We start from the raw sequence: 163,223 nt of genomic DNA, 5'->3' as shown, positions 1-163,223 counted from the left end.
CGGACAAGATCACCGACGACGGCCGCGAGCAGCTGCGGGCGCTGGGCTTCAACGTCTGAGTTCCGCTGTGCATGTACGACGGGGGGCCCCCCGCCCCCCCGCGGGGGGGGGGGCGGGGGCCCGGGGGGGGGGGGGGGGGGGTGGGGGGGGGGGGTGTGTGGGGGGGTTTTTTTTTTTGTGTCGGTTCTTTTGTGTTTGGCTTCTGTTTTTTGGTGGCTTTTGGGCCCCCCCCCCCCCCCCGCGGGGGCGGCCGCCCCCCCCGCCCCCCCCCCCCCCCCCCCCCCCCCACCTCTCCGTTTTCGCTGGTCGGAGCGATTGTCAGAGCCGTCCCCTACTGTTCTCGAAAGATCGGAACAGGCTTTCGGGTGGGGGTAGTTGTGACGGAGGTGACGGCGGACGCGGTCCGGGCGCCCACCTGGCGCGGAGGCTACGGGCGGCTGTTCACGGCTGCCGTGATCTCCAAGTTCGGGGACTCGCTGCGCAGCGCCGCGATGCCGCTGCTCGCCGCCTCGCTGACCTCCGACCCGGTGCTGATCTCGCTGGTCACCGCCTGCGGCTTCCTGCCCTGGCTGCTGTTCGGGCTGGTGGGCGGCGCGGTCGCGGACCGGGTGGACCAGCGGCGGGCGATGTGGGCGGTCGATCTGGTTCGGGGGCTGCTGATGGCCGCCTTCGCGGTGGCCGTCGCCCTGGGACAGGCACCGATCGCCCTGCTGCTCGCGGTGGCCTTCGCCCTCACCACCCTCCAGACCCTCTTCGACAACGCGGCCACGGCCCTCCTGCCGTCCCTGGTACCGGCCCCCGCACTGGGCACCGCCAACGCCCGGCTGATGACCGGACAGATCATCGCTGGCACCTTCCTGGCCGCACCCCTGGTGCCGCTGCTGATGCTGTGGGGCCCCTCGGTGCCGTACGCGGTCGACGCGGCCACCTACGCACTCGCGGCGGTGCTGATCATCTCGCTGCGCACCCCGCCCCCGGAACGGGAGCCCAGGGCCGAGGGGGCGACCCTGCGCCGGGACATGGCGGAGGGGCTGAAGGCGCTCTGGGCGGACCGGTCGCTGCGCGGCCTGTGCGTCTCCGCCGCGCTGTGCAACGTCGGTGTCGGGGCCCTGATCGCGATGCTGGTGCTGCACATCACCGGATGGCTGGACGCCGGCCGGGCGGGGTACGTCGCGGGCATCACCGCGTACGGGGTGGGCAGCCTGGCCGGGGGGCTGGTGGCCGGGAGGCTCGCGCGTCTCCTGGGCCGCATACGGTGCGTGTTCCTCGCCGGGGCCGTGCAGACGGGCTGTCTGCTCGCCATGGGGCTGGTCAGGGAGCTGTGGATGACGGTGGTGGCGCTCGCCGTCTTCGGACTGATGGGCCTGGTATGGAACGCCAACGAGGTGACGCTGATGCAGGAGCGCGCCCCGTCCAGGATGCTCGGCCGGATGAGCGCCGCCTTCCGCACCCTGGCCATCGCCGGCGCCCCGCTCGGGGCGCTGCTCGGCGGTCTGGTGGCCTCCGCCTGGGGGCTCAACACCCCGATGCTGATGGCCGCCGGTCTGTTCGCGCTGTCCGTTGCGGCACTCGTACCCCTGATCAATTAAGTTGGGGGAGGCAGCGGGGGATGCATGCGGATACGAGTAGAAGTGGGCTGATGTCCGAGATGAACGCGATGGATTCGAAGAGCGGCTCGACCGGCGCGAGCGGCGGCCCGAGGCTGAACCGGCTTCCCGAATGGGCGGCCCTGGGCAAGCACCGCGAGCAGTTGGGCGAGACCCATCTGCGCGAGCTGTTCGCCGCCGACCCGGCACGCGGCAGCGGCTACACCCTCCAGGCCGGCGACCTGCACCTCGACTACTCCAAGCACCTGCTCACCGACGAGACGCTGGGGCTGCTGCGCGAGCTGGCCGCCGCCACCGGGGTCGCCGAACTGCGCGACGCCATGTTCCGCGGCGAGAAGATCAACACCACCGAGGACCGCGCCGTCCTGCACACCGCGCTGCGCGCACCGCGCGGAGCGGTCGTCGAGGTCGACGGCGAGAACGTGGTCCCGGCGGTGCACGCCGTCCTCGACAAGATGGCCGCCTTCTCCGACAAGGTCCGCTCCGGCGAGTGGACCGGCCACACCGGCAAGCGCATCAAGACGGTCGTGAACATCGGCATCGGCGGCTCCGACCTCGGCCCCGCCATGGCGTACGAGGTGCTGCGCTCCTTCACCCGACGCGACCTGGACTTCCGGTTCGTCTCCAACGTGGACGGCGCCGACCTGCACGAAGCGGTCCGCGACCTGGACGCGGAGGAGACCCTCTTCATCGTCGCCTCCAAGACCTTCACCACCATCGAGACCATCACCAACGCCACGTCGGCCCGCAACTGGCTGCTGACCGAGCTGCGCGCGGACGAGTCCGCCGTCGCCAAGCACTTCGTGGCGCTCTCCACCAACGCCGGGAAGGTCGCCGACTTCGGCATCGACACGGCCAACATGTTCGAGTTCTGGGACTGGGTCGGCGGCCGCTATTCCTTCGACTCGGCCATCGGCCTCTCGCTGATGATCGCGATCGGCCCGGACGGGTTCCGCGAGATGCTCGACGGCTTCCACCGGATCGACGAGCACTTCCGCACCGCGCCCCCCGAGGAGAACGCGCCGCTGCTGCTCGGTCTCCTGGGCGTCTGGTACGGCTCCTTCTTCGACGCGCAGGCCCACGCGGTCCTCCCGTACAGCCACTACCTGTCGAAGTTCACCGCCTACCTCCAGCAGCTCGACATGGAGTCCAACGGCAAGTCCGTGGACCGCGACGGCAACCCGGTCGACTGGCAGACCGGACCGGTCGTCTGGGGCACCCCGGGCACCAACGGACAGCACGCGTACTACCAGTTGCTGCACCAGGGCACCAAGGTCATCCCGGCCGACTTCATCGGCTTCGCCCGCCCGGTCGGGGACCTGCTGCCGGGCCTGAAGGACCAGCACGACCTGCTGATGGCGAACTTCTTCGCCCAGACGCAGGCGCTCGCGTTCGGCAAGACCCCCGAAGAGGTAAGGGCCGAGGGCGTCGCGGAGGAGCTGGTGCCGCACAAGACCTTCCGCGGCAACCACCCCACCACCACGATCCTCAGCGACGAGCTGACGCCGTCCGTGCTCGGCCAGTTGATCGCGCTGTACGAGCACAAGGTCTTCGTCCAGGGCGCGATCTGGAACATCGACTCCTTCGACCAGTGGGGCGTTGAGCTGGGCAAGGTTCTCGCGAAGAAGATCGAGCCGGTGCTCACCAAGGGCGAGGGTGGTGACCAGCTCGACAGTTCGACTGCGGCCTTGGTCGCCAAGTACCGTACGCTGCGCGGTCGTTGAGACCGGGGGCTGATCAAGGCGAGGGGTAACGGGTGACGGGGACGTCGAGTGTGCGGCTGAGGCCGCCGAACAACGAGCTCGACCGGCGGTCGGTGCGCTGGTGGCAGACGCAGTGGCTGACACTGTTCGTACCGCCCGTCCTCGTCCTCGTCCTCCTCGGCATTCTCATCCCGCCGGCCAGGTTCTGGCTGCTGCTGCCCGCCGTGGTGATCGCGGTGCCGGGGCTGCTGATCTCCTTCCTGCTGCCGCTGTGGTGGTACCGGGTGCACCGCTGGGAGGTCACCGACTCGGCGGTCTACGTCCGTACCGGGTTCTTCTGGCAGGAGTGGCGGATCGCGCCGATGTCCCGGATCCAGACCGTGGACACCGTGCGCGGCCCGCTCCAGCAGCTCTTCGGCCTCTCCAGCGTGGCCGTCACCACCGCTTCCGCCAAGGGCGCGGTGAAGATCGAGGGCCTGGACCACGAGATGGCCGCCGAGCTCGCCGAGCAGCTGACGCAGATCACCGGGGCCACGCCGGGGGACGCGACATGAGTGACGGCGGGGGCGGTGCCGGCGCGCGGGACGTCGGTGCGGGGGACGATGGTGTGAGGGACGTGGGCGTGGGGGAGTGGCAGCAGCTCGACCGGCGGGCCGTTCTCGTCGCCGCGCTGATCATGGGCGGCATCGTCGTCAGCGGCAGCGTGCCCGCGCTCATCGTCCTCACGGTTCCCTTCGGGTTCTGGGCGGCGCTCGGCTGGGTGCTGCTGGGGGCGGTGCTGCTGATCGGTGGAAGCGCCGGCGCCGAATACATACGGTGGCGGTACACCCGGTACCGGATCGGCGACGAACGGGCGGAGCTGCACACCGGGCTGCTGCTGGTGAAGCGGCGCTCGTTGGCCCGCGAACGCATCCGCAGCGTCGACCTCACCGCCCACCCCCTGCTACGGGTCCTCGGCCTGGTCAAGGTGCGCATCGGCACCGGCGAGCACAACGGCGCCTCCACCGCGTCCACCCTGACGCTCAACCCGGTGACCCGCCTGGAGGCCGACCGGCTGCGCCGCGAACTCCTCACCAGGGCCGCCGCCGCCGACGGGGAGCACCCGGACGGCAGGCTCGCCACCGTGGACCCCGGCTGGATCCGGTACGCGCCGCTGTCCGTCGCCGCCCCCGTGCTGGGCCTTGCGGCGGGCGGTGCGGTGATGCAGGTCAGCGAGTGGTTCGGGATGCAGATGGGGGTCATCCAGTGGGTCGGTGACCTGTTCAGCGAGGTCTCCGTGGTCTGGATGATCGCGACCATCGCGGTGGTGCTGCTGGTCGCGGGGGTCATCGGCTCGCTCGGCCTGTTCGTCGAGATGTGGTGGAACTACCGGCTGGACCGCGAACCCGGCGGCACCCTGCGGGTCCAGCGCGGACTGTTCACCTCCCGGTCGATCTCCATCGAGGAGCGCAGGCTGCGCGGCGTGGAGGTGGTCGAACCGCTGGGCGTACGGCTGTCGGGCGCGGCCCGCGTCGATGCGGTGGCGACCGGCCTCGCGGAGGGCGAAGCCGATTCCAAGACCGACCACAAGACGCTGATCCCGGCGGTGCCGAAGGCGCTGGCGGACGAGGTGGCGGCCCGTGTGCTGCGCGAGAGGGTCTCGCCGACTGCGGCGGCGCGCCTCAGCCCGCACCCGGTCGCGGCCCGGGGCCGGCGGCTGCGGTGGTCGCTGACCGCGGTCCTGCTGCCGCTCGTGGTGCTGGTGGTGCTCGGGGTGCTGCTGACGGACGTACTGCTGTACATCGCCGGGGCGCTCGCAGTGGCACTGCTGCCGGTGGCCCCGGTACTGGCGGTGGACGCCTACCGGTCGCTGGGGCACGGGATTTCGGGGCAGTACCTGGTCGTACGGTCCGGGACGGTGCGCCGGGCGACGGTGGCGCTGCGGCGGGACGGAGTGATCGGCTTCACCGTGAAGCAGTCGGTGTTCCAACGCCGGGCCCAACTGATCACCGTCACGGCCACCACAGCCGCCGGCACAGGGGCCTATTCCGCCTACGACGCAGGAACCACCAAAGGCCTGAACTTCGCCGAAGAAGCCGTCCCCGGCCTCCTCACCCCCTTCCTGGAGCGAGCCGGGTAATCCCCCTCATCCCCGCCCCTCCAGGGGCGGGGAACTGCGCGCCCAGAACCAACGATCCCCGCGAAACACCACGGCCCGGCCGCCCCCCTCCCAGGGGAACCGCCGGGCCGCCGCACGAACTCGCGCGCCTGGAGCAATCAGGCCGAGGCCGGCGGATACAGCGCCCGCGGCAACTGAGACGCCGCCGCCGCATCCAGCAGCCACAAGGTGCGCGCACGCCCGTACGCCCCGGACGCCGGAGCCTGCACCTCGCCCGGCCCCGAAAGCGCGATGGCCGCCGCCTTCGCCTTGTCCTCGCCGGCCGCGAGCAACCACACCTCACGCGCCGCCCGGATCGCCGGAAGGGTGAGGGAGACCCGGGTGGGCGGAGGCTTGGGGGCTCCGTGGACGCCGACCACCGTCCGCTCGGTCTCCCGTACCGCCGGGTGCCCGGGGAAGAGCGAGGCGACATGGGTGTCGGGGCCTACGCCCAGCATCAGGACGTCGAAGGTGGGGACCGGGCCGTGGTCCTCGGGACCCGCGGCCCGTGCCAGCTCCTGCGCGTACGCCGCCGCCGCCGAGTCCGCGTCCTCGTACCCCTCGTCGGACGCCGGCATCGCGTGCACCCGGGCCGGGTCCAGCGGGACGGAGTCCAGCAGGGCCTCCCTCGCCTGGGTGTAGTTGCGCTCCGGGTCGTCCCGGGGGACGAAACGCTCGTCACCCCACCACAGGTCGAGCCGCGACCAGTCGATCGCGTCCCGGGCCGGGGAGGTGGCCAGCGCGGCCAGCAGACCGTTGCCGTTGCGGCCACCGGTGAGGACCACCGACGCCCGGCCGCGGGCCGCCTGGGCGTCGACCACCTTGGTGATCAGCCGGGCCGCCGCGGCCTGGGCCATCAGCTCCTTGTCCCGGTGGACCACCAACTGCGGTGCGCTGCTCATCACTTGGAGGCCGCCTTCTTGGCGGGAGCGGCCTTCTTCGCGGGGGCGGCCTTCTTGGCGGGGGCATCGTCCGGAGCAGCGGCCCCGGACTCCTTGCCCTCACCCGTGGCGGAGGCCTCCGCCTCCGCCTTGCCCACCACCGCGCCCAGCCGGTCCACGCCGTACTTCAGCGCGGAGGCGTAGGTGTCGTCCGGGTCGAGCCGGCGCAGCTCCTCGGCAAGGAGCTCCGACGTCTCGCGGCGCTTGAGCGCGACCGCCCGGTCCGGCTGCCCGTACATGCACAGCGTGGCCAGCGAGCCGTCCGCCCGGTCCAGCACGACCGGGCCGTCCGCCGTCTCCATCCGTACGGCCGTGAGACCGGGACCGGAGGAGAGCGTGCGCTTCACCGGCACCCCGAGACGGTCCGCCAGCCACATGGCCAGCAGCTCGCAGCTCGGGTTGAACTCCTCGCCCTCCACCTCGACCGAGGAGACCTTGGTGGGCAGCTGGTCCAGGGCCGCGGCCAGCATCGAGCGCCACGGGGTGATGCGGGCCCAGGACAGGTCCGTGTCGCCCGGCGTGTAGTTCTCGCTGCGTGCCGTCAGCTCGTGGATCGGCTGCTCGGCGGCGTAGGTGTCGGTCACCCGGCGCTGGCCGAGGGCACCCAGGGGGTCCTTGGCCGGGTCCACGGGACCGTTCACCGGCCACCAGACGACGGTCGGGGCGTCCGGGAGCAGCAGGGGCAGGACCACCGACTGGGCGTGGTTGATGACCTCGCCGTACAGCCGCAGTACCACCGTCTCGCCGCTGCCCGCGTCCGCACCGAGCCGCACTTCGGCGTCCAGGCGTGCCTTGGAGCGGTCGCGCGGCGAACGCGAGGGCCGCTTGACGACGATGAGCTTGCGCGAGGGGTGCTCGCGCGATGCCTCGTTCGCCGCCTTGAGGGCGTCGTACGCGTTCTCCTCGTCGGTGACGATGACGAGGGTCAGCACCATGCCCACGGCCGGCGTGCCGATGGCCCGCCGTCCCTGCACAAGTGCCTTGTTGATCTTGCTGGACGTGGTGTCCGTCAGGTCGATCCTCATGGCCGGCGCCAGCTCCGTCCGTCTCGTGCGAGCATGTCGTTCGCCTCGTCGGGGCCCCAGGTACCTGACGGGTACTGCGCGGGCTTGCCGTGCTTGTCCCAGTACTCCTCGATCGGGTCGAGGATCCGCCAGGACTGCTCGACCTCCTCCAGGCGGGGGAAGAGGTTGGCGTCGCCCAGCAGGACGTCCAGGATGAGCCGTTCGTACGCCTCGGGGCTGGACTCCGTGAAGGACTCGCCGTACGCGAAGTCCATCGACACGTCCCGGATCTCCATCGAGGTGCCGGGCACCTTGGAGCCGAACCGCACGGTGATTCCCTCGTCCGGCTGGACGCGGATGACGATCGCGTTCTGCCCGAGTTCCTCGGTGGCGGTGTGGTCGAAGGGGGAGTGCGGGGCGCGCTGGAAGACCACCGCGATCTCCGTGACCCGGCGGCCGAGCCGCTTTCCGGTACGGAGGTAGAACGGGACGCCCGCCCAGCGGCGGTTGTCGATCTCCAGCTTGACCGCCGCGTAGGTGTCGGTCTTGGAGTGGGGGTCGATGCCCTCCTCCTGGAGGTAGCCGACCGCCTTCGCGCCGCCCTGCCAGCCCGACGCGTACTGCCCGCGCACGGTGTCCCGGCCCAGATCCTTGGGGATCTTGACCGCACCCAGCGCCTTGGTCTTCTCCGCGACCAGCGCGTCCGCGTCGAAGGAGGCGGGCTCCTCCATCGCGGTCAGCGCGAGCAGCTGGAGGAGGTGGTTCTGGATGACGTCACGGGCGGCGCCGATGCCGTCGTAGTACCCGGCCCGGCCACCGATGCCGATGTCCTCGGCCATGGTGATCTGTACGTGGTCGACGTAACTCCGGTTCCAGATCGGCTCGAACATCTGGTTGGCGAAACGCAGCGCCAGGATGTTCTGGACCGTCTCCTTCCCCAGGTAGTGGTCGATACGGAAGACCTCGTTCGGCGGGAAGACCTCGTGCACGATCCGGTTGAGCTCCTGCGCGGAGGCCAGGTCGTGCCCGAAGGGCTTCTCGATGACGGCGCGCCGCCAGGAGTTCTCCTTCTGGTCGGCCAGTCCGTGCTTCTTGAGCTGCTGGACGACCTTGGGGAAGAACTTCGGCGGGACCGAGAGGTAGAAGGCGAAGTTGCCGCCGGTGCCCTGCGCCTGGTCGAGCTCCTGGATCGTCGACTTCAGCGTCTCGAACGCGTCGTCGTCGTCGAAGTCGCCCTGGACGAAGCGCATCCCCTGGATGAGCTGCTGCCAGACCTCCTCGCGGAACTCGGTGCGCGCGTGCTCCTTGACGGCGTCGTGCACCACCTGCGCGAAGTCTTCGTTCTCCCAGTCGCGGCGGGCGAAACCGATGAGCGAGAAGCCCGGCGGCAACAGGCCGCGATTGGCCAGGTCGTACACCGCGGGCATCAACTTTTTACGGGACAAATCGCCCGTGACGCCGAAAATGACCAGGCCCGACGGCCCCGCGATACGCGGGAGCCGTCGATCCTGTGCGTCACGCAGCGGATTGCTGCTGGACAAGTGGTCAGCCCTTCGCAGGTGCGAGGCGCTTGAGCTCCGCCTCGGTCGACTTGAGCAGGTCGTTCCAGGCGTCCTCGAACTTGTCGACGCCCTCGGTCTCAAGGAGACCCACGACGTCGTCGTACGCGATGCCGAGCTTCTCGACCGCGTCGAGGTCGGCGCGCGCCTGCTCGTAGGTCCCGGCGATGGTGTTGCCGGTGATCTGCCCGTGGTCGGCGGTGGCCTCCAGGGTCGCCTCCGGCATGGTGTTCACCGTGCCGGGCGCGACGAGGTCGTCGACGTAGAGCGTGTCCTTGTACGACGGGTCCTTGACACCGGTCGAGGCCCACAGCGGACGCTGCTTGTTGGCCTGCGCCTTGTCCAGGGCCGCCCAGCGGTCGGAGGAGAAGACCTCCTCGAACGCCTCGTAGGCGAGACGGGCGTTGGCCAGCGCGGCCTTGCCCTTGAGCGCCTTGGCCTCGTCCGTGCCCAGCGCGTCGAGGCGCTTGTCGATCTCGGTGTCCACCCGGGACACGAAGAAGGAGGCCACCGAGTGGATCTTGGAGAGGTCCAGGCCCGCGGCCTTCGCCTTCTCCAGGCCCGCCAGGTAGGCGTCCATGACGAGGCGGTAGCGTTCCAGCGAGAAGATCAGCGTGACGTTGACGCTGATGCCCAGGCCGATGACCTCGGTGATCGCCGGGATGCCGGCCTCGGTCGCCGGGATCTTGATGAGCGTGTTGGGGCGGTCCACCAGCCAGGCGAGCTGCTTGGCCTCGGCGACCGTGGCGCGGGTGTTGTGCGCCAGGCGCGGGTCGACCTCGATGGAGACCCGGCCGTCCTGGCCGTCCGTCGCGTCGAAGACCGGGCGCAGGATGTCGGCGGCGTCCCTCACGTCCGCCGTCGTGATCATGCGGATGGCCTCTTCGACGGTGACCTCACGGGCCGCCAGGTCGGTCAGCTGGACGTCGTAGCCGTCGCCCTGCGAGATCGCCTTCTGGAAGATCGAGGGGTTGGTGGTGACGCCCACGACGTGCTGCTGGTCGATCAGCTCGGCGAGGTTGCCGGAGGTGATCCGCTTGCGCGACAGGTCGTCGAGCCAGATCGCCACGCCCTCGTCGGAGAGGCGCTTGAGTGCGTCTGTCATGAGTTCTGCATCTCCTCAGTAGTTGTACGGGCGTCAGCGCTGAGCGGCGTTGATCGATTCCTTGGCGGCGGCAGCGACTGCCTCGCCGGTGAAACCGAACTCCTTGAAGAGGACCTTGCCGTCCGCCGAGGCACCGAAGTGCTCCAGCGAGACGATCCGGCCCGCGTCGCCCACGAAGCGGTGCCAGGTCAGGCCGATACCGGCCTCGACCGCGACCCGCGCCTTGACGGACGGGGGCAGGACGCTGTCCCGGTACCCCTGCTCCTGCTCCTCGAACCACTCCACACACGGCATCGAGACGACCCGCGTCGGAACGCCCTCGGCCTGCAGCGCCTCGCGCGCCTCGACGGCGAGCTGGACCTCGGAGCCGGTGCCGATCAGCACGACCTGGGCCTCCGCGGACTCGCCATTGGCCGCCTGCGCCTCGAACAGCACGTAGCCGCCCTTGGCCGCGTCCTCGTTGGCGTCGTACGTCGGCACGCCCTGACGGGTCAGCACCAGGCCGTGCGGAGCGCCCTTGCCGAAGACCTTCGTGTAGCGCTTGAGCACCTCGCGCCAGGCGATGGCCGTCTCGTTGGCGTCCGCCGGGCGGACCACGTTCAGGCCCGGGATGGCGCGCAGTGCGGCGATGTGCTCGACCGGCTGGTGGGTCGGGCCGTCCTCGCCGAGACCGACGGAGTCGTGCGTCCAGACGTACGTCACCGGCAGGTGCATCAGCGCGGACAGGCGCACCGCGTTGCGCATGTAGTCGGAGAACACCAGGAAGGTGCCGCCGTAGATACGGGTGTTGCCGTGCAGCGCGATGCCGTTCATCTCGGCGGCCATCGAGTGCTCGCGGATGCCGAAGTGAATGGTGCGGCCGTACGGGTCCGCCTCGGGGAGCGGGTTGCCCTCCGGGAGGAACGACGAGGTCTTGTCGATCGTTGTGTTGTTGGAGCCCGCGAGGTCGGCCGAGCCGCCCCACAGCTCCGGGATGACCGCGCCGAGCGCCTGGAGGACCTTGCCGGAGGCGGCGCGGGTGGCGACACCCTTGCCGGTCTCGAAGACCGGGAGCTTGTCCTCCCAGCCGGCGGGCAGCTCGCCCGCGGCGATGCGGTCGAACTCGGCGGCGCGCTCCGCGTTCGCGGTGCGCCAGGCGGCGAAGCCCTTCTCCCACTCGGCCTTGGCCTCGCGGCCGCGGTCCAGGGCGGCGCGGGTGTGCGCGATGACCGTCTCGGAGACCTCGAAGGTCTGCTCCGGGTCGAAGCCCAGGACGCGCTTGGTGGCCGCGACCTCGTCGTCGCCGAGCGCCGAGCCGTGCGCGGCCTCGGTGTTCTGCGCGTTCGGCGCGGGCCAGGCGATGATCGAGCGCATCGCGATGAACGACGGCTTGTCGGTGACGGCCTTCGCTGCCTCGATGGCGTTGTACAGCGCCTCCGGGTCCAGGTCGCCGTCCGGCTTGGCAGCCACGCGCTGGACGTGCCAGCCGTACGCCTCGTACCGCTTCAGGGTGTCCTCGGAGATCGCCGTCTCCGTGTCGCCCTCGATCGAGATGTGGTTGTCGTCCCACAGCAGGACCAGGTTGCCGAGCTTCTGGTGCCCGGCCATCGAGGACGCCTCCGCGGAGATGCCCTCCTGGAGGCAGCCGTCACCGGCGATGGCGTAGACGAAGTGGTCGAACGGCGACTCGCCCTGGGCGGTCTCCGGGTCGAACAGACCGCGCTCGTAGCGGGCGGCCATCGCCATGCCCACCGCGTTGGCGACACCCTGGCCCAGCGGGCCGGTGGTGGTCTCGACACCGGTGGTGTGCCCGTACTCCGGGTGGCCCGGCGTCTTGGAGCCCCAGGTGCGGAACGCCTTGAGGTCGTCCAGTTCCAGGCCGAATCCGGCCAGGTACAGCTGGATGTAGAGCGTGAGGGACGAGTGGCCCGCGGAAAGGACGAAGCGGTCGCGGCCCGTCCACTCGGCGTCCGCCGGGTCGTGCCGCATCACCTTCTGGAAGAGGGTGTAGGCGGCCGGTGCCAGGCTCATCGCCGTACCCGGATGGCCGTTGCCGACCTTCTGTACGGCATCCGCGGCCAGAACGCGGGCGGTGTCTACGGCCCGCTGGTCCAATTCGGTCCACTCAAGGTCTGTGGTGGTCGGCTTGGTGCTCACCCTGGGTCAGGGCTCCTCTCCACAATGATTTAGGGCCCGGTGACTATTCGCCGCACCGGGGCGCTGTCGAGCCTACCCCCGTAGGAACGTGCGAAATTTCGACTCCACCCGGACTCCCGCGACGTGGACCGCCCGGTAAATGGGGGCCCTTGAAAAGGCACATGCACCAAGAGTGCGGGCGGGGTGGTGAGTCCGCCCGTCGGCGTACTCCAGGCGAACGCATTTCCGTATACATCCGGACACTACTCCTCACCCGTGCGCACACCGGGTGCGCTCCCTCGCCACTCCCCGGTCGGCTCAACACGGGGCACCCCGACGAAGGGCGACGTATGGGCAACGTCTAGAGTGGCGTGGTACGCGCAAGTCTTTACCGGGCCTTCACGCCCGCAGGGGCTTGCTTCAGGAATTCTCTGTCAGGGGTGTGCGTGACGGCCGTCGAGTCCCGACCCGCAGGGGTCGCTTCGACTCCCAGCCCGGGGGGCCATCGGCCGTTCGGAGCACGGGTCAAGGCGTTTGTGGCGCTGACCAAGCCGAGGATCATCGAGCTTCTGCTGATCACCACCGTTCCGGTGATGTTCCTGGCGGAGCAGGGTGTCCCCGATCTGTGGCTGGTGCTGGTGACCTGCTTCGGCGGCTATCTCTCCGCCGGTGGCGCGAATGCGCTGAACATGTACATCGACCGCGACATCGACGCGCTGATGGACCGCACGTCGCAGCGTCCGCTGGTCACCGGGATGGTCAGCCCGGCCGAGTGCCTCGTCTTCGGCATCTCGCTCGCGGTGATCTCCACGCTCTGGTTCGGACTGCTGGTCAACTGGCTGTCCGCCGCGCTCTCGCTGGGCGCACTGCTCTTCTACGTCGTCGTCTACACGATGATCCTGAAGCGCCGCACCGCGCAGAACATCGTCTGGGGCGGCATCGCGGGATGCCTGCCGGTCCTGATCGGCTGGTCCTCGGTGACCAACTCCCTCTCGTGGGCCGCGCTGATCCTCTTCCTGGTCATCTTCTTCTGGACGCCGCCGCACTACTGGCCGCTGTCGATGAAGGTCAAGGACGACTACGCCCGCGCGGGTGTGCCCATGCTGCCGGTGGTGGCCGGCAACAAGGCGGTCGCCAAGCAGATCGTGCTCTACAGCTGGGTGATGGTCGCCGTCTCGCTGCTGCTCCAGCCGCTCGGCTACACGGGCTGGTTCTACACCGCGGTCGCGGCCGTCACCGGCGGCTGGTGGCTCTGGGAGGCGCACGGCCTGCAGAACCGGGCCAAGGCCGAGGTCACGGGCGCCAAGCTCAAGGAGATGCGGCTGTTCCACTGGTCGATCACCTATGTGTCGCTGCTCTTCGTGGCGGTCGCCGTGGACCCCTTCCTGCGCTAGCGGTCGGTATGTCGCCCGACGGGCGGGACACGTGGTCAAGGCCACGTGTCCCGCCCGTCGCGCATTGGGCTACTCGTCGGTAGCATCCTGCTCATGGCAGACACCAAGCAGGCAGAGCAGGTCGCGGGCGCCCCGGTCGCCAGTGGTTCGGGCGCCGTGAAGTCGGCCGAGCGCAGGACGGTCAAGCTCGCCAAGCAGATCAGCACCTTCGCCGGGCAGCACGGCGGCGCCGAGGGCCAGCTCGCCTACATCGGGCAGCGCGGCACCCGGATCGTCCTGGTCGGCGACGACGGCGCCTGGGGCGATCTGGTGGCCCCGACGTACGACGTGGCGAAGGCCGCCACCGAGAAGGCCGGGATCACCGTCCACGAGGACTTCGACGGGGACTTCGCGGCCAAGGTCGAGACCGGCCCGTACGAGTGGAAGCGGATGGCCGGGATCCAGATCGGCGGCGGCGCGCAGAAGCCGTCGCGTACGGCCGGTCAGTAGCAGGCACCGGGAGCGGGCAGCCGTGCCCGGCGGGCGGGCTCACCCGTTAGGCCCTGTGGAAGCGTCACGTCCACGCAGGGAGCCCGCATGTTCGTCACCCCGTCGTCCCTGGTGGACCAGTACTGCCACGGGGTGCTCCGCACCGAGCTGGGCCTCGGCACCTTCGAGGCCCACCTCGGCCGCACTCCCGCGCCGCCCGCGCCCGGCACCACCTTCTTCGACACCCAGACCGGCTTCGCGGTACGCCGCTGGTGCCCGCCGCTGCTGGGCCTGGAGCCGCACTGCCCGCCCGCCCGGTACCTGGCCAGGCGCCGGGAACTGGGCGGCCCGGCGGCCGGACGGCTGCTGCTGCGCGGCACCGGGATCGCCACCTATCTGGTCGACACCGGGATCCCGGGCGACCTGATGGGACCGGTCGAGCTGGCGGCGGCCGGGGACGCGGAGGCGCGGGAGATCGTACGGCTGGAGCTGCTGGCCGAGCAGATCGCCGACACCTCGGGGACCGCGGAGCAGTTCCTCGCCAATCTGGGCGAGGCGATGCACTCGGCGACCTCGACGGCGGTGGCGTTCACGTCGGTCGCGGGGGTACGGCACGGGCTGGCGCTCGCCGCGCATCCACCGGGCCCCGGAGAGGTGCGCGGGGCGGCGGGGCGGTGGCTGGCCGGACGCAGGGCGGGGGGCCGGCTGACCGATCCGGTACTGCTGCGGCATCTGCTCTGGAGTGCGGTGAGCTGCGGGCTGCCGATCCAGCTGCATGTGGCGGGGGAGCCGGAGCAGTTGAGCGAGTTCGCGGCGTCCAGCGTGGGGCTCGGCGCCGATCTGGTGCTGCTGCACGGCTATCCGTACCACCGGCACGCGGCCCATCTGGCGAGCGTCTTCCCGCATGTGTACGCCGACCTGGGGCCCGCGCTGGCACACACCGGGGCGCGGGCGCCGGACGTACTGGCGGAGGTGCTGGAGTCGGTGCCGTTCGGGAAGCTGCTGTTCTCCAGCGGGGCACGCGGCCTGCCCGAGCTGCATGTGGTGGGGGCGCAGGTGTTCCGGGCGGCGCTGGGCCGGGTGCTCGGCGGCTGGGTGGCCGACGGGGCGTGGTCCAAGGCGGACGCCGAACGGGTGGCGGGGCTGATCGCGGCGGGCAACGCCCGCCGCGTCTACCGTCTCGCCGGGGCCGGCGCGGAGACCGGCTGAGGGTACGTGGGAGGCGGCGGGGTCCGGACTTCCCGCGGGCTCGGACTTCCCGCGGGCTCAGGCTCCCCGCGGGTTTCGGACTTCCGCGCGGGTTCTGACTCCCGCGCGGGCCGAGCGGGTTCAGACTCCCGCGGAGACCGAGGTGTCGGACTGGGCGGGGATCTCCACGCTCTCCACGGCCCGCTCGCGCAGGCTGAGGACGAGCCGGACCACCGCGATCCACAGGAACGCCGAGCCGAGCATGTGCAGGCCGACCAGGATCTCCGGCACGCCGGTGAAGTACTGGACGTAACCGATACCGCCCTGTGCCAGCAGCACCAGCAGCAGGTCGCGGGCGCGCGCCTTGGTGTCGTCGGGGGCGTCGACCATCCGCAGCACCAGCCACATCGCGATCGCCAGCGCGCAGACCACCCAGGCGGCGATGGCGTGCAGATGAGCGGCGGCGGTCCAGTCCCACGGCATCCGCGGTACTTCGCTCTTGTCGCCCGCGTGCTTGCCCGAACCGGTCACCGAGGTGCCGAGGACGATCAGGACCACCGTGACGGCGGCGGTCGCCAGCGCCAGTTTGCGGACCGGACCGGGAACCCGCGGCTTCGGCGGGGCGTCGCCCTCGCCGGTGCGCACCCAGACCACGGTCGCGATGGTCAGCAGGACGTTGGCGAGGAGGAAGTGGCCCGCCACGGTCCAGGGGTTGAGGCCCATCCACACCGTGATGCCACCGATGACGGCGTTGCACATCACGAGCCAGAACATGGACCAGGCGAGGCGGGTCAGCCCGATCCGGCGCGGCTTCACCGACCGTACGGCGATGATCGCCAGACCAACGGCCGCGCACAGCACGTACGTCAGCATCCGGTTGCCGAACTCGACGAATCCGTGGAAGCCCTGTTCGGGCGTCACGAACAGGCTGTCGCTGGTGCACTTGGGCCAGGTGTCGCAGCCGAGGCCGGAGCCCGTCAGCCGGACCGCGCCGCCGGTCACGATGATGAAGACGCTCATCACGACGGCCGTGAGCGCGGCGCGCCGCAGGGCGCGGGGGGTCGGAGTCCATCGCTGGGCGATGAGAGCGAGGGGTGTCAACACGGCAACCATCGTAGGCGGACGCTTGTGCAGGATTTCACGAGGGGGGTGGCGGCGGCCTGTGATGTCACTCCCAGTTGGCCCCCTTTGCTGGTCAGGGGCCGGGGGGAGTTACTCCCAGCGGAAGAACCTCGCCGCCGCGCCGAGGCCCAGGACGGCCCACACCGCGAGGATCCCGAGATTCCCCCAAGGCATCGAGGCACCGTGCTGGAGCACGTCGCGCAACCCGTCGGAGAGCGCCGAGATCGGCAGCAGACCCAGGACCGACTGGACCGCGTCCGGGAACTTCTCCAGCGGCACGATGACGCCGCCGCCGACCAGCAGCAGCAGGAACACCAGGTTCGCGGCGGCGAGTGTCGCCTCCGCCTTGAGGGTGCCCGCCATCAGCAGCCCGAGCCCGGAGAAGGCCGCCGTGCCGAGGACCAGCAGGAGCAGCACCGAGAACGGGCTGCCCTGCGGCGACCAGCCGAGACCGAGGGCGATCGCGGTCAGCAGCACCACCTGCAACACCTCGGTGACCAGCACCGACAGGGTCTTCGCGGTCATCAGCGCCCAGCGGGGCAGCGGCGAGGTGCCGAGCCGCTTGAGTACTCCGTACCGCCGCTCGAAACCGGTCGCGATGGCCTGGCCGGTGAAGGCGGTGGACATCACGGCGAGGGCGAGGACGCCGGGGGCGAGGAAGTCGACGGACTTGCCTGTTCCGTTCGGTGACACAGGCACGGTGATGATGTCGACGGCCGAGAAGAGGACCAGCAGCAGCGCCGGGATGATCACGGTGAGCAGCAACTGCTCGCCGTTGCGCAGCAGCATCCTCGTTTCGAGCGCGGTCTGCGCACCGATCATCCGGCCGAGCGGCGCCGCTCCCGGCTTCGGGGCGTAAGTACTCACGGGCGCAGATCCTTACCGGTCAGCTCAAGGAAGACGTCTTCGAGGGTGCGGCGCTCGACCGAGATGCCGTCCGGCATCACGCCGTGCTGGGCGCACCAGGAGGTGACGGTGGCGAGCAGCTGTGGGTCGATCTTTCCGCCGATGCGGTACGTCCCGGGGATCAGCTCCTCGGCGACGGTGTCGGCGGGCAGCGCCTTGAGGAGGGACGCCAGGTCCAGGCCGGGGCGGCCGGTGAAGCGCAGGGTGTTCTCGGCGCCGCCCCGGCAGAGGCCGGCGGGGGCGCCCTGGGCGATGACCTTGCCGGAGTCGACGATGACGACGTCGTCGGCGAGCTGTTCGGCCTCGTCCATGAAGTGGGTGGTGAGAATGACGCTCACCCCGTCGGTGCGCAGTTCCCGGACCAGGTCCCAGGTGGAGCGGCGGGCGTGCGGGTCCAGGCCCGCGGTCGGCTCGTCCAGGAAGACCAGCTCGGGGCGGCCGACCACGGCCATCGCGAGTGCGAGCCGCTGCTGCTGTCCGCCGGACAGCCTGCGGTAGGCCGTACGGCCGCAACTGGCGAGCCCCAGGCGGTCGATGAGGGCGTCCACGTCCAGCGGGTGGGCGTGCAGCTTGGCCATGTGGCGCAGCATCTCGTCGGCCCGTGCCCCGGAGTAGACGCCTCCGGACTGGAGCATCACGCCGATGCGGGGGCGCAGCTTCGCCGCGTCCGCGATCGGGTCGAGGCCCAGGACACGTACGGTGCCGGCGTCCGGCTTCCGGTAGCCCTCGCAGGTCTCGACGGTGGTGGTCTTGCCGGCGCCGTTGGGGCCGAGGACTGCGGTGACGGTGCCTGCGGCGACGGTCAGATCGAGGCCGTCCACCGCGGTCCTGGATCCGTACCGCTTGACCAGGCCGGTGACCTGGACGACGGGCTCGTGTGACATGGGAGCGAGTCTAGGCGGCGGCCCGGGCGGGCCGGGCAGGGGGCGGAGGTCCCGGTCGGGCAGGGGCCGGAGGCCTTGCGGCAGGTGACTTTTCCGGTCAGGAAGGGGCCAGGGACGGTCGTAGCGTCAACAAGGTGATCAGCATCGCGGAGAACGTCGAGGAGACCGCCCGGCAGGCCGTGCACAAGGCGCACGGGCTGGGACGACCCTCCGGCTACCTGGTCTCCGCGCTGCTGGCCGGCGCGTACATCGCGGTCGGCGAGGTGCTGCTGCTGACCGCCGTCTCGCCGCTGGCCGCGGCGGGCTCGCCGTGGGTGCGGCTGGTGGAGGGCGCGGTGTTCCCGATCGCGCTGACGCTGGTGATGTGCACGGGAGCGCAGCTGTTCACCTCCAATGTGCTGGTGATGCTGGTGGGAGCGTTCACCGGCCGGACGGGACGGCGGGCGCTGGTCGGCACCTGGGCGCTGTGCCTCGTCGGCAATCTGCTCGGCGCCCTCGGTCTGGCCGCCATGGCGCACGCCTCCGGGGTGAGCGCCGCGCCGGCCGCCCGCGCGATGCTGCACGAGATGCTGACGGCCAAGAACGCCCTCGACGGCGGGCAGCTCTTCTGGCGGGCCGTGCTGTGCAACCTGCTGGTCTGCCTCGGGGTGTGGATGTACTTCCGGATGCGCGGCGAGGTCGCCAAGATCCTGGTGCTGTGGCTGCCGGTGCTGGTGTTCGTCGCGGCGGGCTTCGAGCACTGCGTCGCGGACATGGCGCTGTACGCCCTCGGCCTCTTCGAGGGCTTCGCCGCGCCCGGCGAACTCCTGCGGAACCTGGTGTTCACGGTGCCGGGGAACATCGTGGGCGGCGGGCTGCTGGTGGGCGGGCTCAACTGGTACGTGGGCGGAGCGGCCCGCGCCGGGTGAGACGGCCCCGCCCGCGGCGCCCGTCGGGTCCCGGCCCCGGCGTCCGTCAGCTCCGGGGCCGGTGGAGCGGCAGCCACCCCTCGGCGTACGCCACCGCCTCGGCCAGCGGGAACAGCAGGGCCCGTGCGCCGCCCACCCCTCCCCGTACGACCGCACACTCCTTCTCGTACGCGGCCCCCAGCTCCTCGAAGCCCTCGTCGCTGATCGAGGTGTCCCGCACCGTCAGCCACGTCCGCCCCTGCGGTGTCATGGCCGGGAAGGAGTTGTCGACCAGCGGCGAGGAGGTGCGGTACTCGGCCAGGTGGAAGGCGGTGCAGGAGCCGAAGCCCGCGCCGAGCAGCAGCACCCGCGCCCCCGCCTCCTCCAGCCGGGCCAGCGGGCTGCGCTCACCGAGCCGGCAGTCCGGGGCGTGCCCCTCGGTGAGGGCCGACGCGCCCGGGCCGATCGCCGCGAAGGAAGTCTGCGGATGGGCGCTGCGCAGGGCGCCGGGCCAGGTGCGTACCGCCTCGGGAATCACCCCGATGCCCCGGGACGGAGCGGTCGCCGGGTCGTACACCGGCATGGCGGCCCGGATTCTCGGCCACCACTGCTCGGGCACCGGCGGGTGCTGCCACCCGGCGGGATCCGAGTACTGGCCCGAGTGTGCGGGGACGGCCAGGGTTCCCGCCGGTCCGAGCGCGTCCAGCAGCGCCTCGACGACGGCGACCCGCCCGCCGCAGACCAGCCCCAGCGAGCTGAGCGAGGAATGCACCAGGAGGGTTTCGCCGGGGCGTACGCCCAGGTCACGCAGGTCGGCGGCGAGGGAGTCGCGGGTGCACAAAGGGGACCGGGAGGGCGTTGTCGGCATGGTCGTGGAGTCTCCCGCAGCGGGCCCGGCGGCGCCTCCGGGTTTCCCGCCAGTGATCGTTTCCGCAGGTCAGCTTAGGTATGCCTAAGTGACGCAGTGCACCGATCTTGATTCCCGGCCCGGGTTGTCAGGCTCTGAGGAATTACGCAACAATGGCGTTGTGAAATACGTTGGCGAGGTCCCGCAAGAGGACGCGGCAACCGGTGAGCGGTCCACCCGCAACCGGGTCGCGCGCTCCATCCTGGACCACGGCCCGTCCACGGTCGCCGATCTGGCGAAGCGCCTCGGCCTCACCCAGGCCGCAGTGCGCCGCCACCTCGACGCCCTGGCCGGGGACGAGGTGGTCGAGGCGAAGGAGCAGCGCGTCTACGGCGCCCGTACGCGCGGCAGGCCCGCCAAGGTCTTCGCGCTCACCGACTGCGGCCGGGACGCCTTCGACCAGTCCTACGACAAGCTCGCGGCCGACGCGCTCACCTGGATCTCCAGGGCGGCCGGCGGCGGGGAGCAGGGGGAGGCGGCCGTCACCGCGTTCGCCCGCGCCCGTATCGCCGCCCAGGCCGAGGCCTACCGCGAGGCCGTCGAGGCAGCACCCCCAGAGCAGCGCACCGAGGCTCTGGCAAGGGCCCTGAGCGCCGACGGGTACGCTGCTACGGCGCGAAGCGCACCGGTCGGAGAGCAGCTGTGCCAGCACCACTGCCCTGTCGCCCACGTCGCCGAACAGTTCCCGCAGCTCTGCGAGGCGGAGACCGAGGTCTTCTCCGCACTGCTCGGGACCCATGTCCAGCGGCTGGCCACCATCGCCCACGGCGACGGGGTCTGCACGACGTACATCCCGAAGACCAGTCACACCAGCACCAGTGACCTCAGTACCAGTCACACCAGCACCAGCCAGACCAGTCATTCAGCATCAGCAAGCACGGCCGGGAGGAACCCCGCATGACTCTCCCTATCGAGGAGACTGCCCACCCCGAACTTGAGGGCCTGGGTACGTACGAATTCGGCTGGGCCGACCCCGACGTTGCCGGCGCGGCAGCCAAGCGAGGCCTGTCCGAGGCTGTCGTCCGCGACATCTCGGCGAAGAAGAACGAGCCCGAGTGGATGCTGAAGCTGCGTCTCAAGGGCCTGAAGCTCTTCGGTAAGAAGCCCATGCCCAACTGGGGCTCCGACCTCTCCGGCATCGACTTCGACAACATCAAGTACTTCGTGCGGTCCACGGAGAAGCAGGCCCAGTCGTGGGAGGACCTGCCCGAGGACATCAAGAACACGTACGACAAGCTCGGCATCCCGGAGGCGGAGAAGCAGCGCCTGGTGGCGGGCGTCGCGGCCCAGTACGAGTCCGAGGTCGTCTACCACCAGATCAACGAGGAGCTGGAGGCGCAGGGTGTCATCTTCATGGACACCGACACCGCGCTGAAGGAGCACCCGGAGCTCTTCCAGGAGTACTTCGGCACCGTCATCCCGGTCGGCGACAACAAGTTCGCGTCGCTGAACTCGGCCGTGTGGTCCGGCGGTTCGTTCATCTACGTGCCGAAGGGCGTGCACGTCGAGATCCCGCTCCAGGCCTACTTCCGTATCAACACGGAGAACATGGGCCAGTTCGAGCGGACGCTGATCATCGTCGACGAGGACGCCTACGTCCACTACGTCGAGGGCTGCACCGCGCCGATCTACTCCTCGGACTCGCTGCACTCCGCCGTGGTCGAGATCATCGTGAAGAAGGGCGGCCGCTGCCGCTACACGACGATCCAGAACTGGTCGAACAACGTCTACAACCTGGTCACCAAGCGCGCCGTGGCGTACGAGGGCGCGACCATGGAGTGGGTCGACGGCAACATCGGCTCCAAGGTCACCATGAAGTACCCGGCCGTCTACCTGATGGGCGAGCACGCCAAGGGCGAGACCCTTTCCATCGCCTTCGCGGGCGAGGGCCAGCACCAGGACGCCGGCGCCAAGATGGTGCACATGGCGCCGAACACGTCGTCCAACATCGTGTCGAAGTCCGTGGCGCGTGGCGGCGGCCGTACGTCCTACCGCGGTCTCATCGAGATCGGCGAGGGCGCACCGGGCTCCAAGTCCAACGTGCTCTGCGACGCGCTGCTCGTCGACACCATCTCCCGCTCGGACACCTACCCCTATGTGGACGTCCGCGAGGACGACGTGTCCATGGGCCACGAGGCGACCGTCTCCAAGGTCTCCGAGGACCAGCTCTTCTACCTGATGAGCCGTGGCATGACCGAGTTCGAGGCGATGGCGATGATCGTGCGCGGCTTCGTCGAGCCGATCGCCAAGGAGCTCCCGATGGAGTACGCCCTGGAGCTCAACCGGCTGATCGAGCTGCAGATGGAGGGTTCGGTCGGCTGACCGAACGCCCTGTTAGCAGCAACCGACTTCTTGATCCAGAGAGAGAGCGCTACGACAGCCATGGCTGAGGCTCAGAACATCCCGGTGGGCTCCACCACCGCCGGTTCCATCGCGGTCGCGGCGGAGTCCACCGTCGCCACCCGCATGAGTGCGCCGCCGTCCTTCGACGTGGCGGACTTCCCGGTGCCGCACGGCCGCGAGGAGGAGTGGCGGTTCACCCCGCTCGCCCGTCTGCGCGGTCTGCACGACGGCACCGCCGAGGCCGGCGGCGTCCTCACCGTCCAGGTCGAGGCCCCCGAGGGCGTCACCGTCGAGACGGTGGACCGTGACGACGCCCGCCTCGGCAAGGCCACCCCGGTGGACCGGGTCGCGGCCCAGGCGTACTCCTCCTTCGAGAAGGCCTCGGTCGTCTCGGTGCCCAAGGAGCAGGTCCTGACCGAGCCGATCCGCATCTCGGTGCACGGCGAGGGCGGCACGGCGTACGGCCACCAGGTCGTCGAGCTCGGCGCCTTCGCCGAGGCCGTCGTGGTCATCGACCACACCGGCGACGCCACCTTCGCGGCCAATGTGGACTACCTCCTCGGCGACGGCGCCAAGCTGACCGTGGTCTCCGTCCAGGACTGGGACGACAAGGCCGTCCACGTCGCCCAGCACAACGCGCTGGTCGGCCGCGACGCCTCCTTCAAGTCGGTCGTCGTCACCTTCGGCGGCGACGTGGTCCGCCTGCACCCCCGCGTCGAGTACACCGGAACGGGCGGCTCCGCCGAGCTGTTCGGCCTGTACTTCACCGACCAGGGGCAGCACCAGGAGCACCGCCTCCTGGTCGACCACAACGTCCCGCACTGCAAGTCGAACGTGGCCTACAAGGGCGCGCTCCAGGGCCAGGACGCGCACGCCGTATGGATCGGCGACGTCCTGATCCAGGCAGCCGCCGAGGGCACCGACTCGTACGAGATGAACCGCAACCTGGTGCTGACCGACGGCGCGCGCGTCGACTCGGTCCCCAACCTGGAGATCGAGACCGGCGAGATCGCCGGAGCGGGCCACGCCTCGGCGACCGGCCGCTTCGACGACGAGCAGCTCTTCTATCTCCAGTCGCGCGGCATCCCCGAGGGTGAGGCCCGTCGTCTGGTCGTTCGCGGCTTCTTCGCCGAGCTGGTCCAGCAGATCGGCGTCGACGACGTCGAGGAGCGCCTGCTCGCGAAGATCGACGAGGAGCTGGAGGCTTCCGTCTGATGGCGTTCGTGAAGGTGGCCGCGCTGAGCGAGCTGGAGACCGACACCCCCAAGCGGGTCGAGGTCGACGGCACGCCGGTGTCGCTCGTCCACACCGAGGGCGAAGTCTTCGCGATCAACGACATCTGCTCGCACGCGAACGTCTCGCTGTCGGAGGGGGAGGTGGAGGACTGTGCGATCGAGTGCTGGTTGCACGGCTCCAGCTTCGACCTCCGTACCGGCAAGCCGTCCGGTCTTCCCGCGACGCGCCCCGTCCCCGTTTACCCCGTAAAGATCGAAGGGGACGATGTGCTCGTCTCCGTCACCCAGGAGTCCTGAGTACCCCATGGCAACGCTTGAAATCCGCGACCTGCACGTCTCCGTCGATGTCGAGAACGGCACCAAGGAGATCCTCAAGGGCGTCGACCTGACCGTGAAGCAGGGCGAGACCCACGCCATCATGGGCCCCAACGGCTCCGGCAAGTCCACCCTCGCTTACTCGATCGCGGGTCACCCCAAGTACACGATCACCAGCGGCACCGTCACGCTCGACGGCGAGGACGTCCTGGAGATGTCCGTCGACGAGCGCGCCCGCGCCGGCATGTTCCTGGCCATGCAGTACCCGGTCGAGGTTCCCGGCGTCTCGGTGTCCAACTTCCTGCGTACCTCGGCCACCGCGCTGCGCGGCGAGGCCCCCAAGCTGCGTACCTGGGTGAAGGAGGTCAAGTCCGCGATGGAGCAGCTCCAGATGGACCCGTCCTTCGCCGAGCGCAACGTCAACGAGGGCTTCTCCGGTGGTGAGAAGAAGCGTCACGAGATCCTCCAGATGGAGCTCATGAAGCCGAAGATCGCCATCCTCGACGAGACCGACTCCGGTCTGGACGTCGACGCCCTGCGTCAGGTGTCCGACGGCGTCAACCGCGTCCGCGAGACCGGCGAGGTCGGCACCCTGCTGATCACGCACTACACGCGCATCCTGCGCTACATCAAGCCCGACTTCGTGCACGTCTTCTCGGCGGGCAAGATCGTCGAGTCCGGCGGCCCCGAGCTCGCCGACCAGCTTGAGGCCGAGGGCTACGAGAAGTACACGAAGGGTGGCGCAGCCGCGTGACACACCTGCCGGGCCTCCTCGACACGGATGCGATCCGCAAGGACTTCCCCCTGCTGGACCGCATCGTCCACGGGGACAAGAAGATCGTTTACCTGGACTCCGCCGCGACCTCCCAGAAGCCGCGCCAGGTGCTCGACGCACTCAACGAGTACTACGAGCGGCACAACGCCAATGTGCACCGCGGTGTGTACACGGTCGCCGAGGAGGCCACGGCGCTGTACGAGGGCGCTCGCGACAAGGTCGCGGCCTTCATCAACGCGCCGAGCCGCGACGAGGTCATCTTCACCAAGAACGCCTCGGAGTCGCTCAACCTCGTCGCCAACATGCTCGGCTGGGCCGATGAGCCCTACCGCGTGGACCGTGACACCGAGATCGTCATCACCGAGATGGAGCACCACTCCAACATCGTCCCGTGGCAGCTGCTCTCGCAGCGCACCGGCGCGAAGCTGAAGTGGTTCGGTCTCACCGACGACGGCCGCCTCGACCTGTCGAACATCGACGAGATCATCACCGAGAAGACGAAGATCGTCTCCTTCACGCTGGTCTCCAACCTGCTCGGCACGGTCAACCCGGTCGAGACGATCGTCCGCCGCGCCCAGCAGGTCGGCGCGATGGTCTGCATCGACGCCTCGCAGGCCGCGCCGCACATGGTGCTGGACGTGCAGGCCCTCCAGGCCGACTTCGTGGCCTTCACCGGCCACAAGATGGTCGGCCCGACGGGCATCGGTGTGCTCTGGGGCCGCCAGGAGCTGCTTGAGGACCTGCCGCCGTTCCTCGGCGGTGGCGAGATGATCGAGACCGTGTCGATGCACTCCTCGACGTACGCCCCGGCGCCGCACAAGTTCGAGGCGGGTACGCCCCCGATCGCCCAGGCCGTCGGCCTCGGTGCGGCCGTGGACTACCTCTCGGCGATCGGCATGGAGAACATCGCGCGCCACGAGCACGCCATCACCGAGTACGCGGTCAAGCGGCTGCTCGAAGTCCCCGACCTGCGGATCATCGGCCCGGCGACGGCCGAGGACCGCGGCGCCGCGATCTCCTTCACGCTCGGCGACATCCACCCGCACGACGTGGGCCAGGTCCTCGACGAGGAGGGCATCGCGGTCCGGGTCGGCCACCACTGCGCACGCCCGGTCTGCCTGCGGTACGGAATTCCCGCGACCACGCGAGCGTCTTTCTATCTGTACTCCACGCCGGGTGAGGTCGACGCGCTGGTCGACGGCCTGGAGCACGTACGGAATTTCTTCGGGTAGGCGGGTAGCGAACTGTGAAGCTGGATTCGATGTACCAGGACGTGATCCTGGACCACTACAAGCACCCGCACGGCCGCGGGCTGCGCGACGGCGACGCCGAGGTGCACCACGTCAACCCGACCTGCGGCGACGAGATCACGCTGCGCGTCAAGTACGACGGGGAGCGCATCGAGGACGTCAGCTACGAGGGGCAGGGCTGCTCGATCAGCCAGGCCAGCGCCTCGGTGCTGAACGACCTCCTCGTCGGCAAGGAGCTCAGCGACGCGCAGAAGATCCAGGAGACCTTCCTGGAGCTGATGCAGTCCAAGGGCGCGGTCGAGCCGGACGACGCGATGGAAGAGATCCTGGAGGACGCGGTCGCGTTCGCCGGGGTGTCCAAGTTCCCGGCGCGGGTCAAGTGCGCGCTGCTGAGCTGGATGGCATGGAAGGACGCGACCGCCCAGGCTTTGGGCGACGGCGCCAAGAAGGAGACGGCATGAGTGACAACGAGACCCTGACCACCAAGCCGGCCTCCGAAGAAGAGGTCCGCGAAGCCCTGTACGACGTGGTCGACCCCGAGCTGGGCATCGACGTCGTCAACCTCGGCCTCATCTACGGCGTACACGTCGACGACGCCAACATCGCGACCATCGACATGACGCTCACCTCGGCGGCCTGCCCGCTGACCGACGTCATCGAGGACCAGGCGAAGTCGGCCACCGAGGGCATCGTCAACGAGCTCAAGATCAACTGGGTCTGGATGCCGCCGTGGGGCCCGGACAAGATCACCGACGACGGCCGCGAGCAGCTGCGGGCGCTGGGCTTCAACGTCTGAGTTCCGCTGTGCATGTACGACGGTGCCCCCGGCGCCCTCCTCAGGAGGAGCGCCGGGGGCACCGTCGTGTCCGGGCGTCGTGTCCAGGCGTCGAGTCCGGGCGGTACGTCAGTACTGCGGCGGCCCGTACGCCGCCTCCGTCAGGGCCGGCGCGAGGTTCTCCCTGCGGATGCGCTGGTCCACGTAGAGCAGGCCGGTGGCGAGCTGGGGGAAGAAGGTCACCAGGATCTGGCTGACGAAGCCGCCGAGCATGGTGATCAGCAGATAGCCGCCCATGGAGACGAAGATCTGGATCGCCTCCGCCTCCTGGCTCGCGGCGGGGTCGGCATCCATGGAGGGGAACATCGAGAACATCCCCAGGAAGCCGAACGGCAGCTGGATGAGGTAGCCGGCGACCATCGCCATCGCCCACACCAGCAGGGTGATTCCGAAGATCCGCCACCACGAGCCCCTGACCAGTTGGGCCGAGCGCCGCAGCGCCTGAACCGGCCCGGCGGTCTCGAAGACCGCGACGGCCGGAGCCAGGCTGAACAGCACCCAGACCCAGATCGCCAGCGGGCCCAGCACCAGCGCACCCAGCAGCCCCACCGCGGCCAGCACCCAGGCCGTATCACCGCTCTCGCGTGCCAGCACGGTGACCAGCAGGGCCACATATCCGGTCATCAGCAGCGCCATCACCACGAAGGTGATCACCCAGGGCACCAGCAGCACCCCGAGCACCGAGGGCATCCGGCGGACCGACCGGCTCCACACCGCGCCGAAGGTGGTCCGGCGGCCGAGCACCGCCTCCTGGAGCACCACGGGGGAGGCGGCCTGGGTCAGCGCCGTGGCCAGCAGCATGCACACCGTGCCGGCCAGCGCGACGCCACCGAAGGTGAGGGCGATGGTGCCGAAGAGGTCCCACGGCGGCTCGGGGTCGTCCGCGCGGATCGACCGCTCGATGCCCCTGAACTCGTCGGTGAGCGAGGAGACGGCGAGGGCCACGGCGCCGCCGGTGAGCAGCGCGGCCAGCCCGTACACCAGGGCGGCCAGGCCGATGAGCTGCTTCCAGTGGCGGCCGAAGGCCGAGAAGGTGCCGCCCAGGATGTCGCCGACGGAGAGCGGGCGCAGCGGTATCGCCCCGGGCTTGGGCGCCTGGGGCGGTGGCGCCCAACCGCCCTGCCGGCCCGGGGGGCCTGGCGGTCCTGGAGGGCCGGGCGGGGGGCTTCCGTAGGGTCCGCCCGAGAAGTGGCTCACTGTGACTCCGTGGTGTTTGTGGTGTTCGTGGTGTGTGAGGTTCAGGTGGGTGAGGGGCGGCCCACCGTAGCCGGGTTCCCGGGGGCGGCGGAACGGTGTGTGACGGGGACGCTGTGCCACAGGGGCGGCGCCGGGTGTTCTGATCCTGACGGGAGCGTCCTGTCGACCGGTACGGCGACGGGGTGGCGGCCAAGTACCAGGAGCGGCCGGAGTGGAAGAAGGCGCGGGCGGTCACCTTCACGGTGACCGAGTGAGGTGAGTGGCTCAGGGGGTGCGGGCCTTGCCCGTGATCTCCGCCGCGGCCTCCTGGAGTGCCGGGGTGGCCGCCGCGAAGTAGCGCTGGAGGACGCGTAGTTCATCGGTGTCGAAGGTGTCGAGCACCTCGCCCAGCCGTCGGCGTACCGGCCCCAGTGACCGCTGCTGCTCCTCCTCGGTCAGTGGCACCGCCTCCACCAGTACCCGCCGCCGGTCGGCCGGGTCGGGGGTGCGGCGGGCCCAGTCGTTGCGGACCAGGCGGTCGACCAGCCGGGTGGTGGCGCTCTGCGAGAGGCCGACCCGGGCGGCGAGGGCACCGGTGGTGAGCGGGCCGGACTGCTCCAGGGCATTCAGCGCGTGGAAGTCGGTGGGGTTCTGGCCGAGTGCGTCGGCGGCGCGCTGACCGCTGAGAGTCATGGCGGTGAAGTAGGTCCGGTAGCCGGCCGCCAGCCCCCGGAACACCTCTGCGCGGTCGGAGTCGGTCATGGGTCTCCTCGCCTCTTGCCCAATGTTTGCGTGTCTGCATATATTGCATGTGTGCAAGTAATCGTAACCCACTCCTGAGGAGGAAGCCATGACCACCACCGCCGCGGAAGCAGAGTCCGCCGTCCGCGCCCACTTCGAGCGGAACCGGCTCGCCTGGGCCGACACCGGCGCCTACGGTGCGACCTTCACCGAGGACGCCGACTACGTCACCTTCTACGGCGGCCGGATGCGGGGCCGCAGGGGCATCGAAGAGGGGCATCGCGGCCTGTTCGAGGGCGTGTTGAAGGGGTCCCGGCTGTGGTCGTCCGTCGACAGCGTGGTCCTGCTCGCCCCGGACGTCGCCCTGGTCCACTCCCGCGGCGGCGTGCTCAAGGGCAAGCGGGCCGAGCCGTCCGCGCGGGCGCTCTCCGTGCAGACGTACGTCATGGTGCGCGGCGGGGACGGCCAGTGGCTGATCCGCTCCTTCCAGAACACCCGCTACCGCCCGCGCGTCGAGGCCTTCAGCAACCGGCTGGCCAAGTTCGCCCCGAAGCCCGGGCAGGGGTGACGGGGAGAGGGGCAGGGATCGGGGGTGACGCGAGCAGGGATGCCGGAGAGGCGGGGGATAGCTGCGTAGGGCACGCGTACGCTCGGCGGATGCCCTACGTTCTGCTTGCCGCGGCCATCGCGGCGGAGGTGGCGGGTACCACCGCCATGAAATACAGCGAAGGCTTCACCAGGCTCTGGCCTTCCGTGATCACCGTCCTCGGCTATCTGCTGGCCTTCGGCCTGTTGGCCCAGACCCTCAAGACCATGTCGGTCGGCACCGCCTATGCGATCTGGGCCGGGGTCGGCACGGCCGCCGTCGCCTGCATCGGGATGCTCTTCCTCGGCGAGTCGGCCAGTGCGGTAAAACTCGCGGGCATCGTGCTCGTCATCGGCGGGGTGGTGCTGCTCAACCTCGGCGGGGCGCACTGAGGGCCCGGGTCCGGACCAGCACCGCCGCCAGGGCCCTGCGCACACTCTCCTCGACATCGCCGTCCGCCGGGATCACCTCGTGGATCGTGCGGTCCCGGTCGACCACCAGGGTCAGCCGGCGCAGCCGCGTCACCCCGGCCACGTCGAAGACCGGCAGGTCCAGGGCGGTGGCCAGGGTGAGGTCCGCGTCGGACAGCAGGGGAAAGCGCAGCCGCTCCTTCTCCGCGAACGCCCGCTGCTCGTGCGGGGGTTGGGTCGAGACGCCGTGCACGGCCGCACCCGCCGCGCGGAACTCGGCGAGCTGGTCGCGATAGGCGCAGGACTGGCGGGTGCACCCGGTCGCCCCCGGAATCCCGGCCCAGCCCGCCGGATAGGCGGCTCGGCGGGCGTACGCGCCGGGAAGGAAATACAGGACGGTGTACGGGGTGTCCGCCGCGACCGGGTCGCGCGGTGCGCCCCCGTGGTCCCGCAGGCGGAGGTCCGGAATCCGGGTGCCCGGCAGGGCGCGTACCCGGTCCTGCTCTGCTGCCGTACTGCTCATCCGTGCCGCTCCCCGTTTCGTTGACCTTCGGCGGTGATGCTGCCATAGTCAGTTTCGAAAAGGAACTGAGTAACGGGGTGGGGATGTTGGGGACGTTCCGGGACGTGCCGAAGGCCGTCTGGCAGCTGGCCTTCGGACTGTTCTTCAACAGCGCCGTCGCCTTCACCTTCATCTACCTCTTCCTCTATCTGACCGGCGAGCGCGGCCTGCCCGTCGCCCAGGCCGGTCTGATCACCGGCATCGGCGGGCTCGGACTGGTCAGCGGGAACTTCACCGGCGGCTGGTTCGGAGACCGGTTCGGCCACCGCAGGGCGCTGCTCTGTGCGGCCGTACTGGCGGGCTCCACCCTGGTCCTGCTGCCGCTGGTGCCGGTCGTCGCGCTGTACGCGGTGCTGCCGCTGTGCAACTACGCCCAGGGCGCCGTCCGCGCCTGCAACTCGGCCCTGATCGCCGTCACCGTCCCCGACCACGTCCGCCGCCAGGGCTTCGCCGTGATGCGGGCCGCGAGCAACGCCGGATTCACCGTGGGCGCCCCGCTCGGGGCGCTGGTCGCCACCCAGTTCTCGTACACCAGCATCTTCGTCGCCGACGGCATCGGGACCCTGCTCTTCGCGGCGTACGCGGCGAGGGTCCTGCCCGCCCGCGGCAGGTCGAAGAGCCCCGGAGGGACGGCGGCCGGGGGCGGGCGGCGGAGCATCCGGCGGGAGCTGCTGGACCGTCCCGCGGTGATCGTTCTCCTCGTCGCGAGCTTCTTCGCCGACCTCGTCTACCGCCAGCTCTTCTCGACCTTCCCCCTCTTCCTCACCGACCACGGCTTCGACGCCCAGACCTACGGCTGGCTGTTCGCCATCAACGGCGGAGTCATCCTGCTGCTGGAACTGCCCGCCACCGCGGCCCTGCGCAGATTCGCCCCGCTGGCCATCGTCGGCACCGGACTGATCCTGGTCGGGCTCGGGTACGGGCTGCTGGTCCTCGGCGCCGGGATCGCCCTGGCAGCCACGATGATGCTGCTGCTCACCGCGGGCGAGATCCTCTACAAGACCCCGGCCAACGCCTTCGTGGCCGACCAGGCGCCGGAGCACGCGCAGGGCCGGTTCCAGAGCCTGTACGCCGGTGTCTCGGTGAGCGGCGTCGTGCTGGCGCCCCCGCTGGGCGGTGCGCTGTACGTGGCGGCGCCGGGCCTGCTGTGGCCGCTGTGCCTGGGGGTGGCGGTGGCCGCGGGCGTGGCCGTGGTGGTGGCGGGGCGGGTGTGGCCGACGGTTCGGGAGGAGGCCGGGCCCGGCGACGTACTTCCGCAGGATCGGTTGGTCGCGGAGGTGCCGCCGCGGGGCTCCCCTGAGGTGGCGCCGCAGGACTCTCCGCTTCCGGATGTGCATGCTCCGGAGGTACGTCCGCAGGGCCCGCCGGCGTCGGGCGCGAGCTCGCAGGGCGAGACCGGTTCGCCCGCGCGGGCCACCGCCGGTTAGGTTTTCTGCCATGACCGATACGACTGCTACTCGCACCACCGGCGCCGTCGCCGCCGGACTCGCCACCATCGCCGCCGACGGCACCGTCCTGGACACCTGGTTCCCCAAGCCCGAGCTGACCGCAGAGCCCGGCCCGGCCGGCACCGAGCGCCTCACCGCCGAGCGCGCGGGCGAACTGCTCGGCGCCGCCGCCCCCAAGGCCCTGGGCCCCGACACCCGTCGCGGCGTCGAGGTCGTCGCCGTTCGTACGGTCATCGCCTCGCTCGACGACAAGCCGCTGGACGCCCACGACGCCTACCTGCGTCTGCACCTGCTCTCGCACCGCCTGGTGCAGCCGCACGGACAGAACCTGGACGGCGTCTTCGGCCTGCTCGCGAACGTCGCCTGGACCTCGCTCGGCCCGGTCGCCGTGGACAGCCTCGAAGAGGTGCGCCTCAACGCGCGCGCCGAGGGCCTGCACCTCCAGGTGACCTCGGTCGACAAGTTCCCGCGCATGACGGACTACGTCGCCCCCCAGGGCGTCCGGATCGCCGACGCCGACCGCGTCCGCCTCGGCGCCCACCTCGCCGCGGGCACCACCGTGATGCACGAGGGCTTCGTCAACTTCAACGCCGGCACCCTCGGCACCTCCATGGTCGAGGGCCGCATCTCCGCCGGTGTCGTGGTCGGCGACGGCTCGGACATCGGCGGCGGCGCCTCCACCATGGGCACCCTGTCCGGCGGTGGCAACGTCCGCATCACCATCGGCGAGCGCTGCCTGGTCGGCGCCGAGGCCGGCGTCGGCATCGCGCTGGGCGACGAGTGCGTCGTCGAGGCGGGTCTCTACGTCACCGCCGGCACCCGCGTCACCATGCCCGACGGCCAGATCGTCAAGGCCCGCGAGCTCTCCGGCGCCTCCCACATCCTCTTCCGCCGCAACTCGGTGACCGGCGCGGTCGAGGCCCGCCCGAACAACGCGGTCTGGGGCGGACTCAACGAGGTGCTGCACAGCCACAACTGAGTGGCGCGAGTGCGGCGTGACCGCATGGCGCGACCGAGTGGAGCGTCGCCCTCCGTGACCTTTGGGCCGTACGGGTGGTTAAGCCGATCATGGATGCGCCGGTTTTGAATGACAAGCACAAGCTGATCCGTCTGCTCGGAGTCCTCGGGGCGGGCGCCGCGCTCGCCGTCGCGGTGTCCGCCCCGGTCGCGTACGCGGACGAGACGCACCAGAACTCCCACAACGCGCCCCGGGTGGCGTTGCTCAGCACCGGCCAGATCGACGACCCGCTGGAGGACGTGCTGGAACACGCGGCGATCCTCGGCCGGACGTACGTGCTGGAGGGGGCCCAGGCGCCGGATCAGTCCTGAGCCATCAGCTCCGCGTACGCGGCCAGCAGCCCGTCGACCACCTCGGTGGCGGCGGGCTGCAATGGTTCGCGGACCGGGCCGGCCGGGAGGCCGAGCGCACCCATGAGCGCCTTGGTGGTGACCGTGCCGGGGAGGCCCGAGGCCATCATCAACTGGACGAGGGGAAGGGCGAGTTGGTGGTGGCGGGTGGCTGCCGCGACCTCGCCCGCGTCGAAGGCGTCGAGGGCGGCGCGCAGGGCGTGCGGGGCCACGTTCGCCACGGTGCTCACATAGCCGGTGCCGCCCACCGCGCGCAACGGAAGGTTGAGTTCCTCGCTGCCGGAGTAGTAGGCGAGCCGGGTGCGGGCGATCACCCGGGCGCTGGTGAGGAGGTCGTACGAGCAGTCCTTGACGGCGGTGATGCGGGGGTGCTCGGCGAGCCGGAGCATCGTCTCGTACTCGATGCGGACACCGGTGCGGCCCGGGATGTCGTAGAGCATCACGGGGAGGGAGACGGCGTCGGCGACCCGGCGGAAGTGGGCCTCGATGGCGGCCTGGGGTGGGCGGCTGTAGTAGGGGGTGACGACCAGCAGGCCGTCCGCGCCCGCCCGTTCGGCCTCGCGGGCCAGCTCCACGGTGTGGGCGGTGCTCGCGCTGCCGACGCCCGCCAGGACCGGGATCCCCGGCGCGAGGGCCTCGCGCACCGCCCGCAGCAGGGCCGTCTTCTCCGCGTCGGTGGTGGTGGGGGACTCGCCGGTGGTGCCGTTCAGGACGAGGCCCTCGCAGCCGCCGTCGGCGGTCAGCCGGTCGGCGAGCTTCTGGGCGCCGGCGAGGTCGACGGAGTCCCCGGTGGGGGAGAAGGGGGTGATCATCGCGCAGAGGGCGCGGCCGAAGGGGGCCGTGGGCGCGGGGCGCGGGGCGGGGAGGGTCATGGGTGCAGTGTCGGGCGTGCGGACCGTGAAGGTCTACTTAGATTATCTCCGGTCGAATGGCAAGTGATGGTTAAGGGTTGAGGGGTGAGGGCCCGTGCTGCGGGGGATGGCCCCCGGTGCTCTGGCATGATCCCCGCAGGGGAGGCGCGGGGTGGACCGCGCGGGGAACAGGAGTGCGGGCGATGATGATGAGTGTACGGATACGGGCCGCGGCCGCCGTGCTGCTGTGCGGGACGGTACTGACCGGCTGCGACGGATTCCTGGTGCCCTCGGGCGAGGGCGAGACCCGGGCGGCCACGGCGTCCCCGTCGCCGTCGCTGACCCGCACCCCCACCCCTGACGGCGGTGGCGGCGTGCTCGCGCGCCCCACCCAGGCCCCGCCGCCCGCCGGTTCCACCTACAGCCCCCCTCCCACCGAGGGCTGCTCCGCCGGTCTGCGCGTCGACATGGGCGAGATCCAGGCAGCCCTCTCGCACCGGATCGCCGTACTCACCCTCACCAACTGCGGCACCACACCCCACCAGCTCTCCGGCCGCCCCTCCGTGAAGGCGTACGCCTCCGACGGCAGCCTCGTCGACATCGAGGTGAACGTCCGGGAGGAGGGCAAGCGGGCGGACGCGGTGGTGACGCTGCCCCCCGGCGGCATCGCGCACTCCCGGCTCGACTGGCGGCCGTACGACGGTGTGGTGAAGGCGCAGGCGCTGGAGATCGCGGCCGGCCCGGGGCGCGATGTGCGGAGCTTCCCGCTGGAAGGGGACGTGCAGATGGTGGACGCGTTCGACGTGACGCCGTGGGCGTTGACAGCGCCCAAGTGACGTACCGGCTCAACGCGCTTGACCTCAGGGGCGGTTGAGGTTGCAAGGTGATCTTCAGAGCGGTGCCCGGAACGGTCCGGGCGCCCGAGTGGGAGCAGGGACACGGGCTCCGAGGAGGTCGAGATGGCCAAAACCGTCATTCAGCCGCGTACCGCACTTCTCCGTGAAGGGGTGGGTGTGGTCAAGGTGAGTACGTGGGACGTGGGTTCGCCGGAGGGGCAGCGGGCGGCCGTCGACGCCATCGGCACGGCGTGGCTCGCGCGGGAGTGGCCCGAGGCGGGGCCCCTGGCGTACAGCGTGTACGTCGGCGAGGACGGGCGGACGTTGCTGCACTACAGCCAGTGGCGGGACGAGGGTGCGCACCAGGCCTTCTTCCGGCAGGGGCGCGACGAGCGGAACGCGGAGATCGACGCGGCGGTGCCCGGGGTGCGCCGCGTGGGCATTCATGCGTACGAGCGCTATCGCAGCATGGTCACCGAGGGGGACGACCGGCTGCCGGGATGTGTGGCGGTGATCGAGGTGGACTTCGACGGGGCCGATCCGGGGCGGCTGCGGGAGTGGGTTGACGCGGTGTTCGCCGCGTTCGAGGTGGAGCCGGGGGCGGCCGACGGGTCCCTGTCCGCGCACTTCCACGTCGGTGTCGACGGCACCCGGGCGCTGAACTTCGCCGAGTGGACCGACGCCGCGTCCCACCTCGCGATGCTCAACGCCCCCGAGGACGGCGAACCGTCACCCGCGTGGCAGCGCGTGCACACCTTCCCCGGCCTGAAGGGCAGCCGGATCCGGCGCTACGCGCCCGCACTCGGCCTGAGCGCGGGCGCACAGCGGGGAGAGGAAGGTGCGGCGACTACGGCCTGAAGCGGATCACCTGCGGGTCGTGGTCGCTGTTCTGGTCCGCGAACTCGGCGTTGATGTGCACGCTGTCGTAGGCGAAGTCGCGGATGGAGGGGCTGGTCAGGATCTGGTCCAGGACCTGGGCGTTGCCCTGGTAGACGTAGGAGTAACGCTCCGGGCGGGGAAGCGACTTGATGGCCGCGTTCAGTGCGCCGCCCGCCGTCAGGGCCTTGGTGGTGGCGGAGAACTCGAAGTCGTTGATGTCGCCGACGACCAGGACGTCCGCCCGGCGGTCGGCCTTCTGGATGTCCTTCACGAAGGTGTTGACGGCCTGAGCCTGCTGGAGGCGCTTGACCTCCGAGGAGCGGACCGGCGGCTGGTGGTGCGAGGTCAGGGCCTCGTCGCCGCCCTTGGAGCCGAAGTGGTTGGCGATCACGATGACCGGCTCGCCACGGAAGGAGAACTCGGCCGCGAGGGGCTTGCGGCTGTTCTCCCAGGCGGTGTCGGCCGGGGCGATCCGCCCGGGGGAGAGGGTGAGGGCCGCGTGGCCCTTCTCCCGTACGACACCGGTCGGCGTGGTGGCGTCGCCGCCCGCACGGTGGGTGAAGGAGACCCGGGCGGGGTTGTGGAGGAAGACCTGGCGGATGTTGCCGCCGGGCTCGCCGCCGTCCTTGTTGTTCTCCGGGTCGATCGACGTCGCGGAGTAGGCCGGGCCGCCCGCGGCGACGATCGCGTCCGTGAACTTCTTGACCGTGGCGGCGCTGCTCACCGTGGCGTCGTTCTTGGCGCCGTTGTCGTCCTGGATCTCCTCCAGGGCGAGGATGTCGGGCGAGGCGAGGTTGGCGACGACGGCCTTGGCGAGGGCGTCGAACTTCTCCTGGGGGTCGGTCGGGTCGAGGTTCTCCACGTTGTACGTGGCCACGGCCAGCTCGCGCGAGGACTGCTCGCGAGTCTGCTCGCGCTTCAGGCCGCGGTCGACGACGGTGCCCAGGGTGCGGGCGGTGAGCGTGTAGCCGCCGTACTGGTTGAAGTCGAGCGGGCCCTCGGTGGTGCCGGACAGGACGTCGCCGACGTTCGCCTTCGGGAAGGGCTGCTGGGCGAGTGGGGCCAGCTGCTGGATCTGGAGGCGGCCGGTGTTCTGGTCGTCGTACGACCCGTAGACGGTGCCGCCGCGCCGGTTGGGGTTCTCCTGCGGCTTGACGGTCACCCACAGCTCGGCGTGCGCGTCGGTCGCGGTGACCACCCGGGAGGAGCCGATGCGGATGTTGCTGCCTTCGAGGGACTCGTAGTAATCGAGGGCGTAGCGGCGCGGGTTGAGGGTGAGGCCGTTGACGCTGCCGCCGGCCGCCGGGTCGCCCGCGGGGGCGTAACGCCACGGAACCGTTCGGGAGGTGACGACGACCGGGGCCGGCACCGGGTTGCCGGAGGAGACGACGGTGACCGTCGGCTTGGCGATCTGGGTCAGCGACTGGTTGCCGGAGGCGGCACCGCCGGGGACGTACTCGCCTACCGTGCCGGAGACCTTGACGGCGTCGCCGGCCGCGACCGTCGGGTTGGAACTGGTGAAGACGAAGACGCCTTCGCTGGTGGCCGCGTTGCCGTCGCCCCGGGGGTCCTGGAACCAGAATCCCTTGGAGCCGTAGGTGCGGACACCGGTGACGATGCCCTCGACGTCCGTGACCTGCCGGCCGACGAGCGGGGATATCCGGGTGGTGCCCTGGATGTCGTGGATACGGACCGGGGCGGCGGCTCCGTCGCCCGCGGCGGCACTCGTCGCGCCGGTCAGCAGACCGGCGGCGAGGGCGGTGGTGAGGAGGGTGGCGACCGCGGTGGTTCTCGGCAGGCTGGTGCGCTGCAAGGAGAGGCGGGACGTCATCGGGGACTCCGAGGGTGAGAGCAGGGCGCGGAAGGAATGGTTCTACGCGCGTCAATCTCTTGTGTGCGTACGGGTGTTGTCAAGGATCGGGGGATGATCCCCGGATGCACGAAACCTGACGAGTACATGAACCCCATGGGATCGGTGCAAATGCGTCTACGCTGGGTGCCGCTCGACACCCGTACGTCTACGTCCCGCGTGCCCCTGGTCCTGTCTGTCCTGGTCCTGGGTGCCCCGCCGCATCGCCCGAGGAGAACCCCCAGATGTCCGAAGACCGCCCCACCCTGCCGCCGGTGCGGCTGCACTCGGACGCGGAGCTGGCGCGGGACGCGCTGGCCGCACCGCTGTTCGCCCGGGCCGTGAAGCTTGCCCGCTGGGCCTCGCCGGACACCCGGGTCGGCGCGGGCGGCGAACTCGTCGAGGAGCAACTGCCGCTGGCCGCGGCCGCATTGGGGCTCGGCGCGGCGGACGGGGTGGAGGACGCCGAGGACGCGGCCGCGTACGCCAGCGAGGCCTGGCGCACGGCCGTGGACACCGGGCTCGTCGACATCACCGACCCCGAGGACCCCGAGGCTCGGGGTGCGCTGGGGAAGGCCGAGCCCGGTGAGGCGCTCGCGCTGCTCGGCGGCAGCCCGCAGGACATCCTCGGCCTCTGGCTGGAGGCCTTCGAGACCGCCTTCGCGGACGCGACCGCTCCGGTTCTGGACGACCTGGGCGCACTCCTCGGTGAGGACGGCGAACTCGACTTCGGCGCCCTGGACTGGGACCCGCAGCAGGAGGCGGACTTCCTGGAGGGCGTGCTCGGCAACCTGTATCTGCTGACGGTGGCCGACGCGGCATCCGGTGAGGGCCCGGTGCCGCTGCCCGCGCTGGCCGCCTCGATGATCGTCCCCGATGACATGGGCGAGCCCACCGACGACGTACTGGAACAGGTCTCCGACGCGATGATGCGGCTCGACGACCAGTTCCGGGTACTGGAGCCGGTCGGACTGGTGGAGTACACGCCGGTCGACGAGGCGCTGATGGCGGAGGAGGGCGAGGAGCCGGTTTTGTCCGCGGACGGGGAACTCGACGAGGAGGACGTGGCCCGGTACGGAATGGTCAGGCTGACACCGCTGGGGCTGTACGGGATCCGGGCCAGGATGCTGGAGGCCGGGGTGGACGCCCCGGCGGTCGGCGACCTCGCGGACAAGGGCGCGGACGTGCTGCTGGACGGGATCGGCCACTTCCCCGAACTGGCCGCCCGGGCCGAGATCGAGCAGTGGCTCGCACGGCGTGAACCGGCCGCGGCGGCCGACGAGTTGCTGGACGCGGCGCGCGGCGCGGACGAGGGGGGCCCGCTGCGGCGGCTGCGGTGCCAGGAGGCGCTGTCGCTGCTGGGGGCTTCGGGTGCGGCCGCGGAGCCGGTGGTACGGGGACGGCTGGACGACCCGGAGCTGGGAGGGCTGGCCAGGGTGTGGCTGGTGGAGCGGGGCGCGGCGGACGTGCCGGCGCCGCCGCAGGAGATGGTGTTCTGGCTGGCGGTCGACACGATCGCGGCGCAGCTGGACGTGGCGGAGGAATCCCCGGAGCTGCGCGAGCTGGTAGCGGGTCTGACCGGACGCCACGAGGGATTCTTCGAGTCGGTGTGGCGGGTGGAGCACCCCGCCACGGCCGACGTCCTGGAGGCGGTCGGCCGCCTCCACCCGGAGAAGAAGGCAGCGAAGGAGGCCCGCAAGGCGGCGTTCAAGGCGCGGTCGCGGGGGTAGCGCGCACGATCGGGGAGCGTGGCCGGGCCGGGTGCGGGCCCAGGGATGCGGCACCGCCCCCGCACAGCGGGACGAGCGGGCCGGGGGGAGTGGTCCCCGGCCCGCTCGTCCGGGAGGGTCAGACCTCGTAGCGGGTGGTGTGGCGGAACGTCGTCGACGCGCCGTCGAACCCGTACGTGCCCCGGTAGGACGGCGGGTTCTGGTACTCGCCGAGGATGGTGATGGTGGCGGCGCACGGCGTCTGGCTGGTGCGCTTGGCCGTGAGGCGGAGCTGCTGGCCCATGGAGCCGCCGGTGATCTCCCACGGTGCCCCGCAGATCCCGGAGACGATACGGCCGCCGGTGATCACGAAGGGGTAGGTGTTGGGGTTGTAGCGGACTTCCAGCTCGAAGGTGGTCGCCCCGTTGTGGAGCTGCAGCTTCGCGCCGGTCTGCAACGCTTCTGCGTTGATCTCCTGGGACGCCTGGTCGGCGGCGAACGCCTCGTCCCGGGTCTTGACCTCCGCGCCCATCGGGTTCACGAAGCGGTGTTCCTGCTGACTCGACTGGCCCTTGGACGACTTGCGTGCCTGGGTGGTCATGATCGGCTGTCTCCTTCCCTGTCCGTCGGCCGTCAGGCCAGCTGCTCGGCGATCTCGATCCGCAGCAGCCTGCGAACGTTCTCGATGTGGTTGACCACGGTGACGGACTGCGAACCGGCGAAGAGCAGACCGAGCGCCACGTTGTCGAGCGAGGTGACCAGGGAACCCGAGTCGCCGCCCGCCGAGATGTTCGTGGTGAGGATCTGGTCCTTGAAGCGTGCGGTGCCCGCCGTGCCGTAGTTGACGTCGATGGTGGCGTCGACCGCGAGGACCCGGCCGAAACTGATGTTGGTCGTACGGCCGGTCTTCTTGACCTGGTTGCCGACGCCGACGTTGATCTTGCGCCGCCAGGCACGCGGGGCTCCGCTGAAGTACTGCTCGCGGGTCGCGTCCTGGAAGTCGACCGCGCCGAGTGCCGCGTCGACGATGTTGTTGTGCCGCTCCAGCGGAATCTGCGGGGCGAACTGGATCGGGATGAACCGGTCCAGGGTGGCGATCTTGTCGGACGGGTTCTGACCGCCGTCGAAGACGCCGGGCTGGAGGATCGCGCTGCCCGCCGAGGCCCGGTTGGAGTCGGCGAGTACGTGGTTGTTGCTGAGGATGTAGAACTTCGCCGGGGTGCCGAGGCCCGCCACCGGCGGGTCGACGGTCGCGCCGGGCAGGAAGTCGTACACCACACTGCCGAGCGTGCCGGCCGTCACCGCGACATTGCCGACCGAGAAGCCGGACGGGCACGGACGCAGCCGGCGCCTGAGCAACTGCGGCTCGAACGCTCCCTGGCCGCCGAACTCTTCGAGCATCGGCTGCGAGAAGCGCGCCGAGTGTTCGAGACGGCTGCCGTCGGAACCGTACTGGTCCTCCTCGTGACGCATGCCCGCACGCCGCTGGCCCTGCTGGTGCCGCTGCGCGGAGATGTGGCCGACGGCCAGGACGTCGGTGGGCGTACCGTCGTCCATCCGCCGTGGAATGACATCCCGCTCGGGCAGCATCGACTCGGGAACCTTCTGGTTCACCAGGACGAGCAGCGCCGGTTCGCCGGTCGGCTCCCCGTTGACCCACTTCACGCCGTGGCCGAAGCCGACGACGTTGGCCAGCGGGTCCTGCGGGCGCAGGAAGTCGGATATCGCCTGCTGGCGGGAGCTGTCACTGACCTGCCCGCCGGTGGGTCCTCGCATCATCTCGGGCTGGCTCACGCCAGACCACCTCTTCCCCGGTGCGTCAGGGGTGCATGAAGTAAGAGAGAGGGCGCCTGGGGGCGCCGGGGACGCGAATTGCGCCAGGGACTGTTGGTGCGACAGCGTCTGTCGGAGTCAGCGCTTGCCGCCGTCGGTGCCGTCCTGTGCCTCGACCTCGCCGATCGCGAGAACGCGCACGGGCACGCCTTCGACTTCCCTGGGAACCACGTCTTCGGGACGGAGCCGGTCGCGGGGCACGGTCCGGGTCACGAAGACGACGATGACGTCCTCGCCCGAGTACTCGTCCCTGCCGGTGCCGACTCCCGTCACGTTGGCCAGCTGGAGCAGCCGGCTCTCATGAAGGTCACGAGCCTGCCTGGCATCCACATGGCTCGCCCCCTCGCGTCGTTGCGGCAGTGCGTCTGTGCGGTGTCCGTACGGTGTGTCCGCCGGGGGCCTCCCCGGATCCCGGCCGGTAGGGCATGTCTATTGCTGCCACCACCGGGGGTCAAGGCATTCTGCGTGAAATCTTGGGAATGCAGGTAATTCGCCCGAGTTGACCTTGGGTTGGGCGGACCTGGCTCAAGTGCGCAGGTGTGAAGCCCCGTTGAGGTCCAGCACGGTGCCGGAGGCCCACTCCGCGGCCGGTGAGGCCAGCCACAATACGGCCGCGGCGATCTCCTCCGCGGAGCCCACCCGGCCGAACGGACTCTGTGCCAAGATCGCCTCGCCCTCCTCCCCGCTCAGCCGGTGAGCCACCCGCTCCGTCGCGAAGAACCCGGGAGCGACGGACGCCACCGCGATGCCGTGCGGGGCCAGATGTACGGCGAGGGACTGGCCCAGCGCGTGCACCGCGGCCTTGGTCGCCCCGTACGCCGGGTGGTCGGGCTCGCCCCGGAACGCCCCGCGTGAACCGACGTTGACGATGCGGCCACCACCGCCCTGCGCGATCATCCGGTGCGCGGCGAGATGGCTGAGATTGGCCGTGGCCAGGAGGTTGACGGAGACGTGGTCCTGCCAGGTCTTCGCCCAGTCCTGGTACGGGGTGGTGGCGAGCGGGTGCGGCAGGTTCACCGCCGCGTTGTTCACCAGTACGTCGATGCCGCCGAGCCCCAGGTGCACGGCCTCGGCGACGGCGGAGGCCCCTTCGGGGGTGGACAGATCGCCGCCGGCCAGCAGGTGCCCCGCACCGGCGAGGGAGCCGAGGGTCTGCTCGGCCTCCTCGCGACGCGAACCGAAGTGCACCGCGACCCGGTCGCCGTTGGCGGCGAAGGCCTGGGCGAGGGCGCGCCCCAGGCCTCGGGAGGCACCGCTGACGAGGACGCGGCGACCGGTGGGCGGGAAGGGGGTGGTCATGGGCGGGGTCCTCTCGGGTGGGGCGGTGGCCGGTGGGGCGGTGAGGGGGTGGGGCGGTGGCCTGTGGGGCAGCGGGACGGTGAAGTGGCGGGAGTGTCACGATGATCATGCCTGCTTACGGCTCGTCATGCCTCCGCATGCCTCCTCATGCCTGCTCACTCCTCCCCTGTTCCCCCTCACCCGCCGGGCCTGCCGCCCTCCGGCCCCCGCAACGTCAACAGCCGTGTCCCGTACGCTAGATGGACCAGCCCGCCCCCCGCCGCCGCCCGCACCCCCGCCATCCGCTCCACCGGCATCGCCCACACCAGCGCGCCCGTCACCGGATTCAGGGCGTGCAGCCCCCACCCGTCCGTGTGCCGGCCCGGATCGGCGGCCTTCGAAGGGTCGGACCCGGACGCGTAGAGCACCCCGTCGGCCACCAGCGGGGGTGCCTCGTCGGCGGCGTCGATGCGCCGGACATCGGTGCGTACCCACAACTGGCGACCGGTCGAGGCGTCCAGGCCCCGCAGATCGCCATTGGTCCCGGTGTGCACCAGGCCGCCCGTCGCGGTCGGGGTGATGGTCGCCTCGTCGCCCGCCGGGCGGGACCAGCGGCGATTTCCGGTCGCCAGATCGACCGCCGAGACGGCGGATTTGCCCGGGTAGTACCGCGTTCCGGAGACGCCCGCGTGGGCCTCGGGATGCGCCGCACCACCCGGAATCTCCCGCTCCACCGTGCCGTCCCGCTCCCGCAGCACGACCAGTGGACCGTAGGCGCCCTCGCCCGGCGACGGCGCCTCCTCGGCCGTCGCGACCGCGAGCCGACCGCCGCCCTGGTGGACCGCGGGAACCCCGGTCACCGTCCCCGCCCGATGCCACAGCGGCGTACCCCTGCGCGCGTCGAAGCCGTACGCCCTCCAGTGCCTGCCGTGGACCGCGCGCCGCTCCCAGTCGGTGTTGTCGGCCGCGTACGTCACCAGGCAGGCGACCGAGCCGGAGACGCTCAAGTGGGCGGAACCGCCGTCGAGTTCGACGGCACGGGCCGCCGGGTCGAAGGGGCGGAACGGGTTGCGGACCCGCGGCGGACTCTCCCAGCGGACCGCCCCCGAAGTCGCGTCCAGCGCCACGATCCCGGGCTCCAGCAACGGCAGCCGCAGCACGAACACGGTGTCGCCCCGCACCTGCGCATCCGCCAGCTGGCCGGCCTCGTAACGCCACCGCACCGCACCCGTCCGCGCGTCCAGCCGGGTCAGCGCCCCGCCCGCCCGTACGTACAGCGCGTCCCCGTGCCGCAACAGCCCGCCCCCGTAGCCGGGAGAGGCCCCGAGATCCCGCGACCACGCCGTGCGCCCGGAACGCCAACTCGTCACTGGTGAAGGCGCGTTGTTCTGCGCCCTCTTGGGCGACCCGTCGCCGAGCAGCAGCACGGCAGCCGTCGTCGAACCCGACACGACGGTCACCGCCGCCCCCGCCCAGGCCAGAAACCGGCGACGGCGGGGTGCGGGAGGACGGGGTGCGGGAGGGCAGGGTGCGGGCAGGGGGGCGACGGGTGCGGGCGCAGGAGCCGACGCAGGAGCCGACGCAGGTACGTCGACGGGCGCGCGCGGTCTGCGGAAGGCCTCCGGAATCGCGTCCTCCGGTTCGGCGTCCCACTCCGGATCACCCAACTCGCCCTGTACGTCCACCAGTTCGGCCATCGCCGTCCGGTGCTCCCGCACCACCCCGAGGATCACCTCCCCCTCCCACCACGGCTGCGTCGCCTCGGCCCGCCCGGCACACCACTCCCGCGCCTCCTCGACACCCGGCCGCTGTGCGGGGTCCCGCGCCAGGCACCGCCCCAGGAAGCCGGACCACTCCTCGCCCGGCACCCCCACAAGGTCGGGTGCCTCGTGCAGGGTCCGGTGCAGCACCTGTGCGGCGCCGCCGGAGCCGAAGGGGTTGCGACCGGTGCTGGCCAGGGCGAGCAGCGCCCCGAGGGCGAACACATCGGCGGGCGGGCCGACGTCGGCGGGCGGGGCGGCGTCGGCGGGCGGGGCGGCGTCGGCGGGCGGTCCTGCGTCGGCGGGCGGTCCTGCGTCGGCCGCCGGGGCGGAGGTCCCGGGGAGCTGCTCGGGGGCGAGGAAGCCGAGCTTTCCGATGGCGGTGGCAGACGAGGCCGCGGGGGCCGCGCCCTGCGGATGGCCGAAACCGAGCCCCAGCACCTTGGGCCCGTCCTCGGTGATGACCACGTGGGAGGGCTTGAGGTTGCCGTGCACCAGCCCGGCGGAGTGCACCGCGGCCAGCGCTCCGGCGAGCGCGGCACCCAGCGCCCCCAGCCCGGCGGAGTCCAGCGGTCCGTAGGTGCCGATCGCCTCCACCAGGGGCGGCCCGGCGCAGAACTCGCTCACCAGCCACGGGGGTTCGTCCGCCGGGCCGGCGTCGACGACGGCTGCCACGCAGGGGTGCCGGACTGTCCTGGCCGCCGTGATCTCGCGGCCGAAGCGCTGCCCGAAGAGCGCGTCGGCGGCCAGGTGCGGATGCACGGTCGTCAGTGCGACCAGCCGCCCGCCGGGCCCCAGGGCGAGTTCCACCCGCCCCGTGCCACCTTCGCCGAGCGGTGCCACGATGCGGTACTGCGACGGCTCCGCTGCTGATGATGCGGCTGCCATGCCCGTGATCCCCTCCCGTTCGCCCGGCCGACCCCGGACGATGTGTGCGACGCCTGTGAGGGGGCGCGCGGTTGCGGTATCGCACGCGTGGTGACGTACTCCACGCGGGACGCCACCTCGAAGCCTGCCCTGCGTTAATTCCTTGGCGCACACCGGGGTCGTACTCCCATGGACGTGTCCAGGTGCGCAGGCAGGACCTACTTCCACTGCTAATGGGGAGGCCCCGGGTTCGAGTCCCGTCACCGGTATTCGTGCCGGTGTAGCTCAGGGGCCAGAGCACCTCATGTCGGTCCCGCCGGAATGAACTCTGGACACATCACGACTTCCTGCTTCACGCACCTCCCGGTGCGAGGGCAGTGGCTACTTCTTGCACCGAAACCGCCGCTGCCAGCATTGATCTCGGGAGGCCCGGCGCGAGAGGGAAGGGGTGCCCGGTGCGCAGGCAACGGTTACCTCATTGGACCCGACGGTTGCGGCTTCGAAACCCGCCGCCGGTCTTCGACCGGTGTAGCTCAATCGGTAGAGCATCAGGCTGAGTCCGTCGCCGACAATGATCTCGGGCACCCTTTCCCTTTCGCGTTGTGCTTCCCCCAGCGAATTCGGGGGAATTCACCATGGCTCGATTCAACACCCGTAAGCGTGCGGCGACTTCGCCCGTCGCGGCTTCGCCCGTCGCGACGACCGGCGGGACCGTGACCAACCACGAGGGCGGCCACGGTCACCTCCGCGACGCCAAGTCCGAGCTCTTCCTCCTCGCCGTCGAGGATGCGCAGTGGACGGCCGGCCTGCTCGGCTGGCTGCGCGACGAGGGCCACATGCGTACCGCTTCGATCGTCGGCGCCGCCGAGTACGTCAAGGCGCGGCTCGACGCGGGCGTGAGCGAAGGCCCGTCGAACCGCTCGGTGATCGCCTCGGTGCTCCAGCGGCCGGACGAGCCCGGTGAACTCCTCGCGTACTGGACCGCGTCGTACGGCCGCGCCCTCCCCAAGCCCGTGAAGCGCGGGGTGGCGGACGCCGTCCAGCGGCTCTATCACGGCAAGTCGCTGCTGAAGTACGACACCGCCTCCAAGGGGTTCCGCTTCGGTGACGTACTCAACCTGGTGCATGCCGCACCCGACCCGGCGAAGCCGTGGCAGGGCGACCTGTTCCAGTACGCGGTGGACCGTCGGCACCACCCGGAGAACGCCGTCGCACCCAAGTCCGTACCCGTGCTGACCGCGCACCGCGACCTGATGGCGCTGCGGCCCGCCAAGCGGCGCGCCCTGCTGCGCAAGGCGAACGCGGCCGAGCGGCTCGCCGGGGCCGGCATGACCTGGGGGGCCTCGCGGGCTGGCTCCAGGCGGGTACCGCTGGTGAGAGTGGTGCCGCCAACCGAGGTGGGACTCACTCAACAACCCCTTAGGGTTGTTCATGAGGTAGCTCGGTGTGATGAATAGCGATCTGCCCGTCCGCTATCACTACGAGCGAACCCGACGTGGCGGGAACATGACAAGGCGCGCCCCGAGCAGGGGGCACATTCGTAACGGGTACCGATGTTTGTATCTGGGAGCGGGGCGAGTGGTGGGGGAGCACCGATTGGTGATGGAGCGCATGCTGGGCCGCCCTCTCCTGTCCCACGAGAACGTTCACCACAGGAACGGAATCCGGGACGACAACCGCCCGGAGAATCTTGAGCTCTGGACGCGAGTGCAGCCCTCCGGAAAGCGCGTGAGTGACCTGGTGATGTTCGCCCGTGAAGTACTTGAACTGTATGGCGACGCACCGGATGAGGTCGTGTGGCGTACGTAGGCGCGCGGGCGGCGCGGCAAGGGGTTCGTGGGTCGGCCTCCTCCCTCTGGAGGGGCTGATGGGGGCCCTGGTGAGGTCTGGACCAGGGGGGCAGGAGAAAGACGGGCATGGCATCTGCCGTCCGGTGGGCGCATACTGAAGGTAATGACAAAGCCAGCCGGAGCCCGGCGACACCTGCCGTCCAGTCCCTTCAACGTCCCGGCCCCGGCCGCCCCGCCCATTGAGAACTATGAGGTGGGGGACCGGGTTTCGCATGATCAATTCGGACTCGGAAGAGTCGTGGGGGTCGAGGGAGACCTCGCCGTACTCATCGACTTCTCCGGGCGTCAGGGGCGGATTCTCAGCCCCTACTCCAAGTTGACCAAGCTCTGAGCCGTCCGCGGCTCCGGGAAAATCGCCTCCGCCCCGTACCCCGATCATCACGATTGGGGTACGGGGCGGAGGCGTTCGCCGTGGTGGGTGGTGGGGGCCGGCTAGGCGACGGGCTCGGAGGGTTCGGCCATGGCTTCGGCCCACTCGACGAGGAGGAGTCCGTACTCCTCGGAGGGCCAGGTGGTGTCCGTGGTCTGGGCGTCCATGAGGCGGCGGATCGCCGCGTTCGTCTCCTCGACGGGGCCCTGTGGGGGCGGTTCGAGGGGCGGGGTGGTGGACATGGGTACCAGGCTACGTGGGAGATTCTGCGGCCAAACGGCTCTGGAGGGGTGGGATCGGTCACGCGGGCGGCCGTGGGGTGGGCGGGGTCCGGGGTGGGCCGGGCAGGGGGTGCGACTCCGTGAGGGTCCGCCCCCTTGCCCGCCCGTTCCGCCCCCTGGGGGCGGCCCTGCCGCCCAAGCGTGCTGAGGTAGGGGGCCGGGGTGAGGGTCAGAGGGCTTGGGCCGCCGGCTTCACCATGCCGCGGACGGTGCGGGACTTCACGAAGTCGCCGATGCCGGTCATTTCCCATTCGCCGCTGAACTGCTTGATCAGCTTCGCCATGATGACGCCGGTCTGGGGCTCCGCGCCGGTCAGGTCGAAGCGGACCAGTTCCTCGCCGGTGGCGCCGTCGAGCAGGCGGCAGTAGGCCTTGGCGACCTCGGTGAACTTCTGGCCGGTGAAGGAGTTCACCGTGAAGACCAGGCCGGTGGCCTCCGGGGGGATGCGGCCCAGGTCGACCACGATCACCTCGTCGTCGCCCGCGCCCTCACCGGTGAGGTTGTCACCGGAGTGCTTGATCGCGCCCTTCAGGATCGACAGCTTGCCGAAGTAGCAGCTGTCGATCATCTTGCGGTTGCCGTCGTAGGCGATGACCGAGGCGTCGAGGTCGATGTCCTTGCCACGGAACGCGGGCTCCCAGCCGAGCCCCATCTTGACCTGGGAGAGCAGCGGCTTGCCGCCCTTGACCAGGGAGACGGTCTGGTTCTTCTGGAGACTGACGCGGCCCTTGTCGAGGTTGATCTTGCCGTTGCCCACCGGCGGGGCGGCGGGTGCGGCCGGGGGAGCGGACGGCGCCTGCGGTGCGGCGGCCACCCGGGGGTCGTAGGACGGCGTGGGAGCGGCCGGCGGGGCGGCCGGGGCCGAAGGTGCGGCCGGGGCGGCGACGGGCACCGGAGCGGGCTCCTCCACGCTGACGCCGAAGTCGGTGGCGATGCCCGCCAGCCCGTTGGCGTACCCCTGGCCGACCGCGCGGACCTTCCAGGCGCCGTTGCGCTGGTAGATCTCGACGACCACCAGGGCCGTCTCGGTGCCCAGCTTCGGGGGCGTGAAGGTGGCGATCACGCTCTGGTCGTCGGCGCCGCGCACGGTGGCGGTGGGCTCGATGCCCTGGAAGCTCTGGCCCGCCGCGTCCGGGCTCGCGGTCACCACGACCCGCTCGATCCCGGCCGGGAGCGCCGCGGTGTCCACCACGATGGCGTCCGGGGTGCTGCCGCCGCCGGAACGGTAGGTCACACCGGGCCCCGCGGGCTGGTTGAAGAAGATGAAGTCGTCGTCGGAGCGCACCTTGCCGTCGGCGGTGAGCAGCAGGCCCGACACGTCGAGCCGCACCGGGGCGGCAACGTCCACGGCCACGCGGGCGGTGGGAAGCGGAATGTTCGAGCCAGGGGTCATTGCGGTCATGCCTGGGGTAACGACCGGGAGGCCTTTGCCGTTCCCTTACCTTGCGACCAATTCCCCGGGAATTCCCCGGCAGCCGCGAAGATGTCCCCGATCAGCGGTTTCGCGGGTGATTGCGGGCCATCCGCTCGTTGCCGAACTTGTACGCCCCGGTCCAGCGCGCCATGACGAGCTGCGCGTCCCCCGACTCCACCTCGGTCAGGAACTTGTCCGCCCGGTCCCCGCGCAGGGTGGTCGCCGCACGGGTGCGATGGGTGAGGGTGACGGTGCCGTCGGCACGCGGTTCGTAGCTGAATCCAGAAGGTTTGGGCATACGCGGAATCCTCCCCGGCCGCGGCCCGTACCGCGAACGCTTTTCGGTGCGCGGGCAGTTCGGTGCGGAACCTGTTCGCCGCGGCCTGTGGTGTTCAGTACGGCCACTGCGGCGGGTCCACGCAGAACGAACCCCCGAGCAGATCGTGGTCCGGGTCTCCCGGACGCAGTTCGCCGTGCTCCGCGAGCAGCTTCTCGGCGTACTGCTCGGAGTCGTCCTGCGGTACGTAGCCGAGCGCGCGCGCCGTCGAAAGGTCCCAGTGCAGCCGGGTGTTCGCCGACGAGCCGTAGACCACCGTGTGCCCCACCCCGCGCGCGCTCAGCGCCGCGACCAGGAGACGGGCCGCGTCGCCGGGGCTCAGCCAGACCGACAGCATCCGTACCGAAGTGGGCTCCATGAAGCAGGCGCCGATCCGCACCGACACCGTCTCCAGCCCGTCCCGGTCCCAGTACAGCTGCGCCAGGTCCTCGCCGAACGCTTTGGAGAGCCCGTAGAAGCTGTCCGGACGGTGCGGGGTGCCGACGGGTACGGGCGGGCCGCCCGGGCCCGGCAGCGGGGTGAAGCCGACCGCGTGGTTGCTGGAGGCGTTCACGACGCGTCGCACGCCCGCCTCCCTGGCCGCCTCGTAGAGGTTGTACGTCCCCTCGATGTTGGACCGCAGGATCTTCTCGAACGGTGCCTCCAGCGAGATCCCCGCCAGGTGGACCACCGCATCGACCCCGTCCACCGCCTCCCGCAGCGCCTCCTTGTCACCGAGGTCCGCGGTCACCGCGGTCGGCTCGCCCTCGATGGGTGTCGCGTCGAAGAGCCTCAGCGTGTACCCGTACGCCGGGAGCAGCCCGCGCATCAGGGTGCCGATGCCGCCGGCCGCGCCGGTGAGCAGGAGGGTGCGGGACGGGACGGAGGATTCGGGCATGGGAGAGGCCTCCTGAGGCCTGAGAGCTTGCACGAGAGGCAGGGGTGCGTCGACCGGTCGCGACGCTAGGTACCGGGCCGCTGCCCGTCAAGCAATGGACGGTACCCGGCGATTCGTGGACCGATGCCGGTACGTTACGGCGTCCAGACCGCGCGATCGTGCGCGAACAGCACCCGCTGCGGGGCGAATTCGGCCAGCCGGGCGACCCACGGGCGGTCGACCGGGACCAGCCCGGTGCGGGCGGCGAGCACCGTGTGGGAGAACTCGGACGCGAAGTCGTGGGCCTGCCCCGCCAGCACCGTCGGGCCGCCGCCCGTGCCCGGTGGCGACTCGACCACCAGCGACTGGTGTCCGTCCGTGTGCCCCGGCGTCGGCACCAGGCGCACCCCCGGCCAGATCTCCGCCTCGCCGTCCAACTCCTCGTAGCGCACCGGCGGTCCTGGCGGATCCACCAGCGCGTCCAGGGTGTAGTCCCCGGCCCGTGCGGTCGCCAGTTCCTTCGCCTGTACGAAGACGGGCAGCCGGTGCTCCGCGAGCAGCGGGTTGCCGCCGATGTGATCGAAGTGCAGATGGCAGTTGACGACGACGGAGAGGTCCGAGGGGGCGACCCCGGCGGCGGCCAGCGCCTCGGTCAGGTCCCGGCGCCGCGGCCGGTAGTGGGCGTCCACCTCGGCGTCCCCCGCGCCCATCCCGGTGTCGAAGAGCAGCAGCCCCTCGGGCCGCCGTACGAGATAGCCCAGTACCTCCTCCACCCGCGCGTGCCCGGTGCCGGTCTCGCTCGCCGGGCGGACGAAGTGGCCGAGGTCGAGCCGGCGCACCGGAGGGCCCCCGCTCATCCACGTGTCCTTGCTCATCCACCCAGCGTGACACAACCCGATGTACCCGCTCCGACCTGCGAGTTGACGGAATCTTTGAGGGAATTTGGCCCCGGGCGATGAGTTTTCGGGGGCGGCCGAGTCTTCCCTGTGTGCCCCCGTTGGGCTTTCCGGGACTTCAGGAGAGGGACCTCATGACCACCACCACGACCGCCGCCCCCACCGCCGTCGTGTTCGATCTGGAACCCGCGGCCCGGGAGGTGGTGCGGCTCCTCGACGGGGTGAGCGACGCACGCCTGGACGGGCCCACGCCGTGCGAGGAGTTCTCCGTACGGGACCTGCTCGCCCACCTGTTGACGCTGTCCGCCGCCTTTCGCGACGCCGCCGGGAAGCGGACGCCGGCCGCAGGGGACGGCGGCCTTCCGGTGGACTGGCGGCGTCTGCTGCCCCGCCGCCTCACCGAGCTCACCGAAGTCTGGCGCGACGCCGATGCGTGGGAGGGCAGCACCGTGGCCGGTGGCGTCACGCTGCCCGCCGGGGTCGCCGCCCAGGTCGCTCTCGACGAACTGGTGCTGCACGGCTGGGACCTTGCCCGCGCCACCGGCCAGCACTTCACCTGCGACCGGGCCAGCCTCCAGGTCGTGTACGCCCTGCTGGCGCCGGAGGCCGACAACCCGGCCCGCTCGGAGATCTTCGGCCCGGTCGTGGACGTACCGTACGGATCGCCCTTCCTGGACCGGGTGGTGGGCCTCGGCGGACGCGACCCGAAGTGGGCCGCGAGCAGGGCGTAACCACCACCGCGGGCGGCACACGATCTCCCTCGGGGGCTGACGGCGGGCCGATGGCCGTGCCTACCATGCGGGACTGCGACGCACACCTCACCGCGTCGCCATGGCCCGAGGGGAACTCAGCTTGCGTACGAAGGTACTTCCCAGCCTGTTCTGCGCCGGACTCATAGCCGCCACCAGCGTGCTCACCGGCACCGCTGCTGTCGCGGCACCCGTCAACGAGTCCGCCGGCACGCCTGTCACCCAGGCCGGTGCCGCCGGTATCCGCGAAAAGCTGGAGCGCATCGACGGACTGACGATCGTCTCGGAAACCCTGAAGGAGGGCCGCCCCTACTTCACCCTGACCATCAGACAGCCGATCGACCACAACAACCCGTGGCGCGGCACCTTCCCGCAGCAGTTCACGCTCTGGCACAAGGCCGAGACCGCCCCGATGGTCCACTACACCGGCGGCTACACCCTCTCCTCGTCCACCCGCGAACTCTCCACGCTCCTGGGCGCCAACCAGGTCAGCGTCGAGCACCGCTTCTTCGGCAAGTCCGTCCCGGCGGGGAAGACCGACTGGAGCAAGCTCACCATCCAGCAGCAGGCCGCCGACGAACACCGCATCGTCCGCTCGCTGAAGAAGATCTACACCGCGAAGTGGCTGGGCACCGGGGCCAGCAAGGGCGGAATGACGCAGGTCTACCACGAGCGCTTCTACCCGGACGACCTGGACGCCGTCGTCGCGTACGTCGCCCCCAACGACGCGGACAACCGCGACGACCGCGTCTACGACAACTTCTTCGCAGGCGTCGGCACCCCCGAGTGCCGCACCGCGCTGGACGCCGTGCAGCGCGAGATGCTGGTCCGCCGCAAGGCGATCCTGCCGCTCTTCGAGGCCACCTCCAAGGAGCAGGGGCTCACCTTCAAGCAGCTCGGATCGGCCGACCGCGCCTACGAGTTCTCCGTCCTGGACCAGGTCTGGAACTTCTGGCAGTCCGGCTCCTACACCAACTGCCCGACCGTGCCCGACGCCAGGAAGGCCACCGACAAGGAGCTCTACGACTGGTCGCTCGGCCACGGCCTGTCGGTCTACTCGGACAGCGACGCGGGCCCCGCGGGCACCGGCCCCTACTACCGCCAGGCCGCCGCCCAGCTCGGCTGGGCCGACCTCACGTTCAAGCACCTGCGCGACGTCCGCAACCACCCGGACATCTACCAGCCCAACTCCCTGCTCCCCGCCGACATGCGCACCCGCTACAGCGGCTGGGACGCCAAGGACGTCGACCGCTGGGTCAACAAGCACGGCCAGCGGATGATGTTCGTGTACGGGCAGAACGACCCGTGGAGCGCGGAGAAGTACCGCCCCTCCCGCAAGGACTCCCACCTGTACGTCGCCCCGGACTCCAACCACGGCGCCCTGATCTCCAAGCTGGTACCGGAGCAGCGCGCCGAGGCCGAGGCGACGGTCAAGCGGTGGGCGGGCGTCCAGTAGCTCTCCGGACGAGGGGGTGGGGCGCGGCGCGGGACGCCGCGCCCCACTCGCTACCTGCCCAGCGCCGCCTTCATCATCCTCTGCGCCACCGGGGCGGCGAGCCCGTTGCCGCTGACCTCCGAGCGGGCCGCACCGGAGTCCTCGATCATGACCGCCACCGCGACCTCCTTCCCCGTCGCGGGGTCCTTGGCGTAGGAGGTGAACCAGGCGTACGGCGTCTTGCTGTTGGCCACGCCGTGCTGTGCGGTACCCGTCTTGCCGCCGACCTCGGCGCCCGGGATCCGTGCGTTGGTGCCCGTGCCGTCCTCGACGACCGTGACCATCGCGCTGCGCAGCTGCTCGGCCGTCCGCTCCGAGACCACGCGCTTCGCGTCGGCCCCGTCGTCGTACTTCTCCAGTACGTCGCCGCCGGCGCTCGTCACCTGGGACACCATGTGCGGGGCGGGCAGCTCCCCGCCGTTGGACAGCGCCGCCGACACCATCGCGATCTGGAGCGGGGTGGCCGTCACATCGAACTGGCCGATGCCGGTCAGCGCGGTCTGCGCCTTGTCCATGCCCTTGGGGTAGACGCTCTCGTACGCCCGCACCGGCACATCCAGCTTGTCGCTGTTGAAGCCGAACCTCTCCGCCATCGCCTTCACCTTGTCCTGGCCCAGGTCCACCGCCAGCTTGGCGAAGACGTTGTTGCAGGAGTACTTGAGGGCGGTGCGCAGGGTCGCGTTCTCGCAGGGGGCGGAGCGGTTCTCGTTGTGCAGGACGGTCCTGGTGCCGGGCAGGGTGTACGGGCTGGGGCTGGACGTGGGCACGTCCACCGAGCCGTACAGCCCGTCCTCCAGCGCGGCCGAGGCCACCACGAGCTTGAACGTCGAGCCGGGTGGCAGCGGCTGGCGCATCGCCCGGTTGGTCATCGCCTTGTCCTCGTCGCTGCCCGACGTCAGCCGCTTCCACTCCTCGGCGTCGCCCTGTCCGCTGATCTTCGACGGGTCGTACGAGGGGGTGGAGACCATGCCGAGGATCCGCCCGGTCTTCGGGTCGATCGCGACGGCCGCGCCCTTCTTGTTGCCGAGCGCCTCGAACGCGGCCCTCTGCACGGCCGGGTCGATGGTCGTCACCACGTTGCCGGGGCGGGTGTGCTTGCCCATCAGCAGGTCGGTGGGGTTCTTCAGCCGGTCGTCGGTGCCGTCCAGCACATGGCTGTAGACGCCTTCCAGCTGGGTCGAGCCGTACACCTGAGAGCTGTAGCCGGTGACCGCCGAGTACAGCTCACCTTCGGTGTACGTCCGCTTGTACGCGAGGTCGCCTCCTGCCGTCTTCTTCGATCCGGTGACCGGGGAACCGGCCACGATGATGTTCCCGAGCGGGTTCGCGTACTGCGCGATGATGTTCCGCCGGTTGTCCTTGTGGTCCGCGAGAGCCTTGCCTTCGAAACCCTGCACCCAGGTCACCCGCACCAGGAGCGCGAGGACGAGCAGCAGACAGAAGACCGAGGCGTGCCTGATCGTCTTGTTCATCCTGTGGGGGAGGACGAGCGAGCGGTGGCCAGAGTTCCGTTAAGTCCGGCTTCTCATGCTTTCCTCATGTGGGGAACGGTTTCCTCATGGGCGAGAGCGGCTTCACGAAGGGCGGATGAAGCCCGTCTCGTACGCGATGATCACGGCCTGGGTGCGGTCCCTGGCGCCCGTCTTCGCCAGCACCGCCGCCACGTGGGTCTTCGCGGTGGCCGCACCGAAGCCGAGGGCGGCGGCGATCTCCGCGTTGGTGAGGCCCTTGGCCATCAGCCGGAGCACCTCCGCCTCCCGTTCGGTGAGCCGCTTCACCCAGGGCGCGACGGCCGCCGGCGGGCGGGGCCTGTACGCGGCGGCCAGGGCGCGGACCGCCGCCGGGAAGAGCAGGCTGTCGCTGCGGGCCACCAGCCGGACCGCCTGCACCAGGTCCTCGGCCGCCGCCCGCTTCAGCAGGAACCCGGCCGCGCCCGCGCGCAGGGCGTCGTAGACGTAGGAGTCGTTCTCGAAGGTGGTGACGACCACGATCCGGGGCGGCTCGTCCATGGTGGCCAGGATCTGTTCGGTGGCGCGGATGCCGTCGATCTCCGGCATCCGCACGTCCATCAGGACGACGTCCGGCCGCAGCGCCCGCACCACCGGGACCGCCTCGGCACCGGTGGCCGCCTCGCCGACGACCTCCAGATCGGGCTCGGCCTGAAGGATGACGCGCAGGGCGGTGCGGACCATGCGCTCGTCGTCGGCGAGGACGAGGCGGACGGGGGAGTTCATGAAGTGCCTTCCTGTGTACGGGAGGTGCGGTCGAGCGGCAGTCGGGCGGCCAGCCGCCAGACCTCGCCGCGCGGTCCGGCCCCGAGGTGCCCGCCGAGCAGGACCGCCCGCTCGGCGGCGCCTCGCAGCCCACGGCCGCCCCCGGGACGTACCGCTGGAGCCTTTCCGGGCAGCGGATTTTCCATGATGAGCGCCAACTCCCCACCGGTGAGCGCCAGATGGAGGGTTACCGGTGCCGCGCCGCCGTGCCGCAGGGCATTGCTCAGGCCCTCCTGGACGATCCGGTACGCCTCCCTGGACACCGGCTCCGGCACCTTGGTGAGGTCGCCGTCCCCGGTGCGGGTGACCGGGACGCCACTGCGGGCCAGCAGGTCGTCGAGGGCGTCCAGGGCGGGTCCCGCGAAGTCGGCCGGGTCCTCCTCGCCGCGTCTCAGTACGCCCAGTACGGCGTCGAGTTCGCCCACGGTGCGGCGGGTGGTCTCCTCGATGGCGGCCAGGGCCTCCCGTACGAAAGCGACGTCCGAGGCCCGCCCGCTGTCCAGCACCTTGCGGGCCGCGCCCGCCTGGAGGGTGACCGCGCTCAGCGCGTGCCCCACCGAGTCGTGCAGCTCACGGGCGAGGCGGTTGCGGGCGGCGAGGTCGGCGGCCCGCCGTTCGGCCGCCGCCAGCCGGTCGGCGGGGGTCGGCCCGAGCAGCAGCGGCGCGACGCGGGCGAGCAGTGCGGCGCTCCCGGCGCTCGCCGCCGCGAGCAGCAGCATCGAGACCACCCCGGCCACCGGAGCAAGCGTCAGCGTCCAGTCCCGGCCGGTGAGTTCGGGTACGTCGAACGGGGTGTCGCGCAGCGCGGGCACGAACGGCAGGGCCATCAGCAGCACCGCGAACGGGGTCAGCGCCAGCGACGCCCCGCTGATGATCCCGCCGAGCCCCAGATGCAGCGTCAGCCACCCGGCGGCCCGCATCCGCGCCGCCCGCGTCCCCGCCGCGCCCTCCGCCAGCCCGTCGCCCCCGCCCGCCACCTCCGGCAGCAGCTTCAGTGAACGGATCGCCGCCACCGACAGCGGCCTGGCCGGGGCGAACAGGCCGCAGAGGGCGATCAGCGGCAGGGCGGCCAGGAACGCCAGGAGCTGTGCCGGTACCGAGACGAAGACGTTCCGCGTACCGGCCATCGGCCCGACCACCACGATCGCCACCAGGTAGAACGGCATCAACAGGGCGCCGCCCACCACCAGATGGAGCCAGCCGGCCCTGGCGGGCCGGCCGAAGAGCCTGCCGCGCAACGCGGTGGTCATACGGATCCCGCAGTGTGCCGCCGCACGAAGAACGCGCTGCCGCAGCCGAGGGCGAGCAGGCCGGCGATCATCCGGACAGCGTAGGTCAGCGACAGCGCCCAGGCGGGGCGTTCTCCGTCGAGCCCGCCGAGCACCGCGCTGAGCAGCAGCCAGCCGCCCCAGCACCCGAGCACCCCCGACCCCACCCAGGCCACGGCCAGGGGCGCCCGCAGCCGCAGGGTGCCGCCGGCCCGCAGCGCGAGGAGCAGCAGGCTCGCGGCGAGGGCCAGGGCGAAGAGGGCGTGGACCCCGTCCACGAGGCGTACGTCGACCGACAGGGCGTTCTCGCCGGCCGGTCCTTCGCCCAGCGAGAACGCGGTGGCCGCACCGGCCGCCCGCAGCGCGTGCGGTACGGCGGTGAGTGCGGCCAGCACGGCTGACACCAGTGCGCCGGCCCTCAACCCGGCGCGGTGCGCGCCGAGTTGGGTGATCCGGCCCTGCCACAGGTGGCCCCACCGCTCACGGGCGTACGGCACGAAGAGCCCGCCCAGGGCGATCCCCTGCACGATGAAGCCGCCGTACACCACCCCGAAGACCCACTCGTCCAGGAACGGCGCACTGCCCGTGGGAGCCGGCCCGCCGCCGGTGAGGACCTTGCCCAGCAGCTGGAGCGGGAAGGCGACCATGATCGGGGCCAGCAGTCCGGTCGCCGCCCACATGGGCAGTGCCAGCAGCGCGGCGGGGACGCGGCGCCCCCAGGCCCGGGTGAGCAGCAGGGCCAGGACGATCACGGCCCCGTCCATCAGCACGGTCAGCGCGTTCACCCAGACCATCGCGTCCGCGTGAGTGAGCAGGAAGCTGCCGTCCGGGATGCCCAGCCGGCCGCCCGCGATCCAGCCGGCCTTGAGGGCCAGGTACGGGACGCACGAGACGACGGCCAGGGCGCGCAGGACGCGGCGGGCGGGGGAGAGGGGGAGGGCGGCCGCCGGGGCGGTGGGGGCGACGAGCGGGGTGTGGGTCATGGGCCTCACGCTTGCGGGTGCGGGGCCGCGGTACCTCCTGCCTGCCGACGATCCGGCTCCGCCGCGCGGGGGAGATCAAGGCCGTGCGGGGGAGAGGGGGCCGGAGATGCAGGCCGCGGGAATGGATGGCGGGCCTGCTTCGTTGCCCCTTCGTTGACGCTTGTACTTGTGTGATCCGAGAGACCCGAGAGAAGAAACCCCATGGCTACGCCCGCCCCCGCGCCGCTGCGCGTGGAAATCTGGTCCGACATCGCCTGCCCCTGGTGCTACGTCGGCAAGGCCCGCTTCGAGAAGGGCCTGGAGGCGTTCGCGCACCGCTCGGACGTCGAGGTGGTGCACCGCTCCTTCGAGCTGGACCCCGGCCGGGCCAAGGGCGATGTCGTGCCGGTCGTGGAGCTGCTGGCCGAGAAGTACGGGCGGACCCGCGAGCAGGCGCAGGCCATGGAGGAGACCGTCGCGGGCAACGCGCACGCCGAGGGTCTCGGCTACCGCGTGGAGGGCAGGGACAACGGTTCCACCTTCGACATCCACCGCGTCCTGCACCTGGCCAAGGCCCACGGTGTGCAGAGTGAGCTGCTCGACCTCGCCTACCGGGCGAACTTCGCCGAGGAGACCTCCGTCTTCGACGACGAGGTGCTGGTCGGCCTCGCGGTGCGGGCCGGCCTGGACGAGGCCGAGACGCGTGCGGTGCTCGCCGACCCGGCCGCGTACGCCGAGGAGGTCCGCGCGGACGAGCGGGAGGCCGCCGAGCTGGGCGCGAACGGCGTGCCGTTCTTCGTCCTGGACCGCCGGTACGGCATCTCCGGCGGCCAGCCCGCCGAGGTGTTCACCCAGGCACTGGAGCAGGCGTGGAAGGACCGCGCCCCGCTGACCACCCTCGCGTCCGCGGACTCGGCCGACGGCGCGACCTGCGACGTGGACGGCAACTGCGCGTAGCGAGGCGCTGTGGACGGGGAGTTGACGCGCGCGGCACAGTTGCCGCATGACGACTTCTCCCCTCCAGGGCCTGGCTCCCGGCGCGTTCGCTCCGCAGGCGACGTACCTGAACACCTCCTCGTACGGCCTGCTGCCGCGCCGGGCGGTGGAAGCGGTCCGCGCACTCGTCGAACTGAGCGCCACCGGCACCACCCCCAGCCCCGGCACCTTCGAGACCTTCGAGCTGGCCCGCGCGGCCTACGGGCGGCTGATGTCGGTGCCCGCGGAGCGCGTCGCACTCGGCACCGCGGTCTCCGTCCATGTGTCGGTCATCGCGGGCGCACTGCCCGCCGGCTCCGAAGTCCTCGTCCCCGAGGGTGAGTTCTCCTCTCTCGTCACCCCCTTCGCGCTGCGCAGCGAACTGAAGGTGCGCTACGTCCCACTGGAGGACCTGGCCGCCGAGGTGCGCCCGGAAACCGCACTGGTGGCCTGGTCGGCCGTCCAGTCGGCGGACGGCCGCCTCGCCGACGACACGGCGATACGGGCGGCCGCCGCCGCGCACGGCGCGCGCACCCTGGTCGACCTGTCGCAGTCCGCGGGCTGGCTGGCGACCTCCGCCGGGGACTACGACTACACGGTGGCCGCGGCCTACAAGTACCTGATGTGCCCGCGCGGGGTGTCCTTCCTGACGGTTTCCGAGGCGGCGCAGGAGTACACGCTTCCGGTGCAGGCGGGGTGGCTGGCCGCGGAGGACGCCTGGGGCAGCACCTACGGCCCGGTCACCGAGTTCGCCCACTCCGCACGCCGCTTCGACGCCTCGGTCCCCTTCCTCGGTTACGAGGCCGCGGTGCACTCGCTCGCCCTTCTGGAAGCCACCGGCCTCCAGAAGGTCCGCGCACACAACCTGGCACTGGCGGACCAGCTGCGGGCCGCTCTGGCCTCCCAGGGGCACCTGCCCATCGACGCCCCGGGCTCGGTGATCGTCGCGGTCCCCGGCCTCGGCGACCGCGCCGAGCGACTGGCCGAAGCGGGCATCAGGGTCTCGGCCCGCGCGGGCAATCTGCGGGCGTCGTTCCACCTGTACAACGAGAAGGCGGACGTCGAGCGCCTGGTCGCGGCACTCGGCACCGACTGACCGGCCTCCATCGAAAACGCACATATATGCTGGCCGATCGCAGAAGACGTGACGCATTGGGCGCATGATCCTGCCGTTGACCGCCCTGGAGTCCTGCCGTGCTGCGCCGTGCCCTGCCCCTGTTCGCCCTGCCCGTTGCTCTGGTGTGCGTGGGCTGCGGCCCCGAGTCGGCCCCGGGCGGCGCGGATGCCGCCGCGCCGGACGAGCCGGTGGCCTCGCCGGGCGTCGACCACACGCGGACGGTACGGGCGGCCCTGGACGCCACCGGCCGCAGCACGGCCCGTACCGCGCAGAAGACGGAGTTGAGCCAGGCCGGCGGTCCCACCTACGTCATCAGCGGCAACGGGGCGTACGACTTCGCGCAGGACCGGGGCCGGACGACCGTGACCCTGGCGACGGCGGCCCGGTTCGAGGAGGTCTTCGACGGTCGGAAGGTCTATCTGCGCGGTACGGCGGGCGAGGAGACGAGGGAGTGGTCCGCGGTCCGGCGCTCCGAGGTCAAGGCCCGCCACCTGCTCAGGGCCCCGGCGAACGACCCCGAGTACACGCTGCGGCAGACCGCCATGGTCAAGGAGTTCCGCAAGGCCGGTGAGGAGTCGCTGGGCGGAATCCGGGCGGTGCGCTACAGCGGCGCGCTGCCCCACGACGCGCTCACGCTGGACATGGAGGCGGAGCAGCGCGGGAAGATCGGCAAGCTGCGCGACATGCTGGGCAGGGACCTCCCGGTGACGGCCGAGGTATGGGTCGACCCGCAGGGACGGACCCGGCAGATCCGCCTCGCGATGAAGTTCGAGGGCGAGATGTCCTCCATCAACACCCTCACCCTGACCGACCTGGGCAAGCCGGTAAAGGTCACCATCCCGGCCGCCGCCACCACGGTCCCTTCGACCGACACCGTACTGGGCTGACTCCGCCCCCCACGGAGTCGCACCCCTCGCCCCCGGCCCCCCTCCCGTTACCCCAGCCCACTTGGGCGACGGGGCCGCCTGCTTCTCCCACCCCTGGTAGCCCCGTTGGGCGGCGGGTCCGCCTGCTTCTCCCACCCCTGGTAGCCCGCTTGGGCGGCGGGGCCGCCCCCCGGGGAAGGGGGCGGCCCCCCACGGAGTCGCACCCCTCGCCCCCGGCTCACCCGCCCCCCCTCCCGTTACGCCCGCGCCCTCCGCGCCACCACCACAGCCCCGGCCCCCGCCACCAACAGCACCGCCCCACCCCCCACCAGATACGGCGTCGCCGAACTCCCTCCGGTCTCCGCCAAGTTGACCTTCTCACCCACCGGCTCCGTCTTCACCACGCCCGCCGTCTGCGGCTTCACCCCCGCAGGCTCGGCAGCCTCCGGCGCCGACCCCACCGTCCGCACCTCCGGCACCGTGCACCCCGCCTCCGCCAACGTCACGACCCCCTCCACCTCCGCCACGTTCAGCTTCAGCGGATTCACCGACACCTTCAGTTCCAGCGCCGCCGCGGCCGCCGTCCGCGACGTGGTGTCCCGCTTGGAGAAGGTCAGCGAAACCTCGCCCACGGCCGGCACGGCGACCCTCGTCACCCCGCCCGCCGTCAGCGTCACCCGCTTGCCCAGCACCGTCACCCGCCCCAGCGCATTCGCCTCCGCCTCCGGCCGCGCCCCCGCCACGCACACTGCCTTGGAGGTGACCTTCTCCACCTCGATGAGGGAGAGCAGCGGCAGACCCGGGACATGCACCTTGGCGTGGGCCAACTCCGAGCGCCCCTCGGCGCGGTCGCCCTCCACCGTCGCCCTCGCGGTGGCGACGTCCGCCCGCAGCAGGGACACCGGCCGCCCCTTCTCGACCCCGTCCAGCGTCACGGTCAGCGCCGTGCGGGCGGCACTCGCGGGTGCCTGCACCTCGTTGAGCGAGGTTCGTACGGGGACGTTCACCGTCTTGTTCAACAGGGACACGTCGAGCCCGGCCCGCAGTACCGCCGCGTTGGCCTTCCCGGGGGAGGAGGGGGACGGCGGGGGAGTGGCGGCGGCCGGTCCCGCGGTCAGCAGCGCCAGCGGTCCGGCCGCCAGTGCGAGCGCCGCCGCGGAGGCGAGCGAACGGCGTGCGGGCATGCGGAAGAGAGAGCTGTTCAAGGTGGTGGAACCCCCACAGGAGAGCGAGGTCGCAGGGCACCCGCCACGGGGGACACCGTGGGTGCTGCCGACGACCGGGACACCGAAATCTTTACGCACTGAGGGTGAATGAACAGGCACCCGGCGTGAGTTCACCCCAAAGGGGGGTTTTCGACCTCATGTTCGGATCTTCCGGCACGGGTGTTCCCCGCAGCCCCATCCGTCACCCGCGCCAGGGGGCGTACCCATGAAGAAGCTCAACGACCGGCGCCGCCCCGGAGTCACCCCCTGGTCAACCCCACGCCCCCCACCCGGAGCCCCCTCACCCCACCACCCGCCCGTTCAGCACCACATGGAGAGGCGCCCCCAGCACCCGTACATCCGCCCTCGGGTCCGCCTCGTACACCACCAGATCCGCCGGAGCCCCCTCCTCCAGACCCGGCCGCCCCAGCCACTTCCTGGCCCCCCACGCCGTGGAGTTCAGCGCGTCACCCACCGGAATCCCGGCCCTCACCAGTTCGGCGACCTCCTCCGCCACCAGACCGTGCGCCAGCGAGCCGCCCGCGTCGGTCCCGACGAAGATCGGGATGCCCGCGTCGTACGCCGCGCGCACCGTGTCGTACCGACGGGCGTGCAACTTGCGCATGTGCGCCGACCACTGCGGGAACTTCGCCTCGCCGCCGTCCGCGAGATGCGGGAACGTCGCGATGTTCACCAGCGTCGGCACGATCGCCACCCCCCGCTCGGCGAAGAGCGGAATGGTGTCCTCGGTCAGCCCCGTCGCATGCTCGACGCAGTCGATGCCCGCCTCCACCAGGTCCCGCAACGAGTCCTCGGCGAAGCAGTGCGCGGTCACCCGCGCCCCCAGCCGGTGCGCCTCCGCGATCGCCGCCCCGACCTCGCCACGCGGCCAGCACGGGGTCAGGTCCCCGGCCTCCCGGTCGATCCAGTCGCCGACCAGCTTGACCCAGCCGTCGCTGCGCCGCGCCTCGGCCGCCACGTACGCCACCAGATCCCCGGGCTCGATCTCGTGCGCGTAATTGCGGATGTAGCGGCGGGTGCGGGCGATGTGCCGACCGGCGCGGATGATCTTCGGCAGGTCCTCCCTGGCGTCGATCCACCGGGTGTCGGCCGCCGAGCCCGCGTCCCTGATCAGCAGGGTTCCCGCGCCCCGGTCGGTCAGCGCCTGCTTCTCGCTGGTCTCCGCGTCCACCGCTCCGTGCCCGTCGAGCCCCACATGGCAGTGCGCGTCGACCAGACCGGGCAGCGTCCATCCCTCGACCTCCGCGAAGCCACTGCCGGGCGGCCGCTCGTAGGTGATGCGCCCGTCCACCGCCCAGAGTTCGTCGCGTACGTCCTCGGGCCCGGCCAGTACCCGCCCCTTCACGTGCAGCACCTCGTGATCGCTCATGCCCAGCACTGTACGAGCGGCGGGCTACCCTCGGCCGGTAGCACCGAACACTGATCCGAAGAGAGCTCTCCCGTGACCGATGTGACCGACGTGAATGACGTGGCCGACGTGACCGATGCCGCCGAGACGCCCCCGCGGCATCCGCTGCTCGACCCGCCCCCGGTGACCGCCGCCGACTTCGCCCGCATCGAGGACCGGGTCGCCGCGCTGCTCCGTACCGAGCAGGACGTGGTGATCATGCAGGGCGAGGCGCTGCTGCCGCTGGAGGGCTGCATCAGGGCCGGTGCCCCCCGGGGCTCGACCGCGCTGAACATCGTCACCGGGCCCTACGGCCAGACCTTCGGCAACTGGCTGCGCGACTGCGGCGCCACCGTGATCGACCTGGCCGTGCCGTTCCACACCGCGGTCACCGCGGCACAGGTCGCCGACGCGCTGGCCACCCACCCCGGGATCGACTTCGTGTCGCTGGTGCACGCCGAGGCGGCCACCGGCAACACCAACCCGGTCGCCGAGATCGGCGAAGTGGTGCGTGCGCACGGGGCGTTGTTCTACCTGGACGCGGTCGCCTCGATCGGCGCCGAGCCGGTGCTGCCCGACGCGTGGGGCGTCGACATGTGCATCATCGGCGCGCAGAAGGCGATGGGCGGCCCTGCCGGGGTCTCCGCGGTGTCGGTGAGCGCGCGCGCCTGGGAGCGGTTCGCCGCCAACCCGGACGCGCCCAGGGCCTCGTACCTCTCGCTGCTCGACTGGAAGCAGCGGTGGATCGACGGCGGCCGCAAGGCCCTGATGTTCGCCCCGGCGCAGTGGGAGATGCTGGCGCTGGACGCCTGCCTGGAGGCGATCGAGTCCGAAGGCATCGACACACTCACGGCGCGGCACGCCAGGGCGGCCGCGGCGACCCGGGCCGGCGCTCTCGCGCTGGGCGGCGGCATCGAACCGTTCGTGTACGAGGCCGGGGACGCGGCGCCGGTCGCCACCACGCTCCGGGTGACCGGGGGCCCCGACGCCTCCGCGGTGGTCGCCGCGGCTCTCGCGCTCGACCCGTCCGCGCCGCTGATCGCGGGCGGGGGTGCGCTCGCCAAGGAGATGATCCGGGTGAACCACTACGGCCGGGACGCGACCCGCAAGGCTGTCCTCGCCTCGCTGACGGCACTCGCCGGAGCCCTGGAGGAACTCGGTGCGCCGGGCGCGGACCTCGCTTCTGCCCGGAGTGCCGTGACGGAAACCTGGCCCGCCGAATAATTCGAAGAGAATTAACAAGGGGAATGCAGAGCATTCCCCGGAATTCACAGAGAACGGGAAGCTGCTTATTCACCGCAGCTTCCCGTTCTCTTATGCCCGCTCTTCCCGAGCCTAAACGCCAAGGTTTCGTAGGGGGTTCGACGGCGTTTCGAGTGTGTGACCGACCCCACATGCAAAGAGATTTGCCCGGAAATTACCGGGCAAATCGGCTTCATTCGCGACCGGTTCACCAGCAGCTCGCGCTCGCGCGATAACACGTGAAGCCATTTTGGCCAACCCTGGCCCTCCATGCATTTTTTGAATTTGCTCGGTAAATTTCATCGACATGACTGCCGCACAAGCAGACCCAGTAACCACGTCAGTTTTGGAGATCGACAGCCCACGAGTGGAGGATGGAGCTGCGATCTGGCGCATTGCCCGCGACTCCAAGGTCCTGGACCTGAACTCCTCGTACAGCTACCTCCTGTGGTGTCGCGACTTCGCGACGACCTCGGTGGTCGCCCGCGACCGGCCAGGTGGCGACCCGATCGCCTTCATCACCGGCTACGTCCGCCCGGAGCGCCCCGAGACGCTGGTCGTCTGGCAGGTGGCCGTCGACGACGCCCACCGCGGCCGGGGCCTGGCCGGCACCCTGCTCGACGCGCTGACCACCAAGGTCGCCGCCAGCCACGGCGTCACCACCGTGGAAACGACCGTGACCCCGGACAACGTCCCGTCCGACCGGTTGTTCACCTCCTACGCGGAGCGGCGCGGCGCCGAGCTGAACCGGGAGGTGCTCTTCGACGGGGCGCTGTTCCCGGCGGACTCCGGCGACGCGCATCTGCCGGAGGTGCTGTACCGGATCAGTCCGGTCGCGGCCCGCTGACGCGGACGCCGCACTCCCGACTTCGTACCGCGGCAGGCGCATTCACGCCGCGCCGCGACGCACGACGCATACGTACATCCGCCCTCTCCCCATCCCAGGAGATCGCTGTGACCATCACGCCCCCCGCACTGAGTGTCTTCGAAACCCTTGAGTCCGAGGTCCGGAGCTACTGCCGCAGCTGGCCCGCCGTGTTCGACCGCGCGCAGGGCTCGCGCATGTTCGACGAGGACGGTCACACCTACCTCGACTTCTTCGCGGGCGCGGGCTCGCTGAACTACGGGCACAACAACCCGGTCCTGAAACGCGCGTTGATCGACTACATCGAGCGCGACGGCGTCACCCACGGCCTGGACATGGCGACGACCGCCAAGCGCGCGTTCCTGGAGACCTTCCAGAACGTGATCCTGCGGCCCCGCGACCTGCCGTACAAGGTGATGTTCCCCGGCCCGACGGGCACCAACGCGGTCGAGTCCGCGCTGAAGCTGGCCCGCAAGGTCAAGGGCCGTGAGTCGGTCGTCTCCTTCACCAACGCCTTCCACGGCATGTCGCTGGGCTCGCTCGCCGTCACCGGCAACGCCTTCAAGCGGGCCGGCGCGGGCATCCCCCTGGTGCACGGCACCCCGATGCCGTTCGACAACTACTTCGACGGCCAGGTCCCGGACTTCCTCTGGTTCGAGCGTCTCCTGGAGGACCAGGGCTCGGGCCTCAACAAGCCCGCCGCGGTGATCGTGGAGACCGTGCAGGGCGAGGGCGGCATCAACGTGGCCCGCGCCGAGTGGCTGCGCGCGCTGCAGGAACTGTGCCACCGCCAGGACATGCTGCTGATCGTCGACGACATCCAGATGGGCTGCGGCCGCACCGGCTCGTTCTTCTCCTTCGAGGAGGCGGGCATCACGCCGGACATCGTCACCCTCTCCAAGTCGATCAGCGGTTACGGCCTGCCGATGTCGCTCTGCCTGTTCAAGCCGGAGCTCGACGTCTGGGAGCCGGGCGAGCACAACGGCACCTTCCGCGGCAACAACCCCGCCTTCGTCACCGCCGCCGCCGCGCTCAACGCCTACTGGGCCGACGGCCAGATGGAGAAGCAGACCGAGGCCCGCGGCGAACTCGTCGAGCGTGCCCTGCTCGCCATCGCCGACGAGAACGCCGAGGCCGGCGTGAGCTTCCGCGGCCGCGGCCTGGTCTGGGGCATCGAGTTCACCGACAAGGACCGCGCCACCGCGGTCTGCCGCCGTGCCTTCGAGCTCGGCATGCTGCTGGAGACCTCCGGCCCGCAGAGCGAGGTCGTGAAGCTGCTTCCCGCACTCACCATCTCCGCCGACGAGCTGGACGAGGGCCTGCGCATCCTGGCGCGCGCGGTGCGCGAGACCGCCTGACGCCGGCCCCGGTGCGGGGGCGCCCGGTGCGCCCCCCCACCGCCCTTTGCTGTATCCGTAGTTGAGAGAAAGGCCCAAGTCACCGTGATTGTCCGCTCGTTCAAGGACATCGAAGGAACCGACCGCCATGTGAAGGCGAAGACCGGCACCTGGGAGAGCAAGCGCATCGTGCTCGCCAAGGAAAAGGTCGGCTTCTCCCTCCACGAGACCACCCTCTACGCGGGTACGGAGACCCAGATGTGGTACGCGAACCACATCGAGGCCGTGCTCTGCGTCGAGGGCGAGGCGGAACTGACCAACGACGAAACGGGCGAGACGCACTGGATCGAACCCGGCACCATGTATCTGCTGGACGGCCACGAGCGCCACACCATGCGCCCCAAGACCGACTTCCGGTGCGTGTGCGTCTTCAACCCCCCCGTCACCGGACGGGAGGACCACGATGAGAACGGCGTTTACCCGCTGCTGACCGAGGAGGCCTGAACCATGATCGACGTCACGACGAACCCCGCGGGTTCCGCCATCGGTGACCTCTATCCCACGCGCGGCGCGGTCGAAGTGACCACCCCGCGCCAGGACCCGGTCGTCTGGTCGGCCCCCGGCGCCACCGGGCCGATCGCCGCCGACGACCTGGCGGGCTTCGAACGGGACGGCTTCCTGGCCGTCGACCAGCTCATCGCGGACGACGAGGTCGCCCTGTACCGGGCCGAGTTGGAGCGTCTGGTCACGGACCCGGCAGTGCGCGCGGACGAGCGCTCCATCATCGAGCCCAAGTCCCAGAGCGTTCGGTCGGTCTTCGAGGTGCACAAGCTGAGCACCGTCTTCGCCCAGTTGGTGCGCGACCCGCGGGTGGTCGGCAGGGCCCGCCAGATCCTCGGCTCGGACGTCTATGTCCACCAGTCGCGGATCAACGTCAAGCCGGGCTTCGGCGCCTCCGGGTTCTACTGGCACTCGGACTTCGAGACCTGGCACGCCGAGGACGGTCTGCCGAACATGCGGACCGTGTCGGTCTCCATCGCGCTGACGGAGAACCTCGACACCAACGGCGGGCTGATGATCATGCCCGGCTCGCACAAGCACTTCCTCGGGTGCGCGGGCGAGACGCCGAAGGACAACTACAAGAAGTCGCTCCAGATGCAGGACGCGGGCATCCCCTCCGACGAGGCGCTGACCCGGATGTCCGACGCGCACGGCATCAAGCTCTTCACCGGGCGGGCCGGCTCGGCGACCTGGTTCGACTGCAACTGCATGCACGGCTCCGGCGACAACATCACGCCGTACGCCCGCAGCAATGTCTTCATCGTCTTCAACAGCGTGGAGAACACGGCGGTCGAGCCGTTCGCGGCACCGGTGCCGCGCCCGGACTTCATCGGAGCGCGGGATTTCACCCCGGTCCAGTAGCCGGGGTGCGGGTACGGGCGGGGCGGGACCTCCTTGGTGGAGGCCCCGCCCCGCCCGTACCCGCACCTACTTGCCGAGCGCCGGATAGTCGGTGAAGCCCTTCTCCGTGCCGCCGAAGAAGGTGGCCGGGTCAGGGGCGTTGTACGGGCCCTCGGTGACCAGCCGGGCGGGCAGGTCCGGATTGGCCAGGAACAGTGCGCCGAACGCCAGCACGTCCGCCGTGCCGTCCGCGATCAGGCCGAGCGCGCGGTGGTCGGTCGGCCCCTCGGTGAACGGGTTGAGGACGTACGTCCCGGAGAACTTCTCCCGGAGTGCCGCGCTGTACTCCCGGTGCTCCGGGGCGCCCTCCAGGAGGTGCAGATAGGCGAGGCCCAGCGGCTCGATGGCCTCGACCACGGCGGCGTACACCTCGGGGATGTCGCTCGCGTGCTCGGTGATGTCGTTGTACGGGTTGCCGGGGGAGAGGCGTATCGCGGTGCGCTCCGCGCCGATCTCGGCGGCGACCGCCCTGACGGCCTCGACGGCGAACCGGGCGCGGTTCTGCGGGGTGCCGCCCCACTCGTCGGTGCGCAGGTTGGCGTTGGCGGACAGGAACTGGTGGATCAGGTACCCGTTGGCGCCGTGCAGTTCGACCCCGTCGAAGCCGGCGTCCACGGCGTTGCGGGCGGCGCGCGCGAAGTCCTCCACCGTCTCCCCGATCTCCTCGGCGGTCAGCTCGCGGGGCTCGGTGAAGTCCACCGGGCCGCCCTCCGTGAACAGCTGCCCGGCCGGGGTCACGGCCGACGGAGCGACTGGGGTCAGCCCGTCGGGCAGCAGGGAGGGGTGGCCGATCCGGCCCCCGTGCATGAGCTGCGCGAAGATCACGCCACCCGCCGCGTGCACGGCGTCGGTGACCTTCCGCCACCCGGCGACCTGCTCCGCGCTGTGCAGGCCCGGGGTGAACGGGTATCCCTGGCCCGTCACGGACGGCTGGACCCCCTCGGTGATGATCAGTCCGGCCGAGGCGCGCTGTGCGTAGTACTCGGCCACCAGCTCGGTCGGCACCCCGCCCGCACCCGCCCGGCTCCGGGTCATCGGGGCCATCGCGATGCGGTTGGCGAGGGTGGTGCCGGCGAGCTCGAAGGGCTGGAAAGCGGTGCTGGTCATGGTGGATGCCCCCAGGACAACGTAAAGGTTGGTCGGCCAACTATCTTCCGATGGCCTCACTGTAGCGGATTAATTGGCCGACCAAGTTAAAGTGGGATGAAACTGTGGACGACGACTCCCGCCAGGGGGCCGACGGCTCCCGCCGAGGGGCCGACAGTGGAGTGGGGCGCGCGAGCGCCCTCGTACCCGAACCCGAGGACCGACCATGACGCACGAACCCGCCTGTCCCGGCCTGACTGTCGGAGGCCCGGTCAGCCACTCCCTGTCCGTGGTGGCCCGCCTGCACCGGATCACGGCCGGGCGGGTGCTGCGCTGCGTGGGCCTCTATCCGGGCCAGGAGTTCGTGATGATGCGCCTGTGGGAGGCGGGGCCCGTCCGCCAGTCCGACCTGATCAAGGCCGTCGGCCTCGACCCCTCCACCGTCACCAAGTCCCTCCAGCGCCTGGAGCAGGCGGGTCACGTCCGCCGCTGCCCCGACCCGAAGGACCGCAGGGCGTCCCTGGTGGAGGCCACCGAGGAGAGCGGTGTGCTGCGCGAGCAGGTGCAGGAGGCCTGGGTGGAGCTGGAGGACACCACCCTGGCCGGGCTGGACGATACGGAACGCGCGGAGCTGCTCAGGCTGTTGGAGAAGGTCCAGGGGAACCTGTGCCCGCTGGCGGGGGAGGAGGGGGAGGCGGGGGGCTGCTAGGGGTGTTGCAGGCGCACCTGGCGCACCTGGCGCACCTGGCGCACCTGAGGCTCCCGGAGTCCCCGAAGCTCCCGGTGCCCCGTGCGGGAGGTCACCGCAGGGCTTCCCGCAGCTCCCGCAGGAATCCGTCCGTCGTCGCCCGGTCCCGGACCGCCACCCGCAGCCAGCCCTCGTCGAGCCCCGGAAACGTGTCCCCGCGCCGTACGGCGAACCCGGCCGCCCGCAGCCGCTCCCGCACGTCCCTCGCCCCGTCGAGCCGTATCAGTACGAAGGAAGCGCGGGACTCCTCCACCACCTCCACGCCCCCCAACTCCGCCAGCCCCGCCAGCAGATGGACCCGGTCCGCCTCGATCGACCGGGCCGCCGCCGCCGCCTCCGCCAGCGCCCGGGGTGACACACACGCCTCCGCCGCCACCAGCGCGGGCGTGGACACCGGCCACAGCGGCTGAGCCCGCTCCAGCAGCGCCACCGTCTCCGGCGCGGCGGTCAGATATCCGATCCGCAGCCCCGCCAGCCCCCACGTCTTGGTCAGGCTCCGCAACACGATCAGCCCAGGTACGTCCGTCCGTCCGGCCAGGGCCTCCGGCTCACCGGGCACCGCGTCCATGAATGCCTCGTCCACCACCAACGTCCGCCAAGGCCGGGCGAGTTGAGCGATCGCGACCGCCGGATGCAGTACCGAGGTCGGATTGGTGGGATTGCCGATCACCACCAGGTCGGCCTCCTCCGGCACCGCCCCGGGATCCAGCCGGAACCCCTCGGCCGCCCGCAACAGCACCCGCCCCACCTCGTGCCCCGCATCCCGCAGCGCCGCCTCGGGCTCGGTGAACTGCGGGTGTACGACCACGGGCCGACGGGCCGTCACCGCCCGCGCGATCAGCACGAAGGCCTCCGCGGCCCCCGCCGTCAGCAGCACCCGCTCCACCGGCAGCCCGTGCCGGGCCGCCACCGCAGCCCGCGCAGCCCGGCCGTCCGGATAGGCCGCCAGGGTGTCCAGGGACGCGGCGATCCGCTCCTTCAGCCAGTGCGGGGGAGTGTGCGACCGGACGTTGACCGCGAGGTCCACCAGGCCGGGGTCGGCGCCCCTCACCTCGGCGTCGCCGTGGTGGCGCAGGTCGTGTGCGGTGAGAGTGACCACTGATTCCGCTTCCATCGTTCCGCTATCCCTCGGCCTCGTACGCCCGGGGCAGTCCCTCGGCCTCGTACGCCCGAGGTCCCTTGCCCTCGTACGCCCGGGCCACCGCGCACGTCGCCATGGCCGGCCGCCCGGCGGGGCTCGACTTCCGCTTGGGTACGAGGAGTTCGCTTCCGGCGCCCGCGCCGACCAGTGCCGCGGCCTCCGCCACCGACGGCGTACCGACCGCGCGCAGGGCCCGCCCCGACGGGTGCGGCACCGTCACCGAGGCCAGCCGGCCGGGCCCGTACGCCAGCACCGGCACCCCGAGCCGCCGCGCGCACTCCACGATCGCCCGCTCCCGCGCCTTGACGTCCACGGTCGCCAGCGAAGCCACCGAGCCGAGCGCCAGACCGCCCTCCGCGAGCGCGGCCACGATCAGCTCGTACAGCTCCTCGACGGGCGCGTCCTCGCAGGCCCCGACCCCCACCACGAGCGCGCTCACCGGGCGCCCCCGCACACGGCGAGTCGGCCCATTCCGAGGTGCGGGCCCCCACCCCCATCGGCTAGCAAGGGCACATGGCGGTCTTCGTCGCGCTCGGCGCGTTCCTGATGACGCTCGCCGGTGGCTGGGTCGCCCAGCGGGTCACCGACCGGCGGCACCTCGTGCTGGGCCTGGCCGGCGGGCTGATGCTCGGCGTCGTCGGCCTGGATCTGCTGCCGGAGGCCCTGGAGGCCGCGGGCAACGCGGTCTTCGGCGTACCGGCGGCCCTGCTGCTGTTCGTCGGCGGGTTCCTGGCCGCGCACGTGGCGGAGCACCTGCTGGCCGCCCGCCAGGCCGCGCACGGGGCGGTCCAGGGCGAACGGGTCCCCGAGGTGGGGCTCACCGCGGCCGCCGCCATGGTCGGCCACAGCGTGATGGACGGCATCGCGATCGGCGCGGCCTTCCAGGTGGGCGGCGGCATGGGCCTCGCCGTGGCGATCGCGGTCATCGCCCACGACTTCGCCGACGGCTTCAACACCTACACCCTGACCAGCCTGTACGGAAACGCCCGCCGGAAGGCCGTCGCGATGCTGTTCGCCGACGCGATCGCCCCGGTGGCCGGCGCCGCGTCCACTCTCCTGTTCACCCTCCCGGCCGAACTCCTCGGCTGCTATCTCGGCTTCTTCGGCGGCGTACTGCTCTACCTGGCGGCGGCCGAGATCCTGCCCGAGGCCCACCACGACCACCCGTCCCGGAGCACCCTGCTGTGCACGGCGGCGGGTGCGGGATTCATCTGGCTGGTGGTGGGGATCGCGGAGTGAGCCCCGGGATCCGGACACGGGCGCCGCGCACGTCCTCACGGGGTGCGTCCTCACGGGGTGAGTCCTCGCGGAGGAGGAACTCGACGGGTACCTCGTCACGAGCGCGCGCACCGTGCCACGAACCGGTACGCCATCTGCGGGGCCGCGGCCCAGTGGGTGTGCAGATAGCTGGCGTGCACGTTGCCCTGTACGAAGCCCTCGACCCGGCGCTGAGGGTGGGTGAATCCCCAGGCAGGGGCGGCCCCGGAGCCAGGCTCGATCACCGTCCGGTGGAACTCGTGCCCGCGCAGCCGGGTCCCGGCCCCGGCGAGCGCACTGTCGCCGATCGCGACGGCCTCCCGGTACCCGAGCGTCAGCTTCTCCGACATCCGGGCCTCGGCGTCCAGCACCGCGCACATCGGCTGTCCGTCCAGCGACCGGGCCAGGTACAGCAGGCCCGCGCACTCGGCGGCGACGGGCGCGCCCGACAGTGCCAGCTCCGCCACGGCCTTCCGGAGCGGTTCATTGGCGGACAGCTCGGGTGCGTACACCTCGGGAAACCCGCCACCGATCACCAGCCCCCGTGTTCCGTCCGGGAGCTGCTCGTCGTGGAGAGGGTCGAACGGTACGACGTCGGCCCCGGCGGCAGAGAGCAGTTCCGCGTGCTCGGCGTACGAGAAGGTGAACGCGGGCCCGGCGGCGACGGCCACCACGGGACGGCCGCACGCGGCCGCACTCACCCCGCCCAGGTCCACCGCACCGCCCGGTGTCTGCGTCGCCGGATCCCACGCCGCGACCCCCCTCTCCGGCGCGCTCCGCGCCAGGGAGAGCACCGCCTCCAGGTCCACCCCCGCCCGCACCTGCTCGGCCAGCGCGGCGACCGCCTCGACCGCCTCCGCCTGCCGCTCGGCCACCGGCACCAGCCCCAGATGCCGCGAAGGCGTCCGCACCTGCCTGACCCGCCGGAGCACACCGAGCACCGGCACCCCCGACCCCTCCAACGCCTCCCGCAGCAGCTCCTCGTGCCGGTCCGAACCCACCTTGTTCAACATCACGCCCCCGATCCGCACCTCCGGATCCCAGGACGCGAAACCGTGCACCAGCGCCGCCACCGACCGCGACTGCGACGACCCGTCCACCACCAGCACCACCGGCGCCCGCAGCAGCTTGGACACCTGAGCGGTGGAGGCCAGCTCCCCCTGCCCGGCGGCCCCGTCGTACAGCCCCATCACACCCTCGACGATGGCCAGGTCACACCCCGCCGCCCCGTGCTCGAACAGCGGCTCGACCATCCCCGGCCCGCAGAGGTACGCGTCCAGGTTCCGCCCCGGCCGCCCCGTCGCCAGCGAGTGGTACCCCGGATCGATGTAGTCCGGCCCCACCTTGTGCGGCGAGACAGCCAGCCCGCGCCCGGCGAAGGCAGCCATCAGCCCCGTCGCGACGGTGGTCTTCCCGCTCCCCGACGACGGCGCGGCCACCACGATGCGTGCTACCACTCGATGCCCCGCTGCCCCTTCTGACCCGCGTCCATCGGGTGCTTCACCTTCGACATGTCGGTCACCAGGTCGGCGGCGTCCAGCAGCGCCTGCGGCGCGTTCCGCCCGGTGATCACGACGTGCTGGGTGCCGGGCCGCTCACTGAGCACCCGTACGACCTCCTCCACATCGATCCACCCCCAGTGCAGCGGGTAGGCGAACTCGTCGAGCACGTAGAACTTGTACGTCTCGGCCGCCAGGTCCCGCTTGACCTGCTCCCAGCCCTCCCGGGCCTTCTCCTCGTTGTCCGTGTTGTCGCCGTGGAGGCCCCGCTGCACCCAGGACCAGCCCTCGCCCATCTTGTGCCAGGCGACCGTGCCGCCCTCACCGGTCGCGCCGAGCGCCTTGAGCGCGTTCTCCTCGCCGACCTTCCACTTCGCCGACTTCACGAACTGGAAGACCCCGATCGGCCACCCCTGATTCCAGGCCCTGAGCGCCATCCCGAACGCGGCGGTCGACTTCCCCTTGCCGATGCCGGTGTGCACCATCAGCAGCGGCCTGTTGCGGCGCTGGCGGGTGGTGAGCCCGTCGTCCGGTACGGATTCCGGCTGTCCCTGCGGCATTTAAGCGGCCTTCCTGGTCGAGCGGGTCGAGTTGCCCTGTACGTCCTTGACGAGCCCGGCGATCGAGTCCGCCCGCAGCTCGTCGAGCGTCACCGCGGTGCCGCCCAACTCCCGTGCCAGCTCGCCCGCGAGGCCGAGCCGCACCATGCCCGACTCGCAGTCCACGACCACCGAGGCCACCCCCTCGCCCGCGTGCAGCCGCGCCGCCCGCCCGGCCAGCGCGACGGGCTGCGGACCGCCGGTCGCCCGGCCGTCCGTGACCACGACCAGCAGCGGCCTGCGCGACGGGTCCCGCAGCCGCTCCACCCGCAGTACGTCGTGCGCCCTGAGCAGCCCGGCGGCCAGCGGGGTGCGCCCACCGGTCGGCAGGGACTCCAGGCGCGCGGCAGCCGCGTCCACCGACGAGGTCGGCGGCAGCGCTACCTGGGCCTCCTTGCCCCGGAAGGTGACCAGACCGACCTTGTCCCGGCGCTGGTAGGCATCGAGCAGCAGCGACAGCACCGCGCCCTTCACCGCGCTCATCCGCTGCCGGGCCGCCATCGAACCGGAGGCGTCCACCACGAAGAGGACGAGGTTTCCCTCGCGCCCCTCCCGGGTCGCCTGCCGCAGATCGTCACGGCGTACGACCAGGCCGCGCCCGGTGCGCCCGCGCGCGTGCTGGTGCGGGGCCGCGGCATGCACGGTGGCGGCCAGGTGCAGTCGGGTGAGGGCGCCCTGCGGGCGTACCGCCCCGGTCGTACGGCCGTGCTCGGTACGGGCGCGCGAACGGCGGCCCGCGGCACCCTCGCCCAGCCCCGGCACGCTCAGCATCCTGGTGCGGAACGGCTCGGCGGCCGGCGCGGCGCTCTGCTCACCGCCACCGGTGGGCGCGCCCTGCCCGGGGTTCTGCGGGGCGGGCGTGTCCTCCTGGGGTGCGTCGTCGCCGGGCGGCGTGTCGTGGGCCTGGGGGCCGTTGTCCTGCGGGGGCTGCGGCCCGCCGCCGGGGCCCCCGCCGTCGGGGCCGCCGTCGTCGTCAGGACCGTCCGGTTCCGGGTCCTCGTCACCCTCGCCCGACGGGCTGTTCTCGGACAGGGTGTCGTCCAGCTTGTCCTCGTCCAGCCCCGGCGCGTCGAACGGATTGCGCCGCCGCCGGTGCGGAAGTGCGAGCAGCGCGGCCTGACGTACATCCTCCTCCTGTACGTCCGTACGCCCGGCCCACGCGGCCAGCGCCGTCGCCGTGCGCGCCATCACGATGTCGGCCCGCATCCCGTCGACCTCGAAGGCCGCGCAGGTCGCCGCGATCTGCCTGAGCGCGTCGTCACCGAGGCGGACCTGGGGGAGCAGGGCGCGGGCGGCCGCGATGCGCTCGCGCAGGTCGCTCTCCGCGCCCGCCCACTTCGCGGCGAAGGCGGCCGGGTCGTCGTCGTACGCGAGCCGCCGCCGTACGACCTCCACCCGCAGATCGGTGTCCCGCGAGGCCGCCACCTCGACGGTCAGGCCGAATCGGTCGAGCAACTGCGGCCGCAGCTCGCCCTCTTCCGGGTTCATCGTGCCGACCAGCAGGAAGCGCGCGGCGTGCCGCACCGAGACGCCCTCGCGCTCGACGTACGACGCGCCCATGGCGGCGGCGTCCAGGAGGAGGTCCACCAGGTGGTCGTGGAGGAGATTGACCTCGTCGACGTAGAGAATCCCCCGGTGCGCGTCGGCCAGCAGCCCCGGCTCGAAGGCCTTCACGCCCTCGCTCAGCGCCCGCTCGATGTCGAGCGCCCCGACGAGGCGGTCCTCGGAGGCGCCGACCGGCAGCTCCACCATCCGCGCCTCGCGCGACACGCCCGCCACCGCGGTGTGCGGACCGTCGGGACACGCCGGGTCGGGCGCCGCGGGATCACAGGAGAACCGGCACTCCCGCACCACCGGCACCTCTGGCATCAGCGCGGCGAGTGCCCGCACGGCGGTGGACTTCGCGGTTCCCTTCTCACCCCGGACGAGCACACCGCCCACGGCGGGCGACACGGCGTTCAGCAGCAGCGCGAGCCGCAGGTCGTCCTGCCCGACGATCGCGGTAAAGGGGAAGGGCGTACTCATGAAACCTCCATGGCGAGGGCGGAGTGACGTCGGGTGGTGGGGGTGGGGTGGCTCATGACTGCGGAGCCCCGGGCGGTACGAACGGCAGCCCGGCCGGCACGCCGGACTCGATCAGCCGCCAGAGCGCGTCGGTGTCGGCGTGCTGCTCGATCAGGTCGCCCAGCTTGTCCAACTGCTCCTCGCGCAACGTCTCGAAGCTGGTGTCGGGCGCGGGTACGAAGCGACGGCCGGCAGCCGCCGCGACCTCCCGCAGGAACGCCCGCCGGAACGCGTCGCTCTCCAGCGACCCGTGCCAGTGCGTCCCCCACACCGACCCCACCCGGCAGCCGTCCAGGCTGTATCCCTTGCCGTCAGAGATGAACTGATCCCCGCCGAGCACTTCCGCGACACCGTGATGGATCTCGTATCCCGCCACGGCCTCGCCCAGCGCCTCACCCACGGGGCGCGCCAAGGTCTTCTCGCGCGCGAACCGCACCCGCACCGGCAGCAGACCGAGACCGTCCACCGTCCCGGCCCGCGACTCGACCTCGTCCTCGATCCGCTCGCCCAGCAGCTGGAACCCACCACAGATCCCCAGCACCGGCAGCCCCTCGGCGGCCCGCCGCGTCAGCGCCTCGGCGAGCCCCCGTTCCCTCAGCCATTCCAACGCCCGCACCGTGCCCCGGGTTCCCGGCACCACCACCAGGTCCGCGTCCGCCAACTCCTCGGCACGGTCCACGAACCGCACCACCACCCCGGGCTCGGCGGCCAGCGCGTCCACATCGGTGAAGTTCGACATCAGCGGCACCGCGCACACCGCCACCCGCAGCACGTCCTCGCCGACCGGCGGCGCCACCACCGACTCCCGGACCGCGCCCCGCAACGAGACCCGCAGCCCGTCCTCCTCGTCGATGCCGAGCCCGTGCGCGAAGGGCAGCACCCCGTAGGTCCGCCGCCCGGTGAGGCCCTCCAGCATGTCCAGCCCGGGCTCCAGCAGCGACACATCACCCCGGAACTTGTTCACCAGGTACCCGGCGACCAGCCGCTGGTCCTCCCGGGCGAGCAGTGCCGTCGTACCGAAGAACGACGCGAAGACCCCGCCCCGGTCGATGTCCCCGACCACCACCACCGGGAAGTCGGCGGCCCGCGCGATCCCCATGTTCACGATGTCGGTGCGCCGCAGATTGATCTCCGCCGGGCTCCCGGCCCCCTCGCAGATCACCGCGTCGTACTGGCCGCGCAACTCCGCCAGGCACTCGGTGACCGTGCCGAGCAGCGCCTCGCGATGCCCTCCGGCGAACTCCCGCACGCTCCCGGGACTGCCCGCCGTCCCGAAGAAGCCCCGCGCGCTCATCTCGCCCACCGGCCTGCCCAGCAGCACCACCTGGCTGGATCTGTCGCTGCCCGGCTTGAGCAGCACCGGGTTCATCAGCGCCGTCGGCTCCACCCGGGCCGCCTGCGCCTGCATCGCCTGGGCCCGCCCGATCTCCGCCCCCTCCCTCGTCACGAACGAGTTCAGCGACATGTTCTGCGCCTTGAACGGGGCGACCTTCACCCCCTGGCGCACCAGCCACCGGCAGATCCCCGCCGTGACGACGCTCTTGCCCGCGTCCGAGGTGGTCCCCGCGACCAACAGCCCGCCACCGCTCATGACTTCGTTCCCTTCGTACGGCCACGGGCTGCCCGCCCGACGGCCAGACGTCCGGCCGCACACACGGCCAGCGCCAGCAGATTCACCCGGCGCGACAACCGCACCGCACGCTCGATGTCCGCCACCTCGACCGGGCGGCCCGACTCACCGTTGAGCACCGCCCGGTGCTCCACCCGCCCGGCGTACGACAGCGTTCCGCCCAGCCGCACCCCGAGCGCCCCCGCGAACGACGCCTCGACCGGACCCGCGTTGGGGCTCGGATGCGCGGCGGCGTCCGCCCGCCACGCCCGCACCGCACCCCGCGTGTCGTCCCCGGCCAGCACCGCGAGCGCCGCCGTCAGCCGGGCCCCCGGCCACCCCGCCACATCGTCCAGCCGGGCCGAGGCCCACCCGTAGCGCCGGTACCGCGCCGACCTGTGCCCGACCATCGCGTCCAGTGTGTTCACCGCCCGGAACGCCACCAGCCCCGGCACACCCCCGATCGCCCCCCACACCAGCGCGCCCACCACCGCGTCCGAGGTGTTCTCGGCGACCGACTCCACCACCGCACGCGCCATCTGCTGCCCGTCCAGCGACTGCGGGTCCCGCCCGCACAGATGCGGCAGCCGCTCCCGGGCCACCTCCAGGTCACCGGCGGCGAGCGCCCCGCCGAGCGCGTGGGCCTCGCGCCCCAGCGACGTACCCCCGACGACCGACCAGGTGACGGCGGCGGTCAGCGCGACGGAGGCGACGGGTGAACGGCGTACGGCGCGCGCGGCCAGGGCGGCGGCACCGGCGGCGCCACCGGCACAGACGAGGGTGTGCAGTGCGCCCCACCCACGGTGGTCGCGCCACAGGACCCGCTCGACGGCACCGGCGGTCCGTCCGAAAGCGGCGACGGGGTGGCCGTGTCGGGGGTCGCCGAGCAACAGGTCGCCGAGGAGTCCGGCGGTCGCGCCGTACGCGAAGACCTGGGCAGGCAGAACAGCTGAACCGCGTGGACCGCAGCCGGGCATGGCGAAGTGTCCTTAACTCAGGGTCCGCGCCCTGGTTCGACGTGACGAGCGGAGGTGAGTTCCTGGCTTCGTGACGACGGGAAACATCGCACGTGACAGTGGCGGGACCGCGCCGGATTCGCACCGGCTTCCTCTCCATGCCGCCGTATTGGCTCGGGCAGTCCACCACGCCCCGCGAACACCAGTCAACCTGGGGTTGACCTGCGGGAGTGCTCCGCGGCCCGGGGCGCGGGGAGGTGCGGCGACGTCTGCTCCGAATCGACGCTCCGACCGGCCGATACGGGCCGGAAGAGGCCTAGGCGTCACTATTCGGCCTCTCTGGACTGGAACACGACAACCGGAGAGCGGCACGGAACGGCGATGGGCGATTGCCACCGGGATTCGACCCGGTGCGGCCGGTCTCGTCGGCACCCTGCGCCCGTGTGCGGCGCGGCGCTACGGTGCAAAGGTGGGCAGTCGGTGCCTCGGTGAGTCGGCTCTCGTGCAGGAGGAGGTCGGAGTGGCCCATGGGGACCTGCCCGAGTGGCGCTGGTTCAAGAGCAGTTACACCTCCAACGGCGGTGAATGCGTGGAAGTGGCCTATCGCCCCGAGGGGGTGAGAGTGCGCGACTCCCAGCGGCTGGAGGAGGGGGACTTCCTTGTGTCACGACAACCCTGGTGCGGATTTCTCGCAGCGGTCGTGTCAGGGGACATAGGAGGGGAACGATGCCTTCCGCAATGACGCGGAAGGCCGGGAGGCGGGGCTGATGGGGGACCGGGCGCAAGGACGAGTGGCGGGCGAGGGCCGGCAGCCGCTTCCCGGAGTACTGGTCCGGGTGACGTACTGCGCCGTCAGCGGTGCGCTGGTGACGCTGGTGGGCGGCGTGACCTCGTTGCTCGTCGACGAGGCCGGACCGCGCCTGCTGGTGTGGGCCGAGTGTCGCTCTTAGGCGTAGACCTCGCAAAGATGAGAGCCCCGGGGTGCAACGGCGGAGGAGCCGTTGCACCCCGGGGCTCTGTGAGGCCGCCGGGACGTGCGGGGTCAGGCGACGATCAGGTAGATCCCGTACGTCACCGCCGCCGCGCACAGTGCGAAGCAGGCGTACGCGCCGGTGCGCGCCATGGTCGCGGAGCCGCCGGAAGCGGCGGCCGTCTCCTGCTTGGAGAGGCCCACGATGCCGAGGGTGAACAGGCCCACCAGGGCGACGGTGGCCACGAGGCTGACACCGAAGACGGTGCCGAGAGCTGCCCAGTCGATGTTCATGTCGTCGTCTTCCTAGTCCTGGCTGCTCAGACCGAGGCGGCCGGGCGGGCCGGTTCGGCGGAGGTCCCGGTGGGGGAGTGGAGGGTGGCCTTTATGTCGTCGGTGGTCAGGACACCGGCCGGGGGCACGGCAACGGCCGCGATGGCGGTGGTGACGACGCCGGCGGGCTCGTCGGGCGTGCCGGCGCTCCGCGTCGAGTCGAGGTCGTCGGCGGTGACCGGCTTGCGGCGGGACAGCGTCCAGATCACGGCGGAGCCCGCGACCAGCAGGATCGCGGTGGCGGTGACGCCCCACGCGCCCTGCCCGGTGAGGAACTCGGCGGCGGCGGCCACCAGACCGGCGGCCGGCAGCGTCAGACCCCAGGCGACGAACATCCGGGTCGCGGTCGACCAGCGGACCACGCCGCCCTTGCGGCCGAGGCCCGCGCCCATCACGGAGCCGGAGCAGACCTGGGTGGTGGAGAGCGAGAAGCCGAGGTGCGAGGAGGCCAGGATGACGGTCGCGGCGCTGGTCTGGGCGGCGAAGCCCTGCGGCGGCTTGAGGTCGGTGAGGCCGGTGCCCATGGTGCGGATGATGCGCCAGCCGCCGAGGTAGGTGCCGAGCGCGATGGCCACACCGGCCGAGACGATGACCCACATCGGGGGGTTGGCACCCGGGGCGAGCACATTGCCGGTGACCAGGGCCAGGGTGATGACACCCATGGTCTTCTGTGCGTCGTTGGTGCCGTGGGCGAGCGAGACCAGACCGGCGGAGGCGATCTGACCGGCCCGGTAGCCCTTGGCGGTGGACTTCTCGCTGGTCCGGCCCGCCAGCTTGAAGGTGAGCCTGGTGGCGAAGTACGCCGCGATGCCGGCCACGATCGGGGCGGCGATGGCGGGCAGCAGGACCTTGGTGATGACGACGCTGCCGTTCACGCCGGAGGCGCCGGCCGACATCAGGGTGGCGCCGATGAGGCCGCCGAAGAGTGCGTGGGAGGAACTGGACGGCAGGCCGATCAGCCAGGTCAACAGGTTCCAGAGGATCGCGCCGACCAGCGCCGCGAAGATCACTTCCGTGGTGATGCCGCTCTCGTTGATGAGCCCACCGGAGATCGTCTTGGCGACCTCGACGGAGAGAAAAGCACCAATGAGGTTGAGCACGGCGGACATGGCCACCGCCGTCTTGGGCTTGAGTGCGCCGGTCGAGATGGTGGTGGCCATCGCGTTGGCGGTGTCGTGGAAACCGTTCGTGAAGTCGAACACGAGAGCGGTGACGATCACGACTCCGAGGAGCAGCGTGATGTTCTCCATTTACCCAGGCAATCGTTTGAGGTCAGTGGCTGTAGGAACGTAGGCAACCCGAGTGAACGGAAGATGAACTGGGCAGGGCGTCCTGGTGACCCGAAACGCCGTACCGCCGTTCCGGTTTCACCGGAACGGCGGCGATGCGTTGCTATTGCCGGGGCGTCAACGGCGCGCGAAGGCGTTCAGCCGCGAGCGGGACCCGTTGAAGAGATTCTGGTCACCCGGAAGTGCTCCCCCGGCGTTGTCGAACTGCCAGAACGTCCAGTACGACCAGCCGGCCGGCAGCGGTCCCGGCGAGGCGTTGTACCTGGCCAGCCAGAGCGCGTGCGTCCCGCCGAAGGCGCGGCTCTTCCCGGTGCACCGGTTCCACCAGAGAGCGGTGGTGTAGATGACGGGACGGTGGCCGGTCCTGCGGCGCACCTCGTTGCTGAAGGACCTGATCCAGGACACCATCCGGTTCGGTGTGAGGCCGTAGCACCGGTTCTTCTTGTTGGTCTTGCCGTACGGGTTGTTCTCCAGGTCGACGGCCGGCGGCAGGGTCCACCCGTCGTTGCGCCAACCGCCCCCGTTGCGTACGAAGTAGGCGGCCTGGGTCCGGCCGGAGGAGGTGTGCGGCAGGGCGAAGTGGTAGGCGCCGCGCTTGATGCCGGCCCGGCGGGAGCCGTTGTACTGCGGGGAGAAGCGGGGATTGCGGTAGGTGTGGGACTCGGTGGCCTTCACGTAGACGAAGGTCGCGCCCTTCTTCTTCGCCTTCTTCCAGTCGACGTTCTTCTGGTGACTGGACACGTCGTGCCCGCGCGGCCTGGCCGCGGCCTCGGCGAGCGTCGTACCGCTGAGCAGGACCGTCGTCCCCAGGGTCAGTGCGGCGGTGGTGCCGGCGGCGGCCGACAGGGCGAGCGCGCGGCGGCGGGCGCGGGGCAGGGACGATTTGTGGTCACGGGCCATGTTTCCCCCCGATGGCTACGTGCATGACAAATCTGGGCAGACGCTACTGGAAGATCCACAGAAGCCGGGCAATCTCCGGCCAACCCCGGCACAGGCGGGAGTCACGGGGTCAAAGGGACTTACGGAGCCTTTGCCTCCGGGCTACAGTGCCCCGCGCCCGGCCCGCCCCGGCGCCCGGTGGCCGTTCCCCGCCCGGCTGGCAGGATGCGGCCCATGACGAGCGATGCGACGTACGGGACGGGCGCGGACCACGGGGCGGACGCGGACCACGGGGCGGGCGCGGCGGGCGAGGTGGCCGCGCGGGACACCCGGGACGCGGTGGAGCGGGCCTGGCGCGCCCTGGTGGCGACCGCCCGCAGATCGGTGGCGGACGGCCTGGTCGTCGGCACCTCGGGCAATGTGTCGGTACGGGTCGGCGCGCTGATCCTGCTCACCCCGAGCGGTGTCCCCTACGACCGGCTGCGCCCCGAGGACGCGGTCGGCGTCGGCCTCGACGGCCGTCAGATCCTCGGCACCCTCACCCCGACCAGCGAACTCCCCCTGCACCTCGCCGTCTACCGCAACACCGGCGCGGGCGCGGTCGTGCACACCCACGCCGTGCACGCCACCGCCGTCTCCACCCTGGTCGACCGGCTGCCGCTGGTCCACTACATGGCGGCCGCCATGGGGGGACGGATACGCACGGCGCCCTATGCGACGTACGGGACCGAGGAGTTGGCCGAGAATGCGCTGCGCGCGTTGCGCGACCGCACCGGCTGCCTGCTGCGGAACCACGGAACCCTCACCTACGGCGACACCCTCGACCAGGCCTACGACCGCACCGCGCAACTGGAGTGGATGTGCCGCGTGTGGCTCACCGCCTCCGCCCTCCCCGGCCGCTCCCCGAGCCTGCTCACCGAGGAGCAGCTCGCGGAGGTGGGGGAGCGGCTGCGGGGGTACGGACAGCACAAGTGAGAGGCGGGGGAGGGGTGGCCCGCCGGGATGGTGGCGCGGGTGCTCGGGCGGCCCCCGCCCACTGGCAGTTCCGGCCCTCTGTACGGACACTGAAGCGGTGCACCCGGCTAAAGCGACGGCAGCGGCCGTCACCACACTGATCGGCATCGGCGCGGCCGCGGTCGCCGCCGCCCGGTACGCCGGCGATGCCGCACTCAGGACATCGCCCGGCCGTCCGCCCACGGGCGACCCACGGGTCACCGTGCACGCCACGGCCCCCGGCCAGGTCACCCTGACCCGTGGCCTCGCCACCCTCAGACCCGGGATGTACGGGCTGGAGGGCGACGGCGTGCACGCGGTCGTCGGCCCGGTCCTGGAGGCAGTCCCGCACGAGGCCCACACGGTCGTACGCCGGCTGGAACGGGTCACCCGGGGCTCCCTCGAACCGGGAGCCAAGGTCCGGCTGACCCCCTTCGTCCACAGCGGCGACCCGCTCTCCGCACTCGGCCTCGACTTCAGCCACGTCGACGTGCTGGGCGAACTGGGGGCGCTGCCCGCCTGGTTCGTGCCCGGCAGCCGCTCCACCTGGGTGATCGCCGTGCACGGCATCGGCGCCACCCGCGCGCACCCGCTCAACGTCCTTGAGGCCCTGCACCGCCACCGCCTCCCGGTCCTCGTCCTCGGCTACCGGGGGGACGAGGGCGCACCCCGCTCCCCGGACGGTCTCAGCCACCTCGGCGACTCCGAATGGCGCGACCTGGACGCGGCGGTCCGGTACGCGGTGCGGCAGGGCGCCGAACGGGTCGTCCTCCACGGCTGGTCCACCGGCGCCGCGATGGCGTTCCACACCGCGACCTCCTCGGCCGTCCGCCACCTGGTGCGCGGGCTGATCCTCGACTCCCCGGTGCTCGACCGGGAAGCCACGCTCCGCTCGCTGGCCTCGGCCCGGGGCACCCCGGCGGCCCTCCTCCCGCTCGCGGTCCGCGCGGCCCAGGGCAGCACCGGCCTGGTCGGCGACCGGCTCCGCGAGGCCGCCGACCCGGACGCCCTGCGCGTGCCGACCCTGATCTTCCACGGCCCCGGCGACACGGTCGCCCCCTGGGGCCCGTCCCGCCTCCTGGCCAACGCGCGGCCGGACCTGGTCACCCTCCACACGGTCCCGGACGCCTCCCACGCCGCCATGTGGAACGCGGACCCGGCCACCTACGAGGAAGCCCTGCGCCGCTTCCTCACCCCCCTGATGTAGCCCCTGATGGAGGTGGGCGCGGAGGTCCCACACTCCGGTGCGCAAGGTTCCGTTTGGGCTTTCGGGCGGTCAGCGGGGACACTCTCCCAGTGACGTCCCGTACACCGCGCGACTCCAGGCTCCGACTTGTCCGCCCGCGACCCCTCGCCACAGCCCGCCGGGCCGTGACGAACCGGCGTACCCGCCCGGCACCCCGGCCCCCCGAGGGCACCCCCGCCCAGGCGGAACTGGCCCGTCACGCCAGGGCCGTACTCGCCGACGCAGCCCGTGTCGCCCGCTGGGCCGACACCGAGCGCGCCCGCGGCGCCGCTCCCCGCCCCGGCCAGGCGGGCACCCTCTCCGACGCCTCCGCCGAACGCGCCGCCGAAGCCCTGCGCCTGACCGGGGCCCAGGTTCGGGCGGGCTGGGACCGCGCCCGCCTCGCCGGTCTCGTCGAGATCCACGGCGCCAACGCCCGCCCCGGCTGGCGCCTGCGCGCCTGGGACCGCGACGACGCCGCCGTGCTGCGTGGCTGGGTCGCACTCTTCGACGCCTGGTCGATCGTCCACCCCGCGCCCGACGGCATCACCCCGGTGACCGTCGCGGAGGTCGTGGAGTCCGTCCCCCAGGTGCTCTCCCTCCTTCAGCTCTCGGCCGGCCCCGTGCTGGTACCGGCCCTGCTCGACCTGCTGGAACAGCGCGTCGCCGAACTGCACGAGGAGCGCTGCGAGGTACCGCCCCATCTGCACGGCATCCCCGCCCAGTCCGCCTCGCACCCGGTCCCCGCGTCCCTCTCCTCCCTCCTCGACTGGGCCCTGGCGGGCCTGGCCGCCGTCGGTGCGCTGACCCTCGGCGAGGGCCAGGCGACCCTGACCCCCCTCGGCAGCTGGGCGGTCTGGGTCAAGCTGGAGCAGATCTGCGTCGCCGCGCAGAGCCCCGCCGGGAACATCGAACAGTCCGCCGACGCCATGCTGGCCGGCTGCGCCCGGCTCACCCCGGGCCCGGCCCGCGCCGAGTACCGGGCCTGGCTGGCCGCGCGCACCGTGGGCACCGCCGTCCTGGAACTCCTCGAAGTGGCCCGCGGCGAGGACGCCCTGCTCCGTGGCCTCGCCTTCGAGGCGCTCCGGGTCGTCGGCGCCCCCGCCGAGTCCGAGGTGCGGGCCGCCGCCGACGAGCTCGCCCTGCGCCCGTACGCCCTGCTCTGGCTCGCCGAGCACGAGGGCGTCGACTCCGAGGAAGCCCACGACCGGCTCACCCGCGAGGAGTCCACCTGGCTCTGGGTGGACACCGCCGCGGCGGTCGCCGACCACGGCGAGGCCGAACTCCTGGTCCGCCACCTGGAGTCGGCGCTCCAGGGCACCGTCCCCGCCCTGCTCGACGAGGTCCGGGCCATCGGTCACCCCCGCACCGTGCAGGTCCTGGTCGCGCTCGCCGCCGCCCATCCGGACCCGGCCCTCGCGAAGGCCGTACGCCGCGCCGCGTTCCAGGTGCACACCGGCGGAGCCTGACCGGCCGCACCCCCTCCCTCGGTGGCCGCCGGTCAGGCGGCCCCGGGGGAGGGGGTGCCGGGCTGGTAGGTGCCGAAGCACCAGAGGTTCCTCTCGGCGTCCCTGACCATGTAGTCGCGCGAGCCGTGGTCCTGGTCGGTGGGCGGCATCAGCACCTCCAGGCCGTACGCCTGGGCGTTCTTGAAGTGGGCGTCGGTGTCCTCCACGACCACATAGACACCTGTCGGCCCGCTGTCGTCCATCAGCTGCGCATAGAGCCCCGGGCGGCCCTTGGAGCCGAGCAACACCACGCCGTTCCCGTACGCCAGCTCGGCGTGGTGCACCACCGACGGGTCGTTCTCGTCCTCGTACACCACGACCTCACGGAAGCCGAACGCCTCCTTCAGCATCCGGATCGCGGCCCTGGCATCGGCGTACAGGAAGGTCGGATTGATCTGCGCCAAAGCGCTCTGTGTCACATCGCTCTTTGTCACATCGCTCTGTGCTGCATCGCTCTGTGCCGGCTCGGACATGAGGTCCCCCTCGATCGACCGTCGCACCGGTTGGTGTGACGTGCGTCTCAGTCTGGCACCCACCACTGACAACCGGCCGCCCGGAGGGCATCCGAGCGGCTCGGAATCGGAAGCTGCCTACCGGAAGGTGTTGCACTGTGCCATGTCGCCCGACTTGAAGCCGTTGTAGAACCACTGCTGCCGCTGCGCCGCCGACCCGTGCGTCCAGGACTCCGGGGTGACCCGGCCCTGGAACTTCTCCTGGATCCGGTCGTCGCCGACCGCCGCCGCCGCGCTGAGCCCGTCCTTGATGTCCTCGTCGGTCAGCTGCGTGATCAGCGGCCTGCCGGTCTTCTCGTCCGGTGTACGGGTCGCGTGCCTGGCCCACACCCCGGCGTAGCAGTCCGCCTGGAGCTCGACGCGCACCGCGTTGCTGTTGGCGCCCTGCCGGCCGTCCTGCGACTTGGCGAGGGTGCCCATCGTGTTCTGGATGTGGTGCCCGTACTCGTGCGCCACCACGTACGCCTGCGCGAACGGACCGCCGCTGGACCCGAACTTGGTCCGCAGCTCGTTGAAGAACCCCAGGTCCAGATAGACCTGCCGGTCGCCGGGGCAGTAGAAAGGGCCCACCGCGGAGGTGGCCGCGCCGCACGCCGTACCGACCCGGTTGGTGAAGAACACCGTCTTCGCGTCCCCGTACGTCGCGCCCCGCCGGGTGAACTCCTGCCGCCAGAAGTCCTGCACGCTGTTGACCACACCGAGAATCCGGCAGTCCTCCTTGGTGTTCGCGTCCCGGCCCGTCTTGCAGGTCTGCTGCACCTGGGCCTGCGAGGACGCGGCGGAGGCCGGCTCCTCCTCGCCGGAGGAGAGCCCCAGCTGCTCCGGACCGACCCCGAACAGCACGCCCATGATCAGCGCGATGAAGCCGACGATGCCTCCGCCGATCGTGGCCTTTCCGCCGGGAACGCGGCTGCCGCGGACGTCCCGGACCTCCGAGCTGTCCAGATTGGCGTCGTCGTCGAACTGCACGGGGCCACACCCACCCTCTGCTGGAGATGTCTGCGACGGGGATCCACCGCCTTGCGCCGAGTATCAGCCCATTCATCCCATTACGCCCTTTGCCTGCCTCCGAGGGGATACCGCCGAACGGAGGACCGGCCCTACGTCACCTGGCCGTGTCGCCCCGGCTCCCGGCCCCTCCATCACTCCCGCGCCGATACGTTCCGCTGCATGTCCCGCCGCCTGCCCCGCCCGGCCCGCCTGCTGCTCCCCGTCCTCGCCGCAGCCCTCGCCGTCCCTCTGCTCACCGCCGCCCACCAGGCACGCCCCGCCCCGTACGGCGACCGCCTCATCACCCGCGCGCCCGGCGCCACCCCCGACCCCCCGCTGCGGGTGCGGGCCGCCGCCGTCGAGGCGTACGACCGGGCAGACGGACGTACCCGCTGGGCCTACACCCGCACGGGGCACCGGCCACTCGCCGTCCACCCCGCGCCCGGCCACGCCTTCACCCTGTGGAGCGACGGCCTCATCACCGACACCGCCCGCGCGGACGGCCGCCAGGTCCGCTGGCACCGCGCCATCCCCGGCTTCGACGGCCGGGCCGCCGGCGTCCTGCAGCCCCTCGACCCGGCCGCCGCCATGCTCGCCGTCGTCACCCCGCACCACATCGCCGCCTACCGCACCGCCGACGGCGACCTCCGCTGGCTGCTGCCGGCCAGGCCCGGGTGCGCGTTCGCCGCCCCGGGGACGGTGCGTCGCGCCACGGGCGCCTCGTACACCCTGCTGATCGCACAGCCCTGCACCGAGCCCGCTTCCTGGACCGACCAGCTGATCGCCGTCGACGCGCTCGGCTGGGTCGCCCCGGACCGCGATCCGCTGGGCAACGGGCCGTCGGCCGCCCGCAGGCTCTGAGAGCCTGAAACCGGCTTGCGAGCGCCCGTTAGACTGAATCCATGGCTCGTCTCCTTGCGCATTAGCGGCGTCGAAGCAGCAGTCCGCCCACCGTCACACTTCCGCCGTCCCACCCGCACAGGAGTACTTCCGTGATCACCGCCTCCGGCATCGAGCTGCGCGCCGGCGCCCGCATCCTCATCGAGAACGCGTCCTTCCGCATCGCCAAGGGCGACCGCATCGGCCTCGTCGGCCGCAACGGCGCGGGAAAGACCACCCTCACCAAGTGCCTCGCGGGTGAAGGCTCCCCGGCCGGAGGCACCATCAGCCGCTCCGGCGAGGTGGGCTACCTCCCGCAGGACCCCCGCACCGGCGACCTCGACATCCTCGCCAAGAACCGCATCCTCTCCGCCCGCGGCCTCGACGAGGTGCTGCGCAAGATGCGCGAGAACGAGGAGCGCATGGCCAGCGGTCAGGGCGCCACCCGCGAGAAGGCGATGCGGAAGTACGAGCGTCTGGAGACGGAGTTCCTCACCAAGGGCGGGTACGCCGCCGAGGCCGAGGCAGCCACCATCGCCGCCGCGCTCAGCCTGCCCGACCGGGTGCTCGGACAGCCCCTGCACACCCTCTCCGGCGGTCAGCGCCGCCGCGTCGAGCTGGCCCGCATCCTCTTCTCGGACGCCGACACCCTGCTCCTCGACGAGCCCACCAACCACCTGGACGCCGACTCCATCGTCTGGCTCCGCGAGTACCTCAAGTCCTACCGCGGCGGCTTCATCGTGATCTCCCACGATGTCGAACTGGTCGAGACGGTCGTCAACAAGGTCTTCTACCTGGACGCCAACCGCACCCAGATCGACGTCTACAACATGGGCTGGAAGCTCTACCAGCAGCAACGCGAGGCCGACGAGAAGCGCCGCAAGCGCGAACGGCAGAACGCCGAGAAGACGGCCAAGGTCCTCCACTCGCAGGCCGACAAGATGCGCGCCAAGGCCACCAAGACCGTCGCCGCCCAGAACATGGCCAAGCGCGCCGACCGCCTGCTGGCGGGCCTGGAGGCGGTCCGCGTCTCCGACAAGGTCGCCAAGCTGCGCTTCCCGGACCCCGCCCCGTGCGGCAAGACCCCACTGATGGCGGAGGGCCTGTCCAAGTCGTACGGCTCGCTGGAGATCTTCACCGATGTCGACCTCGCCGTCGACAAGGGCTCCCGGGTGGTCATCCTCGGCCTCAACGGCGCCGGCAAGACGACCCTGCTGCGCCTGCTCGCGGGCACCGAGAAGCCCGACACCGGACAGGTCATCGAGGGCCACGGCCTGAAGATGGGCTACTACGCGCAGGAGCACGAGACGCTCGATCCGGAGCGCACCGTCCTGGAGAACATGCGCTCCTCCGCCCCCGACCTGGACCTGGTCGAGGTGCGCAAGACGCTCGGCTCGTTCCTCTTCTCCGGCGACGACGTCGACAAGCCGGCCGGAGTCCTCTCCGGCGGCGAGAAGACCCGTCTCGCGCTGGCCACCCTGGTCGTCTCCTCCGCCAACGTGCTGCTCCTCGACGAACCGACCAACAACCTCGACCCGGCCAGCCGCGAGGAGATCCTCGGCGCGCTGCGCACCTACAAGGGCGCCGTCATCCTCGTCACGCACGACGAGGGCGCCGTCCACGCGCTGGAGCCGGAGCGGATCATCCTGCTCCCCGACGGCGTCGAGGACCTGTGGGGCCCGGACTACGCCGACCTGGTCTCGCTGGCCTGACCCGGCCCGACCGGCCTGTTGTCAGGGTGCTTGTCACGGGGCCCCAGGGGTCCCGTGACCCCGGATCCCATGGCCCTGGCATACCCGATCGGCAAAGACCCAGGCCGTGGCCCCGGCAGCTGCCCCTCCCGGTCCGCCGCCTGATCCACTTGGACTGGATCATTCGGCCTACGCGTGATCCTTCATCTGAGTGAGTGCCTCTCGTACTCCGGCGCGTCACAGGACAACCGGAGGCCCGCCCTGCACAGGGGTGGGCCTCCGTCGTTTCCGTGATCGTTTAACGGCGCTGACCTGCCCATTCCCGGGAGTCACCGGATTCCGGTATGGCGAAGGACACGCGGAATATGAAACTCCGGGCCCGGTTGTGACTTCCTCCGCGGCGAACCTTGTTGTACGGACCTTGCCGAATGGGTGGCCAGGAAGCCGGGAAGGGGTGATCATGAGAAGTCCAGAGCGCACTTCCTTGAGGAGGCACGGGTGGCCGAGACTCTGAAGAAGGGCAGCCGGGTAACCGGCGCCGCGCGCGACAAGCTCGCGGCAGACCTGAAGAAGCAGTACGACTCCGGTGCGAGTATCCGGGCGTTGGCCGAATCGACTGGGCGCTCCTATGGATTCGTCCACCGGATGCTCAGTGAATCCGGAGTCACGCTGCGGGGACGCGGCGGGGCGACGCGTGGCAAGAAGGCCTCGGCCTGACCGTCGCGGTTCAGTTCATTTTTGTTTTACGGGTTCAAGCATGGGGCGGTCGTTCGTGCGGCCGACCGGGTGGTTACTGTGCAGTCACTTAGCTGGTGACGGCATTCGCAACCGACCCGGAGGCACCCCATGGCTTCGCTCGACCCCGTACTCGACAAGGACGGCGTGCAACTCACCGTCGAGGACGCCGTAGCCACGGTGACCCTGGCCAACCCGGCCAAGCGCAACGCCCAATCTCCCGCTCTGTGGCGGGCGTTGACGGAGGCCGGGAAGGCTTTGCCCGGGAATGTCCGGGTGGTCGTGCTGCGTGGAGAGGGCAAATCCTTCTCCGCGGGACTCGACCGGCAGGCGTTCACTCCTGAGGGCTTCGACGGTGAGCCGTCCTTCCTCGATCTCGCGCGGGGTTCCGAAGCGGACCTCGACGCGGAAATCGCCGCGTACCAGGAGGCTTTCACCTGGTGGCGGCGCCCGGACCTGATCAGCATCGCCGCAGTCCAGGGCCATGCCATCGGAGCCGGCTTCCAGCTCGCCCTCGCCTGCGACCTGCGGGTCGTCGCCGAGGACGTGCAGTTCGCCATGCGCGAGACCAGCCTCGGTCTGGTGCCCGACCTCACCGGCACCCACCCCCTCGTGGGCCTCGTCGGCTACGCCCGCGCGCTGGAGATCTGCGCCACGGGCCGCTTCGTCCACGCGGCGGAGGCCGAGCGCACCGGTCTGGCCAACCTCGTCGTACCGGCCGCGGAACTCGACGGCGCCGTGCGCGACTTGACCGCTGCCCTGCTCGCCGCGCCGCGTGACGCGGTCATCGAGACCAAGGCCCTGCTCCAGCGCGTGTCCGACCGTACGTACGACGAGCAGCGCACCGCCGAGCGGGCCGCGCAGGGCCGTCGGCTGCGCGACCTCGCGGGGCTCTCCGACTAGTTCCTGAGCGAACGCTCTGCACAACCTGGGCCGGGGCGAACGCCCTACCCGGCCACCTCGGTGACCAGTACGGCCACCGACGGGCGCCCGGGCACCGCGTCCGCGACCGCCGCGCGCACCGCCAGGGCCACATCGAGCGCACGGCGCTCCCCGGCCACCGCCACTTCCACCCGGAGGTGCGGGCCGGGGGGCGCCGCGCTGTCGTAGTGCACCGGACGAGCGCCGAGCACGGTGGTCAGCCGGGTCACGCCGGGGACCTCCGCGGCGACGGCGGCGGCCGTGCCTTCCAGGGCCGAGTCCCCGTCCCGTCGCCCGGGTGGACCAGCCGGGCGAGGATTCTCCGGTACGTCGTCGCGTTCGTCGTCGGGCGCGTGCTCCCGTACGTCGCCGAGCAGCCCCGTCACCCGCAGATCGACCTCCGCCACCACCAGGCCCAGCCGGTCGGTGGCCGCCGCGTGCAGTGCGGCGCGCAGCCGTCGTGCCGTGTACGGGATGGGCTCCCGGGGCGAGGCCTCGAACTCCGCCCGTACGCACAGCGGCCCGGGCGGCAGCGAGCCGGGCGGCGCGGGTACGGCGGGGGAGCCGTGCACCGCGTCCGGGTCGGCCGGGCCCACTCTGAGAGTCCCCAGGGCCGCGCCCTCGACCCCCTTGCCGGCCAGCCGGAGCACGGTGTCCGCCGCGCGTTCCGCGAGCCAGGCGCCATCCGCCGGGCCGCCCAGCGGCAGCAGTCTGCCGAGGCCCAGCCGCTGCCGTACCGCCTGTGTCCAACCGTCGTCGGGTGTCGTCGATGCCATGCGGTCAGCCTGCCGCATCCACGGCGCGATATCGGGCAATCAGACTTAATGTGGCAACGGAGTCCAGTACCGCGTAACCCTCCGGAAAGGGACGAACGGCGATGACTGACACCGAACGACAGAACTCCATACGCTCCGGTGGCATGGAGAAGGAACCCTCCGGTGGCGGGCGTGGCGCCTCGGCGTCCGGCGCGAGCACCGGGCAGCGGCTCGGCGGCGGCGATCCGGCCACCCGGGGCCGTACCACCATCGCCGACGGTGTGGTCGAGAAGATCGCAGGGCTCGCGGCCCGCGATGTGGTCGGCGTCCATGCGATGGGCGGCGGCCTCTCCCGCACCTTCGGCGCGGTGCGCGACCGGGTGCCGGGAGGCAGTACCAAATCGGTGAGCCGGGGGGTGAAGGCCGAGGTCGGCGAGGTGCAGACGGCCCTCGACCTGGACATCGTCGTCGAGTACGGCGTCTCGATCGCCGAGGTGGCGAAGGCGGTGCGGGAGAACGTGGTCTCGGCCGTGGAGCGGATGACCGGCCTGGAGGTCGTCGAGGTCAACATCGCGGTCGGCGATGTGAAGCTGCCCGACGAGGAAGAGGACGAGCCGGAGCAGAGGCTCCAGTGAGCACTTCCTGGCGGGTGGGCCCGCAAGGCGCCTCGTTCGCAGACTTCGGACGCACAGGATGCACGAAAGCGAGGGCGGTTCGATGAGTCTCTCCGTGGTGGGCCTCGGGGTCGGTATCGCGCTCGGGTTCGCCGGGTACTTCGGCGGGTTCGGGGCGTTCGTGATCGTCGCGGCACTGGGCCTGATCGGGTTCATGGTCGGCCGCTACCTCGAAGGCGATCTGGATCCCGGTGACTTCTTCCGGACGCGTGAGCGCGGGCGGGACCGCGACGACGGGCCCCGGTCCAGGCCCCGGCCGCGGTGACCCCGGTGGTGGCCGCCGGGGCGGTGGGATCCGGGGCGAGAGGGTCCGTGACCCTTCCCTCGGCCGTGCCGGCCGGTGAGCGGGGATCGCTGCGGATCGCGGACGGGGTGGTCGCGAAGATCGCCGCCCGGGCGGCCCGCGAGGCGCTCGACGCACCGCCGGAAGGCTGCGCGGAGCCGCACGCCGAGGTGACCGTCAGCAGGGACTCGGCGCGGGTGCGGGTCGGTGTCGAACTCGGATACCCCTCGGACATCGCCGCGCAGTGCGAGTCGGTGCGTCATCAAGTCGCCTCCAGGGTAAGGGAATTGGCGGGTATGACGGTTCCCGAGGTGACGGTGTTCGTCGAACGGCTGCACCGGGCGGCCGCGAAGAGCGGGAGGACGCGGTGAGCGAGCAGGTGCCCACGCTGGGGGCGGAACGGGAGTCCGGGAGCGGGGAGCGGTCCGCCGCCCCGGACCGGCGGCGGTTCTGGTCCGCGCGGCGGATTCCGGCCGGGCTCGTCGCCGCGGTGCTGCTCGGAGGAGCGGGGCTGCTGCTGTACGACGTGGTGGCGGTGCGGTCCGGGCAGCCCGCGGGGCGCTGGCGCCGTGAACTCGCCCAGGCGCTGGCCGAACGGCCGCTGGACCAGGTGTGGGTGAAGGTCGGCGCGGGCCTCGCGGTGGCGCTGGGGCTGTGGCTGGTGGTGCTCGCGGTGACACCGGGGCTGCGGTCCCTGCTGCCCATGCGGGTGGACGACGCCGAGCCGGATGTACGGGCCGGGCTGGAGCGCGGTGCGGCGGCGCAGGTGCTGCGCGACCGGGCGATGGCGGTGCCCGGGGTGCAGGGCGCCAGGGTGCGGGTCGGGCGGGGCCGGGTGACCGTGCGGGCGGTCTCGCACTTCCGTGAACTCGCCGATGTGCGCGAGGAGTTGGGGGAGGCGATGCGGGCCGGGATCGAGGACCTGGGGCTGGCTCGCGAGCCGGGGCTGGCGGTGCGCGTGGAGCGGGCTCAGGCCGGTGGGAAGCGGTGAACGGGTGGCGGGGGCGGGCAGTGGTGGAAGTGGTGAGTGGGCTGTGCTGAAGACGGTGAACAGGGTGCTGGTGGGGTTGGCGGGGGTGGTGCTGCTGGTGCTGGGTGGGTCGGCACTGCTGGCGGGGCTGGGAGTGTCGCTGCCGTCGTGGTGGCTCTTCGCGGGCCCCGACGACGTGCTGCTGAGCGCGGCGGACCGGACGCGGTGGCGGGACGAGGGGTGGTGGTGGCCGGCAGTGGTCGCCGCCCTGGCGGTGACGGTGCTGCTGGTGCTGTGGTGGCTGCTGGCGCAGCTGCGGCGGGGTCGGCTGGGCACGGTGCGGGTGACGGGTGGGGACGAGGGGACGGTGCTGCTGCGAGGGAGGGCGCTGGAGCGGGTGCTGGGCGATGAGGCCGGAGCGATGCCCGGTGTCGAACGGGCCGAGGTCGCTCTGCGGGGCCGTCAGGACGGGCCCCGGGCGGATGTCGCCCTGACCGTGAACGCCTCGACGGCTCCCGCTGAGCTGGTCGCGGAGGTCGCCCGGGGAGCGGTGGCGCGGGCCAGGGAGTCGGTACGGCTGGCACGGCTGCCGGTGGAGGTACGGGTGCGGCGGGCGGCCGGAAGCGTGGGACGGGTGAAGTGAACGGGGGATAGCGGCCGGGAGCGGGCGCAACCGGGACGGGGGAGCGGGCGCGCCCGCTCCCCCGTCCCGGTCAGAAGCCGTGCCGGGCGCCGCCGTCGACCGGCAGCATCGTGCCGGTCAGGTAGGACGCCGCGGGGGACAGCAGGAAGGCGGCGGTGCGGCCGAATTCCTCCGGGGTGCCGTAGCGGCGCAGCGGGATGAGGGATTCGTTGTGGGCGCGGGCGGCGGCCGGATCGGGGGAGAGGCCGTCGAGGGAGCGGACGCGGTCGGTGTCGATGCGCGCCGGGAGCAGGCCGACGACGCGGATGCCGCGCGGGCCGAGTTCGTCGGAGAGGGACTTGGCGAAGCCGGCCAGGCCCGGGCGCAGACCGTTGGAGATGGTCAGACCGGCGATGGGCTCGTGGACCGAGCCGGAGAGTACGAAGCCGATCACGCCGCCCTCGGTGAGGTGGGCGGCGGCGGTGCGGGCCAGGCGTACCGCACCCAGGAAGACGGATTCGAAGGCGTCCCGCCACTGGGCGTCCGTGTTGTCGGCGGCGCCGCCCGCCGCCGGGCCGCCCACGCTGATGAGGATGCCGTCGAAGCGGCCGAAACGGGCGCGGGCCTCGGCGATCAGGCGTTCCGCGGTTTCCGGGTCGGAGTTGTCCGCCGCGAACGGCTCGGCGTTGGGGCCGAGTTCCGCGGCGGCGTCCGCCAGCGCCTTCTCGTCGCGGGCGGTCAGCAGTACCTTCGCGCCGTCCGCCGTCAGCTCGCGCGCGGAGGCGAAGCCGAGGCCCCGGCTCGCTCCGGTGACGACGTACACACGGTCCTTCAGTCCAAGATCCATGGCGCTATCCTGCACCCTCGGCGCCGTCGGCCGTCTCCCGGGCCTCCTCCCGCGCCAGCGCCAGTGCCGTCCCCACCAGACCGATGTGGCTGAACGCCTGCGGGAAGTTGCCCAGTTGGCGGCGCGCCACCGGGTCGTACTCCTCGGCCAGCAGGCCGACGTCGTTACGCAGGGCGAGCAGCCTTTCGAAGAGTTCGCGGGCCTCCTTGACGCGGCCGGTCAGCAGGAGGGCGTCGGCGAGCCAGAAGGAGCAGACCAGGAAGGCACCCTCGCCGCCGGGGAGGCCGTCCACCCGGTTGCCGGCGGCGGTCTCGTCGGCGCTGTAGCGGCGGATGAAGCCGCCGTCCCGGCCGAGCTCGCTGCGTACCGCTTCGACCGTTCCGACGACACGGGGGTCGTCCGGCGGGAGGAAGCCGACCTGGGGGATGAGGAGGGTGGCGGCGTCGAGTTCGGTGGAGCCGTAGGACTGGGTGAAGGTGTTGCGTTCGGGGTCGTAGCCCTTCTCACAGACCTCGCGGTGGACCTCGTCGCGCATGGCGCGCCAGCGGTCCGCGTCGCCCGGCAGGGAGGGGTTCTCCTCCAGGGTGCGGACCGCACGGTCGGCGGCGACCCAGGCCATCACCTTGGAGTGCACGAAGTGGCGGCGCGGGCCGCGTACTTCCCACAGGCCGTCGTCGGGCTCGCGCCACATGGACTCCAGGAAGCCGAGCAGGCTGAGCTGGAGGTTCCAGGCGTGCGGCTGGGCGTCGAGGCCGGACTTGCGGGCGACGTAGAGGGAGTCGATGACCTCGCCGTAGACGTCGAGCTGGAGCTGGTCGGCGGCCACATTGCCGATACGGACCGGGGCGGAGCCCTCGTACCCGCTCAGCCAGGGCAGTTCCGTCTCGGGGAGGCGCCGCTCGCCCGCCAACCCGTACATGATCTTGAGGTCGGCGGGGTCGCCGGCCACCGCGCGCAGCAGCCAGTCACGCCAGTCGGCGGCTTCGTCGAGGTATCCCGCGGCGAGCAGCGAGCCGAGGGTGAGGGTGGAGTCGCGCAGCCAGCAGTAGCGGTAGTCCCAGTTGCGGACGCCGCCGATCTCCTCGGGGAGGGAGGTGGTGGGGGCGGCGACGATACCGCCGGTGGGGGCGTAGGTGAGGGCCTTGAGGGTGATCAGGGAGCGGCGGACGGCGTCCTGGTAGGGCCCCGCGTAGACGCAACTGTCCGACCACTGCTCCCAGTCCTCCAGACTGTGTTCGAGGGCCTCGTACGGGTCGATGAGGTCCGGGCGCGGCTCGTGGGAGGGGTGCCAGGTGAGGACGAAGGCGACCTGCTCGCCCGCGCGGACGGTGAAGGAGGAGCGGGTGCTGTACTGCTGGCCCCAGGTCTTGACCTTGACGGACGAGGGCTTGGACTCGGTGCGCAGCCAGACGGCGTCGGGGCCCGCGACGGCGACCCGGTGGCCGTCGGTGTGGCGTACCCACGGGACGATGTTTCCGTAGTCGAAGCGCAGGCGGAGGGTGGAGTTCATGGTGACCTCGCCGGTCAGGCCCTCCACGATCCGCACCACGTCCGGGGCCTGGTCTCGCTGCGGCATGAAGTCGGTGACCTTGACCGAGCCGCCGGAGCCGGTGCCGGAGCGGGTCTCCCACACGGACTCCAGGACGAGGGAATCGCCCACGTAGGAGCGGGAGGCGCAGGTGTCGGCGCCCTCGGGGGCGAGCCGCCAGTGGCCGTTGTCCTCGTTGCCGAGGAGGGAGGCGAAGCAGGCGGCGGAGTCGAAGCGGGGCAGGCAGAGCCAGTCGAGGGAGCCGTTGCGGCCGACCAGGGCCGCGGTCTGGAGGTCCCCGATGAGCGCGTAGTCCTCGATGCGTTGGGTCACGCAGGAGCGTGTTCCCTCCGGGGGGTTGGGTTAAGCGGGGCCGTTTGCCGGGAGTGGGGTGGGGCGGGCCGGTGTCCAGGCACGGGCCTGGCGGCCCGCGTCCTCATGAGCCGGTCGGGCCGGAGGGGGTAACGCCGGACCGGCGGGCGGTCAGACGGCGGACGGGGCGGGGGTGCTTTCCGTGGCCGGGGCTTCGGCGGCCTCGGCCGCGGTGTCGCGGTCGCGCTTTTCGCGGCGTACCAGGACCAGCCAGCCGACCGGGACCGCGGCGGCGAACAGCCACCACTGGATGGCGTAGGCCATGTGGGGGCCGATGGATTCCGAGTCCGGCTCGGCGATCAGTTCGGGGCTGCCGCCGACCGGGGTGGGAGCGGTCAGTTCGAGGTAGCCGCCGAGGACCGGGTGGCCGAGGAGCTTGGACTGCTGGTCGCTGTTGATGAGCATCACGTGGCGGGGCGGGAGGCCTTCGAGGTCCTTGATGCCGCTGCCGGAGGTGGTCTCGTCGGCCTTGAGGCGGCCGGTGACGGTCACTTCGCCCTTGGGCGGGGCGGAGATGTGCGGGAAGGACTGCTGGTCGGCGCCGAACGGGACCCAGCCCCGGTTGACCAGGACGGTGCCGCCGCCCGTGAGGTCGAAGGGGGTCAGGACGTGGAAGCCGACCTGGTCGTCGGTGGAGGTCCGGCGGCGTACGACGACCTCGTGCGCGGTGTCGAAGGTGCCGGTCGCGGTCGCGGTGCGCCAGTAGTCGGCGCGCGGGACGGTGTGGCCGGGCGAGGTCAGCTCGCCCACCGGCTTGGGTGCGGCCTCGACGTTGTCGGCGATCAGCTGGTTCTGGGCGACCTTGTGCTCGTGGCGGTGGAGCTGCCAGTAGCCGAGCTCGACCATGGTGGGCACGAGAACGAGAACCAGAAGGGTGAGGATCACCCACTGCCGGGACAACAGGAAGCGGTACACGCTTTGACGGTACCTGGCGTGGAAAGACCCCCGTTGGGCGGGTTGCCCGACGGGGGTCGGCCGACGGAGTGGTGGGGGGAGGAGCAGAGGGGTGAGGGAGGAGGGGCTCAGACCTTGTCGACGATGCCCACCTTGCCCTCCGCGCGGGAGCAGTGCGCACCGCAGTACCACTGGCCCTCGACCTCGACGCCCTGGCCGATGATGCGGCACCGGCAGTGCTCGCAGATCGGGGCCATCCGGTGGATGGCGCAGGAGAAGCAGTCGAAGACGTGCACCGCGCCCTGCGCGTGCACCTCGAAGGACATGCCGTAGTCGTTTCCGCAAACCTCGCATCGTGCCATGCGCCACAGGGTGCAGTGCGGGACGGAGCGGGGCGTGCAGGGCACGCCCGGCCGTCACCCGTCCGACGGTGCGGGTGCCACGTCGCGGAGCAGATGTGTGTACGCGGCCTCGTCGATGACCGGCGTACCGAAGGACTTGGCCTTCAGCGTCTTGGAGGTCGCCGAGTCCGGGTCGTTGGTGACCAGCACGCTGGTGAGGCGCGACACACTCGACGCGACATGCAGCCCCGCCTCGACCGTGCGGTCCTCCAGGAGGTCGCGGTCGACGGAGGTGTCGCCGGAGAACGCCACCCGCATCCCCTGCATCAGCGGCTGGTCCGCCCGGTAGCGGCCCGGGTTGGGGTACGGGCAGGCGGGACGTTTGCGCGAGGGGCGCCAGCTCGCCGGGCTGCCCCCGCCCGGCCCGCCGCCGTACGAGGCCTGGTAGCCGATCCGGGGCGTGGCGGGAGTGTCCGACCACTCGGTCAGCGGCCGGCACTCCAGGAGCGGCAGCCGCACCTGGCCCTGCGCCGCCGCGTGCAGACTCGGGCGGAACGCCTCGGCGAGCACCCGGGCATCGTCCAGCGCGTGGTGCGCCTGCTGCTGTACGACGCCGAAGTGCGCGGCCAGCGAGGCCAGCTTGTGGTTGGGGAGCGGCAGTGCCAGTTCCTTGGCCAGCGCGATGGTGCACAGCCGCTGCTGGACCGGGGCGGTGTGCCCGGCCCTCGCGTACTCCCGCGCCAGCATCGACCAGTCGAACATCGCGTTGTGCGCGACCAGCACCCGCCCGTCGAGGCGCGCCGAAAGCTCGCCCACGATCTGCGGGAACAGCGGCGCGCCTTCGAGGACTTCGCTGGTCAGCCCGTGGATCCAGGTCGGGCCCGGGTCCCGCTCGGGGTTCACCAGGGTGTACCAGTGGTCGACGACGTCACCGTGCGCGTCGAGCCGGTAGACGGCGGCGGAGATTATCCGGTCGTCGCGCGAGAGGCCGGTGGTCTCCACGTCGACGACCGCGTACCCCTTCGGGTAGGCGGTCGGCCACGTTGCTGCCGCTGTCGTCTGGTCATCGAGCATGGTCACAGAGAATACGGGCCAGGACTGACAGTCCCCTATTCGCCCAGGACAGTCCCGGTGTTCACCCGCCCGATTGTGTCGTACGTCTCCCCGCGCCCGGGTTCCGGTCCCAGTTCCGCCCCTGCTTCCGGGCCGAGTTCCGCGACCAGGTCCCCCGCGGTGACCCGGTGCAGTCCCTCGTGCCCGTCGACCGGGCCCGGGAAGAGCCGGTAGACCGTGCCGGTCGCCTTCTGGGCCACCAGCTCCCCGTACACCCGGGCCACCAGCACCCGGCGGCCGGAGGTGAGCGCCTCCAGGTCCGCCGACACCCCGTACTCCTGCGGCACTTCGCCCGAGGCAAGCCGGGCGGCGAACGCCCCGCACTCCTCGCCAGGACCGCGGCGGTACGTCCACACGGCGCCGTCCCGCCGCACCACACTCACCCCGGGGGCGCGCGCGGCGGCGTGCCAGCGGGCCAGGTCACCCATGGTGGTACGGCTGCCGGAAGCGAAGTGGCCGGTCAGGTCGCGGGCGATCCTGGACAGATCGGCGGTGTGCGAGGCGATGCTCTGGAACCCTCCGGCGGGCGGCAGATGGAGGTCCGTCCACAGTGCCTCGCGGCGGCGCAGGTCCACCACCATGGGGACGCAGACCTGTGACTCGCCCGCCAGGTCGAAGCGCTGGCGGACGGTGCGCGGGTCGTAGCGGGCGTCGCGCGGGCGGCCACCGTCCAGTTCCATGAAGCCGGCGAAGGCGTCGAGGAGTGTGTCGAACGGGACGCTGTTGAAGGAGAAGACGACCGGCAGGGCGTAGGCGATGCCGTTCTCGGCGAGCAGCGGCAGCTCCAGGTCCACGTACTCGGTGGCCCCGGCGGGCGCGGGCGCGGAGGTGAGGTCGCCGGAGTGGATGGCTCCGCCGCGCAGGTGCCGCAGCTGCGTGTAGTCGCACAGCCCGGCGAACTCCCAGGCGGCGGTGTAGAAAGCCACCGACAGGTCGAGGTCCACCCGGGTGCCGGCGGGCTGCGTCCAGTGCAGGAACAGCCGCAGCACGTCCCCGGCGGGCAGCGGCTGGCGGCTGCCTCTGGGGACGGCGACGAGGGAGGCGGCCGAGGAGTGCTCGGCGAACGGCACATTCAGATCGTCGAGCGCCTCGTCGATCACCGCGTGCTGGTAGCCCTCGCGCGCGGCGAGCCGCCGCAGCACCTCCGCTTCGAGGAGCGCGCAGACCGGTTCGGTGAGGGTGCGCGGCAGCGCCGGCCGGTTCTCGTCCCGTACGTGGGCGTGGGTGACTTCCCCGCGCGGGAAGAACACCCGGCGGGCGTGTCCGGCCCGGTGACGCACCCGCAGGGCACCGTACGCGGAGAGGAGCGCGCCGACCCCGGCACGGGGCAGGGTGTGGGCCAGCGCTTCGGCGAGAGACGCGGGAACACGGGGCCCGGCCGGGGCATTGGCGGAGGGCGCCGGAGCACCGGTCCCGGCCGGGGTGTCCGCCCGGTCGGCGTACAGCCGCAGCACATGGGCGAGGCGACGCAGCAGCTCGCCGGGCCGCTGACGCAACAGCCCGATCGCGAGCGGGAGTTGGCCGTCGGCGAGTGCGACCTCCACCCGCCCGTTCCAGGTGACCGCCCGCACCCGGCCCTCCGTGACCGTCACCCACCGAGGGTGCTCCGCCGCGAGCGCCCCCAGCTCCGGGAAGGCCCGGACGTCGGTCTCGCGCAGCACCGCGAAGGCGAGCGCGGCCCGGGGGTGCCGGGCGAACCGCTCGTACGGGTGCAGGCTCTCGGCCGCCCGCTTCCACGGGCCCGGGTGGCGGCGCAGGTCCTCGATGAGCGAGCCGGGGTGGAACCCGTCCAGTACGGCGAGGAGTTCACGGCGCAGGGAACGCGGCAGGCTCCCGAAACGCGGCGGCTTCAGCGCCCCGGCGGTCGCTCCGGAGTACACGGCCAGCAGCCGCAGCACGTCGGTCGCGGTGGTGAGCCGGGCGGCCAGCAGCGGGCGTACGACGGCGGCGGTGCGCGGTGCGCGCAGCAGGGTGCCCAGGACCAGCGCCTTCGTCTCCCGTACGGGAATGTCGTCCGGCAGCGCGGAGGGAGCGGCGGGGAGTGCGGGCAGCAGATCGGCCAGATCCGTGTACTCCTGACCGGAGAGCGGGGTCTGGCGGGCCATCAGAGCGCGCGCCTCGGCGGCAGAGGCGGTGGCCAGATCGGTGCCCAGTGCGAGCGGGCGCAGGGTTCCCGCGTAGGACGGGCGTCCGCGCCGGGCGGGGGTGCGGGCGGGCGGCGCGAGAGGGATCAGGAACGGGTCGTCCGCGTCGAGCCGCCGGTGACAGATCGGGCAGGCCGTGTACTGCGAGCCGTCCCAGCACCGGCGGCACACCAGATGGGCGCACGGGGAGACCGCGTGCACCGTGGAAGTGGCGGCGCACAGCACACAGGGCTGGTGCGGGCTCTGCAGCAGCAGGGTGAAGACCCGGTCCACGTAGAGCCGTTCGGTGTCGCGCGGCACGGTGAGCGGGAACCGCTCGAAGAGGGGGGTGTGGGTGCGGTTCGAGCCGAGCAGTTCGTCGACCCCGGCCAGCAGCCGGCGGCCCTCCCGGGCCAGGTCGAGATGGTCCAGCGCGGCGAACGCGGCGTGCAGGGGCGCGGTCAGCGCATAGCCCCGGTCGAGGAGTTCGCCCTCCAGGACCACCAGTCGCGGTGCGGTCCTGTGGTCGGGCACGGAGGCCGGGAGGGCGTCGAGATGCACGGTCTGGGTGCGCCGGAGCAGCACGGACTGGGGAGAGGGCAAGTGGGCCTTCCGCGAAGGGGACAGCGGTCCGCCGGGACCCGGTGCGCACGGTGGCGCGGACGGGGCGGGGCGGTGCGTCGTACGACGGTGGAGTGGGTGCGAGGGCGGAGAGTGGGGGCGCTACGGAATCGGAGGAGTGAGAAGGAAGCGCGCGCGGAGCCGCCCTGCGCCGGTGATTCTAGGCACGCGGGGCGCGCGGTCTCCAGCTATTTTCCGGAGCGCTTTCCCGGGCACCTTGCGCGGCTTGTCGCGGAGCCCTCTGCGGAGGGGCCGCCGTCTGCCCGGCGCTCGCCGTCCGCACCCTCCAGCAACGCCCCCGCCAACGCCCGTACCGACACCACGAACAGCCGCTCCGGATCGACCGGCCTGGCCAGCGCACGCGCCAGCGCCGGGTCGTGCCCGGCCGTCTCGTCGTGGTCGGCGGCCCACAACTCACCCTCCGCCGGGGACTGCACCGGCGAACGCTCCCGGTTGCGCTCCACCAGCACATGCCCCACCACCTGGAACTGCACCGCCCGCACCGCCAGCGCCGCCCGCGCCCCGCGCAGCCCCGCCGCGTGCACCTCGCGCACCAGCGCCTGCTGGGCGGGCAGGAACATCCGCTCGGTCAGGCCGCGTTCGTGGACCATCGCGATCAGGTGCGGCCGGGCGCGCAGCTCGTGGCGCAGTGCGCGGGCCACCGAGACGACCCGCTCGACGGGGGTCCGGCCGCGCGGGGTGAGCGCGCCCATCTCCCGTACCGTCCGCTCGACCAGCGCGTCCAGCAGCGACTCGCGGTTGCCGACGTGCCAGTAGATCGAGGTCACCGCCGTACCCAGCTCGGCGGCGAGCTTGCGCATGGTGAGTTCCTGCGGGCCGTGCTGCACGACGAGCCGTGCGGCGGCGTCCAGCACCTGGTCCCTGCTCAGTGCCCCTCTGGCCATCGGATCCCCCAACTCCCGTATGTGCACGGCCCTTTACCCTTCACGCTCGCTGTTGTAACAGTGTTACAGCAGACCCGACCGGTCCGGGGCGCATACGCCCGGGCGACCCGAGGACAAGGGTGGTACGGCATGGCACGCGTACGGTACGGACCGCGCACCGAGGCCGAGATCCAGGCGGCGCGCACCAGGAGCACCAAGCTTCCCGACATCTGGTCCACCGGTGTACTCGCCGTGTGGGAGAGCGACCCCGACGCGGTGGCGGCCGTCCTGCCGCCGCCCCTCAAGCCCACCGGCCGCCCGCTGGTGCGGGCCAACATCAGCAAGGTCGACATCCCCGGCTATCCGCTCGGCGCCGGATCGGTGGCGGTCGCCGCCGAGTACGGGGGCCGCGAGGGCTGGTACCCCCTGGTCATGCCGATGACCCACGAGCGGGCCCTGATCGGCGGCCGCGAGGTCTTCGGCGAGCCGAAGAAGCTGGGCGAGGTCACCGTCGAGCGCGACGGCCTGGTCATCAGCGCCTCCCTGGCCCGGCACGGCATCGCCTTCGTCGAGGTGCGCGGCGCGGTGAGCGAGACGCTGCCCACCCCCGGGGAGCCGGTCGAGAAGCTGGACTTCTACTTCAAGTTCCTCCCGGCGGTCGACGGGCGCGGCTTCGACGCCGACCCGGTCCTCGTGCAGTGCACCCGCCACGAGAAGGTCCGCAAGCTGGAGCGGATCACCGGGGACGTGGTGCTGCGCGAGTCGATGTACGACCCCGTCGCGGACCTTCCGGTACGCCGCCTCGTCGAGATCACCATCGGCGAGAAGACCAGCGACCAGAGCGGCAAAGTGGTCGAACGGGTCGACGCCCAGGCCCTGTTGCCGTACATCCACCAGCGCTACGACGACCCGCAGCAGATTCTCGACGGTCCGCCGGAAGGGAGCGTCTGATGGAGCTGCGGGCAGGTCAGGTGGCCGTCGTCACCGGGGCGGCGAGCGGCATCGGGCTCGCGATGGTGCGGCGGTTCGCGGACGAGGGACTGAAGGTCGTCCTCGCCGACGTGGAGGAGGGCGCGCTGAAGAAGGCGGCCGCCGAGCTGCGCGAGGGCGGGGCGCAGGTGCTCGCCCGGGTGGTGGACGTCAGTGAGCGCGACTCCGTCCAGGAGCTGGCGGAAGCGGCGTACGAGACCTTCGGCGCCGTACACGTCCTGTGCAACAACGCGGGCGTCGGCTCCGGCGCCGAGGGCCGCATGTGGGAGCACGAGCCCAACGACTGGAAGTGGGCCTTCGCGGTCAACGTCTGGGGCGTCTTCCACGGCATCCAGGCGTTCGTGCCGCGCATGCTCGAAGGCGGACAGCCGGGCCGGGTGGTCAATACGTCGTCGGGGGACGGCGGCATCGCCCCGCTGCCCACCGCCTCGGTGTACGCGGTCACCAAGTCGGCCGTGGTGACGATGACGGAGTCGCTGTACGCGCACCTGAAGGCGGAAGGGGCGCAGGTCGGCGCCTCCGTGCTGTTCCCCGGCCCGCACATGCTGCGCACCGGACTGTGGGAGTCGCACCGCAACAGGCCCGAGCGGTTCGCCAAGGAGCGCCCGCGCAGGTCCCCGTACCGCAGCCTCGACCAGTGGGAGGCGGCGATGAGGGAGGCGGGGCAGGAGATCGAGTTCACGCCGGTCGAGGAGGTCGCCGGGGCCGTCGTGGACGGGATCAGGGCGGACCGGTTCTGGATGCTCCCCGCCGGCGAGCACAGCGACCGGCAGATCAAGGCGCGGTCCCGGTCGATGCTGGACCGCGCCAACCCCTCGTACCTGGAAAAGTTCATTCTCGACTGAGAGGTGGGCACGTTGAGCACGGACCGTGACCCGTACCTGATCATTTCCTCCGACTGCCACGCCGGGCTGCCCACCGAGCGGTACCGGCCCTATCTGGACCCCGCCTTCCACGGCGACTTCGACGAGTTCCTCGGACAGCGCGACGCCCGCAGGGAGGCGATGACCCGGCTCGGGGTCCGCAACGAGGCCTTCGCGAACAAGTGGTTCACGGACAACGAGGAAGGTCTGCGCGGGGGCTGGGACTCCGCGCAGCGCCTGAAGGAGCTGGACGGCGACGGGGTGGCGGCCGAGGTCGTCTTCCCCGACGCGGACGCCGTGGACAGCCAGACCGCCGCACCCTTCGGGGTCGGGCTCGGGCTCTCCGGCGACCAGGACCCGGCGCTCGGCATGGCGGGGGCGCAGGCGCACAACCGGTGGCTGGCCGAGTTCGTCGGCGAGAACCCCGAACGGCACTGCGGGGTCGCCCTGCTGCCCATCACGGGCGAGGTGGAGAAGGTCGTCGCCGAGGTGTACCGGGCGAAGGAGTCCGGGCTCGGGGCGCTGATGATCCCCTCGATGTGGGTGGACAAGGCCCCGTACCACGACCGGCGTTACGACCCGGTGTGGGCGGCGGCGGCCGAGACCGCGATGCCGATCGTCACGCACTCGGGGGCGGCGCCCCGCCACGAGTACGGGGACCACCTGGGGATCTACGTCAGCGAGGTGACCTGGTGGCCGGCCCGGCCGCTGTGGTTCCTGCTCTGGTCCGGGGTCTTCGAGCGGCACCCCGGGCTGAAGTTCGGCATCGCCGAGTCGGGCTGCTGGTGGCTGCCGAACCAGCTGTGGTTCATGGACCGGCTGTATCTGGGCGCGCACGGCGGGAAGAAGCTCTCGCCGTTCGCGGAACTGAAGCGTCCGCCGAGCGAGTACCTGGACCGCCAGATCTTCGTCTGCGCCACCAACACCAAGCGCAGGGAACTGGCCCAGCGGTACGAGATCGGCGTCGACAACATCCTCTGGGGCAGCGACTTCCCGCACCCCGAAGGCACCTGGCCCAGGACCAGGGAGTGGCTGAGGAACACCTTCCACGACATTCCGGTGGGGGAGACACGCCGGATGCTGGGCCTCGCGGCGGCCGACGTCTTCGGCTTCGACACCGAGAAGCTGGCCCCGCTCGCCCGTCGCATCGGACCCACGCCCGACGAGCTGGGACAGAGTGAGGACCAGGCGAGGGTCGAGCTGAGCTGGTCCAAGTCCCGCGAGGTGGGCCGCCATTGGCTGACCGAGCACGACTTCCCGCAACTGGGGGTGCTGTGATGGGCGGCGGGGCCGACCGCTACACCGTCATCTCCGCCGACTGCCACGCCGGCGCCGACCTCCTCGACTACAAGCCGTACCTGGAGAAGAAGCACCACGCGGACTTCGACGCCTGGGCGGCCACCTACACCAACCCCTACGAGGACCTCCTCGCCGACACCGCCGACCGCAACTGGAACTCCGGGCGCCGGCTGGCAGAGCTGGAGGCCGACGGCATCGTCGCCGAGGTCGTCTTCCCCAACACCATCCCGCCGTTCTTCCCCGCCGCCGCCCTGCTGGCCCCGGTGCCCACCCGCGCCGAGTACGAACAGCGCTGGGCGGGCCTGCGCGCCCACAACAGGTGGCTCGAAGACTTCTGCGCGGACGCGCCAGGCCGCCGCGCGGGGGTCGCGCAGATCCTCCTCAACGACGTCGACGAGGCGGTACGGGAGATCAGGCGCACCAAGGAGGCGGGCCTCACCGGCGGTGTCCTGCTCCCGGGAGCCCCGCCCGGATCCGGCATCCCCGAGCTCTACTCGGCCGTCTACGACCCCATCTGGGCGGTCTGCGACGAACTGGAGGTCCCGGTCAACCACCACGGCGGCTCCGCCTCCCCGCCCCTGGGCGACGAACCGGCCGCCCGCGCCGTCTTCATGGTCGAGACCACCTGGTTCTCGCACCGGGCGCTCTGGCACCTGATCTTCGGAGGCGCCTTCACACGCCACCCGGGGCTCAGGCTGGTCCTCACAGAGCAGGGCTCCGGCTGGATCCCCGGCATCGTCGACATGCTGGACTACTACCACTCACGACTCGTCGCGGCGGCGACCAGGGCGTCCACCGCCGAGTCCAAGTTCGGGGCCGGGCTCGCCGATTCGATGGGGGCCAGCCCCAGCGAGGTGTGGCGCGACAACTGCTTCGTGGGCGCCAGCTTCATGCGCCCGCACGAGGTGCCGCTGCGCGACAGGATCGGCCTCGACAAGATCATGTGGGGCAGCGACTACCCGCACGACGAGGGCACCGCGCCGTACTCCCGCGAAGGCCTGCGCATCGCCTACGCGGGCCTGCCGCAGGACGAGGTCGCCGCGATGGTCGGCGGCAACGCGGCCCGGGTCTACGGCTTCGACCTGGGCGCACTGGACGCGATCGCCGCCAAGGCCGGCCCTACCGTACGGGAGATCGCCCAGCCGTTGGAGAAGGTCCCGGCGGACGCCACCAGTCCGGCCTTCGCCCCCGGAGGGTCGGTGCGCGTCTGGTGAGTCATTACGGCCCCGGTGTGCCGCCGGGTGCCATTCTCCGCACATGACTGACACCGCACCCTACGAACCGCACCACCAGGACCTCGGCTCACGCCTCAACTGGCTGCGGGCCGGGGTCCTCGGCGCGAACGACGGCATCGTCTCCACCGCGGGCCTGGTCGTCGGCGTGGCCGGCGCGACCGACTCCCGCGAGACCCTGCTCACCGCGGGGCTGGCGGGGCTGCTCGCGGGGTCCCTGTCGATGGCGGCGGGGGAGTACGTCTCGGTGTCCACCCAGCGCGACGCCGAGAAGGCCGCGATCGACCTGGAGAAGCGCGAACTGCGCGAGCAGCCCGAGGAGGAACTCGCGGAACTGACCTCGCTCCTGCAGTCCCGGGGCCTCTCCGCGGACCTGGCCCGCGACGCCGCCGAGCAGCTCACCGCACGCGACGCACTGCGCGCCCACGCACGCGTCGAGCTCAACATCGACCCCGACGCACTCACCAACCCCTGGCACGCCGCCTGGGCAAGCTTCATCGCCTTTACCGTCGGCGCCCTGCTCCCGCTGCTCGCGATCATCCTGCCGCCGCAGTCCTGGCGGCTGCCGGTGACCGTGGTCTCGGTGCTGCTGGCGCTGGCGCTCACCGGGTGGGGAAGCGCCCGTCTCGGCACCGCCCCGCCGGGGCCCGCCGTGTGGCGGACGATGGGCGGCGGGGCGCTCGCGATGGGAGTGACGTACCTGGTGGGGACCCTGCTGGGGGCGGTGGGCGGGTAGGGCGGGCATCCGGACACGTGTCCGGGGCGGTTCGCACGGTTCCGCCCCGGCGCCGATTCGGCCACCATGGGGCGTATGCCGAACCATGAGCGAAACGAGACAACTCCCCATCCCACTCCGCGATTTGACGCCCTGGTCACCGAGGCGGGCCGGATAGCCATCGGCCTCGGGCACAGCCACACCGGCGCCGAGCACCTGATGCTGGCCCTGCTGCGCGACCCCGACGCCGTACCGACGCAGATCCTCGCCGAGATGGCCGACCCCGCCCAGATCGACAAGCGGCTGCTCGACCTGGTCACCTCGCCGACGTACCACGAGAACCGCCACACCGACCGGCCGCGCTCCTGAACCCGGCACGCTCTCGAAACGGGCACAGTCCTGACGGGGTCCGGCGCTCCTGACGGAACTTCTTACATACTTGTGGGTAACAACCCCTAGTCGAGCCCCCACCAGCGGCTCTATCGTGCGGGCATGCCGAACCTGCCCGATGTCGTGCTGTGGTCGATACCCGCCTTCGTCCTGCTCACCGTGCTCGAAATCGTGAGCTACCGCCTGCACCCCGACGACGAAGCCGAGGGGTACGAGACCAAGGACGCCGCCACCAGCATCACCATGGGGATCGGCAGCATCGGCTTCGACTTCCTGTGGAAGATCCCGATCGTCGCGATCTACACGGCGGTCTACGAGCTGACGCCCGCCCGCATCCCGGTCCTGTGGTGGACCATCCCGCTGATGCTCCTCGCCCAGGACTTCTTCTACTACTGGTCGCACCGGGGCCACCACGTCATCCGCATCCTCTGGGCCTGCCACGTGGTCCACCACTCCAGCCGGAACTTCAACTTCACCACCGCGCTGCGCCAGCCCTGGACCACCCTCACCGTCTGGCCGTTCTACCTCCCGCTGATCGCCTGCGGCGTCCACCCGGCTGCCCTCGCCTTCTGCTCCTCGGCCAACCTCGTCTACCAGTTCTGGGTGCATACCGAGCGGGTCGGCAAACTCCCGAGGCCCTTCGAGTACGTCCTCAACACGCCCTCGCACCACCGCGTCCACCACGCCTCGCAGGGCGGCTACCTGGACCGCAACTTCGGCGGCATCCTGATCATCTGGGACCGCCTCTTCGGCTCCTTCGTGAGCGAGACCGAACGCCCGGTGTACGGGCTGACCAAGAACATCGGGACGTACAACCCACTGCGCGTCGCCACCCACGAGTACGCCGCCATCGCCCGCGACGTACGCGCGGCGAAGACCTGGCGGGAGCGCGCGGGACGGATCTTCGGCGGCCCCGGCTGGCAGCCGAGGACAGCCGCCACGGGCACGCCCACCGCGGACGCGGCTGCCACAGGCACGCCCACCAAGGACGCGCCGACGCAGGACGCCCCCGCAGCGCCCCTCGACGCCACCCCCGCCCAGCAGCCGGAGCCCGCCGCATGAGCACCGCTCGGCCCCTCGGCGGCCGCTTCGCCCGCCCCCGTCTCGCCCGCCCCCTCCTCGCCGCCTTCCTCCTCGCGGCCGCCGTCGACCTCGCCGGACTGCTGGCGGGCGCCTGGCCGGTGCACGCCGCCGCCAAGCCCCTGCTGATGCCGCTGCTCGCGGGTTACGTCGCCGTACGCGGCGGCCCGCGTCTCCTGGTGGCGGCGCTGCTCCTCGGCTGGGGCGGCGACCTGGCCCTGCTCTTCGACGCGGACCCCGCCTTCATGATCGGGATGGGCTCCTTCGCCCTCGGCCACCTCTGCTACCTGGCCCTCTTCAAGGGTGCGCCGATGAACCGGCCGCTCGGCGCCGCCTACGCCGTCGCGCTGATCGCCGTGGTGGCGCTGCTCTGGCCCGACCTGCCTGCCGAGCTGCGCGTTCCGGTCGCCGGATACAGCCTGCTGCTCACGGTCATGGCGCTGCGATCCAGTGGCCTGGGGCTGTACGCGGGCGTCGGCGGAGCCCTCTTCCTGCTCTCCGACACCCTCATCGCCACCGGCGTCGCCCAGTGGCCGCAACTGCCGGCTCCGGACTTCTGGGTGATGGCCACCTACTCGGCCGCCCAGCTGCTGCTCGCCCTCGGGGTGCTGGGCGCGGCGCCCCGCCCGCCAGCGCGTGCCGAGCCGGAGCTCCCGGCGTACGGTGAGAGGCACACCAGCCTCTGACCAGCAAGGATGCCCTCCCATGCGCGCCACAGTCATCCACGCCCCAGGCGACATCCGGATCGAGGACGTACCGGATCCGCGCCTTCGGCTGCCGACCGATGTGGTGGTACGGGTGCTGCGCGCCTGCATCTGCGGCAGCGACCTGTGGGCCTACCGGGGCGAGTCCGCGCGGCAGCCGGGGCAGCGGATCGGACACGAGTTCCTGGGAGTGATCGAGGAGGCGGGCGCCGAGGTACGGGCCTTCAAGGCCGGTGACCTGGTCGTCGCGCCCTTCGTCTGGTCGGACGGCACCTGCGACTTCTGTGCGGAGGGGCTGATGACGTCCTGTCCGCAGGGCGGCTTCTGGGGCTCGGTGGGCTCGGACGGCGGCCAGGGCGAGGCGGTGCGCGTGCCGCTCGCCGACGGCACCCTGGTCAAGCTGCCCGCCGACGCCGCGTCCGACGACCGGCTGCTGACCGCGCTGGTCACCCTCGCCGATGTGATGGGCACCGGCCACCACGCCGCCGTCGGCGCGGCCGTGCGGCCCGGACTGACGGTCGCGGTCGTCGGCGACGGGGCGGTCGGGCTCTGCGGCGTACTGGCCGCCAAGCGGCTCGGCGCCGACCGGATCATCGCGATGGGCCGCCACCGCGCGCGTACCGACCTCGCCCGCACCTTCGGCGCCACCGACGTGGTCGCCACCCGGGGCGACGAAGCGGTCGCCGCCGTGAGGGAGTTGACCGGCGGGCAGGGGGCGCACTCGGTCATCGAGGCCGTCGGCACGGAGCAGTCCATGCGCACCGCGGTCGCCCTCACCCGCGACGGCGGCGCCATCGGCTATGTCGGCGTGCCGCACGGCAGCGCCACCGGGCTCGACCTGGGCGTGATGTTCGGCCGCAACATCGCACTGCGCGGGGGAGTGGCCCCGGTCCGCGCCTACCTGCCCGAACTCCTCACCGACGTCCTCAACGGGACGATCGACCCCTCGCCGGTCTTCGACCTGACGGTCGGCCTCGACGGGGTCCCGGACGGCTACAAGGCGATGGACGCGCGGACCGCGCTCAAGGTGCTGGTCAAGCCGTAGCAGCCGTACGGCCGTACCCGCGGGCAGCCGTACGCACGGCGAAGGGGCCGGCCGGTGCGAGCACCGGCCGGCCCCTCCCCGCGGTCAACTACCGCGGATCATCTGCCACTTGTCACTTGCGGACGGCGCGCAGGGCGTCGACGATGCCGGCCCCGTAGAAGCCGTTGTCGTTCGTCGAGCCCTTGCAGACGGCGTCGATCTTGCCGTCCTTGTTGATGTCGTACGGGTCACCGCACGCCACGCTCTCCGCGTCCGTCGTCAGCATCCGCTCCAGCTGGCGCGGCGTGGCGTTCGGGTGCGTCGACTTCAGCAGCGCGAGGACGCCCGAGACGTGCGGGGACGCCATCGAGGTGCCGGCCTTGTAGCCGTAGCCACCGCCCGGCAGGGTCGAGAGGATCCGGCCGTCGACGGCGGGGCCTTCCGGCGTCTGGTAGACGGTGCTGTCGCCACCGGGAGCGGTGACGTCGACGACGCCCTTGCCGTAGCTGGAGTACGACGACTTGATGCCCTTGGCGCCGGTCGCGGAGACCGTCACCACGTCATCCAGCTGCATCGGGATGTCGAGGCACTTCTTCGGGTCGATGATCCGCTCGGACGGGGTGCCGTCGTTGGGGCTCGACGTGTCCTTGATCTCCTTGGAGTCGAGGTCGTAGTTCGAGTTGCCCGCCGAGGCGACCGAGATGGTGCCCTTGTTGTAGGCGAAGCGCTGCGCCCGGTCGACGGCCTCCACGAGGGCGCCCTGGTCCGGGTCGTCCTTGCAGTTGAACATCCACGGGTCGGTGTAATAGCTGTTGTTCGTGACGTCCGCACCGTGCTCGGCGGCGTACACGAACGCACAGACGACGGCCTCGGTGTAGAACTCACCGCTGGAGTCCGCGACCTTGATGCCGGAGACCCGGACGTTCGGCGCGACACCGGTGACGCCGACCCCGTTCTTCGCGGCGGCTATGGTGCCCGCCACGTGGGTGCCGTGGTCGGACTCGTCGGCCTTCGGGCGCCACACACCGGCCGTGGTGTCGGCCTTGCCGCCGACGCAGCTCGCGGAACCCTTGGCGTCGAAGTTCGGCGCCAGGTCCGGGTGGGTGTCGTCCACGCCCGTGTCGATGACCGTGACGTTGACCTTCTTGCTGCCCAGCGACTTCTGGTGCGCCTTGTCGGCGCGGATCGCCGGGAGACCCCAGAGCAGCGGCTCCAGCGGGTCCTCGGCGGTGGTCGCCTTCTTCGCGGCGGCCTGTGCCTCGGTCGCCGACAGACGCTCGGTGGCGCCCACATCGGTGGTGGCGGCCGACTTGATCGGCGCCGTGCGCGTCGCGCCCGCCGACTCGACGCCCCGCACCTTGCGTATCTGCTTCCCGAACTCAGGGTTCTGGGAGGTGACGACAATGACGCCGATCTTGTCGTAACTGATCACGATGGTGCCGCCGGCCTTGGCTATCGCCTTCTTGACCGACTTCGCGGTGGAGCTGCCACCGTCGACGTTCACGACATAGGAAAGCTTCGGGCCGTTGGCCGCCGGAGCCGCCGCGGGCGCCTCGTCGACGGGCGCAGCGTTGGCCGAGGTCATCGGCAGGATGCCGAGCGAAGCCGTCAGTGCCAGACCGACGGGCACCGCGAGCGCGCGTGACCGTCGGGTTCCCAGATGAGCCATGGGTTCTCCACATCATCCGTGCCGAACGTCCCACCGCGCCAATGCGGTTGGACGGGTACATGACCAGCGAAACTATCGCCGAATCATGCTTCACAGCAATGAATTCCGGAAAGAAATCGCACAGGACGGACACAGTTCTGTCACCGTGGCCGCCGGGTCGGGTGTGTCAACTGCGCACCGCGCGCAGTACGTCGACGATCCGGGCCCCCTAGAAGCCGTTGTCGTCCGCGCCGCCCTCACAGACGGCGTCGGCCTTTCCGGCCCGGCGGAGCGCCGATCCGGTCCCCCCGCGGGCTCCGGAAAAGAAAACGCACGTGTTGAACCGGGACGCTCCTCGCGCCGTGCCGTTGACAGGGGGCGAGCAGTAACCCGCCGGACGGGCCCCGCCCGTCCCCTGCGTACGAGGACCCCTTGATCACCCCCACCCCACCCGCGCAGCGAGGAGATTCCGTGGCCACCGATGCACCGCCGCCCCAGGGCGGATCCGACACAAGCCCCGCCGGGCCCACGACGGCACAGTTTGTCGAGGTGCAGGAGAGCGCGGAATTCGGCGAACTGCGCCGGGCCCACCGCTCCTTCGCCTTCCCGCTCACCATTGCCTTCATCGCCTGGTACCTGCTCTACGTACTGATGTCGAACTACGCCGGCGGCTTCATGGGCACCAAGGTGTTCGGCAACGTCAATGTCGCCCTCGTCTTCGGCCTCGCCCAGTTCCTGACGACCTTCCTGATCGCCTGGTTCTACTCGCGGCACGCGGCCACCAAGCTCGACCCGAAGGCCGCAGCGATCAAGTCCCGCCTGGAGGCCGGAGAATGACACCTCAGAACATGGGCTGGCAGGGCATCACCGCCCTCACCCCGCAGAGCCTCCAGGACAACCTGGGACGGCACCTCGCCGCCGGTGACGGCGCCAGCGAGCACCGCACCCTGATCATCACCCTCTTCGGCCTGTTCGTCGTCGCCACGCTGGTCATCACCATCTGGGCCGGCAAGCAGACCAAGAGCGCCTCCGACTTCTACGCGGGCGGCCGCCAGTTCACCGGCTTCCAGAACGGTCTGGCGATCTCCGGCGACTACATGTCCGCCGCGTCCTTCCTCGGCATCGCGGGATCCATCGCCCTCTTCGGCTACGACGGCTTCCTCTACTCCATCGGCTTCCTGGTGGCCTGGCTGGTCGCCCTGCTCCTGGTCGCCGAACCGCTGCGCAACTCCGGCCGCTACACCATGGGCGACGTCCTCGCCTACCGGATGAAGCAGCGCCCGGTGCGCACCGCGGCGGGCACCTCCACCATCGTGGTGTCGATCTTCTACCTGCTGGCCCAGATGGCGGGCGCGGGCGTCCTGGTCTCGCTGCTGCTCGGCATCAAGAGCGACGGTGGCAAGATCGCGATCGTCGCCCTGGTCGGCGTCCTGATGATCGTCTACGTCACCATCGGCGGTATGAAGGGCACCACCTGGGTGCAGATGGTCAAGGCCGTCCTGCTGATCGCGGGCACCCTGCTGATCACCTTCCTGATCCTGCTGAAGTTCAACTTCAACCTCTCCGACCTGCTCGGCGCCGCCGCCACCAACAGCGGCAAGGAGGGCTTCCTGGAGCCCGGACTGAAGTACGGCGTCAGCGCGATGTCCAAGCTGGACTTCATCTCGCTGGGCATCGCCCTGGTCCTGGGCACCGCGGGCCTGCCGCACATCCTGATCCGCTTCTACACCGTGCCCACCGCCCAGGCCGCCCGTAAGTCCGTGAACTGGGCCATCGGCATCATCGGCGCCTTCTACCTGATGACGATCGTGCTGGGCTTCGGCGCCGCGGCCCTCCTCAAGCCGGAGGACATCACCTCCTCCAACAAGGCGGGCAATACGGCGGCGCCACTGGCCGCACTCGAAATCGGCGGCGGTGCGGGCTCCACCGGCGGCGCCATCCTGCTCGCCGTGATCTCCGCGGTCGCCTTCGCCACCATCCTCGCCGTCGTCGCAGGCCTCACCCTCGCCTCGTCGTCCTCCTTCGCGCACGACATCTACGCGAACGTCATCCGGCGCGGCAAGGCGACGGAGAAGGAGGAGATGAGGGCGGCCCGCTGGGCGACCGTCCTCATCGGCATCGTCTCCATCGCACTGGGCGCACTCGCCCGCGACCTCAACGTGGCCGGCCTGGTCGCGCTCGCCTTCGCGGTCGCCGCCTCCGCCAACCTGCCGACGATCCTCTACAGCCTGTTCTGGAAGCGGTTCACCACCCAGGGCGCGCTGTGGTCGATCTACGGCGGACTCTTCGCCGCGGTCTTCCTGGTGCTGTTCTCGCCGGTCGTCTCGGGCAAGGCCACCTCGATGTTCAAGGGCGTCGACTTCGCCTGGTTCCCGCTGGAGAACCCGGGCCTGATCTCGATCCCGCTGGGCTTCCTGCTCGGCTGGCTCGGCTCGATCCTCTCCAAGGAGGAGCCCGACAAGGGCAAGTACGCCGAGCTGGAGGTCAAGTCCCTCACCGGTACCGGGGCGCACTGACCCACGGGCCGGCTCACGGGCCGGTCCACCAGCGCAGGAGCACGCCGGACACCGCTCCTTCCGTACGTTTCTCCAGGGCCGCGTCGTAGAGTCCTACGACGCGGCCCTGCCGCGCCTCGTGGCAATCGGCCCTCCGGTGATGTCAGTGCCGTCGCGTAGTGTCGTAGAACAACAGTCACCCAACGGGGAGGGGGCCCAAAGTGCTCATCGACACCTACGGTCGGGTCGCCACCGACCTGCGCGTTTCGCTGACCGACAAGTGCAATCTGCGCTGCACGTACTGCATGCCCGAAGAGGGCCTCCAATGGCTCGGCAAGCAGGAGCTCCTCTCCGACGACGAGATCGTCCGCCTCATCTCGATCGCCGTCACCGACCTGGGCATCACCGAGGTCCGTTTCACCGGCGGCGAACCGCTGCTCCGCCCCGGCCTGGTCGGGATCGTCGAGCGCTGCGCCGCCCTGGAACCCCGCCCCAGGATGTCCCTCACCACCAACGGCATCGGCCTCAAGCGCACCGCCACCGCCCTCAAGGCGGCCGGCCTTGACCGGGTGAACGTCTCCCTGGACACCCTGCGCCCCGACGTCTTCAAGACCCTCACCCGCCGCGACCGCCACAAGGACGTCCTGGACGGCATGGCCGCCGCCCGTGAGGCCGGCCTCACCCCGGTCAAGGTCAACGCCGTACTGATGCCGGGCCTCAACGACGACGAGGCCCCCGACCTGCTCGCCTGGGCCGTGGAGAACGCCTACGAGCTGCGCTTCATCGAGCAGATGCCGCTGGACGCCCAGCACGGCTGGAAGCGCGACGGCATGATCACCGCCGGGGACATCCTGGCCTCCCTGCGCACCCGCTTCACCCTCACCGAGGAGGGCGAGCGGGAGCGCGGCTCCGCGCCCGCCGAGCGGTGGGTGGTGGACGGGGGGCCGCACCGGGTCGGTGTGATCGCCTCGGTCACCCGCCCGTTCTGCGGGGCCTGCGACCGCACCCGGCTCACCGCCGACGGTCAGGTCCGCACCTGTCTCTTCGCCCGCGAGGAGTCCGACCTGCGGGCCGCCCTGCGCTCGGACGCCACCGACCAGGAGATCGCGGAGCTCTGGAAGGTCGCCATGTGGGGCAAGAAGGCCGGCTCGGGCCTGGACGACCCGACCTTCCTCCAGCCGGACCGTCCGATGTCGGCGATCGGCGGCTGAGAGCCCGCCTGACGCCCCGGCGCCACCGGTCGGGTCAGCGGCCCGAACCCTCGGGCTGCTCCCACTCGGCGAACAGCACGACGTCCTTCAGGAAGCCCCGCAGGTCCAGGAAGTTCGACAGGTGCTCGCGGTGCTCCTCGCACGCCAGCCACGTCTTGCGGCGCTGGGGGGTGTGCAGCTTCGGGTTGTTCCAGGCCAGCACCCACTCGGCGGGCGCACGGCAGCCCTTGCCGGAACAGAGGGGGAGTTCGTCGTTCACAGGAGATTTCCCAACAGGGGCCACCGGAAAAGGGCCCTCACAAAGGCGACGCCGAGCAGCCACGGGGGGAGCTGCCCGGCGTCGGTCCGTCGCTCCGACGGGGGATGCGGAGCGCCTACGAAGTATGTCATGGGGGGAGGGGTGCGGTGCACCGGAACTACATGATTGATCTGAGCTTTTCTTGAGCTTGGGCGGAGCTAAGTAGTCCGCCCCTGGGGCTCGTTGACCGATTCGGAGGGCTCCGGGTCCATGATCCGTCCCTCCAGCACAGGCCCCAATGCAGGCCTCACGGGCGCCGGAACGAAGGTCGACGGCAGAGCCTTCACGGTCTCCCGGCCGGCGTTCGCGATCACCACCGAGACGTACGGCAGCAGCACACCCAGCGCGAGCGCCACGATCGCCACATGGCGTTCCACGTTCCACAGCACCGCGGCGGCGATGACCGCCACCGTCCTGATCGACATCGAGATGATGTAGCGGCGCTGCCTGCCCCGCACATCGTCCGCCAGCGACTGCCTGGCCCCGGTGATCCGGACGACCTCGGCTCCGTGCAGCTTCCGCATGTGTTCCACCACCGTTTCCCGCACCGGGCGCTCCCCGGCCCGGACCCACTCCACCGTACGCCCGTGCTCCGACGGGCGGCAGAGCGGGGGCGGTCCCCTTCGACCGGGAACCGACCGGCGTACCGCGTATGGCGGTGTCCGACATGCGCCGTACGGGGGACAGCCCCAGACTTGATCGCAGCGCACATCCGCGCCGGTACGAGGAGGCGACATGAGTTGGTTGTGGGCAATCATCGTCGGGCTGGTGCTCGGCCTGATCGCGAAGGCGATCATCCCGGGCAAACAGCAGATCCCGCTCTGGCTGACGACCGTGTTCGGCATCATCGGAGCCGTGCTGGGCAACTGGCTGGCCACGGTGTTCGGCATCAACGAGACCAGGGGCATCGACTGGGGCCGGCACATCCTCCAGCTGATCGGTGCCGTCGCGGTGGTCGGCGTGGGCGACGCCCTCTATGCCATGGTGCGCGGCAACAGGCGTACCACCTGATCGACCCCGCAGCACCTACGGCCGTGGCCGGGACCCCGCTGAACTGCGGGTATCCCGGCCACGGCCGTACGTGCGGTCGCTCTCAGGCGCCGGTGACCTCGACCGCCGCCAGGTTCTTCTTGCCCTTGCGCAGCACCAGCCAGCGGCCGTGCAGCAGCTCGGCGGCGGTGACCTCGGCGTCCTCAGCGGCCACCTTGACGTTGTTCACGTAGGCGCCGCCCTCCTTGATGGTGCGCCGGGCGCCGCCCTTGCTGGGCGCCAGACCGGCGGCGATCAGCAGATCCACCACCTGGCCGAGCTCGGCGACCCGCGCGTGCGGCAGCTCACAGAGCGCGGCCCTGAGCGTCGGCTCGTCGAGGTCGGCCAGCTCGCCCTGCCCGAAGAGCGCCTTGGACGCTGCGATGACCGCGGCGCACTGGTCCGCGCCGTGCACCAGCGTCGTCAGCTCCTCGGCCAGCGCCCGCTGGGCGGCCCGCGCCTGCGGCCGCTCCTCGGTCTGCTGCTCCAGCTGCTCCAGCTCCGCCTGGCTGCGGAAACTGAGGATCCGCAGGTACTTGCTGACATCCCGGTCGTCCACGTTCAGCCAGAACTGGTAGAACGCGTACGGCGTGGTCATCTCCGGGTCCAGCCAGACGGCCCCGCCCTCGGTCTTGCCGAACTTGGTGCCGTCCGCCTTGGTCATCAGCGGCGTCGCCAGCGCGTGCACGACCGCGTCCTGCTCGACCCGGTGGATCAGGTCGAGACCGGCGGTGAGGTTGCCCCACTGGTCGCTGCCACCCTGCTGGAGGGTGCAGCCGTAGCGGCGGTAGAGCTCCAGGAAGTCCATCCCCTGGAGCAGCTGGTAGCTGAACTCCGTGTAGCTGATGCCCTGTTCGGACTCCAGACGGCGGGCGACCGAGTCCTTGGTGAGCATCTTGTTGACCCGGAAGTGCTTGCCGATGTCCCGCAGGAACTCGATCGCGGACATGCCGCCGGTCCAGTCCAGGTTGTTCACCATCAGCGCGGGATTGTCGCCCTCGAAGTCGAGGAACGGCTCGATCTGCGCACGCAGCCGGGCCACCCACAACTCGATGGTCGCCACGTCGTTCAGCGTCCGCTCGGCGGTCGGCCGGGGGTCACCGATCTGCCCCGTCGCCCCGCCCACCAGCGCCAGCGGGCGCAGACCGGCCTGCTGGAGCCGGCGCATGGTGAGCACCTGCACCAGGTGGCCGACGTGCAGACTGGCCGCGGTGGGGTCGAAGCCGCAATAGAACGTGACGGGGCCGTCCGCGAGCGCCTTGCGCAGTGCGTCTTCGTCAGTGGACTGGGCGAAGAGGCCGCGCCACTTCAGCTCGTCGACGATGTCCGTCACGGTTCTCGTATCTCCTTGGATGTACGTAAGGCTTGCCCACCGAGGTTAGCCGACCTGACGGCCCCGGCCTGCGGGATTACGGGCCGGCCGCCCCTACACCCCCCGGCTCACCGAACTCATGTTGAAGTCCGGCACCCGCAGCGCGGGCATCGCCGCCCTGGTGAACCAGTCGCCCCACTCGCGCGGCAGCGTCTTCTCGGTGCGCCCCGCCTGGGAGGCGCGCGAGAGCAGATCGACGGGCGACTCGTTGAACCGGAAGTTGTTCACCTCCCCGACCACCTCTCCGTTCTCGACCAGATAGACGCCGTCCCTGGTCAGACCGGTCAGCAGCAGGGTCGCCGGGTCGACCTCGCGGATGTACCAGAGGCAGGTCAGCAGCAGTCCGCGTCCGGTGTCCGCGACCATCTCGTCCAGGGACTTGGTGCCGCCCGCGTCCAGGATCAGGTTGTTGATGTCCGGCGCCACCGGCAGTCCGGTCAGGCCCGCGGAGTGCCGGGTGGTGATCAGTCGCTCCAGCTTCCCGTCCTTGATCCAGTCGGTGCCGGAGAGCGGCAGCCCGTTGTCGAAGACGGACGAGTCGCCGCCCGAGGAGTGCGCGAGCACGAACGGCGCGGACTCCAGACCGGGCTCGTCCGGGTCGCTGCGCAGCGTCAGCGGCAGCTCGGACAGCCGGTCCCCGAGCCGGGTCTCGCCGCCCGGCCGGGAGAACACCGTCCGGCCCTCCGCCGCGTCCCGGCCGCCCGACGACCACAGCTGGTACACCAGCAGGTCGGCGACCGCGCTGGGCGGCAGCAGCGTCTCGTACCGCCCGGCGGGCAGGTCGATCTTCCGCTCGGCCCACCCCAGCCGCCGCGCCAGCTCCTCGTCCAGTGCCGCCGGGTCGACGTCCTTGAAGTCCCGGGTGGAGCGGCCGGCCCACGCGGACTTCGTGCGGTCCGGGGACTTGGCGTTCAGCTCCAGGGTGCCGTTCGGCTGGTCGTGACGCAGTCGCAGCCCCGTGGACGTACCGAGGTAGCTGGAGGTCATCTCGTGGTTCGCGAAGCCGTACAGCTCCCGGCCGCCCGCCCTCGCCCGCGCGAAGGCCTCACCCAGTGCCGGTGCGAACGCGTCGAAGACGCTCGACGAGGTCTCCGCGGGCGCGTCCCGGAAGTGGGGCGAGGCGGGGACCCCCGACACCAGTGGCTGCGCGTCCTCCGCGGGCCCCGCCGTACGGGCCGCCGCCTCGGCCGCCCGTACCAGCGGCTCCAGTTCATCGGCCGTCACCGCCGACCGCGAGACCACCCCGGACGCGGTGCCCCGGCCGCCGTCCACCGTGGCGATCACGGTGAGGGTACGTCCACGGGTCACCCCGTTCGTGGTGAGCGCGTTGCCCGCCCACCGCAGATTGGCCGACGACTCCTCGTCGGCGATCACCACACACCCGTCGGCGGTGGACAGCTCCAGCGCCCGCTCGACGATCTCGTACGGCTTGCTGCTCGCGCGGCTCATCGCCCTGCCTCCTGCGTGGTGTTCAAGATGTTGACGCCCCGGAAGAGGGCGGAGGGGCAGCCGTGCGAGACCGCGGCGACCTGGCCCGGCTGGGCCTTGCCGCAGTTGAACGCGCCGCCCAGCACATAGGTCTGGGGGCCGCCGACCTTCTCCATGGAGCCCCAGAAGTCGGTGGTCGTCGCCTGGTACGCCACGTCGCGCAGCTGACCGGCCAGCTTCCCGTTCTCGATACGGAAGAAGCGCTGCCCGGTGAACTGGAAGTTGAAGCGCTGCATGTCGATGGACCACGACCGGTCGCCGACCACATAGATCCCGCGCTCGACACCCCCGATCAGATCCTCCGTGGAGAGCCCGCCCGGATCCGGCTGGAGCGACACGTTCGCCATCCGCTGCACGGGAACGTGGCCGGGGGAGTCGGCATAGGCGCACCCGTTGGACCGCTCGAAGCCGGTCAGCCTGGCGATCCTGCGGTCGAGCTGATAGCCGACCAGCGTCCCGTCCTTCACCAGGTCCCAGGACTGGGCCGCCACCCCCTCGTCGTCGTAACCGATCGTCGCGAGACCGTGCTGAGCCGTCCGGTCACCCGTCACATTCATGATGTTCGAGCCGTACGCCAGCTTCCCCAGCTGGTCGAAGGTGGCGAAGGAGGTCCCGGCGTACGCGGCCTCGTAGCCCAGCGCCCGGTCCAGCTCCGTCGCGTGCCCGATCGACTCGTGGATGGTCAGCCAGAGGTTCGACGGGTCCACGACCAGGTCGTACGCCCCCGCCCGCACACTCGGCGCCCGCATCTTCTCCGCGAGCAGCGAGGGAATCTCCTCCAGCTCGCCCTCCCAGTCCCACCCGGTACCTGTCAGGTACTCCCAGCCCCGCCCGGCCGGCGGCGCGATCGTCCGCATCGAGTCGAACTCGCCGGACTTCTGGTCCACCGCGACGGCGGTCAACTGGGGGTGCAGGCGCACCCGTTGCTGGGTCGTCACCGTTCCCGACGTATCGGCGTAGAACTTGTTCTCCTGCACGGTCAGCAGCGACGCGTCCACATGCGCCACCCCCTCCGCCCCCAGCAACCGCGAGCTCCAGTCGGCGAGCAGCGCCGACTTCTCCTCGCCCGGCACGTCGAACGGGTTGATCTCGTACGAGGACACCCACGTCCGGTCCTCGTGCACCGGCTCCGACGCCAGCTCCACCTTCTCGTCGGACCCGGCAGCCTTGATCACCTTCGCCGACAGCTTCGCCATCGCCACGGCCTGCCCGGCGACCCGGGCGGCAGCGTCCATCGACAGATCCACCCCGGACGCGAACCCCCACGCCCCGCCGTGCACCACCCGCACCGCATAGCCGAGGTCGGTGGAGTCCGACGAACCGGACGGCTTGGCGTCACGCAGCCGCCAGGAGGCGCTGCGCACCCGCTCGAACCGGAAATCGGCGTGGTCGGCGCCCAGCGCACGGGCGCGGGCGAGGGCGGCGTCGGCGAGGGCACGCAGGGGGAGCGCGGTGAAGGTGGGGTCGACGGGATGACGGGACTGCGTCACGGGTGTCTCCTTATCGGCGAGACGAGGTCGCCCCGATCATGTCGCGTCGAGGGGGCCTGTGCCCAGTGCCTTTCTGTAGGGACCCGACAGTGGTCGCCCGGTGGCGCTGTCAGGCCCCGATTCTCCGTACGAGCCCCGATACCGATAGTTTCGTCAGGACCAGACCGCTATTCGAAAGGGTGATCCGTTGAGCCGCTCGGTTCTCGTCACCGGAGGAAACCGGGGCATCGGCCTCGCCATCGCCCGCGCTTTCGCCGACAACGGCGACAAGGTCGCGATCACATACCGCTCGGGTGATACCGCAGAGCTCGAAAAGGCGGGCCTGCTGCCCGTCAAGTGCGACATCACCGACACCGAGCAGGTGGAGCAGGCCTACAAGGAGATCGAGGAGAAGCACGGTCCCGTGGAGGTGCTGGTGGCCAACGCCGGCGTCACCAGGGACCAGCTCCTGATGCGGATGTCCGAGGAGGACTTCACGTCCGTCCTCGACACCAACCTCACCGGCACCTTCCGCGTCGTGAAGCGCGCCAACCGCGCCATGCTCCGCGCCAAGAAGGGCCGTGTCGTCCTGATCTCCTCGGTGGTGGGCCTCCTCGGCTCCGCCGGGCAGGCGAACTACGCCGCCTCCAAGGCCGGTCTGGTCGGCTTCGCGCGTTCGCTCGCCCGCGAGCTGGGTTCGCGCAACATCACCTTCAACGTCGTCGCGCCCGGGTTTGTCGACACCGACATGACCCAGGCGCTCAACGACGAGCAGCGCAAGGGCATCGTCGCCCAGGTGCCGCTCGGCCGTTACGCGCAGCCGGAGGAGATCGCCGCGGCGGTCAAGTTCCTCGCCTCCGACGACGCGTCGTACATCACTGGAGCCGTCATCCCGGTTGACGGCGGATTGGGCATGGGTCACTGATCGCCATGAGTGGAATCCTCGAAGGCAAGAACATCCTGATCACGGGTGTCCTGATGGAGTCCTCCATCGCCTTTCACGCGGCCAAGGTGGCGCAGGAGCAGGGTGCGAACGTCATCCTGACGGCCTTCCCCCGCCCGACGCTGACCGAGCGCATCGCCAGGAAGCTGCCGAAGCCGGCCAAGGTCATCGAGCTGGACGTCACCAACCAGGAGCACCTGGACCGCCTCGAAGGCCTGGTCCGCGACGAGCTCGGCTCGCTCGACGGAGTCGTGCACTCCATCGGCTTCGCCCCGCAGGACGCGCTCGGCGGCAACTTCCTGAACACGCCGTTCGAGTCGGTCGCCACCGCGATGCACGTCTCCGCGTTCTCGCTGAAGTCGCTGACCATGGCCTGCCGTCCGCTGATGACCAACGGCGGCGGTTCCGTCGTCGGTCTCACCTTCGACGCGCAGTTCGCCTGGCCGCAGTACGACTGGATGGGCCCGGCCAAGGCCGCCCTGGAGGCCACCTCCCGCTACCTCGGCCGCGACCTCGGCCCCGAGAACATCCGCTGCAACCTCATCTCGGCGGGCCCGCTCGCCTCGATGGCCGCCAAGTCCATCCCGGGCTTCACGGACCTCGCCTCCGTCTGGGACACCCGCTCCCCGATGAAGTGGGACATGGGCGACCCGGAGCCGGCCGGCAAGGGCATCGTGGCGCTGCTGTCGGACTTCTTCCCGATGACGACGGGCGAGATCATCCACGTCGACGGTGGCGTGCACATGATGGGCGCCTGACCCGCCGCCGCACGCCCCTTCGCCGCACGACCGTGGCCCGGCCCTCCTCCTGTACGGACTTCCGTACGGAGCGGGGCCGGGCCACAGTCGCGCCGGGGGTCGGGCAGCCGGGGGTCAGGCACCTGGTGGCGGTGTCCCGGGTGCCGCCAGCCGGTGCAGCCGCAGCGCCAGCTGAAGCTCCAGGGCGCGCGAGGGGCTGTTCCAGTCCTGGCCGAGCAGCCGGCCGATCCGCTCCAGCCGCTGCACCACCGTGTTCACGTGCACATGCAGGGCGTCCTTGGCCCGCGACAGGCTCCCCCCGTGCGCGTAGTAGGCGTCCAGGGTGCGGATCAGGTCGGTGCCGCGTTCCGCGTCGTAGTCCTGTACGGGGCCCAGGACGCGGGCGGTGTACGCCGCCACGTCCGCGCGGTCGCCCAGCAGGACGCCCAGGAAGCCGAGTTCGGTGAGATCGGCGCCGTCGCCGGTGCGGCCCAGGGCATGCAGGGCGTGCAGACAGCGGCGGGCCTCGGCATGGGCGCGGGGGAAGCCGGACACCCCCGGGACGGGGCCCGCCGCGCCGACGGTGACGGGTGTGCCCAGCGCCTGGGTCAGCTCGCGGGCCAGTTCACGGGCCGGGTCGGCGGGTCCGGCCGGTGCGACCAGCACCACCAGGCCCTCCCTGGTGCCGGACAGCCCGCCCAGGGTGCGGGCCCGCCGGGCGATGTCCGCCGCCAGCCGCGCGCGTACCGGCGGATCGCAGTCCAGTACGGCGACGGCATGGGGTGCGGCGGGGTCCACGCCGAGGCGTTTGGCGCGCAGGGCGAGACCGGTGCTCCCCCGGTGGCCGCGCGGGGCTTCGGACAGCAGGTCGTCGAGGAGTTCGCCCCGTACCCGGTCCTCGGTCTCCGCGACCGAGCGGTGCAGCAGCAGGAGGAGGGCGGTGACCAGGGCGGCGCGTTCGAAGAGGCGGAGGTCGGCGTCGGAGAGAGGCGCGCCGGGCAGGGCCGCGCCGTTGTGCTCAGGTCCTTGCGGGAGGCAGGGGCCCGGGAGGCCGGGTCCTCGGAGGCCGGGTCCTGGGAGTGCGGGTTCGGCAGCGGCGGTCGTGCGGCGGCCCGCGACGCCGGGGTTCGCGCCGGTGGGCGGGGCGTCGGGGGCGGGGCCGTCCCGGCCCGTCAGGACGAGGCTGCCCAGGAGCTCCGCGCCGGCCAGGACCGCGCAGGTCCAGGCCCCTTCGGCGTACACCGCGCGGCCGCTGGTACGGGATTCGGCGAGGCCCCGGGCGGGCGGGGCGGCCGGGCCCGCGCCGACGCGGGCCAGTTCGGTGCCGTCCGTGTCGTGGAGGGTGAGGCCGCCTTCGAGGAGCGTCGCGATGGCGGCCACCACCTCGCCCACCTCGCCGCCGCGCAGCACCAGTTCGGTGAGCCGGTCGTGGGCGTCGGAGGCGCGGCGCAGCGCCTCGCTGTGCGCGCGGGCGGTGGCGTTCGCCGCCTCCAGGCCGACCAGCGCGGCCCGGGTCTCCTCCATCAGACGGGCCCCGTCGATGGCGACCGCCGCATGGTCGGCGAGCGAACCCAGCAGGGCGATGGCGTCCGGGGTGAAGTCCCGGGGCGCCCGGTCGGCGGCGTACAGCACCCCGATCACCTGCTCGCCGAGCCGCAGCGGCACCCCGAGGATGCCGCGCAGCCCCTCCTCGCCGACCCCGTGGTCGATGGTGCCGGTGTGCCGGAAGCGGTGGTCGGTGCGGTAGTCCCGGCTGGCGTACGGGCGGGCCGTCTGCGCGACCAGACCGCCGAGCCCGTCGCCCATCCGCAGCCGCAGTTGCTGGAAGGCGGCCGAGACGGAGCCGTCGGTGACACGCATGTAAGTGTCCTGCGCCGCCGGGTCGTTGAGCGTCATGTACGCCACGTCCGCACGCAGCAGGGTGCGGGCCCGGCGGACCAGGGCGCGCAGTACGGCGTCCAGGTCGCGCAGCGCGGCCAGGTCCCCGGCCGTGTCGAACAGCGCGGCCAGTTCGGCCTCGCGCCGCCGGTGCTGGTCGAGGGTGCGGCGGATGGAGACGGCGGTCCCCCTCGCCCCGGCCAGCCAGGCCGCCTCCGCCGCACTGCCGGCCCCGGCCCTCGCGGCGGGCTCCGCCAGGCGTTCTGCGGGTGCGCCGTCGGCAAGCAGCTCCAGCAGTTCCCGGAGTACGGCGGCGGGGGCGCCGGGGAGGTAGGGCGCGTCTGGGGCGTCGGACGGGTCGGACAAGGCGTGGTCTCACTTTTGTACGGGGGCGGAAATCCAGCCCCTCCGGCGTTTGAGGAGCGCGTTGCCCCGTCCGGCGGGCGTGGACCTCACCCTGCCCTGTCCCCCCGATGCCAGGGAAGGGGGAGGTCCACGCCCACGAGGAATCAGGCCCGGTCGGCCACCCCCACCGAAGCCCCTTCCGCGCGGGTCGTCGTCGCCGCTGCGGCGCGCCCCGCCCCCGCCTGGTCCCGCGTCAGGTCCCGGCCACGAGTCTCCCGTATCACCACGACCGTCACCGTGGTGACCAACGCCGCCGCACACAGATACACACTCAGCGGCACCGATGAACCGAAGTCCTTCAGCAGCTGCACCGCGATGATCGGGGCCAGCGCCCCCGCCACGATCGACGCGAGCTGGGAGCCCATCGACGCTCCCGAGTAGCGCACCTTGGTGTCGAACATCTCCGAGATGAAGGCCGCCTGCGGCCCGTACATCGCCCCGTGCAGCAGCAGTCCGGCCGTCACCGACAGGGTGATCACCATGAAGGACCTGCTGTCCAGCAGCGCGAAGAAGACGAATGCCCAGCCGGCCATCCCCACCGAGCCGATCAGCGTCACCGGACGCCGCCCGATCCGGTCGGAGAGCGCGCCCCACAGCGGGATCGTCACGAAGTGCACGGCCGAGCCGATCAGCACCGCATTCAGGGCGGTGCTCCTGGGCAGGCCGAGATGGGTGGTGACGTAGACAAGGAGGAAGGAGGTGAGGAGGTAGTAGGAGACGTTCTCGCCGAACCGGGTACCGATCGCGGCGAGCACCTCGCGCCAGCTGCGCCGGAACACCTCGACCACCGGTGCGGTCTCCTTGACCGCCACGCCCGACTCGCGCGCCGCCGCCGCCTCGGCGTCCGCCTTCGCCTTGGCCGCCAGGAACACCGGGGACTCCGACACCGAGATCCGGATCCACAGCCCGATCACCACCAGCACCCCGGACAGCAGGAACGGAATCCGCCAGCCCCAGGAGAGGAACGCCTCGTTGGACTGCACGGCCGCCAGCAGCGCCAGCACCCCGGTCGCGAGCAGGTTGCCGCCGGGTGCGCCGGCCTGAGGCCAACTCGCCCAGAAGCCACGGTGCTTGTCGCCCCCGTGCTCGGAGACGATCAGTACCGCCCCGCCCCACTCACCGCCGAGCGCGAAGCCCTGGACGAGACGCAGCACGGTCAGCAGGATCGGGGCGCCGACGCCGATGGTCCCGTACGTCGGCAGCAGCCCCATCGCGAAGGTCGCGCCGCCCATCATCAGCAGACTGATGACCAGCAGCTTCTTCCGCCCGACGCGGTCGCCGTAATGACCGAAGACCAGTCCGCCGAGAGGGCGGGCGACGAAGCCGATCGCATACGTCACGAAGGCGATCAGGGTGCCGACCAGCGGGTCGGAGGTCGGGAAGAAAAGGGTGTTGAACACCAGGGCGGCGGCCGACCCGTAGAGGAAGAAGTCGTACCACTCGATGGTGGTGCCGATCAGGCTCGCGCCGACGATACGGCCGATGCCGCCGGGCTTTGCGGGACCAGCGGTGGTCGTGGTGTCTGTCATGGAAGTCACCGGTTTTCACTGACGGGGACGGATACGGGGCGGGTGCGGAAACAGATACGGGCTCGGATGCGTGCAGAGGTGCTTCAGCAGGCGGTCCAGCCGCCGTCCAGGGGGAGTGAACTCCCGGTGATGAAACCGGAGTTGGGCCCGCACAGCCACAGCACGGCCGCCGCGACCTCCGCCGCTTCGAGGAGCCGCTTCACGGGGGAGCGGGCCAGCAGTACGTCGGCGAGCACCTCGTTGGGGCCGATGCCGTGCGCCGCCGCCTGATCACGGATCTGGCCCTCGACCAGCGGGGTGCGCACATAGCCTGGATTGACGCAGTTGCTGGTCACCCCGTGCGGTGCGCCCTCCAGGGCGGCCACCTTGCTCAGACCCTCCAGCGCGTGCTTGGCGGTGACATAGGCGCTCTTGTACGGGCTGGCGCGCAGCCCGTGCACGCTGGAGATGTTCACCACCCGCCCCCAGCCGCCCGCGTACATGTGCGGCAGTGTCCGGCGCAGCAGCAGGAAGGGGGCGGTGACCATCACCCGCTGGATCAACTCGAAGCGCTCGGGCGGGAATTCGGTGAGCGGGGCGACGTGCTGAAGTCCGGCGTTGTTGATCAGGATGTCCGCCTCGGCGGGCAGCGCCCCGATGGCCGCCGGGTCGGCGAGGTCCACGATGTGCGCGACCCCGCCGGCCTCCTCGGCGACCGCCTTCGCCGCTTCGGCGTCCCGGTCGGCGACGTGCACGGTGGCCCCCGCCCGGGAGAGGGCGAGGGCGCAGGCCCGGCCGATGCCGCTGCCGCCGCCGGTCACCAGCGCGACCCGGCCGCCGAGTTCTGTGGCGGCGGCCTCGCCGGGACCGGCTGCGGGCCCCTGGGCAGGGGCGGGAAATATGCTCGTCATGGCCGGAAACAGTAGGGGCGGCTCGCAGCTGCTCCCATGGTGCGGGTCACCACAACGGCCCGCTCTTTCATGTCGGTTGCCCCCACTGTGGTGGGCTCACCGCAACGGGCACCTCTCCAGCAGACCCTCCGGGGCGGGCCGGGGCAGCGTCCTGCTCGACGGCGGGCGCACCCCCGCCCCCGTCCACGCCTCCATCGCCGTGAACGCCGCACGGTGGCAGGGCGCCAGCGGTCGCACCCGGTCGGGGAAGGCGTCGAACAGGGCGTCGGTGTGCGTCCCGTCCGCCACCCGGTAGTAGCGGAAGAGGTGCCCCCGCCCGGCGGACCGTACGAGTTGCGCGTACACGTCGGAGGTGCGGGCGGGCGGCAGCAGTACGTCGTGGGTGCCGTGCAGGGTGATCAGAGGCTTGCCGATCCGGCCGGTCAGCGCGATACGGGAGACGGCCCGGCGCACCTCGTCCGGCCGGTCCGCGTAGGCGTAGTCCGCGTCGCAGCCCGGACCGCTGCCCGGCGCGCAGTACGGGGTCCCCGCCTCGGTCACCCCGTCGAAGCCGGGGTCCAGTTCCTCGCGGTAGATCCGCTGGGTCAGGTCCCAGTAGACGCGGTGGTGGTACGGCCACAGGTACTCCGACCCGGCCGGCAGCCCGGCCCGGTGCAGCGCCGCCCGCGCGGCTCCGGCGCCGGAGCCGCCCGCCGCGTACACCGGGTAGTGGCGCAGCACGGGCGGCAGGAAGGTCATCAGGTTCGGGCCGTCCGCGCGCCACAGGGTGCCCTCCCAGTCGACGCCGCCGTCGTACAGCTCGGGGTGGTTCTCCAGCTGCCAGCGCACCAGATAGCCGCCGTTGGACATTCCGGTGGCGAGGGTGCGGGTGGGCGGCCTGTGGTAGCGCTGGGCGACAACCGCCCTTGCCGCGCGGGTGAGTTGAGTGAGGCGCTGGTTCCATTCGGCGACGGCGTCCCCGGGGCGGCGGCCGTCGCGGAAGAAGGTGAGGCCGGTGTTTCCCTTGTCGGTGGCCGCGTAGGCGTACCCCTTGGCGAGCACCCAGTCGGCGAGGGCGCGGTCGTTGGCGTACTGGCCCCGGTTGCCGGGGGTGCCCGCGACGACGAGACCGCCGTTCCACCGGTCGGGCAGCCGGATCACGAACTGCGCGTCGTGGTTCCAGCCGTGGTTGTCGTTGCTCGTGGAGGAGTCCGGGAAGTACCCGTCGAGCTGGGTGCCCGGCACCCCGGACGGCACCGGCAGGTCCTTGGCGGTGAGCCCCGCCCAGTCGGCCGGATCGGTGTGCCCGGAGACCAGGGTGCCGGTGGTGGTCAGGTCCCGGAGACAGGCGCGCTCCTGGTACGCGGCACCAGGCACTCGCAGCCCACCCCCGCAGGGCTCCGAGGCGGCGGCGGAGGCCACCGGCAACAGGGCGGCGGCCGCCGCGAGGACGACCGTGAGGGCGAGTGCGGTACGGGGGCGGAGCCACCGTCCGGCGAGGACGCGTACGGTACGCGGGCGCGGTCCGGCGAGGGGCGGGGCGGACATGGGGCGACCTCCACTGCGGGGCGAGGGGACTGCGGGAGGCTAGGCCCGCCCCCACCCCCGCGCCCAGGTGGCCAACCACCATGCTGGGGAGGGGTGCTGTGGGTCACGTCGCCATGGGGCGTCCGGCCCGGAGCCATGAGACGTCCGCCCCCCGTGGCGCCGTGACCCTTCCCCGGCAGACGTAATCCTTCCCCGGCCGCCGAGTCGGACGACCGCTCCCCGCCCCCCCGCCCCGCCTCAGCCCAACAGCCTCCGCGCCGTGGCCATGCGCTCCTCCGCCACCCGTATCCGCACCCCGTGGAAATCCGCCCCGCGTGTCGCGTCCAGCGCCATCCGCGAGGTCGTCCCGTTCGCCGTCGACGACGGATCCAGCGGGCTTCCCGGCAGCCCGTCGACCACGAACACGTCCCGGTGCGGCTGAAGATGCGTGGCCATCGCCCACAGCACCTGCGCGTCCTGGGTGACGTCCACGTCCTCGTCCACCGCGACGACCGTCTTCAGATACGGATCCCAGCCCAGCAGCCCCAGCATGATCTGCCGCGCCTGCCCTGGCCGGGACGCCCGCATCGCGACATACGCATGGAAGTGTGTCCCGGACGTCGGGTAGTACAACGCCGTGACCTCGGGAAAGCGCTCCCGCAGCTTCTGCGCCATCTCGGACTCGCGGGGAATCCGGGCCAGATTCAGATGCTCGTCCGTGTTCCCGCCGACCACGTCCATCAGCAGGGCGTCGCTGCGCCGCAGCACCGTCTCCACCGTCAGCACGTCATTGGTCGACCGGTCGGAGGAGTACCCGGAGAACTCCCCGAAGGGCCCCTCCTGCGCGTGCCGCGCCGGGTCGATGTACCCCTCCAGGACGATCTCCGCGCTGGCCGGCACCCTGATCCCGTACTTCGGGGTCCGGACGACCTCCAGGGGCGCGCCGAACAGCCCGCCCGCCACGTCCCGTTCGTCCTGATCCGCACCCAGCCTGGCCGACGCCGCCAGCATGAACAGCGGATGCCCGCCGAGCACCAGCGCCACCGGCAACCGCTCCCCGCGCTCCTCGGCCATCCGCAGCAGCTGCCACAGGTGCCCGCGCGAATGCAGGCTGGTGGCCAGCTCGTCGCGGCTGTGCACCATCGAGCGGTGATAGCTCAGATTGCCCGCCCGGCCCGGCGGCGCGTACGACGGAGCCTCCGCCGCGATGATTCCGCTGGTGATGTACGGGCCCCTGTCCGACGCGAAGTGCTGGATCAGCGGGAGCGTGGCGAGGTCGATGTCCGCACCGGACTCGACGACCTCAAGCACCGGCCCGTCCGCCACCACCCTCGGCTCGCACGCCCGCGCCGAGGCCGCCTGGTACGCCGCGTGCAGCCCCGCCGGGCCGGTGCCGAGCAGCCGGGCCACCCGTCGCCGCGAGGCGAAGACGTTCGTGACGACGGGGGCGGACAGCCCCGCCACGTTCCGGCAGACCAGCATCTCGTCCCGGCCGCGCCGGGCCAGCTCCATGGCCAGTGCGGCCACGTCCTCGCCGTCGATCTTCTCGTCCACGGTGAGGACGTCGTCGGGGTGCTCGGCCGCGTAGGTCCGCAGGAACTCCCGCAGATCTTGCGGCTGCGGATCCCGCACCTGTGGATCGTGCGCCTGCGGATCCCGCGCCTGCGGATTCTGCGACGCTTCAGTGCGTGTCACAGCACACCCCGGCCGGGTGCGCGGCCCCGAACATCTCGCCCCACTCCGGCGCCGTGATCGACAGGCCGAGCAGCTCCAGCCCGGTGTGGATCGCCACCCGCGCCCCGTCGTACACAGGCTTCCCCAACTCCCTTTCCACCAAAGCCGCGACGGGCGCCACCGGCAGCTCGGTGCCCGCCACCACGATGGCCTGCGCGTCCAGCGAATCGGAGTCGAGCAGCAGCCGCCGTACCCGGGAGACCGACAGCTCGGCCGCCTCCCGCGCGTTCACCAGACCCAGCGCCGTCACCGACGCGATCTTGAAACCGGCCGCCAGATAGGTGTCCGCGAGACGGCCGGCGGTCTGCTCGTTGCCCGCCGAGACCAGAGCCATCGAGGTGATGTCCCGCCGCGAGAGCAGCTCGATCTGCCCCAGGGTGACGGTGGAGGCACGTACCCCCGTGACCTCCTCCACCCAGCGGGCCATCGCCCGGCCGTGCGCCGCGCCGTGCAGATCCGCCGAACTGCCGCTCCACACCACCGCACTCACCCCCGCATCTGCCAACTGGCCTGCGGCGCGGGTGAGTTCACCGGACTGGGACGGGGTGATGGCCGGCCCGCTCAGTACCTCGGGAAGCGAGGCACGGGCGATCGGATGGGCGACCTCGATGGCGACCGGCTTGCAGATCTGAGAGACCCAGCGCTCGACGCCGATGCTGGTGGAGGGAACGAGATGACCGATGCGCTGCTGCATTGCGGCACCACTTTTCTCACGCGAGTACTGAACGGCAGAGATGATTCGGCGGCGGAGACAATTCGCCGGAAGAGTTGATGTATCGACAGTGAAAGCCGTACGGGAAAGGGGCGGCCCCGAGCCTCCCGAGCATCGGAGCCGCCCCGGTCCTTCCCCCGGCTACGCGCGCGACGCGGTCGCCTCGGCGGCGGTCTTCGCCGACGGGTTCTCCAGCGTGGCGTACGTGCTCTTCAGGCGCAGCTGCGCCTCTTCCTGGTCACGCGGGGCGGGCGTCGGGTCGATCCCCAGGAGCTTCGCCACGTTGTTGCCCAGGTAGCCCTCCAGGTGTTCCTCGGAGAGGTTCATGCCCTGCGGCGGCGGCCCCATCAGGACCTCCAACTCCCGTGCCCACATGCCGGGTTCGTTCGGCGGTGAGTCGGTGCCGAAGACCAGCTGGTGCTTCTCCATCTGCTGCGCGAACTCCACGATGCGCGACTGCAGGAGCCAGCCGGACTCGCCGTACACGTTCGGCGAGTCGAGGATCATGTAGAGCGCCTCGAAGCAGTACACGCCACCCGTCTGCACACCGAAGTGGCCGAGGATGAAGTTGACGTTCGGGAACTCCCGGATGATCGGGTAGAACTGCGTCGGGATCGAGTACGGTCCGTCACCGGTGTGGATCAGGACGAGGATGCCGAGCTCGTCGCAGACCTTCAGGATCGGACGCAGCCAGTCCAGGGCACGGTCGGGACGGTACGAGTGCATGTTGGCATGCAGCTTCACCATCTTGTAGCCGTATTCCTTGACGTGGTGTCGCAGCTCCAGCGCGCCGTTCTCCGGCCCGAAGCGCGGGTTGTACATGAAGTTCCCGATGAAGCGGTCCGGGTACTCCGTGACCAGCTTCGTGATGTACGCCATGTAATCGCGAATTCCCTCGCGACCCCCGCGCATCCCGTCCTGCCACACCGAGTTGCCGGGCGGGGGCATGATGCAGCCCATGTCGATGCGGCGCGGCTTCCCATTGATCATGTAGGGGCCGTCCATCATCTCCAGGGTGCGCTCACCGGTGAACGGCTCGCCGTCGTGCCTCCACGCCTGGTCGACGATGTTCGTCGGGTGCATATGGGTGTCGATGATCAAGGTGTTGTTCCTTCCCTGCTGGTTCTGGTCGTACGTACTGCTGTGTGTGGACCGTGGTGAACCGTTCGGGGACCCAGGGCAGGGCCCGCCTCACCTCCCTTCCGTGAAGTCGTCGGGTCGCACCGGCACCCTGGCCAGCTCCAGCCCCGTCGCGTCGCGAAGGGCATTGGCGATGGCCGGCGTGGAGGACAGGGTCGGTGGTTCGCCCACCCCGTTCAGGCCGTACGGCGAGTCGGGGTGCGGCAGTTCGAGAAGGTCTATGGGGACGGACGGCATGTCCGCGATGGTGGGGATGAGGTAGTCGGTGAAGGAGGGGTTGCGCACCTTCCCGTCCTTGACGTGCAGCTCCTCCATCAGGGCCAGTCCCAGGCCCTGGGCGCTGCCGCCCTCGATCTGCCCTTCCACGGCAAGGGGGTTCATCGCCTTGCCGACGTCCTGCGCGGTGGCCAGCTCCACCACCTTCACCAGCCCGAGCTCGGTGTCGACCTCGACGACCGCCCGGTGCGCGGCGAACGCGAAGGCGATGTGCGCCTCGCCCTGCCCGCGCTCGGGATCCACCGGGTAGGTGCGCCGGTGCGCGTACTCGTACTCGGCCTCGACGGGCCCACCCGCGAGCATCTGTGCCATCGGCCCGTCCCCGAGCGCGGTGAGCTTCTCCCGTACGGCCTTGCAGGCGCCCTGCACCGCCCCGCCGCTCATCCAGCTGATCCGGGACGCGGAGGAGGAGCCGGCGTCGCCGACCTGGGTGTCGGCGGGGAGCACGGTGACCTGCTCGACGCCGAGTTCGCTGCGGACGATCTGGGCCTGGAGGGTGACGATGCCCTGCCCGCACTCGGCGGCGGCGGTGTGCACCTCGGCCACGGGTTCGCCGTTGACCAGCGAGAGCCGGACCCGGGCCACCGAGCGGTCGTCGACGCCGCCCGAGAAGCCGATCGCCTTGACCCCGATCGCATAGCCGACCCCGCGCTTGATGCCCTCGCCGTGGCTGGTGTTGTTGAGCCCGCCGGGGAGTCCGAAGGCGCCCTCGGCGCGCTGGGGGAGGGGTCTGGCGCGCAGCCGCTCCAGCAGCTCGGCGGCGGGCGCCGGGCCGTCGACCGCCTGCCCGGTGGGCAGCACCGTCCCGACCGTCATCGCGTTCCGCAGCCTCAACTCGACCGGATCCAGGCCAAGTTCACGCGCCAGCTTGTCCATGTTGGACTCGACGCCGTAACAGGACTGGACGGCACCGAAGCCGCGCATCGCGCCGCAGGGCGGGTTGTTGGTGTAGACGGAGTAGCCGTCGATCTCGGCGTGCGGCACCTCGTAGGCCCCGGCGGCGAAGTACGAGCCGTTGGCGATGACCACCTGTGAGGTGGAGGTGTAGGCACCCCCGTCGAAGATCATCTTCGCCTTGACGTAGACGATCTTCCCCTCGCGGGTGGCGCCGTGCTCGAACCACATCTTCGCCGGGTGCCGGTGGACGTGCCCGAAGAAGGACTCCTCGCGGTTGTAGCTCATCTTCACCGGCCGGCCCGTGTGCAGGGCCATCATCGCCGCGTGAATCTGCACCGACACGTCCTCGCGTCCACCGAAGGCCCCGCCGACGCCGGACATCGTCAACCGCACCTTCTCCGGGGGCAGTCCGAGCGCCGAACACATCTGGTGCTGGTCGTCGTGCAGCCACTGCGTCGAGACGTACACATCGACGCCGCCGTCCTCGGCCGGTATCGCGAGCCCCGACTCCGGCCCCAGGAAAGCCTGGTCCTGCATCCCGACGTCGTACGTCCCGGACACCACCACCTCGGCGAGGCGCTCCGCCTCCGCCATGTCCCCGTGCCGGATGCGGATGTGCCGTACGACGTTCCCCTGCTCGTCCTTGCCGTCCACCCGCCGCTCGTGCACCAGCGGCCCGTCCCCGCTGACCGCCAGCTCCGGGTCGGTCAGCGGCGCCCGGACCTCGTACTCGACCTCGATCAGCCGCAGTGCGCGGCGCGCGGTCTCCGGATGGTCGGCGGCCACCAGGGCCACCGGCTCGCCCTGGTAACGGACCCGGTCCACGGCCAGTACGGGCTGGTCGGCGACCTTCATCCCGTACAGCGGATGACCGGGCACGTCCTCGTGGGTGAGCACCGCGACCACGCCGGGCAGCTTCAGCGCCCTGCTCGTGTCGAGCCGGACTATCCGGGCCGAGGGGTGCGGGCTGCGCAGGGTCGCGCCCCACACCATGTTGTCCGCGTGCAGGTCGGAGGAGTACGCGAAGTCCCCCTTCACCTTCAGCCGCCCGTCGGGCCGCCGGACGCTTTCGCCCACCCCATGCCGTACTCCGGTTGCGGTGCTCACGATCGATCACTTCCCTTCCACGTCATGGGGCTGGGGTGGTGCGATGTGGTGCGGTGGTGCTGTGCGGGTGGTGCTGTGCCAGTGGTTTTTGGCGAGGCGTGCGGTGCTTCAAGTGCTTCGGGGTGTACGGGAGTTACGCCACCGGATGGATGCCCGGCACCGGACCGTCCTGGTCGGGGCCCGAGGCCACCGCCTGGGAGAGCCGGATGCGCAGCCGTCTGATGTGCTCCCGGGCCGCCAGCTCCGCCTCGTCCGGGTCGCCGGCGGTCATCGCCTCGAAGATCCGGCGGTGCTCGGCGACGGCGAGGCGCGGGGCCTCCGGGCTGCGCCACAGGGAGTGCAGGGCCAGGTGGGCCTTGCCCTGGATGGTGTCGAGGGCGGAGGTCAGATGGGTGTTTCCGGCCACCTCGCGGATCAGGCGGTGATACGCCATGTCCATCTCGATGTGCGCCCGCTCGTCGTAGTCGGAGGTGACCACGCGCTCGTGCTGTTCGAGCAGATCGCGCAGTTCGCCGACCTTGGTGGCGTCGAGCCGCTCGGTGGCCAGGCGCGCCGCGAGTCCCTCCATGACCTCGCGGACCACGTACAGCTGACGTACGTCGTCCAGGTCGACGGTGGAGACCACGGCGCCCCGGTGCGGGACGTGGGAGGCGAGTCCGTCGTGGATCAGCCGCTGCACGGCTTCCCTGACGGGGCTGCGGCTGATGCCCATCTGCGAGGCGAGCGCCGGAACGGACAGTGCGTCGCCCGGGCGAAGGCGGTTCGCCAGAACGGCGGCCTTCAGCTCGTCGTACGCGCGGTCCGCCAGCAGACTCCCGGCCGCGACCGGATTCACAGCCTGGTGTGCCGCCTGCTGTGCCTTGTCGGTCGCCATCCTCGCCTCCCCATCCCTGTGTGTCGAAGTGCTGGTGGTGACTAGCCGTGAACCGTCCTGCTACACCGTGTCCGAGGCCTCGGAGGCCTCCCTCGCGGTGTGGACTTCATGTTGCATGTAATCCTTCGGCGGGTCAACGGGTTCGACCTCCTTCTTGGACCTTCCCGGGATGCGCAAATGGTGGAAGAACAGGTTCAACAGGACAGCTGTGATCGTCCCGAGGATGATTCCGCTCTCGAAGAGTGCATGCAGCTGCCGGGTCGGCATCTGCTCCGCGAACTGCGGGAACGCGGTCGGCAGGAAGCCGATGCCCATGCTGGCGGCCACCAGGATGGTGTTCCGCTGGTCGGTGAGGTCCGCCTGGAGCAGGATCTGGATGCCGACCACCGCGATGGTCGCGAAGAGCACGATCGTCGCGCCGCCGAGCACCGAGGCCGGCATCGCGGCGACGATCGCCCCGATCTTGGGCACCAGACCGAACAGGATCATGATCACGCCGGCCGAGGCGATGATCCACCGGCTCTTCACCCGGGTGAGTCGGATCAGTCCGATGTTCTGCGAATACACCGTGCTCGGGAAGGAGTTGAGGGCGCCTGCCACCGCCGTGGCCAGCCCGTCCGCCCGCAGCGCCCTGGTCACGCCCTTTCCGTCGACCTCACGGCCGACGATCTCGCCGACCGCGAAGAACTGCCCGATCGACTCCACCGCCACGATGATCATGACCATGAAGATGGACAGGATCGCGATGGTGTCGAACTGGATCCCGTAGTGCAGCGGAGCCGCCATCCCCAGCCACGAGGCGTCCCCGATCTTGGAGAAGTCCGTCTTCCCCAGGAGCGCGGCCACCGTGGTGCCGATGAACAGCCCCACCAGCACCGCCACGGTCGCCAGGAAGCCCCGCGAGAACTTGTAGAGCAGCAGGATCACCACGAAGGTGACCGCCGCCAGCCCCAGTTGGGCGGGCGACCCGAAGGTCTTGGCGGTCGGATCCCCGCCGCCCACCTGACGGGCGGCGACCCCGAGCAGGGTGATCCCGACGATGGTCACGATGGTGCCGGTGACCAGCGGCGGGAAGTACTTCACCAGCTTGCTGAAGATCGGCGCGATCACGAACAGGGCGAGCCCCGCCGCGATCACCGCCCCCAGCACGGTCGGCATACCGGCCTTCGCGCCGCCGGCCGCCAGCCCCACCGAGACGAGCGAGGGCACCGCCGTGGTCGAAGTGCCCTGCACGATCGGCAGCTTGATGCCGACCCCCCTGAAGCCCACCGCCTGCATGAGTGTGGCGATGCCGCAGGTCAGCAGCGACGCGTTGACCAGCAGCCCGATGTCCTCGTCCGGCAGGCCGACCCCCTGCGCGACAAGCAGCGGCATCACCACCGCTCCGGCGTAGAAGGCGAGCACGTGCTGGAAGCCGTAGACCGCGAGCCGCCAGAACGACGGCACCGCCTCCACGGGGTCCGGTCCCGGTGCGACGGGTGGTGCGGTGGTGGTCGTGGGGACTGCTGTGATGGTCGTAGGGGCTGTGTTGCGACCGTCCTTCTCGTCGTCCGTACAGCCCTGATCAGTGGTGCGGGACATGTGCGATCTCCCTCCACCCGCCGTCGTGACGGCAGGGGTCCATTCGTGCACACGTACGGGGGCCGCGGACGGGCAGCCTGTTCCTGCGTGTGGGGGCCTTGTCCGTGGGGTCAGGATTCGGGAGGCTTTGGGTTTCGGGAGGCTTGGGTGGTGCGGTCGGCGGGACGGGTGGGCCGGTGGCTCAGTGGTTCCAGGCGCTGCGCAGCGGGTCGAAACCGGCCCGGGATACCAGGCGTTCGGCCCGCTCCTGCGCCTCTTCGAGCAGCGCGGACTCGTCGACGAGCGTGCAGTGGCCGTCCTCGAACACCACCCGCCCGTCGACGACCGTCATCTCCACGTCACTGCCGCGCGCCGAGTAGACGAGCGTGGCCACCGTGCGGTGCACCGGCCGCAGATGCGGCCGGTCGAGGGCGACGACCGCGAGGTCCGCGGGCGCGCCGACGGTCAGGGTGCCGGTGCCCGTACCGGCGTATCGGCCGCCCTCGCGGGTGGCCAGCTCAAGGGCCTCCTCACAGCGCGCGGAGGCCGGGTCGAGGTGCTTGAGCCGCTGGTTGAACAGCGTCTGCTTCATCACCTCGAACATGTCCTGCCGGTGCCCGGCGCTCGGCCCGTCGGTGCCCAGCGACACCACCGCGCCGGCATCCCGCAGCTCCCGCAGCCGCATCACGCCGGAGGCCAGATAGGCGTTGGACGTGGGGTTGTGGGACACCCCGGCCCGGCGCTCACCGATGTGCTTCACCTCGGCGTCGTCCAGCCAGATCGCGTGCGCCAGGGTGGCCCGTTCGTCGAGCAGCCCCTCCCTGGCCAGCCACTCCACCGGCCGGATTCCGTACGCCTGAAGATAGCTCGCCGGATCCTTGGCGCCCTCCGAGCAGTGGGTGTGCCAGCGGGTGCCGAACTCGGCGGCGAGCTCCACCGCACCCCTGACCAGGTCCTGGTCGACGTAGCTCAGATTGAGCGGTGCGGGCCAGATCTCCACCATGGAGGTGCGCGGCGGGCGGCGCCGCATGCAGTCGCGGGTGATGTCCAGCTCCTCCTGGGTGGAGTAGCGGTACAGGGCGTCGGGCAGCCCGCGCTCCTTGGCGACCTCGGTCTTGTGCCCGAGCATCCCGCGTGCGATCGCGCCCCGCAGTCCGGCCGACTCGACGGCCCGGGCGACCGCCAGAACGGTGTCCGGATCGGTCGGCGCGTAGTGGTTGTCGATCACGGTGGTGATGCCCGAGCGCAGTGCCTCCACCGCCCCGAGGGTGGCCGCGACGCGGGCGTCCTCGGGGTCGACGGCTATCGAGTACGGCCACATGAACTCGCAGAGCCAGGGCCAGATCGAGAGCCCCTCGCCCATCCCGCGGGCCAGCGCCTGGAAGAGGTGCGAATGCCCGTCGACGAACCCCGGCAGCACCGCCTTCCCCCGGCAGTCCACGGTGCGCCTCGCCTGCCACTGGGCGTCCGTCTCGGCCGCCGGACCGACGGCCACCACCCGGTTGCCGGAGATCGCCACCGAGCCCGGCTCGAACACCGACCGCCGTCCGTCGACGGTCACCACCCGGCCCCCCGACAGCAGCAGATCGCACTCCAGGAGGCGTGAGGGGTCCGTGGGGCGCGTGGGTTGCATGGGAGTCCTCCCGGAGGGGTCAGCGGCATGCTCAATGTTGCATGTAACATATTCAGGCCATTCGGCCTGTCAACCCTCCGCGACGGAACCTGCTCGTCAGGCACCCCTCAAGTCGTAAACCGTGGTGAACCACCGCAGACTGAGCGAACCGGGGCGAACCCGGCTCGATATCGGCGCAGTGAATTCGCCGGACATCGGGGCAAGGTCGGTGCGATGTCCGGTGCACGGGAGGAGGTGGCCGTCGGGTGTCCGGTGCGGGCAGCAGCAGGCGCAGACACAGCGAGCACAGCAACCACAGCGGACCAAGCGGCAACAGTCACGGCGACCGCGAGCACGGCGGACTCGGCTTCGGCCGCCGCAGAAACGGCCGACCCGGCTCCGGCTTCGCAAGCCGCGGGCACGGCAGCCGACGTGCGGCGTTCCTGGCGTCCTCGCTGGCGGCGGTCGCCGTCACCGGCGCGCTCACCTACGCCGCCCTCCCCGGCAGCCCGGCCTCCGCGACCCCCGCCCCGGTCCGCGCCGAACCGTCCGCTGCCCCCTTCGGCGCCAGCTGCCGTATCGCCGTCGAGCGCTCCCAGGTCGTCTCGTACTGCCACAACCCCTACGCCCAGCCCGACCTCGTCCGGCTGCACACCGAATGCGGGCGCTGGTGGGACATCGACGGCGACTCGGCCCCGGTGGAGGTCGGCCCGGCCGAAACCGTGCGGCTCACCAGCCGCTGCTGGAAAGAGGTCGCCGACGCCTGGGTCAGCCACGCGTACGTCCCCGAACCGCCACTCCTGCCGGTCCGGCCGGGCGGTTCTGTCCCCCTGGAGGGTTCGGTTCCACGGAAGGGCGCGCCGGCCCCGCTGGAGGGCCCGGTCCCGCCGGACAGCGGGCTCAGCCCTGCGCCGGCCCCGTGAGCACCCCGCGCTCGGCCAGACACTTCAGCGAATAGCCGGCCGCCTCCGACGCCGCCGTCTCCGCGTCGCCCGCCCGGATCGCCTCGATCAGCCGGGCGTGGTCCATGTGGTCCTCGGGCCGCAGCTCGTGTCCGATGTCGTCGCGCAGCCACTCCCGCAGCAGATCGCCGAGGTCGGCGTAGAGCCCGATCAGTACGTCGTTGTGCGAGGCGGCCACCACCGCCAGGTGCAGCGAGGCGTCCGCGGTGACGAACTGCTCGGCGTTCCCCGAGGCCCACGCCTCCTCGCGCCGCGCGAGCAGCGCGTCCAGCTGCCGGACGTCCTTCTCGGTACGCCGCTGGGCGGCCAGCCGCCCGGCCGAGGACTCCAGGGTGGAGCGCAGCTCGGCGATGTGCGCGGGGTCGGCGTCCGCGAACCTGCGGTGCATCACCCCGGCCAGTTCGCTGGTGGCCAGGACGTACGTCCCCGACCCCTGCCGGATGTCGAGCAGCCCGTTGTGCGCCAGGGCGCGCACCGCCTCGCGGACTGTGTTGCGTGCCACACCGAGCTGGTCGACCAGCTCGGGCTCGGTCGGAATCCGTGATCCCACGGGCCACTCGCCGGAGGTGATCTGGTTGCGCAGGGCGCTGATGACCTGGTCGGAGAGTGCGGAACGCCGGGCAGAGGTCAGCGTCATGGTGCTCCTCGTTCGGACTGGCGGGTTCGGGTGGTGGCTCGCACGGGCGTGGAGTGACGGATCGTACGGACCGGGATCGATTGGACAACCAATCATCCCATGATTCTATGATGGTTCCATGCCTGTCGATGAAACCCGGACCCTGCGGCCCGAGCCCAGCACCGCACCGAAGCCCCGCCCCGCGATGACCCCCGCACCGGAGAAATCGACGCGATCCGTCTGGGTCGTCCGGCTGATGGTCGTCGGCCTGGTGCTCGCCGCACTGAACCTCCGCCCCGCCATCACCAGCCTCGGCCCGCTCCTCGAAGAGGTCCGCCAGGGGCTCGGGATGAGCGGCGCCGTCGCGGGCATGGTCACCTCCATCCCGTCCCTCTGCTTCGCGGTCTTCGGGATCATGGCCCCCCGGCTGGCGCGCCGCTTCGGGCCTTCCACGATCGTCCTGGCAGGCATGACCGCCATCGCGATCGGCCTCTTCCTGCGCCCCTTCGCCGGCGGCACGGCGGGCTTCCTCGCCGCCAGCGCACTCGCCCTGGTCGGCATAGCCGTCAGCAACATCCTGCTGCCGGCCATCGTCAAGCAGTGGTTCCCCGACCGGGTCTCCACCATGACCGGCCTGTACTCGATGGCGCTGGCCCTGGGCACCTCGCTCGCCGCACTTTCCACCGTGCCCCTCACCAAGGCGCTCGGCGGCAGCTGGCAGACCGGCCTCGCGGTGTGGGGCATCCTCGCCGCGCTCGCGGTGTGCGTCTGGCTCCCGCTCGCCGTCAGGCACGGCCGCGACCGCAAGGCGGCGGCCGCCCCGGCGCAGGCCGAGACCCCCGACGTCGAGGCCCTGGAGTCGGCCGCCGAGACCCCGGCACGCGCCCCCGAGCTGCGCATGGTCAAGTCCCGTACCGCCTGGGCACTCGCCTTCTTCTTCGGACTCCAGGCCACCGCCGCGTACATCACCATGGGCTGGATGCCGCAGATCTTCCGCGACGCCGGCATCTCCGCCGGAACCTCCGGCATCCTGCTCGCCCTGACCATGGCGATGGGCATCCCGCTCGCCTTCGTCATCCCGCGCGTCGCCACCCGGCTGACGCACCAGGGTCCGGTCGTGCTGGTGCTCGGCGCCTGCGGTCTCTCGGGTTACGCCGGTCTCTACCTTGCCCCTGCGGGCGGGGCCTGGATCTGGGCGCTGCTGCTCGGCGTCTCCAACTGTGCGTTCCCGCTGGCCCTCACCATGATCGGCCTGCGCGCCAAGAGCCACCAGGGCGTGGTGAAGCTGTCCGCCTTCGCGCAGAGCATCGGCTATCTGATCTCCATCCCCGGCCCGCTGCTGATCGGCGTGCTGCACGACGTCAGCGGCGGCTGGGGACTGCCGATCGCCCTGATGGCGGGCCTGATGCTGCCGCAGATGGCCGTCGGCGTGCTGGCCGGACGCAACCGTACGATCGAGACCGAGCTCGCGGCCTGAGGCGGGCCTTCCCGGCGGGGATGCCCGGGGCCGGGGGCAGGACAAAGGGTGCGAGACTGACCCCATGCCTGTGCTTGAACCGAACCCCCCGAACGGCCAGAAGAAACTGCTGGTGGTGCTCGGCGCGATGCTCGCCGTCACCGTGATCATCGCGGTGATCGCGACGCTCGCCTCCCCGTAGGCCGAAGGCGCCCGCGGGGGAGGGGGTGGGGCTGTCCCCACCATCCCCTAGGGGGCTGGGATCAGGGTCAAGTGGGGAGTTCACCGGATGGGCCGGGGGGCGCGCACTTTGTAGGTTCGAACGTGTTCCTTCCCGGTCCCGCTCGAACTCCCACGGAGGCGGCCATGTCGGCCCCCACGCACCCCGCCCGACGCCCCGCCGCCCTCGGCAAGCGGCTGCCGTGGTGGGCCGTCGCCCTCCCGGTCGCCGCCTTCGTCGTGCTGTTCGTCCTGATGGCCGGTCCGGGGCAGGCACATGCCGCCGGCGGTACGCAGGACGCACCTGGCATCGCGTACCTGCTGGGGCGGATCCTCGACGTACTGCCGTTCTGACCGCCCCGGGCCCGCCGTTCACCCGTGCCGGGGGAGAGGCGCCAACACCCCGGGCCCCGATGCGCATTTCGTGCGAAGCTGGGGTGCATGAGCGTCGATACACCCCGCAGGATCGTCCTTCTCCGGCACGCCAAAGCCGACTGGCCGCAGGTGTCCGACCACGACCGGCCGCTCGCGGACCGGGGCCGGAGGGACGCGGCCACCGCGGGCCGGAAACTGGCCGACACCGGCATCACCTTCGACCTGGCACTGTGCTCGACCGCCACCAGGACCAGGGAAACCTGGAAGCTGGCGGTCCAGGAGATGCCGCAGCGGCCCAAAACGGTCTACGAGGACCGGTTGTACGAGGCCTCCCTCGGCGAAATCCTCGCCCTGTTCAACGAGGTCTCCGACGAGACCGAGAACCTCCTGGTCATCGGCCACAACCCGGGCATGCACGCGGTCGCCGACGCCCTCGCGGGCAAGGCCGACCCGGACGCGCTGGCCCGGATGACCAAGAGCGGCTTCCCCACCGCGACGTACGCCGTCATCGAGTTCACCGGCAGCTGGAAGTCGGTCGAGCACGGGGTGGGCCGGCTCACGGACTACTGGGCGCCGCACGACTGAGGGACGTACCTCCCCCGAAGCAAGGGCAGGGCCCCGGGGAGCGGATGCTCCCCGGGGCCCTCTTTCCTGCGCGCGTGCTCTCGTGTGCGTGCTGTTCAGTGCAGGTGGATGACGTCCCCGTCGGCGGCCTCGACCTCTTCGCGGGTGATCCCCAGGAGGTAGAGGACGGTGTCCAGGAACGGCACGTTGACCGCGGTGTCGGCGGCCTGCCTGACCACCGGCTTGGCGTTGAACGCGACGCCCAGACCTGCCGTGTTGAGCATGTCGAGGTCGTTCGCGCCGTCGCCGATCGCCACCGTCTGGTCGAGCGGAACCCCGGCTTCCGCGGCGAACCGGCGCAGCAGCCGCGCCTTGCCCGCCCGGTCCACGATCTCGCCGGTCACCCGGCCGGTGAGCTTCCCGTCGACGATCTCCAGGGTGTTGGCGGACGCGAAGTCGAGCTGGAGCTCGTCCTGGAGCGCGTCGGTGACCTGGGTGAAGCCCCCGGAGACGACGCCCACTTGGTAACCGAGCCGCTTGAGGGTACGTACGAGGGTCCGCGCACCCGGCGTCATCCGCACCTCGGCGCGGACCTTCTCCACCACCTCCGCGTCCAGCCCCTTCAGCAGGGCGACGCGGGCGTGCAGCGACTGCTCGAAGTCCAGCTCCCCGCGCATCGCCTGCTCGGTGACGGCGGCGACCTCCGCCTCGCACCCGGCGTGCGCGGCGAACAGCTCGATCACCTCGTCCTGAATCAGCGTCGAGTCCACATCCATCACCACCAGACGCTGGGCCCGGCGGTGCAGCCCCGCCGACACCACGGCCACATCCACGCCGATCTCGGCGGCCTCGGTGGCGAGTGCGGTGCGCAGCGGCTCGGTGTCCACGCCGGAGACCGCGAACTCCACCGCGGTGACCGGGTACTTGGCGAGACGGAAGATACGGTCGATGTTTCCGCCGGTGTCGGTGATCCTGGCCGCTATGGCCGCCGTGCACTCCGCGGTCAGCGGGTGGCCGAGCACGGTGACGTGCGAACGGCCGCTGCCACGCGGCCGGTTGTCGCCCGTGCCGGAGATGATCTCGGCCTGGAGCTTGAGGGAGTCCGCCCAGCTGTGCACGGTCGCCCTCAGCTCACCGGCCGCGGCGACGGTCGGCTCGGTGACGAGCGCGCACAGGACGATGCGGCCACGGGTGACGACCTGCTCGATGTCGACGACGTCGACGGAGTAGGCGGCGAGGGTGTCGAAGAGCCCGGCGGTGATCCCGGGACGGTCCTTCCCGAAGATCTTGACGAGAAGGGTGGGGACGTCGGTATTCGGCAATGCGCTCATGGTGTGCACACCGTATCGGCCCGGCGATGCGGCGTCGCGGGCCGTCCCGCCCACCGGACAGAGACACCTCTCTCACCCGTGCGGCCCCCGTCGGACGCCGGAGGCCCGGGCCGCGGCCTACCGCCGCCCCCGCCCCGGCGCCCCGGGCGGCGGCGGGCCCTCCTCGTCCGGAGGTGACGCCTTGCCCTTGGTGAACCGGGGCCCCGGCCGCCCCGGCGGCGCAGGGGGCGACGGCATGCCCGAGATGGTCGGCGCCGCGTGCCGCCCGTCCTTCGTCTTCCGATGCGGTACGGGACCCAGCGACCCGGCAGGCGGAGGCGTCGGCTCGGCACTCCGCCCGGGACCGGGACCGTGCCCGCCCGCCCCGAAGCCCTGTCCCGCACCGGGGCCCTGTCCCGCACGAGGTCCCTGCCTGGCACCTGACCCGGACCCGGGTCCCGCCCCGGTCCCGTACTCCCCCCGTCCGTACCGCCCTTCGTCCCCCACCTCCCGCAAATACGGATTCGCCTGCTCCTGGGCCGAACCCCCGTACCGGGGCGACGGGGTGTAGGGCCCCGGTACGTACGCCAGATCCGGATACGTCCGGTCCCCCCTCCCCGGCACCCCACCCCGCGCCAGCACCGCCGCCCGCCGGCCCGCCGCTCCCGAGGCGCACGCCAGCACCGCGCCCAGCGCCCCGGCCGCCGCACCCCACACCACCCCGAGCAGCAGTGCCATCGCCACATTCCCGCTCAGCGAGATCCCGGCCCCGAAGGCATCGAAGCCCAGCACCGAGAGCGACGCGTCCGCCGACACCCCCGTCAGCCACACCAGGAGCGGCAACCCCACCCCCGTCACCGCCCCCAGCGCCACCGCGCACTGGCCGGCGTACCCCGCCACCGACAGGTCCTCGCGCGGCGTCCGCGAGGCCGCGAGCACACCGGCGTACAGGATCATCACCACGACGGCGACGGCCAGCAGCCAGACCCGCCCGTCGAGTTCGGCGAGCCTGGGCACCGACAGCGGGCGGTTGTCCGCCCCCGACAGCAGTGCGTCGAAGGGGGAGGGGAGGACGTTGACCAGCTGGCCGGTGGCATGGCCGTTCCACGGGACGAAGAGGCCCAGCGGGATCGCCAGCCACACCCCGTTCGGCGCCCCGAGCAGCGCCGCCCCGACGATCCGGCCAGGCTGCTCGTCGCCGATCGCCGCGTACAACGCCGCCACCAGCCCGGCCAGCACCGCCACCAGCAACACCGTGACCAGTGCGGACGCGGCCGGCCTGAGCACCCGGTGTGCCGCGTCCCAGCCCCGCGGCAGTGGCGTACGCCGGGAGGCGAGCAGCGCGATCAGCAGGACGCCGATCACCCACACCGCGCCGCCGAGCAGCGAGGGCCCGGTATTCACACCGAACCCGACCGTCGCCTTCGCATCCACCAGATCCGAGAGCCGGTCCGGCAGCAGCCCGCCGATCGCGTCGGGGAGTTTGTCACCGATGCCGCCAGGGAGATCGTTTCCGGGAATTCTGTCGAGTCCGAGCTTCGCGCCGTCAATCGTGATGACGTCGTGACCCGCCCATGCGAGACCACCCAGAGTGACGAGGAACAGCACCACCACCGACCCCGCGCGCACCGCCAGTTCGCTGCCCGGAATCTCCTTTCCTGCGCTCTTCAGGGAGCGCAGGAAGAAGAACGCGAGCAGCAGCGCGCCGACCAGACCCACCCCAAGTGGCGCAATATCGACGGCCGTTCGCGCCGCGGCGCCCTCTATCCCAAAGGCCGAGACGTTTCCGGTGGGGGTGACGGAGCCGCCCACCGCCAGGACGACCACGGCTGCCGTCAGCGCCGGTAATGCCCCCGCCGCATCCGCCCCCAAGAGGTGCAGGCCTAACGCGGCTGTGCCCGCCATCCCCGCCAAAGCCCAGCTCACAGCGGCAATTGAGGCCAGCAGGGCATCGCCCCACCGCACACCGACCCGGCCGTTCGCATCCATCTGGCCACCCGATCTGTACCGGTACATCCCAGTTGCCCAGCTCGCGCATGATCCGTACGCAGACATGCGCACTCATGGGCGCTTACTACTCTCCGAGGGTGTTTCGGCTGAGTCAACGGGCGCGCAGCGGCCACGCGCACCCCCTCTTCACATGGCCCGACTTTCGTATTCGAGCCGGAGCCTGAAATAGTTCCCCACGATGTTCACCATCCCTAGACTCCCGGTGACGGGCGTAACTACGGGGGACAACTAGTGGGGCATGGAGTGCAGGAACTCGTACTGGAATTGAACGGCAGGACCTGGGCGCTCGACGCGTCCAGGTCGTACACCCTTGGTCGCGATCCCCAGGGTGACGTGGTCATAGACGACGCCAGGGTGTCCTGGCGGCACGCCTCGATCAGCTGGGGCGGCCGGAGCTGGGTGATCGAAGACCACGGCAGCACCAACGGCACGTATGTGCAGGGCCAGCGCATCCATCACACGGAGATCGGCCCGGGTTCCGACGTACACCTGGGCAATGCCACCGATGGTCCGCAGCTGATCCTCACCGGCGCGGGCTCCGGCTCGGGCGCGGTACCGCAGCAGGCACAGCAGCCGCAGCCCTCGCACCAGCAGGCGGCGGCCCAGTCCCCGCAGGCAGGCTGGCAGCAGCAGGCCCAGCAGGCACCGCCGCCCCAGCAGGCGCAGCAGCCCAGCTGGCACCAGCAGGGACAGCAGCCTCAGCAGTCCCAGCAGTCCCAGCAGGGACAGCAGCAGCCGAGCTGGCAGCAGAAGCCGGCCGGTCAGGCCCAGGTGCCCGCGCAGGGCGGCGGCCAGTCCGGCGGCGTCGCGGGGGCCCCGCCGGTCTACGGCGACCGCAGCCCGACCACGTTCCACCAGATGGCACTCGGCCGCGTGATGCGCATCGGCCGTGCCCTGGAGAACGAACTGGTCGTCTCCGACCTCCAGGTCTCCCGGCTGCACGCCGAGTTCCACTCGACGCCCGACGGGCGCATGGAGATCCGCGACCTCGGCTCGCACAACGGCACGTACATCAACGGCCAGCCGATGCAGAAGTCGGGCACGGCTCTCCTCGGCCCCAACGACATCGTCGGCGTCGGCCACTCCACCTTCCGCGTCGTCGGCGACCGGCTCGAAGAGTTCGTCGACACCGGTGAGGTCTCCTTCTCCGCCCGCCACCTGACCGTCACGGTCGACGGCGGCAAGGACATCCTGAAGGACGTCTCCTTCGGCGTCCCCGAGAAGTCCCTGATCGCGGTCATCGGCCCCTCCGGCTCCGGAAAGTCGACCCTCCTCAAGGCGCTCACCGGCTACCGGCCCGCCAACAAGGGCGACGTCCTCTACGACAACCGGAACCTCTACAAGCAGTTCGCCGAGCTGCGCCAGCGCATCGGTCTGGTCCCGCAGGACGACATCCTGCACAAGGAACTGACCGTCAAGACGGCCCTCAAGCACGCCGCCAAGCTGCGCTTCCCCGCGGACACCAGCGAGGCCGAGCGCCAGCAGCGGATCAACGAGGTGCTCGGCGAGCTCAAGCTGGACATCCACAAGGAGAAGAAGGTCACCTCCCTCTCCGGTGGCCAGCGCAAGCGCGTCTCGGTCGCCCTGGAACTGCTGACCAAGCCCTCGCTGATCTTCCTCGACGAGCCGACCTCGGGCCTCGACCCGGGCATGGACCGCGACGTCATGCAGCTGCTGCGCGGCCTCGCCGACGACGGCCGCACGGTCCTCGTCGTCACGCACTCGGTCGCCGAGCTCGCCATCTGCGACAAGCTCCTGGTGATGGCGCCCGGCGGTTCGGTCGCCTACTTCGGTCCGCCGGAGGAAGCGCTCAACTTCTTCGGCTACAGCACCTGGGCCGACGTCTTCTCCGCCTTCGAGAACTACCGCGACTACGACTGGGCGGGCCGCTGGCGCGGTTCGCAGCACTACCAGATGTACGCCGCGGACATCGACGCCGTCGCCGCGCAGTCCGTACACATGCCGCCGCCGCAGCAGATGCGCCCGCCGAAGCCGCAGGGCTGGCTCGCGCAGCTGATCACACTGATCAAGCGGTACGTCGCGGTCATCGCCTCCGACAAGGGCTTCCTCGGCCTGATGGTGATCCTGCCCGCCGTACTCGGCCTGGTCAGCGTCGTCATCCCGGCCGACTTCGGGCTCGGCCCGCCCAAGCCGCCGTCCAAGTTCAACGGCGACGCGGGCACCATCATGCTGATCCTCGCGGTCGGCATGTGCTTCTCCGGCGCCGCGAACTCGGTCCGGGAACTGATCAAGGAACGGGTCATCTACGAGCGAGAACGGGCCACCGGCCTCTCCCGCTCCGCGTACCTGATGTCCAAGGTGATCGTGCTCGGCGTGATCACGGCCTTCCAGGGCGTCATCATCTGCGCCATCGGCTTCTCCACCCGGGACCTCCCGGCGGAGGGTCTGGTCATGCCGCCGGCCGTCGAGATCTGCGTCGCCGTCATCGCGCTCGGCTTCACCTCGATGATGTTCGGCCTGGTCATCTCCTCGCTGGTGAAGACCTCCGAGAAGACCATGCCGCTGCTGGTCATGTTCGCGATCGTCCAGGTCGTGTTCACCGGCATCCTCTTCAAGGTGTTCGGCCAGGTCGGCCTGGAGCAGTTCGCCTGGCTGATGCCGTCCCGCTGGGCGATCGGCGCCGCCGGCACCACGCTGGACCTCGGCCACCTGATGCCGCCGTGGGACCAGAAGAACCCCACCGACCTGGACCCGCTCTGGGAGCACACGGCCGGCCAGTGGGGCATCAACATGGCGATCCTGCTGGCCCTCGGCGTGATCTGCGGCTTCGCCGTCGCGCGCCTGCTGCGCCGGCACGAGCCCGAGGTCATGCGCAAGTGACTCGGTAGCGCACACGAAGAAGGGCGGCACCCCGGTGGGGGTGCCGCCCTTCTTCGTGCTCGGCGTCGGTGCCCGGCCTCGTGCCCGGCCTGAGTGCGGCGCGGAGCCGGTGTCTCAGTAGGCGCCGTTGACGTTGTCGATGGAGCCGTACCGGTCGGCGGCGTAGTTGGCCGCGGCGGTGATGTTGGAGACCGGGTCGTAGATGTCGTGCGGGGTGCCGGCCACGTGGTAGGCGTTGAACGTCGGCTGGATGACCTGGAGCAGGCCGATCGACGGGGTGCCGTTCTGGGCGTTGACGTCCCAGCCGTTGGTGGCGCGGGGGTTGCCGGTGGACTCGCGGATGATGTTGCGGTGCAGCCCGTCGTACGAACCGGGGATGCCCTTCGCCTTCATCACGTGCAGCGACTCGCGGATCCAGCCGTCGAGGTTGTTCGCGAACACCGGCTTGCGCGCGGCGGCACGGCTCGCGGCCTGCTCCTTGGCGCGCTTCTTCGCGTCCGCCTCGGCCTTGGCCTTCTTGGCGGCCGCGTCGGCCTTCGCCTTGGCCTCGGCCTGAGCCTTCGCCTTGGCGGCGGCGGCGTCCTTGACCCGCTTGTCGGCGGCGGCGTGCTGCTCGGCGATGCTCACCTGTGCGGTGCTGCTGCCCTGGGAGGCGACCATGCCGACCGTCTTGATGTCCGAGCCCTCGGCCTCGGCGGAACCGCCGCCGGGCAGCAGGGTCAGCGCGAGAGAGGCGGCGCCGAGCGCGGCGACACCGGCGATCGAAATCCGGTGGGACTTGGTCAGGCGACTATGGCCAGGGGTGGTGGACATGCAGAGAGACCTCTCGGACGGGAAGACGCCGCGGAGTCCGCGACGGCAGCCATTGTTAGCGGCCGCAAAATCCCGAAGCAAAGGTGTGACGTACGAAGCCCGATAGTGGAACCGGGGTGGCGCGATCACGCCGCATACCCACGCACGACCCGCTCACACCCCCTTTATGCCTCGACTACGCAGCTTCGTAAGTGACCTACGCCCTATGCCGGGCCTCACATCAACCACGTAACAACCTCACCCAAAGTCACCTCCGCAAACGCTCGGTGGTTCATCTGCCTGCCCTCGGAGCCCCGCCCCTCCCGCCTTTCGGCCTAGGTCATCGGTACCGTCCGCCCGGGTCCCCGGGCCCGATGTCCCCGCCCGCCCCCGCCGGTACGGTGACCGCATGACCAGGCCTCGAACCGTCCCGGACGACCGGACGGCAGCAACGCGGAACCCGGCGGAGCCACCCCCACCCCCCGGGCTCACGCACACCGGCCTCGTCGCCGTCAGCACCGCCCTCCTCGCCATGAGCCGGCACCTGGAGGTCCGCGACGTCCTCAAGACGATCGTCGCCTCAGCCCGCGAGCTGCTCGGCGCCGAGTACGCGGCGCTCGGCGTCCCCGACGACCACGGCGGCTTCGCCCAGTTCGTCGTCGACGGCGTCAGCGAGGACCAGTGGAAGGCCATCGGCCCGCTGCCCCGCCAGCACGGCATCCTCGCCGCGATGCTGCACGGCAACGAGACCGAGCGCCTCGCCGACGTCACCAAGGACCCCCGCTTCGAGGGCTGGCCGGACGCACACCCCGACATGTCCGACTTCCTGGGCCTGCCCATCCGCGACGGCGACGAGGTCATCGGCGCCCTCTTCCTGGCCAACAAGCGCTGCCCCAAGCCCGAGGGCGGCTGCGGTTTCACCGCCGCCGACGAGGAACTCCTCACGATCCTGGCCCAGCACGCCGCCATCGCCCTCACCAACGCCCGCCTCTACGAGCGCAGCCGCGAACTCACCATCGCCGAGGAACGCTCCCGCCTCGCCCACGAGCTCCACGACGCCGTCAGCCAGAAGCTCTTCTCGCTGCGCCTCACCGCCCAGGCCGCCGCCGCCCTCGTCGACCGCGACCCGGCCCGCGCCAAGGACGAACTCCACCAGGTCGCCGCCCTCGCCGCCGAAGCCGCCGACGAACTGCGCGCCGCTGTCGTCGAACTGCGCCCCGCCGGACTCGACGAGGACGGACTCGTCGCCACCCTCCGCACCCAGATCCAGGTACTGGACCGCGCCCACAGCGCCCATGTGGTCTTCGACAGCCGCGGAGTGAAGGCCCTCCCGTCCGCCCAGGAGGAAGCGTTCCTGCGCGTCTCCCAGGAGGCCCTGCACAACGCCCTGCGCCACTCCGGCGCCGCCCGCGTCGACGTCGTACTGGAGAAGCGGGACGACTCGGTCCGGCTCACCGTGGCCGACGACGGCTCAGGTTTCGAACCGGCGGATGTACGTCGGGCGGGCCGCCACCTCGGCCTGGTGTCCATGCGCGACCGGGCGAGCGGTATCGGCGGCACGCTCACCGTTCAATCGGCGCCCGGCAAGGGCACCACGATCACCATGGAGGCCCCCGGTGCCTGAGCCCGCCCCGCCCGCCCCGTCCCGCACGGCGAAGCCCCGCATCCGCGTCCTGCTGGTCGACGACCACCAGGTAGTACGCCGTGGACTGCGCACCTTCCTGGAGATCCAGGACGACATAGAGGTCGTCGGCGAGGCAGGGGACGGCGCCGAGGGCGTCGCCCGGGCCGAGTCGCTGCGCCCCGACGTCGTACTGATGGACATCAAGATGCCCGGCACCGACGGCATCGAGGCCCTGCGCAAGCTCCGTGAACTCGCCAACCCGGCACGGGTGCTGATCGTCACCAGCTTCACCGAGCAGCGCACCGTGGTCCCCGCCCTGCGCGCAGGCGCCTCCGGCTACGTCTACAAGGACGTCGACCCGGACGCCCTGGCAGGCGCCATCCGCTCGGTCCACGCCGGCCACGTACTCCTCCAGCCGGAAGTCGCCGGGGCCCTGCTCGCCCAGGACCCGCAGGGCGGACAGGGCCGCAGCACCAACCTGACCGACCGCGAGCGCGAGGTCCTCGCCCTCATCGCGGACGGCCGCTCGAACCGGGAGATCGCCCGCGCCCTGGTCCTCTCGGAGAAGACCGTCAAGACCCACGTTTCCAACATCCTGATGAAACTGGACCTCGCGGACCGCACCCAGGCCGCGCTCTGGGCCGTCCGACATGGCATGACGGACTGAACGGGAGCCTGCCCCGGACAGAACCGGACCGTCTCCCTCCGGTCTGAGATTCATACCGTCGTGTGTAAGTACTCCCAATGGCGCAACCCGATTGGCCCGGAGCCGTTCTCCATGGCGTGCTGCGGCGGCTGGCCGCGGCCATTGCTAGGAGGAACCTGAAGTGAAGAACCTGAAGAAGGCTGCCGCCCTCACCCTGGTCGCCGGTGGGCTCGTCGCCGCCGGTGCCGGTGCCGCCTCCGCCACCGGTCACAGCGGTGCCGAGGCCAACGGCAAGGCCGTCCAGTCCCCGGGCGTCGGCTCCGGCAACCTGGTCCAGGCCCCCGTGCACGTCCCGGTGAACGTGGTCGGCAACACCGTCTCCGTCATCGGTGCCCTCAACCCGGCCTTCGGGAACCACGGCGCCAACGTCTGACCGGCCCTCGCGGTCGCGTTCCGAGAACGGCCCCCGGCCTCCGCCGGGGGCCGCTCCGTGTGCCGGGTCCCGCGGTGCCACAAGGTCCTGCGGTGCCACTCAGGGGCCCGCGGTGCCACCCGGGCTCCGGGTGTCATTCGGTGCTGCGGTTTCCGCGGTGCCGGTCGGGCCGATTGTCTGCCTATTAACTCGAACGGTGGCATCCGTGTTGCGGCCCGTGTCTTCGGGTCGGCCCGGGCGTTTTCCACGTGCGGCACCGAGGTTGGGGCCGTTCCGCTCAGCAGGAGGAATTTTTCTTATGAACACCGCCAAGAAGACCGCCCTGGTCATCGCCGTCGCCGGTCTCGCTGCGGGCGCCTCCGCCGGCGCCGCGTTCGCCGACGCGGAGGCCGAAGGCATGGCCAAGAACTCCCCGGGCGTCGGCTCGGGCAACCAGGTCCAGGTCCCGGTGCACGTGCCGGTGAACGTGGTCGGCAACACGGTCAACGTCATCGGTGCGCTCAACCCGGCCTTCGGTAACTCCGGGCTGAACCACTGATCTCGCTGATACCCCGCATTACCCGAAAGCCCCGCAGCCCCGGCTGCGGGGCTTTCCCCTTGCACCACGACGAACCCGCCACCCCCGCCCGAGACTCCACCCGGGATGCCGCCCGAGCCTCACTCCCCCCCGGAGACCGCCCGAGCCCTCACCCCGGAATCAGGTCCCCCTCACCCCCTCTCCACCACCGCCCCGTACGCCGCCACCATCGCCCGCCTGGCCACCCGCTCCACCGGCCGCAACGCCTCCCCCCGGGCCCACATCTCCGACGCACTCACCGCGCCTCCGTGCCCGTGCCCATGAGCCAGCTCCACCACCAGCCCCACCCGCCGGGCCATCTCCAGCACCCGCACCGCCCGCGGCGGATACCCGGGCGCCAGCACCTCACGCCCGTCCGGCCCCTCCGCCCGAGCCCGGTACACATCGATCGCCGCCGTGGCCACCGGCCCGGACCCCGCCACGTCCAGCCGCCCCAGCACCCCCACCGCCTCCCGCAACGCCTCCGCCAGCTCCCGCTCCGCCTCGCCGAGCGACGGCACATCCGTCGGCGGAGCCTCCCGTACCGGCGAACACACCCAGACCACTTCCACCCGCACATCCCCCGCAGGCCCGATCTCCGTCACCTCCGGCACCAGCCCCAGCGCCGCGCCCGTGCAGATCACCGCCTCCTGTGCCTCCAGCGCCCGCGCGTTGAACTCCGGCGGCCCGCTGAGCCCCAGCGGATGCCCCGGCGCAGGCAGCGCGACCCGGAAACCGGTCGCCCCCAGCACCCGCAGCCGCCCCAGCGCCATGGTGAGTCCCACCGGCCCCGGCGAGCCCGGCAGCCCGGTCACCCGGTGCACCGCGTCGTCCCCGACAATCGCGGCCGCCGCGTCATCCGGCGAGGCGAATCCCCCCAACAGGGCGTTTCCCCAAGCCGCCAACATTCCTGAACGTGGTTCCGTGAGCATGGAGACAGCCTAGATTCCGGTACACACCGCTGTCCGAGCCCGGTATGAACCCACTTCGTACCCGATCCCAAGGGCAGGACCGCCCGACCGGTGGCGTAGGTTTTCCCTGGGCGCTGTGCCCACAGGCACACGCGACATTTCGATACTGCATGGGGAGACAACGCGCTCATGAGCGATGTACTGGAGCTGGTGGACGTATCCGTGGTCCGCGACGGACGGGCTCTGGTGGACGACGTCTCCTGGTCGGTGAAAGAAGGCGAACGCTGGGTCATCCTCGGCCCCAACGGCGCCGGCAAGACCACCCTGCTGAACATCGCCTCCAGCTACCTCTTCCCCTCCTCCGGCTCCGCCACCATCCTCGGCGAGCAGCTCGGCAAGGTCGACGTCTTCGACCTCCGCCCGCGCATCGGCATGGCCGGCATCGCGATGGCCGAGAAGATGCCCAAGCGCCAGACCGTGCTCCAGACGGTCCTCACCGCCGCGTACGGCATGACCGCCACCTGGCACGAGGACTACGACGAGGTCGACGAGCAGCGCGCCCGCGCCTTCCTGGACCGGCTCGGCATGACCGAGTACGTCGAGCGGAAGTTCGGCACCCTCTCCGAGGGAGAGCGCAAGCGCACCCTGATCGCCCGCGCCATGATGACCGACCCCGAACTGCTGCTCCTGGACGAGCCCGCCGCCGGTCTCGACCTCGGTGGCCGCGAGGACCTGGTCCGCCGCCTGGGCCGGCTGGCCCGAGACCCGTACGCCCCCTCGATGATCATGGTCACCCACCATGTCGAGGAGATCGCACCGGGCTTCACCCACGTCCTCATGATCCGCCAGGGCAAGATCCTCGCCGCCGGCCCCATGGAGACCGAGCTGACGTCCCGCAACCTCTCGCTCTGCTTCGGCCTGCCGCTCGTCGTCGAGCACCGCGGCGACCGCTACACCGCACAGGGTCTTCCGATGAGCTAGCAGTTGCTCCGGTTGTCCGGATGGGTCAACTGAGCCCGGACGTACATCCTTTGCGCCCTGTCCGCGCCGACCCCCCGCCCCTACCATGACCGTTGTGGACATGGATGCATGGCTCTGGTGGCTGATCGGCGCGGCGGTGCTCGGCATCGCGCTCGTCGTGACCTCGATGCCCGAACTGGGAATGCTGGCGGTGGGTGCGCTGGCGGGCGCACTCACCTCGTACCTGGGTGGCTCTCTGGTCACCCAGGTACTGGTGTTTTCGGCCGTCTCCGTCGCGCTGATCCTGGTGGTACGGCCCATCGCCGCCCGGCATCGCAGCCAACGGCCCCAACTGGCCAGTGGCATCGATGCGTTGAAGGGCCGCCAGGCGGTCGTTCTGGAGCGGGTCGACGGCAGCGGGGGAGGCCGGATCAAGCTGGCGGGCGAGGTCTGGTCCGCCCGCGCACTCGATTCCGGCCAGTCCTTCGAGCCGGGCCAGCAGGTCGACGTGGTCGAGATCGACGGGGCCACGGCCGTGGTCATGTGAGTACCGCACCGACGAACCGCGGTTGCGCGCGAGGGAGCCGGGTGGCGCGAACACCCCGCACACCTCGCCGCCATCTGACAGTCTCGATCATCACGACAATCTCGATCATCACAACAGGACCGAGAAACACGAAGGGCACGGGGAAGCGATGTCATCGATCATCATCGTCCTGATCATTCTGGTGGTGCTGGTCTTCATCGCCCTGATCAAGACGATCCAGGTCATCCCGCAGGCCAGCGCCGCCATCGTCGAGCGCTTCGGCCGCTACACCCGCACGCTCAACGCGGGCCTGAACATCGTCGTCCCGTTCATCGACTCGATCCGCAACCGGATCGACCTCCGTGAACAGGTCGTGCCGTTCCCGCCCCAGCCGGTGATCACCCAGGACAACCTGGTGGTCAACATCGACACCGTCATCTACTACCAGGTGACCGACGCCCGCGCCGCGACCTACGAGGTCGCCAGCTACATCCAGGCCATCGAGCAGCTCACCGTCACCACCCTGCGAAACATCATCGGTGGCATGGACCTGGAGCGGACCCTGACCTCCCGCGAGGAGATCAACGCGGCCCTGCGCGGCGTCCTCGACGAGGCAACCGGCAAGTGGGGCATCCGCGTCAACCGCGTCGAGCTCAAGGCGATCGAGCCGCCGACCTCCATCCAGGACTCGATGGAGAAGCAGATGCGCGCCGACCGCGACAAGCGCGCCGCGATTCTCCAGGCCGAGGGCACCCGGCAGTCCGCCATCCTCACCGCGGAGGGCGACAAGCAGTCCGCGATCCTGCGCGCCGAAGGTGAGGCCAAGGCCGCCGCGCTGCGCGCCGAGGGCGAGGCCCAGGCCATCCGTACGGTCTTCGAGTCCATCCACGCGGGCGACGCCGACCAGAAGCTGCTCGCCTACCAGTACCTCCAGATGCTCCCGAAGATCGCTGAGGGCGACGCCAACAAGCTCTGGATCGTGCCCAGCGAGATCGGCGACGCGCTCAAGGGCCTCTCCGGCGCGATGGGCAACTTCGGCCCGATGGGCGGCGGAGGCTCCGGCAATTCGGGCAACTCCGGGAATTCCGGAGGCTCCGGTGGCGGCAGGGAACGCCGCGAGCAGCCCCCCATCGACTGACCCAGCTGCCCCTCCGGCATGATCACTTCACACAGCAAGAAGTGACCACCGCTCGGAGGGGCACCGCATGACCATCTGGGAGATGCTCGCCGTCTTCGCCGCGGGCATCGGCGCGGGCACCATCAACACCATCGTCGGCTCCGGCACCCTCATCACCTTTCCGGTGCTTCTCGCGACCGGCCTGCCGCCCGTCGTCGCCAACGTCTCCAACACCATCGGTCTGGTCCCCGGTTCCATCAGCGGCGCCATCGGCTACCGCAAGGAACTCGTCGGCCAGCGCTCGCGCATCCTGCGCCTGGGTCTGACCGCCCTGGTCGGCGGCCTGATCGGCGCGGTCCTTCTGCTGGCCCTGCCGTCCTCGGCCTTCGACATGATCGTCCCGGTCCTGATCGGGCTGGCCCTGATCCTGGTCGTCCTCCAGCCGAAACTCTCCGCCGCCCTCAAGCGCCGCCGCGAGCAGAACGGCGACACGGCGGGCCCGCATCCCGACGGCGGCCCGGTCCTCCTCCTCGGCCTGCTGATCGCCAGCGCGTACGGCGGCTACTTCGGCGCCGCCCAGGGAGTCCTCTACCTCTCCCTCATGGGCCTCCTCCTCAACGACTCCCTCCAGCGCATCAACGGCGTCAAGAACATCCTCGGCGCCGTCGTCAACGGAGTCGCCGCCGTCTTCTTCGTCTTCGTCGCCGAGATCGACTGGACGGCCGTCCTGCTGATCGCCGTCGGCTCAGCCCTCGGCGGCCAGGTCGGCGCCAAGATCGGCCGCCGTCTGCCCCCGACGGTCCTGCGCGGAGTGATCGTCGCGGTCGGCCTGATCGCGATCGCCCAACTCCTGCTCAAATAAGCCCTCGTACGGTACGAATCGGTCTGCCCCGGGACACAAAGAAGCCCGCCTCCACCACGAGACGGGCTTCCTCTTCCTCCCACCGGACTACGCGGCGGCCTCCGCCAACCAGTCCGGCAGCGCATCCCACTCCGCACCCCTCAGCGACAGCAGCATCGCATCGGCCGGCGTGGGCACGAAAGGCTGGAACAGCAACGGCATCCCCGCCTTCTCCGGCGTCCGGTCCGCCTTCCGGTGATTGTCCTCGGCACACGAAGCCACCGTGTTCAACCAGCTGTCGGCGCCACCACGCGACCGCGGCACCACATGGTCCACGGTCGTCGCCCGCTTCCCGCAGTACGCGCACCGGTGTTGGTCCCGTATCAGCACGCCCCGCCTCGACCACGGAGCTTGTCTTCGGAACGGCACCCGTACGTACCTGCTCAGGCGGATCACCATCGGCACCGGAAGATCGACGGCGGCACCGCGCATGCGCAGCGCCGGATGAGCCTTCTCGACCACGGCCTTGTCCGTCAGGACAAGCACCACCGCACGGTTCAAAGTCACCGTCGACAGTGGTTCGAAGCTCGCGTTCAGAACAAGCGTGTCACGCATCCCGCCCACCCTCCGTGTGCCGGCCCACCCCTTGGCGGGCTTGGATCAACTCTGGCGGGACGCGCCCGAATGGACAACGCATTAACGGTCGGCCCCACCAGGGAGCCGCCACACCCCCCACACAAAAACTGCCCGCTCCTGATCTCTTTCAAGACCTGGAGCGGGCAAATACCCAGTGAATCTTTCTCTACGTCGCTCAGCCCTCGGCCGGAGCCTCGTACTGGGCTACGAGCTGCGCACGACCGAGCGTGTGGAACCGCAGGTTGAACCCGACCGCAGCCGGTGGCGTGGCCGCGTCGATCCCCAGCGTCTCGGTGTCCACCGCGTACACGGTGAAGACATATCGGTGCCGCTCGCCGGCCGGGGGAGCGGCACCGCCGAAGTCCTGCGTCCCGTAGTCATTGCGCGCCTGCAGCGCACCCTCGGGCAGCCCCTCGAACTTGCCGCTCCCGGCCCCTGCGGGCAGCTCCGTCACCGACACCGGAATGTCGAAGACGGTCCAGTGCCAGAACCCGCTCCCGGTCGGCGCATCCGGATCGAAGCACGTCACGGCGAAGCTCCTGGTCTCCGCCGGGAACCCCTCCCACCGCAACTGCGGCGAAGTGTTCCCCTCGGCATAGACCTGTGCGTCCTTCAGTACGGCGCCTTCGGCGACGTCGTCGCTCAGCACGGTGAACGACGGCACCGGGGGGTGGAAGTCATGAGGCAGCGGCGGCCTCTTGTCGGACACGGTCACATCAGCACCTTCCTGCTCGTCAACACTTGTCGGCACCCCCGCGTCCTCGACCCTAGAGCCAGTTCCGCTGCCCGCCCACCTGCGCCAGCCACTGGTTGAGGTACCCCGCCCAGTCCGTCTCCCGGAAGTCGTTCAGCCCCACCTGGAAGGCTCGGTAGGAGTCGCTGCTCTCACTGAACATCCCGCCCTTCCGGTCCATCTCCAGGATCACGTCCATCTCCCGGTCGTCCGCGATGAACGTCAGCTCGACCTGGTTCAGCCCCCGGTACTGCTGCGGCGGCAGGAACTCGATCTCCTGGTAGAACGGCAGCCTCTGCCGGGTCCCACGGATGTGCCCACGCTCCATGTCCGCACTCTTGAACCGGAAGCCCAGGTGCACGAAGGCATCCAGAATCGCCTGCTGCGCAGGCAACGGGTGCACATTGATCGGGTCCAGGTCCCCGGAGTCCACCGCCCGGGCGATCTCCAGCTCCGTGGTCACCCCGATGTCCATCCCCCGCAGCTGCTGCCCGGCGATGCTGGTGACCGGCGTCTCCCAGGGAATGTCCAGCCCGAACGGCACCACGTGCACCGCCCCCGCCTGCACCTCGAAGGCCCCACCGAGCTTGACCTTGGTGAACTCGATGTCCTGCTTGACCTCCTGTTCCCCACCCTCCACTTCCACCCGCGCCTGAAGTCCGACCGACAACCCCTCGATCTGCTGAGCCACCGACCCACCCTGGATCCGCACCTCTCCCTGCACCACACCACCGGGCACCACATTGACCTCGGTGAGCTCCGTCTCCACGGACGCCCCACCCGCACCCATGCTCGCCAGCAGCTTCTTGAATCCCATGGTTCTCCCCAACTCGACGTTCTTGACCTGTACAAACGCTCAACCAGGGCGCCCGGTTCCGCACCTACCCGCGCAACGAGCCCCCACCGCCGGAGTCCACTACCCTCGGCGGGCATGATCGAGACGACCCCAGACCGTACGCCGCTCACCCGCGACTTCTTCGCACGCCCCGTACTCGACGTGGCTCCCGATCTGCTGGGCCGCACTCTGGTCCATCGCACCCCCGAGGGCCCGATCGAGCTCCGCATCACCGAGGTCGAGGCGTACGACGGCGAGCGCGACCCGGGCTCGCACGCCTACCGCGGCAAGACCGCCCGCAACGCCTCGATGTTCGGCCCGCCCGGCCATGCCTACGTCTACTTCATCTACGGGATGTGGTTCAGCCTCAACCTGGTGTGCGGTCCCGAGGGCACAGCAAGCGGTGTGCTGCTCCGCGCAGGCGAGGTCACCAAGGGGGCCGACCTTGTCCGCAAACGTCGACTTTCGGCCCGGAAGGACAATGAACTGGCCAAAGGCCCGGCCCGCCTGGCCACCGGCCTGGACATCACCCGCGCCCTGGACGGCACCGACCTCTGCGCGGGCGAGGACTCCCCACTCTCCGTACTGCGTGGCGCCCCAGCCCCCACTGACCAGCGGCAGAACGGCCCCCGCACCGGAGTGGGCGGCGAAGGAGCGGTTCACCCCTGGCGCTTCTGGGTCGCCGGCGACCCCACGGTCAGCCCCTACCGCGCCCACAAGCCTCGTAAACGCGCAACTTGACGCGGCCCGGCCGCCCGCCTAACGTAGCCCGAGCCGCTTGAAACGGGCACTGCTGTCGGAACGGTCCGTCGGACCGAACCGAGCAGCCCCCGGAGCGGCCAACCACTACTACGACTTCCCTGACGGGTCTGAATTTCGGCATGCCTGAATTCATTCTCTCCGACTCGATTATGAGTCACCGGGAAAAGCCGCTAAAGTAGTGAACACGCCGAAAGGCAAGGCCTTCCAAACGGCCACCGGAATTCAATTCCACACCGGAAACGGCGCGGAAATGATCTGGTAAGGTTGGAAACACGCAGTACCGAATGAAACGAATACCGAACGAAACGTCCGGAGGAAAGCCCGAGAGGGTGAGTACAAAGGAAGCGTCCGTTCCTTGAGAACTCAACAGCGTGCCAAAAGTCAACGCCAAATATGTTGATACCCCGTTTCTTCGGAAAC

General features: G+C 71.1%; 158 protein-coding genes, 2 pseudogenes and 1 riboswitch. Of the genes and pseudogenes, 83 read left to right on the top strand and 77 right to left on the bottom strand.

What is annotated here, in order from left to right:
* Positions 1-377 precede the first annotated feature (377 nt).
* Genes ACIA73_RS32045 through ACIA73_RS32030 form a run of 4 tightly spaced genes read left to right on the top strand, consistent with a single transcriptional unit; the run spans position 378 to position 5,429 of the window.
* Positions 378-1,589, top strand: a complete 1,212-nt coding sequence (locus ACIA73_RS32045; RefSeq protein WP_399442376.1) for an MFS transporter — start codon at positions 378-380, stop codon at positions 1,587-1,589.
* A gap of 59 nt (positions 1,590-1,648) precedes the next feature.
* Positions 1,649-3,331, top strand: coding sequence for a glucose-6-phosphate isomerase (gene pgi / locus ACIA73_RS32040; RefSeq protein ID WP_399442383.1), 1,683 nt, complete (start codon positions 1,649-1,651; stop codon positions 3,329-3,331).
* 32 nt (positions 3,332-3,363) lie between these two features.
* On the top strand, positions 3,364-3,864 hold the full coding sequence (locus ACIA73_RS32035) for a PH domain-containing protein (RefSeq protein WP_399442375.1): 501 nt from the start codon (positions 3,364-3,366) through the stop codon (positions 3,862-3,864).
* Positions 3,861-5,429, top strand: a complete 1,569-nt coding sequence (locus ACIA73_RS32030) for a PH domain-containing protein (protein ID WP_399442373.1) — start codon at positions 3,861-3,863, stop codon at positions 5,427-5,429. The genes ACIA73_RS32035 and ACIA73_RS32030 overlap by 4 nt, the downstream gene beginning before the upstream one ends.
* Positions 5,430-5,566: 137 nt before the next feature.
* Here ACIA73_RS32030 and pgl read toward each other — a convergent pair whose 3' ends face one another.
* From pgl to tkt, 5 genes are read right to left on the bottom strand one after another with little or no spacing between them, the layout of a single operon-like run.
* Positions 5,567-6,349, bottom strand: coding sequence for a 6-phosphogluconolactonase (gene pgl / locus ACIA73_RS32025; protein WP_399442372.1), 783 nt, complete (start codon positions 6,347-6,349; stop codon positions 5,567-5,569).
* Positions 6,349-7,413, bottom strand: a complete 1,065-nt coding sequence (gene opcA, locus ACIA73_RS32020) for a glucose-6-phosphate dehydrogenase assembly protein OpcA (protein WP_399442371.1) — start codon at positions 7,411-7,413, stop codon at positions 6,349-6,351. Before opcA ends, pgl begins: the two co-directional genes overlap by 1 nt.
* On the bottom strand, positions 7,410-8,933 hold the full coding sequence (gene zwf, locus ACIA73_RS32015) for a glucose-6-phosphate dehydrogenase (protein WP_399442370.1): 1,524 nt from the start codon (positions 8,931-8,933) through the stop codon (positions 7,410-7,412). Before zwf ends, opcA begins: the two co-directional genes overlap by 4 nt.
* A gap of 4 nt (positions 8,934-8,937) precedes the next feature.
* On the bottom strand, positions 8,938-10,056 hold the full coding sequence (gene tal / locus ACIA73_RS32010; RefSeq protein ID WP_399442369.1) for a transaldolase: 1,119 nt from the start codon (positions 10,054-10,056) through the stop codon (positions 8,938-8,940).
* A 33-nt stretch (positions 10,057-10,089) separates the two neighbouring features.
* Positions 10,090-12,192, bottom strand: coding sequence for a transketolase (tkt, locus tag ACIA73_RS32005; protein WP_399442368.1), 2,103 nt, complete (start codon positions 12,190-12,192; stop codon positions 10,090-10,092).
* A 419-nt stretch (positions 12,193-12,611) separates the two neighbouring features.
* On the opposite strand from tkt, the gene ACIA73_RS32000 reads away from it, so the two are divergent.
* The 3 genes from ACIA73_RS32000 to ACIA73_RS31990 all read left to right on the top strand — a co-directional run bounded on the left by ACIA73_RS32000 (position 12,612) and on the right by ACIA73_RS31990 (position 15,242).
* On the top strand, positions 12,612-13,565 hold the full coding sequence (locus tag ACIA73_RS32000) for a heme o synthase (protein WP_399442367.1): 954 nt from the start codon (positions 12,612-12,614) through the stop codon (positions 13,563-13,565).
* A gap of 93 nt (positions 13,566-13,658) precedes the next feature.
* Positions 13,659-14,054 carry a hypothetical protein gene (locus ACIA73_RS31995; protein WP_399442366.1) on the top strand — a complete coding sequence of 132 codons (396 nt, stop codon included), beginning with the start codon at positions 13,659-13,661 and terminating at the stop codon, positions 14,052-14,054.
* An 87-nt stretch (positions 14,055-14,141) separates the two neighbouring features.
* Complete coding sequence (locus ACIA73_RS31990; protein ID WP_399442365.1) at positions 14,142-15,242, top strand: amidohydrolase family protein; 1,101 nt, start codon at positions 14,142-14,144, stop codon at positions 15,240-15,242.
* 120 nt (positions 15,243-15,362) lie between these two features.
* Here ACIA73_RS31990 and ACIA73_RS31985 read toward each other — a convergent pair whose 3' ends face one another.
* From ACIA73_RS31985 to ACIA73_RS31975, 3 genes are all read right to left on the bottom strand, one after another.
* Complete coding sequence (locus tag ACIA73_RS31985; RefSeq protein WP_399442364.1) at positions 15,363-16,334, bottom strand: heme A synthase; 972 nt, start codon at positions 16,332-16,334, stop codon at positions 15,363-15,365.
* Positions 16,335-16,433: 99 nt separating this feature from the next.
* Positions 16,434-17,165 (bottom strand): ABC transporter permease, encoded by a 732-nt coding sequence (locus ACIA73_RS31980; RefSeq protein ID WP_399442382.1) that lies wholly within the window; start codon positions 17,163-17,165, stop codon positions 16,434-16,436.
* 41 nt (positions 17,166-17,206) lie between these two features.
* A complete protein-coding gene (locus ACIA73_RS31975; protein ID WP_399442363.1) occupies positions 17,207-18,133 on the bottom strand; it encodes an ABC transporter ATP-binding protein in 927 nt (308 codons plus the stop codon).
* Between the two features lie 134 nt (positions 18,134-18,267).
* Between ACIA73_RS31975 and ACIA73_RS31970 the strand changes: the two genes are divergently transcribed.
* Positions 18,268-19,041, top strand: coding sequence for a formate/nitrite transporter family protein (locus tag ACIA73_RS31970; protein ID WP_399442362.1), 774 nt, complete (start codon positions 18,268-18,270; stop codon positions 19,039-19,041).
* A gap of 46 nt (positions 19,042-19,087) precedes the next feature.
* Here the strand turns inward: ACIA73_RS31970 and ACIA73_RS31965 are convergent, their stop codons facing one another.
* Positions 19,088-19,888 (bottom strand): aminoglycoside N(3)-acetyltransferase, encoded by an 801-nt coding sequence (locus ACIA73_RS31965; protein ID WP_399442361.1) that lies wholly within the window; start codon positions 19,886-19,888, stop codon positions 19,088-19,090.
* Between the two features lie 160 nt (positions 19,889-20,048).
* On the opposite strand from ACIA73_RS31965, the gene ACIA73_RS31960 reads away from it, so the two are divergent.
* Genes ACIA73_RS31960 through ACIA73_RS31925 form a run of 8 tightly spaced genes read left to right on the top strand, consistent with a single transcriptional unit; the run spans position 20,049 to position 26,641 of the window.
* A complete protein-coding gene (locus ACIA73_RS31960; protein ID WP_399442360.1) occupies positions 20,049-20,828 on the top strand; it encodes a helix-turn-helix transcriptional regulator in 780 nt (259 codons plus the stop codon).
* Complete coding sequence (sufB, locus tag ACIA73_RS31955; RefSeq protein ID WP_399442359.1) at positions 20,825-22,249, top strand: Fe-S cluster assembly protein SufB; 1,425 nt, start codon at positions 20,825-20,827, stop codon at positions 22,247-22,249. Before ACIA73_RS31960 ends, sufB begins: the two co-directional genes overlap by 4 nt.
* A gap of 60 nt (positions 22,250-22,309) precedes the next feature.
* Entirely contained in the window at positions 22,310-23,485 is a 1,176-nt protein-coding gene (gene sufD, locus ACIA73_RS31950; protein WP_399442358.1) for a Fe-S cluster assembly protein SufD, read from the top strand.
* Entirely contained in the window at positions 23,485-23,802 is a 318-nt protein-coding gene (locus tag ACIA73_RS31945) for a non-heme iron oxygenase ferredoxin subunit (protein WP_399442357.1), read from the top strand. Before sufD ends, ACIA73_RS31945 begins: the two co-directional genes overlap by 1 nt.
* 7 nt (positions 23,803-23,809) lie before the next feature.
* Positions 23,810-24,574 (top strand): Fe-S cluster assembly ATPase SufC, encoded by a 765-nt coding sequence (sufC, locus tag ACIA73_RS31940; RefSeq protein ID WP_189821525.1) that lies wholly within the window; start codon positions 23,810-23,812, stop codon positions 24,572-24,574.
* Positions 24,571-25,827: a cysteine desulfurase gene (locus ACIA73_RS31935; RefSeq protein ID WP_399442356.1), complete on the top strand. Its 1,257-nt coding sequence runs from the start codon at positions 24,571-24,573 to the stop codon at positions 25,825-25,827. Before sufC ends, ACIA73_RS31935 begins: the two co-directional genes overlap by 4 nt.
* A 14-nt stretch (positions 25,828-25,841) precedes the next feature.
* Positions 25,842-26,306 (top strand): Fe-S cluster assembly sulfur transfer protein SufU, encoded by a 465-nt coding sequence (sufU, locus tag ACIA73_RS31930; protein ID WP_399442354.1) that lies wholly within the window; start codon positions 25,842-25,844, stop codon positions 26,304-26,306.
* Positions 26,303-26,641, top strand: coding sequence for a metal-sulfur cluster assembly factor (locus ACIA73_RS31925; protein ID WP_362415176.1), 339 nt, complete (start codon positions 26,303-26,305; stop codon positions 26,639-26,641). The genes sufU and ACIA73_RS31925 overlap by 4 nt, the downstream gene beginning before the upstream one ends.
* Before the next feature lie 108 nt (positions 26,642-26,749).
* Here ACIA73_RS31925 and ACIA73_RS31920 read toward each other — a convergent pair whose 3' ends face one another.
* Positions 26,750-27,877 (bottom strand): hypothetical protein, encoded by a 1,128-nt coding sequence (locus tag ACIA73_RS31920; RefSeq protein ID WP_399442353.1) that lies wholly within the window; start codon positions 27,875-27,877, stop codon positions 26,750-26,752.
* A 264-nt stretch (positions 27,878-28,141) separates the two neighbouring features.
* On the bottom strand, positions 28,142-28,618 hold the full coding sequence (locus tag ACIA73_RS31915; protein WP_399442352.1) for a MarR family winged helix-turn-helix transcriptional regulator: 477 nt from the start codon (positions 28,616-28,618) through the stop codon (positions 28,142-28,144).
* An 88-nt stretch (positions 28,619-28,706) separates the two neighbouring features.
* Between ACIA73_RS31915 and ACIA73_RS31910 the strand changes: the two genes are divergently transcribed.
* Both ACIA73_RS31910 and ACIA73_RS31905 read left to right on the top strand, forming a co-directional pair.
* Positions 28,707-29,165, top strand: a complete 459-nt coding sequence (locus ACIA73_RS31910) for an SgcJ/EcaC family oxidoreductase (RefSeq protein ID WP_399442351.1) — start codon at positions 28,707-28,709, stop codon at positions 29,163-29,165.
* Between the two features lie 89 nt (positions 29,166-29,254).
* Positions 29,255-29,575: a DMT family transporter gene (locus ACIA73_RS31905; RefSeq protein WP_399442350.1), complete on the top strand. Its 321-nt coding sequence runs from the start codon at positions 29,255-29,257 to the stop codon at positions 29,573-29,575.
* Here the strand turns inward: ACIA73_RS31905 and ACIA73_RS31900 are convergent.
* Positions 29,553-30,098: pseudogene (locus tag ACIA73_RS31900) on the bottom strand (peroxiredoxin); the annotation flags it as partial. The gene ACIA73_RS31905 and the pseudogene ACIA73_RS31900 sit on opposite strands and share 23 nt — an antisense overlap.
* Positions 30,099-30,202: 104 nt before the next feature.
* On the opposite strand from ACIA73_RS31900, the gene ACIA73_RS31895 reads away from it, so the two are divergent.
* From ACIA73_RS31895 to ACIA73_RS31885, 3 genes are all read left to right on the top strand, one after another.
* Positions 30,203-31,582, top strand: a complete 1,380-nt coding sequence (locus ACIA73_RS31895; protein WP_399442381.1) for an MFS transporter — start codon at positions 30,203-30,205, stop codon at positions 31,580-31,582.
* A gap of 10 nt (positions 31,583-31,592) precedes the next feature.
* A complete protein-coding gene (dapD, locus tag ACIA73_RS31890) occupies positions 31,593-32,582 on the top strand; it encodes a 2,3,4,5-tetrahydropyridine-2,6-dicarboxylate N-succinyltransferase (protein WP_399442349.1) in 990 nt (329 codons plus the stop codon).
* 125 nt (positions 32,583-32,707) lie between these two features.
* Positions 32,708-32,932 (top strand): hypothetical protein, encoded by a 225-nt coding sequence (locus ACIA73_RS31885; RefSeq protein WP_399442380.1) that lies wholly within the window; start codon positions 32,708-32,710, stop codon positions 32,930-32,932.
* On the opposite strand, the gene dapA is transcribed toward ACIA73_RS31885, so the two are convergent.
* Complete coding sequence (dapA, locus tag ACIA73_RS31880) at positions 32,923-33,843, bottom strand: 4-hydroxy-tetrahydrodipicolinate synthase (RefSeq protein ID WP_399442348.1); 921 nt, start codon at positions 33,841-33,843, stop codon at positions 32,923-32,925. The genes ACIA73_RS31885 and dapA overlap by 10 nt on opposite strands.
* 182 nt (positions 33,844-34,025) lie before the next feature.
* Here dapA and ACIA73_RS31875 point away from each other — a divergent pair, with 182 nt between their 5' ends.
* Positions 34,026-34,658: a DUF4232 domain-containing protein gene (locus ACIA73_RS31875; protein WP_399442347.1), complete on the top strand. Its 633-nt coding sequence runs from the start codon at positions 34,026-34,028 to the stop codon at positions 34,656-34,658.
* A 123-nt stretch (positions 34,659-34,781) separates the two neighbouring features.
* A complete protein-coding gene (locus tag ACIA73_RS31870; protein WP_399442346.1) occupies positions 34,782-35,516 on the top strand; it encodes an antibiotic biosynthesis monooxygenase in 735 nt (244 codons plus the stop codon).
* Here ACIA73_RS31870 and ACIA73_RS31865 read toward each other — a convergent pair.
* Positions 35,506-37,368, bottom strand: a complete 1,863-nt coding sequence (locus tag ACIA73_RS31865; protein ID WP_399442345.1) for an endonuclease/exonuclease/phosphatase family protein — start codon at positions 37,366-37,368, stop codon at positions 35,506-35,508. The two genes, ACIA73_RS31870 and ACIA73_RS31865, sit on opposite strands and share 11 nt — an antisense overlap.
* 263 nt (positions 37,369-37,631) lie before the next feature.
* Between ACIA73_RS31865 and ACIA73_RS31860 the strand changes: the two genes are divergently transcribed.
* On the top strand, positions 37,632-39,116 hold the full coding sequence (locus ACIA73_RS31860) for a hypothetical protein (RefSeq protein ID WP_399442344.1): 1,485 nt from the start codon (positions 37,632-37,634) through the stop codon (positions 39,114-39,116).
* 118 nt (positions 39,117-39,234) lie between these two features.
* On the opposite strand, the gene ACIA73_RS31855 is transcribed toward ACIA73_RS31860, so the two are convergent.
* The 5 genes from ACIA73_RS31855 to ACIA73_RS31835 form a co-directional block, all read right to left on the bottom strand.
* Complete coding sequence (locus ACIA73_RS31855) at positions 39,235-39,696, bottom strand: hypothetical protein (protein ID WP_399442342.1); 462 nt, start codon at positions 39,694-39,696, stop codon at positions 39,235-39,237.
* Positions 39,697-39,728: 32 nt separating this feature from the next.
* Positions 39,729-40,889 carry a hypothetical protein gene (locus ACIA73_RS31850; RefSeq protein ID WP_399442341.1) on the bottom strand — a complete coding sequence of 387 codons (1,161 nt, stop codon included), beginning with the start codon at positions 40,887-40,889 and terminating at the stop codon, positions 39,729-39,731.
* Between the two features lie 117 nt (positions 40,890-41,006).
* Positions 41,007-41,258, bottom strand: coding sequence for a hypothetical protein (locus ACIA73_RS31845; RefSeq protein WP_399442340.1), 252 nt, complete (start codon positions 41,256-41,258; stop codon positions 41,007-41,009).
* A gap of 195 nt (positions 41,259-41,453) precedes the next feature.
* On the bottom strand, positions 41,454-42,227 hold the full coding sequence (locus ACIA73_RS31840) for an SDR family NAD(P)-dependent oxidoreductase (protein ID WP_399442339.1): 774 nt from the start codon (positions 42,225-42,227) through the stop codon (positions 41,454-41,456).
* A 176-nt stretch (positions 42,228-42,403) separates the two neighbouring features.
* Entirely contained in the window at positions 42,404-44,854 is a 2,451-nt protein-coding gene (locus tag ACIA73_RS31835) for a PQQ-binding-like beta-propeller repeat protein (protein ID WP_399442338.1), read from the bottom strand.
* A gap of 614 nt (positions 44,855-45,468) precedes the next feature.
* On the opposite strand from ACIA73_RS31835, the pseudogene ACIA73_RS31830 reads away from it, so the two are divergent.
* The 3 genes and pseudogenes from ACIA73_RS31830 to ACIA73_RS31820 all read left to right on the top strand — a co-directional run.
* A pseudogene (locus ACIA73_RS31830) lies at positions 45,469-46,193 on the top strand (TROVE domain-containing protein); the annotation flags it as partial.
* Positions 46,194-46,282: 89 nt separating this feature from the next.
* Positions 46,283-46,642, top strand: coding sequence for an HNH endonuclease (locus ACIA73_RS31825; RefSeq protein ID WP_399442337.1), 360 nt, complete (start codon positions 46,283-46,285; stop codon positions 46,640-46,642).
* A gap of 144 nt (positions 46,643-46,786) precedes the next feature.
* The gene (locus ACIA73_RS31820) at positions 46,787-47,014 is read left to right on the top strand and encodes a hypothetical protein (RefSeq protein WP_185025425.1); all 228 of its coding nucleotides are present in this window, start codon (positions 46,787-46,789) and stop codon (positions 47,012-47,014) included.
* 101 nt (positions 47,015-47,115) lie between these two features.
* Here the strand turns inward: ACIA73_RS31820 and ACIA73_RS31815 are convergent, their stop codons facing one another.
* The 5 genes from ACIA73_RS31815 to ACIA73_RS31795 all read right to left on the bottom strand — a co-directional run bounded on the left by ACIA73_RS31815 (position 47,116) and on the right by ACIA73_RS31795 (position 50,816).
* The gene (locus ACIA73_RS31815) at positions 47,116-47,295 is read right to left on the bottom strand and encodes a hypothetical protein (protein WP_399442336.1); all 180 of its coding nucleotides are present in this window, start codon (positions 47,293-47,295) and stop codon (positions 47,116-47,118) included.
* Between the two features lie 208 nt (positions 47,296-47,503).
* The gene (locus tag ACIA73_RS31810; RefSeq protein ID WP_399442335.1) at positions 47,504-48,736 is read right to left on the bottom strand and encodes a TerD family protein; all 1,233 of its coding nucleotides are present in this window, start codon (positions 48,734-48,736) and stop codon (positions 47,504-47,506) included.
* A gap of 91 nt (positions 48,737-48,827) precedes the next feature.
* Positions 48,828-49,046 carry a hypothetical protein gene (locus ACIA73_RS31805; protein ID WP_399442334.1) on the bottom strand — a complete coding sequence of 73 codons (219 nt, stop codon included), beginning with the start codon at positions 49,044-49,046 and terminating at the stop codon, positions 48,828-48,830.
* A gap of 94 nt (positions 49,047-49,140) precedes the next feature.
* Positions 49,141-49,962, bottom strand: a complete 822-nt coding sequence (locus ACIA73_RS31800; protein WP_399442333.1) for an NAD-dependent epimerase/dehydratase family protein — start codon at positions 49,960-49,962, stop codon at positions 49,141-49,143.
* 134 nt (positions 49,963-50,096) lie between these two features.
* Entirely contained in the window at positions 50,097-50,816 is a 720-nt protein-coding gene (locus ACIA73_RS31795) for an N-acyl homoserine lactonase family protein (RefSeq protein WP_399442332.1), read from the bottom strand.
* A gap of 155 nt (positions 50,817-50,971) precedes the next feature.
* Here ACIA73_RS31795 and ACIA73_RS31790 point away from each other — a divergent pair, with 155 nt between their 5' ends.
* Positions 50,972-51,568, top strand: a complete 597-nt coding sequence (locus ACIA73_RS31790; protein WP_399442331.1) for a TIGR03086 family metal-binding protein — start codon at positions 50,972-50,974, stop codon at positions 51,566-51,568.
* Between the two features lie 121 nt (positions 51,569-51,689).
* A complete protein-coding gene (locus tag ACIA73_RS31785; protein ID WP_399442330.1) occupies positions 51,690-53,042 on the top strand; it encodes a S28 family serine protease in 1,353 nt (450 codons plus the stop codon).
* 50 nt (positions 53,043-53,092) lie between these two features.
* Here ACIA73_RS31785 and ACIA73_RS31780 read toward each other — a convergent pair whose 3' ends face one another.
* The 4 genes from ACIA73_RS31780 to ACIA73_RS31765 all read right to left on the bottom strand — a co-directional run bounded on the left by ACIA73_RS31780 (position 53,093) and on the right by ACIA73_RS31765 (position 57,605).
* Positions 53,093-54,553, bottom strand: a complete 1,461-nt coding sequence (locus ACIA73_RS31780) for a peptidoglycan D,D-transpeptidase FtsI family protein (protein ID WP_399442328.1) — start codon at positions 54,551-54,553, stop codon at positions 53,093-53,095.
* 102 nt (positions 54,554-54,655) lie between these two features.
* Positions 54,656-55,315 carry a response regulator gene (locus tag ACIA73_RS31775; protein WP_399442327.1) on the bottom strand — a complete coding sequence of 220 codons (660 nt, stop codon included), beginning with the start codon at positions 55,313-55,315 and terminating at the stop codon, positions 54,656-54,658.
* Positions 55,312-56,604 carry a sensor histidine kinase gene (locus tag ACIA73_RS31770; RefSeq protein ID WP_399442326.1) on the bottom strand — a complete coding sequence of 431 codons (1,293 nt, stop codon included), beginning with the start codon at positions 56,602-56,604 and terminating at the stop codon, positions 55,312-55,314. Before ACIA73_RS31770 ends, ACIA73_RS31775 begins: the two co-directional genes overlap by 4 nt.
* Positions 56,601-57,605: a hypothetical protein gene (locus ACIA73_RS31765; protein ID WP_399442325.1), complete on the bottom strand. Its 1,005-nt coding sequence runs from the start codon at positions 57,603-57,605 to the stop codon at positions 56,601-56,603. Before ACIA73_RS31765 ends, ACIA73_RS31770 begins: the two co-directional genes overlap by 4 nt.
* 225 nt (positions 57,606-57,830) lie before the next feature.
* Here ACIA73_RS31765 and ACIA73_RS31760 point away from each other — a divergent pair, with 225 nt between their 5' ends.
* The 3 genes from ACIA73_RS31760 to ACIA73_RS31750 all read left to right on the top strand — a co-directional run bounded on the left by ACIA73_RS31760 (position 57,831) and on the right by ACIA73_RS31750 (position 60,563).
* Positions 57,831-58,541, top strand: a complete 711-nt coding sequence (locus ACIA73_RS31760; RefSeq protein ID WP_399442379.1) for a DsbA family oxidoreductase — start codon at positions 57,831-57,833, stop codon at positions 58,539-58,541.
* Between the two features lie 46 nt (positions 58,542-58,587).
* Complete coding sequence (locus tag ACIA73_RS31755; protein WP_399442324.1) at positions 58,588-59,655, top strand: aminotransferase class V-fold PLP-dependent enzyme; 1,068 nt, start codon at positions 58,588-58,590, stop codon at positions 59,653-59,655.
* Positions 59,656-59,753: 98 nt separating this feature from the next.
* Entirely contained in the window at positions 59,754-60,563 is an 810-nt protein-coding gene (locus tag ACIA73_RS31750) for a hypothetical protein (RefSeq protein WP_399442323.1), read from the top strand.
* 236 nt (positions 60,564-60,799) lie between these two features.
* On the opposite strand, the gene ACIA73_RS31745 is transcribed toward ACIA73_RS31750, so the two are convergent.
* Together ACIA73_RS31745 and ACIA73_RS31740 are read right to left on the bottom strand one after the other, a co-directional pair.
* Complete coding sequence (locus ACIA73_RS31745) at positions 60,800-61,726, bottom strand: SCO1860 family LAETG-anchored protein (protein WP_399442322.1); 927 nt, start codon at positions 61,724-61,726, stop codon at positions 60,800-60,802.
* Between the two features lie 322 nt (positions 61,727-62,048).
* Positions 62,049-63,137, bottom strand: coding sequence for an amidohydrolase family protein (locus ACIA73_RS31740; RefSeq protein ID WP_399442321.1), 1,089 nt, complete (start codon positions 63,135-63,137; stop codon positions 62,049-62,051).
* An 81-nt stretch (positions 63,138-63,218) separates the two neighbouring features.
* Between ACIA73_RS31740 and ACIA73_RS31735 the strand changes: the two genes are divergently transcribed.
* From ACIA73_RS31735 to thpD, 5 genes are all read left to right on the top strand, one after another.
* Positions 63,219-64,379: a pyridoxal-phosphate-dependent aminotransferase family protein gene (locus tag ACIA73_RS31735; protein WP_399442378.1), complete on the top strand. Its 1,161-nt coding sequence runs from the start codon at positions 63,219-63,221 to the stop codon at positions 64,377-64,379.
* 325 nt (positions 64,380-64,704) lie between these two features.
* Positions 64,705-65,244, top strand: coding sequence for a diaminobutyrate acetyltransferase (gene ectA / locus ACIA73_RS31730; protein ID WP_399442320.1), 540 nt, complete (start codon positions 64,705-64,707; stop codon positions 65,242-65,244).
* Between the two features lie 107 nt (positions 65,245-65,351).
* Positions 65,352-66,620, top strand: coding sequence for a diaminobutyrate--2-oxoglutarate transaminase (ectB, locus tag ACIA73_RS31725; protein ID WP_399442319.1), 1,269 nt, complete (start codon positions 65,352-65,354; stop codon positions 66,618-66,620).
* An 84-nt stretch (positions 66,621-66,704) separates the two neighbouring features.
* A complete protein-coding gene (locus tag ACIA73_RS31720) occupies positions 66,705-67,103 on the top strand; it encodes an ectoine synthase (protein WP_362415251.1) in 399 nt (132 codons plus the stop codon).
* A 3-nt stretch (positions 67,104-67,106) separates the two neighbouring features.
* Entirely contained in the window at positions 67,107-68,021 is a 915-nt protein-coding gene (gene thpD / locus ACIA73_RS31715) for an ectoine hydroxylase (protein ID WP_399442318.1), read from the top strand.
* Between the two features lie 66 nt (positions 68,022-68,087).
* Here the strand turns inward: thpD and ACIA73_RS31710 are convergent, their stop codons facing one another.
* The gene (locus tag ACIA73_RS31710) at positions 68,088-69,167 is read right to left on the bottom strand and encodes an alkene reductase (protein ID WP_399442317.1); all 1,080 of its coding nucleotides are present in this window, start codon (positions 69,165-69,167) and stop codon (positions 68,088-68,090) included.
* A gap of 205 nt (positions 69,168-69,372) precedes the next feature.
* On the opposite strand from ACIA73_RS31710, the gene ACIA73_RS31705 reads away from it, so the two are divergent.
* Positions 69,373-69,855 (top strand): MarR family winged helix-turn-helix transcriptional regulator, encoded by a 483-nt coding sequence (locus ACIA73_RS31705; RefSeq protein WP_399442316.1) that lies wholly within the window; start codon positions 69,373-69,375, stop codon positions 69,853-69,855.
* Between the two features lie 91 nt (positions 69,856-69,946).
* On the opposite strand, the gene cobC is transcribed toward ACIA73_RS31705, so the two are convergent.
* Together cobC and ACIA73_RS31695 are read right to left on the bottom strand one after the other, a co-directional pair.
* Positions 69,947-71,008: an Rv2231c family pyridoxal phosphate-dependent protein CobC gene (cobC, locus tag ACIA73_RS31700; protein ID WP_399442315.1), complete on the bottom strand. Its 1,062-nt coding sequence runs from the start codon at positions 71,006-71,008 to the stop codon at positions 69,947-69,949.
* 7 nt (positions 71,009-71,015) lie between these two features.
* A complete protein-coding gene (locus ACIA73_RS31695) occupies positions 71,016-71,474 on the bottom strand; it encodes a cobalamin biosynthesis protein (protein WP_399442314.1) in 459 nt (152 codons plus the stop codon).
* Positions 71,475-71,548: 74 nt separating this feature from the next.
* Between ACIA73_RS31695 and ACIA73_RS31690 the strand changes: the two genes are divergently transcribed.
* The gene (locus ACIA73_RS31690) at positions 71,549-72,274 is read left to right on the top strand and encodes a ZIP family metal transporter (protein WP_399442313.1); all 726 of its coding nucleotides are present in this window, start codon (positions 71,549-71,551) and stop codon (positions 72,272-72,274) included.
* A gap of 95 nt (positions 72,275-72,369) precedes the next feature.
* On the opposite strand, the gene ACIA73_RS31685 is transcribed toward ACIA73_RS31690, so the two are convergent.
* From ACIA73_RS31685 to ACIA73_RS31665, 5 genes are read right to left on the bottom strand one after another with little or no spacing between them, the layout of a single operon-like run.
* A complete protein-coding gene (locus ACIA73_RS31685) occupies positions 72,370-73,749 on the bottom strand; it encodes a cobyrinate a,c-diamide synthase (RefSeq protein ID WP_399442312.1) in 1,380 nt (459 codons plus the stop codon).
* A complete protein-coding gene (gene cobO / locus ACIA73_RS31680) occupies positions 73,743-74,351 on the bottom strand; it encodes a cob(I)yrinic acid a,c-diamide adenosyltransferase (RefSeq protein WP_399442311.1) in 609 nt (202 codons plus the stop codon). The genes ACIA73_RS31685 and cobO overlap by 7 nt, the downstream gene beginning before the upstream one ends.
* Positions 74,352-76,415, bottom strand: a complete 2,064-nt coding sequence (locus ACIA73_RS31675; protein WP_399442310.1) for a putative cobaltochelatase — start codon at positions 76,413-76,415, stop codon at positions 74,352-74,354.
* Positions 76,416-76,467: 52 nt separating this feature from the next.
* Positions 76,468-78,045 carry a cobyric acid synthase gene (locus ACIA73_RS31670; RefSeq protein ID WP_399442308.1) on the bottom strand — a complete coding sequence of 526 codons (1,578 nt, stop codon included), beginning with the start codon at positions 78,043-78,045 and terminating at the stop codon, positions 76,468-76,470.
* The gene (locus ACIA73_RS31665) at positions 78,042-79,040 is read right to left on the bottom strand and encodes a cobalamin biosynthesis protein (RefSeq protein ID WP_399442307.1); all 999 of its coding nucleotides are present in this window, start codon (positions 79,038-79,040) and stop codon (positions 78,042-78,044) included. The genes ACIA73_RS31670 and ACIA73_RS31665 overlap by 4 nt, the downstream gene beginning before the upstream one ends.
* A 35-nt stretch (positions 79,041-79,075) precedes the next feature.
* Positions 79,076-79,222, bottom strand: a riboswitch (cobalamin riboswitch).
* 266 nt (positions 79,223-79,488) lie between these two features.
* Between ACIA73_RS31665 and ACIA73_RS31660 the strand changes: the two genes are divergently transcribed.
* Positions 79,489-79,761: a DUF397 domain-containing protein gene (locus tag ACIA73_RS31660; RefSeq protein ID WP_399442306.1), complete on the top strand. Its 273-nt coding sequence runs from the start codon at positions 79,489-79,491 to the stop codon at positions 79,759-79,761.
* Positions 79,762-79,786: 25 nt separating this feature from the next.
* Positions 79,787-79,969, top strand: a complete 183-nt coding sequence (locus tag ACIA73_RS31655) for a hypothetical protein (RefSeq protein ID WP_399442305.1) — start codon at positions 79,787-79,789, stop codon at positions 79,967-79,969.
* A 92-nt stretch (positions 79,970-80,061) separates the two neighbouring features.
* Here the strand turns inward: ACIA73_RS31655 and ACIA73_RS31650 are convergent, their stop codons facing one another.
* The 3 genes from ACIA73_RS31650 to ACIA73_RS31640 form a co-directional block, all read right to left on the bottom strand.
* Positions 80,062-80,283 (bottom strand): hypothetical protein, encoded by a 222-nt coding sequence (locus ACIA73_RS31650; protein WP_399442304.1) that lies wholly within the window; start codon positions 80,281-80,283, stop codon positions 80,062-80,064.
* 26 nt (positions 80,284-80,309) lie between these two features.
* Positions 80,310-81,572, bottom strand: coding sequence for an anion permease (locus tag ACIA73_RS31645; RefSeq protein ID WP_399442303.1), 1,263 nt, complete (start codon positions 81,570-81,572; stop codon positions 80,310-80,312).
* A 156-nt stretch (positions 81,573-81,728) separates the two neighbouring features.
* Positions 81,729-82,511: a lysozyme gene (locus tag ACIA73_RS31640; RefSeq protein WP_399442302.1), complete on the bottom strand. Its 783-nt coding sequence runs from the start codon at positions 82,509-82,511 to the stop codon at positions 81,729-81,731.
* Between the two features lie 213 nt (positions 82,512-82,724).
* Here ACIA73_RS31640 and ACIA73_RS31635 point away from each other — a divergent pair, with 213 nt between their 5' ends.
* From ACIA73_RS31635 to ACIA73_RS31625, 3 genes are all read left to right on the top strand, one after another.
* Positions 82,725-83,465: a class II aldolase/adducin family protein gene (locus ACIA73_RS31635; RefSeq protein WP_399442301.1), complete on the top strand. Its 741-nt coding sequence runs from the start codon at positions 82,725-82,727 to the stop codon at positions 83,463-83,465.
* A 97-nt stretch (positions 83,466-83,562) separates the two neighbouring features.
* Positions 83,563-84,690: an alpha/beta hydrolase gene (locus tag ACIA73_RS31630; protein ID WP_399442300.1), complete on the top strand. Its 1,128-nt coding sequence runs from the start codon at positions 83,563-83,565 to the stop codon at positions 84,688-84,690.
* Positions 84,691-84,779: 89 nt separating this feature from the next.
* Positions 84,780-86,177, top strand: coding sequence for a hypothetical protein (locus tag ACIA73_RS31625; RefSeq protein WP_399442299.1), 1,398 nt, complete (start codon positions 84,780-84,782; stop codon positions 86,175-86,177).
* A gap of 32 nt (positions 86,178-86,209) precedes the next feature.
* Here the strand turns inward: ACIA73_RS31625 and ACIA73_RS31620 are convergent, their stop codons facing one another.
* Together ACIA73_RS31620 and ACIA73_RS31615 are read right to left on the bottom strand one after the other, a co-directional pair.
* The gene (locus tag ACIA73_RS31620; protein ID WP_399442298.1) at positions 86,210-86,689 is read right to left on the bottom strand and encodes a VOC family protein; all 480 of its coding nucleotides are present in this window, start codon (positions 86,687-86,689) and stop codon (positions 86,210-86,212) included.
* Positions 86,690-86,806: 117 nt separating this feature from the next.
* Complete coding sequence (locus ACIA73_RS31615; RefSeq protein ID WP_399442296.1) at positions 86,807-87,697, bottom strand: neutral zinc metallopeptidase; 891 nt, start codon at positions 87,695-87,697, stop codon at positions 86,807-86,809.
* A gap of 201 nt (positions 87,698-87,898) precedes the next feature.
* Here ACIA73_RS31615 and ACIA73_RS31610 point away from each other — a divergent pair, with 201 nt between their 5' ends.
* The 4 genes from ACIA73_RS31610 to ACIA73_RS31595 all read left to right on the top strand — a co-directional run bounded on the left by ACIA73_RS31610 (position 87,899) and on the right by ACIA73_RS31595 (position 91,926).
* Entirely contained in the window at positions 87,899-88,579 is a 681-nt protein-coding gene (locus ACIA73_RS31610; protein ID WP_399442295.1) for a hypothetical protein, read from the top strand.
* Between the two features lie 131 nt (positions 88,580-88,710).
* Complete coding sequence (locus tag ACIA73_RS31605) at positions 88,711-90,309, top strand: ABC-F family ATP-binding cassette domain-containing protein (protein WP_399442294.1); 1,599 nt, start codon at positions 88,711-88,713, stop codon at positions 90,307-90,309.
* Between the two features lie 477 nt (positions 90,310-90,786).
* Positions 90,787-91,005 carry a helix-turn-helix domain-containing protein gene (locus tag ACIA73_RS31600; protein ID WP_399442293.1) on the top strand — a complete coding sequence of 73 codons (219 nt, stop codon included), beginning with the start codon at positions 90,787-90,789 and terminating at the stop codon, positions 91,003-91,005.
* Between the two features lie 129 nt (positions 91,006-91,134).
* On the top strand, positions 91,135-91,926 hold the full coding sequence (locus ACIA73_RS31595; protein WP_399442292.1) for an enoyl-CoA hydratase/isomerase family protein: 792 nt from the start codon (positions 91,135-91,137) through the stop codon (positions 91,924-91,926).
* Positions 91,927-91,970: 44 nt separating this feature from the next.
* Here ACIA73_RS31595 and ACIA73_RS31590 read toward each other — a convergent pair whose 3' ends face one another.
* Positions 91,971-92,720, bottom strand: a complete 750-nt coding sequence (locus ACIA73_RS31590; RefSeq protein ID WP_399442291.1) for a nucleopolyhedrovirus P10 family protein — start codon at positions 92,718-92,720, stop codon at positions 91,971-91,973.
* A gap of 143 nt (positions 92,721-92,863) precedes the next feature.
* Between ACIA73_RS31590 and ACIA73_RS31585 the strand changes: the two genes are divergently transcribed.
* The 5 genes from ACIA73_RS31585 (at position 92,864) to amaP (ending at position 95,269) form a co-directional block, all read left to right on the top strand.
* Entirely contained in the window at positions 92,864-93,334 is a 471-nt protein-coding gene (locus tag ACIA73_RS31585) for an Asp23/Gls24 family envelope stress response protein (RefSeq protein WP_399442290.1), read from the top strand.
* Between the two features lie 82 nt (positions 93,335-93,416).
* Complete coding sequence (locus ACIA73_RS31580) at positions 93,417-93,638, top strand: hypothetical protein (RefSeq protein WP_399442289.1); 222 nt, start codon at positions 93,417-93,419, stop codon at positions 93,636-93,638.
* A 47-nt stretch (positions 93,639-93,685) separates the two neighbouring features.
* Positions 93,686-94,027 (top strand): Asp23/Gls24 family envelope stress response protein, encoded by a 342-nt coding sequence (locus tag ACIA73_RS31575; protein ID WP_399442288.1) that lies wholly within the window; start codon positions 93,686-93,688, stop codon positions 94,025-94,027.
* Positions 94,024-94,647, top strand: a complete 624-nt coding sequence (locus ACIA73_RS31570; protein WP_399442287.1) for a DUF6286 domain-containing protein — start codon at positions 94,024-94,026, stop codon at positions 94,645-94,647. Before ACIA73_RS31575 ends, ACIA73_RS31570 begins: the two co-directional genes overlap by 4 nt.
* A gap of 43 nt (positions 94,648-94,690) precedes the next feature.
* On the top strand, positions 94,691-95,269 hold the full coding sequence (gene amaP / locus ACIA73_RS31565; protein WP_399442286.1) for an alkaline shock response membrane anchor protein AmaP: 579 nt from the start codon (positions 94,691-94,693) through the stop codon (positions 95,267-95,269).
* Positions 95,270-95,339: 70 nt separating this feature from the next.
* Here amaP and ACIA73_RS31560 read toward each other — a convergent pair whose 3' ends face one another.
* The 7 genes from ACIA73_RS31560 to ACIA73_RS31530 all read right to left on the bottom strand — a co-directional run bounded on the left by ACIA73_RS31560 (position 95,340) and on the right by ACIA73_RS31530 (position 103,992).
* Entirely contained in the window at positions 95,340-96,095 is a 756-nt protein-coding gene (locus ACIA73_RS31560) for an SDR family oxidoreductase (protein WP_399442285.1), read from the bottom strand.
* Between the two features lie 4 nt (positions 96,096-96,099).
* Complete coding sequence (locus tag ACIA73_RS31555) at positions 96,100-97,956, bottom strand: glycoside hydrolase family 15 protein (protein WP_399442284.1); 1,857 nt, start codon at positions 97,954-97,956, stop codon at positions 96,100-96,102.
* Between the two features lie 150 nt (positions 97,957-98,106).
* Entirely contained in the window at positions 98,107-98,910 is an 804-nt protein-coding gene (locus ACIA73_RS31550; protein ID WP_399442283.1) for an SURF1 family protein, read from the bottom strand.
* A gap of 107 nt (positions 98,911-99,017) precedes the next feature.
* Positions 99,018-99,251: a hypothetical protein gene (locus tag ACIA73_RS31545; protein WP_399442282.1), complete on the bottom strand. Its 234-nt coding sequence runs from the start codon at positions 99,249-99,251 to the stop codon at positions 99,018-99,020.
* A 54-nt stretch (positions 99,252-99,305) separates the two neighbouring features.
* Complete coding sequence (locus ACIA73_RS31540) at positions 99,306-100,310, bottom strand: DEDDh family exonuclease (protein ID WP_399442281.1); 1,005 nt, start codon at positions 100,308-100,310, stop codon at positions 99,306-99,308.
* Between the two features lie 29 nt (positions 100,311-100,339).
* Positions 100,340-103,069: an MXAN_6230/SCO0854 family RING domain-containing protein gene (locus ACIA73_RS31535; protein WP_399442280.1), complete on the bottom strand. Its 2,730-nt coding sequence runs from the start codon at positions 103,067-103,069 to the stop codon at positions 100,340-100,342.
* Between the two features lie 206 nt (positions 103,070-103,275).
* Positions 103,276-103,992 carry a TetR/AcrR family transcriptional regulator gene (locus tag ACIA73_RS31530; protein WP_399442279.1) on the bottom strand — a complete coding sequence of 239 codons (717 nt, stop codon included), beginning with the start codon at positions 103,990-103,992 and terminating at the stop codon, positions 103,276-103,278.
* 129 nt (positions 103,993-104,121) lie between these two features.
* Between ACIA73_RS31530 and ACIA73_RS31525 the strand changes: the two genes are divergently transcribed.
* The 9 genes from ACIA73_RS31525 to ACIA73_RS31485 all read left to right on the top strand — a co-directional run bounded on the left by ACIA73_RS31525 (position 104,122) and on the right by ACIA73_RS31485 (position 112,289).
* Positions 104,122-104,922 carry an acetoacetate decarboxylase family protein gene (locus ACIA73_RS31525; protein WP_399442278.1) on the top strand — a complete coding sequence of 267 codons (801 nt, stop codon included), beginning with the start codon at positions 104,122-104,124 and terminating at the stop codon, positions 104,920-104,922.
* Complete coding sequence (locus tag ACIA73_RS31520) at positions 104,922-105,806, top strand: SDR family NAD(P)-dependent oxidoreductase (protein ID WP_399442276.1); 885 nt, start codon at positions 104,922-104,924, stop codon at positions 105,804-105,806. Before ACIA73_RS31525 ends, ACIA73_RS31520 begins: the two co-directional genes overlap by 1 nt.
* A 12-nt stretch (positions 105,807-105,818) precedes the next feature.
* A complete protein-coding gene (locus ACIA73_RS31515; RefSeq protein WP_399442275.1) occupies positions 105,819-107,102 on the top strand; it encodes an amidohydrolase family protein in 1,284 nt (427 codons plus the stop codon).
* A complete protein-coding gene (locus tag ACIA73_RS31510; RefSeq protein ID WP_399442274.1) occupies positions 107,102-108,337 on the top strand; it encodes an amidohydrolase family protein in 1,236 nt (411 codons plus the stop codon). Before ACIA73_RS31515 ends, ACIA73_RS31510 begins: the two co-directional genes overlap by 1 nt.
* A 43-nt stretch (positions 108,338-108,380) precedes the next feature.
* A complete protein-coding gene (locus ACIA73_RS31505; RefSeq protein ID WP_399442273.1) occupies positions 108,381-109,091 on the top strand; it encodes a VIT family protein in 711 nt (236 codons plus the stop codon).
* A gap of 75 nt (positions 109,092-109,166) precedes the next feature.
* Positions 109,167-109,439: a Clp protease N-terminal domain-containing protein gene (locus ACIA73_RS31500; RefSeq protein WP_399442272.1), complete on the top strand. Its 273-nt coding sequence runs from the start codon at positions 109,167-109,169 to the stop codon at positions 109,437-109,439.
* Positions 109,440-109,562: 123 nt separating this feature from the next.
* Positions 109,563-110,522, top strand: coding sequence for a sterol desaturase family protein (locus tag ACIA73_RS31495; protein ID WP_399442271.1), 960 nt, complete (start codon positions 109,563-109,565; stop codon positions 110,520-110,522).
* Positions 110,519-111,226, top strand: a complete 708-nt coding sequence (locus ACIA73_RS31490) for a lysoplasmalogenase (protein ID WP_399442270.1) — start codon at positions 110,519-110,521, stop codon at positions 111,224-111,226. Before ACIA73_RS31495 ends, ACIA73_RS31490 begins: the two co-directional genes overlap by 4 nt.
* A gap of 19 nt (positions 111,227-111,245) precedes the next feature.
* Complete coding sequence (locus tag ACIA73_RS31485; protein ID WP_399442269.1) at positions 111,246-112,289, top strand: zinc-dependent alcohol dehydrogenase family protein; 1,044 nt, start codon at positions 111,246-111,248, stop codon at positions 112,287-112,289.
* Positions 112,290-112,401: 112 nt separating this feature from the next.
* On the opposite strand, the gene ACIA73_RS31480 is transcribed toward ACIA73_RS31485, so the two are convergent.
* The gene (locus ACIA73_RS31480; protein ID WP_399442268.1) at positions 112,402-113,937 is read right to left on the bottom strand and encodes a S8 family peptidase; all 1,536 of its coding nucleotides are present in this window, start codon (positions 113,935-113,937) and stop codon (positions 112,402-112,404) included.
* Between the two features lie 450 nt (positions 113,938-114,387).
* On the opposite strand from ACIA73_RS31480, the gene ACIA73_RS31475 reads away from it, so the two are divergent.
* The 3 genes from ACIA73_RS31475 to moaA all read left to right on the top strand — a co-directional run bounded on the left by ACIA73_RS31475 (position 114,388) and on the right by moaA (position 117,622).
* Positions 114,388-114,753 carry a DUF485 domain-containing protein gene (locus ACIA73_RS31475; protein ID WP_399442267.1) on the top strand — a complete coding sequence of 122 codons (366 nt, stop codon included), beginning with the start codon at positions 114,388-114,390 and terminating at the stop codon, positions 114,751-114,753.
* A complete protein-coding gene (locus ACIA73_RS31470) occupies positions 114,750-116,432 on the top strand; it encodes a cation acetate symporter (RefSeq protein WP_399442266.1) in 1,683 nt (560 codons plus the stop codon). The genes ACIA73_RS31475 and ACIA73_RS31470 overlap by 4 nt, the downstream gene beginning before the upstream one ends.
* Positions 116,433-116,632: 200 nt before the next feature.
* On the top strand, positions 116,633-117,622 hold the full coding sequence (moaA, locus tag ACIA73_RS31465; protein ID WP_399442265.1) for a GTP 3',8-cyclase MoaA: 990 nt from the start codon (positions 116,633-116,635) through the stop codon (positions 117,620-117,622).
* Between the two features lie 34 nt (positions 117,623-117,656).
* Here moaA and ACIA73_RS31460 read toward each other — a convergent pair whose 3' ends face one another.
* Both ACIA73_RS31460 and ACIA73_RS31455 read right to left on the bottom strand, forming a co-directional pair.
* On the bottom strand, positions 117,657-117,881 hold the full coding sequence (locus ACIA73_RS31460; RefSeq protein ID WP_399442264.1) for a hypothetical protein: 225 nt from the start codon (positions 117,879-117,881) through the stop codon (positions 117,657-117,659).
* A 197-nt stretch (positions 117,882-118,078) separates the two neighbouring features.
* Positions 118,079-118,444, bottom strand: coding sequence for a DUF3099 domain-containing protein (locus ACIA73_RS31455; RefSeq protein ID WP_399442263.1), 366 nt, complete (start codon positions 118,442-118,444; stop codon positions 118,079-118,081).
* Positions 118,445-118,655: 211 nt separating this feature from the next.
* Here ACIA73_RS31455 and ACIA73_RS31450 point away from each other — a divergent pair, with 211 nt between their 5' ends.
* Positions 118,656-118,931: a GlsB/YeaQ/YmgE family stress response membrane protein gene (locus ACIA73_RS31450; RefSeq protein ID WP_399442262.1), complete on the top strand. Its 276-nt coding sequence runs from the start codon at positions 118,656-118,658 to the stop codon at positions 118,929-118,931.
* Positions 118,932-119,013: 82 nt separating this feature from the next.
* Here the strand turns inward: ACIA73_RS31450 and tyrS are convergent, their stop codons facing one another.
* The 3 genes from tyrS to ACIA73_RS31435 all read right to left on the bottom strand — a co-directional run bounded on the left by tyrS (position 119,014) and on the right by ACIA73_RS31435 (position 123,299).
* A complete protein-coding gene (tyrS, locus tag ACIA73_RS31445) occupies positions 119,014-120,282 on the bottom strand; it encodes a tyrosine--tRNA ligase (protein ID WP_399442261.1) in 1,269 nt (422 codons plus the stop codon).
* Positions 120,283-120,375: 93 nt separating this feature from the next.
* Positions 120,376-121,770, bottom strand: a complete 1,395-nt coding sequence (locus ACIA73_RS31440; protein WP_399442260.1) for a metallopeptidase TldD-related protein — start codon at positions 121,768-121,770, stop codon at positions 120,376-120,378.
* Positions 121,767-123,299, bottom strand: coding sequence for a TldD/PmbA family protein (locus tag ACIA73_RS31435; RefSeq protein WP_399442259.1), 1,533 nt, complete (start codon positions 123,297-123,299; stop codon positions 121,767-121,769). The genes ACIA73_RS31440 and ACIA73_RS31435 overlap by 4 nt, the downstream gene beginning before the upstream one ends.
* 187 nt (positions 123,300-123,486) lie before the next feature.
* Here ACIA73_RS31435 and fabG point away from each other — a divergent pair, with 187 nt between their 5' ends.
* Both fabG and fabI read left to right on the top strand, forming a co-directional pair.
* On the top strand, positions 123,487-124,203 hold the full coding sequence (gene fabG, locus ACIA73_RS31430; protein ID WP_399442258.1) for a 3-oxoacyl-[acyl-carrier-protein] reductase: 717 nt from the start codon (positions 123,487-123,489) through the stop codon (positions 124,201-124,203).
* Positions 124,204-124,208: 5 nt separating this feature from the next.
* Positions 124,209-124,979, top strand: a complete 771-nt coding sequence (fabI, locus tag ACIA73_RS31425; RefSeq protein WP_399442257.1) for an enoyl-ACP reductase FabI — start codon at positions 124,209-124,211, stop codon at positions 124,977-124,979.
* A gap of 114 nt (positions 124,980-125,093) precedes the next feature.
* On the opposite strand, the gene ACIA73_RS31420 is transcribed toward fabI, so the two are convergent.
* The 11 genes from ACIA73_RS31420 to ACIA73_RS31370 form a co-directional block, all read right to left on the bottom strand.
* On the bottom strand, positions 125,094-127,202 hold the full coding sequence (locus ACIA73_RS31420; protein WP_399442256.1) for a helix-turn-helix domain-containing protein: 2,109 nt from the start codon (positions 127,200-127,202) through the stop codon (positions 125,094-125,096).
* Between the two features lie 143 nt (positions 127,203-127,345).
* Positions 127,346-128,770, bottom strand: coding sequence for an MFS transporter (locus ACIA73_RS31415; RefSeq protein ID WP_399442255.1), 1,425 nt, complete (start codon positions 128,768-128,770; stop codon positions 127,346-127,348).
* 83 nt (positions 128,771-128,853) lie between these two features.
* Positions 128,854-129,660: a 3-hydroxybutyrate dehydrogenase gene (locus ACIA73_RS31410; RefSeq protein WP_399442254.1), complete on the bottom strand. Its 807-nt coding sequence runs from the start codon at positions 129,658-129,660 to the stop codon at positions 128,854-128,856.
* A 96-nt stretch (positions 129,661-129,756) separates the two neighbouring features.
* Positions 129,757-131,187, bottom strand: a complete 1,431-nt coding sequence (locus tag ACIA73_RS31405; protein ID WP_399442252.1) for a tannase/feruloyl esterase family alpha/beta hydrolase — start codon at positions 131,185-131,187, stop codon at positions 129,757-129,759.
* A gap of 237 nt (positions 131,188-131,424) precedes the next feature.
* Positions 131,425-132,861 (bottom strand): UbiD family decarboxylase, encoded by a 1,437-nt coding sequence (locus ACIA73_RS31400; RefSeq protein WP_399442251.1) that lies wholly within the window; start codon positions 132,859-132,861, stop codon positions 131,425-131,427.
* Entirely contained in the window at positions 132,848-133,594 is a 747-nt protein-coding gene (locus tag ACIA73_RS31395; RefSeq protein ID WP_399442250.1) for a hypothetical protein, read from the bottom strand. The genes ACIA73_RS31400 and ACIA73_RS31395 overlap by 14 nt, the downstream gene beginning before the upstream one ends.
* Positions 133,595-133,753: 159 nt before the next feature.
* The gene (locus ACIA73_RS31390) at positions 133,754-134,713 is read right to left on the bottom strand and encodes an amidohydrolase family protein (protein ID WP_399442249.1); all 960 of its coding nucleotides are present in this window, start codon (positions 134,711-134,713) and stop codon (positions 133,754-133,756) included.
* A gap of 90 nt (positions 134,714-134,803) precedes the next feature.
* A complete protein-coding gene (locus ACIA73_RS31385) occupies positions 134,804-137,032 on the bottom strand; it encodes a molybdopterin cofactor-binding domain-containing protein (protein WP_399442248.1) in 2,229 nt (742 codons plus the stop codon).
* A 133-nt stretch (positions 137,033-137,165) separates the two neighbouring features.
* A complete protein-coding gene (locus ACIA73_RS31380; RefSeq protein WP_399442247.1) occupies positions 137,166-137,906 on the bottom strand; it encodes a GntR family transcriptional regulator in 741 nt (246 codons plus the stop codon).
* 60 nt (positions 137,907-137,966) lie between these two features.
* On the bottom strand, positions 137,967-139,487 hold the full coding sequence (locus ACIA73_RS31375) for a nucleobase:cation symporter-2 family protein (protein ID WP_399442246.1): 1,521 nt from the start codon (positions 139,485-139,487) through the stop codon (positions 137,967-137,969).
* A gap of 181 nt (positions 139,488-139,668) precedes the next feature.
* A complete protein-coding gene (locus ACIA73_RS31370; protein WP_399442245.1) occupies positions 139,669-141,099 on the bottom strand; it encodes an amidohydrolase family protein in 1,431 nt (476 codons plus the stop codon).
* Between the two features lie 245 nt (positions 141,100-141,344).
* Here ACIA73_RS31370 and ACIA73_RS31365 point away from each other — a divergent pair, with 245 nt between their 5' ends.
* Positions 141,345-142,001, top strand: coding sequence for a hypothetical protein (locus ACIA73_RS31365; protein WP_399442244.1), 657 nt, complete (start codon positions 141,345-141,347; stop codon positions 141,999-142,001).
* Here the strand turns inward: ACIA73_RS31365 and ACIA73_RS31360 are convergent.
* Positions 141,979-142,677 (bottom strand): FadR/GntR family transcriptional regulator, encoded by a 699-nt coding sequence (locus tag ACIA73_RS31360; protein WP_399442243.1) that lies wholly within the window; start codon positions 142,675-142,677, stop codon positions 141,979-141,981. The genes ACIA73_RS31365 and ACIA73_RS31360 overlap by 23 nt on opposite strands.
* A 118-nt stretch (positions 142,678-142,795) precedes the next feature.
* On the opposite strand from ACIA73_RS31360, the gene ACIA73_RS31355 reads away from it, so the two are divergent.
* From ACIA73_RS31355 to ACIA73_RS31340, 4 genes are all read left to right on the top strand, one after another.
* Positions 142,796-144,133, top strand: a complete 1,338-nt coding sequence (locus ACIA73_RS31355; protein WP_399442242.1) for a CynX/NimT family MFS transporter — start codon at positions 142,796-142,798, stop codon at positions 144,131-144,133.
* Between the two features lie 64 nt (positions 144,134-144,197).
* Complete coding sequence (locus ACIA73_RS31350; protein ID WP_399442241.1) at positions 144,198-144,314, top strand: SGM_5486 family transporter-associated protein; 117 nt, start codon at positions 144,198-144,200, stop codon at positions 144,312-144,314.
* Between the two features lie 164 nt (positions 144,315-144,478).
* On the top strand, positions 144,479-144,685 hold the full coding sequence (locus ACIA73_RS31345; protein ID WP_399442240.1) for a hypothetical protein: 207 nt from the start codon (positions 144,479-144,481) through the stop codon (positions 144,683-144,685).
* Positions 144,686-144,772: 87 nt separating this feature from the next.
* A complete protein-coding gene (locus ACIA73_RS31340) occupies positions 144,773-145,291 on the top strand; it encodes a SixA phosphatase family protein (protein WP_399442239.1) in 519 nt (172 codons plus the stop codon).
* Between the two features lie 95 nt (positions 145,292-145,386).
* On the opposite strand, the gene serB is transcribed toward ACIA73_RS31340, so the two are convergent.
* A complete protein-coding gene (serB, locus tag ACIA73_RS31335) occupies positions 145,387-146,601 on the bottom strand; it encodes a phosphoserine phosphatase SerB (protein ID WP_399442238.1) in 1,215 nt (404 codons plus the stop codon).
* A gap of 117 nt (positions 146,602-146,718) precedes the next feature.
* Complete coding sequence (locus ACIA73_RS31330; protein WP_399442237.1) at positions 146,719-148,569, bottom strand: streptophobe family protein; 1,851 nt, start codon at positions 148,567-148,569, stop codon at positions 146,719-146,721.
* Positions 148,570-148,833: 264 nt separating this feature from the next.
* Between ACIA73_RS31330 and ACIA73_RS31325 the strand changes: the two genes are divergently transcribed.
* On the top strand, positions 148,834-151,431 hold the full coding sequence (locus ACIA73_RS31325) for an FHA domain-containing protein (protein WP_399442236.1): 2,598 nt from the start codon (positions 148,834-148,836) through the stop codon (positions 151,429-151,431).
* Between the two features lie 114 nt (positions 151,432-151,545).
* Here the strand turns inward: ACIA73_RS31325 and ACIA73_RS31320 are convergent, their stop codons facing one another.
* The gene (locus ACIA73_RS31320; RefSeq protein ID WP_399442235.1) at positions 151,546-152,244 is read right to left on the bottom strand and encodes a transglycosylase SLT domain-containing protein; all 699 of its coding nucleotides are present in this window, start codon (positions 152,242-152,244) and stop codon (positions 151,546-151,548) included.
* A gap of 511 nt (positions 152,245-152,755) precedes the next feature.
* Here ACIA73_RS31320 and ACIA73_RS31315 point away from each other — a divergent pair.
* From ACIA73_RS31315 to ACIA73_RS31300, 4 genes are all read left to right on the top strand, one after another.
* Positions 152,756-153,847 carry a GAF domain-containing sensor histidine kinase gene (locus ACIA73_RS31315; protein ID WP_399442377.1) on the top strand — a complete coding sequence of 364 codons (1,092 nt, stop codon included), beginning with the start codon at positions 152,756-152,758 and terminating at the stop codon, positions 153,845-153,847.
* Positions 153,840-154,514 carry a response regulator gene (locus ACIA73_RS31310; protein ID WP_399442234.1) on the top strand — a complete coding sequence of 225 codons (675 nt, stop codon included), beginning with the start codon at positions 153,840-153,842 and terminating at the stop codon, positions 154,512-154,514. The genes ACIA73_RS31315 and ACIA73_RS31310 overlap by 8 nt, the downstream gene beginning before the upstream one ends.
* A gap of 160 nt (positions 154,515-154,674) precedes the next feature.
* Positions 154,675-154,926: a chaplin gene (locus ACIA73_RS31305; protein WP_399442233.1), complete on the top strand. Its 252-nt coding sequence runs from the start codon at positions 154,675-154,677 to the stop codon at positions 154,924-154,926.
* Between the two features lie 298 nt (positions 154,927-155,224).
* Positions 155,225-155,464 (top strand): chaplin family protein, encoded by a 240-nt coding sequence (locus ACIA73_RS31300; RefSeq protein WP_399442232.1) that lies wholly within the window; start codon positions 155,225-155,227, stop codon positions 155,462-155,464.
* A 170-nt stretch (positions 155,465-155,634) separates the two neighbouring features.
* Here ACIA73_RS31300 and ACIA73_RS31295 read toward each other — a convergent pair whose 3' ends face one another.
* On the bottom strand, positions 155,635-156,414 hold the full coding sequence (locus ACIA73_RS31295; protein WP_399442231.1) for a hypothetical protein: 780 nt from the start codon (positions 156,412-156,414) through the stop codon (positions 155,635-155,637).
* A gap of 168 nt (positions 156,415-156,582) precedes the next feature.
* Here ACIA73_RS31295 and ACIA73_RS31290 point away from each other — a divergent pair, with 168 nt between their 5' ends.
* The 4 genes from ACIA73_RS31290 (at position 156,583) to ACIA73_RS31275 (ending at position 159,858) form a co-directional block, all read left to right on the top strand.
* Positions 156,583-157,374: an ABC transporter ATP-binding protein gene (locus ACIA73_RS31290; RefSeq protein ID WP_399442229.1), complete on the top strand. Its 792-nt coding sequence runs from the start codon at positions 156,583-156,585 to the stop codon at positions 157,372-157,374.
* 85 nt (positions 157,375-157,459) lie between these two features.
* A complete protein-coding gene (locus ACIA73_RS31285) occupies positions 157,460-157,900 on the top strand; it encodes an NfeD family protein (protein WP_399442228.1) in 441 nt (146 codons plus the stop codon).
* A gap of 148 nt (positions 157,901-158,048) precedes the next feature.
* Positions 158,049-159,017: an SPFH domain-containing protein gene (locus tag ACIA73_RS31280; protein WP_399442227.1), complete on the top strand. Its 969-nt coding sequence runs from the start codon at positions 158,049-158,051 to the stop codon at positions 159,015-159,017.
* A 67-nt stretch (positions 159,018-159,084) separates the two neighbouring features.
* A complete protein-coding gene (locus tag ACIA73_RS31275; protein WP_399442226.1) occupies positions 159,085-159,858 on the top strand; it encodes a sulfite exporter TauE/SafE family protein in 774 nt (257 codons plus the stop codon).
* Between the two features lie 87 nt (positions 159,859-159,945).
* Here the strand turns inward: ACIA73_RS31275 and ACIA73_RS31270 are convergent, their stop codons facing one another.
* From ACIA73_RS31270 to ACIA73_RS31260, 3 genes are all read right to left on the bottom strand, one after another.
* Complete coding sequence (locus ACIA73_RS31270) at positions 159,946-160,452, bottom strand: HNH endonuclease (RefSeq protein ID WP_399442225.1); 507 nt, start codon at positions 160,450-160,452, stop codon at positions 159,946-159,948.
* A 196-nt stretch (positions 160,453-160,648) separates the two neighbouring features.
* Positions 160,649-161,182, bottom strand: a complete 534-nt coding sequence (locus tag ACIA73_RS31265; RefSeq protein WP_399442224.1) for a YbhB/YbcL family Raf kinase inhibitor-like protein — start codon at positions 161,180-161,182, stop codon at positions 160,649-160,651.
* Between the two features lie 58 nt (positions 161,183-161,240).
* Positions 161,241-162,023 (bottom strand): sporulation protein, encoded by a 783-nt coding sequence (locus tag ACIA73_RS31260; RefSeq protein ID WP_399442223.1) that lies wholly within the window; start codon positions 162,021-162,023, stop codon positions 161,241-161,243.
* A 114-nt stretch (positions 162,024-162,137) separates the two neighbouring features.
* Here ACIA73_RS31260 and ACIA73_RS31255 point away from each other — a divergent pair, with 114 nt between their 5' ends.
* Positions 162,138-162,782 (top strand): DNA-3-methyladenine glycosylase, encoded by a 645-nt coding sequence (locus ACIA73_RS31255; RefSeq protein ID WP_399442222.1) that lies wholly within the window; start codon positions 162,138-162,140, stop codon positions 162,780-162,782.
* A 175-nt stretch (positions 162,783-162,957) separates the two neighbouring features.
* Here ACIA73_RS31255 and ACIA73_RS31250 read toward each other — a convergent pair.
* A partial coding sequence (locus ACIA73_RS31250; protein ID WP_399442221.1) for a hypothetical protein occupies positions 162,958-163,223 on the bottom strand: 266 nt, incomplete at its 5' end.

Origin of the sequence: Streptomyces sp. NPDC051561 (assembly GCF_044454195.1) — a bacterium.
In the GTDB taxonomy this organism is placed as follows: domain Bacteria; phylum Actinomycetota; class Actinomycetes; order Streptomycetales; family Streptomycetaceae; genus Streptomyces.
Note: the sequence above shows the minus strand (reverse complement) of the source record. Positions and strands in the feature narration are given on the sequence as shown.

Excerpts from the sequence above, each read along its gene's own strand:
- pgi (WP_399442383.1), top strand. The coding sequence starts at position 1,649 with ATGAACGCGATGGATTCGAAGAGCGGCTCGACCGGCGCGAGCGGCGGC.
- ACIA73_RS32030 (WP_399442373.1), top strand. The coding sequence starts at position 3,861 with ATGAGTGACGGCGGGGGCGGTGCCGGCGCGCGGGACGTCGGTGCGGGG.
- pgl (WP_399442372.1), bottom strand. The coding sequence starts at position 6,349 with ATGAGCAGCGCACCGCAGTTGGTGGTCCACCGGGACAAGGAGCTGATG.
- opcA (WP_399442371.1), bottom strand. The coding sequence starts at position 7,413 with ATGAGGATCGACCTGACGGACACCACGTCCAGCAAGATCAACAAGGCA.
- tal (WP_399442369.1), bottom strand. The coding sequence starts at position 10,056 with ATGACAGACGCACTCAAGCGCCTCTCCGACGAGGGCGTGGCGATCTGG.
- ACIA73_RS31995 (WP_399442366.1), top strand. The coding sequence starts at position 13,659 with ATGGCAGACACCAAGCAGGCAGAGCAGGTCGCGGGCGCCCCGGTCGCC.
- ACIA73_RS31990 (WP_399442365.1), top strand. The coding sequence starts at position 14,142 with ATGTTCGTCACCCCGTCGTCCCTGGTGGACCAGTACTGCCACGGGGTG.
- ACIA73_RS31985 (WP_399442364.1), bottom strand. The coding sequence starts at position 16,334 with ATGGTTGCCGTGTTGACACCCCTCGCTCTCATCGCCCAGCGATGGACT.
- ACIA73_RS31980 (WP_399442382.1), bottom strand. The coding sequence starts at position 17,165 with ATGATCGGTGCGCAGACCGCGCTCGAAACGAGGATGCTGCTGCGCAAC.
- ACIA73_RS31975 (WP_399442363.1), bottom strand. The coding sequence starts at position 18,133 with ATGTCACACGAGCCCGTCGTCCAGGTCACCGGCCTGGTCAAGCGGTAC.
- ACIA73_RS31965 (WP_399442361.1), bottom strand. The coding sequence starts at position 19,888 with ATGCCGACAACGCCCTCCCGGTCCCCTTTGTGCACCCGCGACTCCCTC.
- sufB (WP_399442359.1), top strand. The coding sequence starts at position 20,825 with ATGACTCTCCCTATCGAGGAGACTGCCCACCCCGAACTTGAGGGCCTG.
- sufD (WP_399442358.1), top strand. The coding sequence starts at position 22,310 with ATGGCTGAGGCTCAGAACATCCCGGTGGGCTCCACCACCGCCGGTTCC.
- ACIA73_RS31945 (WP_399442357.1), top strand. The coding sequence starts at position 23,485 with ATGGCGTTCGTGAAGGTGGCCGCGCTGAGCGAGCTGGAGACCGACACC.
- sufC (WP_189821525.1), top strand. The coding sequence starts at position 23,810 with ATGGCAACGCTTGAAATCCGCGACCTGCACGTCTCCGTCGATGTCGAG.
- ACIA73_RS31925 (WP_362415176.1), top strand. The coding sequence starts at position 26,303 with ATGAGTGACAACGAGACCCTGACCACCAAGCCGGCCTCCGAAGAAGAG.
- ACIA73_RS31915 (WP_399442352.1), bottom strand. The coding sequence starts at position 28,618 with ATGACCGACTCCGACCGCGCAGAGGTGTTCCGGGGGCTGGCGGCCGGC.
- ACIA73_RS31910 (WP_399442351.1), top strand. The coding sequence starts at position 28,707 with ATGACCACCACCGCCGCGGAAGCAGAGTCCGCCGTCCGCGCCCACTTC.
- ACIA73_RS31905 (WP_399442350.1), top strand. The coding sequence starts at position 29,255 with ATGCCCTACGTTCTGCTTGCCGCGGCCATCGCGGCGGAGGTGGCGGGT.
- dapD (WP_399442349.1), top strand. The coding sequence starts at position 31,593 with ATGACCGATACGACTGCTACTCGCACCACCGGCGCCGTCGCCGCCGGA.
- dapA (WP_399442348.1), bottom strand. The coding sequence starts at position 33,843 with ATGACCCTCCCCGCCCCGCGCCCCGCGCCCACGGCCCCCTTCGGCCGC.
- ACIA73_RS31875 (WP_399442347.1), top strand. The coding sequence starts at position 34,026 with ATGATGATGAGTGTACGGATACGGGCCGCGGCCGCCGTGCTGCTGTGC.
- ACIA73_RS31870 (WP_399442346.1), top strand. The coding sequence starts at position 34,782 with ATGGCCAAAACCGTCATTCAGCCGCGTACCGCACTTCTCCGTGAAGGG.
- ACIA73_RS31865 (WP_399442345.1), bottom strand. The coding sequence starts at position 37,368 with ATGACGTCCCGCCTCTCCTTGCAGCGCACCAGCCTGCCGAGAACCACC.
- ACIA73_RS31860 (WP_399442344.1), top strand. The coding sequence starts at position 37,632 with ATGTCCGAAGACCGCCCCACCCTGCCGCCGGTGCGGCTGCACTCGGAC.
- ACIA73_RS31855 (WP_399442342.1), bottom strand. The coding sequence starts at position 39,696 with ATGACCACCCAGGCACGCAAGTCGTCCAAGGGCCAGTCGAGTCAGCAG.
- ACIA73_RS31840 (WP_399442339.1), bottom strand. The coding sequence starts at position 42,227 with ATGACCACCCCCTTCCCGCCCACCGGTCGCCGCGTCCTCGTCAGCGGT.
- ACIA73_RS31835 (WP_399442338.1), bottom strand. The coding sequence starts at position 44,854 with ATGGCAGCCGCATCATCAGCAGCGGAGCCGTCGCAGTACCGCATCGTG.
- ACIA73_RS31825 (WP_399442337.1), top strand. The coding sequence starts at position 46,283 with ATGAATAGCGATCTGCCCGTCCGCTATCACTACGAGCGAACCCGACGT.
- ACIA73_RS31820 (WP_185025425.1), top strand. The coding sequence starts at position 46,787 with ATGACAAAGCCAGCCGGAGCCCGGCGACACCTGCCGTCCAGTCCCTTC.
- ACIA73_RS31815 (WP_399442336.1), bottom strand. The coding sequence starts at position 47,295 with ATGTCCACCACCCCGCCCCTCGAACCGCCCCCACAGGGCCCCGTCGAG.
- ACIA73_RS31810 (WP_399442335.1), bottom strand. The coding sequence starts at position 48,736 with ATGACCGCAATGACCCCTGGCTCGAACATTCCGCTTCCCACCGCCCGC.
- ACIA73_RS31805 (WP_399442334.1), bottom strand. The coding sequence starts at position 49,046 with ATGCCCAAACCTTCTGGATTCAGCTACGAACCGCGTGCCGACGGCACC.
- ACIA73_RS31800 (WP_399442333.1), bottom strand. The coding sequence starts at position 49,962 with ATGCCCGAATCCTCCGTCCCGTCCCGCACCCTCCTGCTCACCGGCGCG.
- ACIA73_RS31795 (WP_399442332.1), bottom strand. The coding sequence starts at position 50,816 with ATGAGCAAGGACACGTGGATGAGCGGGGGCCCTCCGGTGCGCCGGCTC.
- ACIA73_RS31790 (WP_399442331.1), top strand. The coding sequence starts at position 50,972 with ATGACCACCACCACGACCGCCGCCCCCACCGCCGTCGTGTTCGATCTG.
- ACIA73_RS31780 (WP_399442328.1), bottom strand. The coding sequence starts at position 54,553 with ATGAACAAGACGATCAGGCACGCCTCGGTCTTCTGTCTGCTGCTCGTC.
- ACIA73_RS31775 (WP_399442327.1), bottom strand. The coding sequence starts at position 55,315 with ATGAACTCCCCCGTCCGCCTCGTCCTCGCCGACGACGAGCGCATGGTC.
- ACIA73_RS31770 (WP_399442326.1), bottom strand. The coding sequence starts at position 56,604 with ATGACCACCGCGTTGCGCGGCAGGCTCTTCGGCCGGCCCGCCAGGGCC.
- ACIA73_RS31765 (WP_399442325.1), bottom strand. The coding sequence starts at position 57,605 with ATGACCCACACCCCGCTCGTCGCCCCCACCGCCCCGGCGGCCGCCCTC.
- ACIA73_RS31755 (WP_399442324.1), top strand. The coding sequence starts at position 58,588 with ATGACGACTTCTCCCCTCCAGGGCCTGGCTCCCGGCGCGTTCGCTCCG.
- ACIA73_RS31745 (WP_399442322.1), bottom strand. The coding sequence starts at position 61,726 with ATGCCCGCACGCCGTTCGCTCGCCTCCGCGGCGGCGCTCGCACTGGCG.
- ACIA73_RS31740 (WP_399442321.1), bottom strand. The coding sequence starts at position 63,137 with ATGAGCGATCACGAGGTGCTGCACGTGAAGGGGCGGGTACTGGCCGGG.
- ectA (WP_399442320.1), top strand. The coding sequence starts at position 64,705 with ATGACTGCCGCACAAGCAGACCCAGTAACCACGTCAGTTTTGGAGATC.
- thpD (WP_399442318.1), top strand. The coding sequence starts at position 67,107 with ATGATCGACGTCACGACGAACCCCGCGGGTTCCGCCATCGGTGACCTC.
- ACIA73_RS31710 (WP_399442317.1), bottom strand. The coding sequence starts at position 69,167 with ATGACCAGCACCGCTTTCCAGCCCTTCGAGCTCGCCGGCACCACCCTC.
- ACIA73_RS31705 (WP_399442316.1), top strand. The coding sequence starts at position 69,373 with ATGACGCACGAACCCGCCTGTCCCGGCCTGACTGTCGGAGGCCCGGTC.
- cobC (WP_399442315.1), bottom strand. The coding sequence starts at position 71,008 with ATGGAAGCGGAATCAGTGGTCACTCTCACCGCACACGACCTGCGCCAC.
- ACIA73_RS31690 (WP_399442313.1), top strand. The coding sequence starts at position 71,549 with ATGGCGGTCTTCGTCGCGCTCGGCGCGTTCCTGATGACGCTCGCCGGT.
- cobO (WP_399442311.1), bottom strand. The coding sequence starts at position 74,351 with ATGCCGCAGGGACAGCCGGAATCCGTACCGGACGACGGGCTCACCACC.
- ACIA73_RS31675 (WP_399442310.1), bottom strand. The coding sequence starts at position 76,415 with ATGAGTACGCCCTTCCCCTTTACCGCGATCGTCGGGCAGGACGACCTG.
- ACIA73_RS31670 (WP_399442308.1), bottom strand. The coding sequence starts at position 78,045 with ATGAGCGGTGGCGGGCTGTTGGTCGCGGGGACCACCTCGGACGCGGGC.
- ACIA73_RS31665 (WP_399442307.1), bottom strand. The coding sequence starts at position 79,040 with ATGCCCGGCTGCGGTCCACGCGGTTCAGCTGTTCTGCCTGCCCAGGTC.
- ACIA73_RS31655 (WP_399442305.1), top strand. The coding sequence starts at position 79,787 with ATGGGGGACCGGGCGCAAGGACGAGTGGCGGGCGAGGGCCGGCAGCCG.
- ACIA73_RS31650 (WP_399442304.1), bottom strand. The coding sequence starts at position 80,283 with ATGAACATCGACTGGGCAGCTCTCGGCACCGTCTTCGGTGTCAGCCTC.
- ACIA73_RS31645 (WP_399442303.1), bottom strand. The coding sequence starts at position 81,572 with ATGGAGAACATCACGCTGCTCCTCGGAGTCGTGATCGTCACCGCTCTC.
- ACIA73_RS31640 (WP_399442302.1), bottom strand. The coding sequence starts at position 82,511 with ATGGCCCGTGACCACAAATCGTCCCTGCCCCGCGCCCGCCGCCGCGCG.
- ACIA73_RS31635 (WP_399442301.1), top strand. The coding sequence starts at position 82,725 with ATGACGAGCGATGCGACGTACGGGACGGGCGCGGACCACGGGGCGGAC.
- ACIA73_RS31620 (WP_399442298.1), bottom strand. The coding sequence starts at position 86,689 with ATGTCCGAGCCGGCACAGAGCGATGCAGCACAGAGCGATGTGACAAAG.
- ACIA73_RS31610 (WP_399442295.1), top strand. The coding sequence starts at position 87,899 with ATGTCCCGCCGCCTGCCCCGCCCGGCCCGCCTGCTGCTCCCCGTCCTC.
- ACIA73_RS31595 (WP_399442292.1), top strand. The coding sequence starts at position 91,135 with ATGGCTTCGCTCGACCCCGTACTCGACAAGGACGGCGTGCAACTCACC.
- ACIA73_RS31590 (WP_399442291.1), bottom strand. The coding sequence starts at position 92,720 with ATGGCATCGACGACACCCGACGACGGTTGGACACAGGCGGTACGGCAG.
- ACIA73_RS31585 (WP_399442290.1), top strand. The coding sequence starts at position 92,864 with ATGGAGAAGGAACCCTCCGGTGGCGGGCGTGGCGCCTCGGCGTCCGGC.
- ACIA73_RS31580 (WP_399442289.1), top strand. The coding sequence starts at position 93,417 with ATGAGTCTCTCCGTGGTGGGCCTCGGGGTCGGTATCGCGCTCGGGTTC.
- ACIA73_RS31560 (WP_399442285.1), bottom strand. The coding sequence starts at position 96,095 with ATGGATCTTGGACTGAAGGACCGTGTGTACGTCGTCACCGGAGCGAGC.
- ACIA73_RS31545 (WP_399442282.1), bottom strand. The coding sequence starts at position 99,251 with ATGGCACGATGCGAGGTTTGCGGAAACGACTACGGCATGTCCTTCGAG.
- ACIA73_RS31530 (WP_399442279.1), bottom strand. The coding sequence starts at position 103,992 with ATGGCCAGAGGGGCACTGAGCAGGGACCAGGTGCTGGACGCCGCCGCA.
- ACIA73_RS31525 (WP_399442278.1), top strand. The coding sequence starts at position 104,122 with ATGGCACGCGTACGGTACGGACCGCGCACCGAGGCCGAGATCCAGGCG.
- ACIA73_RS31520 (WP_399442276.1), top strand. The coding sequence starts at position 104,922 with ATGGAGCTGCGGGCAGGTCAGGTGGCCGTCGTCACCGGGGCGGCGAGC.
- ACIA73_RS31510 (WP_399442274.1), top strand. The coding sequence starts at position 107,102 with ATGGGCGGCGGGGCCGACCGCTACACCGTCATCTCCGCCGACTGCCAC.
- ACIA73_RS31505 (WP_399442273.1), top strand. The coding sequence starts at position 108,381 with ATGACTGACACCGCACCCTACGAACCGCACCACCAGGACCTCGGCTCA.
- ACIA73_RS31500 (WP_399442272.1), top strand. The coding sequence starts at position 109,167 with ATGCCGAACCATGAGCGAAACGAGACAACTCCCCATCCCACTCCGCGA.
- ACIA73_RS31495 (WP_399442271.1), top strand. The coding sequence starts at position 109,563 with ATGCCGAACCTGCCCGATGTCGTGCTGTGGTCGATACCCGCCTTCGTC.
- ACIA73_RS31490 (WP_399442270.1), top strand. The coding sequence starts at position 110,519 with ATGAGCACCGCTCGGCCCCTCGGCGGCCGCTTCGCCCGCCCCCGTCTC.
- ACIA73_RS31485 (WP_399442269.1), top strand. The coding sequence starts at position 111,246 with ATGCGCGCCACAGTCATCCACGCCCCAGGCGACATCCGGATCGAGGAC.
- ACIA73_RS31480 (WP_399442268.1), bottom strand. The coding sequence starts at position 113,937 with ATGGCTCATCTGGGAACCCGACGGTCACGCGCGCTCGCGGTGCCCGTC.
- ACIA73_RS31470 (WP_399442266.1), top strand. The coding sequence starts at position 114,750 with ATGACACCTCAGAACATGGGCTGGCAGGGCATCACCGCCCTCACCCCG.
- ACIA73_RS31455 (WP_399442263.1), bottom strand. The coding sequence starts at position 118,444 with ATGCGGAAGCTGCACGGAGCCGAGGTCGTCCGGATCACCGGGGCCAGG.
- ACIA73_RS31450 (WP_399442262.1), top strand. The coding sequence starts at position 118,656 with ATGAGTTGGTTGTGGGCAATCATCGTCGGGCTGGTGCTCGGCCTGATC.
- ACIA73_RS31440 (WP_399442260.1), bottom strand. The coding sequence starts at position 121,770 with ATGAGCCGCGCGAGCAGCAAGCCGTACGAGATCGTCGAGCGGGCGCTG.
- fabI (WP_399442257.1), top strand. The coding sequence starts at position 124,209 with ATGAGTGGAATCCTCGAAGGCAAGAACATCCTGATCACGGGTGTCCTG.
- ACIA73_RS31415 (WP_399442255.1), bottom strand. The coding sequence starts at position 128,770 with ATGACAGACACCACGACCACCGCTGGTCCCGCAAAGCCCGGCGGCATC.
- ACIA73_RS31410 (WP_399442254.1), bottom strand. The coding sequence starts at position 129,660 with ATGACGAGCATATTTCCCGCCCCTGCCCAGGGGCCCGCAGCCGGTCCC.
- ACIA73_RS31405 (WP_399442252.1), bottom strand. The coding sequence starts at position 131,187 with ATGTCCGCCCCGCCCCTCGCCGGACCGCGCCCGCGTACCGTACGCGTC.
- ACIA73_RS31395 (WP_399442250.1), bottom strand. The coding sequence starts at position 133,594 with ATGCAGCAGCGCATCGGTCATCTCGTTCCCTCCACCAGCATCGGCGTC.
- ACIA73_RS31380 (WP_399442247.1), bottom strand. The coding sequence starts at position 137,906 with ATGGCGACCGACAAGGCACAGCAGGCGGCACACCAGGCTGTGAATCCG.
- ACIA73_RS31375 (WP_399442246.1), bottom strand. The coding sequence starts at position 139,487 with ATGTCCCGCACCACTGATCAGGGCTGTACGGACGACGAGAAGGACGGT.
- ACIA73_RS31370 (WP_399442245.1), bottom strand. The coding sequence starts at position 141,099 with ATGCAACCCACGCGCCCCACGGACCCCTCACGCCTCCTGGAGTGCGAT.
- ACIA73_RS31360 (WP_399442243.1), bottom strand. The coding sequence starts at position 142,677 with ATGACGCTGACCTCTGCCCGGCGTTCCGCACTCTCCGACCAGGTCATC.
- ACIA73_RS31355 (WP_399442242.1), top strand. The coding sequence starts at position 142,796 with ATGCCTGTCGATGAAACCCGGACCCTGCGGCCCGAGCCCAGCACCGCA.
- ACIA73_RS31350 (WP_399442241.1), top strand. The coding sequence starts at position 144,198 with ATGCCTGTGCTTGAACCGAACCCCCCGAACGGCCAGAAGAAACTGCTG.
- ACIA73_RS31345 (WP_399442240.1), top strand. The coding sequence starts at position 144,479 with ATGTCGGCCCCCACGCACCCCGCCCGACGCCCCGCCGCCCTCGGCAAG.
- ACIA73_RS31340 (WP_399442239.1), top strand. The coding sequence starts at position 144,773 with ATGAGCGTCGATACACCCCGCAGGATCGTCCTTCTCCGGCACGCCAAA.
- serB (WP_399442238.1), bottom strand. The coding sequence starts at position 146,601 with ATGAGCGCATTGCCGAATACCGACGTCCCCACCCTTCTCGTCAAGATC.
- ACIA73_RS31330 (WP_399442237.1), bottom strand. The coding sequence starts at position 148,569 with ATGGATGCGAACGGCCGGGTCGGTGTGCGGTGGGGCGATGCCCTGCTG.
- ACIA73_RS31320 (WP_399442235.1), bottom strand. The coding sequence starts at position 152,244 with ATGTCCACCACCCCTGGCCATAGTCGCCTGACCAAGTCCCACCGGATT.
- ACIA73_RS31315 (WP_399442377.1), top strand. The coding sequence starts at position 152,756 with ATGAGCCGGCACCTGGAGGTCCGCGACGTCCTCAAGACGATCGTCGCC.
- ACIA73_RS31300 (WP_399442232.1), top strand. The coding sequence starts at position 155,225 with ATGAACACCGCCAAGAAGACCGCCCTGGTCATCGCCGTCGCCGGTCTC.
- ACIA73_RS31295 (WP_399442231.1), bottom strand. The coding sequence starts at position 156,414 with ATGCTCACGGAACCACGTTCAGGAATGTTGGCGGCTTGGGGAAACGCC.
- ACIA73_RS31290 (WP_399442229.1), top strand. The coding sequence starts at position 156,583 with ATGAGCGATGTACTGGAGCTGGTGGACGTATCCGTGGTCCGCGACGGA.
- ACIA73_RS31285 (WP_399442228.1), top strand. The coding sequence starts at position 157,460 with ATGACCGTTGTGGACATGGATGCATGGCTCTGGTGGCTGATCGGCGCG.
- ACIA73_RS31280 (WP_399442227.1), top strand. The coding sequence starts at position 158,049 with ATGTCATCGATCATCATCGTCCTGATCATTCTGGTGGTGCTGGTCTTC.
- ACIA73_RS31275 (WP_399442226.1), top strand. The coding sequence starts at position 159,085 with ATGACCATCTGGGAGATGCTCGCCGTCTTCGCCGCGGGCATCGGCGCG.
- ACIA73_RS31270 (WP_399442225.1), bottom strand. The coding sequence starts at position 160,452 with ATGCGTGACACGCTTGTTCTGAACGCGAGCTTCGAACCACTGTCGACG.
- ACIA73_RS31260 (WP_399442223.1), bottom strand. The coding sequence starts at position 162,023 with ATGGGATTCAAGAAGCTGCTGGCGAGCATGGGTGCGGGTGGGGCGTCC.
- ACIA73_RS31255 (WP_399442222.1), top strand. The coding sequence starts at position 162,138 with ATGATCGAGACGACCCCAGACCGTACGCCGCTCACCCGCGACTTCTTC.